A 230686-nucleotide genomic window follows, 5' to 3' on the forward strand; every position below is an offset into this window, starting at 1 on the left:
GTTGCCCAGCGACCACAGGATGACGCTGGGATGATTGCGCCCGCGTCGCACCATGGTTTCCAGCTCGCCCATCGCCTCCGTGTCGGTGGACATGCGCCGGGTTTCTTCGATGACGAACATGCCAAGCCGGTCGCACAAGGCGAGCAATTCTGGCGTGGCCGGATTGTGCGAGCTGCGATAGGCGTTGCAACCCATCGACTTGAGCTGGCGCAGGCGCCATTCGTGCAGGGCGTCCGGGATGGCGGTGCCTACGCCGGCATGGTCCTGGTGGTTGTTGGTGCCGTGCAACTTGAGCGGGGTGCCGTTCAACAGGAAGCCGCGCTGTGCGTCGAAGGCGATGCTGCGTACGCCGAACCGGTTCACCACCGCATCGGTGGCGCGGCCGTCGCTGTGGACGCTGGTGGTGGCGCTGTAGAGCTGCGGGGTGTCGATCGACCACAGCATCGCCTGGCCCAGTGGCAGGGTCTGCTCGATCTGCTGCAGCTGCCCCGGCGCCAGCGTGATGGCCGCGCTGGCCGATTGCGCAACCACGCGACCGTCGGGCGCGGTGATGCGCGTCTGCACGATGCACTGACGCGGCGCGGCGCCGTCGTTGCGCACTTCGGTGGAGACCTGCGCGGTGACGTTGCCGGAGTCGATGCTGCTGCGCACGACCACGCCGTCCTGCGGCACATGCAGTGGGTCGGTCTTTTGCAGCCACAGGTGGCGATAGATGCCGGCGCCCTCGTAGAACCAGCCTTCGCCCAGGGTGGCATCCACGCGCACGGCGATGACATTGGGCTTGCCGTAGTCGAGCACTTCGCTGAGGTCGACCTCGAAGCCGCAATAGCCGCTGGCATTGCGGCCGACGATGTGGCCATTGCAGAACACGATGCAATCGCGGAACACACCGTCGAAGACCAGGCAGATGCGCTTGCCCAGGTCGCTGGCCGGAATCTGCATCGTGCGCCGATACCAGCCCACGCTGTTTTCAGGAAAGCTGGTCCCCAGTGCCTTGTAGCCATGCGCGGCGGCCGGGTCTTCCTCGGTCATCGTGGCCGAGATCGGCTCCTGCCGGAACGGCAGGGTCACGGCCCAGTCGTGCGGCAGATCCACCTGCTGCCAGCCGCTGTCGTCGAAGCCTGCCTGCGCGGCGGTGGCGGTGTCCTTGCCAGCCTTGGCAAAGGTGCGCTGGAAGGTGCCGAAGTCGAAATCGCGCGAGGCATCGCTGGCGTGGCCCAGATGAAAGCGCCAGCCGAAATCGAATAACAGGCGCTCGCGTGGCGCCAGCGTTGCATCACCCAATGGTCCAACCGGCGCGGCGTTTTGGGCTGCTGCCGGTGCGGCGGCGGCAATGCCGGGCACCAGGGCGGCAGTGGTGCCAACCGGGAGTGCCGCGCTCACGCCGCTTGCAAGCATGCCGCGCAGCAACTCGCGGCGATTGATGCCGGTCATGGCCGTGTCCTCGTGCTGACGTCTGCCGGTGTTGCCGATGCAGGCGTGTGCGCTGCGGGCGTGTACGAGGGCGGTGCGCCGGTGTAACGGTGCTGCATGAAGTCGATCGCCGGCAGCACCTCGTTGCCGTGCTGGAAATCGAAGAAGCTGGCGTTTTCCCACGACGAGCCGGTGCCCCAGCGCGTCTTGCAACTGCTGCTGGTCCAGGCCGGTTCCCAATACACCACGCCGGCACCGCCAGTGTCGATCACCAGCTGGGTGAGATCGATCATGTACTGGGACTGGCCTTGCGGTGTGGCCGGGTAGCCGGCAATCAGCGAGTCTTCGCCAAGCAGGTTGTGCGAGGTGTCGCCGGATGCCAGCGTCCACGGGTACGCGGTTTCCACCACCACCACGTCGGCGTCGTAGCGGCCGCGCAGGCGCTCGATGGTCTTGCCCAGCTGCGCCATCGATTGGGTGGACCACTTGCGGTAGTAGCTGATGCCGATCAGGTCGAAATCGGTGACGCCGGCCTTGGTGGCGGCGGCGAACCAGGGCTCAACATTTTCTGGCTGGGCGATATGCAGCATCACCCGCGGCTTGATCGTCGAGCGCGCGCTGATGTCGCGCACCGCCTTGATGCCGGCGTTGAACAGCTGGGCGTTGCGCTGCCAGTCGATGGGGCGCTTCTTGTCCCAGGGCCGGCTGTCCATCAGGTCGGAATTGCTCTCGTTGCCCACCTGCACCAGCTCGGGCATCAGCCCGGCGCGGTCGAGCGCGCTGAGCGTGTCGTAGGTGAAGCCGTAAAGCGTGCGCGCCAGCTCGTCGGTATCGGTGATACTGGCCCAGGCCTTGGGAATCAGCTGTTTTTCGCCATCGGCCCAATCGTCGGAATAGTGCAGGTCCAGCAGCACCTGCATGCCTTGCGCACGTGCACGCGCAATGGTTTTCTTGACGTCGGACAGGTCGCTGTATTTGGTCCAGCGTGCATCGTTCCACAGGCGCACGCGCACCAGGTTGGCGCCATGTGCGTGGAAAAGTTCGAACGGATCGCTGACCACGCCGTTCTCGCGATATTGCACGCCGCATTCCTCCATCTCGTTGACGTAGGACAGGTCTGCACCGAGATACAGCGTGGCAGGGGGCTGGGCGGCGTGTGCGGAGGCAGACAGCGCCAACGCCAGCAGCGTTGGCATCCAGAGACGGCGTGTAGTGCGCATGTAATTCCTCGACAGATCAACCATGGAGCGGCCGACAGCATGCTGCATGTGGCCGCCGTGCAGCGCAGGCGGTGCGCGGAATCGCAACCAGGGTTGCAGTTTGTTTCCGCCTCTGGACGTCATTCACCTGCTGACCGGCGCAGCAGGCGCCGGAGACGTGCGTGGGGTGGTTATCGAACGCGACGATGCAGGCACCAGGTGTATGGCGGCCTGCACGGACCCGGCAGATACCTGCCGGGTCCTGCATGCCGTCCAAGCATTGCCGGCGCCTGCGCGTCATGCGTTCGCCGCCATGCTTAGAACCGGTAGGTCGCTTCCAGCTGGTAGCGGCGCCCGAACAGCTGGTAACCACCATCGTCCTGATTGGCCAGGCGATTGGGCTTGTTGTCGGTGTAGGCGCGCAGCGGTTCGTTGGTGAGATTGCCGGCCTGGAAGCGGAAGCCCAGCTGCTTGCTGTACTGCCAGTTCAGGCTCAGATCCACCGTGCCTTCGCTCTGCAGGCGTGCCAGCCGCGCGGCATTCCAGCCGTACACCACCGTGTAGGGGCTGTGGTACTTGTAGCCCACGCGCGCTTCGAAGGTGCCGTTGCTGTACCACAGGTCGAAGGTGCCGGTCTTGCGGGCCAGGCCGCTCAGCGGCAACGGATTGTCTTCCGGCGAGAATTCCTTGAGGTTGGAATCCACCAGCGAATAGTTGGAGTAGACGCCGAAGTTTTCCAGGTGCGGGATGAAATAGAACGGCGTCTGGAAGGTGAGTTCGACACCGTTGATATGGCCGCCGCCTCCATTGAAGGGTGCGCTGACCAGGTAATCCAGGCCGTTGATGATTTCGCGATCGGTGCGGTAGCCGATGCTCGAATCCACTTCCTTGCGATAGACGGCCAGTGCGGCGAGCGCTTCGGTGTGGAAGTACCACTCGTAGGAGACATCGACCTGGGTGGCCTTGAACGGGTCCAGCTGCGGGTTGCCGCCGCTGCCGGTCAGCTGGCCGACGGTGACGGTGGGGTCGTCCAGGCGACGGCCGGTGCGCAGTTCGTCCAGCGGTGGGCGTGCGATGACCTTGGCCACCGCAAAGCGCAGGATGCGTTGATCGTCGATCAGGAAGTTGAGCGTGGCGCTGGGCAGCACGTCGGTGTAGTCCTTGCTGTCGCTGCTGGGCTGCACGGTGCCGCCGACCGAGTCGAAGCCGTTGCTGCTGGTCTTGGTGTTGACCAGGCGCACGCCGACGTTGCCGGTGACATCGGTGCCGAACAGCTGCGAGCTGAACACCGCCTTGGCAAAGGCTTCGCGCACATCTTCCTTGACGTTCCAGTGGTCCAGCATCTGCTCGTTGAGCGCAGCGGGTTCGAAGCCGCCAAAGCCGATGCGTGCGATCTCGGCCAGGTTGCCGCCGGTCAGCGTGGGCACGTTCAAGTCCGGCATGCCGACCGGGTAGATCAGATCCTGGTACGCCGAGATCGGTTGGTCGTAGCCGGATTGGTTGCCGATGAAGTGGCGGTTCTGTTTTTCGCGGCGTGCGGCGCGTGCACCGACTTCCAGCGAGGTGAACGGGCCGGCATCGACCGAGCGGCTGGCATCGAGCGCCAGCGCGGCGATCCTGTCGCGCAATGCCTGCGGTTCGGTCTGGCCGGCGATGCCGTATTCGGGCGTGTCCGAACTGGTGCTGATGGTGGGCGTGACGCTGCGGCGGAAGTCGAACGACACCGTGTCCGGATTGCTGCCGAAGCGCACCGCCTGCCAGGTGTTGTCGCGCTTGGCCTGCGAGAACGACAGGTCGCTGCCCAGCGTCCACACATCGCCGTTCCACCTGGCATTCAAGCCGCCGGCGGTGAGCGTCTTGACCTCGTTGTAGTGGCTGACCACATGGTCGACCTGCAGGTTGGAGTTGGCCAGGATGCCGGCCACCACATCGCCATCGACGATGGTGTAGGACGAGCCCGGCGTGGTGTACGGATTGGTCGCGCCGGAAAAGGTGCTGAAGGCCAGGCCGTTGAACCAGTTCTGCAGTTGGTCTTCATCGATCTCGATGCGCGAATACAGGCCATCGAATTTCAACTCGAAATTGCCCGAGCGCCATTGCACGGTGCCCATCGCGCCGGTGCGGGTCTGGTCGATCAGTTTGAGCTGGTCGGCCGCGCCCCACGGGGTCGGGTCCACGGTGCCATCGCCGTTGACGTCGCGCGAGGTGGTGGCATCGGTATAGCCCCAGCTGCCGATCGAGGAGCTGGCATTCTTCTGCTTCTGGTACGTGGCGCCGAACGCCACCGCCAGGTTGTCGTTGAGCTTGTGCACCCAGCTGGCGCCAAACCGGCTGCCCCACGGGCTGTAGCCGTCCACGTCCTTGGCGTGGTCGTAGAACACCGGGCCGGCAGTGCCGACGAATCCCGGCCCGGTGTAATCGAGCGGGCTGATGGTGGAGATGTCCACTGTGGCGGCCAGACCACCGGCCACCAGGTCGGCCGACTGGGTCTTGTAGACCTTGACGGTGGAGACGATCTCGGTGGGAAACACTTCCCAGCGCACCGCGCGATTGGGCTCGGAGGAAGCGATTTCGCGGCCGTTGACGGTGCCCATGGTCATGCGCGGGCCCAGGCCGCGCACGGTGGCCAGGCTCTCGTTGCCGCGGTCGCGGGTGCCGTTGACGCCGGGCAGGCGCACCAGCGCCTCGGCCACGGTGACGTTGGGCATCTGGCCCATGTTGTCGGCAGAGATCACTTCCACGACGTGATCGGACATCTGCTTGGCCTGCACCGCCTGATTCAGGCTGGCGCGCTGGCCGATCACGGTGATGTTGTCCAACGTCACCGGCGGTTGGCCATTGCTGGCGGCGCTGCTGGTGTCGTTGGCCGGCGGCGCGGCGGGCGCGGTGTCCTGCGCGTGCGCGCTGAAGGCGGTGGCCAGGGCGCAGGCGATGGTGGTGCAGAGAACGTCGCGGACCGGCGTGCGGCGCGCAGGCCGGCTGGCCGAGCGGCCGGTGTGGTGAACAGGCATCGGTTGATCCCTCCCAGGACAATTGACCGAATAAGATGGTTGGCTGCGTCGGCCTGCCGGCGCCGGCGTGCGAGGCGCGAACGGGCGGGCGTGGCGTGAGGCGGTCATGCGTGTTGCGGTGTATTTGCGTGGCGCCGAGACGCTCGACGAGCGCGTTGGCGTCCCCCTGGCCTGCATGTGTCCGCTTCAGGGTAGAAGCGCGAGTCATTCCATTCCAATAAAGCATTTTGCGGGAGCTATCTCGGCTTGGAATGCTGCAGTGCGGCGCTAGCGTCTGCTTCGTCACGCTCCGCCATGGGGGTGCCAGCGGCGATCAAAGGTTGCTCCATGTCGCGGCCGTGCGCCCTGGTCTCACCATCAGCGCGCACTGGCCGGAAGCCGGGGCAGGGCAGGAAATGCGCGCTGGACGCAGTCGCTGCGTTCGCAGGTCAGGCAGCCGGGCCCGATCGGCACCGCATCGTCCACCGCGCCCAGATCCCAGCCGCGCGCGTAGACCAGTTGGTGGGCATGGCGCAGGTCGCAGCCCATTGCCAACGCGAAGGTCTTGCGCGGGCGGCCGTAGCCCGGCGGCCCGCTGCTGACCTGGCGCGCCAGCCAGAAATAGCGCCGCCCGTCGGGCATGCGCGCGATCTGGGTGAGGATGCGGTCGGGCTGGTTGAAGGCTTCGTACACGATCCACAGCGGGCAGGCGCCGCCGACATGCGAGAAATGGAAGTCGGTGGCCGAGTGGCGCTTGGAGACATTGCCGGCGCGGTCCACCCGCATGAAGAAGATCGGCAAGCCCGCCGCACCGCGCCGCTGCAGGGTGCTCAGGCGATGGCAGACCGCTTCGAAACCCACTCCGAAACGATCCGCCAGCCATTCGATGTCGTAGCGCGAGGCCTGCGCGCTGTGCAGGAAATCGCTGTACGGCATCACCAGCGCGCCGGCGAAATAATTCGACAGGCCGATCCGCGACAGCGCGATGCGCTCGGCATCGGCGAAGCCGGCATCGGCGATGCGCGCCTCCAGTAGCGGGGCACACTCCAGCAAGGCCAGTTGCGCAGCCAGCTGGAACGCCTGCTGGCCGGGGCGCAGATGCGCCGGCAGCCACAGCACGCGTGCCTGCGCATCCACATGCCGCTTGTCATGGTGCAGGTCGGGCGATTCCTGCACCAGCAGGCCGTGGCGATCGGCCAGGCGTTGGCGCAACCGCAGCGGCAGGCTGTCGGTGGTCGCGCCGAGTTCGGCGTGCAGCGCTTCGGCGCGCTCGTCCAGTTCGGGCAGATGGTTGTGCGCGCGGTTGAAGTAGTCGCGTACCTGCTCGCCGGGCGACAGCGACGGCATCGCCGCATGCCCCACGCCAACCTGTACTTCCAGCGCGGCAGTGCGCTCCAGCAGATGCTGATGGGCACGCTGCAGGTCCAGCAAGGCCTGCGCCACCTGCGGCAGGTTGCCGGTGAGTGCACGCAGTTCGGGCGGCGACAAGGTATGGCCCAGGCTGCGCAACGCATCGTCCAGCGGCTCGACCAGGGCGGCCGGGTCGTCCAGGTCGTGCAGGCCGTCCAGTTCGCCCAACGTGGCCTTGAGGCGCTGCTGGATCGCCAGGGTCAGCGGCCGCTGGTTGCGCTCGATCTGGTTCAGATAGCTGGGCGACAGGCCCAGCCGGCGCGCCAGCTCGGCCTGGGTCAGGCCGTGACGCTGGCGCAGCCGCTGCAGGCGCAGGCCCAGCTGGTGTCGCAAGGGAGGAAGGGGCTGGGGCATTCGCAAACTTCGCAAAAGGTTGCAGGCAGCTTAGCGCGATTAAGCAGATCTATGGCTGGGAATGCCGGAGTGGGGTGCGAACAATGCGAAGCACTGGGCCGGCGTGGCCCGATCCCCCCCTGCGAGCGAGCCCTGTGATGAGCGACTCCGTCCCCCGCGTGTCCCTGTTGATCGATGGTGAAATGGTGGTCTCGGCCAGCGAGCAGTGGCAGGACGTGGTCAACCCCGCCGACCAGTCCGTGCTGGCGCAGGTACCGTTTGCCACTGTGGCCGAAGTCGATGCCGCCGTCGCCGCTGCCAGCCGTGCCTTCGTCAGCTGGCGCAAGACGCCGATCGGCACCCGCGCACGCATCTTTCTCAAATACCAGCAGCTGATCCGCGAGCACTTGCCCGAGCTGGCCGCGCTGCTCAGTGCCGAGCAGGGCAAGACCCTGGCCGATGCCGAGGGCGATGTGTTCCGCGGGCTGGAAGTGGTGGAGCACGCCGCGGCCATCGGCAACCTGCAGCTGGGCGAGCTGGCCAACAACGTCGCCACCGGCGTGGATACCTACAGCCTGCTGCAGCCGCTGGGCGTGTGTGCGGGCATCACCCCGTTCAACTTCCCGGCGATGATTCCGCTGTGGATGTTCCCGATGGCCATTGCGACCGGCAACACCTTCGTGCTCAAGCCGTCCGAGCAGGACCCGATGGTGACCATGCGGCTGGTGGAACTTGCCCTGGAAGCGGGTATCCCCAGGGGCGTGCTCAACGTGGTGCACGGGGGCGAAGCCGTGGTCAATGCGCTGTGCGATCACCCCGACATCAAGGCGCTGTCGTTCGTGGGTTCCACCAAGGTGGGCACGCACGTCTATCGCCGCGCATCGCTGGCCGGCAAACGCGTGCAATGCATGATGGGCGCCAAGAACCACGCCGTGGTGCTGCCGGACGCCAACCGCGAGCAGACGCTCAATGCGATGGTCGGTGCCGCATTCGGTGCTGCCGGCCAGCGCTGCATGGCCGCCTCCACGCTGGTCTTGGTCGGTGAAACGCGCGCGTGGATTCCGGAGTTGGTGAGCAAGGCCAAGAGCCTGAAAATCGGCGCCGGCAACGCCCCGGGCACCGAGGTCGGCCCGCTGATTTCCTGCGCCGCGCGCGAGCGGGTGGAAGCCTTGATCGCCTCAGGCGTGGAGCAGGGCGCCACGCTGGAACTGGACGGGCGCGCGCCGCAGGTGCCGGGTTTCGAGCAGGGCAACTTCGTCGGCCCGACGATCTTTTCCGGCGTCAAGCCCGGCATGCGCATCTACGACGAAGAAATCTTCGGGCCGGTGTTGGTCATTCTCGAAGCCGCCACGCTGGATGAGGCCATCGCGTTGGTCAATGCCAATCCCAACGGCAATGGCACCGCGCTGTTCACCCAGTCCGGCGCGGCCGCGCGGCGTTTCCAGGAAGACATCGACGTGGGCCAGGTCGGCATCAATGTGCCGATCCCGGTGCCGGTGCCACTGTTTTCCTTCACCGGCTCGCGCGCCTCCAAGCTCGGCGACCTGGGTCCGTACGGCAAGCAGGTGGTGATGTTCTACACCCAGACCAAGACCGTGACCGCGCGCTGGTTCGACGACCAGACGCTGAGCCATGGCGTCAACACCACCATCTCCCTCAAATGAGCCGATCGCCATGAATGCAGCCATCCAGCTCCACCCCAACGCGGCCGATCTGAACGACGAGCAGGAGGCCTTCCGCGCCGCCGCGCGTGACTTCGCCGACAAGGAACTTGCCCCACATGCGGCGCAGTGGGACGCCGAAGGGCACTTCCCGCGCGAGGCCATCGCCAAGGCCGCCGAACTCGGCTTTTGCGGCCTGTACACCGACGAGGGTGTCGGCGGCCTGGGCATGCGCCGGCTCGATGCGGCAGTGGTCTTCGAGGAACTGGCCACGGTCGATCCGTCCACCTCGGCCTTCATCAGCATCCACAACATGGCCACCTGGTTGATCGCCAGCTACGGTAACGAGGCGGTACGCGCGCAGTGGGGCGAGGCGATGACCAGCGGCGCCAAGCTGGGCTCGTACTGCCTGACCGAACCGGGCAGCGGTTCGGATGCGGCCTCGCTGAAGACCCGCGCGCAGCGCGATGGCGACAGTTACGTGCTCAACGGCAGCAAGGCCTTCATTTCCGGCGCCGGCGCCACCGATGTGCTGGTGGTGATGGCACGCACCGGCGAAGACGGCGCCCGTGGCATCAGCGCGTTCGCAGTGCCGGCCGATGCGCCGGGTATCAGCTACGGCCGCAAGGAAGAAAAGATGGGCTGGAACAGCCAGCCCACGCGCGGGGTGACCTTTGCCGATGTGCGCATTCCCGCCGCCAACCTGCTCGGCGAGGAGGGCGAGGGCTTCAAGATCGCGATGAAGGCGCTGGACGGCGGCCGCATCAATATCGCCGCCTGTTCGCTGGGGGCCGCGCAAGGCGCACTGGATGCCGCGCGCCGCTACATGGGCGAGCGTCGCCAGTTCGGCAAGAAACTGGCCGATTTCCAGGCCCTGCAGTTCAAGCTGGCCGATATGGCCACGCAGCTGGTGGCCGCGCGGCAGATGGTGCATACCGCCGCGCGCAAGCTCGATGCCGGCAGCCACGATGCCACCGTGTGGTGCGCGATGGCCAAGCGCTTCGCCACCGATGCCGGCTTTGCCATCTGCGACGAGGCGCTGCAGATCCACGGCGGGTATGGCTATATCCGCGAGTACCCGATCGAGCGACTGCTGCGCGACAGCCGCGTGCATCGCATCCTGGAAGGCACCAACGAAGTGATGCGCATGATCGTGGCGCGTCACCTGCTCAACGGCGAGGAGGAACTGCGATGAGCGATTGGGAAGGACGCGTCCATACCGGCCTGCAGGTCGAGCGCGATGGCCATGTGGCCATCGTCACGCTGAGCAACCCGCCGGCCAATACCTGGACCGTGCAGAGCCTGGCTGCCTTGCGCGACCTGGTGCATGCGCTGGATGCCGACCGCAGCGTGTACGCGCTGGTGATCACCGGCCAAGGCGAGAAGTTCTTCAGCGCCGGCGCCGACCTCAAGCAGTTCGCCAATGGCGACCAGGCCGTGGCGCGCGAGGCGGCGCGTCGCTTCGGCGAAGGTTTCGAGGCGTTGAGTGCGTTCCGCGGCGTGTCGATTGCCGCCATCAACGGCTATGCCATGGGCGGCGGGCTGGAATGCGCGCTGGCCTGCGATCTGCGCATTGCCGAGCAGCACGCACAGCTCGCCTTGCCGGAAGCCAGCGTCGGCCTGCTGCCATGCGCCGGCGGTACGCAAAACCTGCCGCGCTTGGTCGGCGAGGGCTGGGCCAAGCGCATGATCCTGCTCGGCGAACGCATCGATGCCGCCACTGCGCAGCGCATCGGATTGGTGGAAGAAGTTGTCGGTCAGGGCGAGTCGCGCGCATTGGCGATCGCCTGGGCGCAGCGTGCCGGCAAGCAGAGCCCGGTCAGTGTTGCGGCCTGTAAGCGGTTGGTGCAGGCCACCCGCACCGGCACCCATGCCGCAGCCCTGGTGGCCGAACGCGAGGCCTTCGTGGATCTGTTCGAGCAGGCCGACCAGGCCGAAGGCGTTGCCGCGTTCCTGGAAAAACGCGCGCCGCGCTGGAGCGCGCCCTGATGGCCCAGACCAGCACACGCGAAGATGCGCCGGTGCTGTTCGAGCAGCGCGACTGCGCCGATGGGCATTGCATCGGCATCGCCACCTTGAACGCGCCCAAGACCCTCAACGGGTTGTCGCTGGAGATGACGCGGCTGCTGGACGCGCAATTGCGGGCCTGGGCCGATGATGCGCAGATTGCCTGCGTGGTGTTGCGTGGCGCCGGCGACAAGGCCTTGTGTGCTGGCGGCGATCTGCATGGGCTCTACCAAAGCATGCGCGCGCATCGCGATGCAGTACCCGAGGCTGCGCAGCGACGCGCCAGGCCACAGGACAATGCGCATGCGGCTGCCTTCTTCGAAGAAGAATATCGGCTGGACTACCGCATCCACACCTATCCCAAGCCGGTGCTGTGCTGGGGCCATGGCATCGTGATGGGCGGCGGCATCGGGCTGATGTCCGGCGCCAGCCATCGCGTCGTCACCGAGCGCTCGCGCCTGGCCATGCCCGAAATCACTGTTGGCCTGTTCCCGGACGTGGGCGGCAGCTGGCTGCTGCGTCGCGTGCCGGACGGCGCCGGCCTGTTCCTGGCGTTGACCGGGGCCCCACTCAATGCCAGCGATGCCATCCATGCCGGGTTGGCGGATGTGCAGTTGGAGCATGCGCAGTTTCCGGCGGTGCTGGAAGCGCTGGTCGCGCACGCGTGGAGCGGCGATGCGCAGGAGGATCGCGCGCAACTGGGCGCGTTCCTGCAAGGCCTGGCACAGCCGCTGGAGCCGGGTCCGTTGCAACTGCATGCGGGGTTGATTGCGCAACTGGTGTCTGGCGACACGCTGGAGCAGGTCGTCGCGGCCATCGACGCCCTGCAGAGCGAAGATGCCTGGCTGCAGGCCGCGCGCACCACGCTGGCCGCCGGTTCGCCGGGTTCGGCACGTTTGGCCTGGGAGCTGCAACGTCATCCCGGTACCGCCACGCTGGCCGACACGTTTCGTACCGAGTATGTGGTTGCGCTGCATGCCGCCGCGCATGGCGATTTTGCCGAAGGCATCCGTGCGCTGCTGATCGACAAGGACCGCCAGCCGCGCTGGCAACCAGCATCGCTGGGCGAAGCCGATGCAGCGTGGGCAGCAACCTTCTTCGACGCCCCCTGGCCGGCGGAGCAGCATCCGTTGGCCAATCTGGGCACCGGCTAGGCACCGCGACGCGCGGCAGCGCGCAGGCAGGCATGCGTGCGCCCTGTATCCGTGCAGCCGCGAGGTCGCTGCTGCACGGGTGCAATCCGTTTCTTCTTCCGATGCATGCTCCAACCTGGAGATCGACACGATGAGCAAGATCGCCTTTATCGGCCTGGGCAACATGGGTGGCCCGATGGCCGCCAACCTGATCAAGGCCGGCCACCAGTTGCGTGTGTTCGACCTGATGCCTGCTGCGCTGGACGCTGCTGCGGCCGCCGGCGCGCAGGCGGCCGGCTCGGCGCACGACACCCTGGCCGATGCCGAGATCGTCATGTCGATGTTGCCGGCCAGCCGCCACGTGGAAGGCCTGTACCTGGGCGATGGCGGCATCCTGGCGCAGATTCCGGACGGCGCGCTGGTCATCGACTGCAGCACCATCGCCCCGGTCTCCGCGCGCAAGGTGGCCGACGCCGCGCACGCGCGCGGGTTGGCGATGCTGGACGCCCCGGTCTCCGGTGGCACTGCCGGTGCGGCGGCCGGCACGCTGACCTTCATCGTCGGTGGTGCTGCCGATGCACTGGAGCGTGCGCGTCCGGTGCTGCAGGCGATGGGCAAGAACATCTTCCACGTCGGCGACAACGGCGCCGGCCAGGTCGCCAAGCTGTGCAACAACATGGCGCTGGGCGTGATCATGGCCGCCACCGGCGAGGCGCTGGCGCTGGGCGTCGCGCAAGGTCTGGACCCGGCGGTGCTGTCGCAGATGATGGCGGTCAGCACCGGTCGCAGCTGGGCCACCGAGGTCTGCAATCCCTGGCCGGGCGTGCTGCCCAACGCGCCGGCTTCGCGCGGCTACAGCGGTGGCTTCGGCAATGATTTGATGCTCAAGGATCTGGGGCTGGTAGCCGAATCGGCGGTGCAGGCTGGCGTCTCGATCCCGCTGGGCGAGCTGGCGCGCAATCTATATGCGATGAACAGCCAGGCCGGTAACGGTGGCCTGGATTTTTCCAGCGTGGTCAAGCTGGTGGCCAAGGTTTGAGAGTGGCTTATATAGCCACTGCGCCCATCACCAATTGGGCGTCGCTGGCGTTGTAATTCGCCTCCTTGGTGTGATCGAACAGGGGGCGTAGGTTGCAGAGCGATGATCTGCGGCTTGGCTGCGAGGCCCTTGCCCGCCCACCATCGCGGGACACGCCGCAAGTACCTCCATGTAGGCTCTTATGCGGCATCCATGCCGCATAAGGTCCCGCGACGGTAAGCAGGCAAGGGCCTGTCGAGATGGTTGGTATGCATGCTTGCAAGCAGTGCATGCAGCGTGGTGTCTGAGGAAGCGCGGTCTGGTCAGCCTCTTCCACCCGAGCAATCGCACTGCCATTACGACCTCACTCCACCCGAAAATGAAGGCAGTGGGATCAGTACGTAACGCCATTGCGACGGTGTTCGAACGCTTTTGTCAGCCGCTTCACGTTGCTACCCGGCCTGGGCAATACGGCGCAGTGCCGCGTTCGCGTGATGTGATTTCATCACGCACAGGTGTAATAGTCTCCGCATGCCCGCGCGCCTACTGTGTGCGCGCACTGCACGAGGCCGCACATCATGGGACACGACCACAACCACGCCCCCAGCGACATCCGCCACGAAGCACCGCTGTGGTGGGCGCTCGGCCTGACGGCGACCTTCCTGGTGGCCGAAGTCATCGGTGCGTTCGTGTCCAACAGCCTGGCCTTGCTGTCCGATGCCGCGCATATGGCCACCGACACGCTCGGCTTGATGATCGCGTTGCTCGCCGTGCGCCTGAGCCGGCGCCCGGCCGACGCACGCCGTACCTACGGTTATGTGCGCCTTGAAGCGCTGGGGGCACTGGTCAATGGCGCACTGCTGTTCGGCGTTGGTGCCTACATCCTGTGGGAAGCCGCGCAACGCTTTCGCGCGCCACAGGACATTTCCTCCAACGGCATGCTGTTGATCGCCGGGCTCGGCCTGGCGATCAATCTGATCGCCATGAAGCTGCTGCACGCCGGCAGCGGCGAAAGCCTCAACGTCAAGGGTGCCTACCTGGAGGTCTGGAGCGACATGCTCGGCTCGGTGGCGGTGATCGTCGGCGCCTTGCTGATCCGCTGGACCGGCTGGCAGTGGATCGACCCGGTACTGGCCGTGCTGATCGGCCTGTGGGTGCTGCCGCGCACCTGGGTGCTGCTGCGCGAAGCGATCAACGTCTTGCTGGAAGGTGTGCCCAAGGGCATCGACCTGGCGCAGGTACGTCAGGCCCTGATCGGCTACCCGGGCGTGGACGATGTGCACGACCTGCATGTCTGGGCGCTGGCCTCCAGCACGCCTGCACTCACCGCGCACGTGGTGGTGGGCGAGTCCACCGACCGCGACCGCCTGCGCGACGCGCTCGGCACGCTCCTGCACGAACGCTTCGACATCGCCCACGTCACCTTGCAGGTGGAAAGTGGCGATTGCGGCACGCCGCCGTGTGGCACGCCGCAGCCCGCGCACGACGCCATGCCATCCGGCCACGTGCAGGGGCATTCCACGTCGCAGTCGCATGCCGGTCATGCGCATGCCTCATCGCATTCCGATGGGACTCATTCCCACGGAAATCACGCACATGGGCACTCCCATGCCCACGATGGCCACAGCCACTAAGCTGGCGAGACCCTAAAAAGGCGTGCGGCATCCAGGCCCCCGGCGGCTGTAGCGGGCGGGTGGTGCGACAGTCAGTGCTGTCGTCGCGCGCAAGGCGGTTGCACCAGCTTCCAGACCGTATGATCGAACCAGGACAGGTCCGAAACGGGGGAGATGTGATGGCAGCACAGGTCGAGCAACTCAACGCGCGCATCGCCGAGTTGATGCAGCAGGCGGGTGCCGAAGCATCGGCGGGGCGCTGGCAGCAGGCAGAGCAGTTGTGGCAACAGGTGCGACAGCTGGCGCCTGCGCATCCGCAGGCCCTGTACAGCCTCGGGGTGCACGCGCATCAGCGAGGCGATGCACTGGCCGCCCTCGAGTTTCTGCAAGGCGCGCGCGCAAGCGGCCCTGCCGATCCGATGATCGTGCTGACCATCGCCGTGGTGAAGCAGGCGCAGGGCGATATCGATGGGGAATGGCAGGCGATCAGCGCGGCGCTGACGATCGATCCTTACTTCTTGCCCGCTTTGCTGGCCAAGGCGGCGTTTCTCGACGCGCGCGGCAAGACACGTGCGGCCGCCGGTGTCTACCGCGATGCGCTCAAAGTCGCACCGCCGGAGCCGCAATGGCCGGCGGTCCTGCGGCGCAAGCTCGCACGCGCAAGCCAGGCGGTGGAGCAGGACACGCTGGAGCTGGAAGCGCAGCTGCGTGCCGTTCTGCAGGCCCCGCGCGCGTCGGTGGATGCTGCACTCCACGGGCGCTGGGACGAGGCGGCAGCGATCGCATGCGGCCGGAGTCGGCCGTTCCATTCCCAATCCAATCGCCTGCATATTCCCCGGCTACCGGCGGTGACCTTTCATGACACCGCGGCGTTTCCGTGGGTCGCTGCCCTGCAGGAACAGACAGCTGCCATCACCGAAGAATTGCACGCGGCGATGCACGGCGACAGGGAGGGGTTCGCGCCCTACATCGCCTACGCCGCCGGTCAGCCGGTGAACCAGTGGCAGGCGCTCAACCACTCGCCCGCATGGAGCTCGTATCCGCTCTGGCAGCACGGCCAGCCCGTCCAGTCGCACGTGCAGCGTTGCCCCGTCACCGCCGCAGCGCTGTCCCTGGTTGATGCGGCACGGATCGATGGGGTCTGCCCCAACGCGATGTTTTCGGTGCTTGCGCCGCACACCGTGATCCCCCCGCATTATGGCGAAACCAATGCACGCCTGGTGGCGCATTTGCCGTTGATCGTGCCGGAGGGCTGCAGCTTCCGGGTGGGCTTTGATTGGCGTCGCTGGGAGGTCGGGCAGGTGCTGGTGTTCGATGATTCGATCGAGCATGAGGCGCGCAACGACAGCGCGCAGACGCGCGTCGTGCTGATCTTCGATGTGTGGAATCCATTGCTCAGCAACGAAGAGCGCGCCATGGTCAATGCGATGGAGACGGTCATCGCCAGCCACCGCGCCGGATGAGCGCCGGCCGGCAGGTGCTCACTCCGCGATGGCGACCCCGGCTCGGGTGAGCGCGTCCCGCAACGGGGACAGTTGCGCGGCGTAAGCACGCCAGCGGCCCGACGCTTCACTGTGCAGCGGCCGGCGTACCTGCCAGTAGCTGGCGGTTCTGACCGCATTGCGCGCGCGATGGAAGTCCAGGCATTCCGGCTCCCAGGGCAGCTGCAGGAAGTCGAGCAGTGCGCGCAGCGTGGGCTCCGGGGCAGCAACGAAGGCGTCGTAATCGAAGGTGTGGATGCTGTCCGGATACAGCGCCAGCCAATGGCGCATCAGTTGCGCATAGCTTGCATAGAAGTGGCCAATATCCTCCAGCTTGCCCGCATAGCCGAACTGGTGCGGATTGAGTTGCTGCATGAAGATCGACAGCCCGGTGTCCAGTGGGTGGCGACGGGTGTGCACGATCCTGGCCAGAGGAAACAGCCGCTTGATCAGGCCGATCAGTTGAAAGTTGTCCGGACGCTTGTCGGTGATGTAGCGCAGCTGGGCCTGTTCCGGCACCGCCATCGCCACGCGTTGTCGATAGCGGGCTGCCAGTTGCGTCAGCATCTGCCCGGACAGCGCGTGCGCGGCCTGTGGAAACGGCGAGAGCGTCTGCGCAACCAGGCGCGGCAGCGCATCCAGCTCGCCGCCTGCGGCGATGTTCGGGTGGCGCGAAAGCACCTGCTCAAGCAAGGTCGAGCCGGAACGGAACATCCCGCAGATAAACAAGGGCTCTGTCGTGTCGTGTGCAGCGGCCAAGGTGTCGTGCCGGTGCTCCGGGCTGTCTTGCGCAAACACACAGGTCAGATCGGAAAAAAACTGCTCGATCCGCTGCGGGTCATAGCGCCTGGCCCGCGTGTGACCGTGGCGGTTGGCCGTGCTTGCCGCCGCGAAGGCAAGCTGATGCAGCCCCAGGCGATCATAGGCCTGCGCCAGCGCATGCGAGATGGTACTCATCAGCGCTGCGTCCTGGCCCCCCACTGCGACTGCGCGGGCGAGACTGACCAGCCGCGCATCCGTCGCATGCGTGGGAGGGTCCAGATGCAGCAGGCGCGCGCCGGCCTGCAGTTGCAGTGCATGGGTCGACGCGTCGGCATGGGCAATGCCGATGAGTCGCGAATACGCCGCGATCGCCTGATCGCGGTCTCCCAACTCCTCGTGCAGATTGCCGAGATTGAGCAACGCGGGCGGATAGTCCGGGCGGCAGCGCAGCGCGAGCCCGAGTTCGTGCAGCGCCAGGGTGTCCTGATGCAGCTGCTCGCTCAGCAGCGCGGCCCGGTTGAGGTGAATCTGCTCAGGGGCGTCTGCACCACACCGCAATGCCTGCCCGTACGCGTCCAGTGCCGCTGCGGCTTCGCCGGTGCGGCGTAGCAGATAGCCCAGGTTGTACCAGGCATCGGCGCAGTCGGGTTTGGTTTGCAGGATGTGTCGATAGGCGGCGATGGCCTGCGGCAGCTGTCCCTGCTGCAGAAGTTGCGCAGCCTGCTGCAAGGAAGTCTTCAAGACGCTGCCTCGACGCATGGGTACCAGGTGACTGGCTGCAGCTTAGGCGGCGCGCCTTGGCTGTTCAATCGGCACGGGAGTGTGGTGGCAATGTCCGTACCACTGGCAGGCGGTTGCCTTGTATGCTCAGGCACCCTCGAAAGGCGAAGACGCACGATGCACAAGCGGATGCTGTGGGGCCAGATGCTGCTGGGTTGCGCATGGGCTGCGGGCGCGCAGGAGGCGCCTACGCACGCCTGCGCCTCGGTGCCCGATCCAGTGCCGCGCCTGGCCTGCTATGACACCAGCTTCCCGCCAACGCCGGCGGTACGCGCTGCCGAAGCCAGCAGGGCGGTACGGGAATTCGGCCACGATGCGGCCCGCCCAGCGTCAGCGTCTGGCGACAAGCCGCCTGCGCAGGTCAGCGCCGCCGTGCTTGCCGTGGCGTATCGGACCGACGGCACCCGCATCGTGACACTGGATAACCAGCAGCGCTGGGCAGTGACCGAACCCACCAGTCGCGGTCACGTGGCCGAGCGTGATGTGGTGACGATCCGAAAGGCGGCGATGGGCAGCTTCATGCTGGTCACCCCGGGCGGTGTCGCACTGCGCGCGCGCCGCGTGGATTGATCTGGCGCATGAGCAACGTGGGCGACAAGGAGAAAGACGTGAGTGGAACTCCGCGAGAGCGCATCCTGCGCGATGGATATCAGCTGCTGCGCCAGGGGCGTTACCGCGAAGCGGTCGAACTGGCCGAGCGCGCCTGCGCGGATCGCCCCATGGATGCGCACCTGCTTGAGCTGGCCAGCGAAGCCTGGCTGGCCAACGGCGATCCGGACACTGCAGCCGAACGCATCGAGACGGCCGCATCGGTTGCGACGTCGCCAGTTCCGCTGCTGATCAAGTACGGCAGTTTGCTGGTGCAGCTGCGCCGCCGCCGCGAGGCTCGCATGGTCGCGCATCGGGCGCAGGCGCTGTCGGCACGGGATGGTGCAGCGCTCTGGCAGATCGGTACGCTGCATAGCGGCTGCCAGGACGTGGCTGCGGCGCGCGATGCCTATCGGGATGCGCTGGCGCTACTGGGCGAACAGCCACGGCTGATGTACGACCTTGCAACGATGCAGTTCTTCAGCGGCGAATTCGAAGCGGCAGAGCGCGTCCTGGACCGGCTGTTGCAGCTGATGCCAGGCGCCGGCGACGCCCTTTACCTGCGCGCCACGCTGCGCCGGCAGACCGTGCAGCAACATCACCTGGACGACCTGCGTCGCAGGCTGGCCGCCTCCGCGCTCGATCCACCGGCCAGGGCGGCAGGCCTGTTTGCGCTGGCCAAGGAGCTGGAGGATCTCGGGCAACACGCTGAGTCGTTCGAGGCACTGACTGCCGCGGCGGCATGCAAGCGTGCAACCCTGCAGTACGACGTCGCCGCCGAATGCGCGCATATCGCTGCAATACGGGATGCCTACAGGCAACACACGTTGCAGTCCTTGCGTCCGGGGCAGGGGGGGGAAGGCGTGATCTTCATCGTCGGCTTGCCGCGATCGGGAACTACGCTGCTCGAACGGCTCCTCGTGCAGCGTGGTGGAGCACGTTCAGCGGGTGAGCTGATGGATTTCGCCGCCGTCCTCGGGGCGGCGACATCCCGCGTGATGTCTGGTGATCCGGGGAAGATGACTGCAGCACAGGCGTCGCTGCAGATCGACTTCGCCGCACTTGGTGCGGAGTATGTTCGCGGCGCGAGCGAGGTCGTGCAGGGGCATCCGGTACTGATCGACAAGATGCCGATCAACTATCTCTACTGTGGAATGATCGCCACCGCGTTGCCCAAGGCCCGCATCGTCCATCTGGTGCGCGACCCGCTCGACACCTGCTACGCCATGTACAAGACGTTGTTCTACAACGCCTATCCGTTTTCGTACAGGCTCGACGAGATTGCCGAGTACTACCTCGCATACCGGCAGACCATGCAGCACTGGCACACCGTGCTGCCCGGACAGATTCTGGATGTGCGCTACGAGGACCTGGTGCGCGAAACCGACAGTCAGATGGCACGCGTGCTCCAGTGGTGCGGGCTCGCGCCGGGCGAGGCACGTCCCGAACTGGACGAGGTGGCGTTTGTTACCGCAAGCGCGGCGCAGGTGCGCGGAGATGTGCATCAACGGTCGGTGCACGGCTCTCGTCGGCACCTGTCCGGGCTCGGTGTGTTGGTCGATCGGCTACGGGGGGGCGGCGTCGAGCTGGCGGATTTGAAAGAATCTGGCTGAGCCCGCGATGGAAAAGCGAGCTGCAGCAGACTACTTGTTGGTCCAGGGCGCAGGCCGGACCAGCGCACCTTTCTGGGGAATCTGTGCACCGCTGAGGCGCATGATTTAACGGGGCTTTAATTTCCCTCAACATCGTCTTAACATCGGGTTGGCAACTTTTTTGGGCGCCTATTCGCCCTCGTTAGCCAATGTGGCCTGCGCTTTTTGGGCGCTCGCCAACGTCGTCGCAGTGGTTCCGCACCTGTGCCTCCCCAGAGCCAGGTCTTGCCCTGCGCTATCCGTTCGGACTGTCGGAGAGAGAGATGAGATTGAAGACCAGCAAACTGCGTGACGCGATCAGGGTATCGCTCACGGTTGGCGCCGCTGCACTGGCTTTTACAGGTGCCGCGATGGCGCAAGACGCGCCATCGGCTGATGCAAAGACGCTGGATACGATTACGGTCAGTCCTACTGGCACGCGTATCAAGAGCCAGACAATGACTGCCTCCAGCCCGGTGGCGGAAATCAACAAGGAAGAATTCCAGTACACCGGCTCGACCAAGGTCGAAGATCTGATCAATCAGTATCCGCAGCTTGCAGCGTCGTTCGACAATTTTTCCAATAACGGTTCCTTGGGCTATGCAACGGTCGACCTGCGCGGGCTGGGCGCGCAGCGCACACTGACCCTCGTCAATGGCCGGCGTATTCCCAAAGGCATCGGCGAAAGTCCGGATATCAGCATCATTCCTGCAGCGTTGGTGCGCCGCGTGGACGTCCTGACCGGCGGTGCGTCTGCGGTGTACGGCTCGGACGCCGTTGCTGGCGTGGTCAACTTCGTGCTGGATGACGAGTTCGAAGGCGTCAACGTGGACATTGGCTACAACGCCTATCAGCACGACAACGGCAACAAGCTGATGCGCGGGTTGATGGATGAGGCCGGCTACGATTATCCCACCGGCAATTCCGGTTTTGACGGCATCTCCCGCAATGTCGACCTCGCCATCGGCGGCAGCTTCGGCGAGTCCGGTCATGCCACGGCGTGGGCGACCTGGCGCGAGAATGATCCATTGCTGCAGGGGCAGCGCGATTACTCCGCCTGTGCGTTGAGTACGGCAGGCACCGCCTGCGGTGGCTCGGCCACTGCCGACCCGGCCAACTTCTACGTCGTGGCCCCATCGGCCGGCGCTTTCTACGTGCAACCTTCCGCAGGCGGCACCTGGTCGCAGGTGGCATCGCCGAATCTGTACAACTTTGCACCGTTGAACTATTACCAGCGGCCGGACACGCGCTACACCGCCGGTACCAACATCAAGTACGAGGTCAACGAGCACTTCAAGCCCTACCTCGAAACCTTGTTCGTCAACCGCAAGAGCTCGACCCAGATCGCGCCGTCGGGCGCATTCTTTACCGATCTCAACGTCAACTGTGCAACCTCGGTGATCGGTAGCCTGTGTAACGATGTGGGCATCACCGACGACGAGTTCACTGTCTATGTGGCCAAGCGCAACGTAGAAGGTGGCCCGCGCATCACCGACTCAGATACCAACAGCTTCAGCATCACTACCGGTGCCCAAGGCGACATCAACGACAATTGGTCCTACGACGCCTCGTTCACCTACAACCGCAGCACCACCAAATCGGAGAACCGGAACGACTTCGTCACCACCCGTGTGCGCGACGCGTTGCTGGGCTGCCAGCCGGGTTCGTTCGATGGCTGCGTTCCCTACAGCGTCTGGAACGATAGCGTGACCGCTGCGGAAGCGGAGGCGCTGCAGGGCGTGGGTATCGTCAATTACGAAACCTCGATGCGCGTGTTCAATGCCTATGTGACGGGCAACTTCGGTTACAGCCTCCCGTGGGCCGGCGATAACCCGATCAGCGTCGTGGGTGGTGTGGAAACCCGTAACGAGACCTTCAGGCGCATTGCCGACAGCAATATGCAGATCGGCAACTTCACCGGCCTGGGTGGTCCTACCTCCAATGTTTCTGGCGATATCGGCGTCAAGGAGCTGTTCCTGGAAGGTGCCGTACCCCTGCTGGCCAACGTAGGTAGCCTGGATCATCTCGACATGCAGCTCGGCTACCGTTACTCCGATTACGATATTTCTGGCGGTGTGAGTACCTACAAGGCCGGTCTGGGCGCGACATTCGTGGATGGCAAATACCATCTGCGTGCAGGGTGGAACCGTGCGATCCGCGCTCCCAACGTGACCGAGCTGTACAACGAAAATACGATCAACCTGTGGAGTGGTAGCGACCCCTGCGCCGGTGCCAATCCGGTCTTCACCCAGGCCCAGTGCGCCAATACGGGCGTGACGGCAGCGCAGTACGGTCGCGTTGCAGCCAACCCGGCCGGCCAGTACAACGAGATCGGCGGCGGCAATACGGCGTTGCAGCCGGAAACGGCCAATACCTGGACCGTCGGTTTCGCTGCCAGTCCGGTCAAGGGCCTGGACCTGAGCGTGGACTACTACGACATCAAGATCGACGATGCCATCCGCGCCATCGGCTCGTCCAATATCCTGACCGCCTGCGGTGTGACCGGTAACGCGGACCTGTGCAGCCGCATTCGTCGTAATGCCACGACAGGCGATCTGTTCCGCGGCAGCGACGCGGACGTCTCGGGTCTGATCTTCAATTCCCAGGACAATTTCGGCTCGTTGCACTTCCAGGGTATCGATCTGACCGCATCGTATGCATGGAGCATCGGGCCGGGGCGCCTGACCGCTTCGATGATGGGTAGTTATGCCATCAAGCAGGAATACGAGCCGGTTCCGGGCGTGCAGGAAGTGACCTACGACTGCGCAGGCGTGGTCAACGTGGCATGCAACAGTGCCGAGTGGCGGCATGTGCTGAGCACGCGCTACAGTTTCGACCGGTACACCGTTGGTTTGCGCTGGCGCTACATCGGCGAGCTGGACTACCAGAACACCGACGGCACCCGCGGCACCACCGACGTGCGCCTGGTGAACCAGGACAACAAGGTGTCGGCCTACAACTACTTCGATCTTTCCGGTTCGGTGCAGTTGGGCGATTACGTGACATGGACCCTGGGCATCAACAATATCGCCGACAAGGAACCGCCCTTGGTGGGTGGCAGCCTGACCTTCAACGGCAATTCGCTGGGTGGTTACGACCAGGCCGGGCGTTACTTCTTCACCAGTGTGGGTCTGCGTTTCTAAGCCGCATGGCCAGTAGGTAAAAAAGAACGGCGGGCTTGGCTCGCCGTTCTTTTGTGTAGTGCGTCTGCATCGATGCCATCGACACGCAGCTGCGGTGCGAACGGATCAAGGCTGACTTCAATGCATCGCCAGCCCTCCCGCGCGCGTCGGTGGCGCCTTACGCCACCGGCTGGCGCAACACCGGCGAGTCCCAGCCCGGGCGCGGGGCAAAACGTTCGCCGTAGCGGGCATGCAGTGCCTGCAGGCGTGCGAGCAGGGCATCGGCGCCGACACAGCGGATGTGCTGGATCGGGCCGCCGCGGAACGGGGCGAAGCCGGTGCCGAAGATCACGCCGGCATCGAGCAGGTCCGCATCGGCCACCACGCCATCATGCAGGCAGGCCACCGCTTCGTTGAGTAGCGGCAGGATCAGGCGGTCTTCCAGATCGGCCGGCACTTCATAGCCGCTGGCCACCTCCGGTTTGACCGCGCGGCCGTGTTCCCACTTGTACAGGCCCTGGCCGTCCTTCTTGCCGCGCTTGCCGGCTTCCACGGTCGCCAGCGCGGCTGGAATCGGCAGATGCAGGAACGGCGCCAGCTCGGCGCCGACGCCGGCCGCCACGTCCAGGCCCACGGTGTCGATCAGCTCGATCGGCCCCATCGGCATGCCGAACTTGACCGCGGTCTTGTCCAATACCGGTCCCGGGATGCCCTCGGCATAGGCAGTGGCCGCTTCGAGCAGATACGGAAACAGCACGCGGTTGACCAGGAAGCCCGGGGTGCCCGCCACCGGCACCGGGAACTTGTCCAGCGCCTTGCAGAACGCCGCCAGGCGCGCCACGTTGGCCGGATCCAGCCCGTCGTGCTGCACGATCTCCACCAGCGGCATCATCGCCACCGGGTTGAAGTAATGCAGGCCGGCGAACTGCGCCGGGCGCTGGATATGACCACGCAACTCGGTCAGAGGAATCGAAGAAGTATTGGTCGTCAGCAATGCATCGGGCTTGAGCTGCGGCTCGATCGACTGGTACAGCTCGCGCTTGGCCTGCGGATTCTCGATGATCGCCTCGATCACCAGGTCTGCCTGCGCCACCCCGGCACCGGCCAGATCGCCACGCAGGCGCGCCGCCACCACCGGGCGCTTGGCCTCGTCCTTGACCCGCTTGGCGAACAGCTCGCCGCCACGGCCCAGCGCGGTGTCGATGAAGCGCTGCTCGCGATCCTGCAGGGTGACCTCCAAGCCCTTGTAGGCGGCCCACGCCGCGATGTCGCCGCCCATCACGCCGGCGCCGATCACATGCACATGGCGGATCGGTGTGGCCGCCGCGCCGCCGGCCTCCTTGCCGCCCAGCGCCTTCAATCGCTCGGTGAGGAAGAAGATGCGGATCAGGTTGCGGGCGGCCGGGGTGCTGGCGAGCTTGACCACCGCCTTGCGCTCGGCAGCCAGGCGCGCCTGGATGCCGCTGCCGCCGGCCCGTTCCCAGACGTCGATCAACGCGTACGGCGCCGGGTAATGCTCCTTGCGCGCCTTGCGCGCGACCTGCTTGCGCATCTGCGGCGCCAGCAGCTTGCGCGCGAGCAGGGTGTTGGTGGCCCAGGCGGTGGCGCGTTGCTTGAGCGGACGCGTGGTGCCGGCCAGTGCCAGGGCAGCGGCCACGTCGACCAGCACGGCCGGTGCCGCGACCTTGTCCACCAGGCCCATGGCACGCGCGGCCTTGGCCGACACGCTGCGGCCAGTCAGCATCAGGTCCATCGCCGCAGGTGCGCCGATCAGGCGCGGCAAGCGGGCGCTGCCGCCCCAGCCGGGAAAGATGCCAAGCTTGGTTTCCGGCAGGCCGATGCGGGTGCTGCCGTCATCGGAGGCCACCCGGTAACGGCAGGCCAGCGCGATTTCGGTACCGCCGCCCATGCAGAAGCCGTGGATGGCCGCCACCGTGGGGCAGGGCAGTTCGGCCAGCTTCTGGAACACCTGCTGGCCGCGATGGATCGCATCGTTGACCGTGCCCTTGCGGTCGAAATCCTGGAATTCCTTGAGGTCGGCACCGGCAATGAAGCCGTTGGCCTTGGCCGAGCGCAGCACCACGCCCTTGGGCGGGTCCAGCGCCAGCCGTTCCACCAGTGCGCCCAGTTCGAGCAGCACCTCCTGCGAAAATGCGTTGACCGCTGCGCCCTGGCGATCAATGCTGAGCACGAGCACGCCGTCCTCGCGCAGGTCGGCCTGCCAGTGGCTGAATCGGAGCCCGTCGAAACCTGGAAGCATGCGGTTGGCCGTCCGGCGATATAAGGAAAGGCCGTTATCATCCAGAGGTTGTTTCCTTCACGTCAAATACCCATCCCTGTCGACAGGCACGGCGCGCGCGTTTGCGAGGTGCCGCTGGCTGCGCATCGGTACCGCCAGCCTGATGCGTGACGATCGTAGGGATCGGTATGAACTTTTCTCTTCAACGGCGGTCTCATTGCCCGACTTCGGTGGGCTGACAGGAGTGCGGCCCAGCATGGCCGAAGTCGATACACCTCAGGAGCTGGACCTTGAACTGGTCCGGCGTGTGCAGCGCGGCGAAAGCGCGGCGTTCGATGTGCTGGTGCGCAAGTACCAGCATCGGATCGTTGCCCTGATCGGGCGCTACATCGCCGACTGGAGCGAATGCCAGGATGTGGCCCAGGACACGTTCGTGCGCGCGTACCGCGCCATCAACAGTTTCCGCGGCGACTCCCAGTTCTATACGTGGCTGCACCGCATTGCCGTCAACACTGCCAAGAACCATCTGGTTGCGCACAACCGCCGGCCGCCCACCGACGACATCGAGATCAGCGATGCCGAGCAGTTCGATGGGGCTACCCGGTTGCGCGATACCGATACCCCGGAGCGTGAACTGATGCGACAGGAGCTGGAACAAACGGTGATGCGCGCGGTCCAAGCCCTGCCGGAAGAACTTCGGTCGGCCATCACCCTGCGCGAGGTGGAAGGCCTGAGTTACGAGGAAATCGCGCGAAAGATGGATTGCCCGATCGGAACGGTGCGCTCGCGCATCTTCCGGGCGCGCGAGGCCATCGACATCGAGCTGCGGCCTCTGCTGGAGACCGAAAGCGCCACCCGTGAGCGACACCGTGTATGAGCCATAACCCCGACATGTCCACTACCGACAAGTTCGAGCTTCACTATCGCCAGCAGCTGTCTGCGCTGGTCGATGGCGAATTGAGCGCAGACGAGTCGCGCTTCCTGTTGCGCCGGCTGGCCCACGACGACGAGCTGGCCGGTTGCCACGAGCGCTGGCAGCTATGCGGCGATGTACTGCGCGGCGCGGCCAGTGCGCCGGCCCCGCTGGATTTCGCGGCGCGGGTCCGCAGCGCGATTGCCGATGCGCGCGCACCCTTGCCGCAGCCGGCGCCGCGCGCGGCCGCACGCTGGCGGTGGGGCGGCGGCGCGGCGATTGCCGCCTCGGTCGCGGCGATCGCCATGTTCCTGGCGCGCGAGCGCCTGCCGGATCCGGCCCCGCCAGTCACCGAGGTGCCGGTGTATGCCACTGTTGCCGAGGTGCCCGCCGCAGCAGCCCGGCCAGCGGTGGCGCCCAAGGCGCCTGCAGCTCCAGGTCCGGCCAATCCCGGCGATGGCGGGGCACTGGTCGCAGCGGTCCCGGCCGCTGCGCTGGCCTCCACGCGTCGCGGTGCCGCCACCCGCAATCAGCAGGTCGCACGCAGCGCGGCGGCGCGCCAGCAGCAGGCACCGGTGCAGATGGTCGCTGCCGCTCCCCCGGCCGCGGCGAGCCCGGCGGTGTCGTCCAACCCGTTCACGCACCCGGATACCACCTTGCAGGCGCGTCCCTGGCCGCGCGCGGCACTGTCTGGCGTTGGCGACAGTCCGCTCAATGCCAGTTTCAGCCAGAGCCGCCAGGGCCCGGCGTTCTATCCGTTCGAACCAGCGCCGCAGGCGGCCCGGGCTCCCGCACCGAGCCCGTCGTCGTCGGCGCAGGGCCCGCAACACTGATCTGACGGCCGATCTTCATCCATTCGGCGCCCTCCCTCCCGTTACCTTGTCGGACCCGTGTCGCTGCACGGGTTCCGGTTCCTGTCGCCCTGCCATCGGAGGCAACTCGATGAATCACCGCATCCGTACCCAGATGTTCGGCCTGCTCGCCATGACCCTGCCGCTGGCCGCCTGTGCCCAGCAAACCGCACCCGCGCCAGCGTCCAAGGCCAGCGCCCCGATCGCTGCCAATCGCAGCACCACCCCGGCGCCGCAGCTGGTGGCGGGCTTGCCGGATTTCACCAATCTGGTCGAGCAGGTCGGCCCGGGCGTGGTCAATATCGAAACCACCATCACCCGCAAGGATGCGATGGCGCGTTCGGCGCGTGGCGGGCGCGGTGGTCAGGGCGGCATGCCCGACGACGAGCAGATGCCGGAGTTCTTCAAGCGCTTCTTCGGGCCGGATTTCCAGATGCCGGGCGGTCCGCGGCAGGGGCCGGGTGGTGGCGATGACGATGGCGGCATTGCCGGCAAGTCGATGGGCTCGGGCTTCATCATTTCCGCCGATGGGTATGTGTTGACCAATCATCACGTGGTCGACGGCGCCAGCGAAGTCACCGTCAAGCTGACCGACCGCCGCGAGTTCAAGGCCAAGGTGGTTGGCAGCGACGAGCAGTACGACGTGGCGTTGCTCAAGATCGACGCCAAGGGCCTGCCCACCGTGCGCCTGGGCGATTCCAATACGCTCAAGCCGGGCCAGTGGGTGGTGGCGATCGGCTCGCCGTTCGGCCTGGACCACTCGGTCACTGCCGGCATCGTCAGTGCCACCGGCCGCAGCAATCCGTATGCGGATCAGCGCTACGTGCCCTTCATCCAGACCGACGTGGCGATCAACCAGGGCAACTCCGGCGGCCCGCTGCTCAACACCCGCGGCGAAGTGGTCGGCATCAACTCGCAGATCTTCTCCGCGTCGGGCGGCTACATGGGGATCAGCTTTGCGATCCCGATCGACCTGGCCTTCAGTGCCGCCGAGCAGATCAAGGCCACCGGCCGGGTCAGTCGCGGCATGCTGGGCGTGGCGGTGGGTCCGATCGATTCGTTGAAGGCGCAGGGCCTGGGCCTGCCGGATAGCCGTGGCGCGCTGGTCAACGATATCCCGGCCGGTAGCCCGGCTGGCAAGGCCGGTGTCGAAGTGGGTGATGTGATCCGCGCGGTCAACGGCAAGCCGATCGAGGTGGCCAGCGATCTGCCGCCAATGATTGGCTTGATGGCACCGGGCACCAAGGTCAACCTGGATGTACTGCGCGACGGCAAGCCGCGCCAGATCAGCGTGACCCTGGCGCCGTTGCAGGACGGCAGCGAGAGCGCTGCACCGCGCACCGCCGCCGAGGATGCCAAGCCGGAGGCTCCGGCCAGCGTGGCTTTGCTCGGCCTGCAGGTGGCCGACCTGACGGCCGCCGAACGCAGTCGCCTGGGCGTGGAAGCAGGCGAGGGCGTGCGGATTGCCGCAGTCACCGGCGCTGCTGCGCGCAGCACCCAGCCACCGCTGTCGCCAGGCCTGATCATCGCCCGCGTCGGCCGCACCAAGGTCGGCAGCGTCGCCGAGCTCAACCGGGCCCTGTCCAGCTACAAGAAGGGCGATGTGGTCATGCTGCTGGTCACCGACGGCAAGGCGACCAGCTACGTGGCCCTGAAGGCCGGCGGCTAACGCGGGGAATGGAGAATCGGGAATCGGGAATGGGCAAGAGCGGGTCCGCGAGCGATGGCCCGCCTAGCTTTTCCGATTCCCCACTCCCGATTCCCAATTCCCGGCCCCAAGGGGGCCCGGCATGCGATAATGCCGCGTTACCCTGACGACGGCACCGCCGGCGCCCACCTCAATGTCCTCTGATTCAATGCGGAACATCCGCAATTTCTCCATCATTGCCCATGTCGACCACGGTAAATCCACCCTGGCCGACCGGATCATCCAGCTGTGTGGCGGCTTGCAGGCGCGCGAGATGGAGGCCCAGGTGCTGGACTCCAACCCGATCGAGCGCGAACGCGGCATCACCATCAAGGCGCAGTCGGTGTCCCTGCCGTACACGGCCAAGGACGGGCAGACCTACCACCTGAACTTCATCGACACCCCCGGGCATGTGGACTTCTCCTATGAAGTCAGCCGCTCGCTGGCCGCCTGCGAGGGCGCGTTGCTGGTGGTGGATGCGGCGCAGGGCGTGGAAGCGCAGTCGGTGGCCAACTGCTACACGGCAGTGGAGCAGGGCCTGGAAGTGGTGCCGGTGCTCAACAAGATCGACCTGCCCACCGCCGATGTCGACCGCGCCAAGGCCGAGATCGAAGCGGTGATCGGCATCGATGCCGAAGACGCGGTGGCGGTGAGCGCCAAGACCGGTCTGAACATCGATCTGGTGCTGGAGGCGATCGTGCATCGCATCCCACCACCGACCCCGCGCGATACCGACAAGCTGCAGGCGCTGATCATCGATTCCTGGTTCGACAACTACCTGGGCGTGGTCTCGCTGGTGCGTGTGATGCAGGGCGAGATCAAGCCAGGCAGCAAGATCCTGGTGATGTCCACCGGCCGCACCCATCTGGTGGACAAGGTCGGCGTGTTCACGCCCAAACGCAAGGAACTGGCCGCACTGGGCGCCGGCGAAGTGGGTTGGATCAATGCCTCGATCAAGGACGTGCACGGTGCGCCGGTCGGCGACACCCTGACCCTGGCCGGCGATCCTGCTCCGCATGCCTTGCCCGGCTTCCAGGAAATGCAGCCGCGCGTGTTCGCCGGCCTGTTTCCGGTCGATGCCGAGGACTATCCGGACCTGCGCGAAGCGCTCGACAAGCTGCGTCTGAACGACGCCGCGCTGCGCTTCGAGCCGGAAAGTTCCGAGGCGATGGGCTTTGGCTTCCGCTGCGGCTTTTTGGGCATGCTGCACATGGAAATCGTGCAGGAGCGCCTGGAACGCGAATACAACCTGGACCTGATCAGCACCGCGCCAACCGTGGTGTACGAAGTGCTCAAGACCGATGGCTCGGTCATCAACATGGACAACCCGGCCAAGTTGCCGCAGTTGAACCTGGTCGATGAGATCCGCGAGCCGATCATTCGCGCCAACGTCCTCACTCCCGAGGAGTACATCGGCAACATCATCAAGCTGTGCGAGGAAAAGCGCGGCACCCAGATCGGCATCAATTACCTGGGCAGCCAGGTGCAGATCAGCTACGAGCTGCCGATGGCCGAGGTGGTGCTGGATTTCTTCGACAAGCTCAAGTCGGTCAGCCGTGGCTATGCCTCGCTGGATTACCACTTCGTGCGGTTCGATGCCGGCCCGTTCGTGCGCGTGGACGTGCTGATCAACGGCGACAAGGTCGATGCGCTGTCGCTGATCGTGCACCGCAGCCACGCCGACCGGCGCGGCCGCGAACTGTGCGAAAAGATGAAGGACCTGATCCCGCGGCAGATGTTCGATGTGGCGATCCAGGCGGCGATCGGCTCGCAGATCATCTCGCGCTCCACGGTCAAGGCGATGCGCAAGAACGTGTTGGCCAAGTGCTATGGTGGCGACGTTTCGCGCAAGAAAAAGCTGCTGGAAAAGCAGAAGGAAGGCAAGAAGCGCATGAAGCAGGTCGGCCGCGTGGAGATTCCGCAGGAAGCCTTCCTGGCTGTCTTGCAGATGGATAAGTAGCTGGGAATGGTGAATCGGGAATCGGGAATCGTAAGAGCGCGAGTGCTCCTGCTGTTCCGATTCCCCATTCTCGATTCTCGATTCCCTTTCCGAAAGGAACATCAATGAAATGGTTTGAAATCGTCCTGGTTGTGCTGACCCTGGGCAGCGGCTTCATCTGGTTGCTGGACAAGCTGTTCCTGGCCAAGCGCCGGGCCGCACGCGCCGGGTTGCTGGACAGCGAGCCGGCGATCATCGACTACTCGCGCGCCTTCTTCCCGGTGCTGGCGGTGGTGCTGATCCTGCGCAGCTTCGTGGCCGAGCCGTACAAGATTCCGTCCAGCTCGATGATGCCCAACCTGCTGATCGGCGACTTCATCCTGGTCAACAAGTTCGCCTACGGTTTCCGCCTGCCGATCACCAATACCAAGTTCATCCCCACCGGCGAGCCCAAGCGCGGCGACGTGGTGGTGTTCAAGCCGCCGCATGCGCCGGACCAGAACTGGATCAAGCGGGTGGTGGGCCTGCCGGGCGACAAGATCGGCTTCCATGGCGATACGCTGTACATCAACGACAAGCCCATGCGTTACACGGTCAAGGGCGAGTACATCGGCAAGGGCAAGGGCGCCGAGATGACCGGCACCACGCTGCTGGTGGAAGACCTGCCTGGCCGCACCCACACCGTGCTGGAGTGGGTGGACCGCAACATGCCGGCAGGCCAGGGTGACTGGACGGTGCCGGCAGACAGCTATTTCGTGATGGGGGACAATCGCGACAACAGCGAGGACAGCCGGTTCTGGACCCAGACGCACTTTCTGCCGGAAGCCAATCTGCGCGGCAAGGCGTTCTTGATCTGGCTCAATTGCGAAGGGTGGTTCTGCAAGGGGAGTTTCGATCCATCGCGGATCGGGACTGGAATCCAGTAAATGCACGCACGGCGTGCCAGGGGAAGCACAATGAAGCGCAAGCAAAGCGGTATGACGTTGACGTCGTTCGTGGTGGTGCTGGCGGTGGTGGGGTTCGGCCTGTACATCGGGATGAAGCTGTTTCCGATGTACCAGGAGTATTACTCCGTGCGCACGGCGATGAAGGGTCTGGCCAATGAGCCGGGCAGTGCCAACATGGACCCGTCCAAGTTGCAGGACCTGTTCTTTCGTCGCCTGTACATCAACTACTCGGAAAACGTCAAAAAAGAAGACGTGAAGTTCGAGCGGGTGGATGGCGGTTGGCGGATGAAGGTCAACTACGAAGTGCGTCGCGAACTGATCGGTAATCTGGATATCGTGGGCAAGTTCGACACCTCCGAGGACATGAAAGGGCGCAGTGTCGAATAGGACCTTCCAGCGCGGTGATCCGATCGGGCATGCGTTCGCCGATCCGGATCTGCTCGCCCAGGCGCTGCGCCATCGCAGCGCCGGGACGCCGCACAACGAGCGGCTGGAATTCCTCGGCGACGGCATCGTCAACCTGCTGATCGCCGAGGCGCTGTATCAGCGCTGGCCCAAGGCCGACGAAGGCGCATTGACCCGTGCGCGCGCCGAGCTGGTGCGCGAAGGCGCGCTGGCGGTGATCGGGCGTACGCTCAACCTGGGCGAGCGGCTGACGCTGGGGCCGGGCGAACTGAAATCCGGAGGACATCGGCGCGATTCGATCCTGGCCGATGCGGTCGAGGCGATCGTCGCGGCCATCTATCTGGACTGCGGTTTCGAGCGCTGCCGCGCGGTGGTGCTGCCGTGGTTCGAGCCCTCGCTGGCGGCATTGCCGGTCGGCAAGGCGGAAAAAGATCCCAAGACCCGGCTGCAGGAATGGCTGCAGGCGCGGCAGCTGCCATTGCCCACTTACGCGCTGATCAGCGAAAGCGGCGACGAGCACGCCAAGCAGTTCCATGTCGCCTGCATCCTGGAGCAGCCCGTCGCCCGCGCCGAAGGCCAGGGCACGTCGCGCCGTCTTGCCGAGCAGCAGGCGGCGGCTACCGTCATCGCACAACTGGATGTCAACACGTGAGCGAAACCACTCCCCACCGTAGCGGCAGCGTTGCCGTGATCGGCCGGCCGAATGTCGGCAAATCCACCCTGACCAACGCCTTGGTGGGCGCCAAGGTCAGCATCGTGTCCAACCGGCCGCAGACCACCCGGCATCGCTTGCTGGGCATCGCCACCTTCCCCGAAGGACAGCTGATGCTGGTCGACACGCCCGGGCTGCACCGCGAGCAGAAGCGCGCGATGAACCGGGTGATGAACCGTGCCGCACGCGGCTCGCTCGAAGGCGTGGATGCCGCCGTGCTGGTGATCGAGGCCGGCCGCTGGGACGAAGAAGACACCCTTGCCTTCCGCGTGCTCAGCGATGCCAACGTGCCGGTGGTGCTGGTCGTCAACAAGGTGGACCGGCTCAAGGACAAGACCGCATTGTTCCCGTTCCTGGCCCAGGTCAGCGAAGGGCGCACCTTCGCGGCGGTGCATCCGGTCTCCGCGCTCAAGCGCAAGGGCCTGGAAGCCCTGGTGAGCGATCTGCTCAAGCTGGTGCCCGAAGCCGAGGCGATGTTCGGCGAGGACGAAATCACCGACCGCAGCCAGCGTTTCCTGGCCGGCGAGCTGGTGCGCGAGCAGCTGATGCGTCAGCTCGGCGAAGAATTGCCGTATGCCACCACCGTGGAGATCGAACGTTTCGCCGAGGACGGCGCGCTGCTGCGCATCGGCGCGGTGATCTGGGTCGAGCGCGAAGGCCAGAAGGCGATCGTGATCGGCAAGGGCGGTACCCGCCTGAAGGAAATCGGCGGCAAGGCGCGTCTGCAGATGGAGCGGCTGTTCGGTGCAAAGGTGTTCCTGGAAACCTGGGTGCGCGTGCGCGAGGGCTGGTCGGACGATGAGGCCGCGTTGAAGGCGTTCGGATACGAATGAAGCCGGGACCGGGGACCCGGGACCCGGGACCCGGGAAGAGCGCCGAACCGGTCATCCGGGGCGGATGGAAAATCGCGATGTGGGGCGTCTGCGGTCCTGCCAGCCTGGCGCGCGGATCTGACGGCGGCTTGCATTTTCAGCGGCGTTGCAAGCGATTGCTTGTGCTGGCTTTTCCCGGGTCCCGGGTCCCGGGTCCCCGGTCCCGGCTTTCCCTCCCATGCTGATCGAGCACGAACGCGGCTTCGTCCTGCATGTGCGGGCCTGGCGCGAGACCAGCGTGCTGGTGGAAGTGCTGACCGAGCAGCACGGGCGGGTCGGGTTGCTGGCGCGTGGCGTGCAGGGCCCGCGCAAGCAGGCGCTGCGTGCGGCGCTGCAGCCGTTGCAACTGATCCAGTTCACGGCCGTGCAACGTGGCGAACTTGCACAGCTGCGTCAGGCCGAAGCGCTGGACACTGCCCCGCGACTGGTCGGCGAACGCATGCTGGCCGGTTTCTATATCAGCGAGCTGTTGCTGCGCCTGGCCCCTCGTAATGATTCGGTGCCGGAACTCTACGCGTGCTATGCGCAGGCGCGTGCGCATCTGGCGTCGGAGGTGTCGCTGGCGTGGGGGCTGCGCCGGTTCGAGCGCGATGTGCTGGAGGGGCTGGGGTTTGCCTTCGATCTGCAGCACGACAGCGACGGACAACCGATCGACCCGGCGGCGCGCTATCGGCTCGACCCGCAGGAGGGCGCCATGCGGATATTGAGCGAACGTCTGGCGCAGGATCGGCGCGAAACCGTGACGGGTGCGGCGCTGTTGGCCCTGGGGGAGGACCGCATGCCGGCCACCGAGGACATGCCCGGCCTGCGTCGCAGCCTGCGCAGCGTGCTGCTGCATCATCTGAACGGGCGCGGCCTGAAATCCTGGGAAATGCTGGAGGATCTGGCGCGGCGGCGCTGAGCGGCACGCCCCGGCCAAAGCGCAGTGTGATGTGTCACTCAACCTATCGCGTCTGGATTCTATCGACAGCCAGCCCATCACCCATGGGCGGCGCCGACGACGCTACCTCCGGCTCAGTGCAATAACGCGGCCACCGCCGCATGGAACTGGGTCTGCGCAGTGCGTGACTGCGGATCGCCACGTAACAGGCGTACCGCTCCAGCAAGCCGCGCGGCGCCGACGAATCCGCAGCTGGCCTGCAGCCGGTGCAGGTGACTGCGCAGGGCCTGCTCGTCGCTGATGTTCAGCGCCGATGTCACTGCGTCGCGGGTGCCCGGCAATTCCGCCAGGAACAACTCGCGCAGCGCGTTGAGGTGATGCTGCTGACCATTGAGCGCGCTCAGTGCCGCGGCCTCGTCCCAGTCGCTGGCGGCGATGTCCACCACCCCGACCGGTGCCACGCTGTAGCGGCCGCGCGCCAGACCACGGCGCACTGCCTGTAGCAGGCGTTCGGTGGTCAGCGGCTTGACCAGCATTTCCAGGAAGCCATCGGACTGCAGGCCTTGCTGCATCGCCATGGTGCCGTCGGCGGTGTGCGCCAGCGCGGGGACGTCCGGGTGCAGCAGGCGTAACGCACGCAGCAGGCCGCTGCCGGTGCCATCGGGCAGATTGACGTCGATCAGCCAAAGATCGTGGCGACGTTCGCGCGCGCGGTCCAGCGCCGAGGACAACGAATCGGCCCAATCCACCTGGGCCGGGAGGCCTTCCAGTGCAGCCTGCAGGAAGCCACGGCTGATCGGGTCGTCCTCCACCAATAGTAAGCGTGGATGGGGTTCCTGACGTGTCGCCATATTCATGCTGCCTCCTTGTCAGCGGTGCCGCGGCCTGAGCTGCCGCGCGCAGGTGAAGTTTGCCTGTGTTTGGGTGGCGCGACAATTGCCGTGCCGCGTGGAGCGGCCTCCGTCGATCGCATCTGCGACAATACGCACCCTTTTTGCCCGCAGCCTGTCGCCACGTGGCCAGAACCCGCAATCGCCTCGACCGTACTCCTTTCCAGACCGCCATCACCGACCTCAGCCACGACGGCCGTGGCGTGGCCCGTCGCGATGGCGAGGGCGGCAAGGTCACCTTCATCAGCGGCGCCCTGCCGGGTGAGCTGGTACGTGCCGAGCCCACCGCGCGCAGCCGCCATTTCGACGAAGCCAGGACGGTCGAGGTCCTGGAAGCCTCGCCGCAGCGGGTGGCCCCGCGGTGCCCGCACTTCGGCGTCTGCGCCGGTTGTGTGCTGCAGCACCTGGAAGAATCGCAGCAGATCGTGGCCAAGCAGCGGGTGCTCACCGACAACCTCGAACGGATCGGGCATGCCACTCCGCAGACCGTATTGCCTGCCCTGGTCGGCGACAGCTGGGGGTACCGGCGCAAGGGGCGGTTTTCGGTCCGGCGGGTGGAGAAGAAGGACAAGACCCTGGTCGGCTTCCGCGAGCTGGACCCGCGTTTCGTGGCCGACCTGTCGGTGTGCTACACGGTGATTCCGCAGATCGGCGAGAGGATTCCGTTGCTGGCGGCGCTGATCGAAGGCATGGACGGCAAGCGCGACATCCCGCAGATCGAGTTCATCGCCGGCGACGCGGCAGTGGCGCTGACCATCCGCCATATGCAGCCGCTCAGCGAGCGCGATCAGCAGGCCTGGGTGGAGTTTGCACAGGCGCACGGCTTTGCGATCTTCCTGCAGCCCGGCGGCGTGGACAGCGTGCATCCGCTGTGGCCACGCGAGGTGCCGTTGTCGTTCCGCCTGCCGCAATGGGATGTCGAGCTGGCGTTCCGGCCGCTGGACTTCATCCAGGTCAATGCCTCGCTCAACCAGAAGATGATTGCGCATGCGCTGGCGCTGCTGGATGCCACGGCCGAAGACCGGGTGCTGGACCTGTTCTGCGGCCTGGGTAACTTCACCCTGCCGCTGGCGCGGACGGTGCGCGAAGTGGTGGGCGTGGAAGGCGATGCCGGGCTGGTGGCGCGCGCCAGGGAAAATGCGCAGCGCAATGGCCTGGCCAACGCGCAGTTCTACGCCGCCGATCTCACCCAGGACCAACGCAATGCGCCATGGATGAAGCAGGGCTTCGACAAGCTGCTGCTCGATCCGCCGCGCTCCGGCGCACTGGAAGTGCTGCAACAGCTGCCATTGAAGCGCTTCCAGCGCATCGTCTACGTCAGCTGCCACCCCGGCTCACTGGCACGCGACGCCGGCTATCTGGTCAACGAACAAGGCTTCACCCTGGTGTCGGCAGGGGCGATGGACATGTTCCCGCATACCGCGCATGTGGAGAGTATTGCGGTGTTTGAGAAGCGGTGAATCGGAAGTAGGGAATAGGGAATCGTAACGGCGAACGGCTTATGCTTTTGCCATTCCCGACTCTCGATTCCCTATTCCCATGCCCCTAGAAATCGAACGCAAGTTTCTCGTCACCGGCGATGGGTGGCGTGCTGCCGCGCATGCGGTGATCCCGATGGCGCAGGGCTACATCAATGACCAGGCGGCGTTGCGTAGCGGGGCGCAGCATGCGTCGGTGCGTGTGCGTGTGCAGGGCGAGGGCGCGTTCTTGAATCTGAAGTCGCGTGAGGTGGGGCATACCCGGCAGGAGTTCGAGTACCCGATCCCCGTCGCCGATGCGCGCGCGCTGTTGGACCTGTGCGTGGGCGGGCTGATCGACAAGCGCCGGCACCTGGTCGAGTACCAGGGACATGTGTGGGAAGTGGACGAATTTCTCGGCGACAACGCCGGGCTGGTGGTGGCCGAGATCGAGCTCGCCAGTGCCGACGAAGCCTTTGCCAAGCCCGAGTGGATCGGCGCCGAAGTGACCGACGACACGCGTTACTACAATCTGGCGCTGGCATCGCATCCGTTCACGCAGTGGCGGGAGTCGGGATTGGGGATTGGGGATTCGTAAAGAGCAAGGGTGATGCGTCGGCCCTGGGCGATGCGTTGCGAATCTCCAATCCCCAATCCGCGTGTTGGGGCTTATGCTCTGCCAATCCCCAATCCCCAATCCCCAATCCCCAATCCCCAATCCCCGCCTTATGCGCATCGATATCTGGTCCGACGTGGTCTGCCCCTGGTGCTGGATCGGCAAGCGCCGGTTTGAGCAGGCGATTGCCGCGCTTGGCGACAAGGCGCCGGCGCTGGACATCCATTACCACGCGTTCGAGCTGGACCCGGAGGCCGGCGCGGCGCCGGTGCCGTTGCGCGATGCCCTGGCACGCAAGTTCGGCGGCACCGCACGCGTGGATCAGATGCTTGCGCAGACCCAGGCCACTGCGCGCGCCGAAGGCCTGCCATTGGACTTCGGGCGCGGCCAGGTGCAGGTCAGTACCCTGCGTGCGCATCGGCTGCTGTGGTTGGCCACCCACGAAGGCGATGTCGGTGCGGTGATGGAAGCGCTGTTCCATGCGCATTTTGCCGAAGGCCGCAACGTTGCGGCGACCGAGACCCTGGTACGTGCCGGTGAGGCCGGCGGTCTGGCGGCTGCGCGGGTGCAGGCGATGCTGGACTCCGATGAGGGCACGGTGGAAGTGCAGGCGCAGTTGGCACAGGCCAGCGCGCTGGGCATCCGCGCGGTGCCCAGTTTCGTGATCGACGGGCGCAGCCTGATCCAGGGGGCGCAGCCGCCGGAGAGTTTTGCCCAGGCGCTGTTGCAGCTGGCCGCTGAATCGGTGCCGGTCGGTGGCGCCGACGCGTGCGGGCCGGATGGCTGCGCGGTCTGACCTGCCGATGGCAGCACGTCTGTGCAAGACGTTGATCCGATGATGCCGCCACGCCGTCCAACGCGCGTGGCGGTCATTGGTGCCGGTCTGGCGGGGCTGGCCTGCGCCGATGCACTGCAGAAAACAGGCGTTGACGTCACGGTGTACGAAAGCGCCGATGCGGTTGGCGGACGCCTGCATACCCGCACCGGACCGGGCTGGCAGTGCGACGACGGCGCGCAATACTTCACCGCGCGCGATCCAGGCTTCGCGGCCCTGGTCGAGCGATGGATGGCCGACGGGGTGGCCGCGCGCTGGCCGGCACGGGTCGCCAGTTGGGATGGCGCCACAAGGCGCCACTCGCAAAGCGCATTGACGCGGTTTGTGGGAACTCCCGGGATGGCCGCACCCGCACGCGCGCTTGCCGCCAGCCTGGATGTGCACACGCGGGCCAGCGTCCATGCGCTCGAGCGCAGCAGTGAGGGATGGGTGGTCAACCTCGGCGCTGCGACCGCAGCCGCAACGCAGGTGGTCGATGCAGTGCTGCTGGCAGTGCCGGCTCCCGATGCAGCCACATTGCTGGCCGATCGCGCACCCGCACTGCTGCACGTTGCCCGCAACGCGCGGATGTTGCCGGCCTGGGCCGTCGTGCTGCGGTTTGCTGCGCCCATCGATCCGGGCTACGACGCCTTGTTCGTCAACGCCGGCCCGCTGCGCTGGGTGGCACGCGATTCCAGCAAACCCGCGCGCGCAGGGGCCGAGACCTGGCTGCTGCATGCCACGGCAACGTGGAGCCAGGCGCATGGCGATGCCACGCCCGCGCAGGCAATCGCCAGCTTGTTGCCCGAACTGGCGGCGCTGGGCCTGCCGCCACCGCTGGCCTGCGACGCGTATCGCTGGGTGGCGGCCAGTACCGATCCGCCATTGCAGACCGGCTCTGTCTGGGACGCCAGCCTCGGGCTCGGCCTGTGTGGCGACTGGCTGGCGGGTGGCAAGGTCGAAGGCGCCTGGCTCAGCGGAACTGCCCTGGCACGCGAGGTGGCCGGCATCGCGGCAACAGGCCCCAAGCCGCAGTGATGCGATGGCGTGCCGTCGCGTCGGTATCGATGCAGCACTGCCTGCACTGCACGCGCGTGGCAGCATCGCCCGGCATGCGTTCGACAACGTTGCACACACTGCTGCGCGCTACGCAATCCGCAGTGCGCGCCACGGCTGCACTGGGCCGACGTCGATGACGCCGCCCGAACCCCATCCGACTGATCGCACGGCGCAGACGCCTGCCCATACGTTGCGCCTGATCCTGGGCGATCAGCTCAATCCGCAGCACGGCTGGTTCGCCACGCATGACCCTGGCGTGGTCTATGTGCTGATGGAGGTGCGCACCGAAACCGACTACGTGCTGCACCATGCGCAGAAGATCCTGGCGATCTTCGCCGCGATGCGTGCGTTTGCCGCTGCGCTGCGACAGGCCGGCCACCGCGTGCGGTACGTGGCAATCGACGCCGCCAGCAACCGGCAGTCGATTCCGGCCAACCTCGGCGCGCTGATGGCGCATTACCGCGCGCAGCAACTGGAGTATCAGGCACCGGACGAATGGCGGCTGGATCAGGCCTTGCAGCAGTGGAGTGCCGCGCAGGCGTTCGTCACCCGCATGGTCGATAGCGAGCATTTCCTGACCACGCGTGACGAGGTGGCTGCGTGCTTCGGCGCGGGCAGCCAATGGCGCATGGAAGTGTTCTATCGGCAGATGCGCAGGCGCCATCGCATCCTGCTCGATGCCGCCGGACAACCGGAAGGTGGGCGCTGGAACTTCGATCACGACAATCGCGCGCCGTGGCCAGGCGATCCGCCTGCGCCGCAAGACTGGCGCAGCGCACACGATCACAGCCAGTTATGGCGCAGCATCGAAGCGGCAGGCATCCGCAGTTTCGGCACGCCCAGTGCCGACGCGCTGCCGTGGCCACTGGATCGCGCCGAAGCGTTGCAGCACCTGGAGGCCTTCATCGAACGCGCCTTGCCGGATTTCGGCCGCTACGAAGATGCGATGAACACGCGTAGCCCGCGGCTGTTCCATTCGCTGCTGTCGTTTGCGCTCAACGTCAAGATGCTGCACCCGGCCGAAGTCATTGCGCGCGCCGAAGCCGCCTGGCGCCAGGGGCAGGCGCCGCTGGCCTCGGTGGAAGGCTTCATCCGGCAAGTTCTGGGCTGGCGCGAATACGTGCGCGGCGTGTACTGGTCGCAGATGCCTGGGTACGCGCAGACCAATCGCCTGGACCATCACCTGCCGTTGCCGCACTGGTTCTGGGATGGGCAGATCGGCATGCGCTGCCTGGCCGATGCGGTGGGCAATTCGCTGGCCAATGCGCATGCGCACCATATCCAGCGGCTGATGGTGATCGGCAATTTCGCACTGCTGGCGGGGCTGGACCCGCAGGCGCTGCATCGCTGGTATCTGGGAGTCTATATCGACGCCTTCGAGTGGGTAGAGCTGCCCAACACGGTGGGCATGAGCCAGTTCGCCGATGGCGGCCTGCTCGGCAGCAAGCCCTATATCAGCGGCGCCGCCTATATCGACCGCATGAGCGATTACTGCGGCGGCTGCCGCTACCAGCGCAAGATGCGGGTCGGTGCACGGGCCTGCCCGTACAACGCGTTGTATTGGGATTTTCTGCAGCGGCAACGTCCGTTGCTGGAGAGTAACGCGCGCCTGGCGATGCCGTACCGGCAGCTCGACGGCATGGCGCCGGAGGTGCTGGAAGGCATCCAGGCCCAGGCCGCGCACTGGCGGGCCAACCTGGAGCAGCTCTGAACTGGCCAGGGTCCAGCGCTCCCGCCGCGTTCGATCTCGGCGCACAGGCAGTGGGCCCAGCTCGGGTTCGCCAGCCCTTGCCTGAATGCGCAATCTGACGCTGCCACGCGCATCTGCGACAATGCCGCGCTGCGCCCTCGTGGCGCCTGGCCCGGGAGTCCCCCAACATGCTTTTGATCGGCGTTGCCGGTACCGAACTCAGCGCACAGGAACGCGACTGGCTGCAGCACGATGCGGTCGCCGGCGTGGTGCTGTTCAAGCGTAATTTCGCCTCGCGCACGCAAGTGGCCGAATTGTCCGCCTCCATCCGCGCCGCCGCGCCGCGCCCGGTGTTGATCTGCGTGGACCAGGAAGGCGGCCGCGTGCAGCGGTTTCGCGAAGGCTTCAGCGCGCTGGCGCCGTTGCAGAGTTTGGGTGCGCAGTATGCGCAGGACCCGCAGGGCGCGCTGGCTGCGGCGCGCGCGCATGCACAGCTGATGGCCACTGAGGTGCGCGCCAGCGGCGTGGACCTGAGCTTTGCGCCGGTGGTGGATCTGGGCCGCGGCAATCGCGCCATCGGCGACCGCGCCTTCAGCGACGATCCGCAGGTCGTGGCCAGCTTCACCCGCGCCTACGTGCAGGCCCTGCATGGCGCCGGCATGGCGGCCACGCTCAAGCACTTCCCCGGCCATGGCACGGTGCTGGAAGACACCCATGTGGATCACGCCAGCGACCCGCGCTCGCTGGAGGTGCTGCAGGCCGAAGACCTGTTGCCGTTCGTGGCGGGCATCGAGGCCGGCGCCGACGCGGTGATGATGGCGCACGTGGTCTACCCGCAGGTGGCGCCGGAACCGGCCGGCTATTCGTCGCGCTGGATCGAGCAGATCCTGCGCGGGCAACTGGGCTTTCGCGGCGTGGTGTTCTCCGACGATATCGGCATGGCCGCCTCGTTCAGCGCCGGCGGTGTGGCCGGGCGCGTGCATGCGCATCTGGATGCCGGCTGCGATGTGGTGCTGGTCTGCCATCCGGAACTGGTCGACGAGTCGCTGCAGGCCGTGCAGGGCCGTCACCTCAATACCGCCGCGCTGATCGGCCTGATCGGGCGCGGTGCGCTCGGCTGGGACGGCCTGCTGGCCGGCACCGACGCTTCCTTCAACACTCCTTCTGCCCCTTTCGGAACACTCGCCTGATGTCCACGCTCACCATTTCCCAGGCCCTGGCCCAAGCCGATCTGCTGGTCGATCGCCCCGCCATCGACACGGCCGTCTCCACCATCGCCGACGCCATCGCACGCGACTATGCCGGCGAAGTGCCGGTGTACCTCACCATCATGCACGGTGCGCTGCCGTTCTCCGGCCAGCTGGCGCTGGAGCTGGGTGCGCGCGGCCAGGACCTGCAGTTCGATTACCTGCACGCCACCCGTTACCGCGGCGACACCGTCGGCGGCGAGCTGGTGTGGAAGCATCGCCCGGCCACCGCGCTGTTCGGTCGCCGGGTGATCCTGGTAGACGACATCCTCGATGAGGGCTACACGCTGCAGGGCGTGCGCCAGTGGTGCCTGGAGCAGGGCGCCACCGATGTGCGCGTGGCGGTGTTGACCGTCAAGCGTCACGACCGCTGCGTGCAGGGCGTGAGCGCCGACTACGTGGGCGTGGAAGTGCCCGATCGCTACGTGTTCGGCTTCGGCATGGACGTCAACGAGCAACTGCGCGGCATTCCCGCCATCTATGCGATGAAGCAGTAAGAGCGGCTGGCACACGGCCGCACCGCCGCCAGGCGGGCGTGGCCGGTGCTCGGTGCGGCATGTACCACTCGTGCACTCCGGTTCCAAGCGCGCCGTCCACACGCACCGGCGGCTGGCTGCGTTTTGTTAGCCGCCCCAGGTCCACACTGCGCGGCCGAGTGTGTCGGCTGCGCTCAAGGCCCGGGCAGTGCGCGGACGAGGTTCGTCGCGTGCGCCGAGGCTGGGAATGCGCAGAGCGCAGTCGCGCATGTTCAATCAAGTTCAATATCGACACCGACAGCCTCGTCGGCGTCGTTCGTCCTGGCCCGCCACTGCGCGGGCAATCTGGCGCGCGCCGCGCGCATCCACGTCCGTTCGTAGCAGAGGTCGTCCATGTCCCCCAATTCCATCGCCCTGGCCGTCATCGGCGGCACCGGTGTCTACACGCTTGCGCAGCTCGACGACGTGCAGACGCATGAGCTCGACACCCCGTACGGCGCACCGTCCGGGCCGATCCGTGTCGGCATGTTGCTCGGCCATCGCGTGGCGTTCCTGGCCCGGCACGGCGAGGGGCATTCGTTGCCGCCGCACAAGGTCAACTACCGCGCAAACATCGCTGCGCTGCAGCAAATCGGTGCTTCGCGCGTGCTTGCGCTCAACACGGTGGGCGGCATCACCGATCAGTTTGGACCGCGCGTGCTGGCGTGCCCGGACCAACTGATCGACTACACCTGGGGCCGCATTTCCACCTTCTGCGAAGAGCCGGGCAGCGAGGTGCAGCACGTGGATTTCGGCCACCCGTATTCGCCGATGTTCCGCAGCAAGGTGATCGCCGCCGCCAAGGTCACCGGCATCACGCTGGTGGCGGGCGGGTGCTACGGTGCAACGCAGGGGCCGCGTTTGGAAACGATTGCAGAGATCGCGCGCATGCGCCGCGACGGCTGCGACCTGGTCGGCATGACCGGCATGCCCGAGGCCGCGCTGGCGCGCGAAAAAGGCCTGGAATATGCGTGTCTGGCGATCGTGGCCAACTGGGCGGCCGGGTGTGGCGACGCCCTGGAGATCACCATGGCGGAGGTGTTGGCCAACGTGGATGCGGCCTCGTCCGGGCTGCCGGAGCTGATCGGCGAACTTGCACGCGGGTGATTGTCATCGGGGCATAAGCTTTGCATACTCGGCGCGTACGCACCGCCGTACACCACCCATTAATTATTGCAAAGGTCTCGCATCACCATGCCGAACGGTACCGTCAAGTGGTTCAACGACGCCAAGGGATTTGGCTTCATCTCACCGGAGGACGGCAGCGCCGATGTCTTCGCGCACTTCTCCGCGATCAACTCCAAGGGCTTCCGCAGCCTGCAGGAAGGCCAGCGCGTCAGCTATGACGTGACCCAGGGCCCCAAGGGTGCCCAGGCTTCGAACATCACGCCGATCGAGTAAGCTGACTCGATTGTGCGGTTGAAGAACCCCGCCATGGCGGGGTTTTTTTTGCGCCGGCCCAGACGGGCGGCAAGAGCAGAACAGAGTCGGGAACGATGCAACGGACATTGCGGATTGCGGTCGTGGGCTATGGAACGGCGGGTCAGGCCTTGGCGGTGCTGCTGGGCGCCGACGGCCACCAATTGGATGTCTTCGAACGCGCTACGGCGCCCGGGCCGGTGGGCGCCGGCTTCCTGTTGCAGCCCAGCGGCCTGCAGGTGCTGTGGAAGATGGGCCTGTTGTCGCAAGCCCTGGCACATGGCGCGCCGGTGCGGCGGCTCTACGGCGAAACACCCTGCGGGCGCGCGGTGATGGACATGCAGTACCGCGACCTGGACCCGCGACTGATGGGGCTGGGCATGCAGCGCGGAGCGTTGTTCTCGCTGTTGTGCGATGCCTGGCCCGAATACGCGCAGCTGCACACCGATACCCAGATCACTGCGATCGACCATGACAGCACGCGCGTGCAGGACCAGCGCGGGCAATGGCACGGCCCTTACGATCTGATCATCGCCGCCGATGGTTCGGCGTCGACACTGCGTGCGCAGGTGCAAGGCACGCGGCTGGACCGGGTATACCCGTGGGGAGCGTTGTGGTGCCTGCTGCCGCGCGAGGACTGGCCGTTCGTGGACGAGCTGCGTCAGCGCTATATCGGCGCACGCAAGATGATCGGGTTGCTGCCGGTCGGCACGCGCCCGGGGGACGATACTGCGCGCCTGAGCTTTTTCTGGAGCCTGCCATGCAGCGATTTCGCTGCATGGGAACAACGCGGCATCGATGCCTGGCGCGCCGAAGTGGCACAGATGTGGCCCGATGCGATCGCGCGCCTGCAGACGGTGCAGGTGCACACCGCGCTGGCACGCGCCAGCTATCGCGATGCGGTGATGACGCGCTGGCACCGCGGGCGTTTCGTATTGGCTGGCGATGCCGCACATGCGATGAGTCCGCAGCTGGGGCAGGGAGTGAACATGTCGCTGCTGGATGCACTGGCGATGCGCGACGCGCTGCGCGCCGGGGCCGATCTGGATGAGGCCTTGCTGCACTATCAGCGGCAACGCCAGGCGCATGTGGCGATCTATCACCGCTGGAGCCGCTGGCTGACGCCGCTGTTTCAATCCGAGCGCGATCTGTGGGCCTACGGGCGTGATCTGTTGCTGCAACCGATGGGCCGCGTGCCGGGTGGGCGTGGACACATGCTGCGCGTGCTCAGCGGTACCCAGCACGGCTGGTTCGGCAAGCTGGCGTTGGCACCGGAGTTTGTGGAGGCGTTGTCGCAGCCGGTGCCGCAGCCGATCGGCAAGGTTGGTGACTCGGTGGCGCGTTAGCGCGTGGCCGGTGTTGGAGTGGTCGGCAGGCCCTAGCGGGCAGTCTTCGGGCCGGGCGCACCCGCGGCAGCATGACGTCAACGCACCGGCAAGGCCACCGCATCGCCTTCCACGCAGGCAACCAGACGCTCGCCTTGGATCAGGGTCGGCACCACGCCGGCGGTGAACTGCGAGAACGCCGGCAGGATGGTCACGTTTTCGCGCAACCAGAACGCCGGCCAGCGCCGCGACAGCCCGGGCAGTGCCGCCAGCGGATGCAGATGCCCGCACAGCACATGGCCGGTGGGGTGCGGCAGTGGATCGTGGCGCAGCACGAACGGGCCGTCTTCGACCTGTTCGCCGGCTGCTTCGATATGCAGGTCCGCACCCGCCAGGGCGCGATCGTGATTGCCGCGGATGGCGATCACGCGCAAGCTGCAATGCTGTTCGCGCCAGGCGCTCCAGCGCCGATGCCAGGCCGCACGCGGTGCCGGTCCATGCAGCAGGTCGCCCAGAATCCACAGCGCGTCCACCTCGCGCTGCGCGAGCAAGGCATCGAGCCGGTTCAGATCATGTGCGGTGCCGCCTGCCGGCAGCCCGATGCCGGCACGCCGGAACACATCGGCCTTGCCCAGATGCAGGTCGGCAATCAGCAAGGCACGCCGCGCCGGCCGGTACAGCGCGCGTTCGCCGAGCAGTTCCACGGTTTCGCCGCCCAGCTGCAGCTGCACGCTATCGCCCATGCTTGCGCTCCAGTTGTTCGGCGGCGCGCAACACGCGCGCTTTCCAGTCTTCGGTGCTCAGCTGGCCACGCACGCGCTCGGCCCACAGCGGGAACGACAACGGAGTGAGGCTGCGTGGCCTGCACAGGCGCAGCTCGCGCCGGGCGCAGTCCTCCAGCGCATGCGCCAGGCGCGCCAGTTCCAGTTGGCCTTCGAACACCTCGCGTTCGGCTTGCGCCAGCAGCAGATGGTCGGGATCGAAGCGCTGCAGGACGTCGTAGAGCAAACCACTGGAGGCCTGCAGCTGGCGCAGGCTGCGCGGTGCGCGGCCGGGCAACGATGGCGACAACAGGCCGGCCACGCGTGCGATCTCGCGGAATTGGCGGCGTGCCAGCTCGCCCAGGTTGAGGCTGTCGCGCAGATCGTCGAACAGGCCAACCGGCGATAGCAGTGCCTGCAGCAGGTCGGCATCGATCTCGACGTCCTGCGCCGGCGAGAGCACGAAGCCGTAATCGTTGGCGGCGAAGCTGAAGGTGTTGCGCTGGCGACGGCCCCAGCGTGCGGCCAACAGCGCGGCCAAGCCTTCGTTGACCTGGCGGCCGGCGAACGGATACACGAACACATGCCGGCCATCGCGCGCCTTGATGCTTTCCACCAACAGATGGTCCGGGCTGGGTAATGCAGACAGCGCGGCCTGCAAGTGCACCAGCGGTGCCAGCGCCTGCATCTCGGGTGCGTCGCCGGGGTCGGCAAATAGCGCTTCGACTTCGCGCCCCAATGCCGACGACAGCGGCATGCGCCCGCCCATCCATTTGGGCACCACGCCGCTGCCGCCTTTTGCCACGCGTACGTATGCGGTCATGTCTTCCAGGCGCACCAGTTCCAGCAGCCGGCCGGCGAACTGGAAGCGGTCGCCGCGGCGCAGGCGGCCGACGAACTGTTCTTCCACCGCGCCCAGCCGGCCGCCACGCAGGAACTGCACGCGCACGCTGCCATCGCTGGTGATGGTGCCGATGGACAGCCGATGGCGCAGCGCAACGCGCCGATCGGTGACGCGGTAGATGCCATCGTCGTCGCGGATCACCTTGTGGAAATCCGGGTAATGCGCCAACGCGCTGCCGCCTTGCACGATGAAATCGAGCACTGCCGTCCAGGTGGCCGGGTCCAGTGCGGCGAAGGCATCGGTGCCGCGGACTTGCGCGAACAAGGCATCGGCATCGAAGCCGCCGCCGAGCGCGAGGGTGACGCAGTGCTGTGCCAGCACGTCCAGCGACAGCCGCGGCGGCGGCCGCGCTTCGATGTGGCCGTGGGCAATCGCACGACGCGCAGCGGCGTACTCCACCAGTTCCAGCGCATGCGAGGGCACGCACACCACGTGGCCGGATTCGCCGGGCCGGTGACGCGCGCGGCCGGCGCGTTGCAGCAACCGCGCAATGCCCTTGGGGCTGCCGACCTGCAGCACCTGATCGACCGCCGGAAAATCCACGCCCAGATCCAGGCTGGAGGTGGCCACCACGCAGCGCAAGTTGCCATCGCGCAGCCCTTGCTCGGCTGCTGCGCGCAAGCCCGGGTCCAGCGAGCCGTGGTGCAGCGCAAGCGTGGCCGGATCCTCCGGCCATACTGCGCTCAGGGCCTGGTGCCACAACTCCGCCTGTGCACGCGTATTGGTGAAGACCAGGCTGGTGTTCTGTTGCTGGATCTTCTGCAGCACGCGCGCCAGTTGCGCCAGGCCCAGGTGGCCGGCCCACGGAAAGCGCTCGCCGCTGTCGGGCAACAGCGTCTCCAGCGTCATGGCACGTGGCCTGACGCCGGACACCAGTGCGGCATCGGGCAGATGCGGCAGCAGCACGTCGCGTGCCTGCGCCAGATTGCCCAAGGTGGCCGACAGGCCCCAGATGCGCAGTGTCGGCGTCCAGCCGCGCAGGCGGGCCAGGCACAGCTGCAGCAGCACGCCACGCTTGTTGCCCAGCAGCTCGTGCCATTCGTCCACGATCACGCAGCGCAACGCCGACAGCTGCGGCGCGGTGTCCGGGTACGACAGCAACAGGGCCAGCGATTCGGGCGTGGTGACCAGCACATCGAGCTTGCCGCTGCGTGCCAGGCGCTTGTCGCGCGCGCTGGCATCGCCGGTGCGCAGTCCCACCTGCCAGTCCAGCCCCAGTGCTTCCACCGGTTCGCGCAATGCGCGCGCGGTGTCGGCGGCCAATGCCCGCAACGGCGTGATCCACAGCACCTGCAGATTGCGTTGCTGCTGGCGCCGCGCAGGTGCAGCAGGTTTGCCTTGTTTAAGCGGTAACTTGCGCCCGCGCGCAGCCAATGCGTCCAGCAATGGCCCGCCGAACGCCGCCAGCGTCTTGCCGCTGCCGGTGGGCGTGTGCAGCAAGCCGGATTCGCCATCGAGATAGCGCTTCCACACATCGCGTTGAAATGGCAACGGCGCCCAGCCCCGCTGTGCGAACCAGTCGCGCCACTGCTGCAAGGGCGTGCCGCGTGCGTGCTGCGCCGCCGTCACCGCGCCAGTGCCTGCAGGCTGCTCAGGTGATCGGCCTCGGACATCGGCTTGTCCTGACGCCAGCGCAAAATGCGTGGGAAGCGCACCGCAATGCCGGATTTGTGCCGTGCGCTGCGATTGACCGCTTCAAACCCCAGCTCGAACACATGCTGCGCAGCGACCGCGCGCACCGGGCCGAACCGCTCGGTGGTGTTGGCACGAATCCAGCGATCCAGCTGCAGGATTTCCTTGTCGTCCAGGCCCGAATACGCCTTTGCGATCGGCACCAATTGACCCTCATGCCACAGCCCGAAGGTGTAGTCGGTATAGAGCGTGCTGCGCCGGCCGTGGCCGGCTTGCGCGTACAACAACACCGCATCGATGGTGAGCGGGTCGATCTTCCATTTCCACCAATCGCCGCGACGGCGACCAGCCTGATACACGGAGTTGGCGCGCTTGAGCATCAGCCCTTCCACGCCGCGTTCGCGCGCTTCCGCGCGCACCTGCGCTGCGGCTTGCCAGTCGCTCACCTGCACCAGCGGCGAGGCGACGATGCGCGGGTCTGCAAGCGCGGAGAGCACGCCTTCCAGCAATGCGCGTCGCTCCTGCAGCGGGCGCTCGCGCAGGTCTTCGCCCCCCAGTTCCAGCAGATCGTAGGCGACTACGCGTGCGGGTGCGGCCGCCAGGGTCTTGGGCCCGGGCTTGAGCCGCTGGATGCGCGTCTGCAATGCAGTGAACGGCATCGGCAGGGGCTGCTCGGGTTGCCAAGCCAGCAGCTCACCATCGATGACGGTGCCGTCGGGCAACTGCAACGCCGCCTGCTCGATCTCCGGAAAGCGGCCATCCAGGCGTTCTTCGCCACGCGACCACAAGGCGGCTTCGCCCGCACGGCGAATCAGCTGCAGACGGATGCCATCCCATTTCCATTCCAGCAGCCAGTTGTCGACCGCGCCCAGTGTTTCCACTTCGGCTTCCAGCGGCGATGCCAGGAAGAACGGGTAGGGTTGCTGGCGGTCGCCGGGCAATTCCTCGCTGGTCAACAGCTCGGCCAGGTAGGTGGGATGCGGGCGCCAGCTGCCCAGCATGCGTTGGGCGATGCGGGCGATGTCCACGCCCGACAACTCGGCCAGCGCCTGTTGCACCAGCCGCTGCGAGACGCCCACGCGCAGGGCGCCGGTCAGCAGTTTGTTGAACACCAGGCGCTCGTCGAAAGCCAGGCTGCGCCAGGCCTGCACGATGCATGCCTTGCGCACGTCCACATCCTGGTTGGCGATCGGCAACAGCCGCTGTTCGATCCAGTCGGCCAGCGGCAGATCGGCCGCTTCGGTGGCCGGGTCGTCGAGCAGCAATGCCAGCGTTTCGGCCAGGTCGCCTACGTGGTCGTAGCTGTCGGCCACCAGCCAGTCGGCGATCCCGGCGGTGTCGGTGATCCATTCGCGCAGCTCGCCGCTGCTGGCAATGCGCATGCGGCTGCTGGCGACCTTGCCGCCAGCGAGCAGGTACAACGCCCAGGCCGCATCCAGCGGAGCGGCGTCGCGGAAATAGGCGACCAGCGCGGCACGCTTGTCGAGCGTGCCGGTGCTGCGGTCCAAGGTGCGGTACAGCGCAGCGAATCGCTTCACCGCAGCGCCTGCGCCGTAGCGTGTCGGTCGGCTGCGCGCAGCTCCAGCGCGCGGCGCGTGAATGCAGCCAGCGTGCGTGGGCGGCGTTGCGGCCGAGGTGGGCCGATGACGGCGGCCGGTGCGCTGCGGTGCACGCGAAATGCCAGCGCATGCCGGCGGAACGCCAGTGCGCCGCTCAAACGAATGCGCGGACGTGCGCGCGTATACCGGCGTGCGGGCAGCGGGTTCATTCCTCGGCTCCAAAGTCGGTGCGGAAGGCTTCGGCTGCCACGCCGCGCTCGCGCAGGTGCTGGATCAGTGCATCGGTGTTGCCATGGGTGGCGATCACGCGGCGCGCGCCGGTGTCTTCGATGGTGCGCAACAGGTCCGGCCAATCGGCATGGTCGGACACCACGAAGCCGCGGTCGTAATTGCGCCGCCGCCGGTTGCCGCGGATGCGCATCCAGCCGGAGGCGAATCCCTGCTGCGCATGCCGGAAACGGCGGATCCAGGTGCTGCCCGCGGCCGAAGGCGGCGCCAGCACCAGCTGGCCGGCGTAGTCGGCGCCGCGTGCATGCTCGCTGACCGGTTGGGTGTCCAGCATCGCAATGCCGGCCTGGCGGTACACCTCCACGCCGGTGGCGATCGCGCCATGCAGCAACGCCGGTTGCCTGTCCCAGGCGCGCAGTTCGGCCAGCACACGCTGCGCCTTGCCCAGCGCGTAGCAATACAGGATGGCGGCCTCGCCGCGCGCGGCGCATTCGTGGCGCCAGGCGACGATGTCGGCGGCAACGCCCGAGGTGTCCGGCCAGCGATACACCGGCAGGCCGAACGTCGCTTCGGTGATGAAGGTGTCGCACGGCACCACCTCGAAAGGCTTGCAGGTGGGATCGTGCTGGCGCTTGTAGTCGCCCGAGGCCACCCAGACCTCGCCATCCACTTCGATGCGAACCTGCGCCGAGCCCAGCACGTGTCCGGCCGGATGCAGCGACACGCGGGCACGTCCCAACATAAACGCTTCACCATCGGCGTGCGTGTGATAGGCCTGTTCGCCAAGCCGCCACTGCAGGATCGGCAGGCTTTCGCGCGTGCAGTGGTACTCGCCCATGCCGCTGCGCGCGTGGTCGCCGTGACCATGCGTGATCACCGCACGCGGCACCGGCCGCCACGGGTCGATATGGAAGTCGCCCTGCGGGCAATACAGCCCATCGGGCCCCAGCACCACCAGATCGCCGCGTGTGTGAGAGATGTCGTCGTTGCCGTTGCGCATGCGGCAACTCTGGGCAAGCCGGTGTGCAGATCCTGAGAATGGGAATGCCTCCATCGGCACAGGTGTGCGGCAAGCGTTGGTCGGGCGCCGTTGCATGCCGCGCTGCGCTTTCAATCCAGCGCGGACGTGGCCCCATCGAAAACGGCCAGTCACAGCCGGCAAGCGGGCATCTGCGCAGGCTGCAGATCAACTACTCCGCGCGAGGCCCCAATCCCAAATTCCGGTCGGCCGATGCTGGCCCAGCAACACCCTAATGCCGCGTGCGCCGGCCAGGCGAACGCACGGCCGCCGCTTCCACTGCCAGGGTGAAGCCGCGTTCTTCGCCGCCCAGCATCGCGCCCACATCGACGACCTGGCGCCGGATCTCCTCGCCTTTGCCGTTGCGCACGATCACCACCACCGTGTATTCCCACGGATCGCCATCGGCAGGATGGCGAATGGTGCCGTCGACCTTGAGCGGCACGATCGGCGCCGGCTGCGCGTGCTGCGCAGCCGCCGAGTCGAAGCGCAGGTGGTGCTTGCAGGCCGGGCAGACGCTGGCGCTTTCCAGGATCGTGGCCTTGCAATGCGGGCAGCTGCGGGTAGCGCCGGGCGTGCCCGGGCGGGGTGCACTCATGGGGCGTCGCTGTCGCCACCGCCGCTGCTGTCGGCGGCGCCACTGCCGCCACTGCCGTTGCTCTTGTTGCCACCGCCGGGCTTGGCCGCGTCCTCGCCCCAGCCGAAATCCGCCTGGCCGCGCATCCGCGCACCCGAGGCCACGGTCAGGCTGCCGGCCTTGACGTCGCCGACCAGCACGCCGGAGGTCTGCAGCTCCACCTGTGCGGCCGATTCGATATTGCCTTCCAGCTCACCGGCAATGATGACCTTGTTGGCGCGCACGCCGCCGTTGAGCTTGGCGCCGCGTTCGATGGTGAGATCGCCCTTGACGTTGACATCGCCCTTGAAGCGGCCGGCCAGACGGACATGGCCGGCGCCCTCGATCTTGCCCTCGATGCTGATGTCGGCGGCGATCAGCGACTCCTTGGCCTCGCTCTGCCGTGGCGAGAGCGTAGCCGCGGGCGTCACGCCCGGCGTGGCGGCGGCCGGCACGGGCGGGGCCGGGCTGGCGTCTGCGGTAAACAGCCGTCCGTCGGCGGCCGGAACCTCGGGGGCAGGGGGAACACCGTCTTTCTTGTTGGGACCTTGATCGCGCCACATCGACATCGGATTGCCTCGCTTCGGGGGTCGAAGCCGACTATCGCCGCGTCAATCGATCTTTTTTGTGACAGCGCGCCCAATCCAGGATCGACGCGATGCGTGCTCAGTCCAGCGCAGGCAGTCCTGCGCCATGGCGCTCGACCCGGTTGCGTCCCCGATGCTTGGCCGCATACAGCGCGGCATCGGCCTTCTGGATCAGGCTGGCAGCCAGTTCGCCATCGGCCGGGAAGCTGGCCACGCCGATGGAGGCGGTCACCCGCGGCAACGCACGCTGGCCGTCGCTGACCGCCAGCGCCGCGATGTGGCCGCGGATCTGGTCGGCCACGCGCATGGCCTCCTCGCCATCGGCCTCGGGCAGGATCACGGTGAATTCCTCGCCGCCGTAGCGGCAGGCCACGTCCTCGGCGCGCAGGCGGGTCAGCAGCAATTCGCCCACTGCAGCCAGCAGCAGGTCGCCGCCGGCGTGCCCCTGGCTGTCGTTGAATTGCTTGAAATGGTCGACATCCAGCATCAGCACCGATAGCGGCAGCCCACGTCGCGCACAGCGCGCCAGTTCATGGCTGAGCGATTCTTCCAGGTAGCGGCGGTTGTATAGGCCGGTCAGCGCATCGCGGATCGATTGCCGGCGCAGCGATTCGCGCAGGCGCAGATTGCTCAACGCCAGCGACAGCTGCTCGGCTGCCGCCTCGGCGATCTCCAGCCGCGGCATCGGCCCCGGGCCAGGCGAGGACAGAAACAGGAAGCCGAGTTGGGTGCCCTGCGCCGACATCGGCAGGCACGCGGTGCTGACGGGCAGGTCGGTGTCAGGCATTTCGATATGCGCGCACACCGCATCCCGGCGCAGGTCATCGACGACATGCGGCTGGCCGCGGCGCAAGGCCCAGCATTCTTCCGGCAGCAGGTGCGGGGCGCTTTGTACCGGCGGCTCGCCCCAGTGGCTGATCGCCTCGGCACGGTCCTGCGATGCGCGCAGCAGATACACGCTTCCGGCAACGCCGGGCAACAGGCTGGCCAGGGTGCGGCTGGTGACCACCAGTGCTTCCTCTGCACTGATGCAGCTCTGCAGCAGCCCGGTATAGCGGCTGAGCAGGTTGAGATCGGCGGTACTGCGTTGCAGCGCGCCCACGCTATCGCCCAGCTCGCGATTGGCCTGCGCCGCCAGGCGTTCGGCCTGCGCCCGATGGCGCAATTCGCGCATCAGCAAGGCATACACCGCGCCCACCACCAGCAGCCCGAACGGAATGCCGGCCAATGCCAGTACCAGCAGCAAGGTGGCGCTCTGCCGGCTGCTTTCGGCGCGTTGCGCCAGCAGCTCCTGTTCGCGCTGCACCATCGTCAGCGCCTGCTCGCGGATGGCGCTGGTGGTCCGGAACGCGGTCTGCCGGATGTTCGCCCGTGCCGGCTCCAGGCCGCTCTGCGCGTAGACATCCAGCACGCGCTGGATCTGCTGCAGCCGCGTCTGCACAAGGGCCTGCAACTGTTCCAGATGCTGCTCCTGCGCGGGGTTGTCGACGATCAGCCGGCGCAGGTTGGCGAGCAGGATCGGCAGGCGTTCGACGCTGGTCTGGTAATCCAGCAGGTAGGCGTCGTTGCCGGTCAGCAGGAAGCCGCGCTGCGCCGATTCGGCATCCAGCAACCGCGCCTGGATTTCGTCGACCCGGCCGATCACCTCATGCGTATGCGACACCAGGGCCGCATCGGCCAGCGAGCGACGTGCACCGACAAAGATGCCAACGCCGATGGCGATAAAGATCAGCGCAGAGAAGGCCAGCGCCAGCTGGTTGCGGCGGCGCGATGTAAAGGAAGAGGGCATGGCCGAATGCTAGCGTGCCAGCCTCGACAACACGAGTGCGATGCCGGCCGGAGACGTGCGCGCCGGCACGAAATGGCCGGCGCGCAAACGAAGTAATGCAATGTGATGGGAGTGGCTGGCGCCTTGGTGGCGAGCGTCCGTCATCAGACATGGGCGGCATGTTGACGCCTGGGTCCAGGCGATAGCCACGCCGGCCGTCATGCGCTGGATACGCGCTTGCAGATGAGCGCATCCAGCGTCACTGGCGCTCAGTGCTGGGGATGCTCGGCGTCGTGCTTGTCGGCATTCTGCTCGGCCTTGTTGGCCAGCTCGCGGGTCTTGTCCGCGGTGGCGTCGGCGGCATTGGCGGTGGCGCGGCTGGCGTCGGCAGCCAGCTCGCGCGCGGCGACGCGTGCATCGGCAGTGGCGGCCTTGGCTTCCACGGCGGCGCGGTCGGCGGCCTGTTCGGTCGCGGCGGCAGCGTGCTTGGCGGCCGAGGCAGCGTCGCGGCGCGCCTGCTCGGCGTCAGGGCCCTGGCAGGCGGCAAGAGTGAGCGCAGCGATGGCGCTCAACGACAGCATGCGGATCGTCTTCATGGGTGGTCCTGTTCCTGTTCCGGTAGTGGAGAGCGGAGCTTAGGCAGGGGCCGATGCAGCCTGCGTCAAGGTGCAGCCTGCTACCCGATGCCGGGCAGGCAGGAGATCTGGTGGCGATGCAGTGACGCGTCTCTGGCGAACAGCAGAGAACCAGCGTGGATGACAGGCAAAGAAAAAGCCGCTGGAAACCAGCGGCTTTCTCCGAACGCGCTCAAAGCGAAGAAGTGATTACTTCTTGGCTTCTTCGGCGGTGTCCTTGGCAGCTTCGGCGGTGTTTTCAGCCGTCTTGGCAGCGTCGGCAGCCTGCTCAGCAGCAGCGTCGGTCGCGGCGCCGGAAGCAGCCTGGGCAGCGTCAGCAGCGGTGTCGGCCGAAGCAGCGGCGGTGTTGGCAGCAGCCTGAGCGGCGTCAGCCGACTGCGAGCCCGAGGCAGCAGCCTGGTCGGCAGCGGTCTGAGCGTCGGCAGCAGCTTCGTTGGCCGAAGCAGCAGCGTCCTGAGCCTGTTCCGGCTTCGAGCAAGCGGTCAGGGCCAGGCCCAGCGCCATTGCGATCAGCAGCTTGTTGATGGTCATTGTTTCAATCCTCGTCGTTAGATTAGGCAACGCGCTATTGCGCGCCCCCGACATGATGACGGCCACAAGACGGGTGTCAAGCGCACGCGCATTCAGTTTTGCAAAATCGCCGTTAAATGCTGTTAAATCAATTCGATAGCGATGGCGGTCGCTTCGCCGCCGCCGATGCACAGCGTCGCGATCCCGCGCTTGCCTCCGCGCGTGCGCAACGCATTCACCAATGTCACCACCAATCGTGCACCGGATGCACCGATCGGATGACCCAATGCGCAGGCGCCGCCGTGAACATTGACCTTGTCGTGCGCGATGCCCAGCTCCTTGATCGGCACCATCGGCACCACGGCAAAGGCTTCGTTGATTTCAAACAGGTCCACCTCGTCCAGTTGCCAGCCGATCTTGCCGAGCAGCGACTGGATGGCCGCCACCGGCGCGGTGGTGAACCACTCCGGCGCCTGCGAGTGGGTGACATGGCCGACGATACGTGCCAGCGGGGTCACGCCACGACGTTGTGCGTCGTCGGCACGCATCAGCACGGTGATCGCGGCGCCGTCGGAAATGCTCGACGAACTGGCCGCGGTCACGGTGCCGTCCTTCTTGAAGGCCGGCTTCAGGGTCGGGATCTTCGCCACGTCGGATCTGCCGGGCTGCTCATCGCGATCGACGATGACCTCGCCCTTGCGCGTGGCTACCGTGAACGGGACGATTTCTTCGGCGAACACGCCGCTGTGCTGTGCGGCCTGTGCACGTTCCACCGAGGCGATCGCGAACGCGTCCTGGTCGGCGCGGCTGAACCCGAACTTTTCAGCAGTGGCTTCGCCGAACACGCCCATGGCCTGGCCGTCGTACGGGTTGGTCAGGCCGTCCCAGGCCATGTGATCGACGGCCTGGAAATTGCCGTAGCGGTTGCCGGTGCGCGAATTGGGCAGCAGATGCGGTGCGTTGCTCATCGACTCCATGCCGCCGGCAACCACGATGCTGGCCGAGCCGGCCTTGATCAGGTCGTGGCCGAACATGATCGCCTTCATGCCCGAGCCGCACACCTTGTTGATGGTGGTGGCGCCGGTCGAGGTCGGAATGCCGGCCGCGATGGCGGCCTGGCGTGCCGGCGCCTGGCCGAGATTGGCCGGCAGCACGCAGCCAACGATGACCTCGGAGACATCGGCCGGGGCGAGCCCCGACTGCGCCAGCGCGCCTTCGATCGCGGCAGCGGCGAGCGCAGGTGCCGGCACTGCGTTGAATTGGCCAAGGAACGAGCCGATGGCGGTGCGTTTTGCAGCAACGATGACGATGTCGGACATGAGTGGATACCGTTTAAAGTGAAACGATTATCTGCCTCATGGCCGGATCGCGCCAGCGCACGCCGCGCTGGAGCAAGTGCATCGCATACAGTATAAAAATCCATAGTCGGGCCCGGGGTTGGGTCCGTTCCATGGAATGGGTTCGGGGAGAACACCGATGAAAAAAGGGGATGTTGCGAGAACTGTGCTGGCTTCGGCGCTCGCCGTGGCGTTGACCGCGTGCGGCGGTGGTGGGGGCGGCGGTGGCGGTGGTATCCGCCCAACGCCGCCGGTGTCGCCGCCGCCGACATCGCCTCCACCTCCGCCGCCTCCGACCTCCCCGCCGCCGCCCACGTCACCGCCACCGCCGGTCACCGCACCGACGCCGGAGCCGGCGATCGATGCGCATCTGGCGCTGACCAATGCACGTGCGGCGCAGGCCTTGGGCTTCACCGGCGCGGGGTATCGCATCGGGGTCATCGACAGCGGCATCAACGCCAATCATCCGGCGCTGCAGGGGCGGGTGAGCGACAGCTTCATCTATGTCGATCCGCGAACCAACAACGTCGCGGTGGGCGACGTGGTCGGGCACGGCACCATCGTCGCCGAGCTAGCGGCCGGGCGCGCAGTGAACCAATGGCCGGGCGGTGTTGCACCCGGCGCCGGGCTGGTGTCTGCGCGCATCATCAGCGACCGCGCGCCGGTGGACGATGGCAGCGGCCAAGGCAATGAAGTGGATGGCCCGCTCGGATTGGGACCCGTGCACACGGACCTGATCGGTGCCGGCGTGCGCATCATGAATAACTCCTGGGGCGGCCTGTACTGGAACGATGCATCGGTCACCAACCAGATCGCGCAGGAATACCGGTCTTTTGTCATCAACAACGATGGCCTGGTGGTGTTTGCCGCAGGCAACGAGTCGCGTGCGCAGCCTTCCGACACTGCGGCACTTCCCAGTCAGCCTGGCCCCAACGGCACGTTGCCGGCAGCGGACCTGGAGCGGGGGTGGCTGGTCGTCGGTGCGCTGGATACCGCCAATCCCACGCAGTTGGCGTCGTACTCCAACGCCTGCGGCGTGGCGCTGCGCTATTGCCTGGTGGCGCCAGGGACGTCGATGTTCATCGATCCCGATGCCACCGCCAGCAACATCGGTTATTTCTATGGCAGCGGGACCTCGTTTGCCGCACCGCTGGTCTCCGGCGCAGCGGCGCTGGTATGGCAGGCGTTTCCGTATTTCACCAATGATCTGGTGCGCCAGACGCTGCTGGGAACGGCCACCGACCTGGGGGCCGCAGGCGTCGATCCGGTGTTCGGCTACGGGCTGCTCGATGTGGGCAAGGCGGTACTGGGGCCGGCGCGATTCGACTGGGGCACGGTGGACGTCAACGTGAACACCTTGCGTTCGACCTGGGCCAACGACATCAGCGGCAGCGGTGGCCTGACCAAGCGCGGAACCGGTACGCTGGTCTTGGGCGGCACGGCCAATACCTTCACCGGCGATACCCAGGTACTTGGCGGCAGCTTGCAGACCGCCAGCCTGCAGAGTGCACGGGTAGGTGTCGCCAATGGGGCGAGCCTGATCGGTGCCGGCAGGATCGGCGGGCGGGTCGACAATGCCGGCACGCTGCAGGTCAACAGCGCAGTGCTCTCGGTCGATGGTAACTATACCCAGGGCAGTACCGGGCGCCTGGCGCTCAACGTCGGCGACCGCTTGAACGTGGGCGGCACTGCGACCATCGCCGGCGACCTGCAATTGCTTGGCCGGCGCAACTACGTCGTCGACAACACCACCTATCCGGTATTGCAGGCAACCAACGGTTTGCAGGGTACGTTTGCAACGACCAGCAGCGGGCCGGCAGTGACCTTCCTCAATGCCACGGTGACCTACGACGCCAACACCGCGTTCGTGTCGCTGCAGCGCATGGATGTCACCGCGGTCGCCACCTCGCTCGGTGCGGTGGGGACGGCGTCGATGGACGCTGCGGTTCGGGTGGAACAGGCGTTCCAGCAGGTGGATGCGCAACAGCTGCAGGGCAGTGGCGCGATCAGCGGCAGCTTCATGCGTGCCGCGGCAGCGTTGCAGCAGGCGCCCGATGCAAAGGCGGCAGCGGACTCGCTACGCAGCCTGTCCGGGCGTGCGCATGCGGCATCGGCGGCCATGACCTTCGACACCATCGATCTGGGGCGGCGTGCGCTGGCGTCGCATTTCGATGGCCTGTCGCAGCAGCCGCGCCTGCTCGGCACCTGGCAACGCGCGCTGGGTGGTCCGGGCGAGGGTGGGGTGACCACCGCCGGATTTGCCACCTCCGGCTGGATGATGGGCAACGACCTGCGCCTGGCGTCTGGCGCGGTCACCGGCTTTGCGTTCGGTGAAACGCGCTCCAACAGCCTGGGCGATCTGGACGGTGCTCGTGGCCGCGATCGTCAGGTGCAGGCACAGCTGTACTGGGGCACCACGCTGGGGGCGGCTTATACGCTCGGGCAGCTGGGGTTTGGCAACGTCAACCGGCAGATCGAACGGAACCTGCAGTTGGGCGAAGACCGCAGCAGCGCCTTCAGCGATTACAGCGGCAGTTATCTCAGCAGCAATCTGGAAGCCGGCTACCGCTGGGGACATGCGGCCGCCTCGCTGACCCCATACATGGGGCTGGACTATGTGCGCCTGCGTAGCGAAGGCTTCCGCGAAAGCGGTGGCGACGGGTTCGGTCTGCGTGCCGATGCGAATACGTCATCGCGCACCCAGCTGCTGGCAGGCGTGCGGTCGGCGTACCGCTGGCGTGGCCTGCAGTTGGGCGGGTATGCCGAATGGCAGCAGGCGCTGAGCAGCCAGGGCCTGCTGCTGGATGCCAGCTTCATCGGTGTGGATGCCTGGGCGCCGTTGCGCGGCATGCAGCCGGCGCGTTCGGGCGGGCTGTTCGGAATCGCCGCGTCGGCGCCACTGGGGCAGCAGAGCCAGCTGCGTTTCGGTTACGACCAGCGGGTGGGCGAGCGTGGCGACGATCGCGCGCTGAGCCTGAAGTACAGCGCCGATTTCTGATCGGCGTGCATGACGCCCGGGCGCAATGCCCGGGCGTGGCGGTCACAGCGGCGATCGCGTAGTGCGCAGATCGTTACGCCACACTGTCTGTTTCCAGTTACTCGCCGCGGAGTTTGTGCAGGAAGCGCGGCGCAGTACGGCCCAGCGGCAGCTTGAGTTTGCTGATCGCCTCGATGCGGGTTTCGGCGATCTGATCGGCCGCCACCTGCGGTGAAACGTCCTGCTGCGCCGACAGGTCGAAGACCTTTTCCAGGTTGTGGTAAATGCTGCGGATCAGGCGCATGGCGCGTTCGCGGTTGTAGCCGTCGATTTCCAGCGAGACATTCATCACCCCGCCGGCATTGACCACGTAATCGGGCGCACAAAGGATGCCGCGCCGGTGCAGTTCCTCGCCGATGGCGGCGCTGGCGAGCTGATTATTGGCGGTGCCGCAGATGATCCTGGCCTTGAGTTGCGGCAGGGTCTGTTCGTTGATGGCCCCCTCCAGCGCGCAGGGAGCGAAGACGTCGGCCGCGACCTGATGGATCTCGTCCGGGCGCACGGCCTCGGCGCCGTACTCGGCGACCGCGCGGTCCACCAGTGCCTGATTCAGATCGGCCACGTAGAGTTTGGCGCCGCGTTCCTTGAGCAGCTTGACCAATTCCATGCCGATGTGGCCCAGGCCCTGGATCGCGATGCTGGCCTTGCCCACTTCCTCATGGCCAAGCTTGCGATTGAGCGAGGCCATCAGCGCCTGCAGCGCGCCATAGGCGGTGAAGGGAGCTGGGTCGCCGGAACCGCGATGCACCTGGTGCACGCCAGTGACGTACTCGCTTTCCAGGTAGATCTGCTCCATGTCGTTGACGTCGGTGCCGACATCTTCGGAGGTGATGTAGCGCCCGCCCAAGGTGTCCACGAACCGGCCGAATGCGCGAAACAGCGCCTCGCTCTTGTCGGTCTTGGGGTCGCCGATGATCACCGCCTTGCCGCCACCGACGTTCAGGCCGGCCAGTGCGTTCTTGTAGGTCATGGTGCGGCTGAGGCGCAGTGCATCGTCCAGCGCCGCCTCGCTGGTTGGGTAGGGACGCATGCGCACGCCGCCCAGGGCGGGCCCGAGCCGCGTACTGTGCAACGCAATGATGGCCTTGAGACCGGCATCGCGGTTGTGACAGAAGATCACCTGCTCGTGGCCGGTGGTGTCGAGGGTTTCGAAAAGCATCGAAGGCTCCGCGGGGCTGCGTGATGTGCCTTCCCTGAGGCCGGGTCTGCACCCGTGCAATGGGAAACAAAAAACGCGACGTTTGCAGATCCAGTCCGGTCACGTCGCGCTGCAACATTTTAAACCACGTCGACAGGGGGTTGTGTATGAATCTGTTCACCAATCCCGATAGCGCCGCTGCCGAAACCACAGCGTCCCCAGCCACTTGCTTCCGGCCGTGACCGGCAGCCCGGCATGGAGCGAATCCGGATCGGGGCGGCCATCGGGGTGGAGATTGTCGAAGCACACCACGGAGCCGGCACGCGGCCGTACGCGGAGACCTGCGATCGGGAACTCGGTCTGGCCGCCTGCTTCGACTGCATTGAGGTAGACGCAGACGGTACGCAGACGATTGCCGGCAGCGGGGCGGTCGGCCGCCACTCTGCCTGCCGGCAGGTAGTCACGATGTGCGCGATAGTGCTCGCCGGGTGCATAGCACAGCACCGAAAGCGGTTCGGCGTGGGCCAGTGGCAGTCGCGCGCACGCGGCCAGCCGCGCCTGGGCCGCACGCGCCGCAAAGTCTTCCAGAACCGGATCCAGTGTGGCGCCGCGGCTGGTGCGGACCGGTGTGTGGTGCGTGCCTGCATCATTGGGATCTACCACCTGGGAGGCGCGTAGATGTGGGCGCGCCAGCAGGATCAGCAACCGACATTCGTCGGCGGACAGCACGGCCGAGTGTTCCTCGATCAGCGGCCCCAGGTGGCGCCGCGTCGGCAGGCCGTGCGGCGTAAAGCGTACGCTGCTGGCCTCGCTGGCCTCGGCGGGCTCGGGAGGCGCAATGTCGAGATCGGGAAGGGCGGTAATGCCCAGCGGCTGCAGCTGCTGCAGGAGATGGGCAGCAGCTTCCGGCTGACGAGGCACACCTTCGCCGCGTTGCAGGCGCTCGGCAAGCAGGACCGCCGCGGGCACGTCCCCGACCGATGCGGCGTGTTCCAGCAGGCCGACGCAGCGCTGTTGCTGGCGCGGATCATTGATCCGGCCGTGCTGGATCGCCAACGCGCGCAGGGCCGGGGGATAGCCGGCCGCCGCCGCCGCGTGCAGGCGCGCAAGCCCCTGGGCTTCCAGCTCCACTGGGTTACTGCTGACTGCCAGCGTCGCCAACAGGTAACCCGCTGCCGCGGCACCGCCGCGTTCGGCGTTTTGCCAATGCATTTGTGCCTGATCGACATCCACCGTGCAGCCGATGCCGTACGCCAGCAGGCGGCCGGCCTCGATGTGCGCAGTGGCATCGCCAGTCGCTGCACTGCGCAAATACCAGGCAAGGGACTCTTCTGCCTGGCCGCTGCGTATCAGTGCCTGTGCCAGGGCATTCATGGCCGCAGGTTGTCGGCTTTGTGCGGCAAGCAGAAGGCTGTCGAGTGAGGGTGCATGCATCAGTGCATCCTAAGCCCTGGCTCTGTCCTGCGCGATCAGTTGCCTGCTTGAAGTGCCAGATGGGTCAGGTACAAACGCAGATCGAATTCCAGCTGGTGGTAATCCGGGCGCATGTGGTGACACAGTTGGTAGAAGGCCTTGTTGTGATCGGCCTCTTTCAGGTGCGCCAGCTCGTGGGCCACGATCATGTGCAGGAAGGGTTCGGGCGCGTCACGAAACACCGAGGCAATGCGGATCTCGCGGCTGGCCTTGAGCCGGCCGCCGTGGACGCGCGAGATGGCGGTATGCGTGCCCAGTGCGTGCTTCACCACCTGCAGATGGTTGTCGTAGACGGCCTTGTGCAAGGTCGGGGAGGAGCGCATGTAACGCTCCTTCATGGCCTTGACGTAGTCATACAGGTGGCGATCGGTGCGGATGGAGTGCCGCTCCGGATAGCGCTGTGCCAGTACCGCGGCAAGCTTGTCCTGCGCAATCAATTCGCGCACCTGATCCAGGACGGCGGGTGGGTAACCGGTGAGGTAGCGAAGGGTGTCCATGGCGATCGGGTGCGGCGAGAACTGCATGATCGCCGATGCGGGCAGAACTGGCGACTGTTCCGATGGGATGCTCGCCAGCAGTGAATTTCAAGCGATGGCGGGAATGTGGATGTTGTGGAGGCCGCCGTGACGGTCGCAAAAGCCGTTGTGAGGTGGCAGGCGGGCGGCTGGTTGCGCGGAGCGTTTTCGTCGACGCAATGCAGAGTTCAAAAGCGGACGCTATCGAACCAGTGTAAGGCGACTGCATGGCTTCAGTGGTGTGGCTACGTACCTGCGGGCTGGCACTGCTGCGTCAGTCCGGGGTGATGGACGTGTGCCAGCGTGTGTCATGCGTATTCACGAATGCGGCACATCCGGGTGGGTAGCGTGCAGCGCATGTTTTGCGGCGATGTGCCGCGAATACACGATTGAACGATTGCACTGTGTCGAACTAGGAGACAACAACATGATCAAGTGGGCCATTATCTTCGCCATCATCGGACTGATTGCCGGTGCGCTTGGATTTGGTGGAATGGCAGGCGCCGCGATGGGCATTGCCAAGTTCCTGTTCTGGGCCGGCATCATCATTGCCATCGTGCTGTTCGTGCTGGGCATGACGATCGCCAAGAAGGTGACCTGAGGCGGCACGCAGATTCTCGCGAAGGCATCTCGACGAGTGCCATGCAGCCAAGAAGAGCGGCCATTGGCCGCTCTTTTCTTTTTTTACGTGATTTTCCGGCTACAGTGCCGCAGGCGGCCGCAACCGTAGTTGGTACCCACAGATTGCCGGTCTGACCTGTCGTCAGACGCCGGTGTTGTCGGCCGTGGTATGCAGCGCGATGTTGAGCTGATCGATGGTCACGATCCAGTCGGCATCGTCGAGGCGTTCTTCACGCAGCAACTGCGCCTGTGCAGGCGTCCAGAACGGCGCCTCCTCCAGTCGCATCTCGCCCGGCAGCGGCGAATGTTCGGCGATGAAAGTGCGAATACTCGCCTCGTCTGACGGAAGGCCAAGCTGGGCAAACAATTCCGAGAACGGATGAACGGGGTGTTCCATTGCAACTCCTTTGTAGGTGCAGGCGATCGGATGTTAGAGCAGGCAGTTTGAGGGCACTGTGCACGGCCGGCTTGGATTTGCCTGCGCCGATGACCATAGTGTCAGCCTGACCAGCGAAGGGTGAGACCACCATGGCAACCGGATGGGCGGGTGATGGAGCGGTGCAGGACCAGATCGATGCCACTGTCGAGGATGCAATCAAACGCGCACGGAGCCAGCTGCACCGGGGGCCTAGCCTGACGCACTGCGAGGACTGTGACGCATCGATTCCAGAGGCGCGTCGCAAGGCCGTGCCGGGCGTGCACCTGTGCGTGAGCTGTCAGGAAATGCATGATCAGGAGCTTGGGGCGCAGAGCGGCTTCAACCGCCGTGGCAGCAAGGACAGTCAGCTGCGCTGACCGGGCCGGTGGCCTGTCCGTCAGCATGCGGGCGCAAGGCTGTGTCGTGCGAACGGAGCAGGCGATACCTTGGCACGCGCATGCGACAAAGCGCCGATGTACATGGCGGCGCAGCTCGCGTGGCACGCCAGCCGCGTGAGCTGCTGCGCTGTTAGCTTGCGTTGAAGCCGCTACTCTCGCGCCAACGACGCGTCGTGCGCTGGAAGAACAGGCTGTTGGGTACCTGCAGTACGCTGCCGGCATGGTCGCCGGTTTCTTCCAGCGTCGTGTAGATCACATTGATATCGATCACGCGCCCCTTCAGGCCTGGCTTGTCGCCCCCTTCGAGCAATTCGATGTGGTCGTGCAGCCGGAAGGGGCGGGTGGTGATGATCAGGAATGTGCAGAAGATATTGGACAGCACACTCCACGCAGCGAAGAACGCGACCGCGCCAACCGCTGCAAAGCTGGTGAAGGCCGTCCACAGCACGGCGGTCGAAACCCCAAGCACATGCAGCGCAATGAGAATCGCACTGAGCGAAATCACGAAGCTTCCGACGCGGCGAATACCAATCGTAATCTCGGCCGGGACGCTGTAATGCGCGCAGATGCGCCGCAAGAGTTGGCGCAGCAGTAACCGGGTTAGCGCCGCCACCGCGAGGATCATGACGATCTTGATCGTTGGCACCGCCACCGCCAGCCATTCCGGATTCCAGTGCGGCAACAGACTGCGGATCATGGCGGGCAAGGCATCGGACGCGGACATCACTGCATGGGAAGGCGGAACAGGCGCCCATTGTAACGTGCGACTGCCGACCACCAGGAGCAGGGCATCAATGCACGCTCACCCCGCCAGACACGCTGCCCGCCGCGATCGGCTTGCTCGGGGCGTTGCGATGGGTGACGCTGCCAGGTCTGCTCGACGGCACGGGCCGGCATCCATCCAGCCAAGCCATCCAGGCCAACGCAGGAAGACTGCGGCCACGCGATGCGTCGCAGGCACAGTTCGATCCGGGTAAAGGTTTTGCGCTCCAGCGGCAGGGCGGGGATGCGATCGCTGCAACGCCAGGCCGATCCGGCGGCGGGTGAGCACGTGAGATTCATGTGCGAAAAAAGGCCGCAGCAACGCCTGCCACCTGCGCAGGTGTGGGAACGCATCGCTCCCGCAATGGCGCCGGGTACTACCGGCACTCGGCGTGGCCCTGGCCGCGGCGGTGGCCGTGATCGCGGTGGTGCCCGGCATCCACCGGCCGGCGCCACCACCCGCACAGCCGGCGCTGGTGCTGCAGGCGCAGGCGATGGCTGGGCAACACCAGCCGGCCATGGCGGAATTTCCGCTGCAGCAGGTGCCGGTGGAGCTGCGGCCCGCGCTGGACGCGCTGGATCACAGTGCCTGCAGCATTCATGCCGCCATCGTGCAGAGCCCGCGTTCGGCCTTTTCGTTCTCGCAGCTGCAGCGTACCTACGCCAAGCGGCTGCAGTTGACCCGTCTCGCCTTGCAAGGCGAGGCGTCCTTAACGAGTTGAGAAGCATGCCCATGCGCTACGCCACCGTTTCCCTGCTGCTGTTGGCCGCGTTTTGCGCTAAGCCTGCGGCAGCGCAGACTGCCGTGAATCAGCGTCATCCGCTGGTGCGCGGAGGGCGAGTGGAACTGGGAAACATGGCCGGCAAGATCCGTTTGCGCGGCTGGGCCCGCGACCAAGTACGGTCAGCGGGAGATCGACGCGCAGGCCGGCGCCAGCGGCGGGGTGTCGGTCGAATCGGTATCCGGTCAGATCCGGATCGGCGCCGGCCAGGTGTCGCAGTTGCGCTCGGAAAGCGTATCGGGCGCGACCGTATTGACAGTGGCCGGGCTGGCGCCGGGCGGCAGCATTTCTGCAGAAAGCGTCAGCGGCACGACCACGCTGGGGCTGCCGCGCAACGTGCCGGCAGCGCTGGACGTGGACGTGTTCAGCGGCCACATCCGCTCGGTGGTCGGCAAGGTCGAGCGCCCCGAGTACGGCCCCGGCAAGCACCTGGGCACCACGCTGGGCGGCGGCAATGGCGACATCAAGCTGGAGTCGCACTCGGGCTCGGTGCGTATCGACTACACCAACTGAGCCGCGGCAACCGGGCCTGCAAAACAAACGTGCCACCTTGCGGTGGCACGTCGGTGAAACACTTCAGGGCAACCCTTGCAGGCAACTGCCGGTCTGCTCGCCGCCCGGCGGGGGCAAAACGACAGCAGCGTGCCGCTCAGCCGATCTTGTCGCCATCGTTGCGCGCGGGGCCGAAGTTGGTGGTGAGCACTTCGATCCGGCCGCCGGTCTTGCGGAACGCGGCAATGTCGGCAGCGATGCGCTCACGACTGAGCGGCTGCGACTTGCCTTCGCTGCGAGCGATGCTGGGCTGGGATTTCTGCTTGGTCGCGGGACGTGCCATGTGGCCTCCTGTAGCGGGGAAGTGCAATGACACCGCGTGCGGCGAAGAGTGGCGCGCGCGTGAAGCGGTGTCGAGAAGTGCGATCGCGCTCGGTGCGCAATCGCGGCGGCACGGCGGGCGTGCCTTGCCGGCATGACGGCGGGGCGTCAGGCAGCAACCGTGCATTATACGAGCTGACTGGCGATTTTTGTTAACCGTCCGATGGACGGGCGCCGCCTGCCGCCGCCCAGGCCAGGCCTTGCACGACCCCGAACGACGGATCGCCCTGCACCATGCGCGATTCCGGGAAAGCGGCCGCCACTGCGTCGCGCAGATAGCCGGCGCGCGACATGCCGCCAGTCAGGAACAGGGTGGCCGGCGGCGCGGCCATGTCGGCGCGGACCTGCGCCAGCAGCGCTTCCAGCTCGCGCAGGTAGCTGGAGGCGGACGCAACCAAGGCATCGGCCTGCACGTCGACCTGCAGGCCGCGTTCGATGAAATCCAGTGCCGTGTGGTGCTGGTCGGCTTCGCTGAGCGCAATCTTGCAGGCTTCCACGTTGCGATACAGGCGCGCGGTATTGCCGGTGTCCTGCAGCGCCTTCAGGCGCGTATCGAACGGGGCCGGGGCGTCCTGGTAGTTGTGCAGGCGGAACTCGCGCTGGCGCGTCATGTCCTGCACCATCGCCGCTTCCACGTAATGGTGCGCCGGCACCCGGGTGCTGCCGCGCCCGAACAGCGGCATGTAGCTGGCAAGGCTGAGTGCCAGATCGATATCGGTCCCGCCGCGCGCGATGCCCCAGGCGCGATGCACCTGCGGCGCGGTGCTGCCTCCGACGCTGGCATGCGCGATATCGGTGGTACCGCCCCCGATATCGACCACCACGGTCTCGTGCCGGCTGTCGTGGCTGACGTGGTAATGCATGGCCGCGGCAGCGGGTTCTTCGAGAAACTCCACACTGTCGAAGCCGGCGGCGATGGCGGCGCTCTGCAGGATATCCAGCGCCTGTGCATTGCCTGCATCACCGATCGAACTGCGGAACTGCACCGGACGACCGAGCACGGCGGCGCGGATATTGATGTCGAACTGACGCGAGGCGGTGAGGCGGATATGTTCCAGCACGTGCGTGGCGATGCCGGTGATGGTCTGGCGCGCACGCGGATGCAGGTTGTAGCCCAGCATCGACTTGGGACTCTGCACCAGATTGCCTTCGCCTTCGAGAAAATAGGCGTCCAACGCCTCGTCGCCGTACACCGCGTTCTGCAGCAGTGCCGCCGAACTCCGCGGCTCGCGTACCTGCTGCTCCATCCACTGGCGGCGCACGATACGCAGCGCATCGCGCCGCAGGCTGTCGGGATTGGACAAGCGCCCGGCCGCGGTGGCGTCGCGGCGCGCGGAATCGATCAGGCGCTCCATCTCGTATTCCAGCGCCGGTGTCAGGCTGAAATCCTCCGGGTCGCGCATGGTCTCGGGAAAGTACACCGTGGTGCGGAACTGCAAGGCCTCGCCGAAGCGCACCGGCTCCACCTGGCCGTCGACGATTGCCGCAGCGGCGGAGTTGCTGGTACCGAAGTCGATGCCGAGTTTCATGCGCAGCTGCCTGGGAACGGGCCGCGCACTGTACTACGCCGGCCGCACCTGCCGTCCAGGCCGGTGGGCCCGGACAGCATCCCTGGACGAAGCAGAGCCAGCGCTGCCATGTGCCGAAGGCACGCGGCAGCTGGCCTCAGGCGGCGACGTCGTCGACGTGGCCCTGGTTCAACTCCTCGGTGGTGGCTTCGCGCACCTGCACCACTTCCACTGCGAAATGCAGGGTCTGCCCGGCGAGCGGGTGGTTGCCATCCACGGTGACCTGCTCTGGGCCCACCTCGGTCACGGTGACCAGCACTGGACCCTGCTGGGTGCGTGCCTCGAACTGCACGCCTGGCACCACCTCCACATCGGTGGGGAAGGCCTTGCGCGGCACATGCTGGATCAACTGCTCGTGGCGTGGGCCATAGCCTTGCTGCGGGGCGACATCGGCAGTGAGGGTGTCGCCGGCTTGCCTGCCGTCCAGCGCCTGCTCCAGGCCGGGGACGATATTGCCGGCACCATGCAGGTAGCTCAGCGGCGTGTCCGGCGTGGAACGGTCCAGTACCTGGCCGCTGTCGTCGGAAAGGGTGTAATGAATGGTCGCAACGCGACCCTGGCTGATTTCCATTGGAAACCTCCATGAGTGGGATCGAGGGGAGTGCACCGGCTGATTCACGATGCGAAGAGATGCCGCAGGCACACCGTAGGCAATCGGGCTGCATCATGCAACCGCTGCCGGAGCGGTGGTTGGGCCGAGGATCAGCTTGGTGGAAGCGCGCATGCCGGACGCGCCACCGAACGGCGCTGCGTATATGCGGTACGCGCAAGACCATCGGGCGTACCGGTGTGCGCGGTCATCGGGCATGGCGTTGCATGTCGGCTGCGATCAGGCGCGCTGGTGTGACGCGATGCCACGCCCACCGCAGGGAGCGTGGATCCTGCAGAAACGCGCTAAGCGCTTCGGTCAGCTTCGCAGTATGTGGGTCGATGGCGCTCAGTCGGCCTGCGCGCCACGTTCGATCTGGGTGCGTCGCGCCTGCCAGGTTTCCGGCGTCTGCGGCTTGACGAACAGGGCGGTGATCTCCGGATGCTGGCGCTTGGCCGCCGCTTCGATACGCGCGACACAGGCTTCGATGTCCGGCGTGCTGCGGGTGTCTTCGAATTCGGCACTCAGCGCGGCCACCACCTGGTTGGGGCCCATCTGCATGGTCAGCACGCCATTGGCGGCACGCACGTCCGGGTCGCTGGCGGCAATGCGCAACAGCGACGCGCTGACATGCGCATGCGCGGGTTCGCCGATCAGCAAGCCCTTGGTTTCCCGCGCCAGCAGGAAAGCGGTAAAGGCGAGCACGCCGGCAATGCCGATCGAGGCGATGCCGTCGAGCTCCGGCATGTCCAGTAGCTGCGCGCCGGCCAGGCCGAGCAGGGCCATGAACAAGCCGATCAGCGCGGCGCTGTCTTCCAGCAGCACGGTGAAGGTGCTGGGATCCTTGCTTTTGCGAAACGCTTCGAAGTAGCCCATGCGGCCCTTCTTGGCACGGAACTCGCGCAACGCCACCACCCAGGAAATGCCTTCGAACACGATGGATACGCCGAGCACGCAGTAGGCGACCAGGTGGCTCTTGGCAGGCTCGGGATGGCGCAGATGCACGATGCCTTCGTACAGCGATACGCCGGCGCCCATCGCAAACACCAGCAGCGCCACGATGAAGCTCCAGAAATACAGCTCGCGCCCGTAGCCGAACGGATGGGTGGGCGTGGGCGCGCGCGCCGCGCGACGCAGGCCATACAGCAGCAGCACTTCGTTGACCGTGTCCACCAACGAATGCACGCCCTCGCTGAGCATGGCCGAACTGCCGGAGATGCCGGCCGCGATGAACTTGGCCACCGCAATGGCCAGGTTGCCGGCCAGGGCGACGTAGACCACCAGGTGCGAGCCCTTGGTGTGATCCTGCCCGGTGTGGTCCGGCCCGGCGTTCGCATCCGCGGCCTTGGCGGCGTCGCCGTTCTGCCCGGCAGCGGGCGCATCGGCGCGCGGCGATGCGGCGCCAGGTGTGGAAGGGTCTGAGCGATTGGACACGGGCGGCCTGCAGTGTTCGGCAAGCGCTGCACTATCGCGCCGTAGCCGTGCCCGCTACGTGATCGCGGCGCCGGCAGCTACAATCCACGCCCGTTTCGATCAAGGACTCGCATGTCTACCGTTCCCGCCTGCCCGCAATGCGGCCAGGACAACACCTATGCCGACGGCGCGCTGTCGGTCTGCGCAGACTGCGGTTTCGAGTGGAGCGCGGGAGAGCCTGCTGCAAATGCCACCGTGGTACGCGACAGCAACGGCAACGTGCTGCAGGCCGGCGATACGGTGACGGTAATCAAGGATCTCAAGGTCAAGGGCTCGTCGATTCCGCTCAAGCAGGGCACGGTGATCCGCAATATCCGCCTGGTCGAAGACGATGCCGAGCATATCGAGGGCAACTCGGAAAAGATCAAGGGACTGGTGCTGAAGACCTGCTTCCTGCGCAAGGCATAGCCACATGTTGGCGGCTTGATGGCTGCCAGTTGCGCACGTGAGGTGCATGATCGGTATTGGCATGCAAGCTGCGGCCTGTGTGCACCCGGTTGATGGCGGCGTGCAGTGATCTGCGCGGCGGTGAGCCGCACCGGGCGGCGAACGGCAATCAGCACGCGCCGCAAGATCAGGTTCCATGCGCAACGCGCCAGGCCCGCCGAGCCGAGCCCATACTCAGTCGCGCGGATACACCGCTGCCACCAGGCAGCTCTGGCGCATGCGTGAGAGCCGGCCGCCACGCGTCGTGCCCAGGTCTCCTTCATGGCCGGCACCGGCGTTTGCGCCGGCAATGCCGATCTCGTCCAGCACGTCGATCTTGTCGCCGGGATTGCCGCAGATCGCGTTCAAGCCCATGCCGGACACGAAGCGGATCGGCGGCGCGCCGCTGAGTTCGTTGCAACTGTCCATCAGTTCCACCCGGTAATGGCGATGCGTGCCGGAATGGCGTGGGGAGACTTCCACCACCAGCCCCTGCGTATCTTCCGACCATGCACGCAACATGCTGGGACGAAAGCAGTCGCTGGCGTGGAGTCGGATGGCGCCAGGTCGGCCGCCGGATCGCACTGCCAGCGTGACCTGCGTCAGTGCGGCTCGGGCGGATCCGAATCCAGCACCTGCAGCTTGCCGCCGGTGGTCTCCGGCAGGATGCGCTGGTCGGTGGCGACCAGGACGACGCCGGGCGTCAGCAAGGGCAGCAGCTCGGCCAGGAACGCCGGCGGTACCTGCAGCCGCGCGATGGTGTCGGGATCCAGCGCCTGGCCTGCCGCGGCCGTGCTGCCGGGAATGCCGATGCGCATCCAGTTGGGCATGCGGCGACCGGGCAGGCCGGCAATTTCGCCGGGCAGAAAGCCCTGGCCGACGATGAAGGCCTGCGTGCCCAGCGGCGGTGCACCCGGCGGCGCATGCACGGCGACCCGGGCACGCCCGATTTCCACGCCATTGCGATAGACCAGCAATTGCTGGTCGGCGCTGCTGACCAGCATCGAGATCGGGCCGGTGGGCGCCAACGCCGGTTGCCATGCAAATGCCTGGCCGTTGGGCAGCGGCAGCAGCGGGCGCTCGGCGCCGGTGGTCGGGTCGATCGGGCTGAGCGCGCGCGGATGCACCACATCGTCGGCACTGACGCCGGCCTGCGCCACGACCACCACCATGCCCATGTTGGAATTGTCGAACAGCAGTCGGGCGAATTCCGATGGCAGGTGCACGCAGCCATGCGATTCCGGGTAGCCGGGCAGGCCGCCGGCATGCAGCGCCACGCCATCCCAGGTGAGCCGCTGCTGATACGGCATCGGCGCGGCGTTGTAGATGTTGGAGCGGTGATCCCGGTCCTTCTGCAGGATGGTGAATACCCCGGTGGGGGTCTCATGCCCGGGCTTGCCGGAGCTGATGGTGGACACGCCGATCAGGATGCCGTTGCGATACGCATACGCGCGTTGTTCGGTGAGGCTGACGATCACCGCCATCGGTCCCCAGCCCTTGCTCACGCCGCCCCAGATCCATTCGCCCGGCTTCAGGTCGGCAGGCAGGGTGCCCGCGGGGCTGGACTGGCGGGCGCCCCAGAACGGCGCGGCGGCCGCGTGACCACCTATCAGCAACATGCACAGCAGTGCAAACGAGAGCGGGGGTCGCATCGGCGTTCCCATCAGGAGGGTTGCACCGATGCTAGCGGGCAGACGCGCACGCGTCACCGGGCGATGCGGTGCGATAAGCGCGGCATGCGAAGGTGGCGCCGCCCGGTAGTCGAGGCGGCGCGTGCTATCTGGTGTGCGGCTGCAGGAATTCCGGCAGTGCGCGTGTGGCGCGTGGGCGATGACGCTCGCAGCCCGATCGCCGCCGCATGGCAACGACGATCGGGCGTGCTGGCGTGATGCTTACTCCGGCAACGCCGGATAATCGGTATAGCCCTTGGCGCCGCCGCCATAGAGGGTGGACTGATCCACCTCGGCCAGCGGGGCGTGTTCGCGCAGGCGACGCACCAGATCCGGGTTGGCAATGAACGGGCGGCCATAGGCGATGGCATCGGCATAGCCGCTGCTGAGGGCATGCTCGGACATCGCGCGGTCATAGCCGTTGTTGGCGATCCAGGCGCCATCGAACTTGGCGCGCAGCGCAGCGTAGTCGAAGGCGATGTTGTCGCGCGCACCGCCGGTGGCGCCCTCGATCACGTGCACGAACGCCAGGCCGCCGATCAGGTTCAGCCGCTCCACGGCACGTTCGAACAGCGGCTGCGGGTTGGAGTCGTGTGCGCCGTAGACCGGGGTGACCGGCGACAGGCGCACGCCGGTGCGCTCGGCACCGATCTCATCGGCGATGGCCTGTACCACTTCGGCGAGCAGGCGGGTGCGGTTTTCGATATCGCCGCCGTAGGCATCGGTGCGCTTGTTGGAACCATCGCGCAGGAACTGGTCGAGCAGGTAGCCATTGGCCGCATGCACTTCCACGCCATCGAAACCGGCCTCGATCGCATTGCGCGCGGCGATGCGGTAGTCCTCGATCAGCGCGGGGATTTCGTCCAGCGCCAATGCACGCGGTTCGGAAACGTCCTCGAAGCCGTTCTTGGTGTAGGTCTTGCCCTCCGCACGAATCGCGCTGGGCGCGACCGGCACTTCGCCCGGCGGCAGTACGCTGGTGTGCGAGACGCGGCCGACATGCCAGAGCTGCAACACGATCTTGCCGCCACGGCGATGCACTTCATCGGTGACCGCGCGCCAGCCGGCGACCTGTTGGGTGGTATGGATGCCCGGCGTATCCAGGTAGCCCTGGCCGAGCGGACTGATCTGCGTGCCTTCGGCGACGATCAGGCCGGCAGTGGCGCGCTGGCCGTAGTATTCGGCGGCCAGCGGCGACGGGACCTGCCCGGCGCCGGCGCGGTTACGCGTCAGCGGCGCCATGATCACGCGGTTGGCAAGGTCCAGCGCGCCCAGGCGCACCGGGGAAAACAGTGGGGATTGAGTGGATTTGGACATCAGCAACCAGTCGTTGTGGGATCGCACGCAAGGCGCGGCGCCGCGCCGATCGCGGTGCTCCACAGCGATGGTGGCGAACCCAAGCGGATTCGAGCGACGCTGGTAGGACACAGCGTCTCCCGGTGCACGGAAGTGGGCCAAACTGTGACGGGCAAGGCGTGCGGGCTGAATCGCCAGGAACATCGGCCTTTCCTGCATTGCTGCATTGCACAATAATAAGCCGCCCCGTCAATCTGGAGTCGGGCATGTCCGATATCGAGCCTTCCGCCCCGCGCGTGCCCCGGCGCGACTACGTGCTGATCCTGCTGGCGCTGGCGATGGGCGGCTTTGCGATCGGTATCAGCGAATTCTCCACGATGGGCCTGATGACGCAGATTGCGCAGGGCCTGCGGATCAGCGAGCCGCAGGTAGGCCATGTCATCAGTGCCTACGCACTGGGCGTGGTGGTTGGCGCGCCGTTGCTGGCAATTCTGGGCGCGCGCTGGCCGCGCCGCACCCTGTTGCTGCTGCTGATGGTGTTCTACGCGCTCGGCAATCTGGCCAGCGCGTTGGCGCCGAGCTATCACACGATGCTGCTGTGCCGCTTCATCGCAGGCCTGCCGCATGGCGCGTATTTCGGTGTGGCCTCGTTGGTGGCCGCATCGATCAGCCCGCCCAACCAGCGCGCGACTGCGGTGGGACGCGTGCTGCTGGGCTTGAGCGTGGCGTTGCTGGTGGGCAATCCATTGGCGACCTGGCTGGGGCAGATCGTCAGCTGGCGCTGGGCGTATGCGTCGGTGTCGGTGATCGCATTGGGCACGGTCGCGGCGGTGGCCGCCTTGTTGCCGCCCGCGCCCGACGAGCCGCGGCAGCAGCCCTTGCGCGAGCTGCGAGCGTTCAACCGACCACAGGTGTGGTTGGCGCTGGCAATCGGCGCCGTGGGGTTCTCCGGCATGTTCTGCGTCTTCAGTTATCTGGCGCCGACACTGACGGCGGTGACCGGCGTGGAGCCGGCGCGCATCCCGCTGGCCATGGCCGCCTTTGGCGTGGGCGGCGTGCTGGGCAGCATACTGGGGGGCTGGCTGTTTGATCGCCTGCAGTTCCGCGCAGTGCAGGTGCTGCTGGGGTGGTCGATCGCGGTGATGCTGACGTTTCCGCTGGCCGCGCACTCGGAACTGTGGGTGTTTGTCTCCGTCATCGCGGTGGGCACCATGGGCGCCCTGGCGCCTGCATTGCAGACCCGCCTGATGGATGTGGCCGCCGAAGCGCAGACCCTGGCGGCGGCGTCCAACCATGCAGCGTTCAATACCGCCAATGCGCTGGGGCCGTGGCTGGGCGGCATGGCCATCACCACAGGCTGGGGCTGGACGTCCACTGGCTACGTTGGCGCGGCCACCGCGCTGGGTGGCGTGCTGATCTATGCGGCAGCGGTGTGGCAGGAACAACGTCAGCGCGGCGCGCTGGCCAGCTATTGAGATGATCCAGTGGCGGGTCGGCCCCTGGCGGGCGACACGGCCTCGCTGACATCTGCATGCTTGGACACCATGCATGTGTGCAGGTGGTACCGATACCGGTTGTCCAGAGATTGCGAAGACCCACGCTGCTGCAGTGCGCGGCCATGTCCCATCCACGGTCGCCTCACGACTGGCCATCGAGACTGCGTGCTTGCCAGTAAGCGGACCGAACCGTCATGACCGACTTCACTCCACCCCCATGGAAGCGCTCCAGCCCAAAACGTAAGGCCTCTACGCCGTTGACCGAGGCGCAGAAGGCTGCTGCCCGAAGGCGGGCAGAAGAGGCGGGGCGTCCGTATCCGAATCTGATCGACAATATGTGGGCCAGCCGGCAACCCAGAGAGTCGTGATCTTGATGCGCTATTGGCATTGATGAATCGCAGTTCATCGGCCGCATGATGGCGTGATGACATGTCCCGTATCGCTCACATGCCAATTATGCGCGCGCGGCCAGCATGGCCCCGTACACAACGCCAAGGCGCCGCAATCAACGCATCGATTGCGTTATTCCCCGACAGCCAAGCGCAACGCATTACCGCGCCGCGCGGCCCATGCAACCAGGAGCGACACATGAGCACCCAGAGCAAGACCGAGCACAGCCTCAACGATCTCATCGCCATTTCCCGCGACGGCAAGGACTTCTACGACGAAGCCGCCGCCAAGGTGGGCGATGCCGAGCTTGCGACGCTGTTCCGCCGCATCGCCGGCGTCAAGAGCGACATCGTCAGCAATCTGAGCAGCGTTGTGGCGTCGGTGGGCGGGACGCCGGAAAAGCACGGCACCATGGTCGGCAGCATGCAGCAGTTTTACGGCAAGGTCCGTGCAACGCTGGGCGACACCAAGTACGGCTACGTGGCCGAGCTGGAAGAGTCGGAAGATCGCCTGCTGAAGGCCTTCGACGAAACCATCGCCGATCAGGACACGCCGGCCGCCGCACGCGACGCCGCACTGCGTCTGTTGCCGGAAGTGCGTGCGTGCCATGACGTGATGCGCAACCGCAAGCACGCGATGAAGAACGCGGCGTAACGTGATTGCGATTCCGTAGTGCATCAACTCGATGCAGCTCCGGAGTAAATCGATACAGGCGGGAAACGGGTAGCGCATGCTGCCCGTTTCTTTTTGTGCGGTGTGCAATTGCTGTTCCACGAGCGCACTGTGTTCCACAGCGATGCATGCGACTGCGGCGTATTCGGCAGGCACCCGGTCTGCTAGTATCCGCCGCCCTTCTTCAGCCAGGCCCGCGCAGGCGGACGTGGACACCCTCATGAAACAGCAGTTTCTCTACTTGTCATCGGCCGAGGCGCAGCTGTCGCTGGGCTTGGGCGAAGAGAAGCCCACCGAGCGGCTGTTCTTTGCGGTGATGGCAGATGCACAGACCGCCGAACGCGCGAGCGACATCGCCAACAGTCTGCTGCAGGCGGGGCAGGTGGAGGGAAAGCTGCTGGGGCGCGAGCGGCTGCACGTGACCTTGCATCACCTGGGCGACTACGCGGGCGGATTGCCGCCGTCGCTGGTCAGCCGGGCCAGCCAGGCCGCCGAACGCATTGCCCTGCCAGCCTTCGCTGTGGAATTCGACCGCGTTGGCACCTTCGGTGGGCGACGCTCGCAATTGCCTTGCGTGTTGCGCGGCGAAGAGCGGGTGCGCGGGTTGTATGAGTTGCAGGGGGCATTGGGGCGGCAGCTGGCGCATGCGGGCATTGCCGGCGATGCGCAGTACACGCCGCATATGACCCTGCTGTACTGCAATCAGACCCTGCCGCAGCGACGTTGCGAGGCACTGGCCTGGACGGTGCGTGAATTTGCGTTGGTGCGCAGTTTCCTGGGGCAGTCGCGCTACCAGATCGAAGGGTGCTGGTCGCTGCACTGAACCGCCGCACCCATGGGCACAGCGGCGCGTACGCGCTAGCCTGCGCCCATGGACATCCCCACACCGCTGCCGTTGCATGCCGACCACCTGGCCGCACTGGAACAGGCCTATGCCACGCCTGTGCGCGCCTATCATCACTTCGGCCACGTGCGCGCACTGTTGCAGCACTATGCCGAGGTCGCTGCCGGGCCGGGGTGGCGGCAACCGGTGGAGGTCTGGCTGGCGGTGCTGTTCCACGATGCGGTGTACCAGCCCGGGCGTAGCGACAACGAAGCGCAATCGGCGGCGTGGGCACTGGACTGCATCCCGCGTTGGTGGCCACAGGCCGAGGTGGACCTTGCGCGCGTGCAGACGCTGATCCTGCTCACCGCACGGCATGGCCAGCTGCAACCGACCGATGTCGACGAAGAGGCGGCGCTGTTTCTGGACTGCGACATGGCGATCCTGGCGGCGCCGGCCCAGATCTTCGAAGCCTACGACCGCGCAATCGCCGACGAGTACCGAGGCCATGTGCCGGCGCTGCTGTTCCGTCTGAACCGGCGGCGTTTTCTGGCCGGCCTACTGAAGCGGCCGCGCATCTTTCTCAGCGCGTATTTCCATGCCAAGGCCGATGCCGCGGCGCGCGCCAACCTGCGTCGCCGGCTGGGCCGTTGATGGGCCAGTGCGCTGCGTTACGCCGCCTCGGGGAGGGCGGATCACGCACGCTACAATGGCCGCATGCACGAGCCCGCCGTTTCCGCCGCCGATCCACGTCCGCAACCGCCGCAGGCGCCAGCGCCCAACGAATGCTGCGAGAGCGGCTGCCCACTGTGCGTGCACGATCTGTACGCCGAGGAGTTGAGCCGCTACCACCAGGCCCTGGCTGCCTGGGAAGCCCGCCAGCAGATGCCGGCGCGGTAAGCGAAGCGCGGCGCTTCGCGGCACGCGCCGGAACGATTATCTTTGGACCACTTTCCCCGATGGTGCGACATGCGACGACTTGAACGATGGAGCGCGCTCTGCGCAGCGGCGGTGTTGACGCTGTCGGGCATGGCTGCCGCGCAGGCCCCGGATCCGGTCAGCCACGGGCGCTTCGAACAGGTGCCGGTGCTGATGCCCAAGGGCGAGCCCGAGCGCGTGGTGATCTGGCTGGCCGGCTCCGGCAATGCCGGCACGCGCCAGGCGCAGGCCCAAGCCCTGCGCGACGATGGCGCCATGGTCGCCGTGGTGGACATCGCCCATCTGTATGCGGTGCTGCGCAAGGCCGGCGGCACCTGCGCGTTCTCGGTCGGCGATGTGGAGAATTTTTCCCGCTATCTGCAGGCCTTCTATCACATCCCCACCTACCGCCTGCCGCTGCTGGTCGGTGATGGAGAAGGTGCTGCGCTGGCGTACGCGATCGGCGCACAGGCCAAGCCGCATGTGCTGGCCGGCGTGCTCACCGACGGGGTGTGCCCGGCGGCGGTGTCCGATCAGGCGATCTGCCAGCCCGGCGTGCAGCCAGGGAGCAATCGTCTGATTCCGGTGCCGCTGCAGATTCCGTGGGTGCTTGCCGGCAGCCAGGACAAGCGGTGCCCTGCGCCGGCCGAAGAGGCCTTTCTCAAGCAGATCCCGCAGGCGCGCACTTTCAAGCGCTCTGCGCGGGGCGACATCCTGCCCGGCCTGCGCGCGGCCGCCCGTTCGCTGGGCGAGCAGAAGGGCGTGGCCCTGCCGCCGCCGCCGGGTGGGCTGGCCGATCTGCCGGTGGTGGAAGTGCCGGCCAAGCCGGATGGCGACAGCGACGACGACACCTTCGTGATCTTCGTATCCGGCGACGGCGGCTGGGCGGGCCTGGATGAAGAGGTAGCCGACGCACTGGCAGCGCAGGGCATTCCGGTGGTTGGGCTGGATTCGTTGCGCTATTTCTGGACCGAGCGCACGCCGCAGGGCTTTGCCACCGACCTGGACCGTATTGCACGCGTCTACGCGCAACGCTGGCAGCGCGAGCGCGTGGTGTTGATCGGTTTTTCGCAAGGTGCCGACGTATTGCCGGCGGCGATCAACAAGCTGCCCGCACCGACCAAGCAGAGTATCCGCATGACCGCACTGCTGTCGGTGGGCAAGCTGGCCGACTACGAATTCCATGTCAGCAACTGGCTGGGCTCGGATGATGAGGGCCTGCCGATCGCGCCGGAAGTACAGCGCTTGCCGGCCGGCAGTACGGTCTGCATCTACGGCCAGGACGACGACGATGCACTGTGCCCCAGCCTGCCTGCCGCCGCTGCCAAGCGCGTTGCGCTGCCGGGCGATCACCATTTCAAGGGCGATTACGCGACCCTGGCCAAGGTGATCCTGGAGCAGTTGCACGCCCTGTCGAAGCCGTAAAAGCGTAGAGCACGTGTGAGCTGTTTCGGCCCGACGCCGGGCCGATGCAGGTCAACAACCAGGTCGTCGCCGTTCGGCCCGGCCTGCGTCCAGCCTGGGAAGCTCTAGGCATTTCTTTGCACGACCGACACCAACCGGTGGTGCTTGCGCGCGTGCCGGTGTGGGACCTTGAGCGGCATGGATGCCGCGCCAGAGCCTACATGGACGTACTGGCGACGTGTCCCACGCCGGTACGCGTGCAAGCGCCCGCAGCGGACCAAGGCATTCGCGTGGAAGTCCGGATGTCGTGCACAAGGTTGATCGGTGTGCGGGGTCGGTCGGCAGCGCGGCGCCGCATCCGGTGGCGGGACACGCCGTCAATCCATCCGTGGAGGCTCGGTGGCGGCATCCATGCCGCCACACGGTCCCGCCCCCGCACGCGGCACCGCGCTTTCCACGGTGTGCGGCCGCTGATCGGCAAGCAATGCCTTCAGGCACACGTGCAAGCGCCCGCAGCAGACCGAAGCATTCGCGTAAAGCCGCGGGTATCGCGCGGCCTTACTCCTGCCGACCTGGGTCCAGCGAGATCAGGCGGGTGACATCCAGCAGTGCGGCCGGCAGATGCATGCCGCCGGGCGCCACCAGGTAGCGCGGGCGCCAGGTCGGGGCGAACTTCGACTTGAAGCGGCGTAGCCCGCTGAAGCCGTAGAAGCGCTCGCCGTGGCGCGCCACCAGGCTGGCGAAGCGGTTCCAGCGGCCGGCCAGGCGGTGCTCGGCCAACCCGGACAGCGGTGCCATGCCCAGCGAGAAACGCGTGTAGCCGTTGGCCTGGCCCCACAGGAACAACTCGATGAACAAAAAGTCCATCGTGCCCTTCGGCGCCTCGGTGCTGTGCCGCATCAGGTCCACCGACAACTCGCCGCCGGCCGGCGCCCACCACACGTTGGCGAAGGCCACGATCCGGCCTTCCGCCTCGGCCACGGCGACCGGGAAACGGCGCAGGTAGTCCGCATCGAAGCTGCCGAGCGAGAAGCCTTTTTCTTCGCCGGATTTTTCTTCCAGCCACTGCTCCGACACCTCGGACAGGCGCGGCAACACCGCATCCACCTGCTCGGGCTGCAGCATGCGGAAGCCCAGGCCGCTGCGCTTGCCGCGGTTCCAGGCCTGGCGCAGGTCGGCACGGTCGCGGCCTTCCAGGGTGAAGTTCTCCAGCGGCACGATCGCCTCTTCACCCAGCTTGACCAGGGTCATGCCCATGTCCAGATAGGTCTGCCAGTATTTTTCGCCCACCTGGTAGAACACAGGGCGCAGGCCCATGTGGTCGGCTTCCTCGCGAAAGCGCCAGATCAGCGCACGCGCCACCTCCGGCGGACCCACCGGGTCGCCCATCGAGATCAGCGAGCCGCCGTAGCGCTGCATCATCACAAAGCCACGGCTACCCTCGTCGAACAGGAACGCCTTGTCGCCGGTCAGTGCCAGGCAGGCCTGGGTGTCGGTGCTGGTCTCCAGGATCGGTGCCAGCGTCTGCAGGGCCCGCGCATCGGCCGCCGGCATCGGCCGCCGCCCGCCGCGCAGCAGGCGCGCCATGCCGAACATGATCACGCCCACGCACAGGATCAGCGCCGCGCGCAGCGCACGCGGTGCATTGGCCGAGGTGGCGAACTCCCACCACAAATCATTGCTGTATTCGACATGGCTGTAGACGAAGAACAACAGCCAGAAGGTGGCCACCAGCACCAGGCCCAGGTTGCTCAGCCAGCGCCACGACCAGGCTTCGTCCAGGAGCGCGCCCTGGCGGTAGAACTCGCGCCGCGCCGCCCACAGCGCCAGCGCTGCCAGCGCCGCCGACAGCGATATCGAAATGTGGCTGCCGCGCAGCAGTGACAGCGGCGGCAACAGGATGCACACGCCCAGCGCCAGCATCCAGGCAGCATGACTCCGCCGTTGCAGCCCCTGGCCGATCAGCAGCAACAGCATGCCGCCCAGGCTGACCAGCAGATGCGAGGTTTCGATCAGCGGCAGCGGCGCCACTTCCTGGCGCGCGCGCGGGGTCGGCAGGGTGCCGTCGATCATCAGCGCCGCACCCACCGCGAATACCGCCAGCGCCAGGATCTGCGGCAACCACGGACGCAGCGCCTTCCATACCGTGCGGGCGGTGCTGGCGCTGGCGCGGACCGGCGCGCCCAGCCCCGAGGCCGCCGCCATGGCGACCGAAATCAGCAACGGCACGATGTAATAGGTGACGCGGTAGGCCAGCGCTGCGGCCAGCACGGCCGCGGGGGTGACATGCGGCAGCAGCTTGAGCAGGCTCCACTCGAACACGCCCAGGCCGGCCGGCACGGTGGAGATCAGGCCGGCCACCACGGCCACCAGCCAGATGCCGATGAAACCGAAATAGCCGGTACCCGGATCCGGCGGCAGCAGCACGTAGAACGCGGCCGCGGCCAGGCCCAGTTCGACCAGGCTGAGCGCGGTGACCCCGAGCACGGTGTTGCGATCCGGTAGCCAGAAGCGATGGCTGCGCAGGCCGAACTCGCGGCCCTGCCTGCCGACCAGCACCAGCATGGCCACGTAGCTGGCCAGCAGGACGATGCCGGCAATACGGATGCCTTGCGCGGTGATCGGCAGGGCGCGCGCGGCCGCTTCCGGTTCCAGCATCAGCGCCAGCCCCAGCAGCACCCAGGCCCCGAAGATGAAGCCAAGCGTGCTCATCAGCACCACCTGGCCGATCTCTGCCAGGGTCAGCCCCACGCTGCCATAACCACGCAGGCGCACGGCGCCGCCGGTGAGTGCGGCAAAGCCCAGGGTCTGGCCCACCGCATGCGCCATGAATGCGGTGATGCCCACCCGCGCCGGATGCAGCCGTCTGCCGGTGCGCTTGAGCCCCACCCAGTCGAAGCCCACCAGGCAGGCATAGCTGCTCAAGCCCAGCAACAACGTCAGTGCGATCTGGCCCGCACCCAGCGCACGGAACGCCTGACGGATCTGGCGATAGCCATGGTCGGTGAACTGTGCCGACAACGCGTGCAGCGCCATCGCCAGGATCGCCAGGCTGATCAGGACCGGCAGGGCGCGACGCCAACCGCTGGCCGGCGCTTCGGAAGACACGGGGGTATCCGTCATGGGGGCAACGGTGTCTGCATAAGAGGGAAGGAGGACGCATGCACGAGGCGTGCCGCGGGCGCGCTGGGTCTGCATGGGCCGGACAGTTGGACAAGCATGCAGCGTGATCGCGTCAGTGCCGAAACGGGGTGAACGCCCGGTGCGGGCAGGCCGACACCTGTCGGCACGGGCCGGCCGCGCGCATCATAGGGCAAAGGCACGCGCAGGTGCCGCAGGGGGCGCAGATGCACTGCAACACAGTTGGAAGGCAGACAGGCTACTGATGCACACTCCGGACCTTCGCGCGCCCGTGGTGGCCATGTCACCGTCTCCCTCTCCGCCGCCGCGCTGGAGCGGCCAGGCCGGTGCGCTTGCCGCCGGCGCCGGCATCGCCTTCATCGGCCTGGTGGTGCTGTTGCAATGGCGACGCGACGACCTCTGCTGGGTCGATGCGCAACTGAGCGCCTATCTGCATGGATCCTACGGCCTGCTGCTGCGCACCGCGTACTGCCTGCTGGCGACCGCGATGGCATGGCTGGCGGCGGGCATCTACGCGGCGCTGGCACCGGTGGCACGCAGCCGCACGGTACTTTGCCTGTTCTGGTGTGCGGCGCTTGGCCTGAGTGCGGTGTCGATCGGCGACAGCTGGATGCCGCAGCTGGCGCCGGATGCGGCACCGATGGTGCACGTGCTGTCGGCCGATGCCACCTTCCTGTGCGTGATCGCGGCGGTCTTGCTGCAATCGTGGTATTTCCGCCGCGATCCGGCATGGCGGGCGCATTTTGTCAGCGCGTTCGCGCTGGGCTGGGCGGCGTTTGCGGCCTTGCTGTTCCATGTCACGGTCACCCGCGCGCCGCTGGGCATCAGCCAGAAGATCGCCATCGTGCTGATCGTGGTCTGGATGGTGCGGGTCGGGCTATGGCTGAGGCGCGCGGTGCGGGATGGGGCTGCACGCCTGGCGCATTCGCGGGACAATGATGGGGTCAACCAACCGTAGGAAGTCAGAAATGCTGCAGCGATTCGATGCGGGCCCGCGTATGTCCGAGATGACCGTCCATGGCGGTGTGTGTTACCTGGCCGGCCAGATTGCCGAGGACACCAGCGAAGACATCACCGGCCAGACCCGCCAGGTGCTGGGCGAGATCGACAAATTGCTTGCGCTGGCGGCCAGCGACAAGACCAAGATCCTGCGCGCGGAGATCTATCTGGCCGACATCGCCGACTTCGACGGCATGAATGCCGCCTGGGACGAGTGGGTGCCGCATGGCTTCACCCCGGCGCGTGCCACGGTCGAGGCAAAGTTGGCGCGGCCGGAATGGAAAGTGGAGATCGTGATTACTGCAGCGGCAGGCTGATCCCGGCGCCAGTAAGGCGATCGCAGCGTAAACGTTGCGATCAGGCAGGCGGTGCCCGGTGGTTGAATTCGCGGGTGCCACCTGTCGCTGCGGGTTGCGGGTGCTGTGGATTGGCTGATCGTTGCCACGGCGCTTCGTCAGCCGCTCGCGGGCGGCGTGCGTGTGCCTTTGTGGCCACGCTTTCGCGCGCTCTGCCTCCAACGTACATGCGCAGGATCACGCGCGACGGCCAGCTGTCCGCCGACGCATGGCGGTATCAGCCAGTGCGTCGTGAGAGGCGTAAACCAGCCACGCGACCTGCAGCCACCACTCCGGGATGGGCGTGCCTGCGCCAGGCGATCAGCGCTTGACGAAGCGGTAGTGCGCCACGCCCCATTCGCGGCCCTGGTCGTAGCCGAACAGCTCTGCGCACGCCAGCCAGAACATGCGCCAGCGGTGCCACCAGCGCTGTGCATCCTCGCCATAGGTCTGCTGCAACAGCGGCATGATCTGCGCGCGGTGGCGGTCCTGGTTGTCCAGCCAGGCATTGGCGGTCTTCTCGTAATGCTGGCCCGACAGGACCCAGCGCTGTTCAATGACCACGTCCTGCTGGAAATGCAGCAAGGTGTCCGCCGCCGGCATCAGCCCGCCAGTGAAGAAATGCCGGCCCATCCAGTTGTCTTCGCCGGCCACCTCGAACGGATAGGCCAGATCGCGGTGGCAGAAGATGTGCACGAACAACTTGCCGCCCGGCGCCAGCCAGCTGCCCACGCGCGCGAGCAGGTCGCGGTAGTTGCGCATGTGCTCGAACATCTCCACCGACACCACGCGGTCGAAATTATCTGGCGGCAGCACCAGCGCGTTGACGTCGGCGGTGATGACCTGCACGTTGCCCAGCCCGCGCAGACGGCATTGCTCCAGGATATGCGCGCGCTGCGGGCGCGAATTGGACACCGCGGTAATACTCACGTTGGGGTAACGCTCGGCCATCCACAGGGTCAGCGAGCCCCAGCCGCAGCCAAGCTCAAGAATGCGCTGACCATCGGCCAGCTCGGCGCGTTGCCCGTACAGCGCCAGCATGCGTTCTTCGGCCGCGTCCAGGTCCGGTGTGCTGGCGTCCCAGTAGCAGCTGCTGTACTTCAGCCGCTTGCCCAGGCACAAGGTGAAGAATTGCGGCGGCAATTCGTAGTGCTGGCGGTTGGCCGCATCGGTTTCGATCGCAATCGCGCTGGCGCGCAGGCTGTCGATGAAGGCGCGTTGGCGCTCGCCGTTGGCATCGGCGTCGTCGCCGCGCTCATCGCGCAGGCGCTGCGCGCACAGACGGCGGATGCCATAACGCAGGGCAGCGTCGGGCAGCACGCCGGACTCGGCCAGGCGTGTGGCGAACGCTTCGTCCGGGAGCGAGGAGGGCGGGGCGGTGACAGTGGACATGCAACTCTCCAGACAACTCAGGACGAAGGGGGAAGCGGGAAGAACGCGCTGGTGGTGCGTTGGTACTGCGCGTAGTCCTCGCCACGCGAGCGCAGTGCCTGCTGCTCGGTGTAGGGAATACCGGTGAAGCGATACAGAAACACGAACATCACCACTGGCCCGAGCGCGCACAGCGCCACCGGCCATGGCCCGGCGCCGACCGCCAGGGCCAGATAGGCGAACCAGTGCACGAACTCGAAGAAATAATTGGGATGGCGCGAATACCGCCACAGTCCCTTGCGACAGGTCTTGCCGCGATTGGCCGGGTCGGCCTTGTGCGCAGACAGTTGCCGGTCGGCCAGTGCCTCGCCACCGACCGCCATCAGCCACACCACGACCGCCAACGTGCTCCACAGGCTCCATGCCGGGTTCGGGTTGCTGGCCGCAGCCAGGAACGGCACCGCAAACAGCACCACCACCACCGCCTGGGCCAGGAAGAAGCCGAGGAACTTGCGCTGGTCGCCATTCCAATGCTCGCGCAGGGCGCGATAACGGCCGTCCTCGTGCGGGTCGCCGAACACGCGCACGCCCAGATGCCAGGCCAGACGCGCGCCCCACAGACCGCCAAGCACCGCCACCAACACGCGCGGCAGCAACGCACCGTCGGACATCCACGCGCAATACGGCGCTGCCACCGCCAGGCAGGCGGCCCACAGCACGTCGACCGGGCCGGCATTGCCGCTGCGGCGCTGCCATAGCCAGCCCAGCAGCATCACCGCACTTGCGAATACGCCCACATGCAGCAGCGGCCACACCGTCATTGCAGTTCTCCGGTCGTGTCGTGCGGCCATGGTCGCGCCAGACGGCGTGCATACAGCGACAACACGCCGCAGGCCACGCCCCAGCCGATGCCGACGGCCAGGGCCGCATGCAGCAACGGCGGCAGCAGTTCCACTGCATGCCAGCTGCGCTGCGCCAGCCAGTACGAAAACGGGCCGAAGAAGGCACCCAGCAACGCCGCCAGCCACGGGCGTTGCATCACGCTGCGCAGCGAATGGTTGAGCGTGAGCGCAAAGCCCAGCCACAACGCCAGAATCCATGCCGGCGCCAGCACGCTACCCGGCCATGGCGTGGCGTAGCGCACCCAACCGCCGGCCGCCAGCGTGGTATCGAGCAGCAAACCCAGTGCCAACGCGGCGATCAGCAACCGCACATCGCCCACCGCGCGCCGCGAGGGCCACAGTTGATACAGCGCAAACAGCGCCAGGACCAGCAGCGTTGGCCACACCCGCCCGTGCGCAGCGGCGGCCACCGCCACCACCCACAGCACCTGCAAGCCGAGATAGTTGCCGAGCTGCTTCATGCCTCACGCAAGACCGGGCACGAACTGCGGTGGGCGCGCGGCGGGCTTGCTCAGCCATAGATGCACATCGCCGATCGAACGTTCCAGAAAACCGGCTTCGCAATAGGCCAGGTAGAACTCCCACATGCGGATGAAGCGCTCGTCGTAGCCCAGTGCGCGCACCTGCGGCAGCTGCGCCATGAAGCGGTGCCGCCATGCACGCAGGGTCAACGCATAACTCGGGCCGATGTCCTCCAGGTGGAACAGGCGCAGATCGCTGGCGCGCGCCACCGCGCCGGTCATCGCCGCAACCGAGGGAATGAAGCTGCCGGGGAAGATATGCCGCTTGATGAAATCCACCGACTGCAGCGCCTGCTTGTAGCGGTGGTCCTCGATGGTGATGGCCTGGATCAGCGCCTCGCCATCGTCGGCGAGCAGGCTGCCGACCTTGGCGAAATAGGTATCCAGATACTGGTGGCCGATCGCCTCGATCATCTCGATCGACACCACGCGATCGAAGCGGCCCTGCAGGTCGCGGTAGTCGCGCAACAACACGGTGACCTTATCGCTCAGGCCGGCATCGGCGATGCGCTGGTTCGCCAGATCGAACTGCTCGCGCGAAATCGTGGTGGTGGTGACGCGGCAGCCGTGTTCGCGCGCCGCATGCAGTGCAAAACCGCCCCAGCCGGTGCCGATCTCGACCACGTGGTGCTGCGGACCCAGGCGCAGTTTCTGGCAGATGCGTTCGAGCTTGCGCGTGGCTGCACGCTCCAGCGCCGCTTCGCCTTGCGCTTCTTCGCCATCGACGAAGATCGCCGACGAGTACATCAGGTTGGCGTCCAGGAATAATGTGAACAGCGGGTTGCCCAGATCGTAGTGCGCGGCGATGTTGCGCCGGCTGCCGCTGCGGGTATTGCGGGCCAGCGCATGCATGCCGCGCATGGCCCAGCCGCCGAGGCGCGCGGTACCGGTTTCCATCGCATCCAGGCGGCCGCGGTTGCGCAGCAGCACGCGCATCAGCCCGACCAGATCGTCGCATTGCCATTGCCCGTCCATGTACGACTCGCCGGCACCCACGCTGCCATTGAGCGCGGCCTGGCGATAGAAGCCGGGATCGGTCACGTGCAGCTGCACCTGCAAGGCGTCCGTGCCGCTGGCAGTACCCAGCGTGGTGATGCCGTCGGCGTCGTGCAGCTGCAATTGCCCGTCGCGCAGCTCGCCCAGCGTGGCCAACAGGCGCTTGCGCAGCAGGCGGTCCGTCCAGGAAGCCGCGCGTGGCGCAGCAGTATCGGGCAGGGACGTGGCGTTCATCGGCGATCTCGCACAGGCGGGTGGGGGTGGTCATGCACAGGGTTGCCGCGCAGCCACAGGCGCAAGGCCTGCCAGTGGATGGCGATCACCACCTGCACGGTCATCAAGGGATAGGCGAGCAAGGTGCGCGCCAGGGTGCGCGCGATCAGTGGCTGACGTTGCAGGACCAGCGTGGCATCGAAGCGCCGCGTGCCGCTGTTGTCGATCGCGCGCTCGGCGGCGGCGTCGTTGGCGTCCAGCACATCCATATGCACACGCAGTTGCGCCGCCGGCACGCTGAAGCGCCAGTCGTATTGATGCTGCATGCCCATGAACGGCGAGACGTGGAAGCGCTTGTCGAACCGCCAGGCATGCACATCGCGATGCGTGCGCGCCTGCGCCACCGGCAGCACATAGACGTGGCGTTGCTGCCACGGCGTATTGGTGATTTCAGCCACGATCCAGCGCAGGCCGTCATGCCGGTCGAAGCAGTAGTAAAAGCTCACCGGGTTGAACACATGGCCGAAGTAGCGCAGATGCGTCAGCAGCCGGATCGCACCGTCCGGCCGCTGCCCGGTATGCGCCTGCACGCACTCGCGCACCGCCTCATCCAGCGGAATGGCCGGGTCGCCCAGGTAATCGCTGCGGCGGAACTGCGCCAGGTTGGCGCGCCCCACCGACCACAGCCAGCGGCCCGCGAAGACCTGATCGAGCTCGGACAGATCCAGATACAGCAGGAACAGCCGGTAGCGGAAATCCAGCGGTCTGGGCGCGAAGCGGCGATGCCGCACCCATCCGGTGTAGACCGCGCTGCGCAAGCCACCGGCCACGCTGCCGGCACCGCTGTCCTGCCCGGGAGGCAGCGGCACGGCATCGGTGCTGGCTTCGCGCAGCAGCTGCATCACCAGCTCACTCCCAACTGGTGGGCGACATCGACACCGCTGCGCAGGCCGTCTTCGTGAAAACCGAAGCCCCATGCAGCGCCAGCGAACCAGGTGTGCTGCCTGCCCTGAATCTCGGCCTTGCGGGCCTGCGCCGCCAGCGCGGCGGCGTTCTGCACCGGATGCCGGTAGCGCATGCGCCGCAGCACCCTGGCCGGGTCGATGTCGTGGTCGCGGTTGAGGGAGACGATGAAGGGTTGCGGTGCGTCGATGGACTGCAGCGCGTTCATCCAGTAGCTCACCGTGCAGGGCGCTTGCGGGTCGGCCGGCACGTGCGCGTTCCAGGCAGCCCAGGCACGCCGGTCGCGCGGCAGGATGCGCGCATCGGTGTGCAGCACGGTGTCGTTGTTCTGGTAGGTGATGCCGCCCAGGATCTGCTGTTCGGCCTCGGAGGCATCGCTGAGCAATGCCAGCGCATCGTCGGCGTGGCAGGCCAGCACCACCTCGTCGAACTGTTCCTGCCCACGCAGCGAGCTCACCACCACGCCATCGGGCGTACGGCCGATGCCATGCACTGGCGTGGACAGCCGCTCCAGCACCTGCCAGCGCCGCCGCAGCGCACGCACATAGCTGTTGGAGCCGCCGCGCACCACCTGCCACTGCGGCCGCCCGCTGAGTTGCAGCATGTGGTGGTTGGCCATGAAGCCGATCAACTGGCCCATCGGAAATTCGAGAATGGTCTGCGATGGCGAGGACCAGAGCGCCGACGCCATCGGCACCAGATGCTGATCGCGGAACGCCGCGCCATAGCCGTGCCGCTGCAGATACGCGCCCAGCGTGCTGAAGCGCTCGTCGCCATGCAGCACCGCCGGCGCCTGCCGATAGAAACGGCGCAGGTCGGCCAGCATGCCCCAGAAACGGGGGCTGAGCAGGTTGCGGCGCTGGCAGAACAGCCCGTTCAAGCTGCCGGCGTTGTATTCGAGCCCACTGCGCGCATCGTGCACCGAAAAGCTCATCGTGGTTGGCTGCGCGGCCACGTCGAGCTCGGCGAACATGCGCGTGAGCAGCGGGTAGTGCTGCCGATTGAACACGATGAAGCCGCTGTCCACCGCGTAGCGCTGCCCGTCCAGGTGGATGTCGTGGGTGTGGGTGTGCCCGCCCAGGTAATCGGCGGCTTCGAACAGCGTGACCTCGTAGCGGCGCGACAGCAGCCACGCTGCGCCCAGGCCGGCAATGCCGCTGCCGACCACGGCAATCCTGCGCTCGCTCATTGGCTCACCCGTTGGCCACGGCTGACCAGCGACGCCGGCATCGGCTTGAGATCCCAGACCAGGCCCAGCCACGACAGTGCGGTGAGCCCGTACCAGGTTACGTCGTACTCCCACCAGCGCAGGCCCTGGCGTGCGGAACCGGGATAGAAGTGGTGGTTGTTGTGCCAGCCTTCGCCGAAGGTGAGCAACGCCAGCAGCCAGTTGTTGCGGCTGTCGTCGCGGGTGTCGAAGCGCCGGCTACCGAAGCGGTGCGCCAGCGAATTGATGGTGAAGGTGGCATGGAACAGTGCCACGGTGGATATCACGAACCCCCACACCAGCAGCTGTGGACCGGTGGTGTGCAGCTCCGGTGCGGCAGTGTCCAGCCAGCTGCCGAGCAGGTACAGGGCAACGGCCAGCAGCACCGGCATCACGATGTCGAAGCGGTCGAGCAAGCGCAGCTCGGCAAAGCGACGCAGGTCCGGGATGACCTCCCAGTCGGTGCGGAAATTGCGCGGGGTCAGGAACCAGCCGGTGTGGCTCCACCAGAAGCCGTGCTGGGCCGGCGAATGCGGATCGCGGCCGGTATCGGTATGCCGGTGATGGTTGCGGTGATGCGCGGCCCACCATAGCGGCCCGCGTTGCACGCAGGTGGCGCCGATGGCGGCAAACACGAACTGCAGCACGCGCGAGGTCTTGAAGGCGCGGTGCGAAAAGTAGCGGTGGTAGAAGCCGGTGAGCGCGAACATGCGCAAGGCATACAGCGCCAGCGCGGTGCCGACCGCAAACCACGATGCGCCAACCCAGAACACCGCCAGGCAGGCCAGGTGCAGCGCGATGAAGGGCAGGGCGCGCAGCCAGTCGATGCGGTCGGCGCGCGCCTCGTCCAGCGGTTCATCGGTCTGCGAATCCACCCAGCGGCGCAGGCTGCCCAGACGGCCGGCAAGCCCGCCACGCCGACGCGAGGGGCTGGGCCGGGGCGAGGCGGCGTGAGGGTCGATTCCGGTACTCGGCACGCATCAATCTCCGTGTGTAGTCGTGACCCTGTACGCAAGCGGCCGGCAAACAGATGCACCTGCCCAGTCGACCGCACGCCCGCCCAGGTCGTGGCGGTCAGCGTCGCATGGGAATCGTAGAACTGCGCGCCTGCACGCACCATCGCGCATTGCGATCTGTGCGCGCAGTATCGGTGACATGCATGAGGCTGCTTGTGAATACGGCTGCCTGCGCATGGATCGCAGGCAGCCGTGGCCTTGCTGGCTCAGGGCGCCATCGCCAGCGTGCTGATGCCGCCCTTGGCGACCACCGTACCGGTTGCCACGCCGCCTGGCGCACCGCCCGGCGGTTCCAGCGTCACTGCCAGGATCGCCTCGTTGCTGAGCATGGGCATCAGCTGGTCGGGAATCTGTGCGCGGCGTGCCCGCTGATCGTCGAAGGTGCCCATCGAATGCGCCTTGCCATCGGGCGTGATCAGCCACAGCTCGGGCACCTTGTCGGCGGTGGCGGTGCGGTCCAGCGGCGTCACCGTGATGGTGTGCTTGTCGGCATCCATCAGCGCCACATAGCCCGGACGCCCGTCTTCGGTCGCCAGGGTCGAGGTCATCGCAATGCCGGTCGCCGGCGGTGTGGTCGCCGCAGGCGGGGTGACCGGCGTCTGCACGACGGGGGTGCCGCGCGGCGGTTGCGTGGGCGCGGTGCGCAGGTTCAACAGCGCCAGTACGCACACCGCCGCAGTGGCCACGCCAGCGGCGCTGGCCCAGCGCCAGAAGCGCACGTTGTTCCAGAGCGGGGCGGGCGGCGTGCCGGTGCCTGTAGGCGCTGCCGCCGGAACGGCGCGCAGCGGTGTGTCGAAGCCCAGCGTCTGGCGCACGCGTGCCCAGACCTGGTCCGGCGGTGTCACCGCGGCGATCTCTTCCAGCAGCGGGGCCAGATGCTCCTGCCACTGCAGCACCGCCTGGGCGAACGCGGCATCGGTGGCAATGCGCTGCTCGGCCGCCAGACGTTTGTCGGCGCTGAGCAGGCCCAGCACGTACTCGCCGGCCAGCACGTCGCGCGGTGGTTCCTGGTCGATGGGAAAGGGCGTGCTCATCGTTCCAGACATGCCTTCAGTTTGGCCAGGCCACGGCGGATCCAGCTCTTGACCGTGCCGATGGGTGTATCGGTGCGTGCGGCGAGTTCTTCGTAGGTGATGCCTTCGAAGAACGCAGTGCGAATCAGCTCGCTACGCGGCGGCTCCAGCTCCGCCAGGCAATGGTCGATGCGACGGCGTGTACTGGCGCGTTCGGTACGCTCGAGGGGGAGCGCATCGTGGTCGCGCAGCTCGCCGGCATCGTCCAGCGGCACGTTGCGGCGCTGCGGTGCGTTGGCGCGCAGATGGTCGATGGCCTTGTTGCGCGCGATCATCGCCAGCCAGGTCAGCCCGCGGGCGCGGCTGGGGTCGAATTGACCGGCCTTGTGCCAGATCAGCGTAAACACGTCCTGCAGCACTTCCTCGGCTTCGGCGCGCTGAGGGATCAGGCGCAGGCACACGCCGAACAGTTTGGGCGATGTCTGCCGGTACAGCGCTTCGAAGGCATGCCGGTCGCCACCCGCGGTTGCGGTCAGCAGGCGTCCGGTCTCATCGTCGTCGTGGCCAGGGATGGCACTCATGCGGTCGGGCGTTGGGAGAGGTGAGCGCGATGCTACCGGACTGGGCCGGTGCTGTCCTTCACTTACGCCACCATAGCAGCGCAGCGGCCAGCAGCAAGACGATTTCCACACCGGCCAGCGCCGCCGTGGGCGCGGACACCGGCCATAGCCTGGCCAGCGACGCGCTGCGGAACAGCACGATGGGCACGTAGAAGGCGAGTGCGACCAGCAGGCCGGTGCGCGCTTGATCGATCCAGGCGAAGTAGCCGAACAGGAACGCCATGCCCAGCTGCAGGCCGCCATAGATGACCAGATATTCGGATTGCCCGGCCGGCGAGAGCTGGGTATAGCCCACCGCGTGTGCGGTCTTGAGCGGCGAGAGCGTGCACCAGATCGCCAGGGCGACATACAGCACTGCGTTGATCCAGAGGTAGGCCTTTGCCATGCGGGTGCTCCTGTGCGCGTAAGGGGGACCCGGGCCGTTGTACGCAACGGCGCGTGGTCGGGCGTGAAGGTGGCGCGGGCCGGCATCACGGCGCGCTGCAACTGCCGGTCAGCGGCTGCTCGCGCGCCTGACGCAAGGCATCGTCGGTACTGGCGCCTGGTGCAGCGTCCGGGAACACGATGCGCACGCGCCGATAGCGCCCCTGTACATCGCGCAGGTTGCCCACGCCGCGGAACTCCAGCAGGCGTTTGCTGGCGAGGGAATAGCGCACCTCCAGCGAGGGCACCGCCGCGCCATACCAGGCATCGAGCGAAATGCGGAAGCGGCGCTGGCCGGCAACATCGGCGATGCGTTCGACGCGGAACGCCAACTGCCGCTGCAGGCTGGGCAGCACGAAATCCACCCGTTTCGGCGCGCTGGCCAGGGCATCCCAGTGGGCGCGCAGATAGGCATCGAAACCGGCATCGATCACGCGCTCGTCGTCGCCGGCCGGGAGTGCGGCACGGCGCTCAGGCTTGCCGGGCGGTTGCTGGAACATCTCGCGCACGCCATCGCGCCGGCGCACGCCTTCGCGATACCCGTCGCGCCCGTCGGTCAGGCTGAAATCGGGCGCCGTGCCGCCACCGTCGACCTGCTTGCGCGCAAACGCCTGCCCATTGGGGCAGCGGTACAGCACCAGTCGCCCGCCGTCATCGAGCAACCAATGCGATTCGCGGTAGCGCAATGCGCCGCTGTCGGCATCGAAGACCTCGCCGTCCACGCGCGTCACCGCCGCCGCACCCATGGGCAGGCTGCCAAGCACCAGCAACAACAGCGGCGGAATCGGCCGGCAGCAGGCGGCGATCGTGGCAACGGCAGTGGCAAGTGGGCGCATCGGCACATCCTCGATGGGAGTGCTTACCCATACGGGCACGGCCGCAGCATGGATGCGCCATCGCGCGTCAGGACGTTCCTGACCGCCTGTGGGTAGAGCGAGGGGATGCCGGCGTGGCGGACCCCATGACGATCGTCAATCCGCCAGGCCTGGCGCGGCCATCAGCCCAGCGGATGCAGTGCGATGCAATCCACCGGGCACGCCGGCAGACAGAGTTCGCAACCGGTGCACAGCGGTGCGATGACCGTATGCATGTGCTTGGCGCCACCGACGATGGCATCCACCGGACAGGCCTGGATGCATTTGGTGCAGCCGATGCAGTCGGCCTCCACGATCCACGCCACCTGCGCCGGCTTGTGCGCCCCGCGGCTGCGATCGTAGGGACGTGCGGGCACGCCCAGCAGTTGCGCCAGCGCACGCGCACCGGCATCGCCGCCGGGAGGGCAGTGGTCGACCCCTGCGTGACCGTCCGCCATTGCCTGCGCATAGGGGCGGCAGCCGTCGTAGCCGCACTGGCCGCATTGGGTCTGTGGCAACAGGCGGTCGAGCCGTTCGACCAGGTCGGGCGTGGGGACGGGCATTGCGGTGTCAGTGCAGCCGATGGCCGCGATACCAGCGCTGATGCGCCAGTGCCAGCATCGGCCCGTCTTCGCGGCTGTCGCCATAGGCGTGCACGCAGGCGTACTGCCCCAGGTCGTAGCGTGCGCGGATCTGCATGGCCTTGTGCGGCCCGCAATCGCCATCGGCATAGCGCCCGCTCAGCACGCCGCCGGTGTGTTCGAGCCGGTTGCAGATCAGCGACAGCCCATGCTGCGTGCACCACGGCTGCAGATACAGATCCACCGACGCCGACACCAGCACCACGTCATGCCCCTGCGCCTGATGCCAGTCGATGCGTTGCATCATCTGGGCACGCACCACGCCCGGCAGTGCAGTGCGCGCGTAATCGGCGCCATGCATGGCCATCTCGTCCAGCGAGCGACCACTGAACACGATGCGCGTGACCCGCGCGCGCAGCGCGGCAGCGGACACCACGCCCAGCCGATAGCCCAGCACCCACGGGCCGACCTGCCACTTTGCCGCGGCCAGCTGGGCGGGCGTGGCCACCTTGCGCAGGAAGCGCGCATAGGTGTCGCAGGTGGTGACGGTGTGATCGAAGTCGAACAGGGCCAGGTGCATGGGGGCTGGGATTGGGGATTGGGGGATTCGGGGTTCGGGGTTCGGGATTGGGGAGTGGTTAAAAGCGCGGTGACTGAGTGTTCCCTTCTCCCGCGTGCGGGAGAAGGTGCCCCGCAGGGGCGGATGAGGGCACGGGCGAAGCCTCGTGCAATTGGAACGGCATCTAAGCTTGGCACCGTACCCTCACCCCAACCCCTTTCCCGGCGGGAGAGGGGCTTTGAACGCGGGGGGGCGTAGAGATGGACTCGACACCCGCTTTTGAAAGCTCTCAGTAGTCAGATGCTGAAGATGCATCGGGTATGTTTCGCAGACCAGATCGGATGTCGCTTCTACGAATCCCAAATCCCGATTCCCCAATCCCGCTTCACCGCACCGGCATGCCCGGCTGCGCGCCGCTGTCGGCATCCAGCAGCGCCAGTGCGCCGCCGTCGAAGCCGGCCGAGAGGATCATGCCTTCGCTGATGCCGAAGCGCATCTTGCGCGGAGCCAGGTTGGCGATGAAGACCACGCTGCGGCCCACCAATGTCTCCGGTTCCCCGTAGCTGCCACGGATGCCCGAGAAAATCTGGCGCTTGCCCAGCTCGCCGGCATCCAGTTCGAAGCGCAGCAGCTTGTCCGAGCCTTCCACGAATTCGCACACCAGCACCTTGCCGATGCGCAGATCGAGCTTGGCGAAATCGTCGATGCCGATGAGGGCGGGATTGGTGGTTGGGGATTCGGGATTCGCAATGGCGGCAGGCTTTGCGTCGGCCTTGCTCGGTGCGGGCTTGGTGGTTGCAGCCGGAGCCGCAGGTGCGGCCATCGTGTCCTTGGAAGCGTCGGTCATGGCGTCGATCAGTTTGGGGTCGATACGGGTGAACAGGGCGGTGTAGGGCTGGATCGTGTGCGCTGCCAGCGGGCGGGCGACGTCTTCCCAGCTGGTCATCGGCGCCGACAAAAACGCCTCGGCCTCGGCGCAGGTGCGCGGCAGGATCGGCTTGAGCGCGGCCACCAGGATGCGGAACAGGTTCAGTCCCTGGGTGCAGACCGACTGCAGCTGCGCATCGGCGCCGTCCTGCTTGGCGATCACCCACGGCTTGGTGTCGTCGATGTACTTGTTGGCCTCGTCGGCCAGTGCCATGGTCTGGCGGATCGCGCTGGCGGCATCGTTGCGTTCGTAGGCCTCGCGGATCGGCGCCAGTGCGGCGACGAAGCGGTCGTACTGCGCGGCATCGGGTAGCGCCTCAGCCAGCTTGCCGTCGAAGCGCTTGCCGATGAAGCCGGCGCAGCGGCTGGCCAGGTTGACGAACTTGCCGACCAGATCCGCGTTCACCCGTGCGATGAAATCGCCCAGGTTCAGATCCAGATCGTCCACGCCGCCGGAGGACTTGGCCGCGAAGTAATAGCGCAGCGCCTCCGGCTCCAGGCCCACGTCCAGGAAGGTCCGCGCCATCACGAAGGTACCGCGCGACTTGGACATCTTGGCGCCGTCCACGGTCAGGTAGCCGTTGACGTGCAGGCGCGTGGGCGCGCGGTGGCCGGTGCCGTGCAGCACCGCCGGCCAGAACAGGCCGTGGAAATTGACGATGTCCTTGCCGATGAAGTGATGCAGCTCGGTCTGGGTGCCGGCGACAAGATGCGCATCGAAGTCTTCGCCCATCTGCGCGCACAGCGTCTTGAAGCTGCACATGTAGCCGATCGGCGCATCCAGCCACACGTAGAAATACTTGCCCGGCTGGCCGGGAATCTGGAAGCCGAAGTACGGCGCATCGCGCGAGATATCCCATGCGCGCAGGCCGCCTTCGGCGTCCAGCCACTCCTTGAGCTTGGCCTTGACGCCGGGCAATGCCACGTCGCCAGCCAGCCACTCGCGCAGGAAGCCGTCGAAATGGCCTACCTCGAAGAAGAAATGCTCCGAATCGCGCAGCTCCGGCGTGGCGCCGGAGATCACCGACTTGGGCTCCTTCAACTCGGTGGGCGCATAGGTCGCGCCGCAGACCTCGCAGTTGTCGCCGTATTGATCGGCGCTGCCGCAGTTGGGGCAGATGCCCTTGATGTAGCGGTCCGGCAGGAACATGCCCTTGGCCGGATCGTAGAACTGCGCCACCGAGCGCCGGCTGATGTGGCCGGCGGCCTCAAGCTTGGCGTAGAAGGCTTCGGTGAGCTCGCGGTTGACCGGCGAATTGGTCGAATCGTAATGATCGAAGGTCACCCCGAACGCCGCGAAATCGCGCTCATGGCTGGCCTGGATGCTGGCGATGAAGGCTTCCGGGGTCACCCCGGCCTTTTCGGCGGCCAGCATGATCGGCGTGCCGTGGGTGTCGTCGGCGCAGACGAACCAGGTCTTGTCGCCGCGCAACCGGCGCGCGCGCACCCAGATGTCGGCCTGGATATAGCCGACCAGGTGCCCCAGATGCAGTGGGCCGTTGGCGTAGGGCAGGGCGGTGGTAACGAGTGCGGTGCGGGTCATGGCAGGCGTAATGCGGGGGACACCCGATTATCGCACTAGTCGGGAGCCGGGATCGGGGCTGGGAATCGGGAATCGGGAATCGGGATTAGGCAATCGGTCAAAGCAGGGTCATGTGGCCGTGTTGTCGAGGCGCGCAGGTGCTTGGCCGCGCATGCGGCGTCAGGATGGGGACGCGCAAAAAAGGCGCCCTCGCGGGCGCCTGCTCTTACCGAATCCCGAATCCCAGCTACTCGCGTACCCAGGTCTGCGTGCGGCCAAGGGCTTCGATGCCGACGTAGCCACGCATCTGCAGCTTCTTGCCGCCTTCGGTCAGGGTGATCTTGGCCTTGTAGGTCTTGCCCTTGGCCGGGTCGAGCACCGAACCGCCGCTCCATACCGCGGTGCCGTCGGGCTTGAGGCCCCACAGGATGGTCATGCCCTTGATCGGCTTGCCCTTCAGCGCGCCGTCGCACTTGTCGCACATCGGATTGGGGCCGTTGTTGGACTGCAGGATCTCGACCACCTTGCCGCTGAGCGTGCCGTTGCCGAGCTGTTCGATCTGCACCACCGATTTGGGCTTGCCGGTCTCGTCGTCGATGGTCTTCCAGCGGCCCACCGGCGAATCGGCGGCCTGGGCCAGCAGCGACGCGGTGGCCAGCGGCAGGGCCAGCATCAGGGTCTTGAAGGTCTTGCGCATGTGTCCCCTCCCAGGGATGACTGTGGTCGCCGTCGGCGGCCTGACCGCGAATGTATACCGCGGGGTATGGTGGCGGAAAGATGCAGCGTTCAGTTTGAAGCAGCGCAGCGAGATGCAGGCGACGTTTGCTCCGCCATCAGACGCGTTCTTCCTTGTTGAATGACGATGCGGGAGACTTCCACTTCGCATTCTGGCCCATGCGACAGAATGGTCGCCACATAGTCCTGACCTGCTTGCGGAACGAAGCTGCGACTCACGGTACACAGCGGTGTATTCAACGAGCAGCGGTTATCCATGCAGCCACCTGCCGATAGCGACAGAGTGATCGGCTCGCCCGCACGAAGATGCGCTTCGGTCACAAAGCGTCCTCCGCTGACAGCAACGGCGGGAATGCCGATTTTTTGCCCGGCACCCGTGCCGAACGGCCCCGGCCGTGAGCTTGGCGCAATACCCGCGCCATGGATGTTTCCGCCGATACAGGTGCGGTTCGGATAGAGCTCAGGCGCCGGTCGCTCGGTAACCAAACGGAGGCGCGCACGTGGCCCGTCGCGTGGCTCGTCGAATGTCGACAAGGAGATCGCCGAGCTGCGTATCGCTCCGCAGCCGGCCAGAAGCATCATCAATGCCGTCAGAAGGAGGCGCTCAATCGGCATGGCACTCTCCTGAAATCGGCACAAATTCCAGATCTACCGGGGCAACGCCGGTCTTCGCATCGGTGACAATCAGCTGACAGCGTGCGTCGTCGTAGAGTTGGCTGGCGACGTAGTGCTCTCCGGGCGTCGGCGTGAATGACACAAGATTGGTGCAGTTGTTGGTGGTCAGGCTTCGACGGCGTGAGTCGAGTGTTTGTATGGTTCGTGCGCGTAAAAAGAGCTGCTTGTCGGGGACAATCGCATATTCTTCCCGGGGCTGATTATTACTCAACTTACCGAGTATGCCCTTGACTGGAGCAGTCAACGCGCCCAGAAATCCGCTATGTCCGCCCTTTGCACAACTGGCATCGTCGAAGATATCGAAGTATTGGACTGGTTCGACAGGAATCACGGCGGGCCTGATGGGCTTGGCAAGCGTCAGGGTAGCGAGAGGCTCACCGGGTTTTGGCGCAACATACCGCTTTGGGAAAAGAAAGCCGCAGCTGGCAAGGACGATTGCTACAGGGACGACAAGGCGCAGGATGAAGTGAGACATGCGTGCAATTCCGGCATGGCGTTTGTTGGCCCGCCGCATCCATGCCTGCGACGCCGCTGCGGCGAGGCGTCGCCGCGCTCTCGATAGCGGCAGCATCTTCCCTGACCTGAGTCCTGCGGCCGACACCACAAGAGTCGAGGTTAGGCTGTTCTAACCGTATGCTACTTTCTTGCACTGGCGGCGACTGCTAAGAACACACGCTAGCCGACCTCGTACAGCTCCAGCGGCAGATCGTCCGGATCGGCGAAAAACGTGAAGCGGCGGCCGGTGTATTCGTCGATGCGGATGTCTTCGGTGGCCACGCCATGCGCGTTGAGATGCGCCACCGCGCGGTCGAGGTCTGGCACGCGAAAGGCCAGGTGGCGCAGTCCCTGCGCTTCCGGGCGGCTGAGGCGTGCGGGTGCGTTGGGGAACGAGAACAGCTCGATCTGGCCGCCATCGGGCAGCGCCAGGTCCAGCTTCCAGGAGTCGCGCGCCTGGCGGTAATGCTCATCGAGCACGCGCAGGCCCAGGATCTGGCAATAGAACTGTTTGGAACGCGCGTAGTCGCCGGCGATGATCGCCACGTGGTGGATGCCGGCCAGCATCATGCGGCGCTCCCAAGCAGTGGTCCAGGCAAGGCGGTCACCATCGATGCGTTCGACCATGCGCTGCGCGCGCAGCGCATGGGCGCGCTGGCAATCGAATGCGCAGCGGGCTCCGCATCGCTTGCGCGGACCGCGCCATTGGGATCGGGACAGCGCGTGGGCAGGCCGTTGGCGGCAAGGTGACGCGCGGATGTGTGCAGAGCCGCAAGGCGATGATGTGGCATGGGAAGGCCGAGCAGAAACCGATCGCCAGCATAACCGCCCGCCGCTGAGCGGCAGGCAATGCGTCACAGCTCGGGTGTGCACGGCTGTGCCCGCCTGCGGGGGCGTGGCAGGATGGAGCGCCCCCGATCACGCGTCCCCATGCCCGAACCATCGTCTACCAACGCACCGCAGTTCCAGCGCAGCATGCAGGTGCGTCACCTGGTGATGCTGTCGCTGGGCGGGGTGATCGGTACCGGCCTGTTCTTCAACACCGGTTACATCATCGCCAGCACCGGCGCGCTGGGCACGGTGATCGCATACCTGATCGGCGCGCTGGTGGTGTATCTGGTGATGCAATGCCTGGGCGAGCTGGCGGTGGCGATGCCGCAGACCGGCGCGTTCCATGTGTATGCCGCGCGCTATCTGGGGCCGGCTACCGGTTACGTGGTGGCGTGGTTGTACTGGCTGACCTGGACGGTGGCGCTGGGCTCCAGCCTGACGGCCGCGGCATTCTGCATGCAGTACTGGTTTCCGCACAGCCCGGCGTGGCCGTGGTGCCTGCTGTTCTGCGCGCTGATCTTCGGCTTGAACACGGTGTCGGCACGCTGGTTTGCCGAAGGCGAATTCTGGTTCTCGCTGATCAAGGTGATCACCATTGGTGTCTTCATCGTGCTGGGTGGTGCGGCGGTGGTGGGCCTGCTGCCGCTGGCCGATGGCTCGCCGCCGCCGGGCCTGCGCCACCTGCGTGCCGATGGCTGGTTTGCGCAGGGCACCCTGCCGATCCTGATGACGATGGTGGCGGTGAATTTCGCCTTTTCCGGCGCCGAGTTGATCGGTGTGGCCGCCGGCGAGACTGCGCAGCCGGCACGTGCGATTCCGCTGGCGATCCGCACGACCCTGGTGCGGCTGGTGGTGTTGTTCGTCGGTACCGTGTTGGTGCTGGCCGCGCTGCTGCCGGCCAGCCAGGCGGCGGTGGACACCAGCCCGTTCGTGCGCGCGTTCGAGTTGCTGGGCATTCCGTATGCAGCGGACATCTTGAATGCGGTGATCCTGACCGCGATCCTGTCGGCAGCCAATTCCGGCCTGTACGCCGCCGCGCGCATGCTGTGGTCGCTGGCCAACGAGGGCACGCTGCCGGCCCGGCTCGCGCGGCTGACCCGCCGCGGCATTCCGCTGCCGGCATTGCTGCTCAGCATGCTGGGCGGGCTGCTGGCCCTGCTGACCGGCGTGTACGCCGCCGACACCGTCTTCGTGGCGATTTCCGCGGTGTCCGGGTTTGCGGTGGTGGTGGTGTGGTTGAGCATTTGCGCGGCGCATTACCGGTTTCGCCGTCAGCTGCTGCGCGACGGTATCGCCGTGGAAACGCTGGCCTATCGTGCGCCGTGGTATCCGTGGACGCCGATTCTAGGGTTTGCGCTGTGTCTGCTGGCCTGCATCGGGCTGGCATTCGATCCGCAGCAGCGCATTGCGCTGTACTGCGGAATTCCCTTCGTGGCGCTGTGTTATGGCGCCTACGCACTGACCCAATGGCTTGCGGCCCGGAGACTGCACCCATGACGATTGCTTCCCGCCAACCGCGCGTACATGCGCCTTTCAGCCAGGTCTTGCAGCACGATGGCTACGTGCTGCTGGATGGCGCCCTGGCCACCGAGCTGGAACACCGCGGGTGCGATCTCAACGATGCGCTGTGGTCGGCGCGGGTGCTGATGGAGCAGCCGGAGCTGATCTACCAGGTGCATCGCGACTACTTCGCTGCCGGTGCGCAATGTGCGATCACCGCCAGTTACCAGGCCTCGCCGTTGGGGTTTGCCGCGCGCGGACTGGATCTGGCGCAGTCGCAGGCGCTGATCGCACGCAGCGTGCAACTGGCCGCGCAGGCACGCGCCGACCATCTGCAGCTGCAGCCGGATGCTGCGCCATTGTGGGTGGCCGGCTCGGTAGGTCCATATGGCGCGTATCTGGCCGATGGCTCGGAATATCGCGGTGACTACGTGGTGCCGCTGGAGCAGATGATGGACTTCCACCGTCCGCGCATCGCCGCGCTGGCGGCAGCCGGGGTGGATGTACTGGCCTGCGAGACCTTGCCATCGGCCGGTGAGATCACCGCCTTGCGCTTGCTGCTGGAAGAATTTCCGCAGCTGCATGCGTGGTTCTCGTTCACCCTGCGCGATGCGGCGCATCTGAGCGATGGCACGCCGCTGGCACAGGTGATTCCGACGCTGGACGCCTGCCCGCAGGTGATCGCCGTTGGCATCAACTGCATCGCACTGGATCGCGTCACACCAGCATTGCAGTGCCTGTCGGCGCTGACCACCTTGCCACTGGTGGTGTATCCGAACTCGGGCGAGCAGTACGACGCAGCCGACAAGCGCTGGCATGCCGGCGATGCGCCTGCCTGCAGCCTGGCCGAGCAGCACGCGCAGTGGCTGGCGGCCGGCGCGCGCCTGATCGGTGGCTGCTGCCGCACCACGCCACGCGACATCGCCGCACTGGCGGCGGCGCGTGCGGGCTGATGACCCTCACGCGCGCGCACTGAGTCTGTGAGCGGGAGTGGCTGTTGCCGGTGCAACGCCGGTCTTTGGCAAGGTCATGCCGCCTTCGCGCGCAGCACGCCAGTCCCGCATGGACACCCGCCCGGACGACGGCCTGGCCTCGACGGCCGGCCGATCACAACACTCAGCGGCCGCGATCGTTGGCCTCAGCCCTTCTGCGCTGCAATCCAGCGCTGGATCTTTTCCTGCAGGATGTCCAGCGGCACCGAGCCGTCCTTGAGCACTTCGGTATGGAAGGCGCGCACGTCAAAGCGCGGCCCCAGCTCGCGCTGCGCCTGCTCGCGTAGCTGGGCGATCTTCATCTCGCCCACCTTGTAGGCCAGCGCCTGGCCGGGGATGGCCATGTAGCGGTCGACTTCGGCCTCGGCATCGGTGCGGCTCATCGCCGAGTTGTCGAGCATGTAGTCGATGGCCTGGGTGCGGGTCCAGCCCTTGCTGTGTAGGCCAGTATCGGCCACCAGCCGGATCGAGCGCCACAGCGCGTTCTGCAGGTAGCCGTAGTAGTTGTACGGGTCCTGATACAGCCCCAGCTCGCGCCCCAGCGATTCGGCGTACAGCCCCCAGCCTTCGATGTAGGCGGTCTCGCCGCCCAGGCGGCGGAACTTGGGCAGGTCGGTCAGTTGTTGCTGTAGCCCGAGCTGGTAGTGGTGCCCGGGAATGGCTTCGTGCAGGTACAGGCTCTCTGCTTCCCAGGTCTTGCGCGAGGGCAGGTCGGAGGTGTTGACGTAAAAGATGCCCGGCGTGTTGCCCGTGCTGCCATTGACGACGGGGCGCATGTACGAGCCGCTGGCGGCGGACTGCGCGCGCTGCGGTTCCACCGCACGCACTTCCAGCTCCGGGATGCCCTGCAGCGCGAACAGGCGCGGCACCGCGGCCTGCACGCGGCCCTGCAGGCCGCGGTAATAGCCCAGCAGCTCGGTCTCGCTGCGGAAGCCAAAGCGCTTGTCGGTCTGCATGAACTTGTAGAACTTGGGCAGGCTGCCGCGGAACTTGACCTGTTTGGTCAGCGCCTGGATCTCGCCCTGCAGGCGCGCCACTTCGTCCAGCCCGATCTGGTGGATCTGCTCCGGGCTCAGGTCCGAGGTAGTGCTCTGGCGCACGTCGTAGGCGTACCACGCCGCGCCACCGGGCAGTGCTGCCAGGCCATCGCTGTCGCGGCAGGCCGGCAGGTACTCGGTGGCGATGAAGCCGCGCAGCGCGCGATACGCCGGCAGGATGCGCCCCTCGATCAGCCGCTTGTACTCGGCGGTGAGGCGCTGCTTCTCCGCCTCGGGCATATCGGCCGGCAGGTTGCGGATCGGCCCCCAGAACAGGCTGTCTTCGGCGGTGCGCGCAATGATCGCATCCAGCTGCGGCAGCACCTTCTGCATCAGCACCTTGGGCTGCACCACGCCGGCCTGCATGCCGGCGCGCATATTGGCGATGGCCTGGTCGAACAGGTCGGGGATGCCCAGCGCGCGCCGCGACCAGTTGTCGTAGTCCTTGACCGTCTTGAACGGTTGCGCGCCGGTGCCCGAGCCCAGCACCACCGCGATGCTGGCGATGTTGTAGAACTGGTTGATCGGCAGCATCCAGCTGGGGAACTGCTCGGCCGCCAGCGCGCTGCGCGCATCGCGTACGAAGATCTGGTAGCTGAGCAGGTCCTGGCCGCTCAGGCCGTCCGGGCCCAGCGCTTCGGCCTTGCCCAGCCACAGCACGGTGAAATCGTGCGATTGCTGGCGGAACGCCGGCGACAGGAAGTTGGGCAGCTGGTCGTTGTAGCGGCTCTCGCCCTGGAAGGTGGCCTGCAGCGGATTGAGCTTGAGCGAGGCATCCCAGTACTGGTCGTAGAGCAGGTTGAGTTGCTGTGCCTTGGTCAGCATCACCGGCGCGGCCACGGCGCGCGGCCTGGCCTTGGCGGTCTTGCTGCCCTTGCCGCTCTGGGCGGCCTTGCTGCTTCTGGCCGGCTTGGTGGTCTTCCTGGCCTTGCTCGCCTTCGCGCGCGTTTGCGTGGTCTGTGCCTTGGCGGTCTTCTTCTTGGCCGCATCGGCAGGCGCTGCCACTGACAGGCTCAACACGGCGGCCAGCGCCAGCGACAGCAGGCGGGAAAAGCTAAGGGGCATTACCGGCTCCGGAAACAAGCGAGCGGGGAGCTTGCCCGATCTGCACCGTGAGAGCCACCCACCGGGGACGGAGCGCCTATCGGCAATTCATGCAAGGCGCCGTCCGGCGCGCCGTCGGTCCGGCATGGTGCAACGCGGCATTGGGCAGAGGCCAAGTCCATCGGGCGCCGCCGCCGCGCCTGCCACCGCGCCCGCTCAATCGGCGGCGGCTTCCTCGCGCAGCTGTGCGGCCCGCTCGGCGCCCAGGTAGGCGCCGATGCCGCGGCGCGCCAGATACAGCAACGGGATCAGGGCCACGGCAAAGCCCATCTTGTAGACGTAGTTGAGCGTGCTCACCGCCAGGAACTGATCCATCGACCAGTGCTGGGGTCCGAGCACGAAGGCGATGTAGATCACCACGAAGCTGTCCACCAGCTGCGAGACCGCGGTGGAGCCGGTGGCGCGCAGCCACACGTGCTTTTCGCCAGTGACGCGGCGGATGCGGTGGAACACCGACACATCGATCAACTGGCCGAACAGGAACGCCACCAGCGAGCCACCGATGGTCCACAGCCCCTGTCCGAACACCGCCGCGAACGCGGCCTGGTAGTCCGGCACACCCTGGCTCTGCGCGGCGGTGACCCACCAGCCGGCGGGGGCCAAGGCGATGGCGGCAAACGCAAACACGAACCCATAGCCGATCAGCGCCACCGCCACCCACGAGATGAAACGCACCCCGCGGCTGCCGAAGAACTCGTTGATGGTGTCGGTCATGATGAACACCACCGGCCACAACAAGGTGCCGGCGGTGAAACTGAGCGAGCCGGTCTGGCCGAACAGGTTCCAGTTCAGCGGCGCGATGCCCAGGGTGTCTTCCAGCGCGAAGATCTTGACCCCGATGAACTCGGCCAGCGCGGCGTTGACGCAGAAGAACGCGGCCAGCGCAATGAACAGGCGTACCGCACGATCGTCGAGGGTACGCACCTGTGTCATGGTCTCAGCGATCCGCAGTCCGGGTGAAGGGCACCGATTCCGGCGCCACTGCGCCGCCGGAAATGATGAAACTCATCGCCTGGTCCACGCTCCAGTCGGTGGGCGTGAGCAGTTCCACCGGCACGATTTCCAGGTAACCGGAGGTGGGGTTGGGCGTGGTAGGCACGTAGACTGCGGCCAGCTCTCGGCCGGTACCGTGTTCCTTGATCACGCGGGTGACCAGGCCCACCGACTTCATGTCCCGATGCGGGAAGTCGATCAGCACCACGCGCTGGGTGCTGCCCGGTTGTGTCTGCAGGATATCCAGCAGCTTGCGCGCGCTGTCGTAGACCACGCTGGCCAGCGGGATGCGCCGCATGATCGCCTCGAACCAGCGTAGCAGGCGCTGGCCGATCACCCGCCGACTCAGGATGCCGACGAACAGGATCGCCGCCACCGTGGCGACCAGGGCGATGGTGTTCTGCACCCACAGCGCCTTGATCCAGCCCAGGTAATCCGGAAACGAGGCGGCGATGCGTTCGGACAGCGGCACCACCCAGGGGCTGCTGATACCGGAGAGCAACGCGAAGACGAACTTCACCACCACCCAGGTCAGCCAGACCGGCAGCAGGGTGAGCAACCCGGTCAGGAAGACGCGCTGCAGGGAAGGTCGGGCGTGCGGAGTGGGGGATTCGGACATCGGCATAGTGTAGGCATTCGGCCGCGCTCGGTGGAGGCGGGGCGGGGATTGGGGAGTGGGCATTCGGGATTGGTAAACGCGCTCACTCACTGTCGGACTGCCGCGCTCGGTCGGTGCTGCGGGAACTGCAACTGCCGGGCAGAGGCGGTTGCAGTGTCAGTGGCGCCGGCAAAGGCAAGGGCAAAGGCAAGGGCTCTCCCTTCTCCCGCCGGGAGAAGGTGGCGCGTAGCGCCGGATGAGGGTACGGCCGCCACTGCTATCCGCAACCCCGCCTTCCCAACTCCGCTGCCTGAAAAACGGCAGGCGATCGCCAACGTCCGCTGTCCTTGCCCGGACATTGCGCGGGCGTGTGATTCAATCGGTTGCCGCTGCGTTTGCCTGCCTAAAGAACGCAATGTCGATACGTGGACGCGTTTTCGTCCACCTGTCGCGGGGCTGCGCCGATGGCACTAAGATGCATAGCTTCCCAGGGATGGATGTGCACATGCTTGCCAAGTTCCTCAAGACCGCCTTGCTCGGTGTGTGCATCCTGCTTGCGGTAGTGGCGGCGCTGTATGCCGTCTCCCAACGTTGGCCCATTCCCGATGCACAGCGGCAGGCGCTGGCACAGCTGCGTCAACCGCTGCCGCCGTTGCGTGGGCCCAATATGTTTGTGGCGCTGTGGTCGCTGTCCTACGCGGTTCCGGACGCGCAGCGCGAGACCGTGCTGGCCCAGGACGTGGAACGCCTGAATCGGCTGCCACGGCAGGCGCCGTTTCGCAGTGCCGTCGCGGACTATCCGCGCCTGCCGAGCTGGCCAGCCACCGCGCCAGCGCTGTGCAATGCCAGCGCTGGCGGATGTTTGCAGCGCGTGCGCGAACAACCGCAGGCCTATGCCGATGCGCTGGCCGCGCAGGCGCCGATGCTGAGCAGGATGCGGGCATTGGCCGACTACACCGACTACCGCAGCCCGTTCCGGCCACGCGCCGACATGACCTTGCCCGAGCTGCCGCGGATGCCGCTGTCGATGACCGCCAGCGCACTGGATTTCGTCCAGGGGCGTACCGCCCAGGCCTTGAGCGATGTCTGCGCCAGCGCGCAGGTTGCCCGGGTGCTGCTGCGTAGCGGCGACAACCTGGCGGTCACGATGATCGGCGCGGCGATGCTGCGCGGCAACGCGCAGCTGTTTGCAGACATGCTGGCCGAGTTGCCGGCGCAGCCGCCGCTGCCTGCGCAGTGCACCGCGGCATTCGCACCGGCGGCGATGGAAGAGATCTCGCTGTGCAATGCGCTGCGCGGCGAATCGCGCTTGGTGTTTTCGATGCTGCAGGACGCATCCGTCCAGGAGGGCGATCGCGACTGGCTGGATCGCATTTCGCCACGACTATTGGACCGCGAGCGCACCCAGGCGCTGCTGGCACCGACCTTTACCTGGGCCTGCAGCGCACCGGTGCGGGCAGTGCTGGCGCAGGATCAGGCGCTGCCGCCTGGCATGGTGGCAACGCCCGACACGGCCACGGTGGCTTGCGTGGCCAATGCCACCGGCTGCCTGTTGGTCAGCGTGGCGCGTTTCGACCATGCCGATTACCAGCACAAGCTGCAGGACACTGCCGCGGCAGTGCGTGTGGTGAGCGCCCTGCTGTGGTTGCGCGATCGCCCCGCCGATACCCGGCCGCTTGCGCAGCGACTTGCCGAGCTGCCGCCTGCCTTGCGCGGACAGGCGCGCCCACTGCAGGCCGACGGCGATGGCAAGCATCTGACCGTCGCCCGGTACGCCCGACGCGAGGATGGTGCCGCAGACGATCGCTGGCCAGTGCCGGCCAGCCGGCTTGCCGAGCGCGCGAGCACGACGATCCAGTAGTGCCGCGACGCGTCAGCTGCATGGCGCATGCCTCAGCTGGCGAGTGGAGCCTGAGGGCACGCCCTGGTCCGCCAGCAGCGCCCCGGAGCTTCATGGCCGAACCGGTGCGATCGCCTCGAGGCGCAAGGCGTGCGCGCCGCCGTCACCGCGCCCACGGCAGTGGTGACGCCGAAACGCAACATGCCGCGTCCCTGACAGGACGCGGCATGTGGATGTGTCGCTGTGCAGGCGCACCGCCGCCTGCCTAGAAGCGGAAGTTCAACCAGCCCATCACGAAGGTCGAATCGCCGTAGCCGGCCTTTTCCAGTGCCGGCCCGGCCATCAGGTGCTCGGCGCGGAAGGTCACCGACCAGTTCGGGTCGATGTTCCAGGTGGCGTTGATGCGCGGCATGGTGCCGATGCGGCGCTCGCCGGTGCTCTGCGTGCGTGCATAGGCGCGCGCCTGGTTGTTGTAGATCGCATCGCTGGTGGTCTGGCGCCACAGCGTTTCCCATTCCAGGTTCACGGTGATCTTGGAGGTGGGCGAGAAGGTGAACGTCGGCGCGGCGGTGACCAGGTTCACCGGGCCGAAGAACGTGGCCCAGCTGAAGTAGATCGTATTGCCGTACAGGAAGTTGTTGTTGCGCAGCGTGCCGGTGCCGGAGGTGCCACCGCCGCCGGAGGCGATTTCGCTGTGGAAGCCCAGACGCGGCTTCCAGCCGGTGTCGCTCAGCGACCAGGCATTGGAGGTGCTGGCCATGTAGGCACGCAGATCGCGCCCGCCGTAGCTGCCGCGTTGCACGGTCACGAACGAGTCGGTGCGCAGCTTGCCCACGTTGCCCCACAGCCGCAGGCCGTAGTAATTGCGGTGTTCTTCGGCGGTCTGGCGGCCCCACACCTGGTTGTCGTTGCGGAACTGATAGAAGAACGGCTCCAGGTACATCGGCTTGGCGGTCGGCAGGCGATAGCCGCCGACCACGCCACGGAAATGCCGCGAACGGTCGATGCGGTCGTCACCCAGGCCTTCGGTGCCATCCAGGTTGAAGTTCAAGTCGAACACGTCCACGCGGGTCTTTTCGCCGATGGCCCAGGCGCGCACACCGTTGAAGGTCACGAAGATATCGGTGTTGTCGCGCAGCGCCATCAAGGTGGTGGGGCCGTCGACGAACACCTGGCGGCCGACCCGCAGGCCGGTGTCGGCGCCGCCGATGTTGCCCTTCACGTCGAAGAATACCTGCTGCAGGATCGCGTTGTTTTCCTGGGTACCGGTCTTGGCGCCTTCGTTGCGCCCATCCAGGCTGCCGTGCGCCAGTTCCGTGTATAGACGGAAGTGCTCGCCCACATGCAGGTCCGCACCGAAGAACGCGCGGAACAGGTATTGCTGCTGCGAGTGGCTGCCGGGAATCAGCCCCGGATTGGTGATGGTGTTGCTGCGCACGCGTAGCTCGTTGCTGAGAGACACATACACATCGCCGTCTTCGCTGAGCGGGATGTACTTGAGCGGATCGAACTTGCTCTTGCGCTTGGATGGATCCTTCAGATACGACCAGTCTTCGGCCCAGCGCACCTGCCACATGTTGCCGCCCTGCTTGGCACCCCAACCCTGGGCTTCCTGCGGGTAGCCCTTGGCGGTGGCCGGCGCGGCGGTGACCGGTGCCTTGGCGGGCTCTGCCACGGCCTGTTCGGCATTGGCTGGTGCAGGCTGCACCTGCGCCAGCGCAAGGCCCGGCAATGCCAACCCAATCGCAAGGCACAGGCGCCGTGTGGCACCAAAGGAAATATCAGCCATGGCCGGCTGCGCCAAGCGTGTCAGTTGCATCGCATTGCCCTATCGAAAATGAAAACCACCTGAGCGAGGTTTATCGGCACAGGGGGGCGTTGACTGTAGTAGAGCCCCGGCGGAAAGGCAGTAACCCAAAGGTTCTAAGCTCATGAACGCACTGGGGTTTGCGCAGGCGGGCGCTAGTGGGCGGGGATTGGGGATTCGGCATTGGGGATTCGCAACGGCGGCGCTGCGTTTTTCGGTGGAGCTCGCTGCGATGCCGACACTGCTCAAACAAGCTGGCGACCGCGGCTTTGTGTTTGTTTTGGCCAATCCCCAATGCCGAATCCCCAATCCCCGCCCATGACTACCGGTACATTCACTATAGCTGGGTTCTACATAGCATCACCTTCGACCTAGCGGAGATGGCCGATGAGCGAGCCGGATATCCACCTACGCAAATTTCAGAAGGAGCTGAGTGCGGGCACCGTGTCGCTGGCCTTGCTGGCAGTGCTGGCCCAGGCCGGGGAGCCGCTATACGGCTATTTGATCGCCAAACGGCTGGAGGGGCTGGAGGGCGTGCTCAGCGGCAAACAGAGTGCGTTGTATCCGGTGCTGCGCAACCTGGAAGGGGCGGGGTTGCTGCAGAGCCATGTCGAGCCATCGGCCTCCGGGCCGCCGCGACGCTATTACCGCATGACCGAGAGCGGGCGTGACTGCCTGCGCGACTGGACCGCCGCCTGGCGTGCCACCCGTGATTCCGTTGATTCCGTGCTGGAGGGGGCCCACTCATGATGACGAGCGCATCCCCACGTCCGTTGCCGACCACCCTTCCCGATTATCTGCTGTAGTTGCGCCAGGCGCTGCCCGTCGCAGACCCGGCAATGATCCAGGACGCGCTTTACGACGCCGAAGAATATCTGCGTGCCGAACTGGCAGAGCAGCAGGGCAAGAGCGAAGCCGAGGTCATTGCAGGCGTGGCCGGCAGCCACGGGGCGCCCGAGTGACGCTGCATCTGGCGCGCGGCGTCGGCAAGCTGCACGGCATGTTCGCCAAGCAGTTGCTGGTCAACAGTGGCGATGCTGCCGCGTGAATGTGCAGCGCATGGTGTGCGCATGTCTCGACGCGAGGCGACTACCGCCACCTGGATGGCACTGGCTGCGCTGTTGGCCGGTAGCTTCAATACGAAAAATCCCCGGTCGAGCCGGGGATTTTTCTCTCGGATCAGGCGCGCTTGCCGCGCTTGCGGATCGGGGTGACGGTGGCCGGGTCGCGGCTGCCTACGGGGTCGGCATCGTAGCGGGCGATGAACTCGCGCACCTGCGGGTACACCACTTCGCGCCAGCGACGGCCGCTGAAAATGCCGTAATGGCCGGCACCTTCCACCACCAGATGGCGGCGGTGCGCCGCGTCGATGCCGGTGCACAGATCGTGCACGGCTTCGGTCTGGCCCAGGCCGGCGATGTCGTCCAGTTCGCCTTCGATGCTCAGTAGCGCGGTGTTGCGGATCGCAGACGGCTTGACCAGCTGGCCGTCCACCTTCCACTTGCCCTGCGGCAGCAGGAACTCCTGGAACACCACGCGGATCGTGTCCAGGTAATACTCGGCCGGCATGTCGAGCACGGCGTTGTACTCGTCGTAGAACTGCCGGTGTGCCTGCGCATCCTGCAGGTCGCCCTTGACCAGGTCGGTGTAGAAATCCCAGTGCGACATCACGTGCCGGTTGGGGTTCATCGACAGGAAACCGGCGTGCTGCAGGAAGCCCGGATACACCTGGCGGCCGTGGCCCGGATACGGGAACGGCACGGTGTGGATCAGGTTGTTCTGGAACCACTCGATGCCGTTTTCCGTGGCCAGGTTATTGACCTGGGTGGGGCTGCGGCGTGCATCGATCGGGCCGCCCATCATCACCAGCGAGCGCGGGGTGGGCTCGTCGTTGCTGGCCATCAGCGACACCGCTGCCAGCACCGGTACGGTGGGCTGGCACACGCTCACCACATGCAGGCGCTCGGCGCCGATGTGGCGGATGAACTCCTGGATATAGGTGATGTAGTCCTCGAGCCGGAACGCGCCTGCTTCCAGCGGCACCATGCGCGCATCCACCCAGTCGGTGACATAGACCTTGTGGTTGCGCAGCAGGGTGCGCACGGTGTCGCGCAGCAGGGTGGCGTGGTGGCCGGACAACGGCGCCACCACCAGCACCGCCGGCTGCTCCTTCATCTTGCCGATCAGCTCGACGTGGTCGCTGAAACGCTTGAAACGCAACAGGCGGCAGAACGGCTTGCTCAGCACTTCGCGCTCGATGATGGGCAGCGAGTGGCCGTCCACTTCGACATCGTCCAGCGCCCAGGCAGGCTTTTCGTATTCCTTGCCCAGCCGGTGGAACAGCTCGTTGCTGGCAGCCATGCGTTCGGCGCCCGGGAGCGAGGCCCACAGGCTGTCCGGGTCGGAGAACATCTTGGCGTTCGCCTGGGCCTGATGCACCCAGGGGGCTAGCAGATTGCGGGTCAGCTCATGCAGTTGATAAAGCATTCCACCCATCCGTGCGGTTTTGCTGCCACGCAGCATACCGGTTTTGGCGCATTTGCACCTTAATGGGGCTGCGGACGGTTGAGGCTGTCATACGATTGAGGGCAGGCGCGAGCGCGTTGATTTGCCGCGGTCTGGTTTGCTGCAAGTGTTGATGCTTGGACGGCTGCGCGCACCGGAAGCGCGCGTTCGGCGCAGAACCCGCTGCCGCGGCTGGACGAGTCCCTCTCCTGCATGGGGAGGAACACGTGAGGTCGGGGCGCAGGCCAGTGCGCTGAACTTTCTTCAACGCTCGATCTCCACCAGGCTTCGCACGTACCCTCATCCACCCCTGCGGGGCACCTTCTCCCGGCGGGAGGGAGAAGGAACAGCTCGCGCGGCTTGAAGATCGCGCGAGCCAGCACAGTCCCTTGACCTGCAGAAGCAAGCCCCTCTCCTGCGGGAGAGGGGTTGGGGTGAGGGTACGGGGCGAAGCCCTCGCGTACTCGAATGCAACCTGGCTCTCCACCAACGCCTCCAAGCCAGGCGTCATCGCAATCCGCCCCTGCGAGGCGCCTTCTCCCGGTCGCCGGCAGCCGCAAACATCTGCTCAGCTGCGCTCCAACGCAGAGGTTTCTCCAGCCAATAGCGGCGACAACCAGCAGTGCGATCCGAGCGCCGTAAAGCCCACGCTGGCGAAGCGGCGCCGATACCAGCGCGCCGGTCGCGCCTGGAAGCCGTCGTGGTCGCCCTCGAACGCATCTTCTTCGGCGAAGGCTTCCAGAAACGCCACGCCCGCGCACATCTCGGCCAACCCCGGCAGGCCCTGGTTGAACTCGCGCGTGGGCACGTAATGCAGCACGTCCGAACAGATCAACAGGTCCACTGGCGCGCACGGGCGCAGCCAGGCGAAGTCGCCGAACCGGGCTGAATGGATCTGGCGGCTGCGGCCATAGCGCTGCACGGCGTAGGCGCTGCTGTCGAACCCCAGGTAGCTGAGCTTGGGGCGCAGCGCCAGCAGCGGGGCGCGCCATGCGCCTTCGCCGCAGCCCACATCCAGCACGCTGCGGATCGGGCGCTCCAGGTAGTACTCGGCCTGCGCGATGGCCAGTGCAACCTTGCGTCGCAGGCGCGCCGGGTCGGCCAGGCCCGCGTTGCGGTACCAGCGGGTGAAATAGGCGGCGTCGTAAAGTTTGTGATCGGGCGTGGACATGTGTGACGCGCTTTCGCGCCCTTGGATAGGTGAAAATGCGGGCCATCCTACGCGAGCCAGCGGAGCCAGCGCATGACCTTGTATCTGTGGATCAAGACCTTCCATCTGTTGTTCGTCATCGCCTGGATGGCGGCGGTGTTCTACCTGCCGCGCATCCTGGTCAACATCGCCGAAGCCGGCAGCGACACCGCGGTGCGCGCGCGCCTGGTGTTGATGGGGCGGCGGCTCTATGCATTCGGCCACAGCATGCTCGGCCTGGCGCTGCTGCTGGGCGCGGTGCTCTGGCAGGGCTACCGGGTCATCCCGGATTTCCCGACGATGGTCGCTGGCGGCTGGCTGCACGCCAAGCTGTTTGCGGTGGCATTGATTCTTGCCCATTACATCGTGTCCGGTCGCTGGGTCAAAGGCGCCGAACAGGGGCGTGCCGTGCCCGGTGGTCGGGCCCTGCGTTGGTTCAATGAAGTGCCGGTGATCCTGCTGGTGGGCGTGATCTGGCTGGTGTTGGCCAAGCCGTTTTGAGCGCTGCTCACCGCATTGCTGTGTAGGCCTGACCTGGGTGGTGCTGTAGGTCTTGGGATCGCCAGCGCTATGCGCCGGTGTCCAGCTCGCGCAGGCCCTTGCGTGCCAGGTCGACCCAGGCGCGTTGCTCGCGTTGGTAATGCTTGGGCGAGGCCGCGGCATGGCGCAGCACTTGTTCGTACACTGCCCTGGCCTGGTCGCTGCGCGCGGTGCGCTGCAGCAGCTGCGCATAGCGTAAGCGCGCCTCTTCGCCGGGATAACCCTGCGCCAATGTCTCGTACTCGTGCAACGCGGCATCGGTATCGCCGCAGTCTTCGACCGCACGCGCGTACAGCAGATGCCCGTCGTGCGAGCGGAAGCCGGGGTTGGCCGCGATCAGGGCATCCAGGGTCTGCCGCGCCTGCTGCGGCTGGCCCAGCCCGAACTGTGCCTTGGCCAGGCCCAGTATCAGGTGCGGATCGTCGCGGTACAGCCCGCGTAGCGCGCCCTGGTAATGCTCGGCGGCCTGCGCGTAATCGCCGCGTGCCAGCAGGCTTTCAGCGAGCTGGCGACGATTTTCCGGAGTATCGGCCACATCCAGCCGGCGCGAGGCATCGCGCTGTTCGCGTTGCGGATCCAGGGTGTTGCGCACGCGCTTGAGGCTGCGGCGTGCGCCGGGGTCGTTGCGCAGGTCGGGAATCACCGCCACGAACACATAGACCAGCACCGCCAGCAACGAAAACGCCAGCAGTAAAAAGATCCAGTACAACGGGCGCCCGCTGCGCACCACGTGGACGCAGCAGGCGGCCTGCAGCGACAGCGAAATCAGCAGAAGTGGGGACATGACATGCGGGTGAGGCATCCTTTCCCATGGCCGCGCGCTCGGCGCGGCCGGTCGTCGTGCACGTGGATCAATGCCCTTCGTAGGCACCGTAGCTGCGCAGCCGCTCGTAGCGTTGCTGCAGCAGGGTTTCCACCGGGATCTTTTCCAGTGCGTCCAGTTCGTTGAGCAGGACCGCCTTCAGGCGCTTGCCCATTTGCTCGGGGTTGCGGTGCGCGCCGCCGGTAGGTTCGCGGATGACCTTGTCGACCAGGCCCAGGCCCTTCAGGCGCTTGGCGGTCAGGCCGAGCTGTTCGGCGGCGTCCTTGGCCTTGGCCGCGTCCTTCCACAGGATCGAGGCGCAGCCTTCGGGCGAGATGACCGAATAGGTGCCGTATTCCAGCATCAGGGTGCGGTCGCCCACGCCGATCGCCAGCGCGCCGCCGGAGCCGCCTTCGCCGATCACGGTGCAGATCACCGGGATCTTGAGCTCGGCCATTTCCAGCAGGTTGCGCGCGATCGCCTCGGACTGGCCGCGTTCCTCGGCACCGATGCCGGGATACGCGCCGGGGGTGTCGATGAAGGTCAGCAGCGGCAGGCGGAAGCGCTCGGCCAGCTTCATCAGGCGCAGCGCCTTGCGGTAGCCCTCCGGGCGCGGCATGCCGAAGTTGCGCGCCACCTTGGTCTTGGTGTCGCGGCCCTTCTGGTGGCCGATGACGACCACCGGGCGGCCGTCGATACGGCCCAGGCCACCGACGATGGCCTTGTCGTCGGCATAGGCGCGGTCGCCGGCCAGCTCCTGGAATTCGTCGCAGATGGTGCCGATGTAGTCCAGCGTATACGGGCGCTGTGGGTGGCGCGCCAGCTGCGAGATCTGCCAGGCCGACAGGTCGCGGAAGATCTGCGCGGTGCGCACGCGCAGCTTGTCGCGCAGCGCCCGCACCTCGGTCTCCACGTTGACTGCAGGGCCGGTACTGGCGTTGCGCAGTTCCTGGATCTTGGCTTCCAGATCGGCGATGGGTTGCTCGAAGTCGAGGTAGTTAGGATTCATGCAATGGCGTCGTCAACGTAAGGCGGGGAGTGTAGCTGAAGCGCTGCCTTCGGCCCGTACGGGGGCGTTGGGAGCGGAATCGGGAATGGAGAATCGGGAATCAGAGCAAGGTATCCGGCCGCCACGCTTCTGCGATTCCCGATTCCCGATTCCCCATTCTCACGCCCACGGTGGGCTGTACTTGATCTTCACCGTCCGCACCGCAGGGTCGGCGCGCAGGCTGTCCATCAGCTGCTGGTCGATGCGCACCGAATGGGTGCCGTTGAGGTCGAGCATGCCGGCCACCCCGCCGCTGGGGGCGCGCAGCAGCAGGTCCAGGCGCAGGGGGGTCTTGCCGGGGCGGTGCTTGGCCAGCAGCGTGTCGATGCGCTTGAAAGCCTGTTTCTCGCGCAGGTCCAGGCGCAGCGACAGGCGCTGGGCGTGGTCGGCGCAGATCTGCTCGTAGTCCCAGCACTGGCGGATGCGCAGGCTGTAGCCGCCGTTGAATTCGTCTTCGCGCAGGCCGCCCTTGACGATCAGGATGCGGTCGCGGGTGAGCAGGTGGCCGAACTCGGCCATCGCGTCGGAGAACGCGCTGCACTCCACCCGGCCGCGGCCGTCTTCCAGCTGCACGAACACCTGGCTGTCGCCCTTGCGCCGCACGCCGACCACCTGGCCGGCAAGAATGGCGCTCACCTCCGGGCGCCAGGCGCGTTTTTCGCCGTCGCCGCCACCGCCGCCGCCACGTTGTTGCGAGGCGAGGATCTTCTCCAGCGCGCCCAGGTCGCAACCGACCAGCTCGCGCACTTCCTCGCGATGCGGATCGAACGGGTGGCCGCTGAGGTAGAAGCCCAGCGTTTCGCGCTCGCCGGTGAGCAGCTGGCCCAACGGCCATTCCTTGCTCTCGGGCAGGTCCAGGCGCATCGCCGGCGCGCTCGGGTCGGGCCCGCCGAACAGCGAGTTCTGCCCGGATGCACGTTCGCGCGCCATCTGCTCGGTGGCCTTCATCACTTCGGGCAGCTGCAGCATCAGCGAGGCGCGATTCTTGCCCAGCCCATCCATCGCGCCGGCATTGATCATCGCTTCCAGCGTGCGCCGGTTGAGCTTTGCAGTGCCTACGCGCGTGCAGAAGTCCAGCAGCGTGGTGTAGGGGCCGCCTCGCTGGCGTTCTTCGACGATGGCCTCGCAGGCGCCCTGGCCGACGCCCTTGATCGCGCCCAGCCCGTATTGAATGGTGTCCGGGCTGGCCGCCTCGAACATGTAGGCCGACTCGTTGACGCGTGGCGGTTTGACGGTGAGGCCGAGGTTGCGCACCTCGTCCAGGAAGCCCACCACCTTGTCGGTGTTGTCCATGTCCGAGGACAGCGTGGCGGCCATGAATTCGGCCGGGTAATGCCGTTTCAGCCAGGCGGTCTGGTAGCTGACCAGCGCGTAGGCGGCCGCGTGCGACTTGTTGAAGCCGTAGCCGGCGAACTTCTCCATCAGGTCGAAGATTTCGTCGGCCTTGGCCGCGCTCACGCCGCCCCTGGCCGCACCTTCGCGGAAGATTTCGCGGTGCTTGGCCATTTCGGCCGGCACCTTCTTGCCCATCGCGCGACGCAGCAGGTCGGCGCCGCCCAGCGAATAGTCGCCGACGATCTGCGCCATCTGCATCACCTGCTCCTGGTACACCATGATGCCGTAGGTGTCTTTCAGGATGACTTCGGTGCGCGGATCGGGGTAGACGATCTCCTGCTGGCCGTGCTTGCGCGCGTTGAAGTCCGGGATCAGGTCCATCGGGCCGGGGCGGTACAGCGACACCAGCGCGATCAGGTCTTCGAAGCGGTCCGGGCGCGCGTCCTTGAGCAGGCGGCGCATGCCCGAGGATTCGAACTGGAACACCGCACCGGTATTGCCCGAGGCGAACACGCCCTTGTAGGTGGGCACGTCGTCGAGCGGGATGGCGGTGATGTCCACCGGGTCGATGCCCGCGCGCGCATGGCGCACGTTGATCGCCTTGACCGCCCAATCGATGATGGTCAGCGTGCGCAGGCCCAGGAAGTCGAACTTCACCAGGCCCACGGCTTCGACGTCGTCCTTGTCGAACTGGGTCACCGGATTCTTGCCGCGGCCGTCTTCGTCGTGTTCGGCGAACAGCGGGCAGAACTCGGACAGCGGATCGGGCGCGATCACCACGCCGCCGGCATGCTTGCCGGCATTGCGGGTGAGGTCTTCGAGCTGGCGCGCCAGATCCATCAGGTCGCGCACGTCGTCTTCGACCTGGTAGCGCTGGATCAGGTCCGGCGAGGCCATCTCCGAGTCCTTGCCTTCGCCCATCGCATCCTTGAGCGTGATGCCCAGGATGTTGGGGATCAGCTTGGCCACGCTGTCGACCAGCCCATACGAAAAGCCCAGCACGCGCCCGGCATCGCGCACCACCGCCTTGGCGGCCATGGTGCCGTAGGTGATGATCTGGCTGACGCGTTCGCGGCCGTACTTGCGCGCCACGTAGTCGATGACTTCGTCGCGGCGGTCCATGCAGAAGTCGATGTCGAAGTCGGGCATCGACACGCGCTCGGGATTCAGGAAGCGCTCGAACAGCAGGTTGTACGGCAGCGGGTCCAGGTCGGTGATCTGCAGCGCCCAGGCCACCAGCGAGCCGGCACCGGAACCGCGCCCCGGGCCGATCGGAATGCCCTGGTTCTTGCCCCACTGGATGAAGTCGGCCACGATCAGGAAGTAGCCGGGAAAGCCCATCTTGATGATGGTGTCCAGCTCGAACTCGAGCCGGTCCACGTAGTCCTGGCGCGTCTTGCCCGGCGCGATCGGGTTCTTTTCCAGGCGTGCGGCCAGACCCTGTCGCGACTGGCTGCGGATCCAGCTGTCCAGGGTCTCGTCTTCGGGCACCGGGTAGGCGGGCAGGAAGTAGGTGCCCAGGCGCATCTCGATGTTGCAGCGCTGCGCCAGCGCATGGGTGTTGTCGATCGCGTCGGGGATGTCGGCGAACAGCGCCGCCATCTCCTCGCTGGACTTCATGTACTGCTGGTCGCTGTACTCGCGTGGGCGCTTGGGATCATCCAGCACGCGGCCGGAGGAAATGCACACGCGCGCTTCGTGCGCGTTGAAGTCGCTGGCGTACAGGAAGCGCACATCGTTGCTGGCCACCACCGGCAGCCCGCGCACGCCAGCGGCGTGCAGCGCGAACTGGTTGAAGCGCTCCTCGCCCTCGCGCCCGGTGCGGGTCAGCTCCAGGTGCAGGCCATCGCCGAACACGCGCTGCCAATCGGCCAGCTGCGCCTCGGCCAGGTCGGCCCGGCCTTCGCTGAACAGGCGCCCGGCCAGGCTGTCGCGGCCGGCCAGCGCAAACAGGTTGGCGTGGCCGGCTTGCAGCCACTCGGGATGGATCGCCACGCCGCCTTCGGGGCGGTGGCCTTCCATCCAGGCGCGGGTCAGCAGCCGCGACAGGCTCAGGTAGCCTTCGCGGTCGCGGCACAGCAGGGTCATGCGCCAGGGCGTCATGCCCGGGGTGGCGATCATCACATCGGCGCCGGCGATGGGCTTGATGCCAACCCCTTCGGCGGCCTTGTAGAACTTGACCAGCGCGAACAGGTTGTTGAGATCGGTGACTGCCAGCGCAGGCATGTCGAGTTCGACCGCCCGGCTCAGCAGATTGGCCTGCTTGGCCTTTTTCGGGTCAGCCTGATCCGGTTTCTCGGGCACACGGATGGTGGAATCCGCCAGCGAGAACTCGGTGTGGACGTGCAGATGGACGAAGCGGGAAGTGGACATGCGGAACCAGAACGATGCCCGGGCAGGGTAGCGGCGGGGGCGGGGGCGAACAAGGCTTGACAAGCCGGGACCTGGGACCCGGGACCGGGGACCCGGGAGAGCAAGAGCAAAAAGCGCCAATACGTGCCGGTCCGCCGCCCGCCGTTGCCGTTGCCGTTGCTTTGCCGGGTCCCCGGTCCCGGGTCCCCAGTCCCGACCTCAGACCTCAGACCTCAGACCTCAGACCTCTAAAAGCGGCGCAGCCAGCTGCACCACCTGCAGCTGTTCCGGGTCCCCGGTCCCCGGCCCCGGGTCCCGGCTCTCCCGGCCTTCCAGCGCCAGGCGCACCGGCGCAAAGCTGCGGCGATGCTGCGGGCACGGCCCGTGTGCCTGCAGGGCCGCCAGGTGGGTCGGGGTGCTGTAGCCCTTGTGCTGGTCGAAGCGGTATTCCGGGTGCTGCGCATGCAGCTGATGCATCAGGCGGTCGCGGGTGACCTTGGCCACGATCGAGGCGGCCATGATGGCGCGGTCCAGCGCATCGCCGCCAATCAGCGCCTCGGCCGGGCAGGGCAGCCCCTTGGGCACGCGGTTGCCGTCGATGCGCGCGAACCCGGCCACATGCGCCACGCCTTCCACCGCCCGCCGCATGCCGAGCATGGTGGCCTGGTAGATATTGATGCGGTCGATCTCTTCGCTGTCGATCAACACCACCGACCAGGCCAGCGCCCGGTCGACGATGCGCGCATACAACTGCTCGCGGCGCTCGGCGCTGAGCTGCTTGGAATCGTCCAGCCCGTTGATGCGCGGCTTGCCCGGGTCGAACACCACCGCCGCGACGGCCACCGGCCCGGCCAAGGGGCCGCGGCCAGCTTCGTCGACGCCGGCGATGAGACGGGAATCGGGAATCGGGAATCGGGAATCGTGGAAAAGGCCGTCCTGCGTCGCCGGAACGACAACCGCGCCGTTGGAGGTGGAGTGCCTCATGAGCCGGCTCCTGCCGATTCCCCATTCCCGATTCCCAATTCCCGCTGCGTCAGCAGCCCAGCTACCGCATCGGCCGCGCGCGCCGACGCATCGCGGCGCAACTGCGCATGCAGGGCCAGGTAGCGCGGTTGCAGGGCGGCGACCTTGTCGGGGTGTTTGAACCAGTCCAGCAGTGCCACGCACAGTCGCTCGGGAGTGCAGTCGTCCTGCATCAGCTCGGGGGCGAGGTCGTCGTTGGCCAGGATGTTGGGCAGGGCGTAGCGGTTGACCTTGAGCAGCCCCAGCGTCTTGACGATGCGGTAGGTCAGTGGCGTCACCTTGTAGCCGACCACCATCGGGCGCTTGACCAGCATGGCTTCCAGCGTGGCGGTGCCGGAGGCCAGCAGCACCACGTCGGCGGCCAGCATCGCCGTGCGCGCCTGGCCGTCGAGCAGGTGCGAGCGCATCACCGGCAGCGAAGAACGCGATAGCTGTTCGGCCAGCAATTGCTTGCAGCCCGGGTTGGCGGCCGGTACCAACACATGCAGGTTGGACAGGTGTTCGGACACCAGCCAGGCAGCCTGGAAAAAGGTGTCGCCGAGCCGGCTGATCTCGCCATGCCGGCTGCCCGGCAGCACCGCCAGCACGGTACTGGAGGCAGACAACCCCAGCTTGGCGCGTGCGGCCTCGCGGTCGGCCTGGTAGGCGATATCGTCGGCCATCGGGTGGCCGACGAAGCGCGCGTCCACGCCGTGTTTGGCATAGATCGGCGGTTCCATCGGAAACAGGCACAGCACCAGGTCGGCGCTGGCGCCGATCTTTTCCGCACGCTTTTCGCGCCACGCCCACACCGAGGGGCTGACGTAGTGCACGGTCCTGATGCCGCGCTGCTTGAGCCAGCGCTCCACCGGCAGATTGAAATCCGGCGCATCGATGCCGATGAACACATCCGGCGTCCACGCCAGCACGCGCTCGCGGAACGCGCTGCGCAGCTTGAGCAGACGCGGCAGATGGCGCAGCACTTCGGTCAGGCCCATCACGGCCAGCTCGCTGGCATCGAACCAGGTCTGGCATCCCGCACCGCGCATCGCATCGCCGCCGATGCCCACGAATTCGGCATTCGGATAACGCAGCCTCAACTGCGCGATCAACCCCGCGCCCAGGATGTCGCCGGAGGCCTCGCCAGCGATCAGCGCGATGCGGGGCGCGCGCCCGCGCGCGCCGGGAATGGGGAGTGGGGAATGGGGAATCGGTAGAGCCGTCGGGTCGCCGTCTGCAGGCGCGCGCTCATGCACGCCTGTCTCGATTCCCGACTCTCGATTCCCGATTCCCGTCATCGCAACAACGGCCGTTCTGCCGCTTCGATGAATTCGAGCATGCCGCGCACGTCGTCGCTGCGCTTGGCCTGTTCGGCCAGCTGCAGTTTGGCATCGGCCAGCGGCAGGCCGGCGACGTAGAGCGTGCGGTAGGCGCGCTTGATTGCCGTGATGCGCTCGGCATCGAAGCCGCGGCGCTTGAGGCCTTCGCTGTTGATGCCGCGCGGGCGGCCCAGCGATTCGCTGCCGACCATGGTGAACGGCGGCACGTCGCCGTTGGTCAGCGCGCCCATGCCCAGGAAGGCGTGCGCGCCGATGCGGCAGAACTGGTGCGCGCCGGCAAAGCCGCTGATGATCACATAGTCGCCCACGGTGACGTGGCCGGCCAGGGTGGTGTTGTTGGAAAACACGCAGTGGTTGCCAACATGGCAGTCGTGCGCCACGTGCGTGTAGGCCAGCATCCAGTTGTCGTTGCCGATCACGGTGATGCCGCCGCCGCCGCCGGTGCCGCGATTGATGGTGACGAACTCGCGGATCACGTTGCCGTCGCCGATCACCAGTTCGGTGCGCTCGCCGGCGTACTTCTTGTCCTGCGGTTCGCCGCCGATCGCGGCGTGGCCGATGAAGCGGTTGTTGCGGCCGATCCGGGTGGGGCCGTGGATCGAGCAATGCGGCCCCACTTCGGTGCCGGCGCCGATCTCCACGTCGGCGCCGATCAGGCAGAACGCGCCAACGCGCACATCCTCTGCCAGTCGCGCCGCGGGATCGATGACAGCGGTGGGATGAATCAAGGGTGCCTGATCACGCATCGTCTCTCACCTCCAAAAACGGATTATTCCTTGGCGCCGGCGCACATGATTTCTGCGCTGGCCACGACTTCGCCGTTGACCTTGGCCTCGCCGTAATAGCATCCCATGTTGCGGATCAGGCGCTTCATCTGCACGTCCAGGATCAGCACGTCGCCCGGCACCACCTGCTTGTTGAAGCGGGCGTTGTCGACCTTGACCATGTAGAACAGCTTGGACAACGCATCGCGCCCCAGGCCAAGCTGGGTCATCACGCCGCCGGCCTGCGCCAATGCTTCGATGATCAGCACGCCGGGCATCACCGGCCGGGTCGGGAAGTGTCCCTGGAAGAATGGCTCGTTGATGCTGACGTTCTTCTGGCCGACGACGCGCTTGGTTTCCAGGTCCAGCTCGATGACCCGGTCGATCAGCAGGAATGGGTAGCGGTGCGGGATCAGCGTCTGGATCTGGTTGACGTCGATCGGCAGCTCGTAAACGGGGTGACTCATGCGTTCTCCTTGCCCACAGCCAGGATGCGCCTTGCCAGCGCATCGAGCTGTTTGAAGCGCGCGGCATTCTTGCGCCACGTGCGGTTATCGGTGAGAGGGGTGCCGGACGAATACTCGCCCGGCTCATGGATGGAATTGCGCACCACCGACTTGCCGGTGATCACCACCTTGTCGCAGATCTCCAGGTGACCAACCACGCCGACGTGGCCGCCGAGCAGGCAATAGCGGCCGATCTTGGCGCTGCCGGCAATGCCGGTGCAGCCGGCGATGGCGCTATGGGCGCCGATGCGGCAGTTGTGCGCGATCTGCACCAGGTTATCCACGCGCACGTCTTCTTCCAGCACGGTGTCTTCCAGTGCGCCGCGATCGATACAGGTGTTGGCGCCGATCTCGCAATCGTCGCCGATGACCACGCCGCCCAGCTGCGGCACCTTGATCCAGTGGCCGGCGTCCATCGCCAGGCCGAAGCCGTCCGCACCGATCACCGCGCCGGGATGGATGCGTACCCGCTTGCCCAGCCGCACCCGGGTGACCAGGGTGACGCGTGCGATCAGCTCGCTGCCATCGTCCACCACGCAATCTTCGCCGATGATGCTGCCGGTGCCGATGATGCAGCCATCGCCCACGCGGCTACGTGCGCCGATGCTGACGAACGGGCCGACATGGGCGCCCGGCGCCACCTGCGCGGTGGGGTCGATCACAGCCGACGGATGGACGCCGGGCGCGCGTACCGGCGCCACGTCGAACAGCGCCGCAATCTTGGCGAACGCCGTATACGGGTCCTTGGCGACCAGCACGGTGCCGCGCGCGGCCTCGGCATCTTCGGCGCGCACCACGACCACGGCCGCCTGCGTGTCAGCCAATTGCGGCCGGTAACGCGGATTGGACAGGAAGCTCAGCTGGCCTGCGCCGGCGTGCGCCAGTGTCGCCACCCCGGTGACGTCGGTCGCGCCGTCGCCAACGACGGTCAGACCAAATTGTTCGGCAATCGCACTGGCGGTCAGAGACATCAAGTGAACCTCGCGTAAACAGTAAGTGGCTGTTTTTACTTAAAAAAAAACATGGCCGAGAATGCGCTAAACAGTCAGGCGTAGCGGTTGCCTGGCCGCAACCGCGCGGCCAACCCAGCAAGACGCATATGAAATCCCTCCTCTCTCATGTTCGCCGGTGTGATGCTGCTGGGCGCTGTCGGTAGCGCATCGGCTGACGATTTTGCGCAGCAGCGCGCCGATGCGCAGCGCTTCTGGGGCCAACAGGTGCAATGCGTGCACGCGTCCGAACGGGGCGCTAGCGCAAGCTGCTGGGCAACGTCTGGAACTACGTCTAAGCCTGTTTCACACCAGGGTGTTCAAACAAACAATGGCGGCCCGAGCATCCGGGCCGCCATTGTTTTGCGTGCCAATCGTTAGAACTGGCCACCGAAGGTGAACTGCAGACGCTCGATCTCGTCGTTGTCCTCCTTCTTCAGCGGGAACGCATAGCTGATCGAGATGGGGCCGACCGGGGCGCGCCACAATAGCGCCACACCGGTGGAGGCGCGCAGCTCGTTGGCCTTGAAGTTGTCCACGCCGCTGTAGACGTTACCGAAGTCGAAGAACGCCGAAATACGCGCCGACGGGCTGTCGAACAGTTTCGGGAAGTACATTTCCACCGAACCCACCGTCTTGAACGAGCCGCCCAGCGGTTGGCCGCGATTGAAGCCGTTGATCGGCTCTGAACGCGGGCCGAGGGTGTTGTCTTCGAAGCCGCGCACCGAGTTGGTACCGCCGGCGTAGAAGTTCTCGTAGAACGGCAGGCCGGTAGCGGTGATGGTGCGGGTGGTGCCATTGGGGCCTGCCACGACGCGGGTGCTGTCGTTGCCGTAGCTGTCGCCGTAGCCCAGCTCGAAGCGCGTGTTCAGCACCAGCGCCGGAATGATCGGCCAGTAGTTGGAGATCTGGTAATTGAGCTTGTAGTACTCGACCGTCGAGCCGGGCAGGGTGGTTTCCAGGCCGACGCGCTGGTACATGCCGCGGGTGGGCATGAAGAAGTCGTTGCGCGTGTCGCGCGCCCAGCCCAACTCCGTGCGCCAGGCGTGGAAGGTGCGCGTGCCGATTGCATCGATGTAATCGACGATGGCCTGCGGCGTGGTGCCCGGGAAGGTGGTGATCTGGTTGCTGTCGATGCCGACCATCGCCGAGACCGTGTCGTTCTCGGTGATCGGTACGCCGAACACCACCTGCGCCGAGCCGTTCTTGCTGTTGAACTGGGCGGTATTGAAGTCCGAGTAGTCCAGCGAACGCCACGACAGGTTGTAGCCCAGCGACACACCATCGTCAGTAAAGAACGGGTTGGTGTAGGAGAACGCATAGCGCTGCTGGAAGGTGCTGCGCGAGGCTTCCACTGCCACACGATTACCACCGCCCAGGAAGTTGTTCTGCGACAACTGCACCGAGGTGGTCACACCGAAGGCCTGCGAGAAACCCAGGCCGAACACGAAGCTGCCCGAGGTGGTTTCCTTGACGTCATAGATCACGTCCACCTGGTCGTTGCTGCCGGGCACCGCCGGGGTTTCCACGTTCACCGATTCGAAGTAGCCCAGGCGCTGCAGACGGATCTTGGACCGGTCGATCGCGGCCTGCGAATACCAGGTGTTTTCGAACTGGCGCATCTCCCGGCGCAAGACCTCGTCGGAAGTGCGGCTATTGCCCTTGTAGAGGATGCGGCGCACGGTCACGCGCGGGCCGGGTACCACCTGCATGTTCACCGCAACGGTGCGGTCCTCGCGGTTCGGGGTCGGGATCGGGTTGACCTTGGCGAAGGCGTAGCCGACGTTGCTCAGCGTGTTGGTGATCGCATCGGAGGTGTATTCGAGCAGCGCGCGCGAGAAGATGTCGCCGGCCTTGGGGATGACCAGGCGCTCGATGTCGGCCTGCGGCAGCACGGTATCGCCGGTGACCTTGATCTCGGAAATCTTGTACTGCTCGCCCTCGGTGACGCCGGCGCTGATGAACATGTCGCGCTTGTCCGGGCTGATCGACACCTGAGTGGAATCGATGCTGAAGTCCACGTAGCCGCGGTCCAGGTACCAGGAATTGAGCTTCTCCAGGTCGCCGGACATCTTTTCCTTGGAGTATTGATCGTCGCGGCGATACCACGAGGCCCAGTTGTGCTCCTTGGATTCCCAGTTCTCCAGGATGTCCTCGTTGGCGAACTTCTCGGTGCCGATCAGGTTGACGTGGCGGATCTTGGCTGCCTTGCCCTCCTTGATCGCAATCGCCACGTCCACGCGGTTGCGGTCCAGCGGGCTGACGGTGGGGGTGATCTCGACGTTGTACTTGCCGCGGTTGTTGTACTGGCGGGTCAGCTCCTGGGTCACCCGGTCCAGGCTCAGGCGATCGAAGGTGCCGCCTTCGCTCAGGCCGATGTCGCCCAGACCCTTGAGCAGCTCCTCGGACTTGATGTCCTTGTTGCCGGTCACGGTGAGCTTGTTGATCGCCGGGCGTTCCTTGACCGTGATCACCAGGATGTTGCCCTGGCGGTCCAGTTGCACATCCTCGAAGAAGCCGGTGCGGTACAGCGCGCGGATCGAATCGGCCACCTTGGCATCGTCCACGGTGTCGCCGCGGTTCACCGGCAGATAGGTGAACACGGTGCCGGATGCAATGCGCTGCAGGCCGTCGACGCGGATGTCGCTGGCAACGAACGGCTCGGCGGCCAGGGCAACGGCTGGCAGGCTGAGGCCGGCGGCAAGAGCGAGGGCAAGCAGGCGGCGAGTGGGAAGACGCGTCATGTCACATCCGGTTGGAGTCGATTTCAGGTGTTGCTGGGTGCCGGCGTATGACGACGACAACAGGCGGAAAGAGTGGAGCAGCTTCATCGTGGAACCAGACCAAGGATGTCGTTGTAGAACGCCAGCCCCATCAGCCCAGCCAGGACCGCCAGGCCGACATATTGCCCGGCAATCATGGCCCGTTCGCTGATCGGGCTGCCCTTGATCAACTCGATAAGGTAATACAGCAGGTGCCCACCGTCCAAGATCGGGATGGGCATCAGGTTGATGATCGCCAGGCTCAGCGACAGCAGGCCGAGGAAATACAGGAACCAGTCGAGCCCGCGTTCGGCCGAGGCGTTGGCGGCGCGCGCGATGGTGACCGGCCCGGAGATGTTCTTCACCGAGGCCTGGCCGGTCAGCATGCGCTTCATCATGCCCAGCGAATCGGCGGTCATCCGGCCGGTTTCACGGATCGCGGCAGGCACTGCGGCGAACAGGCCGTACTGCTGGCGGCTGTCGTACTCCGGAGCGGGCGCCGCGGCCGGGCGGATACCGATCATCCACTGGCCCTGCGGCGACTTGCGCGGGGTAATCTCCAGCGCCAGGCGGTCTTCGCCCTGTTCGCCCTTGCGCGCCACCTCGATCATGCCCGGGCCGCCGTGCTCGCCCAGCGCCTGCACCTGCGGAATGATGTCTTCGGCCGAGCGGATCGGCTGGCCGTCGATGGCCACGATGCGGTCGCCCGGCTTGAGCAGGCCGTCGGCGACCGAGCCGGGCACCACCTCGGCGATCACGGGCGGCTGCAGCATGAACTGCCAGCCGATCCCGGCCAGCGAGGCCACGCGGCGTTCGTCGAAACCGACCGGCAACTGCGACAGGCGCAGGGTGTGCTCGCTGTTGCCGGCGCCCTCGGTGGCGGTGAGTACCTGGATGTCGCGCCGGTCCATCGCCGCGGTGGTGAGTTGCATGCTGGCATCGCTCCAGCTGCTCACGCTGCGGCCGTCGATGCGCACGATGCGCTCGCCGGGGGTCAGGCCGGCTTCGGCCGCCAGGCCGTCGGCGCGGCCGACCGTGGCCGAATAATCCTGCTTGCCGACCACGAACATCGCCCACAGCATCGCCATGCACAGCAGCAGATTGGCGATCGGGCCGGCGGCCACGATGGCGATGCGCTGCCACACCGTCTTGCGGTTGAAAGCCTGATCCTGCTCGGCCGGGTGCACGTCGCCTTCGCGCTCGTCGAGCATCTTGACGTAGCCGCCCAGCGGAATGGCCGCCACCACGAACTCGGTACCGTGCCGGTCGCGCCGCATCCACAGCGGCTTGCCGAAGCCCACCGAGAAGCGCAACACCTTGACGCCGCAGCGGCGTGCGACCCAAAAGTGCCCGAATTCGTGGAAGGTCACCAACACCCCCAGACTGACGATCATCCACCAGACCGAACCGATGAAATCACCCATGGATGCAACTCGGTTGCGTCAATCGATCAGGCATGAAGGGCGTAATGGGCGAGGGCGCGTTCGGTGGTTTGCCGGGCTTGCGCGTCGGCAAACAGCAGGGTGTCGAGGGTGTCGGCATTGTGCCGCGGGAGCGTTGTCAACGTGTGTTCGACCAACGCAGGGACGGCTAGGAAACCTATTTGGCCCTGAAGAAACGCTGAAACAGCCACTTCGTTGGCCGCGTTCAGGATGGCCGGGGCGGTGCCGCCAGCGCGCAGCGCCTCCCAGGCCAGGCCCAGGCAGGGGAATGCGGCGGTGTCGGGGGCCTCGAACTCCAGCCGGCCCTGTTGCAGCAGGTCCAGCCCCGCCACGCCGGACTCGACCCGCTCCGGCCAGGCCAGGCCGACCGCCAGGGTGGTGCGCATGTCCGGCAGACCCAACTGGGCCAGGGTGGAGCCGTCGACGAATTCGACCAGCGAATGCACCAGGCTTTGCGGGTGCACCAGCACATCGATCCGCTCGCCGGGCAGGCCGAACAGGTGATGCGCCTCGATGACTTCCAGGCCCTTGTTCATCAGGGTCGCCGAATCCACCGAGATCTTCGGGCCCATCGACCACTTCGGATGCGCCACCGCCTGTGCGGGCGTCACCGCCGACAGCGCCGCGCGGTCCCAGCCGCGGAACGGGCCGCCGGAGGCGGTCAGGATCACCCGACGCACGCCGCGGCTGGCGTCGCAGGAGCGCAGGCACTGGAAGATGGCGCTGTGCTCGCTGTCGATCGGAATGATGTCTGCACCTGCCGCCGCGGCGGTGCGGGTCAGCAGTTCGCCGGCCAATACCAGCGATTCCTTGTTGGCCAGCAACAGACGCTTGCCGGCGCGCGCGGCGGCCAGGGTGGAGGGCAGGCCCGCGGCACCCACGATCGCGGCCACCACCGTGTCGCAGGCATCGCTACCGGCCAGTGCGTCCAGCGCCGCGGTACCGGCGTGCGCCTGGGTTTTCAGGCCGGCGGCACGCAGGCCGTCGCGCAGCGCCGGATACAGCGCTTCATCGGCGATCACCGCATGCGCGGGCCGGTGGGTAGCGCACAGCGCCAGCAGGGCATCCACCTGGCGGCCGGCCGACAGCACGCTGACACGCAGCCGCTCCGGGTGGCGGGCGATCACGTCCAGGGCCGATGTGCCGATCGAGCCGGTCGCGCCGAACACCGCGACCTGGCGGGGAGAAGAGCCGGCCATGCTTAGAATCCGAAAATTTCCTTGCCGAGTGCGAACACCGGCAGGGCGGCGAGCACGCCATCGATGCGATCCAGCACGCCGCCGTGGCCGGGGATCACCGCCCCCGAGTCCTTGGCACCGGCATGCCGCTTGAGCAGGCTTTCGAACAGGTCGCCGAGCACCGAGGCCAGCACCGCCACTGCCGCCACCAGGACCAGCTGGGGGACGTGTGCCAGGGTCAGCCCGGCCAGCCAGCCGAAGGCGCAGGCCACTGCGATACCGGCCAGCATGCCGCCGACCAGGCCTTCGATGGTCTTGTTGGGGCTGATGCGGGGCGCCAGCTTGTGCTTGCCGAACGCGCGCCCGGCAAAGTACGCGCCCGAGTCGGCCGCCCACACCATGGTCAGCGCGGTCAGCAACCACAGGTTGCCCTTGTCCGGGTTGGCGTGCAGCAGCACCAGCGCGGCCCAGGCCGGCAGCACCGCCAGGCTGCCCGCCGCGAGCTTGAGCGCGCGCGCCTGGCCATTGCCGTGATCGGCGCCGAAGGTGAAAAAGCGCAGCCACAGCAGCGCCAGCCCCCACCACGCCACCCCGACCAGCGCCGCGATCTGGAACAGCACCATGGAGCCGGCCGAGGCCCACACCATCAGCACCATCAGCAGCAGGTTGAGCATCAGCAGCACGGTGCGCGGCAGGCTGTCGTCGATGCCGGAGAGCTTGAGCCACTCCCACAGGCCGGTCAGGAACAGGATCGCCGCCAGCGCCGCCAGCCACTGGGTGGGCAGCAGCACGATCGCGCAGATGGCGAGCGGCGCCATGATCAGCGCGGCAATCACGCGGGTCTTGGTCATGCGGAGGGGCTCTCCGTCGCCTTGTCGGCGATCTGGGCGCTGGTCAGGCCGAAGCGACGCTCGCGTCCGGCGTAATCATCCAGGGCCTGCTGCAGCACGCCGGCGTCGAACTCCGGCCACAGGGTTTCGGTGAACCACAGCTCGGTGTAGGCCAGCTGCCACAGCAGGAAATTGCTGATGCGGGTATCACCACCGGTGCGGATGAACAGGTCCGGCGCCGGCAGGTCGGCCAGTGCCACCCGGCTGGAGAGCAGGGCTTCGTCGATCTGCTCGGGCTGCAGGCGACCGGCAGCGACCTCTTCGGCCAGCGCACGTGCGGCCTGCGCGATGTCCTGGCGGCCGCCGTAACTGGCGGCGATGCTCAGCACCAGCCGCGCATTGGCCGCGGTGGCGCGTTCGGCCGCGGCCATGCGATCGCGCAACGGCGCGGCGAAGCGGCTGCGCTCGCCGACGAAACGCACCTGCACGCCACGCCGCTGCAGCTCGTCGACCTCGCGGTCCAGGGCATGCAGGAACAGCTTCATCAGCGCATCCACTTCTTCCTGCGGACGGCCCCAGTTTTCACTGGAGAACGCGAACAGGGTGAGCGCGCTGACGCCTTTTTCCAGGCAGAAATCGATGGTGCGGTTGACCGCCCGCGCGCCGGCGCGATGGCCGATCATGCGCGGACGGCGCCGACGCTGCGCCCAACGCCCGTTGCCATCCATGATGATGGCGATATGGCGCGGCACCGCGTCGGCGTGAGGGACTGGATGCATGGCAGGCGATGCCACGATCAGACCGTCATCAATTCCTGTTCCTTGCCCTTGACGACCTCATCCACGTCCTTGATGGCCTTGTCGGTGAGCTTCTGGATGTCGTCTTCGGCGCTGCGGGCCTCGTCTTCGGTGACGGCCTTGTCCTTGAGCAGATCCTTGACCTGCTGGTTGGCATCGCGACGGATGTTGCGGATGGCCACCTTGGTGTCTTCGCCTTCGCCATGCACAGCCTTGCTGAGCTCCTTGCGGCGCTCCTCGGTCAGCGGCGGCAGGTTGAGCCGGATCACGGTGCCCACCACGGTCGGGGTCAGGCCCAGGTCGGAGGCGTAGATGGCTTTTTCCACGTCCTTGATCATGTTCTTGTCGAACAGGCTGATGACCAGCGAGCGGCCTTCGGACACGCTGATGCTGGCAACCTGATTCAGGGGGGTGTCGGCGCCGTAGGCCTTGACCTTGATACCGTCCAGCAGCGCCGGCGAGGCACGGCCGGTGCGGATGGTGGTGAGGGAATGGCGCAGAGCATCGATGCTCTTGGTCATGCGCGTGAGCGCGTCTTGTTTGATCTGGGTGAGCATCGCCGGAATCCGTGTGGAGCTGAATCCGGGGATTATAGCCGGGACTGAGGTTTCACGACTCGCGGGTCGTCAAGACCCGCGCAGCCGGTTCACCTGCAGCCCCGTTTTCAGGCCTGGCGTCCGGGTGGAGATCGCTGCAGCGTGCTGCCTTGCGCTCTTGCGATTCCCCAATCCCGATTCCCGACTCCCGAACCTCAGCTGCGGCCCTGCACCAGGGTGCCGATCTGCTCGCCGCGCAGGATGCGCAGCAGCACGCCGGGCTCGCTCATGCCGAAGATGCGCAGCGGCAGGTCGCTGTCGCGGGCCAGCGCGAACGCGGCGGTGTCCATCACTTCCAGGCCCTGCAGGATGACCTCGTCGTAGGTCAGGCTGTCGTAGCGCACCGCGTCGCTGTGCTTCTTGGGGTCCTTGTCGTACACGCCATCGACCTTGGTTGCCTTCAGCAGCAGGTCGGCACCGATCTCGATCGCACGCAGCGCGGCGCCCGAATCGGTGGTGAAGAACGGATTGCCGGTGCCGGCGGCGAAGATCGCGATGCGGCCCTTTTCCAGATGACGCATGGCGCGGCGACGGATGAAGTCCTCGCAGACATCGTTGATCTTGATCGCGCTCATCACGCGCACCTTGGCGCCGAGCTTTTCCAGCGCATCCTGCATGGCAAGCGCATTGATCACGGTGGCGAGCATGCCCATGTGATCGCCGGTGACGCGGTCCATGCCGCTGGCAGCCAGGCCGGCGCCGCGGAAGATGTTACCGCCGCCGATGACCAGGGCCACCTGCGCGCCGGCCTGCTGGGCTTCGATCACTTCATGCGCAAGGCGGTTGATCACCTTGGGGTCGATGCCGTAATCCCCGTCTCCCATCAGCGCCTCCCCGGAAAGTTTGAGAAGAATGCGGCGATAGGAAAGTTCGGACATGGGGGAGACCTCGGGGGTGGGGGACGGCAAACGCCGGCAATTCTAGCGGAAGCCTGCCACCGGGCGTGGTAAAAATTCCTTTGTCGGCAGCGAGGTGATGCGTTGCTCAGTGCGCACGCGGGTTCGGCGGCATCGGTACATCGGTCGCGTCGTAGGCACTCACGCGGTTGCGGCCGCGATGCTTGGACCGGTACAGCGTGCTGTCGGCGGCCTGCAGCAGGTGGTCGATGCTGTCGAACTTGCGTTCGACGCCGCCATGCGTGGCCAGGCCCGCCGAGAAGGTGATGTGCAAGGGGCCGCCCTGTAATTGCGCCATCGGCGTGCGTGCGGTTTCGGCCAGGATGCGCTCGATCACCATTAGCGCCGCATCGGCCGGCGTGTTGGGCAGGATCACCAGGAATTCTTCGCCGCCATAGCGCGCCACCAGGTCGCTGGTGCGCACCATGCGCTGCAAGGTCTGCGCGAAGTTGCGCAGCACCTCGTCGCCGACCAGGTGGCCGTGCGCGTCGTTGATGCGCTTGAAGTCGTCCAGGTCGATGAAGGCGATCGACAGCGGCCAGCCTTGCCGCGAGGCCAGCTCGAATTCGTGCGTGAGCGCGGTGCCGAGCTGGTGCCGGTTGAACACGCCGGTGAGTGCGTCGCGGCTGGCCTGTTCGGCCAGATGGCGCATGCGGTTTTCCGATTCGTCGGCATGCCGTCGCGCCTCGGCCACATCCTGCAATTCGCGCAGGCTGCGCAGCATGGCCAGCTCGCGCGCCTGCTCGAAGATCATCTGGATGTGCTCGGGTTGCGGCACGCGGATGTCGAACAGCGCCTCCAGCTCGGGCAGCGATTCGGCGATGCGTTCGATCACTTTTTCGAAGCGTTCGGCATCCAGTTCCAGCACGTCCTGCGCCTGTCGCTGCGCATGCTCGGTGGCTGCAACGGCGCTTGCCGACAGCCAGATATCGGCAAGCCGGCCGGATAGCGCAACGCACGCCATGAAGGGCTCCAGGCTGGCGGGCTCTTCCTCGCTCTGGGCGATGGCGTTCTGCAGGTAGGGCGGCAGCTGCCACTGATGCGCCAGCCACGCGCCGACGTCGGCATGGGTGGCGCCCAGGTGCTCGCGTTCGGCGTCCAGTAGCGCGGCGTTGTCCGGCGCCTGTTCCAGCAGCGGCCCGTACAGCTCGGGTGCGCCTTGCAGCAGCGCCAGCTTGCCGATGTCCTGCAGCAGGCCGGCCAGCATCAATTCTTCGGGTTTGCGGATGCCATAGGCCTGGCCCAGGATGCGGCTGGCCAGCGCGCACAGCCCGGCGCGTCGCCAGATGCGCTCGTGCAGGGGGTGGGCGGTGAAGGTGCTGCGCACGCCATGCACCATCGAAAAACCCAGCGCCAGGCTCAAGGTGGCGTTGAGTCCCAGCATGGTCAGGGCCTGGCCCAGGTTGTCGATGCGGCGACGGCTGGCGTACAGCGGCGAATTGGCCACCCGCAGCATGCGTGCGCTCAGGGCCATGTCCATGCCGATGAGCTTTGCCGTGGTGGTCATGTCCACCTCCGGGTCCTGCGCCAGCGCGATGATGCGCAGCGCCACGCCGGGCGGCGAGGGCAGGTTGTGGCAGTAGTGCAGGGCGGCCTGGAGATCTGGTTGCATGAGTCATCGCCGACAGTGATCGCAAGCATACAGCTGCGTTCGGTGGGTAGGGCGCGCCGTGCTCGGCAATCGCCGCGCTGCACTGCATGCGCGGCGGGCGCTGGAAAGCCTGGTCGGCATCTGGGAAGTAGCGGCACCGGCGGGCGCATCTGTAGCGTTGCGGCCGGTTACCTGCGCCGTGGTTGCACGGATCCCGGCACGGCATCGTCGCCGCGCACGGGCAAGCCGCAGGCAAAAAAAAGCCGCGGCATGCCGCGGCTTTTTTCAGCGTGGCGACAATCAGGCCAGGCCGGCCTGCTTCATCACTTCGGCGGCGTAGTCTTCCACCACCTTCTCGATGCCTTCGCCGACGGCCATGCGCTGGAAACCGACCACGTCGGCGCCGGCGGCCTTGACGGCCTGCTCGACGGTCTGGTCGGTGTTCAGCACGTACGGCTGGCCGTACAGGGTGACTTCGTTGACGATCTTGCTGATCTTGCCGCTGATGATCTTTTCCAGGATGTCGGCCGGCTTGGCCTTGTCCTTTTCGGACATCTTGGCCAGCTCGATTTCCTTTTCCTTGGCGATGAAGTCGGCCGGCACGTCGGAAGCCTTCACGTGCGGCGGATTCATGGCGGCGATGTGCATGGCGATGCCGCGTGCCAGCTCGATGTCGCCACCCTTCAGTTCGACCAGCACGCCGATGCGGCCGCCGTGCACATAGGCTGCGACGTTGTTGGCGCTGTCGATACGGACCAGGCGACGCACCTGCAGGTTCTCGCCGACCTTGGCGATGACCGCGGCGCGACGCTCTTCGATGGTCTCGCCGCTGTCGAGCTTGACGCTCTTGAGCGCTTCGGCATCGGCTGCATCCGCGTTCAGGGCCGCATTGGCCACGACTTCGGTGAAGGCCAGGAAGTTCTCGTCCTTGGCGACGAAGTCGGTTTCGGAGTTGACTTCGACCAGCACGGCCTTGCCGCCAGCCTGTGCGGTGGCGATGCGGCCTTCGGCGGCGACACGGTCGGCCTTCTTGTCGGCCTTGGCCAGGCCCGACTTGCGCAGCCACTCGGCAGCGGCGTCGATGTCGCCAGCGTTTTCGACGAGTGCCTTCTTGCACTCCATCATGCCGGCGCCGGTGCGCTCGCGCAGTTCCTTGACCAGGGAAGCAGTGATTTCCACGGGATTACCTCATTGGACGAATGCGTGCGGCGGAGGTGTTCCGCCAGTAGGAGACGGTGCAGCGTGCTGACCGCCCCCACGGTGTCGTTGGTGGCCCGGACGGCAGGTCGCGATGGACCCGCCGGGGCTGCGGCCGCACAGCATGGTGCGGCCGCATTGCATGCCGATTACTCGGCAGCGGCGGCGTCAGCCTTCTTGTCGCCCTTCTTGGCCGGAGCGCGACGGCCCTTGCCTTCATCGGCGGACTCGGCCGAGAACTCTTCTTCGCGCACCGAAGCGGAGTTCGGCGCAGCCGCCTTGCCTTCCAGCACGGCGTCGGCAGCGGCGCGTGCATACAGCTGCACGGCGCGGATGGCGTCGTCGTTGCCCGGGATGGCGTAGTCGACCAGGGCCGGATCGTAGTTGGTATCGACCACCGCGATCACCGGGATGCCGAGCTTCTTGGCTTCCTTGATGGCGATGTCTTCATGGCCGATGTCGATCACGAAGATCGCGTCGGGCAGGCGGTTCATTTCCTTGATGCCGCCGAGCGAGGCGTCCAGCTTCTCGCGCTCGCGACGCAGGCCCAGCACTTCGTGCTTGACCAGCTTGTCGAAGGTGCCGTCGGTTTCAGCGGCTTCCAGTTCCTTCAGGCGGGCGACCGACTGCTTGACGGTACGGAAGTTGGTCAGCGTGCCGCCCAGCCAGCGCTGGGTCATGAACGGCATGCCGCAACGCTCGGCTTCTTCCTTGATCGACTCGCGCGCGCTGCGCTTGGTGCCCAGGAACAGCACGGTGCCGCGCTTCTGCGCGATCGAGGAGAGGAAGTTCATCGCATCGTTGAAGAGCGGAACGGTCTTCTCGAGGTTGATGATGTGGATCTTGCCGCGCGCGCCGAAGATGTACGGCGCCATCTTGGGGTTCCAGTAGCGGGTCTGGTGGCCGAAATGGACGCCGGCTTCCAGCATCTGACGCATGGTGACCTGAGGCATTGAAAAAACTCCTGAGAGCGGAATCGCCGTGCGCGGCTTGTTGTTGAAAAGTCCGCACATGGATGCGCGGGCTGTTGCGAGGGACTCGCATCAAAACGCACAGGATTCCGGGGTTGGGCTTCCCTGTTGCCTCCGCGACGAACCCTGTGTGAGGGCACCCCGGCACGGATGGCGGCAGCAGGTGTGGATTCGTCGGTGACGTCCGACGTGGACGGCGTACTGCGCCAGAGACGCAAAACAGCCGGCGGAGTATAGCCAGCCCGGTGCGGGCGCGCAATGTCCGCAAGCGTCGGCCGGCGAATGCCGGCGCAACCGCTAGGGCTGCAGCGTCAGCGTGGTTTCGCTTTCGCTGTTGACGCGTGCCACGAAGCGGCCGGGGCCGGTGGCGATGCTCGCAGGTAGCGCCCATTGCCGGGTCTGGCCCGGCAGCACGTAGCCGGCCAGGTTGCTGCCGATGCTGCGGCGGGTCCCGCCGGCATCGATGAACGCCAGATCGGCCAGGCGTGCGTGATTGAGCCCGGCATTATGCACGCGCAGGGTGCGGCTGCCGCCTTGGCCGGACAGCGTCGCGCGCAGGACTGGATGCCGGTCGCCAGGCTCGCGCGGGGTGGCGAATACCGGGGTGGAATAGCGCAGCAGCTCGGTGTCGCTGCCATCGGCGTGCTGGGTCACCACCAGCCGATAGCTCTCTTCGGTCTGCGCCGGGCTGGGCCCGAGGCGGATCACCCGCAGCAGCTGGCGGCCCTGCGAGGGAATTTCGAACTGGTTGGGGCTGACGGTGGCGCCGGTGGCCGGCTCCAGCAGCTCGCGTTCGCCGTCCTGGCGCCAGCGGTAGAGCTTGGCATCGGCGCGCCACGGGTGCGCGGCCTGGTTGTAGAGCCAGACTGCGGTCTGGTCGCTGTCGGCCGGAATATGGGCAGTGGTCGGGGCGATCGCGATCTCGGCGCTGGCGGCGCTGCCGGCCAGGCTTGCCAGGCCGATCAGGCCGGCGGCCAGCCATGCCCGGCGTGTGCAGAAGATGGCCATGGTCAGAACGCGATGGTGGTGATGCGCGCCGCGCCGCTGGGCGCAGGCCCGGCCAACGCACTGGCGTCCTGGCCGGTGCTGGTGGCGGCCGGAGCGTCGATGCTGCGCGCCGGCAGCGCGATCGCCATCGGCGTGCCGCGCGAGCAACTGGCGCGTGGCGGTGTGGTGCGCAGTTCGCAGCCGCTGAGCAGGCGCAGGCCGATGTGCAGGGTGGAATTTTCCGGTCCGCGAGTGGAGGCAGCGGCGTCGGCTATGGTGGCGCCGCAAACGAGGGCGACCAGGAACAAGCGCTTCAGAAAGATGACCGGCGTCATGAAGGCAATCGTTTGCATTGGAGTCGTAGCAAATAACGACGCCGCCGAATCGAACTTTATTAACTGTCAGTAAGTGATGGAGACGGTCACCGTATCGGTGTATGCGCCGGCGATGGGCAGTTGCGGGGCGGGCGCGCGGCCATACACGATCACCGTCTGGGTGCCGCCGTTGCCGGTGCCGGCCAGGGTGTCGATCCCGATCGTGGTGCCCCAGCGGTTGCTGCGCCCGGTATCGCGGTAGAGCTCGTAGGTGATGTAGTTGGCGCTGCTGGCGTGGCGCATGCGGCGGGTGCTGCCGCTGGCGTTGCTGCCGACATCCAGGCCGATGTTCCAGGCGGTGCGGTTGGTGCAGGCCAGGCTGATGGTGGAGCTGCGATCGATCTGGGTATCGATGCTGCCGGCGATGCTGCCGAAATCCAGGTCGGTGGTGACGTAGGTATTGCAGCGCGCCGGGACATTGGCCGAGGCGGTGAACGGGAATGCGTTGCTGGCGGTCTTGGCGCCGGTGGTGGCGGCGTTGCAGTCCGCGGGCTGCTGGATGCCGCCAGTGATGCTTTCGTTATAGGCGTAGCGCACCACGGTGTCGGCGCCGCCGAAGGTGCTGGTGTGGTTGCCCACCGACAGCGTCTGGCTGCCGGGGATGCGCCCGTACAGCGTGACGGTGGTGGTCTGCGAGCCGCCGGTGATGACCGGTACCGCATAGGCAAAATTCAGCACCACCGGCGACGGTGTGGTGGAGTTGGCCGCGCCCCAGATCTGGGTGCGCGCCGCGTCGCTGTAGATCTGGTAGCCCAGGCTGTCGCCGGTGGCATTGCCCAGGCGGCGCGGCGTGTACACCCCGGCACTGGCGCTGCCGGGACCAAGGTCCAGGCACAGCGTCACCCGCGCACTGCCCAGCACGCTGAGTGCGGCGGTGGCGCAGGATACGTTGAAGGTGGCCACCGCGTCGGTGGCGCCGTTGGCGGCCACGTTGCCGAAGGCCAGCGGCGTGCCCAGGGTGACGGTGCAGACGGTGTCGGCCTGCGCTGGCGCACTGGGCGCCAGCCACAGCGTGGCCAGGGTCAGGATCAGCAAGGCCTGCCAGAGCCGGTGCGCGATCATGGGGCGCGCTCGGCGATGCAGGGCAGCGGGCCCACCCGAGGAATGCCGCCGGAGACCACGGGATAGGCGAACTGCGCAACGCAGCGCCCCTGCGGGGTATCGACCAGCAGGCGGTTGTCGCGCTGCAGGTTGTCCAGATAGGTTTCGCCGTCGTAGCCGACCACGACCCGCCCGGCATCGCCCTCGCGTTGCACCACGCTGCCCACCGGCACCGGTGTGCCGCTGGCGTCGTGCAGCACGATGATCGCAGCCTGCACCCGGGTGATGCCGAAGCGCACCGCCACGCCGGACTGCTGGCGCGGGGTGACCGTGGTATCGACCCGATCCACGCGCAGGTCCGCCGGCAGGCTCAAGGTGTCGATCGACAGCTGATTGCGCTGCCACGATTGCAGCGGCGTCACCAGCAGGGTGCCGCGCGCATCGGTGACGCCGATCAGCCGATTCTCCAGCCGCACCGGAATGCCTGGCTGCCCGTCGGTGGAGACCACCGCGAACGCATCCTGGATGTCGCGTGCCGCAAAGCCGCGGCCGTTCATCCACACCAGGCTGCCGCTGGCGCTGGCATAGCCGAAGGTATCGCCGTCCTGGCTGGCCGCGCCGATGGTGTAGCGGCCGACCCGGTTCAACCAGCCCAGCTCGGCCAGGCCGCCGCTGGCGTCGTCGCCGGCGCGCCCCTGCAGCCGCCAGCCGATGCCGCCCAGGTCGCCATCGCCGGGCAGCGGCTGGCTGACATCGGCCACGAACCCGGTGCGATTGCCGTTGCGCTGCATCGAGGCGCTGGCCTGGCGGATCTCGCCGAAGGTGGTCGACAGCGACAGATACACGCTGCGGTCGCTGCGCACATCCAGGTTCTGGTTGGCCGACAGGTTGGCGGCCCAGTTGCGCCCGAAGCTGCGCGACCAGAACACGCTGGCGTAGCGCGAGGTGTCGCCCTGCGGATAGCTCAGCCGCACGTAGCTGGTACCCAGCGAGCCGACCGCGGCAAGGTTGACGCCGAACACGACGCGGTCGCTGATGCGCGCCGGCAGGCTGCCCTGCAGCGCTCCCAGGTCGCGATAGTCGCCATGGGTGCGCTGGGTCCCCAGGTTGAAATTGAAGCGGCGGTCGTTCCAGGCATAGCCAAGCACGTACTGGCCGCCGCCCAGGGCGTGCATGCGGCTGTGCGCATAGGCCGCGTTGAACACGCCGCCGGCACCGAGCAGCCAGATCCCGCCGGCGCCGGCATTGACCACGCCGCCGCCGGCTTCGGCATGCGCCTCGATGGTGAAGTCATCGCGCAGCCCCTTGCGCAGGGACGCGCTGGCCACCGGCTGCGATGCGTAGGCGAACGAGCGCACACCGTAATCGCGGCGCAGGTGGCCGATGCCGGCCGACCATTCGGAAATGCCGCGCGCCAGCAGCTGCGGCGTGCCGTAGAACGCAAAATCCAGCCGGCGCACGCGGCCGAACGCGTCGGTCACCACGATCTGCGCCTGCCCGGTGCCGCTGATGCCCGGTTGCGCAGCCAGCTGGAACGGCCCTGCCGGGACCTGGCCGCTGTATTGGCGCAGGCCATCGACATACAGCTCCACCGTGGAGGGCACGACCGCCTCGCCCAGGAAGCTGGGCGTGGGGGTCAGCACGCGATACGGCTGCAAGGCGTAATTGCGCCCGATCTGCACGCCGCCCAGGCGCAGCGAACGGCTCCAGTCGACGAAGCCACTATAGAAATCGCCCACCCGCAGGCTGGTGGCGGTGTCGGGGAAATCCATCTGCCAGGCACTGTCCAGGCGCACCGCTTCGCTGCGCCAGCGCTCGTCCTGCGGACGGTCATAGGCCAGGAACACGGCGGTGGTGTCGACCATGCCGCGGCCGATGCCGAAGCCGCGCAGCTCGGTGGCCAGCGAGATGCTGCTGGCGCCGGTATTGCGCGTGGCGTACAGGTCGTAATTGAGCAGCATGCCCGGCGATGCGGTCGCGCTGAGCGGGGCGACGTCTTCGGCCTTCAGGACGGTGGTCGATAACGACAGCTGCGCCAGCGGGGCCTGCAATGCAAGCCGTTGCAGGGCGGCGTCGTAGCGCACCTCCACATCGCGCAGGCTGTCCAGCGCGACCTGCTCGTCGGCGGCGCGATCGGCCAGGATGAAGCCGAGCTTGCGCAGCGTCTGGACCGAGGCACGCAGGTGGCCATCGGCCATCTCGAAAGGTGCCAGGCCGCGGTCGGCCTGATTCAGGGTGACGTCGAGATACAGCGTCTGCGGCTGCGGGGTGGCGGCTTGCGCGGGCGGGTCGGGCAGCGAGGTCATGTCGGCCAGATCGCTGGCCGCGACGCTGCCCAGGCAGCCGGTGGCGGCGAGCAGCGTCATCGCCAGCCGGGCCGCATCACGGGGCCGCAGGCGCAGCCAGCAAGGTGCGTTCGTCGGCCTCACCATTGATCCTTGCGACGAGGGAGCCGCGCGCGAACTGGGCCACCGGGGCGCCCAGCGACCAACGCATGGTCTGGCCGGGCAACACGTAGCCGACCAGGCCGTTCAACGCGCTCCTGGTCGCGCCGTCGACGCGGTGTTGCAGGTCGGCCACCTGGGCGTGCCCGTTGCCGGTATTGCGGATCTGGATCTGCGCGATGCCGTCGCTGCCGGCAACCACCTGTGCACTCAGGCTGGGCGTCGGTTCGCGCTTGCCCGGTGGCAGCACGAAGATCGGCACCGAGTAGCGCAGCACGAACTGCATGCCTTTTTTATCGGCATCGGCACTGGGAAGTTCGTCGACGATGATGCGGTAGCAGCGTTCCTCCCCAGCGGGGGGCGGCCCTGCGCGAATCACCCGGATCAGCTGGCGCTCGCCGGCGGCCAGGGTGCGCATCGGTGGACTGACCAGCAGTTCCTGGGTCGGCTCGAGCTGGTCCTGGCCATCGCGTTGGGTCCAGCGATAGGCGCGGGTCTGCACCTGCACCGGCGCACCGCCGCTATTGCTCAGCCACAGCCCGTCGGCGGCCTGCTCTGCACTCAGGCTGAGCGAGGTCGGGGCCAGCTGCAGGCTGGCCGCATGCGCCAGCCGCGGCAACCAGCCGCCGGCCAGTACCAGCAGCAGTACCAGTCCGGGCCGGATCAGCCAGGTGGGCAGTCGAGGTGGCAGGCGGGAATGCAGGAGCATGCGCGGACTCAGTAGATGATCGTGGCAGTGATCGTGTCCTGGTAGCTACCGGTGGCGGGGTTGTTGGCCGACGGGTTGGTCACTCGGCCATAGACCGGATAGACCTGGTTGATGCCGGTAGCGGTACGGCTGAGCGTATTGGTGCCGGTGGTGCTGCCCCAGACGGTGCTGCGGCCCAGGTCCTGATACAGCTGGTAGGCGATGTAGTTGTTGGTGGTGACCAGCGGGTCGGCATTCTTCATGCGGCGGGTGGTGACGTCGTTGGCGGTGCCGGCGTTGCTGCCCGCGCTCAGCGCGATGTTGTAGGGCGTCAGCGCGGTGCACTGGGCGGTCACGCTGCCGTTGGCATCGGCGTTGGCGGTGGAGGTGGACAGCACCGAACCGAAGTCCACGTCGGTGGCGGAGGCGGCGGTGATGGTGCAAGCCTTGGTCACGGCGATCTTGACGTTGAAGGTGGTGGTATCTGCTGCGCTGGCGACGCCAATGGTCGAGAGCAGGCCGAGGGACAACAGGACAGGGCGGACAGTACGCATGGACATTTCCTTGACCGGTCAGGTCATTGTTGGCGCGACCATTTGTCGCTCCCCATGCAATGCATCCGCCGTGCCAAACATAACGGCGAATTCATCTTGTATCTACCTGTTTCCGCTCGATCTTTCAGCCGATTTGCGATGTCTTGCGGATGACTTCGCCAGGCCGAATTTTGACGCTGCGTGCACACGATCACAGATGAATAGGCGTCAGCGGCGGTTTCCTGCTGCCCGGTCTGCTTGGGTGACGGCAAGGCGTCGCGTAAAAAAACGCTGTACCGGGTCGTTCAGATTCAGCCCGGATCGGCGATAATCCCCGCCATGAGCGTCAATCTGAAAACCAAAGAAGAAATCGAACTGATGCGTGTGGCCGGCCGTCTGGCCGCCGAGGTGCTCGATGTCGTGGGCCCGCATGTCAAGCCGGGCGTGACCACAGCCGAGCTGGACCGCATCTGCCATGACCACATCGTCAACGTGCAGGGCACCATTCCTGCCAACGTGGGCTACCGCGGCTTTCCCAAGAGCGTGTGCACCTCGGTCAACAACGTGATCTGCCACGGCATCCCCAGCGCGGCCAAGGTCCTGAAGGAGGGCGACATCGTCAATATCGATGTCACCGTCATCAAGGATGGCTGGCACGGCGATACCAGCCGCATGTACTACGTGGGCACGCCTTCGGTCATGGCCAAGCGGCTGGTGGAAACCACCTACGAGGCGATGTGGCGCGGCATCCGCGCGGTCAAGCCGGGCGCCACGCTGGGCGATGTGGGCCACGCGATCCAGAAGTTCGCCGAAGCCGAGCGCTTCAGCGTGGTGCGCGACTACTGCGGCCACGGCATCGGCAAGGTCTACCACGACGAACCGCAGGTGATGCATTACGGCCGTCCGGGCGAGGGTTTGGTCCTCAAGCCGGGCATGACCTTCACCATCGAGCCGATGATCAACGAAGGTACCTACCACCATAAGACCCTGCCCGACGGCTGGACGGTGGTGACCAAGGACCGCAAGTTGTCCGCACAGTGGGAACACATGGTGGCGGTGACCGAAGACGGCGTGGATGTGCTGACGCTGTCGGCCAATTCGCCCGCGCCGGTATGACGGACGCGCCGGCGGAGCGACCCGACCCGGGCGTCGCCGGCGACGCGGAATGGGCCGCACAGGCCCGTCCGCTGCTGGTGCATGCGGACATGCGCCTGTGCAAGCGCTTCGACCAGGGCGAACCGATCGAACGGCTGGTGGCCCTGCGCGCACGCGCGGTCGATCAATTGATGCGCAACGCCTGGACCCGCTGCATTCCGGCCGACAGCGGTCTGTCGCTGCATGCGGTGGGCGGCTACGGGCGTGGCGAGCTGTTCCCGCGCTCGGACGTGGATGTGCTGGTGCTGGGCGAAGGCGCGGCCCAGCAACAGCATGAGCAACACCTGGCACGCCTGTTCGCGCTGCTGTGGGATGTGGGTCTGCCGATCAGCCACGCGGTGCGCTCGCCTGCGCAATGCACGGTGGCCGCGGCCGACCAGACGGTGCTCACGGCGCTGATCGAATCGCGCGCACTGGTGGCCGATGCACAGGCGCGCGCGGCGCTGGCCAAGGCGATCGCGCCGCAACAGGTGTGGCCGCCGCGCGATTTCTTCCAGGCCAAGCGCGAGGAATTGCTGGCGCGCCATCAGCGCTTCGGCGATACCGCCGATAACCTCGAACCCGACATCAAGGATGGCCCGGGCGGCCTGCGCGATCTGCAGACCTTGGGCTGGATGGCATTGCGCGCGTTCGGGGTCAAGGATCTGGAGGCGCTGGTCGGGCTGGGCCATGTCGGTTTCGACGAAGCGGCCGCGCTGCGGCGCGAGCGCGAGGAACTGGCGCGGCTGCGCTTCGGCCTGCATCTCGTGGCCAACCGGCCGGAAGAACGCCTGCGCTTCGATTACCAGAAGACCCTGGCGCAGCGGCTGGGCTTTGCCGACGACCCGGAAAGCCTGGGCGTGGAAAAGATGATGCAGCGCTTCTACCGCAGCGCTGCGCTGATCCGTCGCATCAGCGACCGGCTGCTGCAGCGCTTCGAGGAACAATTCGACGGCGAAGCGGTCCCCGAGCCACTGGGCGACGGTTTCAGCCTGCGCCGGGGCTATCTGGCCGCCGATGCCGACAGCTGGCCCGAAGGCAATGTGCTGCAGGTGTTCGCGTTGTTCGCGCAATGGGCCGCGCACCGCGAGGTGCGCGGACTGCATTCGCTGACCGCGCGGGCATTGGCCGAGGTACTGCACGATCTACCGGCCTACGACGTCGCCGATGCTGCCACGCGCGAGCGTTTCATGGCGCTGCTGCGCGGCCAGCGTGCGGTGGAAACGCTCAACCGCATGGCGCGGCTGGGTGTGCTGGGGCAGTGGATCCCTGCGTTTGCCAGCGTCTCCGGGCGCATGCAGTTCGATCTGTTCCACGTCTACACGGTGGACCAGCACACCCTGATGGTGCTGCGCAACATCGCGCTGTTCGCCGCCGGCCGCGCCGACGAGCGCTTTTCGATCACCCATGAAGTCTGGCCGCGCCTGCGCAAGCCGGAATTGCTGTTGCTGGCCGGTCTGTTCCATGACATCGCCAAGGGCCGCGGCGGCGATCATTCCGAACTGGGCGCGGTGGATGCGCGCGCATTCTGCCTGGCGCATCGGCTGAGCGAAGGCGATACCGAGCTGGTGACCTGGCTGGTGGAGCAGCACCTGCGCATGTCGGTCACCGCGCAGAAGCAGGATATTTCCGACCCGGAGGTGATCCACCGCTTCGCCACCCTGGTGGGCACGCGCGAGCGGCTGGATTATCTCTATCTGCTGACCTGCGCCGACATCGCCGGCACCAGCCCCAAGCTGTGGAATGCATGGAAGGACCGCTTGCTGGCCGACCTGTATTTCGCCGCACGCCGCGCGCTGCGCGAAGGGCTGGAGCATCCGCCACCGCGCGAGGAGCGCCTGCGCGAGGCGCGCGACTCAGCGCGCGCGCTGATGCAGGCGCAGGGGCATGACGATGCCACCATCGATCGCCAGTTCGCCGGCATGCCGGACGAGAACTTCCTGCGCTTCCGTCCCGAGCAGCTGGCCTGGCAGGCCGCCGCGTTGATCGAGGTGGAGATCGGCCAGACGCTGGTCAAGGCGCGCCGTGCGGTGCCGGACAACGATGCGCTGGAAGTGTTCGTGTACTCGCCGGACCGCGACGGGCTGTTTGCGGCGATCGTGGCCACGCTGGACCGCAAGGGCTACGGCATCCATCGCGCACGCGTGCTGGATGCGCCGCACGATGCGATCTTCGACGTATTCGAGGTGCTGCCGCAGGAGAGTTTTGCCGACGGCGACCCGCAGCGGCTGGCTGCAACCTTGCGTCAGGTGCTGGCCGGCGATCTGGCCAAGGTGCGCCCGGCGCGACGCGCGGTGCCGCGCCAGTTGCGGCATTTCCGCTTCGCGCCGCGGGTGGAATTCAGCGAAAGCGCCGGCGGCCGCCGTACCCGCATCAGCCTGGTCGCACCCGACCGCCCCGGCCTGCTCGCCGATGTCGCGCATGTGTTGCGCATCCAGCACCTGCGCGTGCACGACGCACGCATCGCCACCTTCGGCGAGCGTGCCGAAGATCAGTTCCAGATCACCGACGAGCACGACCGCCCGTTGTCCGAACCCGCCCGGCAGGCGCTGCGCGATGCGCTGTGCGCCTGTCTCGATCCCGCCTAGCACTCCTGGAGACCCCCATGGCCACCACCAAGAAGACCGCGCGCAAGTCCGGCGCGACCGCCACCAGCGCCGCATCCAAGCAAGCCGGCACGCGCAGCAGCAAGGCTGCCAAGGCAACGCCCGCCGCCAAGGCGAAGCCGCTGGCAGCTGCCGGCAAGCGCGCTGCGTCCAGGCCCGCCGCGGCAAAGAACGCTGCGGTGAAGAAGGCGGCTGGCGCGCCGCGCGTGGCCAGGCAGCCGACCAATGTGGTCGCGGCGCCGGCGGCCAGGAAGGCCGCCGCCGCCAGGAAGCTGCCGATCGCCGAACAGGCAGTGCAGAGCGCGGCAACCCCTGTGGGCAACGATGAACTCAGGTTCGGCATCGAAAGCGCCTTCGAACGTCGCGCCACCCTGACCATGGACGAGATCGACGGCTCCACCCGCGCCATCGTCACCCGCGTGATCGACGGCCTGGAAAGCGGGCAGTTCCGCGTCGCCGAGCCGGACGGGCAGGGCGGCTGGACCGTCAACGAGTGGTTGAAGAAAGCGGTGCTGCTGTATTTCCGCGTCAACGAGATGGCGGTGATCGACGCGCAGCCGGCACCGTTCTGGGACAAGGTGGAATCGCGCTTTGCCGGCTTCCACGAAGCGCAATTCCGCAAGGCCGGCGTGCGCGTGGTGCCGGGCGCGGTGGCGCGTCGCGGCACCTATTTCGGCAAGGATGTGGTGCTGATGCCGAGCTTCACCAATATCGGTGCCTATGTCGGCGAAGGCACCATGGTCGACACCTGGGCCACGGTGGGTTCGTGCGCGCAGATCGGCAAGCACTGCCACCTGTCCGGCGGTGCTGGCATCGGCGGCGTGCTCGAACCGCTGCAGGCCAGCCCCACCATCATCGAAGACCATTGCTTCATCGGTGCGCGCTCGGAAGTGGTCGAAGGCGTGGTCATCGGCCATCACAGCGTGATCGGTATGGGCGTGTTCATCGGCCAGAGCACGCGCATCTACAACCGTGCCACCGGCGAGATTTCCTACGGGTATGTGCCGCCCTACAGTGTGGTGGTGTCCGGCCAGCTGCCGTCCAAGGACGGTACGCACTCGCTGTATTGCGCGGTGATCGTCAAGCAGGTGGACGCCAAGACGCGCAGCAAGACCAGCGTGAATGAATTGCTGCGCGGGCTGGCGGATTGATTGGCCCGTACCCTCACCCCAACCCCCGCTCCGCGCCCCGGCCCGCGCTTGCGGCGCGGGCGCTCCAAGGCACGCGTGCCAGTGGCGCGCAAGCTGTGCCTTCTCGCCCCGACGGGAGAGGGGCCTTATCGGCCGATTTACCGGGACACAGAGATGACCACGCTCTACGGATTGAAGAACTGCGACACCTGCAAGAAAGCCACCAAGTGGCTGGACCGTTTCGGTGTCGCCTACAAGTTTGTGGATTACCGGGACAACACACCGTCGCCGGAAACACTGCTGGAGTGGGCCGGCAAGGTCGGCGGATTCGACGCCTTGATCAACAAGTCCTCCACCACCTGGCGACAGTTGCCCGACAACAAGAAGACGCCTGGTTCTGAGGCGGAGTGGAAGTTGCTGCTGCGCGAGTACCCGCAGCTGATCCGCCGCCCGGTGGTGGTGACCGACGACGGCGTCGTCAGCCAGGGCTTCTCCGACAACGGCTTCAAGGCGCGCTTTTCGATCGGCTGACGCCAATGCGGCGCCATCGGTTCGCCTGACGGGCTGCACAATGCTGCGTGCTAGCGCAGGCTGCCCGTTTCCACGCATGTGCGGCATGCATCCACCGGCAAGAGATCACGATGACCAGCGACGTCCTGCAATTGACCTGCGACCTGATCGCACGCGTATCGGTGACTCCCGACGATGCCGGCAGCCAGGCGCTGCTTGCCGAGCGCCTGGCTGCCGCAGGTTTCGCCTGCGAACGCCTGCGCCTGGGCGAGGTCGACAATCTTTGGGCCACGCACGGCAGCGGTGCACCGGTGCTGGTGTTGCTCGGGCATACCGACGTGGTGCCGCCAGGACCACGCGATGCGTGGACCAGCGATCCCTTCGCACCGCAGATCCGCGATGGCGTGTTGTACGGCCGCGGCGCGGCCGACATGAAAGGCAGCGTGGCCGCGTTCGTCGTCGCCGCAGAGCAGTTCGTGGCCGAGCATCCACAGCACCCCGGCACGCTGGCGGTGCTGTTGACCTCCGACGAAGAAGGCGATGCCATCGACGGCGTGCGCCGCGTGGCCGAGCTGCTGCGCACGCGCGGGCAGCGCATCGACTGGTGCATCACCGGCGAGCCCTCGTCCACCCAACGGCTGGGCGACCTGTTGCGGGTGGGCCGGCGCGGCAGCCTGTCCGGCGCGCTGACGGTGCGCGGTGTGCAAGGGCATGTGGCGTACCCGCACAAGGCGCGCAACCCCATCCACCAGGCCGCCCCGGCGCTGGCCGAACTGGTGGCGCGTCAGTGGGACGCCGGCTTCGAAAGTTTTCCGCCCACCAGCCTGCAGCTGTCCAACATCCACGCCGGCACCGGTGCCAACAACGTGATCCCCGGCGAACTGCAGGTTGCCTTCAATCTGCGCTACACCCCACATTGGGATGCGCCGCGGCTGGAAGCGGCCATCGCCGCCATGCTCGATCGGCACGGGCTGGACTACACGCTGCGCTGGCATCGCAGCGGCGAGCCGTTCTATACCCCGGAAGGCCGCCTGCGCAGCGTTGCGCGCGAGGTGTTGGGCCAGTTCGCTGGCGCAGCGCCGGAAGAGAGTACCGGCGGCGGTACCTCCGATGCGCGCTTCATCGCACCGCTGGGCGCGCAGTGCATCGAGGTCGGCCCCGTCAATGCCAGCATCCATCAGGTCGACGAGCACGTGCGCGTGGCCGATCTTCAGGCCTTGCCTGCGCTGTATCGCACGCTGGTCGAGCGGCTGCTGATCGAGTGAGTGGTGGTGGCTGGAGCGGCGCGCAGAGCGATGGCGCAGCCACCAGGCGGGCGCGGCCGCTGCCCGGAATCGGCATGCACCGTGCGCCCACTCCGGTGCCAAGCGCGTCGTCCACGCCCAGCCGATCACTGCGTGCGACGTTCTGTTAGCCGCTCTTGGCCCTCGTTGCCGCTGAAACAGTTGCGCCGGCCAAAACGAACGGTTAGCGTCGGCTGCATGGTCATCCGCTTCGCCAACCTCAATAACGCCAACCGCAATGCCCTGCGCGCGAATAATCGTGCGCGGCCGATGCGGGTCTGCGACTAGGCGAAGTACAACCAAACGCCCAGGAATCAGAAAACCCGCATCGGCCGATGCGGGTTTTTTTATGGGTGTCATCCTCGTGCAGCACGCTTGTCCACCGGCCATCAACCCCCGCAGTTTCATCAGGAGTGTTCCCATGTGTTCCATCTTCGGCATTTTCGGCCTGCAACCCGGCGACGACCTGCAGGCCCTGCGCCGGCAGGCCCTGGAGTGTTCGCAACGGCAGCGTCATCGCGGCCCGGACTGGAGCGGTGTGCATGTCGATGCCGGCGCGATCCTGGTGCATGAGCGCCTGGCCATCGTCGACCCTGCCGGCGGCTCGCAGCCGTTGCTGTCCGCCGATGGGCAGCTGGTGTTGGCGGTCAACGGCGAGATCTACAACCACCGCGAACTCAAGGCCGAACTGCTGCAGCCGTATGCCTTCCAGACCGGCTCCGATTGCGAGGTGATCAATGCGCTGTACCGCGAGGACGCGCCGGCCTCGTATCTCAACCGTCTCAACGGCATTTTCGCATTCGCGCTGTGGGACAAGGCCGCCGGGCGGGTGATCATCGCGCGCGATCCGATCGGGGTGGTGCCGCTGTACTGGGGCCACGACCGCGAAGGGCGGTTGCGGGTGGCCTCCGAATTGAAGTCGCTGGTGGACGATTGCGCCGATGCCGCGCAGTTTCCGCCGGGTCACTGGTACGACAGCGCCACCGGCGCACTCAGTCGCTACTACGAGCGCGCCTGGCGCGAATACGGCGAAGTGCAAGGCGTGCAGGTGCCGCTGCAGGAACTGCGCGAGGCCTTCGAACGCGCCGTGCATCGCCAGCTGATGACCGACGTGCCGTACGGCGTGTTGTTGTCCGGCGGCCTGGATTCGTCGCTGGTTGCTGCGGTGGCGGCGCGCTACGCCCGCCATCGCATCGAGGAGAACGACACCACCGAAGCCTGGTGGCCGCGGCTGCATTCGTTCGCGATCGGTCTGAAGGGCTCGCCGGATCTTGCCGCTGCCGAAGTGGCTGCCGCGGCGATCGGCACCGTGCATCACGGCTTCGAATACACCTTCGATGAAGGGCTGGATGCATTGCCTGAAGTGATCCGCCATATCGAGACCTATGACGTCACCACCATCCGCGCCTCCACGCCGATGTTCCTGTTGGCGCGGCGGATCAAGGCAATGGGCGTCAAGATGGTGCTGTCGGGCGAGGGCAGCGACGAAATCTTCGGCGGCTATCTGTACTTCCACAAGGCGCCCAACGCGCGCGAATTCCACGAGGAACTGGTGCGCAAGCTCGACGCGCTCAACAACTACGATTGCCTGCGCGCCAACAAGTCGATGATGGCCTGGGGCGTGGAGCCGCGTGTGCCGTTTCTGGATCGCGAGTTCCTGGATGTGGCCATGCGCATGGACGCCAGCCACAAGATGATCGACAAGACCAGCGGCGGCGCGATCCGGATGGAAAAAGGCGTGCTGCGCGAGGCATTTGCCGGGTATCTGCCCGACTCGATCCTGTGGCGGCAGAAAGAGCAATTCAGCGACGGCGTGGGGTACGGCTGGATCGACGGGCTCAAGGCGCATGCGGCCGCGCATGTCAGCGACCGCGAACTGGCTGCGGCCGACCGACGCTTTCCGGTCAACCCGCCGCAGACCAAGGAGGCGTATTTCTATCGCAGCCTGTTCGAGCAGTTCTTCCCCAGCCAGGCCGCGGCCGAAACCGTGCCCGGCGGCAAGTCGATTGCGTGTTCCTCGCCGACCGCCATCGCCTGGGACGCCAGTTTTGCCGCAATGGCCGACCCATCCGGCCGTGCGATTGCCGGTGTACACGAACAGGCGCTGGCCCCGTAATACCGCGAAAACTGCAGTGGCCGGCGTGCGTTGTCGCACGGCCGGCCACTGCTCTTGTCGCCAGCGTCCTATTGCTCGTGGCGCACGCAGTAGCCGTAGCGCTGCGGTTCGATATCCACGCCTGCCACATCGGCCTGGTTGTTGCGCCACAGGTTCGGCTTGAAGTCGGCGGCGGTGCAGTTGGCCGCACGGTCCACGCCGATGGTGTAGGTGAACGGCGTGTTGGCGAAGCGGTTGTTCTCGAACACGTTGTCCTGGCTCATGCTGTTGTCCCAGCACAGGATTTCCGGCGTGCGGTAACGGATGGCGCAGGCCAGGAACACGCCGGCCACCTTGTTGCCATCGAACACGTTGTTGCTGAAGCGGTTGCGTCGCGCATCCGACAGGTAGATGCCCTGGCTGCCGTTGCGCTCGAAGCGGTTGTTGCGGATCTCGCTGTCTTCCAGGTGTTCGGTGGTCAGCCCGGCAGCCACGTTGTCGTGGATGTAGTTGTTGACCATCGTGACCTTGGCGGTGCGGTTGAACGACACGCCGTCCCAGATCGCGCCGGACACATCGTTGTTTTCGATGGTGATCTCGCGCGTGTCGTATTCGCTCAACAGGCAGGCGCTGCGGCATTTGTTGACCTGCAGGCCGGCCAGCCGAATGCCCTGGCCGGAACGCACCACCACTGCGCTATTGCTCAGGTACGGGCGCTCGGGCATGAATTCCTTGTCGCCGGTGCTGGCGACGATCTGCATGTCTTCGATGCTGACATTGCGGATCACCCCGGTAGGTTGCTGGTTTTCGTAGTCGCCGACCACCAGCGCCGGCTGCTGCACGCCATCGGCCATGCGCAGGACGGTGCTGGGGCCCTTGCCGCGCAGGGTCAGGTTGCCGCGGTGGATCGAGACCAGGCCATTGAGCGGAAATTCGCCTTTTTCCAGGCACAACACGGCGGGTTTGTCGCTCTGCGGCAGTTTGTCGATGGCTTTCTGCAGGTCCTGTCCGGGCTTCACCTTGGCGGTGCAACTGGCCACCGGCGCGGCAGGCGGGCCGGCTGGGGCCGGTGGCGCGGCCGAACAGGCAGCAGCGAACACCAGGGGCAACAGGGCGGAAACGGTGCGGGCAAGCTGAGGCATGCGGATTCCGGTCGGTGGGGGGAGGAGGGCGATCGTGCTGGAGCGGGCTCCCGATCGCGACGGCCTCTAGTGTGTCCCACCGGACGTTAAGTTCCAGCCCATGCGTGCCGGCGCGATTGGGCGCAGGTTCATTGCCTGGGCCCGCGTGCGATGCGCGATGTGCGCCACGCCGCAGTTGCGGCAGCGCCCATTGCCGCAACGCGCGCGGTGTGACGCGTGCGCGGTGCATCGCCCGCATCCAGGTGGCAGCTGCATGCGACGTTCTGCCAGCCGTGCTTAGAAGCTGTACGCCAGCTGCGCGTAGATGCGGCGCGGCTCGCCTGGAAAGTGCCCGCCACGTGCATTGAAGCCGCTGACTGCATAGACCTTGTCGAACAGGTTCTTGACGTTGACCTGCAGCTTCCACGCATCCCACTGGGTCTGCCAGCTGATGTCGTAGATCGCATACGGCTTGACCCGCTGACCCTCCAGGCTGACGCGTTCGCCCACGTAATCGGCGCCGAACGCGATGGCTGAGCGCCAGGCCGGCAGGTCGTAACGCGTCCACAGCCCGAAGGTATTGCGCGGCGCATTGGCGAACCGGTCGCCGGAGGCATTGGTGATGCCATTGGTGCCGGCATCGAGCACGCGTGCGTCGTTGTAGGCGTAGGTGAGGTTGAGCACCCAGCGCTCGGTGAGGTCGGCCAGCAGGTCGACCTCCAGCCCTTCGCTGCGCACCAGCCCCAGTGCGGACAGCTGATTGACGCCGTCCACGATCTGCCCGTTCGCCTGCACGATATTGCTGCGCTCGATGCGGTACAGCGCGGTGTTCAAGGTGAGCCCGCCATCGTTGAGCGCGGTCTTCAGGCCCAACTCCCACTGCGTGCTGCGTTCCGGGTCGAAGGGCCCGCCCACGCTGGCGTCCTGGCTGGCCGCGTCCTGCGGCACGAAACCGCTGGCGTAACTGGCATAGGCATTGATTCCCTCGCGCAGTACCACCGTGCTGCCGACGCGCCAGCTGAGATCGTTGCCGGTGACGCGCGAATCATCCAGCAGGTTGTCGTCCTTGAAGCCGTCCCAGCGCAGCCCGGCCATCGCATGCCAGCGCGGGGTGAGGGTGAGTTCGTCCTGCAGATAGGCGCCGTAGCGCTGGCTGCGGGTGCTGGTGGCGCGCCAGGGCAGCGTGTCCAGGCCGTAGTCGTAGAAACCGCTGCGGCCGTACACCGGGTTGAACAGGTCGATGCCCGGCACCGGCCCACGCACGCGTCCGGTATCTGCGGTGTTGGCGGTCTGCGCGCGGAAGTCGGCATCCAGCCGGTAGTAGTCGGCGCCCATCAGCAATTTGTGCTCGATGCCGCCGGTGCTGGTGCGAAACACCGCGTTGAGGTTGCCGGAGATCGCATCGTTGTCGCGGTACTGGTTGCGCAACTGGCGCGTCATCCATTCGGCGGTGCCATCGCGATCGCGATCGATCAGGCCCATCGGCTCGTGATAGATCTGATGCTCATCGTTCTTGAACCAGCGCAGTGCCATGTCCACATCCCACGCGCTGGACGGCGAAAAGCGGTATTGCGCGAACGCCACCTTGGCGCGCATGTCCAGGAAGTCGGTGGGCTCGTTGTGGTTCCAGCGCCGGTCGGTGAGGAAGTTGCCCTCGTCGTCCACCGGCACGCCGCGCAGGCGGTTGCCGCCCAGGTTCTGGGTGATGTCGGTGTATTGCAGGATCAGTTCACCGGTCTGGCCGATGTCCAACGCCACCGACGCATCACCGATCTGGCTCTGGCTGTCGGTATTCCAGCGAAATCCGTTTTCGCCGTCGGCATACGCACCGATGCGGTAGCGCACGCGTCCGTCGGCGCGCGCCGGGCCGGTGGCTTCGAACGAGGCCGCGCCGAAGGATTGGTTGCCAAGCTGCAGTTCCACCCGCCGCTGCGCCTGATGCGCAGGCTTGCGGGTGACGTAGTTGATGACGCCGCCCGGTTCGCCGCCGCCATACAGGGCGCCGGCGGGGCCCTTGAGCACTTCCACCCGTTCGATATTGAACAGCTGCGGCACCGAGAAACCGGCATACGGATCGCCACGCAGCCCGTCGTACAGCACGTTTTCCTGGCGAAACCCGCGCAGGGTGACGCCGGCATAGCTGAAGAAGCTGATGCCGCTGATGCTGCGGTATAGGTCGGTGATCTGCCGCGCAGCCTGATCGTCGATCAGCTCGCGCGGCAACACCTGCACCGACTGCGGCACCAGTGCCAACGGCGTGTCGGTGCGCGTGGCCACCGCCGCGTCCTCGGATTTGTACAGGGTCTGCGCACGGCCGATGACGTTGACACCATCGAGCTCGGTAACATCGGTGTGGGCGTGTTGCTGGGCGGCGGCGCGCGGCGAGGGCAATGCCAAGGCGGCGGCGAGTGCGGTGACAAGGAGCGTGGGGCGCATTGGTTACGAATGGGAATGGTTATCAAATGCATCTTAGCATGATGTGCTTGCTTGATTGGGCGGAGTGCCAGCGAAGCAGTAGCTGCAGGTGCACGGATGTGCAGAGGTGCAGAAGTGCAGAAGTGCAGAAGTGCAGAGCATTCCTTCTCCCATTGGGAGAAGGTGCCCGAAGGGCGGATGAGGGTGCGAGCGAAGCCGAGTGCTGCATGTCATGCAGGAAGCCGTTCGTAAGGCAGAAGGCTGATTGAAACCAGCGCAGGATGCGTGGCATCGCAGTCCATAGGTGGCATGAAATGCACGCGCACCTCACCCGAACTCCCGCTTTGCGCCCTCGCCAGCCCTTACGGCGCGGCCGCTCCACCGCTTACGCGCCGGTGACGCGTAAGCGGTGCATTCTCTTCCCGGGAGAGAGGGGCCTGCATCAGCACCGGGGCGCTTGCTGTTCCCGGAAAGGGATCAGTGCAGTTCAACGACGTCTTCTGCTTTCGACCAAATCCCGATTGAGCGTGGAGCTCGCGATCAACGAGGCAACGCGAATGCACCAACTTGCTCGTGTCGATAACGAGGCAATGCAAACACGCCGACTTCCTCGTATCGATCAAAAAAGCGCCACGAACATGCCTACTTCGGCTGCAACTGCAGCGTATAGCGGGTGGCGGTCGGCAAGAATGGGGTGGGCCGGCCATGTACCCAATCGTCGTGTCCCGCCCCCCAGAACGGCGACAACGGGTGTCCGCTCTGGCCGCCCGGCATGTGCACGATGCCGTCCTGCTCGTGGCCGGGCGACACCACCATGCGTTCGGAGGCGCCGAATGCCGGGCCTTGCACGCGCGGCATGTCGCGGTCGCCCGGCAGTCGATCGGGTGGCATGCACAGCCAGCGCCTGGCGAGCGCGGGCAATGCCCGCGCGATCGGGTGACAGATGGCGGCGGTATTGCGTTCGCCCCAGGTGCGCTCGCTGAGCGGCTGGCCCGGCTCGCCTTGCGCGAGTAGCGCAGTGTGCGCATCGCGCGCGGCATCGATGAGGAGCTGATCCCAGCTGGCCTGGTCTGGCGGCAGCAGATGCGCCGGGCGCTGCTGCAGCAACGGCCAGACGATCCCTTCCAGCTGTGCCCGCCGCGGCGCCAGGAATGCCTCGCCTAGCGCCGACCTGGCTGGCGCCAGCAGGCCTGCTTCCACCGCGTCGATGGTCTTGTTGCGGAAGTCGCGCACGATGCGGTAGCTGACCGAGCTGGCGGACGCATGGCCGTCCCACTGCCGCGTGGCGCGCTCGATCTGCTGCAATGCCGGATCCTTGCTGTGCGTGACCACGTCACGCAACAGCTGCCACCAGCGCGTCAGCAGCACCGCGCGATCGTCCAGCTGGATCGCCAGCAGGTCGCGTTCGGTAAACCGCTGCTTGGCGAACAGGTCGTCGCGGATCTGCTGCGCCCGCGCGCCGAGGTCGTAGCCCGCATTGCCGAGGGTCGCCAGCTGCTGCGCGTCGACGACGCGGCTGTTGGCGGTCCAGAGACGATGCGAGGGCGGGTCGACCAAGGCCGGCGCGTCATCGCTGCGCACCGGCCAGGGCGTGCAGCCAACCGCGCGCGTGGCTGGCTGCGGTGTTGCCGGCAGTGGGGTGCTTGCCAGCTCGGCGATGCCGGTCGGGCTGCAGCCGGCATTGCGCGCAGGGCGCGCGCCGATCAGGCGCCAGGCGATGCGTCCGCTGCGGTCGGCCACCAGCAGGTTCTGTGCGGGAATGCCCGAGCGGTCCGCCACGGCGAACGCGCCCTCCAGGTCGCCGGCGCTGCTCATCTGCGCAAACTCCAGGCCGATCGCGCCGGGCAATTGCGCGGCCCAGCGCAACGCCAGCAGGCTGCCGTCGGCGTTCGCGTGCACGATCGGCCCCCAGGCCGCTTCGCGCACCTCGAAGCGTACCGGCGCGGCGCCGGCCACGCGGATGGTTTCCACATGGGTGATCAGCGCTTGCGGATGCGCGGGCGTTGCAGCAGGAATGCGTGCGAAGTCGGCGGTGTCGATATAGCTGTTGGTGAAGGCCCAGGCCACATGGCCATTGCTGCCCACCACCATCGCCGGCAGGCCGGGCAGGGTGAAACCGGTGACATCCACCTTGCCGTCGGTGGCGCTGGTGTCGGGATAACGCAGCCGCGCGCGGAACCAGATATTGGGTGCGCGCAGGCCCAGGTGCATGTCGTCGGCGACGATGGCGCGGCCGTCTGCGGTGAGCGTGCCATCCACCGCGAAGTTGTTGCTGCCCGGGGTGGTTTGCTCGGCGTGCGGTGTGGTGGGCGGATGCGGCAGGCGGCGCAGGTCCAGCGCTGCCGCATCCGGCAAGCTGGCATCGCCCTGGGGTGGGCCGAACAGGGGCGCATCCCAGCTCGACCCCTGGTGATCGAGCAGCGCGGCCAGCGCAGGCGGCACCACGGCGCGAATGCGTGCGGCGGCCAGTTCGGTCTGGTTGTCGTTGTCCTGCAGGTCGGCATACATCGCCATGCCGGTGAGGATGGAATCTTCCATGCTCCAGGCGCGCGGGGTCTGGCGCAGCAGCAGGTATGCCCAGGGCCGCACCCGCAACGCCGCCAGCCCGGCGTTTACCCCGTCGGTATACGCCTGCAGCGCGTCGCGCTGACCGCCCATGGCGATCTCCAGGCTGGCGCGCACGCGTGCGCGCAGCCGATGCACGCGATTGCGCTTGTCCAGATCCAGCGCCTTGGCACCGAACAGCTCGGACAGCTCGCCGGCCGGCGCACGCCGCATCAGGTCCATTTCGAAGTAACGTTCCTGCGCATGCACGTAGCCGAGCGCACGCATCGCATCGATCCGGTCCTGCGCATCGATGGTGACCACGCCGTTGCCATCGCGCTGCACGCCCACCGGTGCGCGCAGGCCGGCGAGCGCGGTAGCACCGTCCAGCTGCGGCAGGCTGCCGCGCAGCAGCAGGTACACGGTCGCAACGGCGGCCAGCGCCAGCGCCACGATTCCCAGCGATAGCCGGCCCAGCCATTGACGCATTGTCGGTTCCTCGAGTTCGGTTGAAGTGTGGCTGGCGGACATGACCGTGATGGGTCTGGCCGCAAGCGCAACTGAAAGTGATTCCGATTAGATCATTGCCCGCCCGCATAGGGCACCATGCGCGCATTGCGTCGCTGGAGCACACCATGAAAGGCCATCCCGAAGTCGTCGATTACCTCAAGCAGCTGCTGCGCGGCGAGCTGGCGGCACGCGACCAGTATTTCCTGCACTCGCGCCGCTACGAGGACCAGGGCCTGATGGCGCTGTACGAGCGCATCAACCATGAGATGCAGGAAGAGACCGAGCACGCCGACGCGCTGCTGCGGCGAATTCTTTTCCTTGAAGGCGACCCGGACATGCGTCCGGCCGAGTTCACCCCGGGCAAGACCGTGGTGGAGATGCTCGAGCGCGATCTTGTCGTGGAATACGAAGTGCGTGCCGCGCTCGCCGCCGGCATGAAGCTGTGCGAGGAGCATGGCGACTACGTCAGCCGCGATGTGCTGCTCAAGCAGTTGCAGGACACCGAGGAAGACCACGCTTGGTGGCTGGAGCAGCAGCTGGGCCTGATCAAGCGGATCGGCCTGGAGCTGTACCAGACCTCGAAGATCGACAAGGGCCACGTCGCCGGTTAAGTGGCGCGTGGCGTGGCAGACGCGGCGTTGCGCCCGGCGAGGCGGAGCGCTGCGCTGTGCATCAGGGGGCGCTGAACAGGGCAGTTTCTCTCGTCCAGGGGTAGCGGCGTTGGCCAGCTGGGCAAGTCGCCTGCGTTCGTCAGCACAGGGCCGCTTTTGCGTTTGCGCCGTACGGCGCCTAGATGCAGGGCGTCAACGACGGCGCGCCACTGGCCTTGCGTGGCCCCGCGCCTGGAGCGATGCATTGAGCCCGAACGTCGGCAACCCGAGGTCGCTGCTGCATCAGCGCCAGCCAGTGCGGCGTCAGGCCGGGGACATGGGCCGCGCACGACCCCGCCGGCACTCAGCAGCGCTGCAGGCGATAGACCGCGGTAGTCAGCGCGGTGACGCCCTCGGCGCGAAAGCGCGGTTCCTGCGCGAGGATGTCGCGCTGTTCCAGCTGCTGCACCTGCCACTGCGCATCGAATAGCGCATGCACTTCGGCGGCATCCACCGCGAAGGGGGGGCCGGCCTTTTCGGCCTGCGGATAGTCCAGGGTGATCAGCAGTCCGCGGCAAGCGGCCGGCAGGCGCGCGTAGGTCGTGTGCAGGTACTGCCGGCGCAGGTCGGCGGGCAACGCTACCAGTGCTGCACGGTCATACACCGCCACGCAATCGGCCAGCGCGCTGCGATCGAGTGCGAACGCGTCGCCACAGATGATCTCGATGGGGCCGGCGATGAAATGCTCGCCCGCGCTGCTGGTGTGGCGCTGCGGCTGCAGGCCTGCTTCGGCGAAGAACTGCGCCACGGCCAGCGGCGACAGCTCCACGCCCAAGACACGATGGCCTTGCGCGGCCAGCCAGTGCATGTCCAGCGTCTTGCCGCACAGCGGTACCAGCACGCGTGCCGCATGTGGCAGCTGCAGTGCCGGCCAGTGCTTTTGCAGCAGCGGCATGACCTCGTCCTGATGAAAGCCTGTCTGTCCGTCCTGCCAGCGTTGCAACCAGAAATCGGTGTCCATGTCGTCGTCCTGTCAGGCACTGCGGTCGTCGAAGCAATCCGCAACCGCGCGCCGCCGCGCGCGATGAGTGAATGCCCGTTACTGCACCTCCAGCCCATCCACTTTCTGCCGCGCCTCAGCAGCCTGAGGCGATAACAATGTCAGTCGCGCCGCCGCGCGCCAGACGAGTGAATCACCGTCACTGCACTTCCAGCCGGTCGACCTTCTGCCGCGCCTCAGCAGCCTGAGGCGACCGCAATGCCAGTTGCGCCACTGCGCGCCGGCGCGCGCCAGATGAGTGAATCACCGTCACTGCACCTCCAGCCCATCCACCTTCTGCCACCCTCTCGGCAACAACGCCCCACGGCTCGCACGCGCACCCACATACATATCCAGATCCTTGAACGACAGGCTCATGGTGCGCGCGCCGCTGCGGACCAGCAGGGTGTTGCCGGGGGCCACCGCAACCACCGCCACCACGCGCTCGGTGCCGAGCTTGGCCTTGGGGATCTCGATGATCTTGTTGCCCTTGCCCTTGTCCAGCTCGGGCACGTCGGTGGCCGGCACCGCCAGCAGGTTGCCGGCGCTGGTGACCGCGACAATCCGGTCGGTCTGCGGGTTGCTCACCTGCGCCGGCGTGAGCACGTGCGAACCTGCGGTGAGATTGAGCATGGCCTTGCCGGCCTTGTTGCGGCCGGTGAGGTTTTCGAAGCGGGTGACGAAGCCATAGCCGTGCGAGGACGCCAGCACGAAGCGGGTGGCGTTGTCGGCGCTGGCCATGACCTGGAATGCGGCGCCCGACGCCGGCGAGAACCGCCCGGTCAGCGGCTCGCCGTTACCGCGCGCCGAGGGCAGGGTGTGCACCGCAGTGGAATAGGCGCGGCCATCCGAATCCAGGAACGCCACCTGGTGGGTGCTGCGGCTGCGCACCGCCACCAGCAGGCCATCGCCATCGCGGTACGACATGCCGGCCGGATCCACCTCATGCCCCTTGGCCGCGCGCACCCAGCCCTTCTCGGACAGCACCACGGTCATCGGTTCGCTGGCGACCATCTCGGTTTCGTCGATGGCCTGCGCGGCGCCGCGCTGCACCAGCGGCGAGCGGCGTGCGTCGCCGAACTTCTTGGCGTCGGCAGTGAGCTCGTCCTTGATCAGCTTCTTCAGCTTGGCCTTGCTGTCGAGGATGGCCATGATCTGCGCGCGTTCCTTGGCAAGCGCTTCCTGCTCGCCACGGATCTTCATTTCTTCCAGGCGCGCCAGCTGGCGCAGCTTGGTTTCCAGAATGTATTCGGCCTGTTCCTCGCTCAGCGCAAAGCGCGAGATCAGCACCGGCTTGGGTTCGTCCTCGCTGCGGACGATGCGGATCACTTCGTCCAGGTTGAGGAAGGCCACCAACAGGCCTTCCAACAGGTGCAGGCGACGCTCGACCTTCTGCAGGCGATGGTTGAGGCGGCGGGTCACCGTGTCGCTGCGGAAGGTCAGCCATTCGCTCAGCAGGTGCTTGAGGTTCTTGACCTGCGGGCGGCCATCCAGGCCGATCACGTTGAGGTTGACGCGGTAGCTGCGTTCCAGGTCGGTGGTGACGAACAGGTGGCCCATCAGCTGCTCGGCATCCACGCGGTTGGAGCGCGGTACCAGCACCACCCGCACCGGGCTGGTGTGGTCGGATTCGTCGCGAATGTCTTCCAGCCACGGCAGCTTCTTGGCGCGCATCTGCTGGGCGATCTGCTCGATCACCTTGGACGGCGAGACCTGATACGGCAACGCGTCGATGACGATGTTGGCGTGTTCTTTTTTGTAGGTGGCACGCGCACGCACGCTGCCGTGGCCGGTTTCGTAGATGTTTCGCAGGTCGGCGGGCGCAGTGATGATCTCGGCGGTGGTCGGGTAGTCCGGGCCCAGTACGTGCTCGCACAGGTCGGCGACGCTGGCGTCGGGGTCGTCGAGCAGGCGCAGCAGCGCGCTGACGATCTCGTTGAGATTGTGCGGCGGCACGTCGGTGGCCATGCCGACCGCAATGCCGGTGGTGCCGTTGAGCAGCAGGTGCGGCAGGCGCGCCGGCAACCAGGTGGGTTCTTCCAGGGTGCCGTCGAAGTTGGGCGCCCAGTCGGTGGTGCCCTGGCTGATTTCGCCCAGCAGCACTTCGGCGATCGGGGTCAGCTTGGATTCGGTGTAACGCATCGCCGCGAACGACTTGGGATCGTCGGTGGAGCCGAAGTTGCCCTGGCCTTCGATCAGCGGATAGCGGTACGAGAACGGCTGCGCCATTAGCACCAGCGCCTCGTAGCAGGCGCTGTCGCCATGCGGGTGGTACTTACCGATCACATCGCCCACGGTGCGCGCGGACTTCTTCGGCTTGGCGGCCGCGTTCAGGCCCAGCTCGCTCATCGCATAGACGATGCGGCGCTGCACCGGTTTCAGGCCATCGCCCAGGAACGGCAGGGCGCGGTCCAGCACCACGTACATCGAATAGTCGAGATAGGCGCGTTCGGCGTACTCGCGCAGCGGCAGCTGTTCGAAGCCATGGAAAGTGGGGCGGGTCAGATCGGTCATGTAAAGCCAGGTCCTGCGTGAAGAAGAATCCGCACCGTGGCGCGGACTCGAAGAGCGCCGATTATCCGGATGCGGCGGGGGATGCCAAGCCGCACGCGTGGCCGCCGGCCAGATAGCGCGTGGGCGGGGCGCCGAAATGGCGGTGGAACGGGCTGGCGAAGGCGCCGGGGCTGAGCTAGCCGAGCGGGCCGGCCGCTAGAGCGACTGCGTGCCCTGCTAAGCCGGCGCAGGCCTTCACACGCTGCGCAGATCGGTCAGGTAGGCGATCAGCACCGGGCCGTCGGCCCGCCCGACGCTGGCCTCGACCCAGGCGGTGGCGCGTCCACGATGAGGGCGGGGTCTCGCTAGTCATTGGCTGAAGCGTATGGCCGGGCCAGCACTGGCGTCGCGTATGGAACGGATCCTTGCGGATAGTGTAATAAACAAAAATATATTTGCTTTGACAAATATATTTTTTGTAACAAAATAGCGGGCATGAATCCTCCGCCACCTTCCTCTCCGTCGTTCGGGCTGCTGTTGCGCCAGGTGCGCGATGCGCTAATGCGCCAGCTCGATGCCGAGATGAAGGGCGAACTGCCCGACTTCGGTTTCAGTCACTACGTCGGCCTGAAGGTGCTGTCGGTGCGCTCGCCGTGTACGGCCAACGAGCTGGCGCTGGCGCTGGACCAGACCCCGAGCGCGGTGACCCGCCTGCTCGACAAGCTCGAAGCGCTCGGCGCCGTGCGGCGCGAGCCGCACGCCCAGGATCGGCGCGCGCTGCAGATCGTCATGACCGAGCAGGGCGTGGCGTTGTGGGAGCGCCTGCGCCAGCGCGGTGAGCGTGCGATCGAGCACGGCCTGCGCGACCTGTCCGCCCCTGAGCGCGAGCAACTCACCTCGCTTCTCATCCGTGTCCGCGATGCACTCAACTCATGAACGCTGCTAGTTCCTTTTTTCAGACGCTGCGCCCGCGCTCGATGCGCCTGGCGCGGCCGCTTGTCCTCACCGCGCTGAGCCTGGCGCTGGCCGCATGTGCCAGTAGCCGTGGCCTGGCGCCGCAAGGCACCGTGCTGCAGCCCGGCGACGTGCATGCCGAGCGCACCCTGGCGCAGGCCGGGCTGAGTCCGGCCTCGTGGCCGGCCAGCGACTGGTGGCGCGCGCTGGGCGATGCACAGCTGGACGCCCTCATCGCCGAAGGCCTGCAGCACAGCCCCAGCCTGGCCTCTGCCGATGCGCGGCTGCGCCAGGCCCATGCGCGCATCGGCAGCGCGCAGGCCGAGCGCGGCCCCAGCCTGTCGGTGTCCGGCGGCTACACCGGAGTGCAGCTGCCCGAATCGATGGTCGGCGACGAACTGGGTGGCAGCTACGGCGGCAGTGCGCAGATGGTGCTGGACTTCCGGTATGGCGTGGATCTGTGGGGCGGCAAGCGTGCCGCCTGGGAAGCGGCGGTGGACCAGGCGCATGCGGCCGAGGTGGATGCGCAGGCGGCGCGGCTGAACCTGTCGGCGGCGATCGCCGAAGGCTATGCACAACTGGCCTATGCGTGGAGCCTGCACGATGTGGCCAACGATGAGCTGGGCCGCGCGCGCAAGACCCTGGAGCTGACGCAGCAACGCCGCGGTGCCGGGATCGACAGCGACCTGCAGGTGCGTCAGGCGCAGGCGCGCGTGCCCGCCGCGCAGCAGCAACTGCAGTCCGCGCAGCAACAGATCGATCAAGCGCGCACCGCACTGGCCGCGCTGGTCGGGCAGGGCCCGGATCGCGGTCTGCAGATCGCCCGCCCGACCCTGGGCACCGGGCTCGCCACGCAGCTGCCGAGCAGCTTGCCGGCCGATCTGCTGGGCCGACGCCCGGACGTGGTAGCGGCGCGCTGGCGGGTGGAGGCGGCCGACAAGGACATCGCAGTCGCCAAGACCCGCTTCTATCCCAGCCTCAACCTCACTGCGCTAGGTGGGGTGGTCAACCCGGAGCTCGGCAAGCTGCTGGAAAGCGGCTCGGTGTTCGGGTTGGTGGCGCCGGCGCTGAGCCTGCCGATCTTCGACGGCGGCAAGCTGCGCGCCAACCTGGCCGGCAGCGATGCGCAATACGACCTGGCCGTGGCCGACTACAACCAGAAGGTGATCGCCGCGCTGCGCGAAGTGGCCGACCAGGTCACCGCCGTGCGTTCGCTGCAGCAGCGTGCGCAGGCGCAGGACGATGCCGTACAGACGGTGGGCGCGGCCTTCGATCTCGCCCAGCAGCGTTACCGCGCCGGCATCGGCAGCTATCTGGAAGTGCTCAGCGTGCAGGAGCAGTTGCTCGTTGCACGCCAGCGCATGGCCGGGCTGCAGTCGCAACAACTCCTGGCCTCGGTGAGGCTGCAGCGTGCACTGGGCGGCGGATTCACGCCGGAGCCCGCACGCGACACCGCACGCACCGCGCCCACTTCCGCACAACCGAATTCCTGAGACATCGACGATGAGCCAGACGACTCCTGCTTCTTCCCAACCCGCGCCGGCCGCACCCAGCAAGCGCCGAGCGGCGCTGCGCATCGTGGCCATTCTGGTGATCCTGGCGATCATCGGTCTGGTGGCGTGGTACTTCCTGGTCGGCCGCTGGCACGAGGACACCGACGACGCCTACGTGCAGGGCAACCAGGTGCAGATCACCCCGATGGTGGGCGGCACCGTGGTCAGCATCGGCGCCGAAGACGGCATGCGCGTGGAGCGCGGCCAACTGCTGGTGCAGCTGGACCCGGCCGATACCGCGGTGGCGCTGCAGCAGGCCGAAGCCAACCTGGCCAAGACCGTGCGCCAGGTGCGCGGTCTGTACCGCAGCGTGGAAGGTGCGCAGGCCGAAGTGTCCGCGCGCGAAGTGACGCTGCGCAGTGCCCGTGCCGACTTCGCCCGCCGCAGGAATCTGGCCGCCAGCGGTGCCATCTCCAACGAAGAACTGGCGCATGCCCGCGAAGAACTGGCGGCCGCCGAGGCCGCGGTGAGCGGTTCGCGCGAGAGCTTGGAGCGTAATCGCGCGCTGGTGGACGACAGCGCCCTGGCCAACCAACCGGACGTGCAGACCGCCGCCGCGCAGGTCCGCCAGGCCTATCTCAACCATGCGCGCACCGGTGTGGTGGCGCCGGTCTCCGGTTATGTGGCGCGGCGCTCGGCGCAGGTTGGCCAGCGCGTGCAGCCGGGTAGCGTGCTGATGGCGGTGGTGCCGCTGGAGCAGGTGTGGGTGGAAGCCAACTTCAAGGAAACCCAGCTCAAGCACATGCGCCTGGGCCAGGAAGTGGAGCTGCATTCGGATCTGTACGGCGGCGGCGTGGATTACACCGGTCGCATCGAAAGCCTGGGCCTGGGCACCGGCAGCGCGTTCTCGCTGCTGCCGGCGCAGAACGCCAGCGGCAACTGGATCAAGATCGTGCAGCGCGTGCCGGTCCGCATCGTGGTGGACAGCAAGCAGCTGGCCAGCAACCCGTTGCGCATCGGCCTGTCGATGAAGGTCGATGTGAACCTGCACGACCAGCAGGGCCGCGTGCTGCCGGCCAAGGCCGCCACGGGCGCGGTGTTTTCCACCGATGTGTATGCGCAGCAGCTCCAGGCCGCCGACGCCGACATCCATCGCATCATCCAGGACAACCTGCCGACGCAGGCTGCCACCAAGGCGGGCTGAGCCACCATGTCTTCGCAAGCTCCCACCGCGCCCGGCGGCCCGGCGGCACCGGCGCCCGCGGCCGGCTTTCGCCCGGCGAGCGTGGTGTTGTGCACCGTGGGCCTGGCGATGGCCTCGTTCATGCAGGTGCTGGACACCACCATCGCCAACGTCTCGCTGCCCACCATCGCCGGTAATCTCGGCGCCAGTTCGCAGCAGGCCACCTGGGTCATCACCTCGTTCGCGGTGAGCACCGCGATCGCGTTGCCGCTGACCGGCTGGCTGAGCCGTCGTTTCGGCGAAACCAAGTTGTTCGTGTGGTCCACGCTGGCCTTCACCGTCGCCTCGCTGCTGTGCGGGCTTGCGCAGAGCATGGGCATGCTGGTGGTGGCGCGCGCGCTGCAGGGCTTTGTGGCCGGCCCGATGTATCCCATCACCCAGAGCCTGCTGGTGTCGATCTATCCGCGCGACAAACGCGGGCAGGCGCTGGCGTTGCTGGCGATGATCACGGTGGTGGCGCCGATCGCCGGCCCGATCCTGGGCGGCTGGATTACCGACAACTACAGCTGGGAATGGATCTTTCTGATCAATGTGCCGCTTGGCATCATCGCCAGCAGCATCGTCGGTTCGCAGTTGCGCCATCGCCCCGAACAGCTCGAAAAGCCGCGCATGGACTATATCGGCCTGATCCTGCTGGTGGTGGGCGTGGGTGCCCTGCAGCTGGTGCTGGACCTGGGCAACGACGAAGACTGGTTTTCCTCGGACAAGATCATCGTACTGGCCTGCGTTGCCGCGGTCGCGCTGGTGGTGTTCGTGATCTGGGAGCTGACCGACACCGATCCCATCGTCGATCTCAAGTTGTTCCGGCATCGCAACTTCCGCGCCGGCACCCTGGCGATGGTGGTGGCGTATGCGGCATTCTTCAGCGTGAGCCTGCTGATTCCGCAATGGCTGCAGCGCGACATGGGCTACACCGCGATCTGGGCTGGCCTTGCGACCGCACCGATCGGCATCCTGCCGGTGCTGATGACGCCGTTCGTGGGCAAATACGCGCTGCGCTTCGACCTGCGCATGCTGGCCACCATCGCCTTCGTGTTCATGTCGTTCACCAGCTTCTTCCGCTCCAACTTCAACCTGCAGGTGGACTTCGCCCATGTGGCCACGATCCAGCTGGTGATGGGCGTGGGCGTGGCGCTGTTCTTCATGCCGGTGCTGCAGATTTTGCTGTCGGATCTGGATGGTCGCGAGATTGCGGCAGGCTCGGGCCTGGCCACCTTCCTGCGCACGCTGGGCGGCAGTTTCGCCGCCTCGCTGACCACCTATCTGTGGGCGCGCCGCACCCAGGTGCACCATGCGCATATCACCGAACACATCTCGGTCTATACGCCTGGCATGCAGGAGCAGGTCACCGCCATGGGGCAGGGCGATCTGCAACGTGGCGCGGCCTTTCTCAACAACATGATCAACCACCAGGCCTCCCAGATGGGCTTCAACGACATTTTCTACCTGCTGGGCTGGACCTTCCTGGCGATCATCTTTCTCCTGTGGCTGGCCAAGCCGCCGTTCGGTGCAGGCGCAGGTGGTGCGGCGGCGGCGGGTGGGCATTGAGCACGGGTGACAAGGCGTTTGGCCGCTCTAACATCGGCTAAGACAACGACCTCATGCCGGTCTGGTGCAGAGCGGGTGATCTGCGACTTGGCTGCAGGGCCCTTGCCCGCCCACCCTCGCGGGACACGCCGCAAGTACATCCATGTAGGCTCTTACGCGGCATCCATGCCGCGTAAGGTCCCGCGACGGTGGGCGGGCAAGGGCCGATCAAGATGGTCGGTGTATTTAGCGCTTTTGAAAGCAACCAACAAAAGTTGTGTCGGAGAAGCTCATCGCCTTTGCCCTGCAGTCGCCTGTCGATCACGACACCCAGTTGTTGGCCGATGCACTGCATGCGGACAAGAGCATCCCCCTCAATCAACTCGAGGCGGTGGTCAACACGACGGGCTACACCATTCTGTCCAATCTCGGCGCAGATGCGACGATTCGTATATTCGCGCTCAACGTGCTGCTGTTTCCGGCGTCCAGCAATGCGCTGGACAGCCTTGCCGAGGCGTATGAAGCAAGCGGAGATCTCGCCCATTCAAGCGCCATCAGGCAGCGCATCAAGAACATGTCCACTCCGCCTGGAAAACCATGATCCGACTTGAGGGGGTGTGAGGCCTCAGTTGTTTGTTGCTGGTTGCAGCTCGATTGCCCAGTTCTGCGTTGCGCCGCCGTTGTCGCATTCGGGCTGTGCTGCCGATCGGCACGCTCACCAATGTCGAGGGGCTATTGTCCAAGACATCGCCCAACGCAAAAAACCTCGCCGAAGCGAGGTTTTTTACGATCTACCGTGAGTCGTGGTGCCCAGGAGAGGACTCGAACCTCCACGAAGTTGCCCCCGCTAGCACCTGAAGCTAGTGCGTCTACCAATTCCGCCACCTGGGCGACTCAGGGTGCGAATTGTGCAAGCTGCGCGTGCGGCTGTCAACGCATCTTCTGCAAAAATATTTGCCGTTGCCCGCGCTGTGCGTGACCGGGACAGCGCCACCATCGGCGCAGGCGCGCGGCATGCGTCCGCCACTGCCGCTTACGGCAGCTGCGTGGCCTGCAAGGCGACCTCCACGCTCTGCACCGGTTCGCTGGCAGAGCGCGCCAGCTGCACGCGATACGTGCCCGCTGCGATCTTCCAGTGCCGTGCCTTCGCGTCGAAATCGGCCAGCGTCTTCGGCTCGGCCACTACCTGCACGCGGCGCTTCTCGCCGGGCTTGAGCGTGAGCTTCTGCCAGCCGATCAGCCGCAGCGGGGTGGCGTGGCCCTCCGGCAGCATGAGGTAGAGCTGCGGTACTGCAGCGCCTTCGCGTTCACCGGTGTTCTCCACGTCGAAACGCGCGGTGAGCGTGCTGCCTGTTGCATCCACCTGCAGGTTGCCCATGTCAAAGCGGGTGTACGACAGGCCATGTCCGAACGGATAACGCGGGGTGAGCTTGCGTGCGGCAAACCATTTGTAGCCGACGTTGGCACCTTCGATGGTGTAATCGATGCTGTCCTCGCCGGGTTTGGCCGGCTTGAAGCCAAGGCCGGGAATCGACGGGCGCGGCAGCTGCGATTCGTCCACCGGCCAGGTCACCGGCAGGTGGCCGGAGGGATTCACCGCGCCGGTCAGCAGGTTGGCGATCGCCTCGCCGCCGCCGATGCCCGGGTACCACGCTTGCAGCACCGCCGGCACGCGCTCGGCCCAGGGCATGCGCACCGGCCCGTTGGTTTCCAGCACCACGGTGGTCTTGGGGTTGGCTTTGGCTACCGTCTCGATCAGGGCGTCCTGGTTGTCGGGCAGCCGCATGTCCGGCAGGTCCACCGATTCGGCCGCCCACTGGGTGGCAAATACGATCGCCACATCGGCGGCCTTGGCCGCGCGTGCGGCCGCATTGCGATCCTTGCCATCCACGTAGTCGATCTGCACGTTCGGCAATGCGGCGCGCAGCGCCTGCAGCGGCGAAGACGGATGGATGATCACCGGGCCCGGCCAGGTGGTCGGGGTGAGGCCGGGCACCGCATTGCCGCCGTTGATGGTGTAGTCCACGCGCGAGGAGCCGCCACCGGACATCACGCCCTTGTCGGCATAGCCGCCGATGACCGCGATGCGGCGCACCTGGCTGGATAGCGGCAAGGTGGCCTGCTCGTTACGCAGCAGCACGCTGCCTTCTTCGGCAACATGCTGCGCGGCCAGTTGCCCGGCCTTGCCATCGATGGGCTGACGCTGGGTCGGGTGATCGAATGCGCCATGCGCGAACAGGCTGCGCAAGACCCGCTTGACCATATCGTCCAGGCGCGCACGCGGCACCACCCCGGCACCCACCGCCATGCGCAGCGGCGCATCGAAGAACACCGCCGCATCGAACACTTCGCCGGCCGATTGCTGGTCCAGCCCGGCCAGCGCGGCCTTGGAGCCGCTGTGCACGCCGCCCCAATCGGACATCACGTAGCCGGGGTAGTGCCATTCCTGCTTGAGCACCTGGTTGAGCAGGTAATCGTGCTCGCAGCCGTAGATGCCATTGATCTTGTTGTAAGAGCACATCACCGAGGCGGGGTCGCCGATCTTCAGCGCGATCTCGAAGGCCAGCAGGTCCGATTCGTGCATGGCCTGCTCGCCGAGTTGCGCGCTGTGGAAGTTGCGCCGGGTTTCCATGTCGTTGAGTGCGAAGTGCTTCATCGTCGACAACACATGTGCGCTCTGCACGCCGCGGATCGACTCGCCGACCATGCTGCCTGCCAGCAGCGGGTCTTCGCCGGCATATTCGAAATTGCGGCCGTTGCGTGGATCGCGCTGCAGGTTGACGCTGCCGGCCAGCAGCACGTTGAAGCCCTGCTGCCAGGATTCGCGGCCCATGGTCCGGCCGCCGGCAAAGGCCAGCTGTCGATTCCAGCTGGACGCGGTGGACGGGCCCGACGGCATCGCGGTGGCGTAGTCGCCCTTGCGGATGCCGCCGGGATTGGTGACGCCGACACCGGCATCGGCCAGTTGTTGCGCCGGGACGCCCAGCCGTGGAATGCCGGGCACATAGCCGGCCGAGCCCAGCGCGCCCTCGGGCTTGGGGATCTTGTCGGTGCCCAGGCCGAAGTAGCTGCGCAACATCTGGAATTTTTCGTCGTCGCTCATCTGGGCGAGCAGCCGGTCGGCACGCTGGTCCGCCGTCAGTGCGGTATCCATCCACGGCTGCGGCGCCGCTGCCGTTTGCGCCACCGCCGCCGGTGCGGCCAGGGCCATGCCCAGGTACATCACCACCGCCAGCACCAGCGGGCGCGGGCGGAAGACGGGGCGTGTAAACGTTTTCATGTCGGGATGTGGCACGGGGTGTCCTTCTATTACGGGTCATGTCAGAACAGGTCGGGCACCGCGGTGCCCGGATCGGATGGCGCTCTGGCGCGCCTGGCCGCTCGCCGAACTGGCGGGGCCGTCAGAAGTCGGTCTGCGCGGTCCGCAGCACCGGATACAGCTGGTAGCGCTCGTCCCAGGAGGAATGGCGCCGGGCGAAAAATTCCAGCCGCGCCTGTGGGTCGGCGGCAAAGGTCGTGTCGTTGGCCAGGCGCTGTTCGAACTGCGCCTGCAGGCCGGCATCGCGGGCCAGCATGTCGCGCGCCACGTCTTCGGCGACGTAGGCCTCCATGTATTCCTTGCGTTCGAAGGCAGTATTGAAAAAGCCCCACTGCAGCAACGAGTCCGGCGCCTGTGGTTCCAGCATCGCCATCACCAGGCGCGCCTTGGGCTGGGCGATCGGCACGAACAGCGAGCCGGCCGGGACGGCGCGGCGTTCCTCGCGCCATTGCCCGCTGACTTCCACGGTCTGGTGGCTTTCGTTGGGGCGTGCCGCGAACTTGACCGCGTCGGCGCGGAAGGTTTGCACCGGCCGCTGCGCCGCATTGCCGATGGTCGTGAACTGGATGCCATGCAGGCGCAGTTTTTCGCCCACCAAGGCTGCTTGCGCAGCCGGGACCAGGTAGCCGCCGCGCGGCGCATCCACCACCACATCGGGCTTGATCTGGTCGCGCAGCGGCACCTTCCAGACTTGCGGCTTGCTTTCGTCGTAGCGCGTCATCAGCGCGCCGGAAATCGGCGACGGTGTGCGCGTATACGCGTAGCCACGAAACGCCACGGTGCGTGCGTTTGGGCCCGCAGCGAAGCTCAACGGTTCGGTCGTGCCGGCCAAGCGCGTGGCGCGCTGGTCGGCCGCCAGTGCATCGGCGCGCCACTGGGTGCCATGGCGTGCGGCCTGCTGCAGCACCGAGACGATGGCGTTGCGGGTGACCCGCACGCGCGTGGGGTAATCCTTCCACGAATGCGTTTCTACCAACATGCCGAAGCGGTTGCGCAGCAGGAAATAGCCGTGCGAGAAGCGCGGCGGCGACACGTCGTCGGCAAAGCCGGAGGTGGGATCGTCCTCGCGCACGAAGGAGGGGTAATACGGCAGCGGCAGCGAGCCCTGCTTGCGCAGGTCGGCCAGCACCGCATCGCGCCAGCGGATGCCGTCGCGCTGCAGGGCGGTGTCGCCCGCGTGCACCGGCTCCACCTGCACCGAGACGTCGTGCTCGAACTTGGCGCCGTCGGTGACGTGCAGGTCCACGTACATCAATGGGTCCCATTGCTGCACCAGGCGCAGCATGGCCTGCATTTCCGGCGCGTCGGCCTTGACGTAGTCGCGGTTGAGGTTGAGGTTCTGCGCGGTGGTGCGCCAGCCCATCTGTTCCGGGCCACGCTGGTTGGGGCGATTCCAGGCGCCGAAGCGTTCATGGCCATCGACGTTGAACACCGGTACGAACACCCACACCAGCTTGTCGAGCACGCCTTTGTTGGCCTTGCCCTCGAGCAGCTCGCGCAAGGCCAGGAAGCCGGCGTCCTTGCCATCGATCTCGCCGGCATGGATGCCGCCCTGGATCAGCACCACCGGCAGTTTGCGTTGCGCGGCGGCGTCTGCATCCAGCGTGCCGCTGGTGGAGACGACCAGCGCCTTCATCGGCCGGCCTTCGGGCGTGGTGCCGAACTGCGTGCAGCGCACCGCCTGTGGATAGCGCTGCGCAAAGGCATCGCATAGCGCGATGACTTCGTCGTAGCGGCCGGTCTGCGTAAAGCCGCTACGCTCGGCCACGCTGGTCAGCGGCTCGGCGGCAAGCGCGGTGGAAACGGAAGTCGACAACAACAGGCCCAAGGCCAGGCGGGTGTAGCGGGGCATCCAGCGGTCCGGTGTCCAGGAAAACGTTTGCAATGTAGCCGAGCCGGCGCGGAAGGCCAATCTGCAATGCGGCATGGGCCCCGGCCAGCAGTGAGCGCGAGTGCCCGGGCGGGGCTGCTTTTCGCTGCATCTCATGCGCCATGCATAGGCATTTGATGATGTCGAATGCACCGGTGCCCGCACGACCGCATGGCCGGACGTCCACCGTGCCGGGCCCAACCGCCGGCGTGCGCCTGCCGCGCCAGATGCGTTTCATCATCCGCACCGAAGCCTGCGAGCGTTTCAGCTTCTACGGGATGCGCAACATCCTGGTGTTGCTCCTGATCACCTCATCGCGCTGGGCGCGGGCGGTATCGAGCCGCTGGTGGCTTCGCTCTTGGGCGACCAGTTCGACCAGTCCAAAAAGCACCTGGCCAAGGGTTCCCGGCATTTTGATGTTTACGCCACGCTGGTGTTCTGGCTGGAGCGCAAGCGCCATGCGGTATTGCGGTCAGGCGCGCGCCCGGCGGCATGCTCGGTTGGATTCGCCGGTTGAATTAAAGCTTCGCATGCGGCCTGCCTTGTTTGGAGCAGCGGGCTAGCATCAGGTCTCCGACTCAAATGCGAGTGAATCCATGCGTATTCTGTCACCCATCTCTAAATCTCGCGCGTTCGTCACGGCTGGGCTCGCTGTGCTTGCCGCGTTGAGTACCACTGCTGTTCTTGCCCAAAACGAAACAGGTGTCGAGACCAGCGCTCTCGCGCCCATGGATGCGAACTACCGCCAGGTGCTGTTGGCCACCTTGCCCGATGCCAAAGTTAAATGCGCAAGATCGACAATATCAGGTACCTACAAGCCATACTGGATGTACAGCTTCGGCGCCAGCCCCTTGGTTCAGGGCGGCCAAAGACTGTATTTCGCTCAGTGGAAATGCCGCCCTTGAAGTCTGCTGGGTTGCTGATTTTTTTCCATTGAGCATGAGGGCCAGCGGTTGGGTGCGGGGTGCAGCGCTCACCTTGAAGCGTCGGCACTCCGCCCTCAACCGGGCTGCGCGGCATGGGTTCTGCCCATTACGCCGGTGACATCGCAGAAGCGCTCCAGCACGGTCGGCAGCAGCGTCACCCTGTTGGCCACCAGCGCGAGAGTGTCTTGTTGGCGAACAGCGTTGCCCGGTGGGGCGCGGCGATGAAGACCACCCGGGTCACCTGCGGCATGGGATGAACATCAGGAAGGCGCCAAGGTCCTCGCGCAGCCGGGCCAGGTCTTGAGAGGATGGCACGGGGCAGCCGATGGCCTCGTCCCACCGCATGTCGCCGAATGGCGCCCGCCGGTACCATAGGGCCTGTCACCAGTTCGACCGGACCGCCTTTGACCACCACGACCTTGCCCGGCCCCACTGCCGGCGCGCGCCTGCCGCGCCAGATTCCTTTCATCATCGGCAATGAAGCCTGCGAGCGTTTCAGCTTCTACGGGATGCGCAACATCCTGGTGCAGTTCCTGATCACCTCGCTGCTGTTGCAGGAGGTCAGCGGACCCGGCCGCGAGGCCGAGGCCAAGCACATCCTGCACAGCTTCATGATCGGGGTGTTTTTCTTCCCGTTGCTCGGCGGTTGGTTGGCCGATCGCTTCTTCGGCAAATACAACACCATCCTGTGGTTCAGCCTGGTGTATTGCGCCGGGCATGCCTGCCTGGCGCTGTTCGAAGGCAGCCGCAACGGCTTCTTCCTCGGGCTGGGCCTGATCGCGCTGGGTGCGGGCGGTATCAAGCCGTTGGTGGCCTCGTTCATGGGCGACCAGTTCGACCAGTCCAACAAGCACCTGGCCAAGGTGGTGTTCGACGGCTTCTACTGGATCATCAACTTCGGCTCGTTGTTCGCCTCGTTGTTGATCCCGCTGGCGCTGAAGAACCTGGGCCCGGCGTGGGCATTTGGCATTCCCGGCATCCTGATGTTCGTGGCCACGCTGGTGTTCTGGCTGGGGCGCAACCGCTACGTGCGGGTGCCGTTGCCGCCGAAGGACCCGCACGGCTTCGGCGCGGTGGTGCGCACCGCGCTGCTGACGCGCGTGCCGGGGAAGGGCCGTCCCGGTCTGGTGCTGGCCTGGCTCTCGGTGGTGCTGGCGCTGGCGAGTTTCGCCTGGGTCGAGCCGCTGGGCATCGTCATCTGCCTGTGCATCGCGCTGGTGCTGTTGCTGGCCGGCATCGGCGGCGGCACCTGGTGGCAGCTGGAGCGCGCGCGCGGCACGCATCCGGATGCGGCGGTGGAAGGCGTGCGCGCCTTGCTGCGGGTGCTGGTGATCTTCGCGCTGGTCACGCCGTTCTTCTCGCTGTTCGACCAGAAGGCCTCGACCTGGGTGCTGCAGGGGCGCGAGATGACCATGCCGGCCTGGTTCACCGCGTCGCAGATGCAGGCGATCAATCCGTTGCTGGTGATGCTGCTGATCCCGTTCAACAACCTGGTGCTGTACCCGCTGCTGCGCCGGGTCGGCTGGGAGCCCACGCCGTTGCGGCGCATGACCAGCGGCATCGCCTTCAGTGGCGTGGCCTGGATCGTGGTGGGGGCGATCCAGGTGGTGATGGATGGCGGCGAGCCGATGCACATCGCCTGGCAGATCCTGCCCTATGCCTTGCTCACCTTCGGCGAGGTGCTGGTGTCGGCCACCGGCATCGAGTTCGCCTACAGCCAGGCGCCGCCGTCGATGAAGGGTGTGGTGATGAGCTTCTGGTATCTGACCACCACGGTCGGCAACCTGTGGGTGCTGCTATCGAACGTGGCGGTGCGCAACGAGACGGTGACCGCGCATATCGCCGATACTGGACTCAGCGAAGCGGCGTTCCTGATGTTCTTCTTCGCGGCCTTCGCATTCCTGGCGGCACTGGCCTTCGGCCTGTATGCGCGCGGTTATCGCATGGTCGACAATTACCGTTCTGCCTGAGGTCTGCATGATTACCCTGATCTTGATCGCCATCACCGGCATCGTCTCCTGGATGGCGTTCAACAACCGCAAGTTGAACGACCGCCTGATCCTGTGGCCGCCGGCCGTGGACAAGCACAAGCAATACGACCGGCTGGTGACCTACGGCTTCATCCATGCCGACCTGGGCCACCTGGTCTTCAACATGATCACGCTGTTCTTCTTCGGGCGGGTCATCGAACGGGTGATGCTGCAGATCACCGGCAGCGTGCTGACCTATCCGCTGTTCTATCTGGCCGCGCTGGTGGTGTCGATCCTGCCCAGCTACCTGAAGAACCAGAACAACCCGAATTACTTGAGCCTGGGCGCCTCCGGTGCGGTGTCGGCGGTGCTGTTCGCCTTCATCCTGCTGCAGCCGTGGACCATCATCCTGGTGCTGTTCATTCCGGCACCGGCGATCATCTATGCGGTGTTCTACGTGGGCTACAGCCTGTGGATGGACCGCCGCGGCGGCGATCGCATCAACCACAGCGCGCACCTGGCCGGCGCGGCCTTCGGGGTGATGTTCATGCTGATCATGGAGCCGCGGGTGTTGCAGATCTTCCTGGAGCAGCTGTCCAACCCGCGCTTCGGTTGAGTGAGGACCAGCATCGGCGGGCGATGTCCCCCGGTGGGCGCGTGGCCCGGCCTGGTGCAGACCCCGGGTTGCAGACGCCAACCAGGCCAGGACCGCGCTGGTGCATGACGGTCCTGGCGGGTGCGGCAGTGCCGGCCTCAGGCCGCGTTGCGTTCCTGATCGGTGGCCAGTGCCGAGCCGGACACGGCGCCGTAGGCCTGCTGCAGGCGCTGGTAGACCGTGTCGTTGAGCTGCGCGAAGTCCGGATTATGGGTGTCGCCGGTGATGGCGAACTGCAACAGCCCTTCCAGCAGCGAGCTGTCGCTTTGCGCGTTGTTTCCTGCCGAATCATTGTGCATGCGGTGACTCCTCGTAGGTAAGACGAGGGCGCCGGGCATGCCGGAGACCGGTTGCAGCGAGCGCCATCGAGTCAGCTATCGGCGGTGCTGCAGCGAACTTGAGCAGGTCATCGCCGAGCCGGGCGGCCGGTCACAGCGTGGATTCATTTTCACGCAGGCGCGGCGTCGCGCTGGTCACACTGGCCGTACTTGGCAGCGGTGCAAACTACGATGAAGGCAGCGACAGTGCACGTCGACCACGACCCGACACAGCAGCATTTTGTCGTAGACACCGATGGACAACGTGCCGAGCTGGTGTACCGCCGCGACAGTGCGGGCATGACCATCACCCATACGCTGGTGCCGGAGGCGATCGCCGGACGCGGGATCGCTGCCGCCTTGGTTGAGGCCGCTCTGGCGTTTGCCCGGGCATCCGGGCTGAAGGTGGTGCCCGCGTGCAGTTATGCGCAGGCTTACATGCGTCGACATCCACAGTTTCAGGATCTGCTGGCCTGACGGCCGCAACAGCAAGTCAATCAGGGGAGCGGGTGGGAATGGGGCGGTTGCTTGCAGGAAATGGGGTGCGGGGCCTGCTGGTGCTGGCGCTGCTGACGGGCTGTACGCAGCGCGAGCCGGCAACTGCCGAGCCGGCCGAACCGGCGGCTGATGCGGCCGTGGCAACACCGCCGCCGGTCGAGCCGGCAATGGTGCAGAGCGGCCCGCTGGAAGACGTGATCGAGCATGCGCCTGCCTACATGGTGGGTATCAGCTACCCGCGCGGCCTGGATGCCTATCCGGAACTGACCGCGTTGATCCGCACGTACGCGCAGGACGCGCGCAGCGAATTGATGCAGGCCGTTTCCGGTCTGGGCAACGACAAGCCTGCCGCGCCCTACGAGTTGTCGCTGGCGTTCGAAACGGTGCTGCAGACCGCCGACCTGATCGTGATCGCCGCCGACGGCAGCCGCTATACCGGCGGTGCGCATGGCGAGCCGTTGGTGGCGCGTCTCGTGTGGCTGGTCAAGGAGCGCAAGCAGTTGACTGCACAGGCGTTGATTCCGGATGCGGCGGGGTGGGGCAAGATCGGCAGTGCGGTGGCCGCACAGCTGCATGCCGCTGCCACGCAGCGCGTGGAGGCCGACCGCGTGCCGATCGAAGAACAAGCAGAACAGGTAGCGTCGGCCGATCGCATGATCGCCGAAGGCACTGCCGCGCAAGTGGACAACTTCGCGCAATTCGTCCCGGTGTTGAATGCGGCCGGGCAGATCACTGCACTGCGTTTCGTGTTTCCTCCGTATCAGGTAGGACCGTACTCGGATGGCACGCAAACCGCCGACGTGGCTGCATCTACATTGCTGCCGTGGGTCGCGCCGGAATATGTACATCTCTTCGCTCGCTGATGTATCGCCCCGCAGTCGATGTGATTGAATGGCTGGACCATTCAGTAATGTACTCCAACGGGTGATATGAGTAGTTTCGATCCAACCGCAAACCGCGTGGGCCACACCTGCGCGCGATACCCGGAATTCCCGCGGGAACCGGCCGTTCTGGTGAGGTTGATCAAGCATCTCTACAAGCGCATGCACACGCAAAGCTGCGTGCGGCTCAAGCCGTACGGCATCAGCCCACCGGAATACGAGATTCTGATGATGCTCTACGGCACGCCGGAGCAGGCCATCACGCCCACCGAAGTGGCCGAGGCCGCCAGCGAGAAACCGGCCAACATCACCCGGCTCACCGACCAGCTCTGCGACAAGGGCTTGATCGCCCGTGGCGCCAGTTCCGACGACCGCCGCAAGATCGTACTGACCTTGCAGCCGGCAGGGCTGGCTTTGATCAAAAGCCTGTTGCCGGAAGCGTGCACGCTGTTGCATGCGCAGACGGCCGGCCTCAGCGACACCGAACAGGTGCGCCTGGAGAAACTGTTGAAGAAGCTGCTCGAAGGCGTGGACGCGGTGGAGTCCTAGCAGCGGTCGACGCGTCCTGGGTGGTTGGCGGGAAGGCGTGCGGCGGATGCCAGACGCGCGATACATGCCGACGTGACGATCTTGGCCGTGCACTGGCTTTCGCCAGGCCCACCGTGTCCGGTGTGCGGCACGCCCACGCATGGGCACATTAAAACGCCGCCCGGATCGCTCCGGGCGGCGTTGTATCTGGAGCAAGCTGCAGGCCGGGTTACGGCTTGGACTGCGGTGCCTCTGGCGTGGCGCCATCGCCACCCTGCGCGCTCAGGCCGCGCTTTTCGAGCAGTGGCTCGATCTGCGGCGCATGGCCGGCAAAGTTCTGGAACAGCTCCATTGCATCCACGCTGCCGCCGCGCGAGAGCAGGGTCTTGCGGAAGCGGTCGCCATTGGCACGGCTCAGGCCACCATGTTGCTTGAACCACTGCTGGGTGTTGGCATCCAGCACTTCGGACCAGATGTAGGCGTAGTAACCGGCTGCGTAGCCGCTCATGATGTGGCTGAAATACGGCGTCTTGTAGCGCGGCGGCACCGGCGCATAGGCAATGCCATCTTGTTGCAGGGCCTTGGCTTCGAACGCCATGACCCCGGCCGCATCGGGCACGTCGCTGGCGCTGACCTGGTGCCAGTTCTGGTCCAGCATCGCCGCACCCAGGTACTCGGTGGTGGCAAAGCCCTGGTTGAACTTGGACGCAGCAATCACCTTGTCCAGTAAGGCCTGCGGCATCGGCGTGCCATTCTGATAATGCTTGGCGTAGTTCTTCAGGATGGACGGCTCGTCGGCCCACATCTCGTTGACCTGCGAGGGGAACTCGACGAAGTCGCGCGGCACGCTGGTGCCGGAGAAGTACGGGTATTTGACGTCGGAGAACATGCCGTGCAGCGCATGCCCGAACTCATGGAACATGGTGGTCACTTCATCCCAGGTCAGCAGCGTCGGCTGGCCGGCCGGCGGCTTGGGGATGTTGAGGTGATTGGCCACCACCGGCTTGAAACCGGTCAGCTCGGACTGCGACACATACGAGTTCATCCAGGCGCCACCGCGCTTGGATTCGCGGGCATACATGTCGGCGATGAAGATCGCCAGCTGCTTGCCGTCGGCATCGAACACGTCGTAGACGGTGATGTCGTCGCGGTAGGTCGGCAGGTCGGTGCGCTGCTTGAAGGTCAGGCCATATTCCTGGTTGGCTGCGTAGAACACGCCGTTTTCCAGCACGTTCTTGAGCTCGAAGTACGGCTTGAGCTGGGACTCGTCGAAATTGTACTTGGCCTGGCGCACCTTCTCGCTGTAATACGCCCAGTCCCAGGCTTCGAGCTTGAAGGTCGGCTTGCGCGCGGCCTTTTGTTCCTTGTCGATCATCGCCTGCAGGTCGGCGGCTTCGCGCTTGGCATTGGCGACCGCAGCCGGCGCCAGTTTGCCGAGCATCGCATTGACCGCTTCCGGAGTCTTGGCGGTCTGGTTTTCCAGCGAGTAGGCGGCATAGGTGGGGAAACCGAGCAGCTTGGCCTTGTCGGCGCGCAGCTTCATGATGCGCGACACCAGCGCGGTGTTGTCGTACTGGCCGCCATGGCTGCCGCGCGACACCGAGGCGTCGTAGATCTTCTTGCGCAGCTCGCGGTTCTTGAGCTGGGTCAGCGGCGGCTGGCCGGTGGTGTTGAGCAGCGCAATCACGTACTTGCCATCGAGCTTGCGCGCCTTCGCCGCTTCGGCAGCAGCGGCGATCTGTTCTTCGGACAGGCCATCGAGCTGCTTGACGTCATCCACGACCACCGCGGCGGCGTTGACCTCGGCCAGTACGTTCTGGCTGAAGGTGGTGCCCAGCTGGGCCAGCTCGGCATTCATCCCCTTGAGCGTGGTCTTGTCTGCATCGGAGAGCTTGGCGCCATCGCGCACGAAGTCGCTGTAGTACTTCTCGACCAGGCGCACCCCTTGCGCATCCAGGCCCAGCTTGGCGCGTTGGTCGTACAAGGTCTGGATGCGCGCAAACAGCTTGCCGTTGAGCGAGATCGCATCGCGGTGCGCGGCGAACCTGGCCGAATAATCGGCCTGCAGTTTCTTGCGCGCATCGTTGGTGTCGGCACCGACGAGGTTGAAGAACACGGTGGTGGCGCGGTCGAGCGTGGCGCCGCTCTTTTCCAGCGCGATGATGGTGTTCTCGAAGCTCGGCTTGGCCTTCTGGTTGGCGATCGCGTCCACTTCCTTCAACTGCTCGGCCATGCCGGCATCGAAGGCGGGTGCGAAGTCGCTGTCGGTGATCTTGTCGAACTGCGGGTAGTGCAGCGGCAGGGTGCTGTCGGCAAAGAAGGGGTTGGCTTGGGTGGCGGCCTGCGTGGTGGCAGGCGCGGCGATGCTGTAGGACGGCATGGCAAGTCCCAGGGAAGCGGCCAGGGCAAAAGCGAGACGGGTGGTCAAGAGGGTTGCTCCAAAGTGCGAACGGCCGAGGCTAACCCAGCCGGCCCGCACAGGCCTGTGACAAAAGGCATGCCCGGGCGGCGTTTGCGCATGGGGCAGGGCAGGCGCTGACGACCTGGCAAGGCGGACGCGGCCGCAGGGCAGCGTGCGGCCGTGGCGTTTTGCCGGGGGGCATCGTGCGTGGACCGGCGTTGTGCGTTAGGCATTCCGAGCATGCGGGGAGCAGCACAGGGCGTGCCGCATGGCCACTTATGGCATGACACAGCTGCGCTGCAGCAACGCAGGCAGACGCGTTACCCTGCGGTCTTCCCATATATCGAGCCAGCCATGCGCGATCTTTCCAGCTTCGAATTCACCGACCTGGACGGTCGCACGCAGGCGATGCGCGATTACCTGGGCAAGGTGGTGCTGGTGGTGAATGTGGCGTCCAAGTGCGGCTTTACCCCGCAATATGCGGGGTTGCAGGCGTTGTGGCAGCGCTACCGTGAGCGCGGGCTGGTGGTGATCGGATTCCCCTGCGACCAGTTCGGGCATCAGGAACCGGGCGACGCCGCGCAGATCCGGCAGTTCTGTTCGCTGGACTATTCGGTGGATTTTCCGTTGTCGTCCAAGATCGAGGTCAATGGCAGTGGAGCGCATCCGCTGTGGCAGTGGCTCAAGCACGAGCAACGCGGCGTGCTGGGGTCCGAAGCCATCAAATGGAATTTCACCAAGTTCCTGATCGGCCGCGACGGCGCGGTGCTGGAGCGCTATGCGCCGACCACCAAGCCCGAAGCCATCGCGGCCGACATCGAGCGCGCATTGGGCTGATGTGGCACGCGCGGTAGCTTGCCTCGCCGCACGGTGTGCCGCTGCGCTGCAACTGGCGACACATGCGATGCGCGTGAAGTGTGGCAGTAGTTGCGCTCCTACGAGCCCTGCGATGCCGGGGAATCGCAGGAGCAGGCTCACTTCTCGACGAACGCGCGCTCGAACACGTAATGCCCCGGCGTGCCGATGCGTGGCGAGGTCTGGAAACCGCGCGCGTCCAGCAGCGTGCGCAGGTCGGCCAGCATCTGCGGGCTGCCGCAGATCATGAAGCGGTCGTTGGCCGGGTCCAGCGTGGGCAGGCCCAGCGTCTGCTGCATGCGGCCATCGGCCATCAGTTCGGTCAAACGGCCTTGGTTGGCGAAGGCTTCGCGCGTGACTGCCGGGTAGTACAGCAGTTTCTCGCGCAGCAGGTCGCCGAGGAATTCGTGCTGCGGCAACTCGCGTTCGAAGTAATCGCGGTAGGCCAGATCCTGCACGAAGCGCACGCCCTGGGTCAGGATCACCTTGTCGAAACGCTCGTAGGTTTCCGGGTCCTTGATGATCGACAGCCATGGCGCCAGGCCGGTGCCGGTGCCCAGCAGATACAGGTTGCGCCCGGGGTGCAGGTCGCTGATCAGCAGCGTACCGGTGGGCTTCTTGCCGACCAGCACCTTGTCGCCGGGCTGGATGTGCTGCAGCCGCGAGGTCAGCGGGCCATCGGGCACCTTGATGCTGAAAAACTCCAGCTGCTCTTCCCAGTTGGCACTGGCGATCGAATACGCACGCAGCAACGGGCGCGTTTCGGTTTCCAGGCCGATCATCACGAACTGGCCGTTCTCGAAACGGAAACCGGGGTCGCGGGTGGTGGTGAAGCTGAAGTAGGCATCGGTCCAGTGACGGACCTCGAGCACCGTTTCGGCGCCAAAAGCGGAAGACATACCGGTGAGTGTCGTGGGAGGAGTACCGGGCAATTCTACCTCAAGCCGTCCAAATGAGATGAACTCTCATTTGGCGGGAATGGAGAATCGGGAATCGGGAATGGGGTGCAGTGCCGAAAGATCCGGGTCTCCTTGGGGTCAGCAAGCTGTGTACTGTCAGCCATCGGGGCGCCGCTTCTAACGATTCCCCATTCCCGATTCCCGATTCCAAACCTCACCGATACCCAGCCGCCTGCAGCTCGAACAGCTCCGCATAGCGCCCGCCCTCGGCCATCAGCTCTTCGTGGGTGCCGTTGGCTTCGATGCGCCCCGCCACCAGCACCAGGATGCGGTCGGCCATGCGCACGCTGGAGAAGCGGTGCGAGATCAGCACCGCGGTGCGGTTGTCCGACAGCTCCTTGAAGCGCTGGAACACCTCGAACTCGCTGCGCGCGTCCAGCGCGGCGGTGGGTTCGTCCAGGATCATCAGCTGCGCGTCGCGCATGTAGGCGCGGGCGATGGCGATCTTCTGCCACTGCCCGCCGGACAGGTCCACGCTGTTCTTGAAGCGGCGCCCGATCAACTGGTCGTACCCCTGGGGCAGCCCGGCGATCAGCTCGCCGGCCATCGCGCGCTGCGCGGCGGCCTGGATGCGGTCGGTGTCGTTCATCGCATCCACCTGGCCCACGCCGATGTTCTGGCCCACGCTCAGGTGGTAACGCACGAAGTCCTGGAAGATCACCCCCAGATTGGCGCGCACATCGTCCAGATCGTAATCGCGCAGGTCGCGGCCATCGAGCAGGATGCGGCCTTCGTCGGGGTCGTACAGCCGTGCCAGCAGTTTCACCAGCGTGGTCTTGCCGGCGCCGTTTTCGCCGACCAGCGCCAGCACTTCGCCGGCGCGCAGTTCGAAGTCCAGATGCCGCACCGTCCATTGCTCCGCCTCCGGGTAGCGGAAACCCACGTCCTCGAACACGAAGCCCTGGCGGATCGGCCGCGGCACCGGCAACGCGTCGGGGCGCGAGCGGATCTCCGGCACGATATTGAAGAACGAGTACAGGTCGTCCAGATACAGGGCCTGCCCGGCGACCTGCGAAAAGCCGATCAGCAACCCTTCCAGCAGCTGGCGCAGGCGCAGGAAGCTGCCGGCCAGGAAGGTCAGGTCGCCGATGCTGAAATCCCCGCGCACCGTGCGCCAGGCGATGTAGCCATAGGCGGCGTAATAGCCCAGCGTGCCCAGCGCCGCCAGCAGCGCGCCCCACAGCGCCCGCTTGCGTGCAAGGGCGCGGTTGGCCTGGAAGAACGTGTCGGCCAGCCGGCGGTAGCGCGCGATCAGGAACCGGTGCAGGTTGAGGATCTTGACTTCCTTGGCGGTCTCCACGCTGGCGCCCACCTGACGCAGGTAGTCGAGCTGGCGCCGCTCCGGCGTCCACTGGAAATTGAGCGAATAGCCCAATGCATTGAAATGCGCCTCGCCGATGAAGGCAGGAATCAGGGCGATCGCCAGCAGCACGATCAGCCACGGCGCATACACCACCAGGCCCACCGCCAGGCTGATCACGGTGATGGCATCCTGCACCTGGCCGAACAGCTGGCCCATCAGGTTCATACGGTTCATGGTCTGGCGCCGCGCGCGGTCCAGCTTGTCCTGGCGGTCGGGGTCTTCGAAATCCTCCAGATCCAGCTGCGCGGCATGTTCCATCAGGCGCACGCTGGCGGCGTTGTTGAACAACTCCGACAGCAGCGCATCGGCATAGCCGACCATGCGGCCGAGCAGGTCCGAGCCGATCGCCAGGGCCAGCTCCAGCGCCAGCAATTCCAGCAGCCGGTTCAGGCGGCCGCTTCCCAGCGCCTGGGCGAATGACTCGAACGCCGGCGGCTGGCCCACCAGGTGGACCGCCTCGTCGATGATCAGCTTGCCGATGTAGAGCGTGGCAATCGGCATCAGCGCGCGCACCACGCGCAAGCCGATGCTGCTGGCGCTCAACCAACGGCTGGTCTGCCAGATCTGGCGCAGGAAGGGGGGCAGGTTGCGCAGCGCATCCAGGCGTTCGCGCAGGGTGGGGCCGGTACGGGGAGCGGGCGCAGTGGCGCCGGAGTGGGGAGCTGACATGCGCATAGTGTGCCGGGCGCAGCGTGCGCCGGGAGTGTTGGGCGGCGCCGGGAGAGCTGGTCGCCGCCGGGCAGGCCCGCCCGGCCCATGGTCTGGCAGGGCGATGGGCGCAGGGCAACGCCGTGGTACGCCCTTTCGCAACGCAGCCTTCCCGCGGCCGCGCCGGTCTGGCCGGCGGTTTGCTCTAAAATGCCCGGATTGCCCCCGCCAGCCGTAGAGCCAGCCGTGACCTCGATCAAGCAGGAAGACCTCATCCAGTCCGTCGCCGATGCGCTGCAGTACATCAGCTACTACCACCCGGTCGACTACATCAAGAATCTGTCCGCGGCCTACGAGCGCGAAGAATCGCCCGCCGCCAAGGACGCGATTGCGCAGATCCTGATCAACTCGCGCATGTGCGCCGAGGGCCACCGCCCGATCTGCCAGGACACCGGCATCGTCACCGTGTTCCTGGAGATCGGCATGAACGTGCGCTGGGACGACGCGACGATGGGCGTGGAAGACATGGTCAACGAGGGCGTGCGCCGCGCCTACAACCATCCGGACAACAAGCTGCGTGCCAGCGTGCTGGCCGACCCGGCCGGCAAGCGCGCCAACACCCGCGACAACACCCCGGCGGTGGTCAACACCAAGATCGTGCCGGGCGACCACGTGGAAGTGATCGTCGCCGCCAAGGGCGGCGGCTCGGAGGCCAAGAGCAAGTTCGCCATGCTCAACCCGTCCGATTCCATCGTCGATTGGGTGCTCAAGACCGTACCGACCATGGGCGCCGGCTGGTGCCCGCCGGGCATGCTCGGCATCGGCATCGGCGGCACCGCCGAAAAGGCGATGCTGCTGGCCAAGGAAGCGCTGATGGAGCCGATCGACATCGTCGACCTGCAGGCGCGCGGCGCGGCCAATCGCGCCGAGGAACTGCGCCTGGAGCTGTACGAAAAGGTCAACGCGCTCGGTATCGGCGCACAAGGCCTGGGCGGCCTGACCACGGTGCTGGACATCAAGGTCAAGGATTACCCGACCCACGCCGCCAACCTGCCGGTGGCCTTGATCCCCAATTGCGCCGCCACCCGCCATGCCCACTTCACCCTGGACGGCAGCGGCCCGGTGATGCTGGATCCGCCGTCGCTGGAAGACTGGCCCAAGCTCACCTACAACCCGACCAATGCGCGCCGGGTCGACCTGGACACCATCACCCGCGAAGACGTCGCCAGCTTCAAGCCGGGCGAAGTGATCCTGCTCAACGGCAAGCTGCTGACCGGCCGCGACGCCGCGCACAAGCGCATGATCGACATGCTCAACAAGGGCGAAACCTTGCCGGTCGATTTCACCAACCGCTTCATCTACTACGTAGGCCCGGTCGACCCGGTGCGCGATGAAGTGGTTGGCCCGGCCGGTCCGACCACCGCCACCCGCATGGACAAGTTCACCCGCCAGATGCTCGAACAGACCGGGCTGCTCGGCATGGTCGGCAAGTCCGAGCGTGGCGATGCGGCCATCGATGCGATCCGCGACAACAAGGCCGTGTACCTGATGGCGGTCGGCGGTTCGGCGTACCTGGTGTCCAAGGCGATCAAGGCCGCGCGCGTGCTGGCATTCGAAGATCTTGGCATGGAGGCGATCTACGAATTCGAGGTCAAGGACATGCCGGTCACCGTGGCGGTGGATTCCACCGGCGAGTCGGTGCACAAGACCGGCCCGCGGCAGTGGCAGTCGCGCATCGGCAAGATTCCGGTGGTGGTGGAGTAAGCACGGCGATCGGACCGGCTGCGCCGCCGTCAGGGGCCAGCTTGCCTGCCTGTACCAACTGACTTTTGGAGCACGCATGGTCGCCACGCTGTACCACACCCCCAGCACCGCCGCCCTGGTCGTGCACTGGCTGCTGATCGAACTCGACGTGCCCCACGTGCTGCATCCGCTGGACTTCGAGCAGCGCGAGCAGAAATCGCCCGAGTATCTGGCGCTCAATCCGGCCGGCGTGGTGCCGACCCTGGTGCTGGACGGGCAGGTGCTGACCGAAGCGGCGGCGATTGTCCTGCACCTGGCCGACCTGTACCCACAAGCCGGGCTGGCGCCGCCGGTGGGGACTCCGGAGCGTGCCGCTTACTACAAGTGGATGTTCTTCTGCGCCAATACCCTGCAGCCGGCGTATCGCGCCTGGTTCTACCCGCACGAACCAGCCGGCGCAGCCCATGCAGACGACGCCCAGGCACAGGCGCGCGAGAAGCTGGAAACGGCCTGGGCCCAGGTCGATGCGCATCTGCAGGCGGGCGGGCCGTATCTGCTCGGGAACACGCTGTCGGCGGCCGACTTCATGCTCACCATGCTGATGCGCTGGTCGCGCAACATGCCCCGGCCAACCGACACCTGGCCTGCGCTGCAGGCGCATGCGCAGCGTATGAAAGCACGCCCGGCATTTCAGGAAACCTATCGCCGCGAGGGCCTGACGGACTGGACCTGAACCGGCGGCGCGCGGCGGTGAACTTCTTTGCGTATACCCTGCAGATGCGTCGTTCTGCACGCTAAGTCACATAGTACGATCGCGGTACCAACCAGAGAGCAGGGGCTCGTCCATGTCGCATTCCGCATCCCGTCGAAAGCTGCTGCAGTGCGCGTGTTGCGCGCCGATTGCCGCGGCCACCGCATCGCTTCCCTTTGCGGTGCGCGCCGCGCCGTCGAAGAAGACCGATCTGAATGCCGACCAGGCGCTGCAGGTGCTGCGCGACGGCAATGCCGCCTTCGTCGAAAACCGCCCCAGGAAAGTGATCTCCGACAGCCGCCGGCGGCTGGAGCTGGCGCTGGGCCAGACCCCGTTCGTGATCCTGGTGTCGTGCTCGGATTCGCGCGTGCCGCCGGAGCTGTTGTTCGGCCGCGGGCTGGGCGAGATGTTCATCGTCCGCAATGCCGGCAATACCGTGGACACCACGGCGCTGGGCTCGATCGAATACGCGGTGAGCCAGCTCGGCGTGCCGCTGGTGGTGGTGATGGGCCACGAGAGCTGCGGTGCGGTGGCGGCGGCAGTCTCGGTGGTGGAGCAGAACGCGTTTTTCCCGGGTGCGATCGGCGCCATGATCGAGCCCATCGTCCCGGCGGTGCTGACCGCCAAGGCCAAGGGGGGCGACGATCTGCTGGCCGCCTCGGTCAAGGCCAACGTCAAGCGCACCGTCGATCGCCTGCGCGGCGCCTCCGAGCCGGCCCTGCTCGAACCCCTGCGCTCTGGCGTGTGCAAGGTGGTCGGTGCCTATTACACCTTGAAGGACGGCAAGGTGGATTTCTTCGACGTCTGAGCCGCCGGCCTGCGGCACGCGACGCGGGCTGCACGGCTGTGCCGCCTGCGTCATGCAAGCCGCTGTTATCGGCAACCCATGCTGCGCCATGCGGACACAAAGAAGCCGGCAGCAATGCCGGCTTCGTGCGTTGCGCTTTGCGCGTGCGACAGGGCTGCAACCGCGCGGCCCTGCATTCAATCGCGTGCGGTGCGCCGGCCAGGCCTCAGAACCACTCCAGCAGCGACACGCCCAGGCCGATGTAGGTGGCCTTGTGGTTGTAGTCGATCAGGCTTTCGCCGTAGCCATCGAAGACCTGGACGTGGCCACGCAGCAGGTTGGTGATCGGAAACCCATAGTCCACCTGCAACGAGCCGTGCGAGCGGTCGCCACCGCGCAGCGAGTGGCGCGCGATCAGTGCCACTTCGTGGCCGTTCTTGTTATAGACCAGGGTGGCATCGCCGCGGCCCATGTAATCCTCGATGTCCGGATTGTTGTCGTCGGCGCGGTCTTCCTTGATGCGGAACCACGGGCGCAGGGTCAGTGCCCAGTTCTCCCGATCCAGCCCGATATTGAGGATCACCCGGTTCCAGGAGCGCGACAGCGGGTCGGCGCGGCCGTTGGACATATGGTTGAGACTGATGCCGCTCATGCGGCCCTTCCAGCCGAAGATGCTGTAGTTGTTGCGGAACACCAGCATCGCTTCGGGTTCGTAGTTGGTCTCGCGGAAGGGGCGCGAGGCCTCGGAGTTGTAGGCCTGCCAGCGCGAGCTCTGGGTGTAGCCCATCCAGATGTCGCCGTTGTCGCCGAACAGGTCCTCGGCCACCTTGGTCTTGAAGCTGAGCTGGAACTTCAGTTCCGCGCTGTCCAGCTGCTGCGGCGTGGACACCGAGTTGGCCGGGTTCGGCGACTGCGGGGTGCGGTTGGTATCGCTGGTCCAGAACGCTGGCAGCAGGTACACCGGCTTGTAGCCGCGCAGCTGGAAGGTGCCCAGTTTGGAATCCTTGGCCAGTTCCCAGCGGCGGTCCAGCAACGAGCCGCGCCCGGCATTGGCCACGGCTTCTTCCTTCGACGGGTCCTGGCCATCGGCGCGGAAGAAGTCGCCCACGCGGCTGAGCGTGCGGGCGTCGTCGGGCTTGGCGGCGGCCTGCTTGGCCAGTTGCGCTGCCGCGTCCGCTTCCAGGACGGCTTGCGGGGTATAACCCAGCGCCTGGTCATAACAGGCCAGGCGCGCCGCATCCGAAGTGACCGAGGTGCAGGCCTGCGGCGAGGCCGGTTGTGGTGCGATTTCCTGCGCATGTGCCAATGGCGCGGCGGCCAGGGCAATCAGCATCAAGGGACGGGTACGGTGCGTGGACATGGCGGTCTGGCCGAAGTGAGGGCGCCAGGCCGGCGCGAAGACCCGCAGCTTAACGGTCGCGTCTGCATACGCGGTGTGTACACGGGGGCATAACATGGAGCGGGGGGTGTGTTGCCTCATTTACCGCACGGCGCTGCGCTGCAAGCGCCACACGGTGCATGCTGGCAGGTTGCCAGGAGCGCTCTTTCGACGAGGGCCAGGCCAAGCGCGGTAATTCAGAACAACCAGGCGATCGCGAACACGCCCAGCATGCACAGGCCCAAGGCCAGCTTGGTCGCCGTGCCCAGTACGATGCCCAGCCAGGTGCCGATGCCCACCTTTGTGGCCTGATCGGTCTTGCGGGTCTGGTAGTACTCGCCGATCCAGGCGCCGGCGAACGGGCCGACGAACAGGCCGATCGGCATGAAGAAGACCCCGGCGATGGCGCCGACCACCGATCCCCACAACGCCATCTTGCTGGCACCCACGCGCTTGGCCCCATAGACGGTGGCCAGAAAGTCGATCAGGAACGACAGTACGGTGATCACGCCCATGATCACCAGCGCGATCCATCCCACATGGGTGAACCCATCGGCCCAGGCTGCAAGCAGCAGCCCGGCAAACACCAGTGGCAGGCCCGGCAGGGCCGGCAGGATGACCCCGGCCAGGCCGATCAACACCAGCGCCCCGGCCAATACGTAGTAGACGACAGTCGTGTCCATGATGGTTTAGAAATGTCCTATTTCAGGCTTGACGGAAATACGCAAGGGGTGCTTGAAAATTCATTTTGCGCGGGTTAAGTTGCAGCCGCTGCTGTTTGCAAAGGTCACCATGAATCGTGGCCTGATGCGGTAGATCCTCCGATCCGCTACATCCTTGTACCTCGCTTCCTCCTTGCAATCACAGCCACCACCGCCAGTCCATCACAGTGTCGTAGGGAGTCAGTCGAGATGTCCAACACCGAACGCGAGAATGGTGTCGTGAAGTGGTTCAACGATGCCAAGGGCTTTGGATTCATCAGTCGCGAAAATGGGGAGGACGTCTTCGTCCATTTCCGCGCGATCCAGATCCAGGGCTTCAAGAGCCTCAAGGAAGGCCAGAAGGTCAGCTTTACCGTCGTGCAGGGCCAGAAGGGCCTGCAGGCCGATGCAGTGCAGGTGGTCTGATCGGCCGCAGCATCAGCACGATGCGCAGACAGCACAAAGGCCCGTCACCGGGCCTTTGTGCTGTCTGCCAGATGCGTGGTGCGCCGATCAGCGCAGCACCACCCGTCCGTTGACCACGCGCACGTACGCGTTCTCGCGCACGCCGGCCAGGTCACGCTGGTTCACCACGATCACCCGGCCGTCGTCCATGCGCACCTGCACATCGAAGCTGGAACTGGTGACATTGTTCTGGATGGCATTGCCGGCCAGCGCGCCGGCAGCGGCGCCGGCCACGGCCGACACATTCTTGTTGCCCTTGCTGCCGCCGGTTTCCTTGGAGATCTGGCGGCCGGCCACTGCGCCGACGATGCCGCCAAGCACGGCGCCGGTGCCGGTCGGTGCGGTGCGGGTTGGGCCGACCTCATCGATACGGGTGACGATGCCGCAGTCCACGCAACGCGGAGCCTGTTGCGAATACCCCTGGTCGTAACCACGGTCGCCGCGGTAGCTGCCGTACTGGGGCTGGGAGGTGGCGCAGCCGACCAGTGTCGCGGTTGCAGCCAGGCCGATAACGAGCAGTCGGGTCTTCATGAGGTGTCTCCGGAGCTTTTGAAGGCGGTCGGTGCCGCGGCGACGTCATCCTCTGATGGTCCAGGTGAACGGTTTGCCAACTGGATCACCCCAGGCTTAACGAAACCCGTGCATCCCGTTCATCGAAAGTCACGGTGGCAAGCATCGCAGGCGTCGGAAATCGGCGTTTTCGAGCGCGCAACTGCCGCGCAATCGGCCGCTGGCGCGCGTTGTGCGCGGTCCAGCGCCGTGCGCAGCGCCTCGGCATGTTCCCCAAAGCGGCGGTCCTCGCCGAGGTTCGCAAATGCGGGCTCCAGTTCGTCGGCGAGCAGGCGGAGCGAGCGCAGGCGCGCCTGTTGCTGCGCTGGTGCGCAGCGCGCGCCGGGTTGCGGCTGCAACGCACGCACCTGGTAGGCCATGACCTGCATCAGGCTGTCGGGGACCGGGTTGCGTCGGGCCTGCAGCACCCGCGCCACCATCACCGTGGTCACCAGTCCGATCAGCACGCCCAGCACCAGCATGAAAGCGTAGCGCGCCGCGCGCGATTGATCGGGAGGGGAGTCGGTCATGGCGAATGCTCCGGCAGCAAGGCGTGCAGGTGGGCGGACGCGCCGCCGATGGCGCGCGTAAAATAGGGCGATGAAAGCACAATGGCGTGAACGGTTTGCCGGTATCGACCGGCTGTATGGAGTCGGCACGGTGGAGCGCCTGGCCGCCTGCCGCGTGGCGGTGGTCGGCATGGGCGGGGTGGGCTCGTGGGTGGTGGAGGCGCTGGCGCGCACCGGCGTGGGCCATCTGCGCCTGATCGATGCGGACGATCTGTGCCTGTCCAACACCAATCGGCAGTTGCCGGCGCTGGCCGGGCAGTACGGACGCAACAAGGCGCGCGCGATGGCCGAGCGCTGCCTGGCGATCAATCCCGAGATCCAGGCCGACGCGGTGGAATCCTTCCTCACTGCCGGCAACATCGACACGCTGCTGGGCGAAGGCTTCGATCTGGTGATCGATGCCTGCGACAGCTTCCGGGTCAAGGTGGAAACCATTGCCTGGTGCCGCCGGCGCAAGCTGCCGCTGCTGACCGTGGGTGCCGCCGGCGGGCGCACCGATCCCACCCTGGTGCGGGTGCGCGATGTCTCGCGCACCGAGCACGATGCGATGCTGGCGCTGATCCGCAAGAAGCTGCGCAGCGAGTTCAACTTCCCCAAGAATCCACAGCGCTATTTCGGCGTGCCGGCGGTGTATTCGCTGGAGAACGTCAAGTATCCGCAGGCCGACGGCAGCGTGTGCGGCATCCGTCCGCAGCTCGACGCCGATGCCACGCTCAAGCTGGACTGCGGCGCCGGGCTGGGCGCAGCCACGCATATCACCGGCACCTTCGCGTTCGTGGCGGTAGGCAAGGCACTGGAGATGCTGCTCAAGCCCAAGGCCGGTGCCGCCAGGCCGGCGGCACCGATTGCCGCGGCCTCGTGATCGCGCCAGGCATGCCGCCCTGCGCGGCGTGTGGGGCAATCAGCCGGGCGGCAAGCCGAACAAGCCGCGTGCGTTGGCGGTGGTCTGCGCCGCGATGGCCGCGGCATCCTCCCCGCGCAGCTGGGCGATGCAGTCCAGCACCGTGCGCAGCTGGGCCGGCTCGTTACGCTGGCCGCGGATACTGGCGTCGGGCTGATCGGGAGCATCGGTTTCCAGCAACAGGTGCTGCAGCGGCATGGTCGCCGCCAGCCCGCGCAGGCGATTGGCGCGCGGGTAGGTCACCGGCCCGCCGAGTCCGATCATGAAGTCCAGATTCCACAGCTGCCGGGCCTGTTCGGGGCTGCCGGCAAAGCTGTGCACCACACCGCGCAGGCCGCCGATGGCCTTGATGCGGGCGATGACTTCTTCGGTGGCGCGGCGCGCGTGCACGATCAGCGGCAGGCCGAAGCGCTTGGCCAGCCGCAACTGGCCATCGAAGTAGTCACGCTGCGCCTGCGCATCCAGCCCCTCCAGATAGAAATCCAGCCCGCACTCGCCGATGGCGCAGGGGCGCTCGCGCTCGATCCAGTCCGCCAGCGCCTCCAGATGTTCGCGGCGGTGCTGGTCCAGGAAGATCGGATGCAGCCCGTAGGCCGGATGCAGCCCGGGTGCCTGGGCGCACACCGCGCGCAAGCCGGGCCAGCTGGCCGCGGTGATGGCGGGCACCACCTGTTGCATCACGCCGGCAGCATGGGCGCGGGCAATGACCGCAGCGCGGTCATGGTCGAATTCGCCAGCATCCAGGTGGCAGTGACTATCGATCAATTCCATCAGGGGCGGCGTGCCGGTGCCGGCAGCGGTGCCTTGCGGGTCTTCCAGTTCGCCAGCAACAGCGTGGTCAGTCCGAACAGCAACTCGTCCAAAAACGGAATCATGTCAGGTACGACCAGATCGACCAGGAAGAGCGCCGCGGCCAGTTTGAACAAGGTGGGATAACGCAGTTTGCTGGCCCAATGCAGCGCACGTGCAGTCAAGGGATTTCGCATGCGAATGCTCCGGCTGTTAGAGATCCATGAAGTAACCGCTAGCTGAACTTAACCGCCGCGTTCATGAGCGAGGGCGTTTTCGTTCAGGGTTCCCATGCTGGAATCACGCCGTCAACAACGCGGTGCGTCCGCAGGGAGCTGGTGATGAAGAGCAATACGACAACTATACTGGTCGCTGCTGGTGCCTTGCTGGTTGGAGGCGTGGCAACAGCCGCCTTCATGAACAACCGTCCGTCCTCCGGCGACTTCGTCGCCAATGGCCAGCCGGCGCCGCGCGGCCTGGAATACGCGGACGTGGTGAGGGTTGCCCCGATCACCCAGCGCGAGCCGCAGTACGCGCAGGTCATCAACAGCAATGCGATCCGCGAAACCACCACCAGTTCGTCGCCGCGTGAAGTGTGCCGCGACGTGGTGGTGCAGGAGCGCCTGCCCGAGCGCGATGGCAATGTCGGCGGCACCGTCGCCGGTGCGGTCATCGGTGGCCTGATCGGTAATCAGGTCGGCGGCGGCAACGGCCGCAAGCTGGCGACCGCCGCTGGTGCGGTGGGCGGTGGCTTCATCGGTAACCGGGTGGACCGCAACCATGTCGGCGGCCGCGTGGTGGATCGTACCGAGCGCCAGTGCCACACCGAAAATGCCAACTCCTCATCCTCGCGCGTGGTTGGCTATGACGTGACCTACCGCAACGCCGATGGCACCACCGGCACAATGCGGATGGACAGCAAGCCGGGCGAGCGCATCTCGCTGGGCGACGCCGACAATGTTGTGGCCTACGACGTGACCTACCGCTACGACGGTTTAGAGAGGACCGTGCGCATGAACGACAAGCCGGCCAGCGATCGTCTGGCAGTGGTCGATGGCCAGCTGGTGACCCAGACCGCTTCGACGGCTGGCGATGCCGGCGTCCGTCAGGACGGGATGAGCAGCCGCCAGTAATCGACTGCGGCACAGCGTTTGCCGCGAGCCGGCACTGCCGCAACGCGATGCACTCAAGTGGCCCCGTCTTGTGATTAACCCAATAGCGGGGCTTTGATATCTCGTCACCGACCTCGGCCTCGATGGCCGAGGTCGATGCTCGAGGAAGAAATTTTCCATGCCGAATCCGGGCTGGGACAGCCGCCGCGCCGTGCCGGAAACAGGATTTGCTGCAATCATGACGATCACCTGCCTTGCGATGTAGCGGCATGCAGGCTCGCATCGCATATCCAAGGGCGTTCTGCCAAAACATTCGTCGCTTGGCTCACCTCGCATCGGATGACGGTGCCGGCCCCACACGTCCTGATACACATGCCTGTCTTGCTGCGCTGGGTTGCCGCGTACGCCTTCATGGCAGGCGATCGTTCTCGCCTTAGCAGGTATCCGCATTCGTGGAAGGCGGCAGCATTTTTCTCGGTTGCGATGCCGTATCAGATCGTGGCACCACCCGACACATGTTGGCGCAATCGGTGGCGCTTGCCGCGCAATCACGACCGCTCTATTGGCTCGGAATTCTAGTAGATATCGATTTATTCAGATAGCGCAGCCGCGGCATGGCGATTCCGCAAGAGATTTTTTATGCCGCTGCAGAAGCAGGAAATGTGAGCGCTATCTTTTTTGTGTGCGGAATTCCTCGTGGACGTCGTTGAATTTGTTTGGCGGACGATTGGGATTGATAGCGTCGTTCAATCGAGTTGTTTTCGATCAGAAATAAGAAACGAAATTTCTTATCGCCTACGTAACGCCTCCGTAACTGGCGTGTTACCAATGGCGCCGAAAGTTGAAGTGCGGATGATGGATTTTAAAGAGTTATCTTTGTCGTCGATCAATTTATGAATAATTCCCGTGAGTTGTCGAAAGCAGATCGACTGGTCTGAAAGGCGCGTGCGTCGACGTTTTCTTGATGCGTTGCTGAAAGGCGATATGGACTCGCGGCCACAGAAGAAGCCCGTATTTTCGCTGCGCTGACACAGCGTCGATACCGCTTCCATAAATGATTTTTTTGAGCATGCCGCCGCCTTGAACGGCGCGGTTAATGGTTGTCCTGTGTCCAATAACAAATGGAGTAAGTAATGCGACCGACCGATCGACACGGCCACCCGCTGAGCAGCCCGCAACGGGAAATATGGCTGGAGCAGCTGATGCTTGGACAATCCGTTTCGTCCATCATCGGAGGCTATGTCGAGATCGACGGTGAGATTGATCCCGATCGCTTTGCGCGCGCCGCGCAGGCGCTGATGGATCAATGCGAGGTATTGCGAACCTACCTGCTGCAGGAGGTGGATGACGAAGGCGTCCCGCTGCAAGCCTTCGCCGACTCGATGGAACTACCGGTGCCGTTCGTCGATGTGGCGTCCCTGCCTGATCGCCAGGCATGGCTGGAGCAATGGATCCAGGATCATATGGAGACACCGTTCCAGTTCGACGGCACGCCGCTGCTGCGACTGTCGTTGTGCCGGTTTGACGCAGCGAAATGGTATGTCATGGTGAGCTTGCATCACATCCTGATGGATGGGTGGTCGCTTTTCCTGACAATCGAGACGCTAGGGCGGCTGTACAGCGAGCTGATCGATGGTGGCTCGCCCGTCGTCGAAGTGCGCTCGTATCGCGACTTCATCGAACAGGACCACGCTTACGGAAGCTCGCGGCAGTACCAGGCCGATCGCAGCTACTGGTTGGCGAAGTACGCAACGCCGCCGGACCCTTTGTTCGCAACCGCGTCCTCTGCGTCGGGGACGAACGAGCTTGGCGGGGTCAGCGTCAACTTTGTGAGGACGTTTCCGATCGATCTGCTGGATCAGATGGCTGCGCTTGCAGCCGACTGCGGGGTGTCCCAGTTCCAGATCGTGCTGGCCGCGCTGTATGTCTACTTCTCCCGCACCCAGCAGCGCGAGGATCTGGTCATCGGCGTGCCGATCCTCAACCGCGCCGGCCACCAGTTCAAGCATGCCATCGGCTTGTTTGCACAGATCAATCCGGTGCGGATGTGTTTCGACTCGCAGATGTCCTTCATCGATGTCGTGCGCAGCGTTTCGCGCGAGCTGCGCAGCGACTACCGCCATCAGCGTTTCCCCGTCAGTGAAATAGGGCGCGCCTGCGGCTTGTCCAAGCGTGGTGCAGCACGCTTGTTCGACGTGGTCTTCTCCTTCGAGCAGAGCGAGCACGTCTATCGCTTCGGCCCGGCGCAGGGACACTTCGTCAAGTCGTCCAATAACCGGGAGTACAACCCCTTATCGCTGTACATCCGGCAGAACACCAACGATGAGATCGCGTGGTTCCATGCGATCTACAACAAAGGCTATTTCACTGCCGATCAGGTCGAGCGCATGACCGAGCGCCTGTTGCATCTGATCAGGCAGGTGGTGGCCGACCCCGGGCAGCGGTTGAGCGAGATCTCGCTATGTTCTGACGATGAGCTGGCGCAGCTGAGCGACTGGAGCCAGGGCCGGCAGGTGGAGATGCCAGCTGCGACGTTGCCGGCGCTGTTCGAAGCGCAGGTGGCACGCACGCCCGCGGCGCTGGCCGTGCTTGCCGGCGAGCAACGGCTGAGCTATGCCCAGCTCAATGCGCAGGCCAACCAGCTTGCGCACCACCTGATCGCGATTGGGCTGCGCCCGGATGATCGGGTCGCTCTCTGTCTCGAACGTGGGGCGACGATGGTGGTGGCACTGCTGGCTGTACTCAAGGCCGGAGGCGCTTATGTGCCACTGGATCCACGCTATCCCCCAGAGCGCATCGCCTACATGCTGGCCGACAGCGCTCCGCGTGTGCTGTTGGTCCATTCGGCGACCAATGGCCGGCTGCCCGTAACAATCGTCCCGAGAATCGATCTCGATTTGCCTGATTGGGTCGACCAGCCAACCTCCGACCCGGACGTAGCGGCCTTGAATCCCTCGCATCTGGCCTACGTGATCTACACATCCGGCTCGAGCGGTCGTCCCAAGGGGGTAATGGTGCCGCATGCCGCGCTGGTCAACTATCTGCGCTGGAGCGTGGACTATTACCAGCCGCAGCATGCCGCGCTGGTGTCGTCCTCGTTGTCATTCGATGCGACGGTGACCAGCCTCTACTTACCATTGCTATGCGGTGGCACCACCGAGTTGCTGCCCGAAGGAGATGAGATCGAGGCGTTGTTGCACAGGATCTGTGCGGATCGCCCGCTGTGCCTGGTCAAGATCACACCGGCACATCTGGAGGTGCTGACCCAGCAGCTGGAGGCGTGCGGCGGCGCGCTTTCCGTGGCGTTGTTCGTGGTCGGAGGCGAGGCCTTGCCTGCTGCCACGGTAAGACGGTTGCGTCTGCTCGCGCCTTACGTGAGGGTGGTCAATGAGTACGGCCCGACGGAAACGGTCGTGGGCTGCGTGGTGCACGAGATTCCGCTCGATTGGGACGCTGGCGACACAGCCAGTGTTCCGATCGGACGGCCGATCGACAATGTACGTCTGCATCTTCTGGACGTGCATGGGCAACCGGTGCCGATCGGGGTTGTCGGCGAGCTCTGCATCGCCGGCAACCAGGTGACTCGCGGCTACCTCAATCGGCAGGACTTGACGGCGCAACGCTTCGTCGCCGACCCGAGCGATGCGGGCGGCGATCAGCGGATGTACCGCAGTGGCGATCTTGCCCGGTGGATGGCCGACGGCACCCTGGAGTACCTGGGACGCAACGACGACCAGATCAAGCTGCGTGGATTCCGGATCGAGCCGGCGGAGGTGGCCGCCAGATTGCTGGAGGATCCACGGGTGGTGGATGCGGCGGTGATTGCGCACACGGCGCGTTCAGGCGAGCCCTCCCTGGCAGCGTATTACGTCAGTTCCAGCAGCGAAGTGACGCCCGAGCAGTTACGTGAGCGGCTGCTGCAGCAGTTGCCGGACTACATGGTGCCCACGGTCTATATCCGTATCGATCGGTTGCCCTTGACACCGAACGGCAAACTGGATCGCAGAGCACTGCCAGCGCCGCAGGCAGAGGCGTATGTCCAGCAGGGGTACGTGCCGCCGGAAGGTGAGGTCGAGCGCTTGCTCGCGACGCTTTGGAGCCAGGTGCTCAAGGTCGAGCAGGTAGGGCGGCACGACGATTTCTTCAAGCTGGGTGGGCACTCGTTGCTGATGGTGGCCTTGCTCGAGCGCATGCGACACCACGGATTGCCCGCCGATGTGAAGTCTTTGCTTGCCCAACCAAGCTTGATGGGCATGGCTGCAGCGGTGGGCACCAGCAGTGAGACCGAAATACCCCCGAACCGGATGACGCCAGAGTGCACATTCATCACTCCGGAGTTGCTGCCCTTGTTGTCGCTGTCGCAGGACGCGATCGACCGCATCGTGGCGGACGTGCCGGGTGGCGCCGGCAACATCCAGGATATCTATCCTGCCGCTCCGCTGCAGGAGGGTCTTGTCTATCACCACCTCACGGCCGAGCACGGCGATCCGTATCTGCAATGCAGCAGCTTTATCTTTGCGGACCGGCTGCGTCTGGAGGCGTTCGCCGCAGCGCTGCAACGCGTGGTCGACCGCCACGATATCCTGCGTACGTCGCTGAGCTGGGAGCAGCTGGACACACCCGTGCAGGTGGTCTGGCGACGGGCAACAGTGCCGGTGGTCGAAGTCGTCCCCGATCCGGATGCTGGCGATGTCCTGCAGCAATTGCAGGCATACACGGATCCGGCACGCCAGCCGCTGGATCTGCGGCGTGCTCCGCTGCTGCGGCTCTGCCATGCCCACGATGCGGTCGGCCAGCGCTGGGTAGGCGTACTGCTGTTCCATCATCTGATCGGTGATGCAGCATCGTTGCCAAGCCTGCTCGAGGAAATCGGTGGCCATCTGCAAGAAGAGGGCGCTGTCCTGCCGCCGCTCTTCCGCTATCGGACGTACACGATGCAGGCCCGACTCAGCCAGCAATCGGAAGAACACGCGCAGTTCTTCACGCGGATGCTGGGAACCGTCAGCGAGCCGACCATCGCGTTCGACCTGGATGCGGTGCAGCCCGAGCCGGGTATCAACTGCAAGGCGGTCGCCCAGGTCGACGCGTCAATGGCGCTGCGCCTGCAGGTACAGGCAAGGCGCGCGGGCGTGAGCGTCGCCACATTCTGCCATGTCGCCTGGGCAAAAGTGCTGGCGGCGGTGACGGGCTCGCAGGATGTGGTCTTTGGCACGGTCATGCTCGGCCGCACACAAGGAACCAACATCGAGCGAGCCATCGGGATGTTCGTCAATACCTTGCCCATCCGGGTCGGGCTAGGCCAGGCAAGCATTGGTGCCGTCATCCGGCAAACGCATGGTTGGCTGACGGAGTTGCTGGCGCATGAGCACGCGTCGCTGTCGCTTGCGCAACGTTGTAGCGGACTCCCTGCACAGCAGGCGCTGTTCAACGCGTTGTTCAACTATCGCAGGACGCGTCGGGCCAACCTCAACGGCACCGTGCTGCAGGCTTGGCCCGGTATCGATGTCTTGGGCGGCGAGGAGCGCAGCACCTATCCGGTCAGCCTGTCGGTGGATGATCTGGGCGATGGTTTCCAGTTGATGGCGCAAGCGCCATCGGACGCTGTCGCCGTCCGCCTGTGTACTTACATGCACAGGATATTGGAGCGGCTGGTCGTTGCGCTGGAGCACTCCTTCGATACACCGATCGGTCAACTATCCGTGCTGTCGGTGGAGGAGCTTCGATACTTGCTGGAAACCCTGAACGCCACCGAGCGTGCGTACCCCTGTGAGCAGACCACGCACGGGGTGTTCGAGCAGCAGGTACGACAGACGCCCGATGCGATCGCGGTGATCGATGGGGCGCGCCGGTGCACGTACGAAGCGCTGAATCGAGCGGCCAATCAGTTGGCGCATCACCTGATGGGTGTTGGGGTTGGCCCGGGCGACTACGTGGCCATCTGTTTGCCGCGCTCGATAGCGCTGGTAGTGGCGCAACTGGCGGTCTGCAAATGTGCAGCCGCCTATCTGCCATTGGATGCGCTGGCGCCTGACGAGCGGCGACGACAGGTACTGGAGGACAGCGCAGCGCGCTGGGTCGTCAGCCGCAGCGACCAACACCTGCCCAGCGGCACCCTGCGGCTGGACATGGATCTGCTCGAACTGGAGGCATGCCCAACGCACGATCCGCAGTTGCCCCAGTCCAGCGAAGCGGATGCCTACCTCATGTACACCTCCGGCTCGACGGGTATTCCCAAGGGCGTGCGGGTACCGCATCGCGCAATCAACCGGCTGGTGTGCAACAACGGTTACGCCGAATTCGTTCCCGGCGACCGGGTCGCATTCGCGGCCAATCCTGCCTTCGATGCCAGCACGTTGGAAGTCTGGGCGCCTTTGCTGACCGGCGCTTGCGTGGTGGTGGTCGCGCAGGAAATCGTGCTGTCGCCACAGCGCTTGCGCGACTGTCTGCGCAGCGAGGCTATCAACGTACTGTGGCTGACGGCCGGCTTGTTCCATCACTACGCCGCCGCGTTGATGCCGGTCTTCCCACAGCTACGCTACTTGATCGTTGGCGGCGACGTGCTCGATCCAGACGTGGTAGCGCGGGTGCTGGAGGAAGGCGCGCCACAGCATCTGCTCAACGGTTACGGCCCCACCGAAACGACCACCTTCGCAACCACCCATCGCATCACCGACGCGACGGGCGCCATTCCGATTGGAAGGCCTATCGGCAATACCCGCATCTACGTGCTGGATGAGGTTGGAATGCCAGCGCCGATGGGCATGGCCGGCGAGATTTACATCGGCGGTGATGGCGTTGCGCTGGGCTACCTGAAACGCCCGGCGCTGACCGCTGAGCGCTTTCTGCCGGATCTTTTCAGTGGCAAGCCGGGTGCTCGCCTGTATCGCAGCGGCGATCTTGGGCGCTGGCGTGCCGACGGTGTGCTGGAGTATCTGGGACGCAACGATGGGCAGGTGAAGGTGCGTGGCTTCCGCGTCGAGGTGGGCGAGATCGAGGCCGCCCTGCAGATGCATCCCGCCGTGGCCACTGCAGTGGTGATGCAGCGCGAAGACGTGCCCGGTCTCAGGCAACTGGTCGCGTACTACCAAACGGTCGCGGACGCCGGGGCGATCGATGTGCAGGACCTGCATACCCATCTGCTGAGCCGCTTGCCCGACTACATGGTACCCGCCGCCTATATCGCCGTTGCACAGCTGCCCTTGACCGCCAACGGGAAGCTGGACAGACAGGCATTGCCTGCTCCGGATGCCACCCAGCGCGGGATGCGCACCTACGTGGCGCCGGCGAGCGCGCTGGAACGGCAGTTGGCCGAGGTCTGGCAGGCGGTGCTGGGCGTCGATCGGGTCGGGCGCAACGACAACTTCTTCCAGCTCGGGGGCCACTCGTTGCTGGCGGTGACGCTGGTCGAGCGGCTCCGGCAACAGGGCCTGGGCATGGACGTGCGGACCTTGCTCGGGCAGCCGACCCTGGCGGCAATGGCCGCTACGCTCGGTCACTACAGCGAGCTGGAGGTTCCCCCCAACCTGATTCGACTCGGTTGCGAGCGCATCACACCGGAGCTGCTGCCACTGGTGGAGCTGTCGCAGGACGCGATCGATCGCATCGTTGCGACCGTACCCGGCGGTGCAGCCAATATTCAGGACATCTATCCGCTGGCACCGTTGCAGGAGGGGGTGCTGTATCACCACCTGATGGCGCGGCAGGGCGATCCGTATCTGCAGTCCATGCTGTTGTCCTTCGATAGCCGCGAGCGGCTCGATGGCTTCGTGATGGCTTTGCAGCAGGTGATCGATCGTCACGACGTGTTCCGCACGAGCATCGTGAACGAGGGCCTTGCCAACCCGGTACAGGTGGTCTGGCGACAGGCTGCACTGCCGGTGTCCTGCGTTGTCGTACGTCCAGGTGAAGAGGTGCTGCGGCAATTGCGCGAGCGCTTGGACCCGTTGCAGCGTCGTCTGGATCTATCGAAGGCGCCGCTGCTGCAGCTTCATCATGCCTTCGATGCTGCCGGTAGCCGCTGGGTCGCGATGCTGCTGATCCATCACCTGGTGGATGATGCCGCGACCATGCATGTGCTCGGTGCGGAGCTGCGAGCGCTGCTGTCGGGCCAGGGGCATCTGTTGCCCGCATCGGTGCCTTATCGCACATATGTCGCGCATGCGCGCGACGCACGCGCACGTGGCGCGCAGCAAGACTTCTTCCGTCAGCAATTGGGCGATGTGGAGGAGCCGACCTTGCCGCTCGGGCTGGCAGAGATCCATGGCGACGGCCGCGCGCCGGAGCGGGCATCGTTGGTGTTGGACATGCGGCTGTGCGCGCGCGTGCGCGACAGCGCGGCGCGCGCGGGGGTAACGCCGGCCAGCGTTTATCACCTTGCCTGGGCGCATGTGGTGGGCCAGCTCTCGGGCAAGGACGATGTGGTGTTCGGCACCGTCCTGCTAGGGCGCATGCACGCCGGGCCCGGCGCAGACCGCGCCTTGGGCATGTTCATCAATACCTTGCCGATGCGTCTACGCTTGCAACAGCCGTCGGTCCGGGCTGCCGTGCAGGATGTGCAGACGCAGTTGAACATGTTGCTTGCGCATGAACATGCGGGCCTCAGCCATGTCCAGCGCTGCAGCGGCGTGGCGCCGCCGCAACCATTGTTCAGCGCTCTGCTGAACTATCGCTCGCGTCCTGCAGCGGTTGCCGATCGCGACGCGGCGACACCATGGCCGGGAATCACCATCGTGCAGACGCAGGGTGCCAACCACTATCCGGTGGTCCTCGACGTGGAAGAGCGCGGCGATACGACCGAACTGATCGGCTTTCTGCCCGCCGGACACGACCCAAGGCGCCTGTGCGACTGGATGCGATCGGCGCTGGAACAGCTGATCGATGCGCTCGACGAGACAGCCGAGCGGCCGCTCGGGCAGCTGTGCGTGGTGCCGGCCGGAGAGCGCCGCAAGCTGCTGGGCTTCAATACCAGCCATCGCGCACCGCCACGCGCCTACACGCTGCATAGCTTGTTCGAGCAACAGGCCGCACAGCGTCCCACGGCCGTCGCCCTGGAGTGCGACGGTCGACACTGGCAGTACGGCGAACTCAATCTGCGTGCCAACCGCCTGGCGCATCGCTTGTTGCAGCTGGGTGTGCGGCCCGACGAACGGGTGGCCATCTGTGCGCACCGTGGTCCAGCGCTGGTGATCGGTTTGCTGGCCATCCTCAAGGCCGGGGCGGCCTATGTTCCACTGGATCCCGCCTATCCGTTGGCGCGCCTGCGTTATCTGCTGCAGGACAGCGCACCGCATGCAGTGCTGGTGCAGTCGGAAACGCGACCGTCATTGCAGGAGTTCGCGCTGCCCTTGATCGACCTGGACGATGCCGGCGGCATCGACGCGCCGCTCGACAATCCGGTGATCGCCGAGCTGACGTCGGCGCACCTGGCCTATGTGATCTACACCTCCGGTTCGAGTGGCCAGCCAAAGGGCGTGATGGTCGAGCATCGGCAGCTGGCGCATCTGGTGGCCTGGCATGCCGCGGCCTTCGGCGTGGGCGAGGGGACGCGCAGTTCCTGCGTGGCCGGCGTGAGCTTCGATGCTGCGGCGTGGGAACTCTGGTCCAGCCTGTGTACGGGTGGATGTCTGGTGATGCCTGGTTCCATGCCCGCTGCAGATGTGGAGTCACTGCTGCAGTGGTGGCGTGCCCAGGAACTGGACGTGAGCTTTCTGCCGACGCCGATCGCCGAGCATGCGCTGGCTGCCCGGATCATGCCCAAACGTCTGGGCTGCCTCCTGGTTGGTGGTGATCGCTTGCGGCAGGTGCCCGAAGGCCTGCCGTTTCCTGTGTACAACAACTACGGCCCGACCGAGACGGCGGTGGTGGCCAGCAGTGGTGTCGTGACGCCGGGGGTGTTGCATCCGTCGATCGGCCGGCCCTTGCCGTATCTGCGGGCGTATGTCCTCGACGCCCAGGGCCGGCTCGCGCCATTGGGTGTGGTGGGGGAGCTGTATGTGAGCGGTGCCGGTGTGGCGCGCGGATATCTGGGGCGCGCGACACTGACAGCCGAGCGATTCGTCGAGGATCCATTCGATCCGGGCCAGCGCATGTATCGCACCGGCGACCTGTGCCGCTGGCTGGACGACGGCCGACTGGAGTACGTCGGCCGCAACGACGAACAAGTGAAGATCCGTGGTCGGCGCATCGAGCTGGGCGAGATCGAAGCGCATCTGCAGGCGCATCCACAGGTGCGCGAGGCGGTGGTGCTGGCGCGTGAGGATCTGCCGGGCGAGCGACGGCTGGTGGGCTACGTGCTCGCCACGGCCGAGGCACCGACCACGCCGGCGCTGCAGCGCTATCTGCGCGAGCGATTGCCCGATTACCTGGTACCGGATGCGTTCATGCAGATGGACGCCTGGCCACTCACTGCCAACGGCAAGCTCGATCGGCGGGCATTGCCGATGCCCGATGCCGTCCAGGGCGCGCAGGCATATGTTGCACCGGCCACTGAGCTCGAGCAGCAATTGGCCGAGATCTGGCAAACCGTCCTCGGTGTGGAACGTGTCGGGCGCGAAGACAACTTCTTCCAGCTCGGTGGCCATTCGCTGCTGGCAGTGACACTGGTGGAACTGATCAAGCAGGAGGGCATCGACGCAGATGTCCGCACATTGCTCCAACACCCCGTCCTGGCGGACTGCGCAGCCGCCCTCGAACTCGTACAGCCAGTGGAGATCGTTCTGTGATCGCGATGGATTTCATGCAGTCGCTCAAGCAAAAGGGAGTCGAGTTGGTGCTGCAGGACGGGCGACTGCTCGTGCGAGGTAACAAGGCGGCACTTGACGAGGCCTCGCTCATGGACGAGCTGCGCCAACACCGTGAGAGGTTGATCGAGCTATTGCAGCAGGAAGCCGTCGACGCGCGTCATCGCGCCCCGTACCAACCGTCCATCGTCCAAACGCTGTCTTCGGCCGGCCTGATGGGACAGGACATCGAGCGCATCGTCGCCGCGATGGCAGGCGGCCTGGACAACGTGCAGGACATCTACCCCCTGGCGCCATTGCAGGAAGGCGTGCTGTATCACCATCTTTCCGCCGAGCAGGGCGATGCCTACCTGCTACAGGCGCAATACGTCTTTTCCGATGAGCAGCGGCTGCGTGATTTCGCCGGTGCGTTGCAGCAGGTCATCGATCGCCATGACGTCCTGCGTACCAGCCTGCTCTGGGAAACGCTGGATGCCCCGGTGCAGGTGGTCTGGAGACAGGCGGCGCTGCAGATGGAACAGGTCGACTGCGATCCAGCGCAGGGGGATGCGCTGCTGCAGCTACAGCGCCGCTACGACGCCCGGCGTGTCCCGATGGATCTCGCCAAGGCGCCATTGCTCAAGCTGGTATGGGCACACGACCAGCCCAATCGTCGGTGGGTGGGCGTGCTGTTGTTCCACCATCTGATCCTGGACCATCTCTCCCTGCAGATCCTGCGACACGAGTTGCAGGTGTGCCTGCTTGGCCGCGCGGAGCAATTGCCGCCGCCGATACCGTATCGCAGCTACGTGATGCAGGCGCGCGAGGGCACCGCGCAGGAGCGCCATCGCGCCTTCTTTGCCCAGCGCCTGGAAGACGTGGATGAGGCGAGCCTGCCGTTCGGCCTGGCCAACCTGCCAGGGGATGGGGCGGCGATCCAGCAGGCAAGCAGGTCGGTCGCGCCGGAGCTTGCTCGGCAGATCAAGCAGCAGGCGCGCCTGCTGGGCGTGACCGCTGCAAGTGTGTTCCACCTGGCGTGGGCGCAGGTCGTGGCGCGGACCTCCGGCCGGTCCGATGTGGTCTTCGGAACCGTGCTGCTGGGGCGCATGCAGGGTGCACAAGGCGCCGGTTCGGCCTTGGGGCTGTTCGTCAACACCTTGCCGCTGCGCCTGCGCCTGGATCAGCCTGCACACCGCGCGGTGCGGCAGGCGCACGCGGAATTGACTGCAGTGCTGGCACACGAACATGCGCCCTTGAGCCTGGCCCAGCGCTGTAGCGGCATCGCTCCGCCGGCGCCGCTGTTCAGCGCGCTGCTCAACTACCGCCATAGTCCGACCGCCGATGCCACGGCAGAAGCGCAGCAGGCCTGGCACGGGATCGATGTCGTCCAGGCCGAGGAGCGGACCCACTATCCATTGACACTCAATGTCGACGACCTCGGGAATGGATTTGCGCTGACCGCCCAGGTTCCGCCGGAGATTGGCGCCGATCGCATTTGCGACTACATGCATACCGCATTGGAGCGGCTTGTCCAGGCATTGGAAGGCGCATCCGAACAACCAGTGGCCGCGCTGGAGATTCTTCCAGAGGCTGAGTGGCAGCGGCTGGTGTCCGTCAGCAATACCCCATGTGCGCAAGCCGTACCCGCCTGGTTACTGCACGAGCGGTTCGAGGCTCAGGCCGCCGCCCACCCGGATGCGATTGCGGTCGAGTTCGAGCAGCAGCAGATCAGCTACGGGCAGCTCAATGCCCGCGCCAACCAGATCGCGCACGCGTTGCTGAAGATGGGCGTGCGACCGGACGATCGGGTGGCGCTCTGTGTGGAGCGCGGCATTGCGCTGATCGCCGGCATGCTGGCGATCCTCAAGTCGGGCGCTGGCTATGTTCCATTGGACCCGGCGTCGCCGCCGCAACGGCTGGCCTTCATGCTGGAAGACAGCGCCCCGGTCGCCCTGCTGGGCGACAGCCTGTCGATCCGGCATTTGCCGCCGCTGTCCTGTCCGATACTGGACCTCGATGCAAGCGCCTTCGCTGAGCCGCCAGCGCCGCAGCTACCCAATCCCGGTCCGGGACATCTCTCGGCGCGACATCTGGCCTATGTGATCTATACCTCCGGATCCAGCGGCAGGCCGAAGGGTGTGTTGGTCGAGCACGGCAATGTCACTCGGTTGTTTACCGCCACCGAGGACTGGTTCGGCTTTGGACCAGCCGATACCTGGGCGCTGTTCCACTCGTTCGCCTTCGACTTCTCCGTCTGGGAGATCTGGGGTGCACTGCTGTATGGCGGTCGCTTGCTGATCGTGCCGCAACACGTCGCGCGCGCGCCGCAGGAGTGCTACCGCCTGCTCTGTCGGAGCGGAGTCAGCATTCTCAATCAAACCCCCAGTGCGTTCCGCCAACTGATCGACGCACAGCAGGGCCACGATGAAGACCATCGCTTGCGTCTGGTGATTTTCGGCGGCGAGGCGCTGGACCCATCGATGCTCCGGCCATGGTTCGAGCGGCCGGGCAATGCCGCGACGCAATTGGTCAACATGTATGGCATCACCGAAACGACCGTGCATGTCACCTATTGCCCGCTGTCCGCGGCAGACGCGACGGCGGGCGGGATCAGCCCGATCGGCGTGCGCATTCCCGACCTGCGGGTGTATGTACTGGATGCCCAGCGACAGCCGGTGCCGCTGGGCGTGGTCGGCGAGCTCTATGTCGGGGGTGCCGGGGTCGCCCGCGGCTATCTCAATCGCCCCGACCTCACGGCCGAGCGCTTCCTGGAGGATCCCTTCCAGCCGGGAGCACGTCTTTACAAAAGTGGCGATCTCGCCCGGTGGCGCGCGGATGGCCGGTTGGAGTACCTGGGGCGCAATGACGAGCAAGTCAAGATCCGCGGCTTTCGCATCGAGCTTGGAGAGATCCAGGCCAGGCTGATGGCCCATCCGCGATTGCGCGATGCGCTGGTGATGGCGCGCGAAGACATGCCCGGTGACAAGCGCCTGGTGGCATACGTGATCGCCGACGATGCGCAAGCGGTACCAAGCGCCGCGCAGCTGCGTCAGTGGCTGTCCGCCACGCTGTCCGACTACATGGTTCCCGGCGCGTTCGTGGCGCTGGCCGCCTGGCCGCTGACCTTGAATGGCAAGCTGGACCGCAAGGCCCTGCCGATGCCGACCGATGATGCGCACGCGCGTCATCGCTACGAGGCTCCCAAAGGCGCGGTGGAGCAGTTGCTGGCCGGCCTGTGGTCGGAGGTGCTGCAGGTCGAACAGGTCGGCAGGCACGACAACTTCTTCGAACTCGGCGGACATTCGTTGCTTGCCGTGAGCTTGATCGAGCGCATGCGCCGCCACGGACTGGGCACCGATGTACGGGTCCTGTTCGGTCAGCCCACGCTGGCGGCGATCGCGGCGGTGGTCTGCAACACGCAGGAGCTGGCGGTACCCGCCAATCGCATTCCGGTCGATTGCGCTCGCATCACGCCGGAGCTGCTGCCCTTGGTCGAGCTGCCGCAGGACGCGATCGACCGGATCGTGGCGCGCGTCCCAGGTGGTCACGCCAATGTGCAGGACATCTATCCGTTGGCGCCGCTGCAGGAGGGTGTGCTGTACCACCATCTGAGGGCCGGACAAGGCGACCCGTATCTGCTGCATGCGCAGTTCGGGTTTGCCGATCGGTCGCGGTTGCAGGCGTTCGTTGATGCCTTGCAGATCGTGATCGATCGCCACGATATCCTGCGCACCGCGGTGTTCTGGGAAGGGCTGGATCAACCGGTCCAGGTGGTGGTGCGCGGTGCGCCATTGCCGGTCGAAGAAATCGTGCTGGATCCGGCACAAGGCGAGATCGTGGAGCAGTTGCGCGCTCGCTTCGATCCTCGGCATTACCGCCTGGAGCTGGGCGATGCGCCGCTGCTGCGGCTGGTGATCGCCGACGATCCTGCCAACCAGCGACTGGTGGGCACGCTGCTGTTCCACCACGTGGTGCTGGACCATACAGCGCTGGAGGTGGTTGGGCAGGAAATGCAGGCGGTGTTTGCCGGGACGCTGGAGAGGCTGCCGGCGGCGATTCCGTACCGCAACCATGTGGCGCAGGTCTGCCTGGGCGACGCGCCGGCGGCACATACCGCGTTCTTTACCCGGATGCTGGGCGATGTCGACGAGCCGACCTTGCCGTTTGGTTTGCAGGATGTGCAGGGCGATGGTTCCGGGATCGAGCAGGCAGAGCTGCGCCTGGACGCTGCGCTGAGCGTACGCTTGCGCGCACAAGCGAGGAAGGCCGGGATCAGCGTTGCCAGCCTGCATCACCTCGCCTACGCACGGGTGCTGAGCGTGCTGTCCGGGCGCGACGATGTGGTGTTCGGTACGGTGTTGATGGGGCGCATGCAGGGCGGGGACGGGGCCGACCGTGCGCTGGGCATGTTCATCAATACCTTGCCGTTGCGGGTGAACTTGCTGGGGTTGGATGTTCGCACAGCTGTGGCCAACACCCATGCAGGCCTGAGCGAGCTGCTGGTGCATGAGCATGCGTCGCTGGCCACGGCGCAGCGTTGCAGCGGCATCGCGGCGCCCACGCCGCTATTCAGCGCGCTGTTGAATTACCGCCATAGTCCGGCCAACGACGCGCTTGTTCCGGATGTTTCGTTGCACGGCATCGAGATGCTGTCCGGCGAAGAGCGCAGCAATTATCCGTTGACATTGAACGTGGATGATCTGGGAGAGGACTTCCAGTTGACGGTGCAGGTCGTCGCCGGTGTCGGTGCCGAGCGCGCGTGCAGCTATATGCAGACAGCGCTGGCTGGCGTGGTGGATGCGCTCGAGGACCTGCAAGATCGGCGCATGGACCAAGTGTCCATCCTGCCTGAAGCCGATATCGAACGGCTGGTGGTCCAATCCAATACGCCTTGCGAGCAGCCTGCGGCCGGCGCTCTTCTCCATCAGATCTTCGAAGCGCAAGTCGCCGCGCGGCCGGACGCGGTGGCAGTGGAGTTCGGGCAGACCCGGTTGCGTTATCGCCAACTCAATGAGCGGGCGAACCAGGTTGCGCACTGGTTGCTGGAGCTCGGCGTGCGTCCGGACGATTGCGTGGCGCTGTGCGCGCAGCGCGGCGCCACGCTGCTGGTCGGCATGCTCGGCATCCTCAAGGCGGGCGCGGCCTATGTACCGATGGACCCGGCCGCGCCAGCGGAGCGCTTGCGGTTCATGCTGGACGACAGCGCACCGGTTGCCGTTCTGATCGATGCTGCTTGCAGCGCGGTCATGCCGCAACTGAGATGCCCGGTGCTGTGCATCGATGCCAGCGCAGATCCGCTGGCGGCGCAGCCGACGCACAATCCCCGCATTGCCGGGCTGGCGCCGACCCATCTGGCGTATGTGATCTATACCTCCGGTTCCAGCGGCCAGCCCAAGGGCGTGCTGGTGGAGCATCGCAATGTGACCCGGTTGTTCACCGCGACCCAGGCGTGGTTCGCATTTGGTGCGCACGATACCTGGGCACTGTTCCACTCATTCGCCTTCGACTTTTCGGTATGGGAGATCTGGGGTGCCTTGCTGCATGGTGGCCGCCTGTTGGTGGTGCCGCAGGACGTGACCCGCGCGCCGCAGGAGTGCTATGCCTTGCTCTGCCAGGCGGGCGTGACCGTCCTCAATCAGACGCCGAGCGCGTTCCGTCAGTTGATCGCTGCGCAGGGTACGCAGCCCCACGCGCTGCGGCTGGTGATTTTCGGCGGTGAGGCGCTGGAGCCGGCCATGCTGCAGCCGTGGTACGCGCGGCCGCAGAACGCGGCCACGCAGCTGGTCAACATGTACGGCATCACTGAAACCACCGTGCATGTCACCTATTGCCCACTGTCGCCAGCAGATGCGCAGCGCGGCGATGTCAGCCCGATCGGGCGGCGCATTCCGGACCTGCGTCTGTACGTGCTGGACAGGCAGCTGCAACCGGTACCCATCGGCGTTGCGGGCGAACTCTACGTCGGCGGCGCCGGTGTGGCGCGGGGCTATCTGAATCGGCCCGAGTTGACGGCCGAGCGATTCATTGTCGATCCGTTCCATCCCGGCGCACGCCTGTACAAGAGTGGTGACCTGGCGCGTTGGCGCGCCGATGGCACGCTGGACTATCTGGGGCGCAACGACGAACAGGTCAAGATTCGCGGGTTCCGCATCGAGTTGGGCGAGATCCAGGTGCGACTGAGCGAGCATCCGGAGATTGGCGACGCAGTCGTGGTGATGCGTAAGGACGAGCAGGGCGATCAGCAGCTGGTGGCCTATGCGATCGCGCAGGATCCACAATCGCCACCGTCGGCAGAGAGCCTGCGTCGGCATCTGCTGGCCGGGTTGGCAGAGTACATGGTGCCCAGCGCTTTCGTCATGCTGGAGGCCTGGCCGCTGACACTCAACGGAAAACTGGATCGCAAGGCGCTGCCGGAGCCGGATGGCGGAGCTTACGCCGTACAGGCGTATGAACCACCGCAGGGCGAGATCGAGCAGGCCATTGCAGCGATCTGGAGCGACCTGCTTGGTGTGGAAACCATCGGACGACACGACAACTTCTTCGCCCTCGGTGGCCATTCGCTGTTGGCCGTGCGGGTCATCGCGCACCTGCGCCATGCCTTGGCGGTCGAGATCGGGGTGGCCGAACTGTTCGCCCAGCCCACCTTGCAGCAACTGGCCGGCTGTGTGGCATCCGCGTCCGGTGCAACGGTGCAGCCGATCGTGCCGCTGACCACCGATGCCCCGCATGTGCTCTCCTATGCCCAGCAGCGGCTGTGGTTCCTGTCGCAGTTCGAGGGCACCAGTCAGGCGTATCACATCAGCGGCGGCCTGCGATTGCATGGAGCGCTGGATACGCAGGCGCTGCAGCGGGCGTTGGATCGTATCGTGGCCCGGCATGCATCGCTGCGGACCACCTTCGCGCAGATCGACGGCCAGGTGCTGCAGCAGATCACGCTCGAAGAGAGCGGCTTTGCGCTGGTCACCCGTGATCTGCGCGGTTTCCCCGAGCGCGAGGTGGTGCTGGAGCAGTTGCTGGCCGAGGCGGCACAGACCTCGTTTGCGCTGGAGCGTGGCCCGCTGATCCGCGGTGTGCTGGCCCGTCTTGCCGACACCGAGTTCGTACTGTTCGTTGCCATGCACCACATTGTCTCGGATGGGTGGTCGATCGCCATTCTGATCGACGAACTCAGTGCGCTGTACAAGGCGTTTGCACGCGGTGACGCCGATCCGCTGGCGCCGTTGCCGATCCAATACGCCGACTATGCGAGCTGGCAGCGGCAATGGATGACGGGCGAGGTGTTGCAGCAGCAGGCCAGCTATTGGCGCCAGGCCTTGGATGGGGCGCCGGTGCTCCTGGAACTGCCGACGGACCATCCTCGTCCGGCCCAGCAGGACCATGCGGGTGAGAGGCTGGAGGTGGTGGTCGACCGGCAGCAGGCGCAGGCACTGAAGACCTTGAGTCAGCGCCACGGATCGACGTTGTATACGACCTTGCTGGCCAGCTGGGCGATGCTGCTGTCGCGCCTGTCCGGTCAAGACGATGTGGTGATCGGCACTCCGGCGGCCAATCGTGGTCGCGCCGAGACCGAAGGGCTGATCGGATGCTTCGTCAATACGCTGGCGCTGCGTCTGGACGTGTCCGGCGCGCCAACATTGGCGCAGTTGCTGGCATCGGTGAAGCAGCGTGCGCTCCAGGCGCAGGCGCATCAGGACCTGCCATTCGAGCAAGTGGTGGAACTGGTCCAGCCACCGCGCAGCCTGTCGCATACGCCGTTGTTCCAGGTGATGTTTGCGTGGCAGAACACGCCGCAGGGTGTATTGGACTTGGGTGACCTCCAAGCCCACGCCCTGGACATTGCAGCGATCAGTGCACAATTCGACCTGACCTTGTCGCTGGTCGAGAGCGAGCAGGGCATCGTGGGCAGCCTGATCTATGCCACGGCGTTGTTCGAGCGTGCCACGGTGGAACGATGGCTGGGGCATTGGCGCCATCTGTTGCAGGCGATGGTCGCCGAGGGCGCGGACGATCGCCCGGTGGACCGCTTGCCCTTGCTGGACGAGGCTGGCCGCCATCATGTGGTGCGGGAGTGGAATGCCACCGAGGTCGATTATCATGCCGAGGGTTGCGTACACGCACTTTTCCAAGCGCAGGCGGCACGCACGCCTGCGGCCGTCGCGGTAGCGCAAGGCGCGATATCGCTGAGCTACGGCGAATTGAATGCGCGGGCCAACCAGCTTGCGCACCACCTGATCGCAATCGGATTGCGTCCGGATGATCGGGTGGCGGTCTGCGTGCAGCGCAGCGTGGAGATGGTGGTCGCATTGCTGGCGGTGTTGAAGGCCGGCGGTGCCTATGTGCCGCTGGATCCAGCCTATCCAGCGGAGCGGCTGGCCTACATGCTGGACGATTGTGGGGCAATGGCCGTGCTGACCGAGACGGCGAGCCGTCACCTGGTCGATGGCCATGCCACCGCGGCAATCATCGATCTGCAGGCCGACGGCGAGCATTGGGCGCAGTGCGCGCACACCAATCCGGATCCCGATGCGCTTGGCCTGACGGCGGACCATCTGGCCTATGTGATCTACACGTCCGGCTCGACGGGCATGCCGAAGGGGGCGATGAACGCGCATCGCGGCGTGGTCAACCGTCTGCTCTGGATGCAGGATGCCTACCAGCTCGCGCCATCGGAGGTCGTGCTCCAGAAGACGCCGATCAGCTTCGATGTCTCGGTGTGGGAGTTGTTCTGGCCGTTGCTCAGCGGCGCGCGCATGCAGCTGGCCGAGCCGGAAGGGCATAAGGACCCGGCGTATCTCAAGGGCTTGATCGCTGCGACGCAGATCACCACGCTGCACTTCGTGCCGTCGATGCTGCGGGCCTTCGTCGATCATGGGAGTCCTGCCGTATTTACCGGGGTCAGGCGGGTCGTCTGCAGCGGTGAAGCCCTGGCGCCGTCGCTTGCCGAGCGTGCGCAAGCGGTCTTTCCTGCAGCCGGGATTTTCAATCTGTATGGCCCGACGGAAGCGGCGGTGGATGTCACCGCCTGGCGCTACGGCCAGGGCTGGGAACAGGCCGGCAGCCTGCCGATCGGCCGCCCGATCGCCAATACGCGCATCTACATTCTCGATGCGCACGGTGCGCCGGTGCCGATCGGGGTGGTTGGCGAGCTGTACATCGGCGGCGTGGGGGTAGGGCGTGGCTATCTCAACCGCGACGACCTGACCGCCGAGCGCTTCCTGCCGGACCCCTTCGCTGCCGATCCGACGGCGCGGATGTATCGCAGCGGCGATTTGAGCCGCTGGCGCGCGGACGGCACGATCGAGTATTTGGGGCGCAACGACCACCAGGTCAAGATCCGAGGGTTCCGCATCGAGCTGGGTGAGATCGAGGCGCGGCTGACTGCGCATGCACAGGTGCGTGAGTGCGTGGTGGTGGCCCTGCATGCCGATGGCGGCGACAAGCGGCTGGTGGCGTATTGGGTTGGGGTCAACGATGCGCCATCCGAAGCGTGCGAGGTGGAGAGCCTGCGTGGCTGGCTGTCGGAGGTGCTGCCGGAGTACATGGTGCCGGCGGCCTATGTGCAACTGGACGCGTTGCCGCTGACCCCAAACGGCAAGCTGGATCGCAAGGCCTTGCCGGCGCCGGATGGAAAGGCGTATGCGGTGCAGGCGTATGAGCCCCCGCAAGGAGCGGTAGAGCAGACCCTGACCGAGATCTGGCAAACCGTGCTTGGCGTGGAGCGGGTGGGGCGGCACGACAATTTCTTCCAATTGGGCGGGCACTCCCTGTTGGCGGTGACCTTGATCGAACGCATGCGTCGGCAAGGCCTCAGTGCCGATATGCGGGTGCTGTTCGGGCAACCGACCGTGGCAGCCATTGCGGCGGCGGTGGCCCATGATCATGAGGTGGTGGTGCCGCAGAATCGCATTCCGATTGATTGCGCTCGCATCACGCCGGAGCTGCTGCCCTTGGTCGAGCTGCCACAGGAAGCGATCGACCGGATCATGGCGCGCGTCCCAGGTGGTCACGCCAACGTGCAGGACATCTATCCGTTGGCGCCGCTGCAGGAGGGTGTGCTGTACCACCACTTGGCCGCTCGACAGGGCGATCCGTATCTGCTGCATGCGCAGTTCGGGTTTGCCGATCGGTCGCGGTTGCAGGCGTTCGTTGATGCCTTGCAGATCGTGATCGATCGCCACGATATCCTGCGCACCGCGGTGTTCTGGGAAGGGCTGGATCAACCGGTCCAGGTGGTGGTGCGCGGTGCGCGATTGCCGGTCGAAGAAATCGTGCTGGATCCGGCACAAGGCGAGATCGTGGAGCAGTTGCGCGCTCGCTTCGATCCTCGGCATTACCGCCTGGAGCTGGGCGATGCGCCGCTGCTGCGGCTGGTGATCGCCGACGATCCTGCCAACCAGCGACTGCTGGGCACACTGCTGTTCCACCACGTGGTGCTGGACCATACAGCGCTGGAGGTGGTTGGGCAGGAAATGCAGGCGGTGTTTGCCGGGACGCTGGAGAGGCTGCCGGCGGCCATTCCGTACCGCAACTATGTGGCGCAGGTCTGCCTGGGCGACGCGCCGGCGTCACATACCGCGTTCTTTACCCGGATGCTGGGCGATGTCGACGAGCCGACCTTGCCGTTTGGTTTGCAGGATGTGCAGGGCGATGGTTCCGGGATCGAGCAGGCAGAGCTGCGCCTGGACGCTGCGCTGAGCGTACGCTTGCGGGCACAAGCGAGGAAGGCCGGGATCAGCGTTGCCAGTCTGCATCACCTCGCCTACGCACGGGTGCTGGGCGTGCTGTCCGGGCGCGACGATGTGGTGTTCGGTACGGTGTTGATGGGGCGCATGCAGGGCGGGGAAGGGGCCGACCGTGCGCTGGGCATGTTCATCAATACCTTGCCGTTGCGGGTGAACTTGCTCGGGTTGGATGTTCGCACAGCTGTGGCCAACACCCATGCAGGCCTGAGCGAGCTGCTGGTGCATGAGCATGCGTCGCTGGCCACGGCGCAGCGTTGCAGCGGCATCGCGGCACCCACGCCATTGTTCAGCGCCCTGTTGAACTACCGCCATAGTCCGGCCAACGACGCGCTTGTTCCGGATGTTTCGTTGCACGGCATCGAGATGCTGTCCGGCGAAGAACGCAGCAATTATCCGCTGACCCTGAGCGTGGACGATCTTGGTGCGGGATTCCTGCTGAAAGCCCAAGTGGAGCCGGCGGTGGGAGCGCAGCGCCTGTGCGCGTATATGCAGGTGGCGCTCATCCAGCTGGTCGATGCACTGGACCATGCGGACGATCGGTCGATCACGCAACTGGGCGTGCTGCCGGACGCAGAGCGTCAGCACGTACTGGGCTTCAACCCAGCACGGATGCCGGCCGTGCCCCAGCTCACCATCGCGGCGATGGTCGAGCAACACGCCGCCGGCACACCCGATGCGGTGGCCGTGGAGTGCGGGAGCGAGCAGGTCACGTATGCCGCGCTCAACGCACAGGCCAATGCGCTTGCCCGGCACCTGATCGCACTGGGCGTGGAGCCGGACATGCGTGTGGCGATCTGCGTGCAGCGCAGTCCCGCGTTGTTGGTGGGCTTGCTGGCGATCCTCAAGGCCGGCGCGGCCTATGTGCCGCTGGACCCGGGCTACCCCTCGCAACGGTTGCGCTATCTGCTGCAGGACAGTGCCCCGCAGGCGGTGCTGGTCCACGCAGCCACGCACGATGCGCTAGGTGCCGAGGTGCTGAGCGGGCTGGCGTTGCCGGTGATCGATATCGGCAGTCTCGCCACAACCGATCATGCGACAACCAATCCGGTGGTGGCCGAACTCACGCCCGCCCATCTGGCGTATGTGATCTATACCTCCGGCTCCACGGGCGAGCCGAAGGGCGTGATGGTCGAGCACCGGCAGCTGGCGCAGCTGATCGCCTGGCATTGCACCAGCTTCGGGGTGCAGGCAGGCGTGCGGACCTCCAGCGTGGCGGGTCTGAGCTTCGATGCGGCGGCGTGGGAGATTTGGCCGACCCTGTGTGCCGGAGGATGTCTGCTGATGCCCGACGGCGAGGCTGCCGGCGATATGGAAGGGGTGCTGCAGTGGTGGCAAGCCCAGGAGCTGGATGTCAGCTTCCTGCCGACGCCGATGGCCGAGCATGCCTTCGCCAGCAAGCGGATGCCGAAGCAGTTGAAGCATCTGTTGGTCGGTGGCGATCGCTTGCGACAGGTGCCCGCGGGGCTGCCGTTTGCGGTGCACAACAATTATGGTCCCACCGAGACCACGGTGGTGGCCACCAGCGGCGAGGTCATGCCCGAGGTGCTGTCCCCCTCGATCGGCGCGCCGCTGCCGCACTTGCGCGCCTATGTGCTGGATGCACAGCGCCAGCTGCTGCCGCAGGGCGTGGTGGGCGAGTTGTATCTTGGCGGTGCCGGCGTGGCGCGCGGCTACCTGGGCCGCGAGGCGTTGACGGCCGAGCGCTTCCTGGCCGATCCGTTCCATCCGGGCGAGCGGATGTATCGCACTGGGGATCTGTGCCGGTGGTCGGCCGACGGCCGCCTGCACTATGTGGGACGCAACGATGCCCAGGTGAAGATCCGCGGCCGGCGCATCGAGCTGGGCGAGATCGAAGCGCATCTGCAGGCGCATCCGCAGGTGCGCGAGGCGGTGGTGCTGGTGCGCGACGATGTGCCGGGTGATCAGCAACTGGTGGCTTACCTCATCGCGCAGGAGCATCAGTCGGTGCCAACGGCCGAGGACTTGCGTGCGCAACTGCAGCGCAGCCTGGCCGACTACATGGTGCCGAGCGCCTTCGTCCTGCTGCAGACCTGGCCGCTGACGCGCAACGGCAAGCTGGATCGCAAGGCGCTACCGGCACCGCAGACGGACGACTACGCGCATCAGCGCTATGAAGCGCCGCAAGGAGCCGTGGAGCAGACCCTGGCCGAGATCTGGCAAGCGGTGCTTGGCGTGGAACGCGTGGGGCGACACGACAACTTCTTCCAGTTGGGCGGGCACTCGCTGTTGGCGGTGACCTTGATCGAGCGCATGCGTCGGCAAGGCCTCGTTGCCGATGTACGGGTGCTGTTCGGGCAACCGACGCTGGCCGCCTTGGCGGCGGCGCTGGGAACTGATCAGGCCATCGAGGTGCCAGCCAACCGGATCCCGCCGGGCTGTCGGCACATCACGCCCGAGCTGCTGCCCTTGGTCGAGCTGCCGCAGGACGCGATCGACCGGATCGTGGCCAGCGTGCCCGGCGGCGTGGCCAACGTGCAGGACATCTATCCATTGGCGCCGCTGCAGGAGGGTGTGCTGTACCACCACTTGGCCGCTCGACAGGGTGACCCGTATCTGCTGCATGCGCAGTTCGGGTTTGCCGATCGGTCGCGGTTGCAGGCGTTCGTTGATGCCTTGCAGATCGTGATCGATCGCCACGATATCCTGCGCACCGCGGTGTTCTGGGAAGGGCTGGATCAACCGGTCCAGGTGGTGGTGCGCGGTGCGCGATTGCCGGTCGAAGAAATCGTGCTGGATCCGGCACAAGGCGAGATCGTGGAGCAGTTGCGCGCTCGCTTCGATCCTCGGCATTACCGCCTGGAGCTGGGCGATGCGCCGCTGCTGCGGCTGGTGATCGCCGACGATCCTGCCAACCAGCGACTGCTGGGCACACTGCTGTTCCACCACGTGGTGCTGGACCATACAGCGCTGGAGGTGGTTGGGCAGGAAATGCAGGCGGTGTTTGCCGGGACGCTGGAGAGGCTGCCGGCGGCCATTCCGTACCGCAACTATGTGGCGCAGGTCTGCCTGGGCGACGCGCCGGCGTCACATACCGCGTTCTTTACCCGGATGCTGGGCGATGTCGACGAGCCGACCTTGCCGTTTGGTTTGCAGGATGTGCAGGGCGATGGTTCCGGGATCGAGCAGGCAGAGCTGCGCCTGGACGCTGCGCTGAGCGTACGCTTGCGGGCACAAGCGAGGAAGGCCGGGATCAGCGTTGCCAGTCTGCATCACCTCGCCTACGCACGGGTGCTGGGCGTGCTGTCCGGGCGCGACGATGTGGTGTTCGGTACGGTGTTGATGGGGCGCATGCAGGGCGGGGAAGGGGCCGACCGTGCGCTGGGCATGTTCATCAATACCTTGCCGTTGCGGGTGAACTTGCTCGGGTTGGATGTTCGCACAGCTGTGGCCAACACCCATGCAGGCCTGAGCGAGCTGCTGGTGCATGAGCATGCGTCGCTGGCCACGGCGCAGCGTTGCAGCGGCATCGCGGCACCCACGCCATTGTTCAGCGCCCTGTTGAACTACCGCCATAGTCCGGCCAACGACGCGCTTGTTCCGGATGTTTCGTTGCACGGCATCGAGATGCTGTCCGGCGAAGAACGCAGCAATTATCCGCTGACCCTGAGCGTGGACGATCTTGGTGCGGGATTCCTGCTGAAAGCCCAAGTGGAGCCGGCGGTGGGAGCGCAGCGCCTGTGCGCGTATATGCAGGTGGCGCTCATCCAGCTGGTCGATGCACTGGACCATGCGGACGATCGGTCGATCACGCAACTGGGCGTGCTGCCGGACGCAGAGCGTCAGCACGTACTGGGCTTCAACCCAGCACGGATGCCGGCCGTGCCCCAGCTCACCATCGCGGCGATGGTCGAGCAACACGCCGCCGGCACACCCGATGCGGTGGCCGTGGAGTGCGGGAGCGAGCAGGTCACGTATGCCGCGCTCAACGCACAGGCCAATGCGCTTGCCCGGCACCTGATCGCACTGGGCGTGGAGCCGGACATGCGTGTGGCGATCTGCGTGCAGCGCAGTCCCGCGTTGTTGGTGGGCTTGCTGGCGATCCTCAAGGCCGGCGCGGCCTATGTGCCGCTGGACCCGGGCTACCCCTCGCAACGGTTGCGCTATCTGCTGCAGGACAGTGCCCCGCAGGCGGTGCTGGTCCACGCAGCCACGCACGATGCGCTAGGTGCCGAGGTGCTGAGCGGGCTGGCGTTGCCGGTGATCGATATCGGCAGTCTCGCCACAACCGATCATGCGACAACCAATCCGGTGGTGGCCGAACTCACGCCCGCCCATCTGGCGTATGTGATCTATACCTCCGGCTCCACGGGCGAGCCGAAGGGCGTGATGGTCGAGCACCGGCAGCTGGCGCAGCTGATCGCCTGGCATTGCACCAGCTTCGGGGTGCAGGCAGGCGTGCGGACCTCCAGCGTGGCGGGTCTGAGCTTCGATGCGGCGGCGTGGGAGATTTGGCCGACCCTGTGTGCCGGAGGATGTCTGCTGATGCCCGACGGCGAGGCTGCCGGCGATATGGAAGGGGTGCTGCAGTGGTGGCAAGCCCAGGAGCTGGATGTCAGCTTCCTGCCGACGCCGATGGCCGAGCATGCCTTCGCAAGCAAGCGGATGCCGAAGCAGTTGAAGCATCTGTTGGTCGGTGGCGATCGCTTGCGACAGGTGCCCGCGGGGCTGCCGTTTGCGGTGCACAACAATTATGGTCCCACCGAGACCACGGTGGTGGCCACCAGCGGCGAGGTCATGCCCGAGGTGCTGTCCCCCTCGATCGGCGCGCCGCTGCCGCACTTGCGCGCCTATGTGCTGGATGCACAGCGCCAGCTGCTGCCGCAGGGCGTGGTGGGCGAGTTGTATCTTGGCGGTGCCGGCGTGGCGCGCGGCTACCTGGGCCGCGAGGCGTTGACGGCCGAGCGCTTCCTGGCCGATCCGTTCCATCCGGGCGAGCGGATGTATCGCACTGGGGATCTGTGCCGGTGGTCGGCCGACGGCCGCCTGCACTATGTGGGACGCAACGATGCCCAGGTGAAGATCCGCGGCCGGCGCATCGAGCTGGGCGAGATCGAAGCGCATCTGCAGGCGCATCCGCAGGTGCGCGAGGCGGTGGTGCTGGTGCGCGACGATGTGCCGGGTGATCAGCAACTGGTGGCTTACCTCATCGCGCAGGAGCATCAGTCGGTGCCAACGGCCGAGGACTTGCGTGCGCAACTGCAGCGCAGCCTGGCCGACTACATGGTGCCGAGCGCCTTCGTCCTGCTGCAGACCTGGCCGCTGACGCGCAACGGCAAGCTGGATCGCAAGGCGCTACCGGCACCGCAGACGGACGACTACGCGCATCAGCGCTATGAAGCGCCGCAAGGAGCCGTGGAGCAGACCCTGGCCGAGATCTGGCAAGCGGTGCTTGGCGTGGAACGCGTGGGGCGACACGACAACTTCTTCCAGTTGGGCGGGCACTCGCTGTTGGCGGTGACCTTGATCGAGCGCATGCGTCGGCAAGGCCTCGTTGCCGATGTACGGGTGCTGTTCGGGCAACCGACGCTGGCCGCCTTGGCGGCGGCGCTGGGAACTGATCAGGCCATCGAGGTGCCAGCCAACCGGATCCCGCCGGGCTGTCGGCACATCACGCCCGAGCTGCTGCCCTTGGTCGAGCTGCCGCAGGACGCGATCGACCGGATCGTGGCCAGCGTGCCCGGCGGCGTGGCCAACGTGCAGGACATCTATCCATTGGCGCCGCTGCAGGAGGGTGTGCTGTACCACCACTTGGCCGCTCGACAGGGTGACCCTTATCTGCAGTCCGTGCAGTATTCGTTCGATTCGCGCGAACGTCTGGACCACTTTGCACAGGCACTGCAACAGGTCATCGATCGCCATGACGTCTTGCGTACCAGCGTGGTGTGGGAGGGGCTGGATGCGCCGGTACAGGTGGTGTGGCGGCAGGCTCCACTGAGCGTTGTGCCTTTCCAACCCGAGCTGGCCGATGTCGATGCTATCTCGCAGTTGCAGTCGCACCTGGATCCGGTGCGTTATCGCCTGGATCTGTCGATCGCTCCGCTGCTGCAGCTGCACTGCGTCCACGATGCGGCGTGCGATGCTTGGGAGGCGGTCCTGCTGATCCATCACCTGGTCTACGATGCGGCGACGTTGCATGTGCTGCATGCAGAGCTGCATGCGTGTATGTCGGGCCACGGCGATCGGCTGGAACCATCGGTTCCGTACCGCAACTACGTGGCACAGGCACGTCTGGATGGCCCTCAGGCAGAGCGGGAGGCGTTCTTCCGCCAGTCGCTGGGAGACTTCGAGGTGCCCAGCCTGCCTTATGGCCTGCAGGACATCCATGGCGACGGCCGGCCTGCCGGGCAGGCGGTACATACGCTGGAGGTCGAGCTCTGCGGCCGGTTGCGTACCTGTGCCGCCGCGTTGGGGGTGACACCCTCCAGTCTGTATCACCTGGCCTGGGCGCAGGTGCTGGGCCAACTGTCGGCGAGCGAGGATGTGGTGTTCGGCACCGTGCTGTTGGGGCGCATGCATGCCGGGCTGGGGGCGGACCGCGCGATCGGCATGTTCGTCAATACCTTGCCCGTGCGCGTTCGGATGGGGAGGCAGACAGTGCGCGAGGCCGTGAATGCCGTGCATGCACAACTCAGCGACCTGCTCTCGCACGAGCATGCGGCCTTGAGCGAGGTGCAACGCTGCAGTGGCGTGACGCCGCCTTCGCCGTTATTCACCGCGCTGCTCAACTATCGCTCACAACAGCATGGGGGGGCGGAGCGGTCTGCGGCGTGGCCTGGCATCGAGATGCAGACGACGTTGCGGAGCAATCACTACCCGGTGGTGCTGGAAGTGGAGGAAACCGATGCGGGCGTCCAGCTGGTCGGGCATCTGCCAGCAGGGTTCGATGCAGCGAGCCTGTGCATCTACATGCAGGTTGCGCTGACGCAGCTGGTGGAGGCGTTGGCCCGCCCGGACGAGTGCCCGCTCCACGCCGTTTCCATCCTGCAGGATGCAGAGCGTCGGCAGCTCCTGCAGGACTTCAACGCAACCACGCGTGCGTATCCAAAAACGCAGACCATCCACGCGCTGTTCGAGCAGCACGCTGTGGCGCAACCGGATGCCATCGCCGTCCGTGATGGCTTGCAGCACTACAGCTATGCCAGCCTCAATCGTTGCGCCAACCAGCTGGCGCATTATCTGATCGGCAGCGGGGTTCAGCCGGGCGATCACGTCGCAATCGCCTTGCCACGTTCGTTCGAACTGATTGTCGCCCAGTTGGCGATCAGCAAGTGCGCTGCGGCGTATCTGCCGTTGGATATTCAGGCGCCGCCAGGGCGGTTGCACGCGATGGTGGAGGATAGCGGGGCGCGTTGGGTGGTCACCGACCGTGATCAGCAGCTGCCTGCTGGTATCGCACGCCTCGATCTGGACAGCCTCGGCCTGGCCACGATGGGCGAGCACAATCCCGCGCTCCTTCAGACCAGCCACGACGTCGCTTACCTGATGTATACCTCCGGTTCTACCGGAGTACCCAAGGGCGTCCGCGTCCCACATCGCGCGATCGTGCGGTTGGTCTGCAACAACGGCTATGCCGAGTTCGCCGCGTCCGATCGGGTGGCCTTCGCCGCCAATCCTGCGTTCGACGCCAGCACGCTCGAGGTCTGGGCGCCGCTGCTCAATGGTGGCTGCGTCGTCGTGGTCGAACAGGACGTGCTGCTGGCGCCGGAGCGCCTGCTACTGCACCTGCAGGAAGAACAGGTCACGGTGCTGTGGCTGACGGCGGGCTTGTTCCACCAGTACGCGTCGACCTTGTTGCCGGCTTTTGCCCAGTTGCGCTACCTGATCGTCGGTGGCGATGTGCTCGATCCCGCTGTGGTGGCGCGAGTGCTTCAGCACGCGGCGCCGCAGGTCTTTCTCAACGGCTACGGTCCGACCGAAACTACCACCTTCGCAACCACCCACCGGATCACCCAGGCGCCGACGTCCGGCATTCCGATCGGGAAGCCGATCGGTAACACGCAGGCATATGTCCTGGATGTGCATCGACGTCCGGTGCCGCTCGGTGTCGTGGGCGAGCTGTACATCGGTGGCGATGGTGTCGCATTGGGGTATTTGAATCGTCCCGGCTTGACCGCCGAGCGCTTTGTCCCGGACCCCTTCAGTGCAGACGCCAACGCCCGGCTGTATCGCACTGGCGACCTGGTGCGGTGGCAGGCCGATGGCACGCTCTTGTTCGCCGGCCGCGACGACGGACAGGTGAAGATCCGTGGCTTCCGCGTCGAGCTCGGGGAAATCGAAACGGCGTTGCGGACCTGTCCAGGCATCCGCGCCGCTGCGGTCATCCAGCGCGAGGATGCATCCGGATCCCGGCAGTTGGTGGCCTACTACTGCGTCGATGCGTCGCTGACCGGCGACATCGACGCTGCCGTATTGCGCCGTCATCTGCAGACGCAGTTGATGGACTATATGTTGCCGGCCGCGTATGTCGCCTTGCCGCAGTTGCCGCTCACCGCCAACGGCAAGCTGGATCGCAGGGCCTTGCCGGCACCGGAGCTGGATGCTCATGCGCACCAGCAATACGCGGCGCCGCAAGGCGAGCGTGAGCGGGCGTTGGCCGAGGTCTGGCAATCGGTGCTCGGGGTGGAACGGGTAGGGCGTCACGACAACTTCTTCCAGCTTGGCGGCCACTCGCTGCTGGCGGTGACGCTGGTAGAGCGGCTGCGCCAGCAGGGCATTGCGACGGATGTCAGGACGTTGTTCGAACGCCCCGACCTCGCCAGCCTGGCAAGTGCGGTCGGCCAGGTGCAGCAGAGCGATGTGCCGCCCAACCGGATTGCGCCGGGATGTGCACGCATTACGCCGTCCCTGTTGCCGTTGCTGGAACTGTCGCAGGAGGCGATCGATACGCTGGTTGCGACGGTGCCCGGTGGCGCACCGAACGTCCAGGATATCTATCCGCTGACACCGTTGCAGGAAGGCGTGCTCTACCACCACCTGGCCGCGCGCCAGGGCGATCCCTATCTGCTGCAGACACGGTTCGCCTTCGACGACGACGAGCGCCTGCGGACATTCGTCGACCTGCTGCGGCACGTGGTGGATCGCCATGACATTCTGCGTACCAGCGTCGTCTGGGAGGGCGTCTTGGCGCCCGTGCAGATCGTATGGCGGCATGCGCCGCTGATATGCGAGCAGGTTGCGGTGGATGCGACCGGGGGCGATGTCCTGACCCAGCTGCAAACCCGCTTCGATTCGCGTCGCTATCGCCTCGATCTGGGGCAGGCTCCCTTGTTGCGCCTGTTTCACGCGCGGGATCCGCATAACGGGCGCATCGTGGTCTTGCTGCTATTCCATCACCTTGCCCTGGACCATACCGCGCTGGCGGTGGTGCAGCAGGAGATGCAGGCGTTGGCGGAGGCCGCCGACGCGCGGCTGCCCACCCCGGTGCCGTACCGCAACTATGTGGTGCAGGCCTTGCGCGGCAAGACGGCCGCCGAGCACGAGGCCTATTTCCGGCAATGCCTGGGAGACCTCGACGTGCCGACGCTGGCCTTCAGTGGTCACGACGGTTCCGTTTCGGACGAGCCGCCGCAGCAGAGCGATGGCGTGCTGGACGCCGCGCTCGCGTTGCGGCTGCGGCAGCAGGCGCGGCGACTTCAGTTGAGCGTCGCAAGCCTGTACCACCTGGCCTGGGGAATGGTGCTTGGTGCCGGGGTGGGGCGCGAGGACATCGTCTTCGGTACGGTGCTATTGGGGCGCATGCAGGGAAGCGCCCACGCCGATCGTGCACTGGGGATGTTCATCAATACCTTGCCGATCCGCCTGCGGCTCGATGTTCCGGCTGTGGCCGCGGCGCGCCGCACGCAAGTCGCATTGAGTGCATTGATGGCCCATGAGCATGCCGCGCTGTCGCTGGCGCAGCGCTGCAGTGGCGTCGCCGCCTCGCTGCCGCTGTTCAATGCCTTGCTCAATTATCGGCATAGCGCGACCTCAACCGAGGTATCTGCCACGTCCGACGTCTGGGAGGGAATGCAGGCGCTCGGTAGCAGCGAGCGCACGCACTATCCTTTGTTGTTGAACGTGGACGACCTGGGCGAGCAGTTCGCGTTGAGTGTGCAGGCCGGCGCGCACATTGGTGCCGAGCGGGTCCGCAGGTTCATGCAGGTCGCGCTGGAACGGCTAGTCGACGCGCTTGAGCACGGGTCGAACATCCCGGTGCGCCAGCTCTGTGTGTTGCCTGACGATGAGCGCCGTCAGGTGCTGGGGAACTTCAATGCCAGCGCGCGCGCATATCCCTCTGCCCAGACCGTCCACTCGCTGGTCGAGCAGCAGGCGGCTCGCACACCGGAGGCGCTGGCAGTGATCGACGGTCGCCAACGCTGCGATTATGCCGAGCTCAATCGCAGGGCGAACCAGCTCGCGCACCATCTGATCGGAGCGGGCGTCAGGCCCGGCGACCATGTCGCGATCTGTCTACCGCGCTCGTTGGAGCTGGTGGTCGCGCAGCTGGCCATCAGCAAGTGTGCGGCCGCCTATCTGCCGCTCGATGCGCAAGCACCGCCCGAGCGATTTCAGCGGATGCTCGACGACAGCGCCGCGCGTTGCGTGATCACCCGCAGCGAACAGCCGCTGGCAGTGGCCATCGCACGGCTGGACCTGGATCATTGCGATCTGCGCGCGGCACCGACCCATGATCCCCGGCTGCCGCAATCCAGCGAATCTGCTGCCTACCTGATGTATACCTCCGGCTCGACCGGGCTCCCCAAGGGCGTACGCATCCCACATCGGGCGATAAGCCGGCTGGTCTGCAACAATGGGTACGCGCAGTTCTTGCCCAGCGATCGGGTCGCGTTTGCCGCCAATCCTGCCTTCGACGCCAGCACCCTGGAGGTCTGGGCACCGCTGCTCAACGGTGGCTGCGTGGTGGTGATCGCACAAGAGAGCGTGCTGTCGCCGCGGCGTCTGCGCGATCGCTTGCAGCAAGAGGCGGTCAGCGTGCTGTGGCTGACGGCCGGGTTGTTCCACCATGCGGCAGCTGAGCTGTTGCCGGTCTTCCCGCAGTTGCGCTATTTGATCGTCGGCGGCGACGTCCTCGACCCGGCCGTGGTCGCGCAGGTACTGGCTGAAGGCGCGCCACAGGTCTTGCTCAACGGCTATGGGCCGACCGAGAGCACCACCTTTGCGACCACGCATCGCATTACCGAGGTCAGCGGTCCCATTCCGATTGGCCGTCCTGTCGGCAATACCCAGACATATGTGCTGGATGCGCATGGCCTGCCGCTACCGATCGGTGTTGCAGGAGAATTGTTCATTGGCGGCGACGGCCTTGCGCTGGGGTATGTGAATCAGCCGTCGCTCACCGCCGAACGCTTTGTGCCCGATCCATTCAGTGGCAAGCCCGGTGCGCGCTTGTATCGCACCGGCGATCTGGTGCGTTGGCGGCACGACGGCGTGCTGGAGTATCTGGGACGCAACGATGGCCAGGTCAAGGTCCGCGGCTTCCGGGTCGAGCTGGGGGAAATCGAGTCTGCGCTGCGGCAGTATCCGGCGATCGCAAGCGCTGCGGTCGTGCAACGCGAAGACGCGCCCGCTGCCAAGCAACTGGTGGCCTACTACTGCGTCGATGAGGTTGCCGCTGGAGATGTCGACGCACGGGCGCTGCGCGCGCATCTACGCGCTTGCCTGCCGGACTACATGCTTCCGGCGGCATATGTGAGGTTGCCGCAGTTGCCGCTGACCGCCAACGGCAAGCTCGATCGTCAGGCCTTGCCGATGCCCGGGCGCGCAGACCACGCCGTGGATGGCGATGTGCCACCGCAAGGCGAACTGGAACGTTTGCTGGCAGGGCTCTGGAGCAAGCTGCTGGGGGTCGAGCGGATCGGACGCTACGACGATTTCCATGCGCTGGGAGGCCACTCGCTGGCGCTGGTGCGCTTGGGTAGCCTGCTGGAGCGGGCCGGTAGATCGGTGCCGCTGTCCACACTGAGCCTGCATCCCACGCTGGCAGCCATGGCCGAGGCGATCGCACGCGAACGCCAGCAATCGTCGCCGGCGGACGTGGTGACGGTGCGCAGCGCCAGCGATCGGCGCCCGCTGTTCCTGGTGCACGATTTCACCGGGCTGGACCTGTATTTCGCACCCCTGGCAACGCATATCGCCGCCGACGTGCCGATCCATGGACTGACCGCCGTTGCGCTGGACGCCCCGCAACTCCAGACCGTGCAGGAACTGGCCACGCGCCTGCTGGAGAATCTGCGCAAGGTGCAAGCGCACGGTCCGTACCGTGTTGCCGGCTGGTCGTTCGGTGGTCTGCTGGCCTATGAGATCGCCACGCAGCTGATCGCCAACGACGAGATCGTCGAATTCGTCGGCCTGATCGATACCTATCACCCGGCGCATCTGGACCTCGGGCCCGAATACGCCGATCCGCTGCTGGCGGTGCGCAGGCTGCTGTTGCGCAACTGCCTGTCCGCGTTGCCGCAGGACGCTCGCCATGCGTCGGCGGTGGCCAATCTGCAGGCACTCGCTGCGCAGGTGCATCAGTGGGAAGCGCCTGCGCTATTGCAGTTGTGTCGATCGCGGAAGTGGTTGCCACCGCAGTGGTCCGGCCAGGACGACGTCACCATCCTGCGTGCGCTGGCGCGGCAGGCGGCGCATGGCCACGCGCACAGACACTATGTGCCGATACCCATCAACGCCTCGGTGCATCTGTTTGCGGCCACCGAGTTGCTGCCGCAGCAACCTGTCAGCGATCCGCTACCGGGTTGGCAGGCGCTGCTCGCCCCGCATGCCTTGGGTTGCGAAAGGGTAGCTGGCAATCACCACACGATGCTGCAAGCCCCGCACGTCGCCGCGCTGGGCGCCGCCGTCAGCCAGCGGCTGGCAGTGGCCGAAAAGGCGCCGCCGCGCAGGCAGCCACGCCACGAACCGCTGGTTCGCCTGCAGGTGGATGCGGGCGCGCGAGCGCCGCTGGTCTGCGTGCCAGGTGCGGGCGACAACGTCACTGGCTTCATCGGTTTGGCCGCGGCGCTGGACGACGGCTGGCCGGTCTACGGACTGCAGCCGCGTGGGCTGGAGAGCGGGCAGGTTCCGTATGGCAGTGTCGAGGTGGCCGCACGCGCGTACGTGGAAGCCCTGGCGCAGACAGCGCAGCGACCAATCCATCTGCTCGGCCACTCGTTCGGCGGCTGGATCGCCTTCGAGATGGCAAGGCAGCTGGAGGCGAGGGGCCGGGCGGTCGCCTCGCTGACCCTGCTCGATTGCGAAGTGCCTGGCGGCGATGGCGTGGTCGGTCGGCCCCATACCGCAACCGGTGTCTTCGAGCATCTGATCCAATCGCTGGAGTTGGCCGGTGGGGCCTCCTTGGGTATCGACATCGACGCGTTCCGGCTGCTGGACAACACGGCGCAACTGCAGGCGGTGCATGCCGGGATGGTACGCACCGGCCTGCTGCCACGGCGTGCGCCCAGCGAGGCGATCCGCGGCATGGTGCAGGTCTTCGGTAGCGCGTTGCGTACCTGCTACCGACCGACCTGGCGGTACCCGGGCACCTTGCACCTGGCGGTGGCCGACGACCCGCGACACGATGCGATGCGAAATCGCCTCGAGCACGATGCGCAGGCAGCCGGTTGGCGGGCGCTCGCGACCGACGTGCAGGTGTGGCACGCCCCGGGCGATCACTTCACGATGCTGCGAACGCCGCATGTCCGGGCCTTGGCGGGCTGGTGGACGCAGACCGTGGTGCAGGACACCGATACTCGGCATAGCCTCGAAGTGCAGGCCTGATGGACGCCCAGGAGCCGCGTGCGGGCTGCGCTGAGCGCCTACCGCCGCGGCTCCGCAGTGGCTATGACGGCGCCTGGCGGTGGGACGCATGGAACCGGGAGCGATCGCAGCAGCGGCGTCCTTGCTGCCGGATCGCTGCGCCTGCAGCCTTGCGAGGCTGCCAGACGTGGCAAAGCTCACCACCGCTGCACGGATCACCAGAGCCGGTAGGTGATCACGGTCTGTGCATCCACCCATGCAAAGCCAATCGTGCACAGCTCTCCTGCGGGCAATTGCGGGCACAGCGTCTCGCACAGCCGGAGCTGCAGGCGGCCCGCGGCTGGCTGCACCTGTACCAATTGCGCGGCGGAGAAATCGAAGTAGCGGCCAACGGCGGCAAAACTGGCCTTGAACAGGCTTTCCTTGGCCGAGAACACCAGGGTCAGCAAGGCATCGCGT

Annotated in this window: 174 protein-coding genes, 1 tRNA gene, 2 other RNA genes and 4 pseudogenes (2 of these 181 running past the window's edge); 80 read left to right on the plus strand and 101 right to left on the minus strand. The window is 66.2% G+C overall.

Annotated elements, in window-relative coordinates; translation table 11 throughout:
* The 4 genes from galA to HG421_RS04945 all read right to left on the minus strand — a co-directional run.
* Nucleotides 1-1434, minus strand: the 5' portion of a protein-coding gene (galA, locus tag HG421_RS04930; RefSeq protein WP_169705463.1) for a beta-galactosidase GalA. Its footprint begins 1134 nt before the window's first position; only the first 1434 of its 2568 coding nucleotides appear in the window; its start codon is at nt 1432-1434; the stop codon falls past the left edge of the window.
* Nucleotides 1431-2633, minus strand: coding sequence for a glycoside hydrolase family 53 protein (locus tag HG421_RS04935; protein WP_169705464.1), 1203 nt, complete (start codon nt 2631-2633; stop codon nt 1431-1433). Before HG421_RS04935 ends, galA begins: the two co-directional genes overlap by 4 nt.
* Before the next feature lie 296 nt (nt 2634-2929).
* Nucleotides 2930-5623, minus strand: coding sequence for a TonB-dependent receptor (locus tag HG421_RS04940; RefSeq protein WP_169705465.1), 2694 nt, complete (start codon nt 5621-5623; stop codon nt 2930-2932).
* A gap of 357 nt (nt 5624-5980) precedes the next feature.
* Nucleotides 5981-7366, minus strand: a complete 1386-nt coding sequence (locus tag HG421_RS04945; RefSeq protein WP_169705466.1) for a helix-turn-helix domain-containing protein — start codon at nt 7364-7366, stop codon at nt 5981-5983.
* 137 nt (nt 7367-7503) lie between these two features.
* Here HG421_RS04945 and HG421_RS04950 point away from each other — a divergent pair, with 137 nt between their 5' ends.
* The 7 genes from HG421_RS04950 to HG421_RS04980 all read left to right on the plus strand — a co-directional run bounded on the left by HG421_RS04950 (nt 7504) and on the right by HG421_RS04980 (nt 16240).
* A complete protein-coding gene (locus HG421_RS04950; protein WP_169705467.1) occupies nt 7504-9009 on the plus strand; it encodes a CoA-acylating methylmalonate-semialdehyde dehydrogenase in 1506 nt (501 codons plus the stop codon).
* 10 nt (nt 9010-9019) lie between these two features.
* Entirely contained in the window at nt 9020-10201 is a 1182-nt protein-coding gene (locus tag HG421_RS04955; RefSeq protein WP_169705468.1) for an acyl-CoA dehydrogenase family protein, read from the plus strand.
* On the plus strand, nt 10198-10995 hold the full coding sequence (locus tag HG421_RS04960) for an enoyl-CoA hydratase (RefSeq protein ID WP_169705469.1): 798 nt from the start codon (nt 10198-10200) through the stop codon (nt 10993-10995). The genes HG421_RS04955 and HG421_RS04960 overlap by 4 nt, the downstream gene beginning before the upstream one ends.
* Nucleotides 10980-12167, plus strand: a complete 1188-nt coding sequence (locus tag HG421_RS04965; protein ID WP_211161823.1) for an enoyl-CoA hydratase/isomerase family protein — start codon at nt 10980-10982, stop codon at nt 12165-12167. Before HG421_RS04960 ends, HG421_RS04965 begins: the two co-directional genes overlap by 16 nt.
* Nucleotides 12168-12282: 115 nt before the next feature.
* Entirely contained in the window at nt 12283-13185 is a 903-nt protein-coding gene (mmsB, locus tag HG421_RS04970) for a 3-hydroxyisobutyrate dehydrogenase (RefSeq protein ID WP_211161824.1), read from the plus strand.
* Between the two features lie 557 nt (nt 13186-13742).
* Nucleotides 13743-14798, plus strand: a complete 1056-nt coding sequence (locus tag HG421_RS04975; RefSeq protein ID WP_169705472.1) for a zinc transporter — start codon at nt 13743-13745, stop codon at nt 14796-14798.
* A 158-nt stretch (nt 14799-14956) separates the two neighbouring features.
* A complete protein-coding gene (locus tag HG421_RS04980) occupies nt 14957-16240 on the plus strand; it encodes an aspartyl/asparaginyl beta-hydroxylase domain-containing protein (RefSeq protein WP_169705473.1) in 1284 nt (427 codons plus the stop codon).
* An 18-nt stretch (nt 16241-16258) separates the two neighbouring features.
* Here HG421_RS04980 and HG421_RS04985 read toward each other — a convergent pair whose 3' ends face one another.
* Nucleotides 16259-17761 (minus strand): sulfotransferase, encoded by a 1503-nt coding sequence (locus HG421_RS04985; RefSeq protein WP_169705474.1) that lies wholly within the window; start codon nt 17759-17761, stop codon nt 16259-16261.
* Nucleotides 17762-17917: 156 nt separating this feature from the next.
* Between HG421_RS04985 and HG421_RS04990 the strand changes: the two genes are divergently transcribed.
* The 3 genes from HG421_RS04990 to HG421_RS05000 all read left to right on the plus strand — a co-directional run bounded on the left by HG421_RS04990 (nt 17918) and on the right by HG421_RS05000 (nt 23162).
* Nucleotides 17918-18370, plus strand: a complete 453-nt coding sequence (locus HG421_RS04990; RefSeq protein ID WP_169705475.1) for a hypothetical protein — start codon at nt 17918-17920, stop codon at nt 18368-18370.
* An 8-nt stretch (nt 18371-18378) separates the two neighbouring features.
* Nucleotides 18379-20001 (plus strand): tetratricopeptide repeat-containing sulfotransferase family protein, encoded by a 1623-nt coding sequence (locus HG421_RS04995; protein ID WP_169705476.1) that lies wholly within the window; start codon nt 18379-18381, stop codon nt 19999-20001.
* A 302-nt stretch (nt 20002-20303) separates the two neighbouring features.
* Entirely contained in the window at nt 20304-23162 is a 2859-nt protein-coding gene (locus HG421_RS05000; RefSeq protein ID WP_169705477.1) for a TonB-dependent receptor, read from the plus strand.
* 157 nt (nt 23163-23319) lie between these two features.
* Here HG421_RS05000 and HG421_RS05005 read toward each other — a convergent pair whose 3' ends face one another.
* Entirely contained in the window at nt 23320-25401 is a 2082-nt protein-coding gene (locus HG421_RS05005) for a 3-hydroxyacyl-CoA dehydrogenase NAD-binding domain-containing protein (protein ID WP_169705478.1), read from the minus strand.
* Nucleotides 25402-25636: 235 nt separating this feature from the next.
* Between HG421_RS05005 and rpoE the strand changes: the two genes are divergently transcribed.
* The 9 genes from rpoE to recO all read left to right on the plus strand — a co-directional run bounded on the left by rpoE (nt 25637) and on the right by recO (nt 34607).
* Nucleotides 25637-26257 carry an RNA polymerase sigma factor RpoE gene (gene rpoE / locus HG421_RS05010; RefSeq protein ID WP_039406677.1) on the plus strand — a complete coding sequence of 207 codons (621 nt, stop codon included), beginning with the start codon at nt 25637-25639 and terminating at the stop codon, nt 26255-26257.
* On the plus strand, nt 26254-27126 hold the full coding sequence (locus tag HG421_RS05015) for a sigma-E factor negative regulatory protein (RefSeq protein ID WP_169705479.1): 873 nt from the start codon (nt 26254-26256) through the stop codon (nt 27124-27126). The genes rpoE and HG421_RS05015 overlap by 4 nt, the downstream gene beginning before the upstream one ends.
* Before the next feature lie 109 nt (nt 27127-27235).
* Entirely contained in the window at nt 27236-28813 is a 1578-nt protein-coding gene (locus HG421_RS05020) for a DegQ family serine endoprotease (protein WP_169705480.1), read from the plus strand.
* Between the two features lie 187 nt (nt 28814-29000).
* Entirely contained in the window at nt 29001-30791 is a 1791-nt protein-coding gene (gene lepA / locus HG421_RS05025) for a translation elongation factor 4 (RefSeq protein WP_169708092.1), read from the plus strand.
* A gap of 104 nt (nt 30792-30895) precedes the next feature.
* The gene (lepB, locus tag HG421_RS05030) at nt 30896-31696 is read left to right on the plus strand and encodes a signal peptidase I (RefSeq protein ID WP_039564413.1); all 801 of its coding nucleotides are present in this window, start codon (nt 30896-30898) and stop codon (nt 31694-31696) included.
* On the plus strand, nt 31697-32104 hold the full coding sequence (locus HG421_RS05035) for a DUF4845 domain-containing protein (protein ID WP_082861896.1): 408 nt from the start codon (nt 31697-31699) through the stop codon (nt 32102-32104). It begins immediately after the preceding gene.
* Nucleotides 32094-32774, plus strand: coding sequence for a ribonuclease III (gene rnc, locus HG421_RS05040; RefSeq protein WP_169705481.1), 681 nt, complete (start codon nt 32094-32096; stop codon nt 32772-32774). The genes HG421_RS05035 and rnc overlap by 11 nt, the downstream gene beginning before the upstream one ends.
* Nucleotides 32771-33667: a GTPase Era gene (gene era, locus HG421_RS05045; protein WP_064509116.1), complete on the plus strand. Its 897-nt coding sequence runs from the start codon at nt 32771-32773 to the stop codon at nt 33665-33667. Before rnc ends, era begins: the two co-directional genes overlap by 4 nt.
* Nucleotides 33668-33884: 217 nt before the next feature.
* Nucleotides 33885-34607 carry a DNA repair protein RecO gene (gene recO / locus HG421_RS05050; protein ID WP_169705482.1) on the plus strand — a complete coding sequence of 241 codons (723 nt, stop codon included), beginning with the start codon at nt 33885-33887 and terminating at the stop codon, nt 34605-34607.
* 113 nt (nt 34608-34720) lie between these two features.
* Here the strand turns inward: recO and HG421_RS05055 are convergent, their stop codons facing one another.
* The gene (locus HG421_RS05055) at nt 34721-35443 is read right to left on the minus strand and encodes a response regulator (protein ID WP_169705483.1); all 723 of its coding nucleotides are present in this window, start codon (nt 35441-35443) and stop codon (nt 34721-34723) included.
* Nucleotides 35444-35601: 158 nt separating this feature from the next.
* On the opposite strand from HG421_RS05055, the gene rlmD reads away from it, so the two are divergent.
* From rlmD to HG421_RS05095, 8 genes are all read left to right on the plus strand, one after another.
* Nucleotides 35602-36936: a 23S rRNA (uracil(1939)-C(5))-methyltransferase RlmD gene (gene rlmD / locus HG421_RS05060; protein ID WP_169705484.1), complete on the plus strand. Its 1335-nt coding sequence runs from the start codon at nt 35602-35604 to the stop codon at nt 36934-36936.
* A 79-nt stretch (nt 36937-37015) separates the two neighbouring features.
* The gene (locus HG421_RS05065) at nt 37016-37531 is read left to right on the plus strand and encodes a CYTH domain-containing protein (protein WP_169705485.1); all 516 of its coding nucleotides are present in this window, start codon (nt 37016-37018) and stop codon (nt 37529-37531) included.
* Nucleotides 37532-37661: 130 nt separating this feature from the next.
* Nucleotides 37662-38345: a DsbA family oxidoreductase gene (locus HG421_RS05070; RefSeq protein ID WP_169705486.1), complete on the plus strand. Its 684-nt coding sequence runs from the start codon at nt 37662-37664 to the stop codon at nt 38343-38345.
* A gap of 39 nt (nt 38346-38384) precedes the next feature.
* Nucleotides 38385-39401 (plus strand): NAD(P)/FAD-dependent oxidoreductase, encoded by a 1017-nt coding sequence (locus HG421_RS05075; RefSeq protein WP_169705487.1) that lies wholly within the window; start codon nt 38385-38387, stop codon nt 39399-39401.
* A 154-nt stretch (nt 39402-39555) separates the two neighbouring features.
* Nucleotides 39556-41133 (plus strand): cryptochrome/photolyase family protein, encoded by a 1578-nt coding sequence (locus HG421_RS05080; protein ID WP_169708093.1) that lies wholly within the window; start codon nt 39556-39558, stop codon nt 41131-41133.
* 167 nt (nt 41134-41300) lie between these two features.
* Nucleotides 41301-42302, plus strand: coding sequence for a beta-N-acetylhexosaminidase (gene nagZ, locus HG421_RS05085; protein WP_169705488.1), 1002 nt, complete (start codon nt 41301-41303; stop codon nt 42300-42302).
* Nucleotides 42302-42856 (plus strand): hypoxanthine-guanine phosphoribosyltransferase, encoded by a 555-nt coding sequence (locus HG421_RS05090; RefSeq protein ID WP_169705489.1) that lies wholly within the window; start codon nt 42302-42304, stop codon nt 42854-42856. Before nagZ ends, HG421_RS05090 begins: the two co-directional genes overlap by 1 nt.
* Before the next feature lie 59 nt (nt 42857-42915).
* A non-coding RNA gene (locus tag HG421_RS05095) (sX9 sRNA) lies at nt 42916-42988 on the plus strand.
* Between the two features lie 119 nt (nt 42989-43107).
* Here the strand turns inward: HG421_RS05095 and HG421_RS21420 are convergent.
* Nucleotides 43108-43230, minus strand: coding sequence for a hypothetical protein (locus tag HG421_RS21420; protein WP_266103536.1), 123 nt, complete (start codon nt 43228-43230; stop codon nt 43108-43110).
* Here HG421_RS21420 and HG421_RS05100 point away from each other — a divergent pair.
* From HG421_RS05100 to HG421_RS05110, 3 genes are all read left to right on the plus strand, one after another.
* Entirely contained in the window at nt 43229-43981 is a 753-nt protein-coding gene (locus tag HG421_RS05100; protein WP_169705490.1) for an S-methyl-5'-thioinosine phosphorylase, read from the plus strand. The genes HG421_RS21420 and HG421_RS05100 overlap by 2 nt on opposite strands.
* Before the next feature lie 87 nt (nt 43982-44068).
* Entirely contained in the window at nt 44069-44275 is a 207-nt protein-coding gene (gene cspE, locus HG421_RS05105; RefSeq protein WP_104539631.1) for a transcription antiterminator/RNA stability regulator CspE, read from the plus strand.
* A gap of 95 nt (nt 44276-44370) precedes the next feature.
* Nucleotides 44371-45639 carry an FAD-dependent oxidoreductase gene (locus tag HG421_RS05110; protein WP_169705491.1) on the plus strand — a complete coding sequence of 423 codons (1269 nt, stop codon included), beginning with the start codon at nt 44371-44373 and terminating at the stop codon, nt 45637-45639.
* Between the two features lie 77 nt (nt 45640-45716).
* On the opposite strand, the gene pdeM is transcribed toward HG421_RS05110, so the two are convergent.
* The 11 genes from pdeM to HG421_RS05165 form a co-directional block, all read right to left on the minus strand.
* The gene (pdeM, locus tag HG421_RS05115) at nt 45717-46361 is read right to left on the minus strand and encodes a ligase-associated DNA damage response endonuclease PdeM (RefSeq protein WP_169705492.1); all 645 of its coding nucleotides are present in this window, start codon (nt 46359-46361) and stop codon (nt 45717-45719) included.
* On the minus strand, nt 46351-48852 hold the full coding sequence (locus HG421_RS05120) for a ligase-associated DNA damage response DEXH box helicase (protein WP_169705493.1): 2502 nt from the start codon (nt 48850-48852) through the stop codon (nt 46351-46353). The genes pdeM and HG421_RS05120 overlap by 11 nt, the downstream gene beginning before the upstream one ends.
* The gene (locus HG421_RS05125) at nt 48849-50453 is read right to left on the minus strand and encodes an ATP-dependent DNA ligase (RefSeq protein ID WP_169705494.1); all 1605 of its coding nucleotides are present in this window, start codon (nt 50451-50453) and stop codon (nt 48849-48851) included. Before HG421_RS05125 ends, HG421_RS05120 begins: the two co-directional genes overlap by 4 nt.
* A complete protein-coding gene (locus HG421_RS05130; RefSeq protein WP_169705495.1) occupies nt 50450-50683 on the minus strand; it encodes a hypothetical protein in 234 nt (77 codons plus the stop codon). The genes HG421_RS05125 and HG421_RS05130 overlap by 4 nt, the downstream gene beginning before the upstream one ends.
* The gene (locus HG421_RS05135) at nt 50680-51702 is read right to left on the minus strand and encodes a ligase-associated DNA damage response exonuclease (RefSeq protein WP_169705496.1); all 1023 of its coding nucleotides are present in this window, start codon (nt 51700-51702) and stop codon (nt 50680-50682) included. Before HG421_RS05135 ends, HG421_RS05130 begins: the two co-directional genes overlap by 4 nt.
* Nucleotides 51703-51952: 250 nt before the next feature.
* The gene (locus tag HG421_RS05140; protein WP_169705497.1) at nt 51953-52318 is read right to left on the minus strand and encodes a hypothetical protein; all 366 of its coding nucleotides are present in this window, start codon (nt 52316-52318) and stop codon (nt 51953-51955) included.
* On the minus strand, nt 52315-52905 hold the full coding sequence (locus tag HG421_RS05145) for a bactofilin family protein (protein ID WP_169705498.1): 591 nt from the start codon (nt 52903-52905) through the stop codon (nt 52315-52317). Before HG421_RS05145 ends, HG421_RS05140 begins: the two co-directional genes overlap by 4 nt.
* A 97-nt stretch (nt 52906-53002) precedes the next feature.
* Nucleotides 53003-54712 (minus strand): diguanylate cyclase, encoded by a 1710-nt coding sequence (locus HG421_RS05150; RefSeq protein ID WP_169705499.1) that lies wholly within the window; start codon nt 54710-54712, stop codon nt 53003-53005.
* Between the two features lie 248 nt (nt 54713-54960).
* The gene (locus HG421_RS05155) at nt 54961-55287 is read right to left on the minus strand and encodes a hypothetical protein (protein ID WP_169705500.1); all 327 of its coding nucleotides are present in this window, start codon (nt 55285-55287) and stop codon (nt 54961-54963) included.
* Between the two features lie 228 nt (nt 55288-55515).
* Complete coding sequence (locus HG421_RS05160; RefSeq protein ID WP_016904096.1) at nt 55516-55857, minus strand: hypothetical protein; 342 nt, start codon at nt 55855-55857, stop codon at nt 55516-55518.
* 122 nt (nt 55858-55979) lie between these two features.
* Complete coding sequence (locus tag HG421_RS05165; RefSeq protein ID WP_169705501.1) at nt 55980-57155, minus strand: thiolase family protein; 1176 nt, start codon at nt 57153-57155, stop codon at nt 55980-55982.
* 157 nt (nt 57156-57312) lie between these two features.
* Here HG421_RS05165 and HG421_RS05170 point away from each other — a divergent pair, with 157 nt between their 5' ends.
* Nucleotides 57313-60171, plus strand: coding sequence for an autotransporter serine protease (locus HG421_RS05170; RefSeq protein WP_169705502.1), 2859 nt, complete (start codon nt 57313-57315; stop codon nt 60169-60171).
* Nucleotides 60172-60268: 97 nt separating this feature from the next.
* On the opposite strand, the gene HG421_RS05175 is transcribed toward HG421_RS05170, so the two are convergent.
* From HG421_RS05175 to HG421_RS05185, 3 genes are all read right to left on the minus strand, one after another.
* Complete coding sequence (locus tag HG421_RS05175) at nt 60269-61369, minus strand: Glu/Leu/Phe/Val dehydrogenase (protein WP_169705503.1); 1101 nt, start codon at nt 61367-61369, stop codon at nt 60269-60271.
* 156 nt (nt 61370-61525) lie between these two features.
* Nucleotides 61526-62782 (minus strand): 2OG-Fe(II) oxygenase, encoded by a 1257-nt coding sequence (locus tag HG421_RS05180; RefSeq protein WP_169705504.1) that lies wholly within the window; start codon nt 62780-62782, stop codon nt 61526-61528.
* A 35-nt stretch (nt 62783-62817) separates the two neighbouring features.
* Nucleotides 62818-63345: a M48 metallopeptidase family protein gene (locus HG421_RS05185; RefSeq protein WP_169705505.1), complete on the minus strand. Its 528-nt coding sequence runs from the start codon at nt 63343-63345 to the stop codon at nt 62818-62820.
* A gap of 418 nt (nt 63346-63763) precedes the next feature.
* Between HG421_RS05185 and HG421_RS05190 the strand changes: the two genes are divergently transcribed.
* On the plus strand, nt 63764-63937 hold the full coding sequence (locus HG421_RS05190; RefSeq protein WP_003489471.1) for a DUF1328 domain-containing protein: 174 nt from the start codon (nt 63764-63766) through the stop codon (nt 63935-63937).
* Between the two features lie 162 nt (nt 63938-64099).
* Here HG421_RS05190 and HG421_RS05195 read toward each other — a convergent pair whose 3' ends face one another.
* On the minus strand, nt 64100-64354 hold the full coding sequence (locus HG421_RS05195; RefSeq protein ID WP_169705506.1) for a DUF2789 domain-containing protein: 255 nt from the start codon (nt 64352-64354) through the stop codon (nt 64100-64102).
* A gap of 131 nt (nt 64355-64485) precedes the next feature.
* Between HG421_RS05195 and HG421_RS05200 the strand changes: the two genes are divergently transcribed.
* Nucleotides 64486-64752 (plus strand): DksA/TraR family C4-type zinc finger protein, encoded by a 267-nt coding sequence (locus tag HG421_RS05200; RefSeq protein WP_169705507.1) that lies wholly within the window; start codon nt 64486-64488, stop codon nt 64750-64752.
* A 151-nt stretch (nt 64753-64903) separates the two neighbouring features.
* Here HG421_RS05200 and HG421_RS05205 read toward each other — a convergent pair whose 3' ends face one another.
* Nucleotides 64904-65497, minus strand: a complete 594-nt coding sequence (locus tag HG421_RS05205; protein WP_169705508.1) for a mechanosensitive ion channel family protein — start codon at nt 65495-65497, stop codon at nt 64904-64906.
* 430 nt (nt 65498-65927) lie between these two features.
* Between HG421_RS05205 and HG421_RS05210 the strand changes: the two genes are divergently transcribed.
* The gene (locus tag HG421_RS05210) at nt 65928-66257 is read left to right on the plus strand and encodes a hypothetical protein (RefSeq protein WP_248279467.1); all 330 of its coding nucleotides are present in this window, start codon (nt 65928-65930) and stop codon (nt 66255-66257) included.
* 222 nt (nt 66258-66479) lie between these two features.
* On the plus strand, nt 66480-66830 hold the full coding sequence (locus HG421_RS05215; RefSeq protein ID WP_168968098.1) for a hypothetical protein: 351 nt from the start codon (nt 66480-66482) through the stop codon (nt 66828-66830).
* Nucleotides 66831-66966: 136 nt separating this feature from the next.
* On the opposite strand, the gene HG421_RS05220 is transcribed toward HG421_RS05215, so the two are convergent.
* From HG421_RS05220 to HG421_RS05235, 4 genes are all read right to left on the minus strand, one after another.
* Nucleotides 66967-67152, minus strand: coding sequence for a hypothetical protein (locus tag HG421_RS05220; RefSeq protein WP_029221706.1), 186 nt, complete (start codon nt 67150-67152; stop codon nt 66967-66969).
* A gap of 190 nt (nt 67153-67342) precedes the next feature.
* Nucleotides 67343-68719 carry an Hsp70 family protein gene (locus HG421_RS05225; RefSeq protein ID WP_169705509.1) on the minus strand — a complete coding sequence of 459 codons (1377 nt, stop codon included), beginning with the start codon at nt 68717-68719 and terminating at the stop codon, nt 67343-67345.
* A gap of 136 nt (nt 68720-68855) precedes the next feature.
* Nucleotides 68856-69329 carry an FKBP-type peptidyl-prolyl cis-trans isomerase gene (locus tag HG421_RS05230; RefSeq protein WP_169705510.1) on the minus strand — a complete coding sequence of 158 codons (474 nt, stop codon included), beginning with the start codon at nt 69327-69329 and terminating at the stop codon, nt 68856-68858.
* Nucleotides 69330-69695: 366 nt separating this feature from the next.
* Nucleotides 69696-70781: a cation diffusion facilitator family transporter gene (locus tag HG421_RS05235; RefSeq protein WP_169705511.1), complete on the minus strand. Its 1086-nt coding sequence runs from the start codon at nt 70779-70781 to the stop codon at nt 69696-69698.
* 111 nt (nt 70782-70892) lie between these two features.
* On the opposite strand from HG421_RS05235, the gene HG421_RS05240 reads away from it, so the two are divergent.
* Nucleotides 70893-71228 (plus strand): zinc ribbon domain-containing protein YjdM, encoded by a 336-nt coding sequence (locus HG421_RS05240; protein WP_064509149.1) that lies wholly within the window; start codon nt 70893-70895, stop codon nt 71226-71228.
* A gap of 213 nt (nt 71229-71441) precedes the next feature.
* On the opposite strand, the gene HG421_RS05245 is transcribed toward HG421_RS05240, so the two are convergent.
* From HG421_RS05245 to HG421_RS05255, 3 genes are all read right to left on the minus strand, one after another.
* Nucleotides 71442-71678, minus strand: a complete 237-nt coding sequence (locus tag HG421_RS05245) for a hypothetical protein (protein ID WP_169708094.1) — start codon at nt 71676-71678, stop codon at nt 71442-71444.
* Between the two features lie 170 nt (nt 71679-71848).
* The gene (locus HG421_RS05250; protein WP_169705512.1) at nt 71849-72898 is read right to left on the minus strand and encodes a L,D-transpeptidase; all 1050 of its coding nucleotides are present in this window, start codon (nt 72896-72898) and stop codon (nt 71849-71851) included.
* A 240-nt stretch (nt 72899-73138) separates the two neighbouring features.
* A complete protein-coding gene (locus HG421_RS05255; RefSeq protein WP_169705513.1) occupies nt 73139-74233 on the minus strand; it encodes an alkene reductase in 1095 nt (364 codons plus the stop codon).
* 245 nt (nt 74234-74478) lie between these two features.
* On the opposite strand from HG421_RS05255, the gene HG421_RS05260 reads away from it, so the two are divergent.
* From HG421_RS05260 to HG421_RS05285, 6 genes are all read left to right on the plus strand, one after another.
* Entirely contained in the window at nt 74479-75687 is a 1209-nt protein-coding gene (locus HG421_RS05260; RefSeq protein ID WP_169705514.1) for an MFS transporter, read from the plus strand.
* A gap of 609 nt (nt 75688-76296) precedes the next feature.
* Complete coding sequence (locus HG421_RS05265) at nt 76297-76752, plus strand: PA2169 family four-helix-bundle protein (protein ID WP_169705515.1); 456 nt, start codon at nt 76297-76299, stop codon at nt 76750-76752.
* A gap of 238 nt (nt 76753-76990) precedes the next feature.
* Nucleotides 76991-77593 (plus strand): RNA 2',3'-cyclic phosphodiesterase, encoded by a 603-nt coding sequence (gene thpR, locus HG421_RS05270; RefSeq protein ID WP_169705516.1) that lies wholly within the window; start codon nt 76991-76993, stop codon nt 77591-77593.
* A 48-nt stretch (nt 77594-77641) separates the two neighbouring features.
* Nucleotides 77642-78247 carry an HD domain-containing protein gene (locus HG421_RS05275; RefSeq protein WP_169705517.1) on the plus strand — a complete coding sequence of 202 codons (606 nt, stop codon included), beginning with the start codon at nt 77642-77644 and terminating at the stop codon, nt 78245-78247.
* Between the two features lie 63 nt (nt 78248-78310).
* Nucleotides 78311-78493 carry an oxidoreductase-like domain-containing protein gene (locus tag HG421_RS05280; protein WP_169705518.1) on the plus strand — a complete coding sequence of 61 codons (183 nt, stop codon included), beginning with the start codon at nt 78311-78313 and terminating at the stop codon, nt 78491-78493.
* Nucleotides 78494-78562: 69 nt separating this feature from the next.
* The gene (locus tag HG421_RS05285) at nt 78563-79936 is read left to right on the plus strand and encodes a virulence factor (RefSeq protein ID WP_169705519.1); all 1374 of its coding nucleotides are present in this window, start codon (nt 78563-78565) and stop codon (nt 79934-79936) included.
* A 537-nt stretch (nt 79937-80473) separates the two neighbouring features.
* On the opposite strand, the gene mprF is transcribed toward HG421_RS05285, so the two are convergent.
* Nucleotides 80474-83038 carry a bifunctional lysylphosphatidylglycerol flippase/synthetase MprF gene (mprF, locus tag HG421_RS05290; RefSeq protein WP_169705520.1) on the minus strand — a complete coding sequence of 855 codons (2565 nt, stop codon included), beginning with the start codon at nt 83036-83038 and terminating at the stop codon, nt 80474-80476.
* A gap of 298 nt (nt 83039-83336) precedes the next feature.
* On the opposite strand from mprF, the gene HG421_RS05295 reads away from it, so the two are divergent.
* Nucleotides 83337-84014, plus strand: a complete 678-nt coding sequence (locus tag HG421_RS05295) for a DUF998 domain-containing protein (RefSeq protein WP_211161784.1) — start codon at nt 83337-83339, stop codon at nt 84012-84014.
* A 10-nt stretch (nt 84015-84024) separates the two neighbouring features.
* Nucleotides 84025-84372, plus strand: a complete 348-nt coding sequence (locus tag HG421_RS05300; protein WP_064509159.1) for a RidA family protein — start codon at nt 84025-84027, stop codon at nt 84370-84372.
* Nucleotides 84373-84711: 339 nt separating this feature from the next.
* Here the strand turns inward: HG421_RS05300 and HG421_RS05305 are convergent, their stop codons facing one another.
* The 18 genes from HG421_RS05305 to gloA2 form a co-directional block, all read right to left on the minus strand.
* Nucleotides 84712-85782: an SAM-dependent methyltransferase gene (locus tag HG421_RS05305; protein WP_169705522.1), complete on the minus strand. Its 1071-nt coding sequence runs from the start codon at nt 85780-85782 to the stop codon at nt 84712-84714.
* Nucleotides 85783-85799: 17 nt separating this feature from the next.
* Nucleotides 85800-86582, minus strand: a complete 783-nt coding sequence (locus HG421_RS05310; protein ID WP_169705523.1) for a DUF1295 domain-containing protein — start codon at nt 86580-86582, stop codon at nt 85800-85802.
* On the minus strand, nt 86579-87124 hold the full coding sequence (locus HG421_RS05315; RefSeq protein ID WP_169705524.1) for a DUF2878 domain-containing protein: 546 nt from the start codon (nt 87122-87124) through the stop codon (nt 86579-86581). Before HG421_RS05315 ends, HG421_RS05310 begins: the two co-directional genes overlap by 4 nt.
* Before the next feature lie 3 nt (nt 87125-87127).
* Complete coding sequence (locus HG421_RS05320; RefSeq protein ID WP_169705525.1) at nt 87128-88414, minus strand: SAM-dependent methyltransferase; 1287 nt, start codon at nt 88412-88414, stop codon at nt 87128-87130.
* Complete coding sequence (locus HG421_RS05325) at nt 88411-89295, minus strand: DUF1365 domain-containing protein (protein WP_169708095.1); 885 nt, start codon at nt 89293-89295, stop codon at nt 88411-88413. Before HG421_RS05325 ends, HG421_RS05320 begins: the two co-directional genes overlap by 4 nt.
* Nucleotides 89295-90545, minus strand: a complete 1251-nt coding sequence (locus HG421_RS05330; protein ID WP_169705526.1) for an NAD(P)/FAD-dependent oxidoreductase — start codon at nt 90543-90545, stop codon at nt 89295-89297. Before HG421_RS05330 ends, HG421_RS05325 begins: the two co-directional genes overlap by 1 nt.
* Nucleotides 90542-91540, minus strand: a complete 999-nt coding sequence (locus HG421_RS05335; RefSeq protein ID WP_169705527.1) for an acyl-CoA desaturase — start codon at nt 91538-91540, stop codon at nt 90542-90544. The genes HG421_RS05330 and HG421_RS05335 overlap by 4 nt, the downstream gene beginning before the upstream one ends.
* 245 nt (nt 91541-91785) lie before the next feature.
* A complete protein-coding gene (locus HG421_RS05340; protein WP_169705528.1) occupies nt 91786-92613 on the minus strand; it encodes an anti-sigma factor in 828 nt (275 codons plus the stop codon).
* Nucleotides 92610-93173: a sigma-70 family RNA polymerase sigma factor gene (locus tag HG421_RS05345; RefSeq protein WP_169705529.1), complete on the minus strand. Its 564-nt coding sequence runs from the start codon at nt 93171-93173 to the stop codon at nt 92610-92612. The genes HG421_RS05340 and HG421_RS05345 overlap by 4 nt, the downstream gene beginning before the upstream one ends.
* 58 nt (nt 93174-93231) lie before the next feature.
* Nucleotides 93232-93597, minus strand: a complete 366-nt coding sequence (locus HG421_RS05350) for a DUF4345 domain-containing protein (RefSeq protein WP_169705530.1) — start codon at nt 93595-93597, stop codon at nt 93232-93234.
* Between the two features lie 85 nt (nt 93598-93682).
* On the minus strand, nt 93683-94471 hold the full coding sequence (locus HG421_RS05355; RefSeq protein ID WP_169705531.1) for a hypothetical protein: 789 nt from the start codon (nt 94469-94471) through the stop codon (nt 93683-93685).
* A 161-nt stretch (nt 94472-94632) separates the two neighbouring features.
* Nucleotides 94633-95052, minus strand: coding sequence for an Rnf electron transport complex subunit RnfB (gene rnfB, locus HG421_RS05360; RefSeq protein WP_248279468.1), 420 nt, complete (start codon nt 95050-95052; stop codon nt 94633-94635).
* Nucleotides 95053-95059: 7 nt separating this feature from the next.
* A complete protein-coding gene (locus tag HG421_RS05365) occupies nt 95060-95650 on the minus strand; it encodes an HAD family hydrolase (protein ID WP_169705533.1) in 591 nt (196 codons plus the stop codon).
* 364 nt (nt 95651-96014) lie between these two features.
* A complete protein-coding gene (gene metG / locus HG421_RS05370; protein WP_169705534.1) occupies nt 96015-98099 on the minus strand; it encodes a methionine--tRNA ligase in 2085 nt (694 codons plus the stop codon).
* Nucleotides 98100-98325: 226 nt separating this feature from the next.
* Nucleotides 98326-98775: a DUF2147 domain-containing protein gene (locus HG421_RS05375; protein ID WP_169705535.1), complete on the minus strand. Its 450-nt coding sequence runs from the start codon at nt 98773-98775 to the stop codon at nt 98326-98328.
* Nucleotides 98776-98864: 89 nt separating this feature from the next.
* A complete protein-coding gene (locus HG421_RS05380; protein WP_169705536.1) occupies nt 98865-99428 on the minus strand; it encodes a hypothetical protein in 564 nt (187 codons plus the stop codon).
* Complete coding sequence (locus tag HG421_RS05385; RefSeq protein WP_169705537.1) at nt 99418-99963, minus strand: hypothetical protein; 546 nt, start codon at nt 99961-99963, stop codon at nt 99418-99420. Before HG421_RS05385 ends, HG421_RS05380 begins: the two co-directional genes overlap by 11 nt.
* 200 nt (nt 99964-100163) lie before the next feature.
* Nucleotides 100164-100553 (minus strand): SMU1112c/YaeR family gloxylase I-like metalloprotein, encoded by a 390-nt coding sequence (gene gloA2, locus HG421_RS05390; protein WP_169708096.1) that lies wholly within the window; start codon nt 100551-100553, stop codon nt 100164-100166.
* A 360-nt stretch (nt 100554-100913) separates the two neighbouring features.
* Between gloA2 and mmuP the strand changes: the two genes are divergently transcribed.
* Both mmuP and mmuM read left to right on the plus strand, forming a co-directional pair.
* Nucleotides 100914-102311, plus strand: a complete 1398-nt coding sequence (mmuP, locus tag HG421_RS05395; protein WP_169705538.1) for an S-methylmethionine permease — start codon at nt 100914-100916, stop codon at nt 102309-102311.
* Nucleotides 102308-103267 (plus strand): homocysteine S-methyltransferase, encoded by a 960-nt coding sequence (gene mmuM, locus HG421_RS05400; RefSeq protein ID WP_169705539.1) that lies wholly within the window; start codon nt 102308-102310, stop codon nt 103265-103267. The genes mmuP and mmuM overlap by 4 nt, the downstream gene beginning before the upstream one ends.
* A 185-nt stretch (nt 103268-103452) precedes the next feature.
* Here the strand turns inward: mmuM and HG421_RS05405 are convergent, their stop codons facing one another.
* From HG421_RS05405 to HG421_RS05415, 3 genes are all read right to left on the minus strand, one after another.
* Nucleotides 103453-105408: a DUF885 domain-containing protein gene (locus HG421_RS05405; protein ID WP_169705540.1), complete on the minus strand. Its 1956-nt coding sequence runs from the start codon at nt 105406-105408 to the stop codon at nt 103453-103455.
* 195 nt (nt 105409-105603) lie between these two features.
* A complete protein-coding gene (locus HG421_RS05410) occupies nt 105604-106380 on the minus strand; it encodes a queuosine precursor transporter (RefSeq protein WP_169705541.1) in 777 nt (258 codons plus the stop codon).
* Between the two features lie 4 nt (nt 106381-106384).
* Nucleotides 106385-107059: a DUF502 domain-containing protein gene (locus HG421_RS05415; protein ID WP_169705542.1), complete on the minus strand. Its 675-nt coding sequence runs from the start codon at nt 107057-107059 to the stop codon at nt 106385-106387.
* Nucleotides 107060-107531: 472 nt separating this feature from the next.
* Between HG421_RS05415 and HG421_RS05420 the strand changes: the two genes are divergently transcribed.
* A complete protein-coding gene (locus HG421_RS05420; protein ID WP_169708097.1) occupies nt 107532-108899 on the plus strand; it encodes a hypothetical protein in 1368 nt (455 codons plus the stop codon).
* A 244-nt stretch (nt 108900-109143) separates the two neighbouring features.
* Here the strand turns inward: HG421_RS05420 and HG421_RS05425 are convergent, their stop codons facing one another.
* Nucleotides 109144-110697 (minus strand): alginate export family protein, encoded by a 1554-nt coding sequence (locus HG421_RS05425; protein WP_169705543.1) that lies wholly within the window; start codon nt 110695-110697, stop codon nt 109144-109146.
* A gap of 375 nt (nt 110698-111072) precedes the next feature.
* On the opposite strand from HG421_RS05425, the gene HG421_RS05430 reads away from it, so the two are divergent.
* On the plus strand, nt 111073-111435 hold the full coding sequence (locus tag HG421_RS05430; protein WP_169705544.1) for a PadR family transcriptional regulator: 363 nt from the start codon (nt 111073-111075) through the stop codon (nt 111433-111435).
* A gap of 56 nt (nt 111436-111491) precedes the next feature.
* Nucleotides 111492-111644: pseudogene (locus HG421_RS21425) on the plus strand (sensor domain-containing protein); the annotation flags it as partial.
* 220 nt (nt 111645-111864) lie between these two features.
* On the opposite strand, the gene HG421_RS05440 reads toward HG421_RS21425, so the two are convergent.
* Nucleotides 111865-113208 carry a polyhydroxyalkanoate depolymerase gene (locus tag HG421_RS05440; protein ID WP_184369851.1) on the minus strand — a complete coding sequence of 448 codons (1344 nt, stop codon included), beginning with the start codon at nt 113206-113208 and terminating at the stop codon, nt 111865-111867.
* Between the two features lie 550 nt (nt 113209-113758).
* Nucleotides 113759-114361 carry a class I SAM-dependent DNA methyltransferase gene (locus HG421_RS05445; protein WP_169705545.1) on the minus strand — a complete coding sequence of 201 codons (603 nt, stop codon included), beginning with the start codon at nt 114359-114361 and terminating at the stop codon, nt 113759-113761.
* 72 nt (nt 114362-114433) lie between these two features.
* On the opposite strand from HG421_RS05445, the gene HG421_RS05450 reads away from it, so the two are divergent.
* Nucleotides 114434-114880, plus strand: a complete 447-nt coding sequence (locus HG421_RS05450; RefSeq protein ID WP_169705546.1) for a CopD family protein — start codon at nt 114434-114436, stop codon at nt 114878-114880.
* A 67-nt stretch (nt 114881-114947) separates the two neighbouring features.
* Here HG421_RS05450 and HG421_RS05455 read toward each other — a convergent pair whose 3' ends face one another.
* The 8 genes from HG421_RS05455 to lpxD form a co-directional block, all read right to left on the minus strand.
* Nucleotides 114948-115703, minus strand: coding sequence for a tetratricopeptide repeat protein (locus HG421_RS05455; RefSeq protein ID WP_169705547.1), 756 nt, complete (start codon nt 115701-115703; stop codon nt 114948-114950).
* Between the two features lie 67 nt (nt 115704-115770).
* The gene (locus HG421_RS05460; protein ID WP_169705548.1) at nt 115771-116730 is read right to left on the minus strand and encodes an acetyl-CoA carboxylase carboxyltransferase subunit alpha; all 960 of its coding nucleotides are present in this window, start codon (nt 116728-116730) and stop codon (nt 115771-115773) included.
* Between the two features lie 159 nt (nt 116731-116889).
* On the minus strand, nt 116890-120477 hold the full coding sequence (dnaE, locus tag HG421_RS05465; protein WP_169705549.1) for a DNA polymerase III subunit alpha: 3588 nt from the start codon (nt 120475-120477) through the stop codon (nt 116890-116892).
* Between the two features lie 219 nt (nt 120478-120696).
* The gene (locus HG421_RS05470) at nt 120697-121440 is read right to left on the minus strand and encodes a ribonuclease HII (RefSeq protein WP_169705550.1); all 744 of its coding nucleotides are present in this window, start codon (nt 121438-121440) and stop codon (nt 120697-120699) included.
* Complete coding sequence (lpxB, locus tag HG421_RS05475; protein WP_248279469.1) at nt 121437-122756, minus strand: lipid-A-disaccharide synthase; 1320 nt, start codon at nt 122754-122756, stop codon at nt 121437-121439. The genes HG421_RS05470 and lpxB overlap by 4 nt, the downstream gene beginning before the upstream one ends.
* Nucleotides 122753-123544, minus strand: a complete 792-nt coding sequence (gene lpxA, locus HG421_RS05480; protein WP_169705552.1) for an acyl-ACP--UDP-N-acetylglucosamine O-acyltransferase — start codon at nt 123542-123544, stop codon at nt 122753-122755. The genes lpxB and lpxA overlap by 4 nt, the downstream gene beginning before the upstream one ends.
* 23 nt (nt 123545-123567) lie before the next feature.
* Nucleotides 123568-124029 carry a 3-hydroxyacyl-ACP dehydratase FabZ gene (fabZ, locus tag HG421_RS05485; protein WP_169705553.1) on the minus strand — a complete coding sequence of 154 codons (462 nt, stop codon included), beginning with the start codon at nt 124027-124029 and terminating at the stop codon, nt 123568-123570.
* The gene (gene lpxD / locus HG421_RS05490) at nt 124026-125039 is read right to left on the minus strand and encodes a UDP-3-O-(3-hydroxymyristoyl)glucosamine N-acyltransferase (RefSeq protein WP_169705554.1); all 1014 of its coding nucleotides are present in this window, start codon (nt 125037-125039) and stop codon (nt 124026-124028) included. The genes fabZ and lpxD overlap by 4 nt, the downstream gene beginning before the upstream one ends.
* A gap of 128 nt (nt 125040-125167) precedes the next feature.
* On the opposite strand from lpxD, the pseudogene HG421_RS21515 reads away from it, so the two are divergent.
* A pseudogene (locus HG421_RS21515) lies at nt 125168-125356 on the plus strand (hypothetical protein).
* A 78-nt stretch (nt 125357-125434) separates the two neighbouring features.
* Here HG421_RS21515 and bamA read toward each other — a convergent pair.
* From bamA to HG421_RS05570, 16 genes are all read right to left on the minus strand, one after another.
* The gene (bamA, locus tag HG421_RS05495) at nt 125435-127801 is read right to left on the minus strand and encodes an outer membrane protein assembly factor BamA (RefSeq protein ID WP_169705555.1); all 2367 of its coding nucleotides are present in this window, start codon (nt 127799-127801) and stop codon (nt 125435-125437) included.
* An 83-nt stretch (nt 127802-127884) separates the two neighbouring features.
* Entirely contained in the window at nt 127885-129243 is a 1359-nt protein-coding gene (rseP, locus tag HG421_RS05500) for an RIP metalloprotease RseP (RefSeq protein WP_169705556.1), read from the minus strand.
* Between the two features lie 26 nt (nt 129244-129269).
* On the minus strand, nt 129270-130460 hold the full coding sequence (locus HG421_RS05505) for a 1-deoxy-D-xylulose-5-phosphate reductoisomerase (protein WP_169705557.1): 1191 nt from the start codon (nt 130458-130460) through the stop codon (nt 129270-129272).
* A 2-nt stretch (nt 130461-130462) separates the two neighbouring features.
* A complete protein-coding gene (locus HG421_RS05510; RefSeq protein WP_064509072.1) occupies nt 130463-131290 on the minus strand; it encodes a phosphatidate cytidylyltransferase in 828 nt (275 codons plus the stop codon).
* Complete coding sequence (gene uppS, locus HG421_RS05515; RefSeq protein WP_169705558.1) at nt 131287-132048, minus strand: polyprenyl diphosphate synthase; 762 nt, start codon at nt 132046-132048, stop codon at nt 131287-131289. The genes HG421_RS05510 and uppS overlap by 4 nt, the downstream gene beginning before the upstream one ends.
* Nucleotides 132049-132065: 17 nt before the next feature.
* Nucleotides 132066-132623, minus strand: coding sequence for a ribosome recycling factor (frr, locus tag HG421_RS05520; RefSeq protein ID WP_169705559.1), 558 nt, complete (start codon nt 132621-132623; stop codon nt 132066-132068).
* Between the two features lie 194 nt (nt 132624-132817).
* The gene (gene pyrH, locus HG421_RS05525; protein ID WP_064509070.1) at nt 132818-133540 is read right to left on the minus strand and encodes a UMP kinase; all 723 of its coding nucleotides are present in this window, start codon (nt 133538-133540) and stop codon (nt 132818-132820) included.
* Between the two features lie 106 nt (nt 133541-133646).
* Entirely contained in the window at nt 133647-135170 is a 1524-nt protein-coding gene (locus HG421_RS05530) for a sensor domain-containing diguanylate cyclase (RefSeq protein WP_169705560.1), read from the minus strand.
* 279 nt (nt 135171-135449) lie between these two features.
* A complete protein-coding gene (gene tsf / locus HG421_RS05535) occupies nt 135450-136328 on the minus strand; it encodes a translation elongation factor Ts (RefSeq protein ID WP_169705561.1) in 879 nt (292 codons plus the stop codon).
* A 167-nt stretch (nt 136329-136495) separates the two neighbouring features.
* Nucleotides 136496-137299 (minus strand): 30S ribosomal protein S2, encoded by an 804-nt coding sequence (gene rpsB / locus HG421_RS05540; RefSeq protein ID WP_169705562.1) that lies wholly within the window; start codon nt 137297-137299, stop codon nt 136496-136498.
* A gap of 315 nt (nt 137300-137614) precedes the next feature.
* Nucleotides 137615-138325, minus strand: coding sequence for a fimbrial biogenesis chaperone (locus tag HG421_RS05545; RefSeq protein ID WP_169705563.1), 711 nt, complete (start codon nt 138323-138325; stop codon nt 137615-137617).
* 2 nt (nt 138326-138327) lie between these two features.
* Nucleotides 138328-138657 carry a hypothetical protein gene (locus tag HG421_RS05550; protein ID WP_169705564.1) on the minus strand — a complete coding sequence of 110 codons (330 nt, stop codon included), beginning with the start codon at nt 138655-138657 and terminating at the stop codon, nt 138328-138330.
* 48 nt (nt 138658-138705) lie between these two features.
* A complete protein-coding gene (locus tag HG421_RS05555; RefSeq protein ID WP_169705565.1) occupies nt 138706-139740 on the minus strand; it encodes a Csu type fimbrial protein in 1035 nt (344 codons plus the stop codon).
* The gene (locus tag HG421_RS05560; protein WP_169705566.1) at nt 139737-142085 is read right to left on the minus strand and encodes a fimbria/pilus outer membrane usher protein; all 2349 of its coding nucleotides are present in this window, start codon (nt 142083-142085) and stop codon (nt 139737-139739) included. Before HG421_RS05560 ends, HG421_RS05555 begins: the two co-directional genes overlap by 4 nt.
* Before the next feature lie 16 nt (nt 142086-142101).
* A complete protein-coding gene (locus tag HG421_RS05565) occupies nt 142102-142872 on the minus strand; it encodes a fimbrial biogenesis chaperone (protein WP_169705567.1) in 771 nt (256 codons plus the stop codon).
* A gap of 8 nt (nt 142873-142880) precedes the next feature.
* A complete protein-coding gene (locus HG421_RS05570) occupies nt 142881-143405 on the minus strand; it encodes a Csu type fimbrial protein (protein ID WP_169705568.1) in 525 nt (174 codons plus the stop codon).
* A 318-nt stretch (nt 143406-143723) separates the two neighbouring features.
* Between HG421_RS05570 and map the strand changes: the two genes are divergently transcribed.
* The 7 genes from map (at nt 143724) to asnB (ending at nt 152163) form a co-directional block, all read left to right on the plus strand.
* Nucleotides 143724-144500, plus strand: a complete 777-nt coding sequence (gene map / locus HG421_RS05575) for a type I methionyl aminopeptidase (protein WP_064509063.1) — start codon at nt 143724-143726, stop codon at nt 144498-144500.
* Nucleotides 144497-147106 (plus strand): [protein-PII] uridylyltransferase, encoded by a 2610-nt coding sequence (locus HG421_RS05580; protein WP_169705569.1) that lies wholly within the window; start codon nt 144497-144499, stop codon nt 147104-147106. The genes map and HG421_RS05580 overlap by 4 nt, the downstream gene beginning before the upstream one ends.
* A 17-nt stretch (nt 147107-147123) precedes the next feature.
* Nucleotides 147124-148275, plus strand: a complete 1152-nt coding sequence (dapD, locus tag HG421_RS05585; protein WP_169705570.1) for a 2,3,4,5-tetrahydropyridine-2,6-dicarboxylate N-succinyltransferase — start codon at nt 147124-147126, stop codon at nt 148273-148275.
* Nucleotides 148276-148428: 153 nt separating this feature from the next.
* A complete protein-coding gene (locus HG421_RS05590; RefSeq protein WP_169705571.1) occupies nt 148429-148785 on the plus strand; it encodes an arsenate reductase in 357 nt (118 codons plus the stop codon).
* A gap of 110 nt (nt 148786-148895) precedes the next feature.
* On the plus strand, nt 148896-150029 hold the full coding sequence (gene dapE, locus HG421_RS05595; protein ID WP_169705572.1) for a succinyl-diaminopimelate desuccinylase: 1134 nt from the start codon (nt 148896-148898) through the stop codon (nt 150027-150029).
* A gap of 74 nt (nt 150030-150103) precedes the next feature.
* Nucleotides 150104-150180: non-coding RNA, sX9 sRNA (locus HG421_RS05600), on the plus strand.
* 288 nt (nt 150181-150468) lie between these two features.
* Nucleotides 150469-152163 (plus strand): asparagine synthase B, encoded by a 1695-nt coding sequence (gene asnB, locus HG421_RS05605; protein ID WP_169705573.1) that lies wholly within the window; start codon nt 150469-150471, stop codon nt 152161-152163.
* A 68-nt stretch (nt 152164-152231) separates the two neighbouring features.
* On the opposite strand, the gene hpaM is transcribed toward asnB, so the two are convergent.
* The 3 genes from hpaM to HG421_RS05620 all read right to left on the minus strand — a co-directional run bounded on the left by hpaM (nt 152232) and on the right by HG421_RS05620 (nt 158711).
* Entirely contained in the window at nt 152232-153284 is a 1053-nt protein-coding gene (hpaM, locus tag HG421_RS05610; protein WP_169705574.1) for a type III secretion-associated outer membrane-bound protein HpaM, read from the minus strand.
* Between the two features lie 276 nt (nt 153285-153560).
* Nucleotides 153561-155699, minus strand: coding sequence for a TonB-dependent siderophore receptor (locus HG421_RS05615; protein WP_169705575.1), 2139 nt, complete (start codon nt 155697-155699; stop codon nt 153561-153563).
* A gap of 621 nt (nt 155700-156320) precedes the next feature.
* Nucleotides 156321-158711, minus strand: a complete 2391-nt coding sequence (locus HG421_RS05620; RefSeq protein ID WP_169705576.1) for a penicillin acylase family protein — start codon at nt 158709-158711, stop codon at nt 156321-156323.
* A gap of 146 nt (nt 158712-158857) precedes the next feature.
* On the opposite strand from HG421_RS05620, the gene bfr reads away from it, so the two are divergent.
* Nucleotides 158858-159343, plus strand: a complete 486-nt coding sequence (gene bfr, locus HG421_RS05625; protein WP_064509054.1) for a bacterioferritin — start codon at nt 158858-158860, stop codon at nt 159341-159343.
* Between the two features lie 343 nt (nt 159344-159686).
* Here bfr and HG421_RS05630 read toward each other — a convergent pair whose 3' ends face one another.
* The 3 genes and pseudogenes from HG421_RS05630 to HG421_RS05640 form a co-directional block, all read right to left on the minus strand.
* Nucleotides 159687-160343, minus strand: a complete 657-nt coding sequence (locus tag HG421_RS05630) for a thiopurine S-methyltransferase (protein ID WP_169705577.1) — start codon at nt 160341-160343, stop codon at nt 159687-159689.
* A 288-nt stretch (nt 160344-160631) separates the two neighbouring features.
* Complete coding sequence (parC, locus tag HG421_RS05635) at nt 160632-162875, minus strand: DNA topoisomerase IV subunit A (RefSeq protein WP_169705578.1); 2244 nt, start codon at nt 162873-162875, stop codon at nt 160632-160634.
* A 61-nt stretch (nt 162876-162936) separates the two neighbouring features.
* Nucleotides 162937-163111 (minus strand): annotated as a pseudogene (locus HG421_RS05640) (AraC family transcriptional regulator); the annotation flags it as partial.
* 238 nt (nt 163112-163349) lie between these two features.
* Here HG421_RS05640 and HG421_RS05645 point away from each other — a divergent pair.
* The 5 genes from HG421_RS05645 (at nt 163350) to HG421_RS05665 (ending at nt 168672) form a co-directional block, all read left to right on the plus strand.
* Entirely contained in the window at nt 163350-163790 is a 441-nt protein-coding gene (locus tag HG421_RS05645; protein ID WP_169705579.1) for a MarR family winged helix-turn-helix transcriptional regulator, read from the plus strand.
* Entirely contained in the window at nt 163787-165301 is a 1515-nt protein-coding gene (locus HG421_RS05650; protein WP_169705580.1) for an AdeC/AdeK/OprM family multidrug efflux complex outer membrane factor, read from the plus strand. Before HG421_RS05645 ends, HG421_RS05650 begins: the two co-directional genes overlap by 4 nt.
* A 10-nt stretch (nt 165302-165311) precedes the next feature.
* On the plus strand, nt 165312-166505 hold the full coding sequence (locus HG421_RS05655; protein ID WP_169705581.1) for an efflux RND transporter periplasmic adaptor subunit: 1194 nt from the start codon (nt 165312-165314) through the stop codon (nt 166503-166505).
* A gap of 6 nt (nt 166506-166511) precedes the next feature.
* The gene (locus HG421_RS05660) at nt 166512-168092 is read left to right on the plus strand and encodes a DHA2 family efflux MFS transporter permease subunit (protein ID WP_169705582.1); all 1581 of its coding nucleotides are present in this window, start codon (nt 166512-166514) and stop codon (nt 168090-168092) included.
* Between the two features lie 256 nt (nt 168093-168348).
* Nucleotides 168349-168672 carry a hypothetical protein gene (locus tag HG421_RS05665; protein WP_169705583.1) on the plus strand — a complete coding sequence of 108 codons (324 nt, stop codon included), beginning with the start codon at nt 168349-168351 and terminating at the stop codon, nt 168670-168672.
* Nucleotides 168673-168875: 203 nt separating this feature from the next.
* Here the strand turns inward: HG421_RS05665 and HG421_RS05670 are convergent.
* From HG421_RS05670 to HG421_RS05680, 3 genes are all read right to left on the minus strand, one after another.
* Nucleotides 168876-168962: transfer RNA gene (locus tag HG421_RS05670), tRNA-Leu, on the minus strand.
* Nucleotides 168963-169104: 142 nt separating this feature from the next.
* Nucleotides 169105-171294: a beta-glucosidase family protein gene (locus tag HG421_RS05675; RefSeq protein ID WP_169708098.1), complete on the minus strand. Its 2190-nt coding sequence runs from the start codon at nt 171292-171294 to the stop codon at nt 169105-169107.
* A 178-nt stretch (nt 171295-171472) separates the two neighbouring features.
* A complete protein-coding gene (locus HG421_RS05680; RefSeq protein WP_169705584.1) occupies nt 171473-173242 on the minus strand; it encodes a M14 family metallopeptidase in 1770 nt (589 codons plus the stop codon).
* A gap of 158 nt (nt 173243-173400) precedes the next feature.
* Between HG421_RS05680 and HG421_RS21065 the strand changes: the two are divergent.
* The 4 genes and pseudogenes from HG421_RS21065 to HG421_RS05700 all read left to right on the plus strand — a co-directional run.
* Nucleotides 173401-173729: pseudogene (locus HG421_RS21065) on the plus strand (hypothetical protein); the annotation flags it as partial.
* A gap of 127 nt (nt 173730-173856) precedes the next feature.
* On the plus strand, nt 173857-174165 hold the full coding sequence (locus HG421_RS05690) for a hypothetical protein (protein WP_169705585.1): 309 nt from the start codon (nt 173857-173859) through the stop codon (nt 174163-174165).
* Between the two features lie 425 nt (nt 174166-174590).
* On the plus strand, nt 174591-176156 hold the full coding sequence (locus tag HG421_RS05695; protein WP_169705586.1) for an oligopeptide:H+ symporter: 1566 nt from the start codon (nt 174591-174593) through the stop codon (nt 176154-176156).
* A 7-nt stretch (nt 176157-176163) separates the two neighbouring features.
* The gene (locus tag HG421_RS05700) at nt 176164-176772 is read left to right on the plus strand and encodes a rhomboid family intramembrane serine protease (protein WP_064509041.1); all 609 of its coding nucleotides are present in this window, start codon (nt 176164-176166) and stop codon (nt 176770-176772) included.
* A 137-nt stretch (nt 176773-176909) separates the two neighbouring features.
* On the opposite strand, the gene HG421_RS05705 is transcribed toward HG421_RS05700, so the two are convergent.
* Entirely contained in the window at nt 176910-177110 is a 201-nt protein-coding gene (locus HG421_RS05705) for a hypothetical protein (RefSeq protein WP_169705587.1), read from the minus strand.
* A gap of 210 nt (nt 177111-177320) precedes the next feature.
* Here HG421_RS05705 and HG421_RS05710 point away from each other — a divergent pair, with 210 nt between their 5' ends.
* From HG421_RS05710 to HG421_RS05720, 3 genes are all read left to right on the plus strand, one after another.
* A complete protein-coding gene (locus HG421_RS05710; RefSeq protein WP_169705588.1) occupies nt 177321-177605 on the plus strand; it encodes a GNAT family N-acetyltransferase in 285 nt (94 codons plus the stop codon).
* 38 nt (nt 177606-177643) lie between these two features.
* Nucleotides 177644-178489: a DUF3298 and DUF4163 domain-containing protein gene (locus HG421_RS05715; protein WP_169705589.1), complete on the plus strand. Its 846-nt coding sequence runs from the start codon at nt 177644-177646 to the stop codon at nt 178487-178489.
* Nucleotides 178490-178555: 66 nt separating this feature from the next.
* Nucleotides 178556-179056: a MarR family winged helix-turn-helix transcriptional regulator gene (locus HG421_RS05720; protein WP_169705590.1), complete on the plus strand. Its 501-nt coding sequence runs from the start codon at nt 178556-178558 to the stop codon at nt 179054-179056.
* A gap of 208 nt (nt 179057-179264) precedes the next feature.
* Here the strand turns inward: HG421_RS05720 and HG421_RS05725 are convergent, their stop codons facing one another.
* Nucleotides 179265-181463 carry a M3 family metallopeptidase gene (locus tag HG421_RS05725; RefSeq protein WP_211161785.1) on the minus strand — a complete coding sequence of 733 codons (2199 nt, stop codon included), beginning with the start codon at nt 181461-181463 and terminating at the stop codon, nt 179265-179267.
* 327 nt (nt 181464-181790) lie between these two features.
* On the opposite strand from HG421_RS05725, the gene HG421_RS05730 reads away from it, so the two are divergent.
* Nucleotides 181791-182273 carry a glutathione peroxidase gene (locus HG421_RS05730; protein ID WP_169705591.1) on the plus strand — a complete coding sequence of 161 codons (483 nt, stop codon included), beginning with the start codon at nt 181791-181793 and terminating at the stop codon, nt 182271-182273.
* 137 nt (nt 182274-182410) lie between these two features.
* Here HG421_RS05730 and HG421_RS05735 read toward each other — a convergent pair whose 3' ends face one another.
* Both HG421_RS05735 and HG421_RS05740 read right to left on the minus strand, forming a co-directional pair.
* The gene (locus HG421_RS05735) at nt 182411-183190 is read right to left on the minus strand and encodes a ferredoxin--NADP reductase (RefSeq protein WP_169705592.1); all 780 of its coding nucleotides are present in this window, start codon (nt 183188-183190) and stop codon (nt 182411-182413) included.
* A 214-nt stretch (nt 183191-183404) separates the two neighbouring features.
* The gene (locus tag HG421_RS05740) at nt 183405-185282 is read right to left on the minus strand and encodes an ABC transporter ATP-binding protein (RefSeq protein WP_169705593.1); all 1878 of its coding nucleotides are present in this window, start codon (nt 185280-185282) and stop codon (nt 183405-183407) included.
* Nucleotides 185283-185507: 225 nt separating this feature from the next.
* Here HG421_RS05740 and HG421_RS05745 point away from each other — a divergent pair, with 225 nt between their 5' ends.
* From HG421_RS05745 to HG421_RS05755, 3 genes are all read left to right on the plus strand, one after another.
* A complete protein-coding gene (locus HG421_RS05745; protein ID WP_169705594.1) occupies nt 185508-187025 on the plus strand; it encodes a fumarate hydratase in 1518 nt (505 codons plus the stop codon).
* Between the two features lie 76 nt (nt 187026-187101).
* Nucleotides 187102-187737, plus strand: a complete 636-nt coding sequence (locus HG421_RS05750) for a glutathione S-transferase family protein (RefSeq protein ID WP_169705595.1) — start codon at nt 187102-187104, stop codon at nt 187735-187737.
* A 112-nt stretch (nt 187738-187849) separates the two neighbouring features.
* A complete protein-coding gene (locus tag HG421_RS05755; protein WP_228331308.1) occupies nt 187850-188563 on the plus strand; it encodes a carbonic anhydrase in 714 nt (237 codons plus the stop codon).
* Nucleotides 188564-188768: 205 nt separating this feature from the next.
* Here the strand turns inward: HG421_RS05755 and HG421_RS05760 are convergent, their stop codons facing one another.
* A complete protein-coding gene (locus HG421_RS05760; protein ID WP_169705596.1) occupies nt 188769-189902 on the minus strand; it encodes a phospholipase A in 1134 nt (377 codons plus the stop codon).
* A 215-nt stretch (nt 189903-190117) separates the two neighbouring features.
* Nucleotides 190118-190603, minus strand: a complete 486-nt coding sequence (locus tag HG421_RS05765; RefSeq protein ID WP_169705597.1) for a DUF456 domain-containing protein — start codon at nt 190601-190603, stop codon at nt 190118-190120.
* A 228-nt stretch (nt 190604-190831) separates the two neighbouring features.
* On the opposite strand from HG421_RS05765, the gene HG421_RS05770 reads away from it, so the two are divergent.
* A complete protein-coding gene (locus HG421_RS05770) occupies nt 190832-191047 on the plus strand; it encodes a cold-shock protein (protein WP_169705598.1) in 216 nt (71 codons plus the stop codon).
* Nucleotides 191048-191134: 87 nt separating this feature from the next.
* Here the strand turns inward: HG421_RS05770 and HG421_RS05775 are convergent, their stop codons facing one another.
* Together HG421_RS05775 and HG421_RS05780 are read right to left on the minus strand one after the other, a co-directional pair.
* On the minus strand, nt 191135-191617 hold the full coding sequence (locus HG421_RS05775) for a glycine zipper 2TM domain-containing protein (RefSeq protein ID WP_104540508.1): 483 nt from the start codon (nt 191615-191617) through the stop codon (nt 191135-191137).
* A 119-nt stretch (nt 191618-191736) separates the two neighbouring features.
* A complete protein-coding gene (locus tag HG421_RS05780; RefSeq protein WP_169705599.1) occupies nt 191737-192165 on the minus strand; it encodes a hypothetical protein in 429 nt (142 codons plus the stop codon).
* Nucleotides 192166-192235: 70 nt separating this feature from the next.
* On the opposite strand from HG421_RS05780, the gene HG421_RS05785 reads away from it, so the two are divergent.
* Nucleotides 192236-193066 carry a tRNA threonylcarbamoyladenosine dehydratase gene (locus HG421_RS05785; protein ID WP_169705600.1) on the plus strand — a complete coding sequence of 277 codons (831 nt, stop codon included), beginning with the start codon at nt 192236-192238 and terminating at the stop codon, nt 193064-193066.
* A gap of 39 nt (nt 193067-193105) precedes the next feature.
* Here HG421_RS05785 and HG421_RS05790 read toward each other — a convergent pair whose 3' ends face one another.
* Both HG421_RS05790 and HG421_RS05795 read right to left on the minus strand, forming a co-directional pair.
* Complete coding sequence (locus HG421_RS05790) at nt 193106-193876, minus strand: TatD family hydrolase (protein WP_169705601.1); 771 nt, start codon at nt 193874-193876, stop codon at nt 193106-193108.
* A complete protein-coding gene (locus HG421_RS05795; protein WP_169705602.1) occupies nt 193876-194091 on the minus strand; it encodes a DUF6116 family protein in 216 nt (71 codons plus the stop codon). Before HG421_RS05795 ends, HG421_RS05790 begins: the two co-directional genes overlap by 1 nt.
* 144 nt (nt 194092-194235) lie before the next feature.
* Between HG421_RS05795 and HG421_RS05800 the strand changes: the two genes are divergently transcribed.
* A complete protein-coding gene (locus tag HG421_RS05800) occupies nt 194236-195027 on the plus strand; it encodes a glycine zipper 2TM domain-containing protein (RefSeq protein ID WP_169705603.1) in 792 nt (263 codons plus the stop codon).
* Nucleotides 195028-195794: 767 nt separating this feature from the next.
* On the opposite strand, the gene HG421_RS05805 is transcribed toward HG421_RS05800, so the two are convergent.
* Nucleotides 195795-196220, minus strand: a complete 426-nt coding sequence (locus HG421_RS05805; RefSeq protein ID WP_168968102.1) for a hypothetical protein — start codon at nt 196218-196220, stop codon at nt 195795-195797.
* Between HG421_RS05805 and HG421_RS05810 the strand changes: the two genes are divergently transcribed.
* Both HG421_RS05810 and HG421_RS05815 read left to right on the plus strand, forming a co-directional pair.
* The gene (locus tag HG421_RS05810; RefSeq protein WP_248279470.1) at nt 196209-205727 is read left to right on the plus strand and encodes a non-ribosomal peptide synthetase; all 9519 of its coding nucleotides are present in this window, start codon (nt 196209-196211) and stop codon (nt 205725-205727) included. The genes HG421_RS05805 and HG421_RS05810 overlap by 12 nt on opposite strands.
* Before the next feature lie 110 nt (nt 205728-205837).
* A complete protein-coding gene (locus HG421_RS05815) occupies nt 205838-230248 on the plus strand; it encodes a non-ribosomal peptide synthase/polyketide synthase (RefSeq protein ID WP_169705605.1) in 24411 nt (8136 codons plus the stop codon).
* Between the two features lie 194 nt (nt 230249-230442).
* On the opposite strand, the gene HG421_RS05820 is transcribed toward HG421_RS05815, so the two are convergent.
* Nucleotides 230443-230686, minus strand: the 3' end of a protein-coding gene (locus tag HG421_RS05820) for a 4'-phosphopantetheinyl transferase family protein (protein WP_169705606.1). The gene runs 506 nt beyond the window's last position; the window shows 244 of its 750 coding nt (coding positions 507-750); its start codon lies beyond the right edge, outside the window; the stop codon is at nt 230443-230445.

It is taken from the genome of Xanthomonas campestris pv. badrii (genome assembly GCF_012848175.1).
GTDB classification, from domain to species: domain Bacteria; phylum Pseudomonadota; class Gammaproteobacteria; order Xanthomonadales; family Xanthomonadaceae; genus Xanthomonas; species Xanthomonas campestris_C.

What these genes read in the sequence shown, in the direction of transcription:
- HG421_RS04935 (WP_169705464.1), bottom strand. Translation starts at nt 2,633, where the DNA reads ATGCGCACTACACGCCGTCTCTGGATGCCAACGCTGCTGGCGTTGGCG.
- HG421_RS04940 (WP_169705465.1), bottom strand. Translation starts at nt 5,623, where the DNA reads ATGCCTGTTCACCACACCGGCCGCTCGGCCAGCCGGCCTGCGCGCCGC.
- HG421_RS04945 (WP_169705466.1), bottom strand. Translation starts at nt 7,366, where the DNA reads ATGCCCCAGCCCCTTCCTCCCTTGCGACACCAGCTGGGCCTGCGCCTG.
- HG421_RS04950 (WP_169705467.1), top strand. Translation starts at nt 7,504, where the DNA reads ATGAGCGACTCCGTCCCCCGCGTGTCCCTGTTGATCGATGGTGAAATG.
- HG421_RS04955 (WP_169705468.1), top strand. Translation starts at nt 9,020, where the DNA reads ATGAATGCAGCCATCCAGCTCCACCCCAACGCGGCCGATCTGAACGAC.
- HG421_RS04960 (WP_169705469.1), top strand. Translation starts at nt 10,198, where the DNA reads ATGAGCGATTGGGAAGGACGCGTCCATACCGGCCTGCAGGTCGAGCGC.
- HG421_RS04975 (WP_169705472.1), top strand. Translation starts at nt 13,743, where the DNA reads ATGGGACACGACCACAACCACGCCCCCAGCGACATCCGCCACGAAGCA.
- HG421_RS04980 (WP_169705473.1), top strand. Translation starts at nt 14,957, where the DNA reads ATGGCAGCACAGGTCGAGCAACTCAACGCGCGCATCGCCGAGTTGATG.
- HG421_RS04990 (WP_169705475.1), top strand. Translation starts at nt 17,918, where the DNA reads ATGCACAAGCGGATGCTGTGGGGCCAGATGCTGCTGGGTTGCGCATGG.
- HG421_RS04995 (WP_169705476.1), top strand. Translation starts at nt 18,379, where the DNA reads ATGAGCAACGTGGGCGACAAGGAGAAAGACGTGAGTGGAACTCCGCGA.
- HG421_RS05000 (WP_169705477.1), top strand. Translation starts at nt 20,304, where the DNA reads ATGAGATTGAAGACCAGCAAACTGCGTGACGCGATCAGGGTATCGCTC.
- HG421_RS05005 (WP_169705478.1), bottom strand. Translation starts at nt 25,401, where the DNA reads ATGCTTCCAGGTTTCGACGGGCTCCGATTCAGCCACTGGCAGGCCGAC.
- rpoE (WP_039406677.1), top strand. Translation starts at nt 25,637, where the DNA reads ATGGCCGAAGTCGATACACCTCAGGAGCTGGACCTTGAACTGGTCCGG.
- HG421_RS05015 (WP_169705479.1), top strand. Translation starts at nt 26,254, where the DNA reads ATGAGCCATAACCCCGACATGTCCACTACCGACAAGTTCGAGCTTCAC.
- HG421_RS05020 (WP_169705480.1), top strand. Translation starts at nt 27,236, where the DNA reads ATGAATCACCGCATCCGTACCCAGATGTTCGGCCTGCTCGCCATGACC.
- lepA (WP_169708092.1), top strand. Translation starts at nt 29,001, where the DNA reads ATGCGGAACATCCGCAATTTCTCCATCATTGCCCATGTCGACCACGGT.
- lepB (WP_039564413.1), top strand. Translation starts at nt 30,896, where the DNA reads ATGAAATGGTTTGAAATCGTCCTGGTTGTGCTGACCCTGGGCAGCGGC.
- HG421_RS05035 (WP_082861896.1), top strand. Translation starts at nt 31,697, where the DNA reads ATGCACGCACGGCGTGCCAGGGGAAGCACAATGAAGCGCAAGCAAAGC.
- recO (WP_169705482.1), top strand. Translation starts at nt 33,885, where the DNA reads ATGCTGATCGAGCACGAACGCGGCTTCGTCCTGCATGTGCGGGCCTGG.
- HG421_RS05055 (WP_169705483.1), bottom strand. Translation starts at nt 35,443, where the DNA reads ATGAATATGGCGACACGTCAGGAACCCCATCCACGCTTACTATTGGTG.
- HG421_RS05065 (WP_169705485.1), top strand. Translation starts at nt 37,016, where the DNA reads ATGCCCCTAGAAATCGAACGCAAGTTTCTCGTCACCGGCGATGGGTGG.
- HG421_RS05070 (WP_169705486.1), top strand. Translation starts at nt 37,662, where the DNA reads ATGCGCATCGATATCTGGTCCGACGTGGTCTGCCCCTGGTGCTGGATC.
- HG421_RS05075 (WP_169705487.1), top strand. Translation starts at nt 38,385, where the DNA reads ATGATGCCGCCACGCCGTCCAACGCGCGTGGCGGTCATTGGTGCCGGT.
- HG421_RS05080 (WP_169708093.1), top strand. Translation starts at nt 39,556, where the DNA reads ATGACGCCGCCCGAACCCCATCCGACTGATCGCACGGCGCAGACGCCT.
- nagZ (WP_169705488.1), top strand. Translation starts at nt 41,301, where the DNA reads ATGCTTTTGATCGGCGTTGCCGGTACCGAACTCAGCGCACAGGAACGC.
- HG421_RS05090 (WP_169705489.1), top strand. Translation starts at nt 42,302, where the DNA reads ATGTCCACGCTCACCATTTCCCAGGCCCTGGCCCAAGCCGATCTGCTG.
- HG421_RS05100 (WP_169705490.1), top strand. Translation starts at nt 43,229, where the DNA reads ATGTCCCCCAATTCCATCGCCCTGGCCGTCATCGGCGGCACCGGTGTC.
- HG421_RS21420 (WP_266103536.1), bottom strand. Translation starts at nt 43,230, where the DNA reads ATGGACGACCTCTGCTACGAACGGACGTGGATGCGCGCGGCGCGCGCC.
- cspE (WP_104539631.1), top strand. Translation starts at nt 44,069, where the DNA reads ATGCCGAACGGTACCGTCAAGTGGTTCAACGACGCCAAGGGATTTGGC.
- HG421_RS05110 (WP_169705491.1), top strand. Translation starts at nt 44,371, where the DNA reads ATGCAACGGACATTGCGGATTGCGGTCGTGGGCTATGGAACGGCGGGT.
- pdeM (WP_169705492.1), bottom strand. Translation starts at nt 46,361, where the DNA reads ATGGGCGATAGCGTGCAGCTGCAGCTGGGCGGCGAAACCGTGGAACTG.
- HG421_RS05130 (WP_169705495.1), bottom strand. Translation starts at nt 50,683, where the DNA reads ATGAACCCGCTGCCCGCACGCCGGTATACGCGCGCACGTCCGCGCATT.
- HG421_RS05135 (WP_169705496.1), bottom strand. Translation starts at nt 51,702, where the DNA reads ATGCGCAACGGCAACGACGACATCTCTCACACACGCGGCGATCTGGTG.
- HG421_RS05140 (WP_169705497.1), bottom strand. Translation starts at nt 52,318, where the DNA reads ATGAGTGCACCCCGCCCGGGCACGCCCGGCGCTACCCGCAGCTGCCCG.
- HG421_RS05145 (WP_169705498.1), bottom strand. Translation starts at nt 52,905, where the DNA reads ATGTCGATGTGGCGCGATCAAGGTCCCAACAAGAAAGACGGTGTTCCC.
- HG421_RS05150 (WP_169705499.1), bottom strand. Translation starts at nt 54,712, where the DNA reads ATGCCCTCTTCCTTTACATCGCGCCGCCGCAACCAGCTGGCGCTGGCC.
- HG421_RS05155 (WP_169705500.1), bottom strand. Translation starts at nt 55,287, where the DNA reads ATGAAGACGATCCGCATGCTGTCGTTGAGCGCCATCGCTGCGCTCACT.
- HG421_RS05160 (WP_016904096.1), bottom strand. Translation starts at nt 55,857, where the DNA reads ATGACCATCAACAAGCTGCTGATCGCAATGGCGCTGGGCCTGGCCCTG.
- HG421_RS05165 (WP_169705501.1), bottom strand. Translation starts at nt 57,155, where the DNA reads ATGTCCGACATCGTCATCGTTGCTGCAAAACGCACCGCCATCGGCTCG.
- HG421_RS05170 (WP_169705502.1), top strand. Translation starts at nt 57,313, where the DNA reads ATGAAAAAAGGGGATGTTGCGAGAACTGTGCTGGCTTCGGCGCTCGCC.
- HG421_RS05175 (WP_169705503.1), bottom strand. Translation starts at nt 61,369, where the DNA reads ATGCTTTTCGAAACCCTCGACACCACCGGCCACGAGCAGGTGATCTTC.
- HG421_RS05180 (WP_169705504.1), bottom strand. Translation starts at nt 62,782, where the DNA reads ATGCATGCACCCTCACTCGACAGCCTTCTGCTTGCCGCACAAAGCCGA.
- HG421_RS05185 (WP_169705505.1), bottom strand. Translation starts at nt 63,345, where the DNA reads ATGCAGTTCTCGCCGCACCCGATCGCCATGGACACCCTTCGCTACCTC.
- HG421_RS05190 (WP_003489471.1), top strand. Translation starts at nt 63,764, where the DNA reads ATGATCAAGTGGGCCATTATCTTCGCCATCATCGGACTGATTGCCGGT.
- HG421_RS05195 (WP_169705506.1), bottom strand. Translation starts at nt 64,354, where the DNA reads ATGGAACACCCCGTTCATCCGTTCTCGGAATTGTTTGCCCAGCTTGGC.
- HG421_RS05200 (WP_169705507.1), top strand. Translation starts at nt 64,486, where the DNA reads ATGGCAACCGGATGGGCGGGTGATGGAGCGGTGCAGGACCAGATCGAT.
- HG421_RS05205 (WP_169705508.1), bottom strand. Translation starts at nt 65,497, where the DNA reads ATGTCCGCGTCCGATGCCTTGCCCGCCATGATCCGCAGTCTGTTGCCG.
- HG421_RS05220 (WP_029221706.1), bottom strand. Translation starts at nt 67,152, where the DNA reads ATGGCACGTCCCGCGACCAAGCAGAAATCCCAGCCCAGCATCGCTCGC.
- HG421_RS05225 (WP_169705509.1), bottom strand. Translation starts at nt 68,719, where the DNA reads ATGAAACTCGGCATCGACTTCGGTACCAGCAACTCCGCCGCTGCGGCA.
- HG421_RS05230 (WP_169705510.1), bottom strand. Translation starts at nt 69,329, where the DNA reads ATGGAAATCAGCCAGGGTCGCGTTGCGACCATTCATTACACCCTTTCC.
- HG421_RS05240 (WP_064509149.1), top strand. Translation starts at nt 70,893, where the DNA reads ATGTCTACCGTTCCCGCCTGCCCGCAATGCGGCCAGGACAACACCTAT.
- HG421_RS05250 (WP_169705512.1), bottom strand. Translation starts at nt 72,898, where the DNA reads ATGCGACCCCCGCTCTCGTTTGCACTGCTGTGCATGTTGCTGATAGGT.
- HG421_RS05255 (WP_169705513.1), bottom strand. Translation starts at nt 74,233, where the DNA reads ATGTCCAAATCCACTCAATCCCCACTGTTTTCCCCGGTGCGCCTGGGC.
- HG421_RS05260 (WP_169705514.1), top strand. Translation starts at nt 74,479, where the DNA reads ATGTCCGATATCGAGCCTTCCGCCCCGCGCGTGCCCCGGCGCGACTAC.
- HG421_RS05265 (WP_169705515.1), top strand. Translation starts at nt 76,297, where the DNA reads ATGAGCACCCAGAGCAAGACCGAGCACAGCCTCAACGATCTCATCGCC.
- thpR (WP_169705516.1), top strand. Translation starts at nt 76,991, where the DNA reads ATGAAACAGCAGTTTCTCTACTTGTCATCGGCCGAGGCGCAGCTGTCG.
- HG421_RS05275 (WP_169705517.1), top strand. Translation starts at nt 77,642, where the DNA reads ATGGACATCCCCACACCGCTGCCGTTGCATGCCGACCACCTGGCCGCA.
- HG421_RS05280 (WP_169705518.1), top strand. Translation starts at nt 78,311, where the DNA reads ATGCACGAGCCCGCCGTTTCCGCCGCCGATCCACGTCCGCAACCGCCG.
- HG421_RS05285 (WP_169705519.1), top strand. Translation starts at nt 78,563, where the DNA reads ATGCGACGACTTGAACGATGGAGCGCGCTCTGCGCAGCGGCGGTGTTG.
- mprF (WP_169705520.1), bottom strand. Translation starts at nt 83,038, where the DNA reads ATGACGGATACCCCCGTGTCTTCCGAAGCGCCGGCCAGCGGTTGGCGT.
- HG421_RS05295 (WP_211161784.1), top strand. Translation starts at nt 83,337, where the DNA reads ATGTCACCGTCTCCCTCTCCGCCGCCGCGCTGGAGCGGCCAGGCCGGT.
- HG421_RS05300 (WP_064509159.1), top strand. Translation starts at nt 84,025, where the DNA reads ATGCTGCAGCGATTCGATGCGGGCCCGCGTATGTCCGAGATGACCGTC.
- HG421_RS05305 (WP_169705522.1), bottom strand. Translation starts at nt 85,782, where the DNA reads ATGTCCACTGTCACCGCCCCGCCCTCCTCGCTCCCGGACGAAGCGTTC.
- HG421_RS05310 (WP_169705523.1), bottom strand. Translation starts at nt 86,582, where the DNA reads ATGACGGTGTGGCCGCTGCTGCATGTGGGCGTATTCGCAAGTGCGGTG.
- HG421_RS05315 (WP_169705524.1), bottom strand. Translation starts at nt 87,124, where the DNA reads ATGAAGCAGCTCGGCAACTATCTCGGCTTGCAGGTGCTGTGGGTGGTG.
- HG421_RS05320 (WP_169705525.1), bottom strand. Translation starts at nt 88,414, where the DNA reads ATGAACGCCACGTCCCTGCCCGATACTGCTGCGCCACGCGCGGCTTCC.
- HG421_RS05325 (WP_169708095.1), bottom strand. Translation starts at nt 89,295, where the DNA reads ATGCAGCTGCTGCGCGAAGCCAGCACCGATGCCGTGCCGCTGCCTCCC.
- HG421_RS05330 (WP_169705526.1), bottom strand. Translation starts at nt 90,545, where the DNA reads ATGAGCGAGCGCAGGATTGCCGTGGTCGGCAGCGGCATTGCCGGCCTG.
- HG421_RS05340 (WP_169705528.1), bottom strand. Translation starts at nt 92,613, where the DNA reads ATGAGCACGCCCTTTCCCATCGACCAGGAACCACCGCGCGACGTGCTG.
- HG421_RS05345 (WP_169705529.1), bottom strand. Translation starts at nt 93,173, where the DNA reads ATGAGTGCCATCCCTGGCCACGACGACGATGAGACCGGACGCCTGCTG.
- HG421_RS05350 (WP_169705530.1), bottom strand. Translation starts at nt 93,597, where the DNA reads ATGGCAAAGGCCTACCTCTGGATCAACGCAGTGCTGTATGTCGCCCTG.
- HG421_RS05355 (WP_169705531.1), bottom strand. Translation starts at nt 94,471, where the DNA reads ATGCGCCCACTTGCCACTGCCGTTGCCACGATCGCCGCCTGCTGCCGG.
- rnfB (WP_248279468.1), bottom strand. Translation starts at nt 95,052, where the DNA reads ATGCCCGTCCCCACGCCCGACCTGGTCGAACGGCTCGACCGCCTGTTG.
- HG421_RS05365 (WP_169705533.1), bottom strand. Translation starts at nt 95,650, where the DNA reads ATGCACCTGGCCCTGTTCGACTTCGATCACACCGTCACCACCTGCGAC.
- metG (WP_169705534.1), bottom strand. Translation starts at nt 98,099, where the DNA reads ATGACCCGCACCGCACTCGTTACCACCGCCCTGCCCTACGCCAACGGC.
- HG421_RS05375 (WP_169705535.1), bottom strand. Translation starts at nt 98,775, where the DNA reads ATGCGCAAGACCTTCAAGACCCTGATGCTGGCCCTGCCGCTGGCCACC.
- HG421_RS05380 (WP_169705536.1), bottom strand. Translation starts at nt 99,428, where the DNA reads ATGCCGATTGAGCGCCTCCTTCTGACGGCATTGATGATGCTTCTGGCC.
- HG421_RS05385 (WP_169705537.1), bottom strand. Translation starts at nt 99,963, where the DNA reads ATGTCTCACTTCATCCTGCGCCTTGTCGTCCCTGTAGCAATCGTCCTT.
- gloA2 (WP_169708096.1), bottom strand. Translation starts at nt 100,553, where the DNA reads ATGATGCTGGCCGGCATCCACCACGTGGCGATCATCGCCGGCGACTAC.
- mmuP (WP_169705538.1), top strand. Translation starts at nt 100,914, where the DNA reads ATGCCCGAACCATCGTCTACCAACGCACCGCAGTTCCAGCGCAGCATG.
- mmuM (WP_169705539.1), top strand. Translation starts at nt 102,308, where the DNA reads ATGACGATTGCTTCCCGCCAACCGCGCGTACATGCGCCTTTCAGCCAG.
- HG421_RS05405 (WP_169705540.1), bottom strand. Translation starts at nt 105,408, where the DNA reads ATGCCCCTTAGCTTTTCCCGCCTGCTGTCGCTGGCGCTGGCCGCCGTG.
- HG421_RS05410 (WP_169705541.1), bottom strand. Translation starts at nt 106,380, where the DNA reads ATGACACAGGTGCGTACCCTCGACGATCGTGCGGTACGCCTGTTCATT.
- HG421_RS05415 (WP_169705542.1), bottom strand. Translation starts at nt 107,059, where the DNA reads ATGTCCGAATCCCCCACTCCGCACGCCCGACCTTCCCTGCAGCGCGTC.
- HG421_RS05420 (WP_169708097.1), top strand. Translation starts at nt 107,532, where the DNA reads ATGGATGTGCACATGCTTGCCAAGTTCCTCAAGACCGCCTTGCTCGGT.
- HG421_RS05425 (WP_169705543.1), bottom strand. Translation starts at nt 110,697, where the DNA reads ATGCAACTGACACGCTTGGCGCAGCCGGCCATGGCTGATATTTCCTTT.
- HG421_RS05430 (WP_169705544.1), top strand. Translation starts at nt 111,073, where the DNA reads ATGAGCGAGCCGGATATCCACCTACGCAAATTTCAGAAGGAGCTGAGT.
- HG421_RS05440 (WP_184369851.1), bottom strand. Translation starts at nt 113,208, where the DNA reads ATGCTGCGTGGCAGCAAAACCGCACGGATGGGTGGAATGCTTTATCAA.
- HG421_RS05445 (WP_169705545.1), bottom strand. Translation starts at nt 114,361, where the DNA reads ATGTCCACGCCCGATCACAAACTTTACGACGCCGCCTATTTCACCCGC.
- HG421_RS05450 (WP_169705546.1), top strand. Translation starts at nt 114,434, where the DNA reads ATGACCTTGTATCTGTGGATCAAGACCTTCCATCTGTTGTTCGTCATC.
- HG421_RS05455 (WP_169705547.1), bottom strand. Translation starts at nt 115,703, where the DNA reads ATGTCCCCACTTCTGCTGATTTCGCTGTCGCTGCAGGCCGCCTGCTGC.
- HG421_RS05460 (WP_169705548.1), bottom strand. Translation starts at nt 116,730, where the DNA reads ATGAATCCTAACTACCTCGACTTCGAGCAACCCATCGCCGATCTGGAA.
- dnaE (WP_169705549.1), bottom strand. Translation starts at nt 120,477, where the DNA reads ATGTCCACTTCCCGCTTCGTCCATCTGCACGTCCACACCGAGTTCTCG.
- HG421_RS05470 (WP_169705550.1), bottom strand. Translation starts at nt 121,440, where the DNA reads ATGAGGCACTCCACCTCCAACGGCGCGGTTGTCGTTCCGGCGACGCAG.
- lpxB (WP_248279469.1), bottom strand. Translation starts at nt 122,756, where the DNA reads ATGACGGGAATCGGGAATCGAGAGTCGGGAATCGAGACAGGCGTGCAT.
- lpxA (WP_169705552.1), bottom strand. Translation starts at nt 123,544, where the DNA reads ATGCGTGATCAGGCACCCTTGATTCATCCCACCGCTGTCATCGATCCC.
- fabZ (WP_169705553.1), bottom strand. Translation starts at nt 124,029, where the DNA reads ATGAGTCACCCCGTTTACGAGCTGCCGATCGACGTCAACCAGATCCAG.
- lpxD (WP_169705554.1), bottom strand. Translation starts at nt 125,039, where the DNA reads ATGTCTCTGACCGCCAGTGCGATTGCCGAACAATTTGGTCTGACCGTC.
- bamA (WP_169705555.1), bottom strand. Translation starts at nt 127,801, where the DNA reads ATGACGCGTCTTCCCACTCGCCGCCTGCTTGCCCTCGCTCTTGCCGCC.
- rseP (WP_169705556.1), bottom strand. Translation starts at nt 129,243, where the DNA reads ATGGGTGATTTCATCGGTTCGGTCTGGTGGATGATCGTCAGTCTGGGG.
- HG421_RS05505 (WP_169705557.1), bottom strand. Translation starts at nt 130,460, where the DNA reads ATGGCCGGCTCTTCTCCCCGCCAGGTCGCGGTGTTCGGCGCGACCGGC.
- HG421_RS05510 (WP_064509072.1), bottom strand. Translation starts at nt 131,290, where the DNA reads ATGACCAAGACCCGCGTGATTGCCGCGCTGATCATGGCGCCGCTCGCC.
- uppS (WP_169705558.1), bottom strand. Translation starts at nt 132,048, where the DNA reads ATGCATCCAGTCCCTCACGCCGACGCGGTGCCGCGCCATATCGCCATC.
- frr (WP_169705559.1), bottom strand. Translation starts at nt 132,623, where the DNA reads ATGCTCACCCAGATCAAACAAGACGCGCTCACGCGCATGACCAAGAGC.
- pyrH (WP_064509070.1), bottom strand. Translation starts at nt 133,540, where the DNA reads ATGTCCGAACTTTCCTATCGCCGCATTCTTCTCAAACTTTCCGGGGAG.
- HG421_RS05530 (WP_169705560.1), bottom strand. Translation starts at nt 135,170, where the DNA reads ATGCAACCAGATCTCCAGGCCGCCCTGCACTACTGCCACAACCTGCCC.
- rpsB (WP_169705562.1), bottom strand. Translation starts at nt 137,299, where the DNA reads ATGCCTCAGGTCACCATGCGTCAGATGCTGGAAGCCGGCGTCCATTTC.
- HG421_RS05545 (WP_169705563.1), bottom strand. Translation starts at nt 138,325, where the DNA reads ATGGCCATCTTCTGCACACGCCGGGCATGGCTGGCCGCCGGCCTGATC.
- HG421_RS05550 (WP_169705564.1), bottom strand. Translation starts at nt 138,657, where the DNA reads ATGCAAACGATTGCCTTCATGACGCCGGTCATCTTTCTGAAGCGCTTG.
- HG421_RS05555 (WP_169705565.1), bottom strand. Translation starts at nt 139,740, where the DNA reads ATGATCGCGCACCGGCTCTGGCAGGCCTTGCTGATCCTGACCCTGGCC.
- HG421_RS05560 (WP_169705566.1), bottom strand. Translation starts at nt 142,085, where the DNA reads ATGACGCTGCTCGCCGCCACCGGCTGCCTGGGCAGCGTCGCGGCCAGC.
- HG421_RS05565 (WP_169705567.1), bottom strand. Translation starts at nt 142,872, where the DNA reads ATGCTCCTGCATTCCCGCCTGCCACCTCGACTGCCCACCTGGCTGATC.
- HG421_RS05570 (WP_169705568.1), bottom strand. Translation starts at nt 143,405, where the DNA reads ATGCGTACTGTCCGCCCTGTCCTGTTGTCCCTCGGCCTGCTCTCGACC.
- map (WP_064509063.1), top strand. Translation starts at nt 143,724, where the DNA reads ATGAGCGTCAATCTGAAAACCAAAGAAGAAATCGAACTGATGCGTGTG.
- HG421_RS05580 (WP_169705569.1), top strand. Translation starts at nt 144,497, where the DNA reads ATGACGGACGCGCCGGCGGAGCGACCCGACCCGGGCGTCGCCGGCGAC.
- dapD (WP_169705570.1), top strand. Translation starts at nt 147,124, where the DNA reads ATGGCCACCACCAAGAAGACCGCGCGCAAGTCCGGCGCGACCGCCACC.
- HG421_RS05590 (WP_169705571.1), top strand. Translation starts at nt 148,429, where the DNA reads ATGACCACGCTCTACGGATTGAAGAACTGCGACACCTGCAAGAAAGCC.
- dapE (WP_169705572.1), top strand. Translation starts at nt 148,896, where the DNA reads ATGACCAGCGACGTCCTGCAATTGACCTGCGACCTGATCGCACGCGTA.
- asnB (WP_169705573.1), top strand. Translation starts at nt 150,469, where the DNA reads ATGTGTTCCATCTTCGGCATTTTCGGCCTGCAACCCGGCGACGACCTG.
- hpaM (WP_169705574.1), bottom strand. Translation starts at nt 153,284, where the DNA reads ATGCCTCAGCTTGCCCGCACCGTTTCCGCCCTGTTGCCCCTGGTGTTC.
- HG421_RS05615 (WP_169705575.1), bottom strand. Translation starts at nt 155,699, where the DNA reads ATGCGCCCCACGCTCCTTGTCACCGCACTCGCCGCCGCCTTGGCATTG.
- HG421_RS05620 (WP_169705576.1), bottom strand. Translation starts at nt 158,711, where the DNA reads ATGCGTCAATGGCTGGGCCGGCTATCGCTGGGAATCGTGGCGCTGGCG.
- bfr (WP_064509054.1), top strand. Translation starts at nt 158,858, where the DNA reads ATGAAAGGCCATCCCGAAGTCGTCGATTACCTCAAGCAGCTGCTGCGC.
- HG421_RS05630 (WP_169705577.1), bottom strand. Translation starts at nt 160,343, where the DNA reads ATGGACACCGATTTCTGGTTGCAACGCTGGCAGGACGGACAGACAGGC.
- parC (WP_169705578.1), bottom strand. Translation starts at nt 162,875, where the DNA reads ATGACCGATCTGACCCGCCCCACTTTCCATGGCTTCGAACAGCTGCCG.
- HG421_RS05645 (WP_169705579.1), top strand. Translation starts at nt 163,350, where the DNA reads ATGAATCCTCCGCCACCTTCCTCTCCGTCGTTCGGGCTGCTGTTGCGC.
- HG421_RS05650 (WP_169705580.1), top strand. Translation starts at nt 163,787, where the DNA reads ATGAACGCTGCTAGTTCCTTTTTTCAGACGCTGCGCCCGCGCTCGATG.
- HG421_RS05655 (WP_169705581.1), top strand. Translation starts at nt 165,312, where the DNA reads ATGAGCCAGACGACTCCTGCTTCTTCCCAACCCGCGCCGGCCGCACCC.
- HG421_RS05660 (WP_169705582.1), top strand. Translation starts at nt 166,512, where the DNA reads ATGTCTTCGCAAGCTCCCACCGCGCCCGGCGGCCCGGCGGCACCGGCG.
- HG421_RS05675 (WP_169708098.1), bottom strand. Translation starts at nt 171,294, where the DNA reads ATGTACCTGGGCATGGCCCTGGCCGCACCGGCGGCGGTGGCGCAAACG.
- HG421_RS05680 (WP_169705584.1), bottom strand. Translation starts at nt 173,242, where the DNA reads ATGCCCCGCTACACCCGCCTGGCCTTGGGCCTGTTGTTGTCGACTTCC.
- HG421_RS05690 (WP_169705585.1), top strand. Translation starts at nt 173,857, where the DNA reads ATGCGTATTCTGTCACCCATCTCTAAATCTCGCGCGTTCGTCACGGCT.
- HG421_RS05700 (WP_064509041.1), top strand. Translation starts at nt 176,164, where the DNA reads ATGATTACCCTGATCTTGATCGCCATCACCGGCATCGTCTCCTGGATG.
- HG421_RS05705 (WP_169705587.1), bottom strand. Translation starts at nt 177,110, where the DNA reads ATGCACAATGATTCGGCAGGAAACAACGCGCAAAGCGACAGCTCGCTG.
- HG421_RS05710 (WP_169705588.1), top strand. Translation starts at nt 177,321, where the DNA reads ATGAAGGCAGCGACAGTGCACGTCGACCACGACCCGACACAGCAGCAT.
- HG421_RS05715 (WP_169705589.1), top strand. Translation starts at nt 177,644, where the DNA reads ATGGGGCGGTTGCTTGCAGGAAATGGGGTGCGGGGCCTGCTGGTGCTG.
- HG421_RS05720 (WP_169705590.1), top strand. Translation starts at nt 178,556, where the DNA reads ATGAGTAGTTTCGATCCAACCGCAAACCGCGTGGGCCACACCTGCGCG.
- HG421_RS05730 (WP_169705591.1), top strand. Translation starts at nt 181,791, where the DNA reads ATGCGCGATCTTTCCAGCTTCGAATTCACCGACCTGGACGGTCGCACG.
- HG421_RS05735 (WP_169705592.1), bottom strand. Translation starts at nt 183,190, where the DNA reads ATGTCTTCCGCTTTTGGCGCCGAAACGGTGCTCGAGGTCCGTCACTGG.
- HG421_RS05740 (WP_169705593.1), bottom strand. Translation starts at nt 185,282, where the DNA reads ATGTCAGCTCCCCACTCCGGCGCCACTGCGCCCGCTCCCCGTACCGGC.
- HG421_RS05750 (WP_169705595.1), top strand. Translation starts at nt 187,102, where the DNA reads ATGGTCGCCACGCTGTACCACACCCCCAGCACCGCCGCCCTGGTCGTG.
- HG421_RS05755 (WP_228331308.1), top strand. Translation starts at nt 187,850, where the DNA reads ATGTCGCATTCCGCATCCCGTCGAAAGCTGCTGCAGTGCGCGTGTTGC.
- HG421_RS05760 (WP_169705596.1), bottom strand. Translation starts at nt 189,902, where the DNA reads ATGTCCACGCACCGTACCCGTCCCTTGATGCTGATTGCCCTGGCCGCC.
- HG421_RS05765 (WP_169705597.1), bottom strand. Translation starts at nt 190,603, where the DNA reads ATGGACACGACTGTCGTCTACTACGTATTGGCCGGGGCGCTGGTGTTG.
- HG421_RS05770 (WP_169705598.1), top strand. Translation starts at nt 190,832, where the DNA reads ATGTCCAACACCGAACGCGAGAATGGTGTCGTGAAGTGGTTCAACGAT.
- HG421_RS05775 (WP_104540508.1), bottom strand. Translation starts at nt 191,617, where the DNA reads ATGAAGACCCGACTGCTCGTTATCGGCCTGGCTGCAACCGCGACACTG.
- HG421_RS05780 (WP_169705599.1), bottom strand. Translation starts at nt 192,165, where the DNA reads ATGACCGACTCCCCTCCCGATCAATCGCGCGCGGCGCGCTACGCTTTC.
- HG421_RS05785 (WP_169705600.1), top strand. Translation starts at nt 192,236, where the DNA reads ATGAAAGCACAATGGCGTGAACGGTTTGCCGGTATCGACCGGCTGTAT.
- HG421_RS05790 (WP_169705601.1), bottom strand. Translation starts at nt 193,876, where the DNA reads ATGGAATTGATCGATAGTCACTGCCACCTGGATGCTGGCGAATTCGAC.
- HG421_RS05795 (WP_169705602.1), bottom strand. Translation starts at nt 194,091, where the DNA reads ATGCGAAATCCCTTGACTGCACGTGCGCTGCATTGGGCCAGCAAACTG.
- HG421_RS05800 (WP_169705603.1), top strand. Translation starts at nt 194,236, where the DNA reads ATGAAGAGCAATACGACAACTATACTGGTCGCTGCTGGTGCCTTGCTG.
- HG421_RS05810 (WP_248279470.1), top strand. Translation starts at nt 196,209, where the DNA reads ATGCTTGGACAATCCGTTTCGTCCATCATCGGAGGCTATGTCGAGATC.
- HG421_RS05815 (WP_169705605.1), top strand. Translation starts at nt 205,838, where the DNA reads ATGGACGAGCTGCGCCAACACCGTGAGAGGTTGATCGAGCTATTGCAG.